Annotated in this window: 215 protein-coding genes, 2 tRNA genes and 3 pseudogenes (1 of these 220 cut by a window edge); 96 read left to right on the top strand and 124 right to left on the bottom strand. The window is 61.8% G+C overall.

The features are described from left to right. The 5 genes from C9427_RS03365 to pcsA all read right to left on the bottom strand — a co-directional run. Positions 1 to 772: the 5' portion of an ABC transporter permease gene (locus tag C9427_RS03365; protein ID WP_107647771.1), read on the bottom strand. It extends 149 nt beyond the left edge of the window; only the first 772 of its 921 coding nucleotides appear in the window; it begins with the start codon at positions 770 to 772; its stop codon lies beyond the left edge, outside the window. Further along, positions 772 to 1,884 carry an ABC transporter permease gene (locus C9427_RS03360; protein WP_107647770.1) on the bottom strand — a complete coding sequence of 371 codons (1,113 nt, stop codon included), beginning with the start codon at positions 1,882 to 1,884 and terminating at the stop codon, positions 772 to 774. The genes C9427_RS03365 and C9427_RS03360 overlap by 1 nt, the downstream gene beginning before the upstream one ends. Further along, on the bottom strand, positions 1,881 to 3,458 hold the full coding sequence (locus tag C9427_RS03355; RefSeq protein WP_167434230.1) for an ABC transporter ATP-binding protein: 1,578 nt from the start codon (positions 3,456 to 3,458) through the stop codon (positions 1,881 to 1,883). Before C9427_RS03355 ends, C9427_RS03360 begins: the two co-directional genes overlap by 4 nt. A gap of 144 nt (positions 3,459 to 3,602) precedes the next feature. Next, the gene (locus tag C9427_RS03350; protein ID WP_107647769.1) at positions 3,603 to 4,580 is read right to left on the bottom strand and encodes a quinone oxidoreductase family protein; all 978 of its coding nucleotides are present in this window, start codon (positions 4,578 to 4,580) and stop codon (positions 3,603 to 3,605) included. A 29-nt stretch (positions 4,581 to 4,609) separates the two neighbouring features. Then, entirely contained in the window at positions 4,610 to 5,395 is a 786-nt protein-coding gene (gene pcsA / locus C9427_RS03345; protein ID WP_208636335.1) for a phosphatidylcholine synthase, read from the bottom strand. 343 nt (positions 5,396 to 5,738) lie between these two features. On the opposite strand from pcsA, the gene C9427_RS03340 reads away from it, so the two are divergent. Then, entirely contained in the window at positions 5,739 to 6,950 is a 1,212-nt protein-coding gene (locus C9427_RS03340) for a UbiH/UbiF family hydroxylase (protein ID WP_107647768.1), read from the top strand. On the opposite strand, the gene C9427_RS03335 is transcribed toward C9427_RS03340, so the two are convergent. Beyond that, on the bottom strand, positions 6,927 to 7,889 hold the full coding sequence (locus tag C9427_RS03335) for an AEC family transporter (RefSeq protein ID WP_107647767.1): 963 nt from the start codon (positions 7,887 to 7,889) through the stop codon (positions 6,927 to 6,929). The genes C9427_RS03340 and C9427_RS03335 overlap by 24 nt on opposite strands. 220 nt (positions 7,890 to 8,109) lie before the next feature. Here C9427_RS03335 and hspQ point away from each other — a divergent pair, with 220 nt between their 5' ends. After that, the gene (hspQ, locus tag C9427_RS03330) at positions 8,110 to 8,433 is read left to right on the top strand and encodes a heat shock protein HspQ (protein ID WP_165779681.1); all 324 of its coding nucleotides are present in this window, start codon (positions 8,110 to 8,112) and stop codon (positions 8,431 to 8,433) included. 75 nt (positions 8,434 to 8,508) lie between these two features. Here hspQ and C9427_RS03325 read toward each other — a convergent pair whose 3' ends face one another. Next, on the bottom strand, positions 8,509 to 9,138 hold the full coding sequence (locus tag C9427_RS03325; protein WP_097573991.1) for an invasion associated locus B family protein: 630 nt from the start codon (positions 9,136 to 9,138) through the stop codon (positions 8,509 to 8,511). A gap of 233 nt (positions 9,139 to 9,371) precedes the next feature. Here C9427_RS03325 and C9427_RS03320 point away from each other — a divergent pair, with 233 nt between their 5' ends. The 4 genes from C9427_RS03320 (at position 9,372) to mgtE (ending at position 16,020) form a co-directional block, all read left to right on the top strand. After that, on the top strand, positions 9,372 to 11,192 hold the full coding sequence (locus C9427_RS03320) for an extracellular solute-binding protein (protein ID WP_107647766.1): 1,821 nt from the start codon (positions 9,372 to 9,374) through the stop codon (positions 11,190 to 11,192). Positions 11,193 to 11,212: 20 nt separating this feature from the next. Then, a complete protein-coding gene (locus tag C9427_RS03315) occupies positions 11,213 to 11,893 on the top strand; it encodes a DsbA family oxidoreductase (protein ID WP_107647794.1) in 681 nt (226 codons plus the stop codon). 584 nt (positions 11,894 to 12,477) lie between these two features. Beyond that, a complete protein-coding gene (locus C9427_RS03310) occupies positions 12,478 to 14,364 on the top strand; it encodes an ABC transporter ATP-binding protein/permease (protein ID WP_167434228.1) in 1,887 nt (628 codons plus the stop codon). Between the two features lie 291 nt (positions 14,365 to 14,655). Then, the gene (gene mgtE / locus C9427_RS03305; RefSeq protein WP_107647765.1) at positions 14,656 to 16,020 is read left to right on the top strand and encodes a magnesium transporter; all 1,365 of its coding nucleotides are present in this window, start codon (positions 14,656 to 14,658) and stop codon (positions 16,018 to 16,020) included. Between the two features lie 61 nt (positions 16,021 to 16,081). Here the strand turns inward: mgtE and gor are convergent, their stop codons facing one another. The 3 genes from gor to rpiA form a co-directional block, all read right to left on the bottom strand. Further along, entirely contained in the window at positions 16,082 to 17,470 is a 1,389-nt protein-coding gene (gor, locus tag C9427_RS03300; protein WP_107647764.1) for a glutathione-disulfide reductase, read from the bottom strand. Between the two features lie 119 nt (positions 17,471 to 17,589). Continuing rightward, positions 17,590 to 18,186 (bottom strand): DUF2059 domain-containing protein, encoded by a 597-nt coding sequence (locus tag C9427_RS03295; RefSeq protein ID WP_107647763.1) that lies wholly within the window; start codon positions 18,184 to 18,186, stop codon positions 17,590 to 17,592. Then, complete coding sequence (rpiA, locus tag C9427_RS03290) at positions 18,173 to 18,904, bottom strand: ribose-5-phosphate isomerase RpiA (RefSeq protein WP_107647762.1); 732 nt, start codon at positions 18,902 to 18,904, stop codon at positions 18,173 to 18,175. The genes C9427_RS03295 and rpiA overlap by 14 nt, the downstream gene beginning before the upstream one ends. Positions 18,905 to 19,067: 163 nt before the next feature. On the opposite strand from rpiA, the gene C9427_RS03285 reads away from it, so the two are divergent. The 3 genes from C9427_RS03285 to C9427_RS03275 all read left to right on the top strand — a co-directional run bounded on the left by C9427_RS03285 (position 19,068) and on the right by C9427_RS03275 (position 21,132). Beyond that, on the top strand, positions 19,068 to 19,751 hold the full coding sequence (locus tag C9427_RS03285; protein WP_107647761.1) for a phosphoglycolate phosphatase: 684 nt from the start codon (positions 19,068 to 19,070) through the stop codon (positions 19,749 to 19,751). Between the two features lie 126 nt (positions 19,752 to 19,877). Then, a tRNA-Val gene (locus C9427_RS03280) sits at positions 19,878 to 19,952 on the top strand. 493 nt (positions 19,953 to 20,445) lie between these two features. After that, entirely contained in the window at positions 20,446 to 21,132 is a 687-nt protein-coding gene (locus C9427_RS03275) for a Crp/Fnr family transcriptional regulator (RefSeq protein WP_107647760.1), read from the top strand. 69 nt (positions 21,133 to 21,201) lie between these two features. Here the strand turns inward: C9427_RS03275 and C9427_RS03270 are convergent, their stop codons facing one another. Together C9427_RS03270 and C9427_RS03265 are read right to left on the bottom strand one after the other, a co-directional pair. Continuing rightward, on the bottom strand, positions 21,202 to 25,461 hold the full coding sequence (locus tag C9427_RS03270; protein WP_107647759.1) for a cytochrome P450: 4,260 nt from the start codon (positions 25,459 to 25,461) through the stop codon (positions 21,202 to 21,204). 83 nt (positions 25,462 to 25,544) lie between these two features. Beyond that, positions 25,545 to 27,359: an adenylate/guanylate cyclase domain-containing protein gene (locus C9427_RS03265; RefSeq protein ID WP_107647758.1), complete on the bottom strand. Its 1,815-nt coding sequence runs from the start codon at positions 27,357 to 27,359 to the stop codon at positions 25,545 to 25,547. A gap of 562 nt (positions 27,360 to 27,921) precedes the next feature. On the opposite strand from C9427_RS03265, the gene C9427_RS03260 reads away from it, so the two are divergent. Together C9427_RS03260 and C9427_RS03255 are read left to right on the top strand one after the other, a co-directional pair. Further along, on the top strand, positions 27,922 to 28,194 hold the full coding sequence (locus C9427_RS03260; protein ID WP_097574004.1) for a PepSY domain-containing protein: 273 nt from the start codon (positions 27,922 to 27,924) through the stop codon (positions 28,192 to 28,194). Between the two features lie 118 nt (positions 28,195 to 28,312). After that, positions 28,313 to 28,783, top strand: coding sequence for a hypothetical protein (locus C9427_RS03255; protein ID WP_167434227.1), 471 nt, complete (start codon positions 28,313 to 28,315; stop codon positions 28,781 to 28,783). 10 nt (positions 28,784 to 28,793) lie between these two features. On the opposite strand, the gene C9427_RS03250 is transcribed toward C9427_RS03255, so the two are convergent. Continuing rightward, positions 28,794 to 30,728 carry a L,D-transpeptidase family protein gene (locus tag C9427_RS03250; protein ID WP_107647756.1) on the bottom strand — a complete coding sequence of 645 codons (1,935 nt, stop codon included), beginning with the start codon at positions 30,726 to 30,728 and terminating at the stop codon, positions 28,794 to 28,796. Positions 30,729 to 30,955: 227 nt separating this feature from the next. Then, positions 30,956 to 31,702: a 3-oxoacyl-ACP reductase family protein gene (locus C9427_RS03245; protein WP_107647755.1), complete on the bottom strand. Its 747-nt coding sequence runs from the start codon at positions 31,700 to 31,702 to the stop codon at positions 30,956 to 30,958. Between the two features lie 100 nt (positions 31,703 to 31,802). Between C9427_RS03245 and C9427_RS03240 the strand changes: the two genes are divergently transcribed. Together C9427_RS03240 and C9427_RS03235 are read left to right on the top strand one after the other, a co-directional pair. After that, positions 31,803 to 32,417 (top strand): TetR/AcrR family transcriptional regulator, encoded by a 615-nt coding sequence (locus C9427_RS03240; protein WP_107647754.1) that lies wholly within the window; start codon positions 31,803 to 31,805, stop codon positions 32,415 to 32,417. Positions 32,418 to 32,482: 65 nt separating this feature from the next. Next, positions 32,483 to 32,878, top strand: a complete 396-nt coding sequence (locus C9427_RS03235; protein ID WP_107647753.1) for a rhodanese-like domain-containing protein — start codon at positions 32,483 to 32,485, stop codon at positions 32,876 to 32,878. 2 nt (positions 32,879 to 32,880) lie between these two features. Here C9427_RS03235 and C9427_RS03230 read toward each other — a convergent pair whose 3' ends face one another. Beyond that, the gene (locus C9427_RS03230) at positions 32,881 to 33,792 is read right to left on the bottom strand and encodes an alpha/beta hydrolase (protein ID WP_107647752.1); all 912 of its coding nucleotides are present in this window, start codon (positions 33,790 to 33,792) and stop codon (positions 32,881 to 32,883) included. A 47-nt stretch (positions 33,793 to 33,839) separates the two neighbouring features. Between C9427_RS03230 and C9427_RS03225 the strand changes: the two genes are divergently transcribed. Next, entirely contained in the window at positions 33,840 to 34,292 is a 453-nt protein-coding gene (locus C9427_RS03225; RefSeq protein ID WP_107647751.1) for a MarR family winged helix-turn-helix transcriptional regulator, read from the top strand. A 26-nt stretch (positions 34,293 to 34,318) separates the two neighbouring features. Here C9427_RS03225 and C9427_RS03220 read toward each other — a convergent pair whose 3' ends face one another. Then, a complete protein-coding gene (locus tag C9427_RS03220) occupies positions 34,319 to 34,930 on the bottom strand; it encodes a pyridoxamine 5'-phosphate oxidase family protein (RefSeq protein ID WP_107647750.1) in 612 nt (203 codons plus the stop codon). Positions 34,931 to 35,106: 176 nt separating this feature from the next. On the opposite strand from C9427_RS03220, the gene C9427_RS03215 reads away from it, so the two are divergent. Further along, complete coding sequence (locus C9427_RS03215; protein WP_107647749.1) at positions 35,107 to 35,562, top strand: nuclear transport factor 2 family protein; 456 nt, start codon at positions 35,107 to 35,109, stop codon at positions 35,560 to 35,562. Here C9427_RS03215 and C9427_RS03210 read toward each other — a convergent pair. Then, positions 35,559 to 35,912, bottom strand: a complete 354-nt coding sequence (locus C9427_RS03210) for a gamma-butyrobetaine hydroxylase family protein (RefSeq protein WP_107647748.1) — start codon at positions 35,910 to 35,912, stop codon at positions 35,559 to 35,561. The genes C9427_RS03215 and C9427_RS03210 overlap by 4 nt on opposite strands. 196 nt (positions 35,913 to 36,108) lie before the next feature. On the opposite strand from C9427_RS03210, the gene moaA reads away from it, so the two are divergent. The 12 genes from moaA (at position 36,109) to C9427_RS03150 (ending at position 45,304) form a co-directional block, all read left to right on the top strand. Beyond that, positions 36,109 to 37,104: a GTP 3',8-cyclase MoaA gene (gene moaA, locus C9427_RS03205; protein ID WP_107647747.1), complete on the top strand. Its 996-nt coding sequence runs from the start codon at positions 36,109 to 36,111 to the stop codon at positions 37,102 to 37,104. Between the two features lie 56 nt (positions 37,105 to 37,160). Next, positions 37,161 to 37,634, top strand: coding sequence for a hypothetical protein (locus C9427_RS03200; protein ID WP_107647746.1), 474 nt, complete (start codon positions 37,161 to 37,163; stop codon positions 37,632 to 37,634). A 117-nt stretch (positions 37,635 to 37,751) separates the two neighbouring features. Then, complete coding sequence (locus tag C9427_RS03195) at positions 37,752 to 38,108, top strand: hypothetical protein (protein ID WP_107647745.1); 357 nt, start codon at positions 37,752 to 37,754, stop codon at positions 38,106 to 38,108. 122 nt (positions 38,109 to 38,230) lie between these two features. After that, the gene (locus C9427_RS03190; protein WP_107647744.1) at positions 38,231 to 39,151 is read left to right on the top strand and encodes a DMT family transporter; all 921 of its coding nucleotides are present in this window, start codon (positions 38,231 to 38,233) and stop codon (positions 39,149 to 39,151) included. A 51-nt stretch (positions 39,152 to 39,202) separates the two neighbouring features. After that, positions 39,203 to 39,835 carry a molybdenum cofactor guanylyltransferase MobA gene (gene mobA / locus C9427_RS03185; protein WP_107647792.1) on the top strand — a complete coding sequence of 211 codons (633 nt, stop codon included), beginning with the start codon at positions 39,203 to 39,205 and terminating at the stop codon, positions 39,833 to 39,835. Further along, positions 39,832 to 40,341: a molybdopterin-guanine dinucleotide biosynthesis protein B gene (gene mobB / locus C9427_RS03180; protein WP_107647743.1), complete on the top strand. Its 510-nt coding sequence runs from the start codon at positions 39,832 to 39,834 to the stop codon at positions 40,339 to 40,341. Before mobA ends, mobB begins: the two co-directional genes overlap by 4 nt. Positions 40,342 to 40,552: 211 nt before the next feature. Then, positions 40,553 to 41,338 (top strand): ABC transporter substrate-binding protein, encoded by a 786-nt coding sequence (locus tag C9427_RS03175; RefSeq protein WP_107647742.1) that lies wholly within the window; start codon positions 40,553 to 40,555, stop codon positions 41,336 to 41,338. A gap of 80 nt (positions 41,339 to 41,418) precedes the next feature. Further along, complete coding sequence (locus tag C9427_RS03170; RefSeq protein WP_008875835.1) at positions 41,419 to 42,138, top strand: ABC transporter permease; 720 nt, start codon at positions 41,419 to 41,421, stop codon at positions 42,136 to 42,138. Continuing rightward, positions 42,135 to 42,956, top strand: coding sequence for an ABC transporter permease (locus C9427_RS03165; RefSeq protein ID WP_107647741.1), 822 nt, complete (start codon positions 42,135 to 42,137; stop codon positions 42,954 to 42,956). The genes C9427_RS03170 and C9427_RS03165 overlap by 4 nt, the downstream gene beginning before the upstream one ends. A 98-nt stretch (positions 42,957 to 43,054) precedes the next feature. Beyond that, a complete protein-coding gene (locus C9427_RS03160) occupies positions 43,055 to 43,924 on the top strand; it encodes an NAD(P)-dependent oxidoreductase (protein ID WP_107647740.1) in 870 nt (289 codons plus the stop codon). Between the two features lie 7 nt (positions 43,925 to 43,931). Beyond that, entirely contained in the window at positions 43,932 to 44,645 is a 714-nt protein-coding gene (locus C9427_RS03155; protein WP_107647739.1) for a DNA alkylation repair protein, read from the top strand. A gap of 86 nt (positions 44,646 to 44,731) precedes the next feature. After that, complete coding sequence (locus C9427_RS03150; RefSeq protein WP_107647738.1) at positions 44,732 to 45,304, top strand: DUF3299 domain-containing protein; 573 nt, start codon at positions 44,732 to 44,734, stop codon at positions 45,302 to 45,304. A gap of 11 nt (positions 45,305 to 45,315) precedes the next feature. Here the strand turns inward: C9427_RS03150 and C9427_RS03145 are convergent, their stop codons facing one another. The 4 genes from C9427_RS03145 to C9427_RS03130 form a co-directional block, all read right to left on the bottom strand. Continuing rightward, positions 45,316 to 45,807, bottom strand: a complete 492-nt coding sequence (locus C9427_RS03145; RefSeq protein ID WP_006333679.1) for an Lrp/AsnC family transcriptional regulator — start codon at positions 45,805 to 45,807, stop codon at positions 45,316 to 45,318. Positions 45,808 to 45,997: 190 nt separating this feature from the next. After that, positions 45,998 to 46,690: a uracil-DNA glycosylase family protein gene (locus C9427_RS03140; protein ID WP_107647737.1), complete on the bottom strand. Its 693-nt coding sequence runs from the start codon at positions 46,688 to 46,690 to the stop codon at positions 45,998 to 46,000. Further along, positions 46,630 to 47,241: a glutathione S-transferase gene (locus tag C9427_RS03135; RefSeq protein ID WP_107647736.1), complete on the bottom strand. Its 612-nt coding sequence runs from the start codon at positions 47,239 to 47,241 to the stop codon at positions 46,630 to 46,632. Before C9427_RS03135 ends, C9427_RS03140 begins: the two co-directional genes overlap by 61 nt. 48 nt (positions 47,242 to 47,289) lie before the next feature. Further along, complete coding sequence (locus C9427_RS03130) at positions 47,290 to 47,913, bottom strand: thermonuclease family protein (RefSeq protein ID WP_107647735.1); 624 nt, start codon at positions 47,911 to 47,913, stop codon at positions 47,290 to 47,292. 75 nt (positions 47,914 to 47,988) lie between these two features. Here C9427_RS03130 and C9427_RS03125 point away from each other — a divergent pair, with 75 nt between their 5' ends. Then, the gene (locus C9427_RS03125; protein WP_107647734.1) at positions 47,989 to 49,509 is read left to right on the top strand and encodes a sensor histidine kinase; all 1,521 of its coding nucleotides are present in this window, start codon (positions 47,989 to 47,991) and stop codon (positions 49,507 to 49,509) included. A gap of 4 nt (positions 49,510 to 49,513) precedes the next feature. Here C9427_RS03125 and C9427_RS03120 read toward each other — a convergent pair whose 3' ends face one another. Continuing rightward, a complete protein-coding gene (locus C9427_RS03120) occupies positions 49,514 to 50,512 on the bottom strand; it encodes a nicotinate-nucleotide--dimethylbenzimidazole phosphoribosyltransferase (protein ID WP_107647791.1) in 999 nt (332 codons plus the stop codon). Positions 50,513 to 50,695: 183 nt separating this feature from the next. On the opposite strand from C9427_RS03120, the gene C9427_RS03115 reads away from it, so the two are divergent. Beyond that, positions 50,696 to 50,929 (top strand): DUF1289 domain-containing protein, encoded by a 234-nt coding sequence (locus tag C9427_RS03115; RefSeq protein ID WP_107647733.1) that lies wholly within the window; start codon positions 50,696 to 50,698, stop codon positions 50,927 to 50,929. Positions 50,930 to 50,936: 7 nt separating this feature from the next. Then, positions 50,937 to 51,641, top strand: coding sequence for a TIGR02281 family clan AA aspartic protease (locus tag C9427_RS03110; RefSeq protein ID WP_107647732.1), 705 nt, complete (start codon positions 50,937 to 50,939; stop codon positions 51,639 to 51,641). Positions 51,642 to 51,644: 3 nt separating this feature from the next. On the opposite strand, the gene dusA is transcribed toward C9427_RS03110, so the two are convergent. Next, a complete protein-coding gene (dusA, locus tag C9427_RS03105) occupies positions 51,645 to 52,643 on the bottom strand; it encodes a tRNA dihydrouridine(20/20a) synthase DusA (RefSeq protein ID WP_107647731.1) in 999 nt (332 codons plus the stop codon). A 548-nt stretch (positions 52,644 to 53,191) separates the two neighbouring features. Continuing rightward, positions 53,192 to 53,354, bottom strand: a pseudogene (locus C9427_RS03095) (IS630 family transposase); the annotation flags it as partial. A gap of 114 nt (positions 53,355 to 53,468) precedes the next feature. Here C9427_RS03095 and C9427_RS03090 point away from each other — a divergent pair. From C9427_RS03090 to C9427_RS03045, 10 genes are all read left to right on the top strand, one after another. Beyond that, the gene (locus C9427_RS03090) at positions 53,469 to 54,485 is read left to right on the top strand and encodes an HlyD family secretion protein (protein ID WP_208636333.1); all 1,017 of its coding nucleotides are present in this window, start codon (positions 53,469 to 53,471) and stop codon (positions 54,483 to 54,485) included. After that, on the top strand, positions 54,482 to 57,223 hold the full coding sequence (gene rbbA, locus C9427_RS03085; RefSeq protein ID WP_107647730.1) for a ribosome-associated ATPase/putative transporter RbbA: 2,742 nt from the start codon (positions 54,482 to 54,484) through the stop codon (positions 57,221 to 57,223). Before C9427_RS03090 ends, rbbA begins: the two co-directional genes overlap by 4 nt. After that, on the top strand, positions 57,223 to 58,350 hold the full coding sequence (locus tag C9427_RS03080) for an ABC transporter permease (protein WP_245436963.1): 1,128 nt from the start codon (positions 57,223 to 57,225) through the stop codon (positions 58,348 to 58,350). The genes rbbA and C9427_RS03080 overlap by 1 nt, the downstream gene beginning before the upstream one ends. Positions 58,351 to 58,550: 200 nt before the next feature. Continuing rightward, positions 58,551 to 58,748: a hypothetical protein gene (locus C9427_RS03075; RefSeq protein WP_107647729.1), complete on the top strand. Its 198-nt coding sequence runs from the start codon at positions 58,551 to 58,553 to the stop codon at positions 58,746 to 58,748. Positions 58,749 to 58,876: 128 nt separating this feature from the next. Next, on the top strand, positions 58,877 to 59,146 hold the full coding sequence (locus tag C9427_RS03070) for a hypothetical protein (RefSeq protein WP_167434226.1): 270 nt from the start codon (positions 58,877 to 58,879) through the stop codon (positions 59,144 to 59,146). 236 nt (positions 59,147 to 59,382) lie between these two features. Next, positions 59,383 to 62,118: an AMP-binding protein gene (locus C9427_RS03065; RefSeq protein WP_167434225.1), complete on the top strand. Its 2,736-nt coding sequence runs from the start codon at positions 59,383 to 59,385 to the stop codon at positions 62,116 to 62,118. Beyond that, complete coding sequence (gene nadE / locus C9427_RS03060; protein WP_167434234.1) at positions 62,115 to 63,098, top strand: NAD(+) synthase; 984 nt, start codon at positions 62,115 to 62,117, stop codon at positions 63,096 to 63,098. Before C9427_RS03065 ends, nadE begins: the two co-directional genes overlap by 4 nt. 4 nt (positions 63,099 to 63,102) lie before the next feature. Continuing rightward, positions 63,103 to 65,124 (top strand): asparagine synthase (glutamine-hydrolyzing), encoded by a 2,022-nt coding sequence (asnB, locus tag C9427_RS03055; RefSeq protein ID WP_107647728.1) that lies wholly within the window; start codon positions 63,103 to 63,105, stop codon positions 65,122 to 65,124. Then, on the top strand, positions 65,121 to 66,677 hold the full coding sequence (locus C9427_RS03050) for a class I adenylate-forming enzyme family protein (RefSeq protein WP_167434224.1): 1,557 nt from the start codon (positions 65,121 to 65,123) through the stop codon (positions 66,675 to 66,677). The genes asnB (C9427_RS03055) and C9427_RS03050 overlap by 4 nt, the downstream gene beginning before the upstream one ends. 60 nt (positions 66,678 to 66,737) lie before the next feature. Continuing rightward, on the top strand, positions 66,738 to 67,004 hold the full coding sequence (locus C9427_RS03045) for an acyl carrier protein (RefSeq protein ID WP_008875857.1): 267 nt from the start codon (positions 66,738 to 66,740) through the stop codon (positions 67,002 to 67,004). A 96-nt stretch (positions 67,005 to 67,100) separates the two neighbouring features. Here the strand turns inward: C9427_RS03045 and C9427_RS03040 are convergent, their stop codons facing one another. Further along, entirely contained in the window at positions 67,101 to 67,793 is a 693-nt protein-coding gene (locus C9427_RS03040) for a N5-glutamine methyltransferase family protein (RefSeq protein ID WP_107647727.1), read from the bottom strand. A gap of 397 nt (positions 67,794 to 68,190) precedes the next feature. On the opposite strand from C9427_RS03040, the gene C9427_RS03035 reads away from it, so the two are divergent. Then, positions 68,191 to 69,942, top strand: coding sequence for a type I secretion system permease/ATPase (locus C9427_RS03035; RefSeq protein ID WP_107647726.1), 1,752 nt, complete (start codon positions 68,191 to 68,193; stop codon positions 69,940 to 69,942). A gap of 26 nt (positions 69,943 to 69,968) precedes the next feature. Then, positions 69,969 to 71,312 carry an HlyD family type I secretion periplasmic adaptor subunit gene (locus tag C9427_RS03030; RefSeq protein WP_107647725.1) on the top strand — a complete coding sequence of 448 codons (1,344 nt, stop codon included), beginning with the start codon at positions 69,969 to 69,971 and terminating at the stop codon, positions 71,310 to 71,312. Positions 71,313 to 71,494: 182 nt separating this feature from the next. Here the strand turns inward: C9427_RS03030 and C9427_RS03025 are convergent, their stop codons facing one another. Genes C9427_RS03025 through C9427_RS03000 form a run of 6 tightly spaced genes read right to left on the bottom strand, consistent with a single transcriptional unit; the run spans position 71,495 to position 77,639 of the window. Continuing rightward, positions 71,495 to 72,754 (bottom strand): polysaccharide biosynthesis/export family protein, encoded by a 1,260-nt coding sequence (locus C9427_RS03025; protein ID WP_107647724.1) that lies wholly within the window; start codon positions 72,752 to 72,754, stop codon positions 71,495 to 71,497. After that, positions 72,741 to 74,015 carry a hypothetical protein gene (locus C9427_RS03020; RefSeq protein WP_107647785.1) on the bottom strand — a complete coding sequence of 425 codons (1,275 nt, stop codon included), beginning with the start codon at positions 74,013 to 74,015 and terminating at the stop codon, positions 72,741 to 72,743. The genes C9427_RS03025 and C9427_RS03020 overlap by 14 nt, the downstream gene beginning before the upstream one ends. Continuing rightward, positions 74,012 to 75,016: an SDR family NAD(P)-dependent oxidoreductase gene (locus tag C9427_RS03015; protein ID WP_107647723.1), complete on the bottom strand. Its 1,005-nt coding sequence runs from the start codon at positions 75,014 to 75,016 to the stop codon at positions 74,012 to 74,014. The genes C9427_RS03020 and C9427_RS03015 overlap by 4 nt, the downstream gene beginning before the upstream one ends. 29 nt (positions 75,017 to 75,045) lie before the next feature. Further along, complete coding sequence (locus C9427_RS03010; protein WP_107647722.1) at positions 75,046 to 75,735, bottom strand: sugar transferase; 690 nt, start codon at positions 75,733 to 75,735, stop codon at positions 75,046 to 75,048. After that, positions 75,732 to 76,868, bottom strand: coding sequence for a DegT/DnrJ/EryC1/StrS family aminotransferase (locus tag C9427_RS03005; RefSeq protein ID WP_107647784.1), 1,137 nt, complete (start codon positions 76,866 to 76,868; stop codon positions 75,732 to 75,734). Before C9427_RS03005 ends, C9427_RS03010 begins: the two co-directional genes overlap by 4 nt. Before the next feature lie 48 nt (positions 76,869 to 76,916). Next, on the bottom strand, positions 76,917 to 77,639 hold the full coding sequence (locus tag C9427_RS03000; protein WP_107647721.1) for a nucleotidyltransferase family protein: 723 nt from the start codon (positions 77,637 to 77,639) through the stop codon (positions 76,917 to 76,919). A 525-nt stretch (positions 77,640 to 78,164) separates the two neighbouring features. Here C9427_RS03000 and C9427_RS02995 point away from each other — a divergent pair. Continuing rightward, on the top strand, positions 78,165 to 78,839 hold the full coding sequence (locus C9427_RS02995) for a LuxR C-terminal-related transcriptional regulator (RefSeq protein WP_107647720.1): 675 nt from the start codon (positions 78,165 to 78,167) through the stop codon (positions 78,837 to 78,839). Between the two features lie 88 nt (positions 78,840 to 78,927). Here C9427_RS02995 and C9427_RS02990 read toward each other — a convergent pair whose 3' ends face one another. After that, a complete protein-coding gene (locus C9427_RS02990) occupies positions 78,928 to 80,604 on the bottom strand; it encodes a PAS domain S-box protein (protein ID WP_107647719.1) in 1,677 nt (558 codons plus the stop codon). 492 nt (positions 80,605 to 81,096) lie between these two features. Here C9427_RS02990 and C9427_RS02985 point away from each other — a divergent pair, with 492 nt between their 5' ends. Both C9427_RS02985 and C9427_RS02980 read left to right on the top strand, forming a co-directional pair. Then, on the top strand, positions 81,097 to 81,621 hold the full coding sequence (locus C9427_RS02985) for a helix-turn-helix transcriptional regulator (protein ID WP_245436959.1): 525 nt from the start codon (positions 81,097 to 81,099) through the stop codon (positions 81,619 to 81,621). Between the two features lie 272 nt (positions 81,622 to 81,893). Continuing rightward, complete coding sequence (locus C9427_RS02980; RefSeq protein WP_107647783.1) at positions 81,894 to 82,961, top strand: NAD-dependent epimerase/dehydratase family protein; 1,068 nt, start codon at positions 81,894 to 81,896, stop codon at positions 82,959 to 82,961. Between the two features lie 409 nt (positions 82,962 to 83,370). On the opposite strand, the gene C9427_RS02975 is transcribed toward C9427_RS02980, so the two are convergent. The 5 genes from C9427_RS02975 to C9427_RS02955 form a co-directional block, all read right to left on the bottom strand. After that, positions 83,371 to 85,581: a lipopolysaccharide biosynthesis protein gene (locus C9427_RS02975; RefSeq protein ID WP_107647717.1), complete on the bottom strand. Its 2,211-nt coding sequence runs from the start codon at positions 85,579 to 85,581 to the stop codon at positions 83,371 to 83,373. 72 nt (positions 85,582 to 85,653) lie between these two features. Further along, positions 85,654 to 87,867: a GumC family protein gene (locus tag C9427_RS02970; protein ID WP_107647716.1), complete on the bottom strand. Its 2,214-nt coding sequence runs from the start codon at positions 87,865 to 87,867 to the stop codon at positions 85,654 to 85,656. Position 87,868: 1 nt separating this feature from the next. Then, on the bottom strand, positions 87,869 to 89,866 hold the full coding sequence (gene asnB / locus C9427_RS02965; RefSeq protein ID WP_107647715.1) for an asparagine synthase (glutamine-hydrolyzing): 1,998 nt from the start codon (positions 89,864 to 89,866) through the stop codon (positions 87,869 to 87,871). A gap of 5 nt (positions 89,867 to 89,871) precedes the next feature. Then, positions 89,872 to 91,155, bottom strand: a complete 1,284-nt coding sequence (locus C9427_RS02960; RefSeq protein ID WP_107647714.1) for an O-antigen ligase family protein — start codon at positions 91,153 to 91,155, stop codon at positions 89,872 to 89,874. Beyond that, positions 91,152 to 92,378, bottom strand: a complete 1,227-nt coding sequence (locus C9427_RS02955) for a glycosyltransferase (RefSeq protein ID WP_107647713.1) — start codon at positions 92,376 to 92,378, stop codon at positions 91,152 to 91,154. Before C9427_RS02955 ends, C9427_RS02960 begins: the two co-directional genes overlap by 4 nt. A 204-nt stretch (positions 92,379 to 92,582) precedes the next feature. On the opposite strand from C9427_RS02955, the gene C9427_RS02950 reads away from it, so the two are divergent. Beyond that, positions 92,583 to 92,804, top strand: a complete 222-nt coding sequence (locus C9427_RS02950; RefSeq protein WP_107647712.1) for a hypothetical protein — start codon at positions 92,583 to 92,585, stop codon at positions 92,802 to 92,804. Between the two features lie 21 nt (positions 92,805 to 92,825). Here the strand turns inward: C9427_RS02950 and C9427_RS33720 are convergent, their stop codons facing one another. Next, the gene (locus C9427_RS33720; RefSeq protein WP_146172489.1) at positions 92,826 to 93,173 is read right to left on the bottom strand and encodes a hypothetical protein; all 348 of its coding nucleotides are present in this window, start codon (positions 93,171 to 93,173) and stop codon (positions 92,826 to 92,828) included. A gap of 101 nt (positions 93,174 to 93,274) precedes the next feature. Here C9427_RS33720 and C9427_RS02945 point away from each other — a divergent pair, with 101 nt between their 5' ends. After that, positions 93,275 to 95,080 carry a calcium-binding protein gene (locus tag C9427_RS02945; RefSeq protein ID WP_107647711.1) on the top strand — a complete coding sequence of 602 codons (1,806 nt, stop codon included), beginning with the start codon at positions 93,275 to 93,277 and terminating at the stop codon, positions 95,078 to 95,080. A 326-nt stretch (positions 95,081 to 95,406) separates the two neighbouring features. On the opposite strand, the gene C9427_RS02940 is transcribed toward C9427_RS02945, so the two are convergent. Beyond that, positions 95,407 to 95,709 carry a DUF982 domain-containing protein gene (locus tag C9427_RS02940; protein WP_107647710.1) on the bottom strand — a complete coding sequence of 101 codons (303 nt, stop codon included), beginning with the start codon at positions 95,707 to 95,709 and terminating at the stop codon, positions 95,407 to 95,409. A gap of 228 nt (positions 95,710 to 95,937) precedes the next feature. On the opposite strand from C9427_RS02940, the gene C9427_RS02935 reads away from it, so the two are divergent. The 5 genes from C9427_RS02935 (at position 95,938) to C9427_RS02915 (ending at position 103,596) form a co-directional block, all read left to right on the top strand. Next, positions 95,938 to 96,999 (top strand): glycosyltransferase family 4 protein, encoded by a 1,062-nt coding sequence (locus C9427_RS02935; RefSeq protein ID WP_107647709.1) that lies wholly within the window; start codon positions 95,938 to 95,940, stop codon positions 96,997 to 96,999. Between the two features lie 49 nt (positions 97,000 to 97,048). Further along, a complete protein-coding gene (locus C9427_RS02930; protein WP_107647708.1) occupies positions 97,049 to 99,211 on the top strand; it encodes an amylo-alpha-1,6-glucosidase in 2,163 nt (720 codons plus the stop codon). A 173-nt stretch (positions 99,212 to 99,384) separates the two neighbouring features. Next, complete coding sequence (locus C9427_RS02925) at positions 99,385 to 101,166, top strand: alpha,alpha-trehalose-phosphate synthase (UDP-forming) (protein WP_107647707.1); 1,782 nt, start codon at positions 99,385 to 99,387, stop codon at positions 101,164 to 101,166. Then, entirely contained in the window at positions 101,163 to 101,924 is a 762-nt protein-coding gene (gene otsB / locus C9427_RS02920; RefSeq protein ID WP_107647706.1) for a trehalose-phosphatase, read from the top strand. The genes C9427_RS02925 and otsB overlap by 4 nt, the downstream gene beginning before the upstream one ends. A 214-nt stretch (positions 101,925 to 102,138) precedes the next feature. Next, complete coding sequence (locus C9427_RS02915; RefSeq protein WP_107647705.1) at positions 102,139 to 103,596, top strand: NCS1 family nucleobase:cation symporter-1; 1,458 nt, start codon at positions 102,139 to 102,141, stop codon at positions 103,594 to 103,596. Positions 103,597 to 103,632: 36 nt separating this feature from the next. Here the strand turns inward: C9427_RS02915 and C9427_RS02910 are convergent, their stop codons facing one another. The 5 genes from C9427_RS02910 to tpiA form a co-directional block, all read right to left on the bottom strand. Next, positions 103,633 to 104,172, bottom strand: coding sequence for a DUF1697 domain-containing protein (locus C9427_RS02910; protein ID WP_107647704.1), 540 nt, complete (start codon positions 104,170 to 104,172; stop codon positions 103,633 to 103,635). A gap of 118 nt (positions 104,173 to 104,290) precedes the next feature. Beyond that, entirely contained in the window at positions 104,291 to 105,919 is a 1,629-nt protein-coding gene (locus tag C9427_RS02905; RefSeq protein WP_167434223.1) for a CTP synthase, read from the bottom strand. A 146-nt stretch (positions 105,920 to 106,065) separates the two neighbouring features. Further along, the gene (locus tag C9427_RS02900; protein ID WP_107647782.1) at positions 106,066 to 107,196 is read right to left on the bottom strand and encodes a L,D-transpeptidase; all 1,131 of its coding nucleotides are present in this window, start codon (positions 107,194 to 107,196) and stop codon (positions 106,066 to 106,068) included. Positions 107,197 to 107,407: 211 nt separating this feature from the next. Continuing rightward, positions 107,408 to 107,896: a preprotein translocase subunit SecG gene (secG, locus tag C9427_RS02895; protein ID WP_107647702.1), complete on the bottom strand. Its 489-nt coding sequence runs from the start codon at positions 107,894 to 107,896 to the stop codon at positions 107,408 to 107,410. Between the two features lie 177 nt (positions 107,897 to 108,073). Then, positions 108,074 to 108,841 carry a triose-phosphate isomerase gene (gene tpiA / locus C9427_RS02890; RefSeq protein ID WP_107647701.1) on the bottom strand — a complete coding sequence of 256 codons (768 nt, stop codon included), beginning with the start codon at positions 108,839 to 108,841 and terminating at the stop codon, positions 108,074 to 108,076. Between the two features lie 144 nt (positions 108,842 to 108,985). Between tpiA and C9427_RS02885 the strand changes: the two genes are divergently transcribed. The 6 genes from C9427_RS02885 (at position 108,986) to lexA (ending at position 115,250) form a co-directional block, all read left to right on the top strand. Then, a complete protein-coding gene (locus C9427_RS02885) occupies positions 108,986 to 110,878 on the top strand; it encodes a SurA N-terminal domain-containing protein (RefSeq protein ID WP_107647700.1) in 1,893 nt (630 codons plus the stop codon). Beyond that, positions 110,875 to 111,885 (top strand): anthranilate phosphoribosyltransferase, encoded by a 1,011-nt coding sequence (gene trpD, locus C9427_RS02880; RefSeq protein WP_107647699.1) that lies wholly within the window; start codon positions 110,875 to 110,877, stop codon positions 111,883 to 111,885. Before C9427_RS02885 ends, trpD begins: the two co-directional genes overlap by 4 nt. A 5-nt stretch (positions 111,886 to 111,890) precedes the next feature. Further along, entirely contained in the window at positions 111,891 to 112,703 is an 813-nt protein-coding gene (gene trpC, locus C9427_RS02875) for an indole-3-glycerol phosphate synthase TrpC (RefSeq protein ID WP_107647698.1), read from the top strand. A gap of 1 nt (position 112,704) precedes the next feature. After that, positions 112,705 to 113,187, top strand: a complete 483-nt coding sequence (moaC, locus tag C9427_RS02870) for a cyclic pyranopterin monophosphate synthase MoaC (RefSeq protein WP_107647697.1) — start codon at positions 112,705 to 112,707, stop codon at positions 113,185 to 113,187. Beyond that, positions 113,187 to 114,392, top strand: a complete 1,206-nt coding sequence (locus C9427_RS02865) for a molybdopterin molybdotransferase MoeA (RefSeq protein ID WP_107647696.1) — start codon at positions 113,187 to 113,189, stop codon at positions 114,390 to 114,392. Before moaC ends, C9427_RS02865 begins: the two co-directional genes overlap by 1 nt. 105 nt (positions 114,393 to 114,497) lie before the next feature. Continuing rightward, on the top strand, positions 114,498 to 115,250 hold the full coding sequence (gene lexA / locus C9427_RS02860) for a transcriptional repressor LexA (protein ID WP_107647695.1): 753 nt from the start codon (positions 114,498 to 114,500) through the stop codon (positions 115,248 to 115,250). Here lexA and C9427_RS02855 read toward each other — a convergent pair. After that, positions 115,244 to 117,709: a ComEC/Rec2 family competence protein gene (locus tag C9427_RS02855; protein WP_107647694.1), complete on the bottom strand. Its 2,466-nt coding sequence runs from the start codon at positions 117,707 to 117,709 to the stop codon at positions 115,244 to 115,246. The two genes, lexA and C9427_RS02855, sit on opposite strands and share 7 nt — an antisense overlap. 716 nt (positions 117,710 to 118,425) lie before the next feature. Here C9427_RS02855 and C9427_RS02850 point away from each other — a divergent pair. From C9427_RS02850 to gltA, 3 genes are all read left to right on the top strand, one after another. Further along, on the top strand, positions 118,426 to 120,171 hold the full coding sequence (locus C9427_RS02850) for an adenylate/guanylate cyclase domain-containing protein (protein ID WP_107647693.1): 1,746 nt from the start codon (positions 118,426 to 118,428) through the stop codon (positions 120,169 to 120,171). Positions 120,172 to 120,472: 301 nt separating this feature from the next. Then, positions 120,473 to 121,897, top strand: a complete 1,425-nt coding sequence (gltX, locus tag C9427_RS02845) for a glutamate--tRNA ligase (protein ID WP_107647692.1) — start codon at positions 120,473 to 120,475, stop codon at positions 121,895 to 121,897. 185 nt (positions 121,898 to 122,082) lie between these two features. Continuing rightward, positions 122,083 to 123,411: a citrate synthase gene (gene gltA / locus C9427_RS02840; RefSeq protein ID WP_107647691.1), complete on the top strand. Its 1,329-nt coding sequence runs from the start codon at positions 122,083 to 122,085 to the stop codon at positions 123,409 to 123,411. Positions 123,412 to 123,455: 44 nt separating this feature from the next. Here gltA and lpxB read toward each other — a convergent pair whose 3' ends face one another. The 13 genes and pseudogenes from lpxB to C9427_RS02775 form a co-directional block, all read right to left on the bottom strand. Continuing rightward, positions 123,456 to 124,619: a lipid-A-disaccharide synthase gene (lpxB, locus tag C9427_RS02835; RefSeq protein ID WP_107647690.1), complete on the bottom strand. Its 1,164-nt coding sequence runs from the start codon at positions 124,617 to 124,619 to the stop codon at positions 123,456 to 123,458. Next, on the bottom strand, positions 124,609 to 125,511 hold the full coding sequence (locus C9427_RS02830; protein ID WP_107647689.1) for an LpxI family protein: 903 nt from the start codon (positions 125,509 to 125,511) through the stop codon (positions 124,609 to 124,611). The genes lpxB and C9427_RS02830 overlap by 11 nt, the downstream gene beginning before the upstream one ends. A 6-nt stretch (positions 125,512 to 125,517) precedes the next feature. Next, positions 125,518 to 126,351: an acyl-ACP--UDP-N-acetylglucosamine O-acyltransferase gene (gene lpxA, locus C9427_RS02825; protein WP_107647688.1), complete on the bottom strand. Its 834-nt coding sequence runs from the start codon at positions 126,349 to 126,351 to the stop codon at positions 125,518 to 125,520. A 13-nt stretch (positions 126,352 to 126,364) separates the two neighbouring features. Continuing rightward, the gene (gene fabZ, locus C9427_RS02820; RefSeq protein WP_208636332.1) at positions 126,365 to 126,823 is read right to left on the bottom strand and encodes a 3-hydroxyacyl-ACP dehydratase FabZ; all 459 of its coding nucleotides are present in this window, start codon (positions 126,821 to 126,823) and stop codon (positions 126,365 to 126,367) included. Between the two features lies 1 nt (position 126,824). Beyond that, positions 126,825 to 127,883 (bottom strand): UDP-3-O-(3-hydroxymyristoyl)glucosamine N-acyltransferase, encoded by a 1,059-nt coding sequence (gene lpxD, locus C9427_RS02815; protein WP_107647780.1) that lies wholly within the window; start codon positions 127,881 to 127,883, stop codon positions 126,825 to 126,827. 167 nt (positions 127,884 to 128,050) lie between these two features. Continuing rightward, on the bottom strand, positions 128,051 to 130,414 hold the full coding sequence (gene bamA, locus C9427_RS02810) for an outer membrane protein assembly factor BamA (protein WP_107647687.1): 2,364 nt from the start codon (positions 130,412 to 130,414) through the stop codon (positions 128,051 to 128,053). Between the two features lie 217 nt (positions 130,415 to 130,631). Then, the gene (gene rseP / locus C9427_RS02805) at positions 130,632 to 131,774 is read right to left on the bottom strand and encodes an RIP metalloprotease RseP (RefSeq protein WP_107647686.1); all 1,143 of its coding nucleotides are present in this window, start codon (positions 131,772 to 131,774) and stop codon (positions 130,632 to 130,634) included. A 140-nt stretch (positions 131,775 to 131,914) separates the two neighbouring features. Further along, complete coding sequence (locus C9427_RS02800; RefSeq protein ID WP_107647685.1) at positions 131,915 to 132,730, bottom strand: phosphatidate cytidylyltransferase; 816 nt, start codon at positions 132,728 to 132,730, stop codon at positions 131,915 to 131,917. Beyond that, positions 132,727 to 133,470: pseudogene (locus tag C9427_RS02795) on the bottom strand (isoprenyl transferase); the annotation flags it as partial. The pseudogene C9427_RS02795 and the gene C9427_RS02800, both read right to left, overlap by 4 nt. A gap of 17 nt (positions 133,471 to 133,487) precedes the next feature. Continuing rightward, complete coding sequence (gene frr, locus C9427_RS02790; protein ID WP_006334575.1) at positions 133,488 to 134,042, bottom strand: ribosome recycling factor; 555 nt, start codon at positions 134,040 to 134,042, stop codon at positions 133,488 to 133,490. Between the two features lie 122 nt (positions 134,043 to 134,164). Next, complete coding sequence (gene pyrH, locus C9427_RS02785) at positions 134,165 to 134,887, bottom strand: UMP kinase (protein ID WP_081609795.1); 723 nt, start codon at positions 134,885 to 134,887, stop codon at positions 134,165 to 134,167. Between the two features lie 133 nt (positions 134,888 to 135,020). Beyond that, positions 135,021 to 136,127, bottom strand: coding sequence for an aldo/keto reductase (locus C9427_RS02780; RefSeq protein WP_107647683.1), 1,107 nt, complete (start codon positions 136,125 to 136,127; stop codon positions 135,021 to 135,023). A 37-nt stretch (positions 136,128 to 136,164) separates the two neighbouring features. Further along, positions 136,165 to 136,692: a nuclear transport factor 2 family protein gene (locus tag C9427_RS02775; RefSeq protein WP_107647682.1), complete on the bottom strand. Its 528-nt coding sequence runs from the start codon at positions 136,690 to 136,692 to the stop codon at positions 136,165 to 136,167. Positions 136,693 to 136,808: 116 nt separating this feature from the next. On the opposite strand from C9427_RS02775, the gene C9427_RS02770 reads away from it, so the two are divergent. Then, entirely contained in the window at positions 136,809 to 137,735 is a 927-nt protein-coding gene (locus C9427_RS02770; protein ID WP_107647681.1) for a LysR family transcriptional regulator, read from the top strand. Positions 137,736 to 137,770: 35 nt separating this feature from the next. Here the strand turns inward: C9427_RS02770 and tsf are convergent, their stop codons facing one another. From tsf to C9427_RS02745, 5 genes are all read right to left on the bottom strand, one after another. Further along, on the bottom strand, positions 137,771 to 138,691 hold the full coding sequence (tsf, locus tag C9427_RS02765; RefSeq protein ID WP_107647680.1) for a translation elongation factor Ts: 921 nt from the start codon (positions 138,689 to 138,691) through the stop codon (positions 137,771 to 137,773). A gap of 117 nt (positions 138,692 to 138,808) precedes the next feature. Beyond that, complete coding sequence (gene rpsB / locus C9427_RS02760) at positions 138,809 to 139,618, bottom strand: 30S ribosomal protein S2 (RefSeq protein ID WP_097574600.1); 810 nt, start codon at positions 139,616 to 139,618, stop codon at positions 138,809 to 138,811. 198 nt (positions 139,619 to 139,816) lie between these two features. After that, positions 139,817 to 140,092, bottom strand: coding sequence for a DUF4031 domain-containing protein (locus C9427_RS02755; RefSeq protein WP_006334612.1), 276 nt, complete (start codon positions 140,090 to 140,092; stop codon positions 139,817 to 139,819). 164 nt (positions 140,093 to 140,256) lie between these two features. Beyond that, the gene (locus C9427_RS02750) at positions 140,257 to 141,591 is read right to left on the bottom strand and encodes a lysophospholipid acyltransferase family protein (protein ID WP_107647679.1); all 1,335 of its coding nucleotides are present in this window, start codon (positions 141,589 to 141,591) and stop codon (positions 140,257 to 140,259) included. A 100-nt stretch (positions 141,592 to 141,691) separates the two neighbouring features. Continuing rightward, positions 141,692 to 142,519 (bottom strand): cell envelope integrity EipB family protein, encoded by an 828-nt coding sequence (locus tag C9427_RS02745; protein WP_107647678.1) that lies wholly within the window; start codon positions 142,517 to 142,519, stop codon positions 141,692 to 141,694. A gap of 138 nt (positions 142,520 to 142,657) precedes the next feature. On the opposite strand from C9427_RS02745, the gene C9427_RS02740 reads away from it, so the two are divergent. The 4 genes from C9427_RS02740 (at position 142,658) to C9427_RS02725 (ending at position 145,676) form a co-directional block, all read left to right on the top strand. Continuing rightward, positions 142,658 to 143,122 (top strand): RidA family protein, encoded by a 465-nt coding sequence (locus C9427_RS02740; RefSeq protein ID WP_107647677.1) that lies wholly within the window; start codon positions 142,658 to 142,660, stop codon positions 143,120 to 143,122. Between the two features lie 5 nt (positions 143,123 to 143,127). Further along, complete coding sequence (locus tag C9427_RS02735) at positions 143,128 to 143,856, top strand: glycerophosphodiester phosphodiesterase (protein WP_107647779.1); 729 nt, start codon at positions 143,128 to 143,130, stop codon at positions 143,854 to 143,856. A gap of 41 nt (positions 143,857 to 143,897) precedes the next feature. Continuing rightward, entirely contained in the window at positions 143,898 to 145,112 is a 1,215-nt protein-coding gene (locus C9427_RS02730) for a GNAT family N-acetyltransferase (RefSeq protein ID WP_107647676.1), read from the top strand. A gap of 132 nt (positions 145,113 to 145,244) precedes the next feature. Next, the gene (locus C9427_RS02725) at positions 145,245 to 145,676 is read left to right on the top strand and encodes an HIT family protein (RefSeq protein WP_107647675.1); all 432 of its coding nucleotides are present in this window, start codon (positions 145,245 to 145,247) and stop codon (positions 145,674 to 145,676) included. Positions 145,677 to 145,694: 18 nt separating this feature from the next. On the opposite strand, the gene C9427_RS02720 is transcribed toward C9427_RS02725, so the two are convergent. The 4 genes from C9427_RS02720 to C9427_RS02705 form a co-directional block, all read right to left on the bottom strand. Next, positions 145,695 to 146,321: a chloramphenicol phosphotransferase CPT family protein gene (locus C9427_RS02720; RefSeq protein ID WP_107647674.1), complete on the bottom strand. Its 627-nt coding sequence runs from the start codon at positions 146,319 to 146,321 to the stop codon at positions 145,695 to 145,697. A gap of 59 nt (positions 146,322 to 146,380) precedes the next feature. Further along, positions 146,381 to 148,849, bottom strand: coding sequence for an ATP-dependent Clp protease ATP-binding subunit ClpA (gene clpA / locus C9427_RS02715; protein WP_107647673.1), 2,469 nt, complete (start codon positions 148,847 to 148,849; stop codon positions 146,381 to 146,383). 6 nt (positions 148,850 to 148,855) lie between these two features. Next, positions 148,856 to 149,182: an ATP-dependent Clp protease adapter ClpS gene (clpS, locus tag C9427_RS02710; RefSeq protein ID WP_167434233.1), complete on the bottom strand. Its 327-nt coding sequence runs from the start codon at positions 149,180 to 149,182 to the stop codon at positions 148,856 to 148,858. A 274-nt stretch (positions 149,183 to 149,456) separates the two neighbouring features. Then, positions 149,457 to 149,786 (bottom strand): phasin family protein, encoded by a 330-nt coding sequence (locus tag C9427_RS02705; RefSeq protein WP_107647671.1) that lies wholly within the window; start codon positions 149,784 to 149,786, stop codon positions 149,457 to 149,459. 309 nt (positions 149,787 to 150,095) lie between these two features. Between C9427_RS02705 and C9427_RS02700 the strand changes: the two genes are divergently transcribed. Next, positions 150,096 to 151,481: a D-alanyl-D-alanine carboxypeptidase gene (locus C9427_RS02700; protein ID WP_107647670.1), complete on the top strand. Its 1,386-nt coding sequence runs from the start codon at positions 150,096 to 150,098 to the stop codon at positions 151,479 to 151,481. A 45-nt stretch (positions 151,482 to 151,526) separates the two neighbouring features. Here C9427_RS02700 and C9427_RS02695 read toward each other — a convergent pair whose 3' ends face one another. The 4 genes from C9427_RS02695 to C9427_RS02680 form a co-directional block, all read right to left on the bottom strand. After that, entirely contained in the window at positions 151,527 to 152,225 is a 699-nt protein-coding gene (locus tag C9427_RS02695) for a DnaJ domain-containing protein (protein ID WP_107647669.1), read from the bottom strand. Next, positions 152,225 to 152,956: a VWA domain-containing protein gene (locus C9427_RS02690; protein ID WP_167434222.1), complete on the bottom strand. Its 732-nt coding sequence runs from the start codon at positions 152,954 to 152,956 to the stop codon at positions 152,225 to 152,227. The genes C9427_RS02695 and C9427_RS02690 overlap by 1 nt, the downstream gene beginning before the upstream one ends. Before the next feature lie 102 nt (positions 152,957 to 153,058). Next, positions 153,059 to 153,496: a DUF1489 family protein gene (locus C9427_RS02685; RefSeq protein WP_107647667.1), complete on the bottom strand. Its 438-nt coding sequence runs from the start codon at positions 153,494 to 153,496 to the stop codon at positions 153,059 to 153,061. Between the two features lie 74 nt (positions 153,497 to 153,570). Then, entirely contained in the window at positions 153,571 to 154,974 is a 1,404-nt protein-coding gene (locus tag C9427_RS02680) for an L-serine ammonia-lyase (protein WP_107647666.1), read from the bottom strand. 162 nt (positions 154,975 to 155,136) lie between these two features. Between C9427_RS02680 and C9427_RS02675 the strand changes: the two genes are divergently transcribed. Further along, the gene (locus C9427_RS02675; RefSeq protein ID WP_107647665.1) at positions 155,137 to 155,892 is read left to right on the top strand and encodes a DUF599 domain-containing protein; all 756 of its coding nucleotides are present in this window, start codon (positions 155,137 to 155,139) and stop codon (positions 155,890 to 155,892) included. On the opposite strand, the gene C9427_RS02670 is transcribed toward C9427_RS02675, so the two are convergent. The 6 genes from C9427_RS02670 to C9427_RS02645 form a co-directional block, all read right to left on the bottom strand. Then, positions 155,829 to 156,632 carry a YdcF family protein gene (locus C9427_RS02670; RefSeq protein ID WP_107647664.1) on the bottom strand — a complete coding sequence of 268 codons (804 nt, stop codon included), beginning with the start codon at positions 156,630 to 156,632 and terminating at the stop codon, positions 155,829 to 155,831. The two genes, C9427_RS02675 and C9427_RS02670, sit on opposite strands and share 64 nt — an antisense overlap. A 206-nt stretch (positions 156,633 to 156,838) precedes the next feature. Further along, a complete protein-coding gene (locus C9427_RS02665; protein WP_107647663.1) occupies positions 156,839 to 158,404 on the bottom strand; it encodes an amidase in 1,566 nt (521 codons plus the stop codon). Next, positions 158,401 to 158,862: a GNAT family N-acetyltransferase gene (locus C9427_RS02660; RefSeq protein WP_107647662.1), complete on the bottom strand. Its 462-nt coding sequence runs from the start codon at positions 158,860 to 158,862 to the stop codon at positions 158,401 to 158,403. Before C9427_RS02660 ends, C9427_RS02665 begins: the two co-directional genes overlap by 4 nt. Positions 158,863 to 158,868: 6 nt before the next feature. Further along, positions 158,869 to 159,156 carry an Asp-tRNA(Asn)/Glu-tRNA(Gln) amidotransferase subunit GatC gene (gene gatC, locus C9427_RS02655; protein WP_107647661.1) on the bottom strand — a complete coding sequence of 96 codons (288 nt, stop codon included), beginning with the start codon at positions 159,154 to 159,156 and terminating at the stop codon, positions 158,869 to 158,871. A 90-nt stretch (positions 159,157 to 159,246) separates the two neighbouring features. Continuing rightward, positions 159,247 to 159,663, bottom strand: a complete 417-nt coding sequence (locus C9427_RS02650) for a hypothetical protein (protein WP_107647660.1) — start codon at positions 159,661 to 159,663, stop codon at positions 159,247 to 159,249. Positions 159,664 to 159,701: 38 nt separating this feature from the next. Beyond that, a complete protein-coding gene (locus C9427_RS02645) occupies positions 159,702 to 160,409 on the bottom strand; it encodes a metal-dependent hydrolase (protein ID WP_107647659.1) in 708 nt (235 codons plus the stop codon). 117 nt (positions 160,410 to 160,526) lie between these two features. Here C9427_RS02645 and ruvX point away from each other — a divergent pair, with 117 nt between their 5' ends. Further along, the gene (gene ruvX / locus C9427_RS02640) at positions 160,527 to 161,012 is read left to right on the top strand and encodes a Holliday junction resolvase RuvX (RefSeq protein ID WP_107647658.1); all 486 of its coding nucleotides are present in this window, start codon (positions 160,527 to 160,529) and stop codon (positions 161,010 to 161,012) included. Here the strand turns inward: ruvX and C9427_RS02635 are convergent. The 3 genes from C9427_RS02635 to C9427_RS02625 all read right to left on the bottom strand — a co-directional run bounded on the left by C9427_RS02635 (position 160,979) and on the right by C9427_RS02625 (position 163,605). Continuing rightward, entirely contained in the window at positions 160,979 to 161,290 is a 312-nt protein-coding gene (locus C9427_RS02635) for a DUF6105 family protein (protein WP_107647657.1), read from the bottom strand. The two genes, ruvX and C9427_RS02635, sit on opposite strands and share 34 nt — an antisense overlap. Continuing rightward, a complete protein-coding gene (locus C9427_RS02630; protein WP_107647656.1) occupies positions 161,290 to 161,850 on the bottom strand; it encodes a hypothetical protein in 561 nt (186 codons plus the stop codon). Before C9427_RS02630 ends, C9427_RS02635 begins: the two co-directional genes overlap by 1 nt. A 126-nt stretch (positions 161,851 to 161,976) precedes the next feature. After that, complete coding sequence (locus tag C9427_RS02625) at positions 161,977 to 163,605, bottom strand: DNA alkylation response protein (RefSeq protein ID WP_107647655.1); 1,629 nt, start codon at positions 163,603 to 163,605, stop codon at positions 161,977 to 161,979. A 175-nt stretch (positions 163,606 to 163,780) separates the two neighbouring features. On the opposite strand from C9427_RS02625, the gene C9427_RS02620 reads away from it, so the two are divergent. From C9427_RS02620 to dprA, 4 genes are read left to right on the top strand one after another with little or no spacing between them, the layout of a single operon-like run. Further along, positions 163,781 to 164,755 (top strand): aspartate carbamoyltransferase catalytic subunit, encoded by a 975-nt coding sequence (locus tag C9427_RS02620; RefSeq protein WP_107647654.1) that lies wholly within the window; start codon positions 163,781 to 163,783, stop codon positions 164,753 to 164,755. After that, on the top strand, positions 164,752 to 166,038 hold the full coding sequence (locus tag C9427_RS02615; RefSeq protein ID WP_107647653.1) for a dihydroorotase: 1,287 nt from the start codon (positions 164,752 to 164,754) through the stop codon (positions 166,036 to 166,038). Before C9427_RS02620 ends, C9427_RS02615 begins: the two co-directional genes overlap by 4 nt. 56 nt (positions 166,039 to 166,094) lie before the next feature. Further along, a complete protein-coding gene (plsY, locus tag C9427_RS02610) occupies positions 166,095 to 166,682 on the top strand; it encodes a glycerol-3-phosphate 1-O-acyltransferase PlsY (RefSeq protein ID WP_107647652.1) in 588 nt (195 codons plus the stop codon). Next, complete coding sequence (gene dprA / locus C9427_RS02605) at positions 166,679 to 167,800, top strand: DNA-processing protein DprA (protein WP_107647651.1); 1,122 nt, start codon at positions 166,679 to 166,681, stop codon at positions 167,798 to 167,800. Before plsY ends, dprA begins: the two co-directional genes overlap by 4 nt. 553 nt (positions 167,801 to 168,353) lie before the next feature. On the opposite strand, the gene C9427_RS02595 is transcribed toward dprA, so the two are convergent. Beyond that, positions 168,354 to 168,429: transfer RNA gene (locus C9427_RS02595), tRNA-Lys, on the bottom strand. 302 nt (positions 168,430 to 168,731) lie between these two features. Here C9427_RS02595 and C9427_RS02590 point away from each other — a divergent pair. Continuing rightward, a complete protein-coding gene (locus tag C9427_RS02590; RefSeq protein ID WP_107647649.1) occupies positions 168,732 to 169,208 on the top strand; it encodes a BA14K family protein in 477 nt (158 codons plus the stop codon). 100 nt (positions 169,209 to 169,308) lie between these two features. Here the strand turns inward: C9427_RS02590 and C9427_RS02585 are convergent, their stop codons facing one another. The 16 genes from C9427_RS02585 to C9427_RS02510 all read right to left on the bottom strand — a co-directional run bounded on the left by C9427_RS02585 (position 169,309) and on the right by C9427_RS02510 (position 185,930). Continuing rightward, positions 169,309 to 169,803 (bottom strand): DUF6882 domain-containing protein, encoded by a 495-nt coding sequence (locus C9427_RS02585; RefSeq protein ID WP_342587231.1) that lies wholly within the window; start codon positions 169,801 to 169,803, stop codon positions 169,309 to 169,311. Between the two features lie 19 nt (positions 169,804 to 169,822). After that, the gene (glpK, locus tag C9427_RS02580) at positions 169,823 to 171,316 is read right to left on the bottom strand and encodes a glycerol kinase GlpK (protein ID WP_107647648.1); all 1,494 of its coding nucleotides are present in this window, start codon (positions 171,314 to 171,316) and stop codon (positions 169,823 to 169,825) included. A 127-nt stretch (positions 171,317 to 171,443) separates the two neighbouring features. Beyond that, positions 171,444 to 173,168 (bottom strand): ABC transporter substrate-binding protein, encoded by a 1,725-nt coding sequence (locus C9427_RS02575; RefSeq protein ID WP_107647647.1) that lies wholly within the window; start codon positions 173,166 to 173,168, stop codon positions 171,444 to 171,446. A gap of 78 nt (positions 173,169 to 173,246) precedes the next feature. Next, positions 173,247 to 173,528: a DUF2160 domain-containing protein gene (locus C9427_RS02570; RefSeq protein WP_107647646.1), complete on the bottom strand. Its 282-nt coding sequence runs from the start codon at positions 173,526 to 173,528 to the stop codon at positions 173,247 to 173,249. A 2-nt stretch (positions 173,529 to 173,530) separates the two neighbouring features. Then, positions 173,531 to 174,451 carry a carbohydrate ABC transporter permease gene (locus C9427_RS02565; RefSeq protein WP_107647645.1) on the bottom strand — a complete coding sequence of 307 codons (921 nt, stop codon included), beginning with the start codon at positions 174,449 to 174,451 and terminating at the stop codon, positions 173,531 to 173,533. Between the two features lies 1 nt (position 174,452). Further along, a complete protein-coding gene (locus C9427_RS02560) occupies positions 174,453 to 175,319 on the bottom strand; it encodes a carbohydrate ABC transporter permease (RefSeq protein ID WP_107647644.1) in 867 nt (288 codons plus the stop codon). Beyond that, positions 175,320 to 176,387: an ABC transporter ATP-binding protein gene (locus C9427_RS02555; RefSeq protein WP_107647643.1), complete on the bottom strand. Its 1,068-nt coding sequence runs from the start codon at positions 176,385 to 176,387 to the stop codon at positions 175,320 to 175,322. Between the two features lie 13 nt (positions 176,388 to 176,400). Beyond that, entirely contained in the window at positions 176,401 to 177,483 is a 1,083-nt protein-coding gene (locus C9427_RS02550) for an ABC transporter ATP-binding protein (protein ID WP_107647642.1), read from the bottom strand. Positions 177,484 to 177,522: 39 nt separating this feature from the next. After that, positions 177,523 to 179,049 (bottom strand): glycerol-3-phosphate dehydrogenase, encoded by a 1,527-nt coding sequence (gene glpD, locus C9427_RS02545; RefSeq protein WP_107647777.1) that lies wholly within the window; start codon positions 179,047 to 179,049, stop codon positions 177,523 to 177,525. Between the two features lie 126 nt (positions 179,050 to 179,175). Next, positions 179,176 to 179,943 (bottom strand): DeoR/GlpR family DNA-binding transcription regulator, encoded by a 768-nt coding sequence (locus C9427_RS02540; RefSeq protein ID WP_006334721.1) that lies wholly within the window; start codon positions 179,941 to 179,943, stop codon positions 179,176 to 179,178. 125 nt (positions 179,944 to 180,068) lie between these two features. Then, on the bottom strand, positions 180,069 to 181,481 hold the full coding sequence (locus tag C9427_RS02535; RefSeq protein ID WP_107647641.1) for a pyridoxal phosphate-dependent decarboxylase family protein: 1,413 nt from the start codon (positions 181,479 to 181,481) through the stop codon (positions 180,069 to 180,071). A 64-nt stretch (positions 181,482 to 181,545) separates the two neighbouring features. Beyond that, a complete protein-coding gene (locus C9427_RS02530) occupies positions 181,546 to 182,277 on the bottom strand; it encodes a proteasome-type protease (RefSeq protein ID WP_107647640.1) in 732 nt (243 codons plus the stop codon). Positions 182,278 to 182,308: 31 nt separating this feature from the next. Beyond that, the gene (locus C9427_RS02525; protein ID WP_107647776.1) at positions 182,309 to 183,103 is read right to left on the bottom strand and encodes a transglutaminase family protein; all 795 of its coding nucleotides are present in this window, start codon (positions 183,101 to 183,103) and stop codon (positions 182,309 to 182,311) included. A gap of 67 nt (positions 183,104 to 183,170) precedes the next feature. Then, complete coding sequence (locus C9427_RS02520) at positions 183,171 to 184,112, bottom strand: alpha-E domain-containing protein (protein WP_107647639.1); 942 nt, start codon at positions 184,110 to 184,112, stop codon at positions 183,171 to 183,173. A 21-nt stretch (positions 184,113 to 184,133) separates the two neighbouring features. Further along, positions 184,134 to 185,546: a circularly permuted type 2 ATP-grasp protein gene (locus C9427_RS02515; RefSeq protein ID WP_167434221.1), complete on the bottom strand. Its 1,413-nt coding sequence runs from the start codon at positions 185,544 to 185,546 to the stop codon at positions 184,134 to 184,136. A gap of 147 nt (positions 185,547 to 185,693) precedes the next feature. Further along, on the bottom strand, positions 185,694 to 185,930 hold the full coding sequence (locus C9427_RS02510; protein WP_006334738.1) for an Lrp/AsnC family transcriptional regulator: 237 nt from the start codon (positions 185,928 to 185,930) through the stop codon (positions 185,694 to 185,696). 312 nt (positions 185,931 to 186,242) lie between these two features. On the opposite strand from C9427_RS02510, the gene C9427_RS02505 reads away from it, so the two are divergent. Beyond that, a complete protein-coding gene (locus C9427_RS02505) occupies positions 186,243 to 186,662 on the top strand; it encodes a DUF4864 domain-containing protein (protein ID WP_107647637.1) in 420 nt (139 codons plus the stop codon). A gap of 317 nt (positions 186,663 to 186,979) precedes the next feature. After that, the gene (locus tag C9427_RS02500) at positions 186,980 to 188,020 is read left to right on the top strand and encodes a DUF2806 domain-containing protein (protein ID WP_107647636.1); all 1,041 of its coding nucleotides are present in this window, start codon (positions 186,980 to 186,982) and stop codon (positions 188,018 to 188,020) included. A gap of 264 nt (positions 188,021 to 188,284) precedes the next feature. On the opposite strand, the gene tgt is transcribed toward C9427_RS02500, so the two are convergent. From tgt to coaD, 7 genes are all read right to left on the bottom strand, one after another. Beyond that, positions 188,285 to 189,418: a tRNA guanosine(34) transglycosylase Tgt gene (tgt, locus tag C9427_RS02495; protein ID WP_107647635.1), complete on the bottom strand. Its 1,134-nt coding sequence runs from the start codon at positions 189,416 to 189,418 to the stop codon at positions 188,285 to 188,287. Continuing rightward, positions 189,418 to 189,687, bottom strand: a complete 270-nt coding sequence (locus C9427_RS02490; RefSeq protein WP_107647634.1) for a hypothetical protein — start codon at positions 189,685 to 189,687, stop codon at positions 189,418 to 189,420. Before C9427_RS02490 ends, tgt begins: the two co-directional genes overlap by 1 nt. Further along, positions 189,677 to 190,762 carry a tRNA preQ1(34) S-adenosylmethionine ribosyltransferase-isomerase QueA gene (queA, locus tag C9427_RS02485; RefSeq protein ID WP_107647633.1) on the bottom strand — a complete coding sequence of 362 codons (1,086 nt, stop codon included), beginning with the start codon at positions 190,760 to 190,762 and terminating at the stop codon, positions 189,677 to 189,679. Before queA ends, C9427_RS02490 begins: the two co-directional genes overlap by 11 nt. Before the next feature lie 12 nt (positions 190,763 to 190,774). Beyond that, positions 190,775 to 191,140: a hypothetical protein gene (locus C9427_RS02480; protein ID WP_107647632.1), complete on the bottom strand. Its 366-nt coding sequence runs from the start codon at positions 191,138 to 191,140 to the stop codon at positions 190,775 to 190,777. A gap of 29 nt (positions 191,141 to 191,169) precedes the next feature. Continuing rightward, positions 191,170 to 191,682: a peptidylprolyl isomerase gene (locus C9427_RS02475; protein WP_107647631.1), complete on the bottom strand. Its 513-nt coding sequence runs from the start codon at positions 191,680 to 191,682 to the stop codon at positions 191,170 to 191,172. 40 nt (positions 191,683 to 191,722) lie between these two features. Then, entirely contained in the window at positions 191,723 to 192,217 is a 495-nt protein-coding gene (locus C9427_RS02470) for a peptidylprolyl isomerase (protein WP_425351629.1), read from the bottom strand. A gap of 111 nt (positions 192,218 to 192,328) precedes the next feature. Continuing rightward, positions 192,329 to 192,829, bottom strand: a complete 501-nt coding sequence (gene coaD / locus C9427_RS02465) for a pantetheine-phosphate adenylyltransferase (protein WP_107647629.1) — start codon at positions 192,827 to 192,829, stop codon at positions 192,329 to 192,331. 192 nt (positions 192,830 to 193,021) lie between these two features. Between coaD and C9427_RS02460 the strand changes: the two genes are divergently transcribed. Beyond that, positions 193,022 to 193,174, top strand: coding sequence for a hypothetical protein (locus C9427_RS02460; RefSeq protein WP_107647628.1), 153 nt, complete (start codon positions 193,022 to 193,024; stop codon positions 193,172 to 193,174). Positions 193,175 to 193,227: 53 nt separating this feature from the next. Here the strand turns inward: C9427_RS02460 and gyrA are convergent, their stop codons facing one another. Genes gyrA through C9427_RS02445 form a run of 3 tightly spaced genes read right to left on the bottom strand, consistent with a single transcriptional unit; the run spans position 193,228 to position 197,101 of the window. Then, positions 193,228 to 196,032, bottom strand: a complete 2,805-nt coding sequence (gene gyrA, locus C9427_RS02455) for a DNA gyrase subunit A (RefSeq protein ID WP_107647627.1) — start codon at positions 196,030 to 196,032, stop codon at positions 193,228 to 193,230. A 1-nt stretch (position 196,033) separates the two neighbouring features. Next, positions 196,034 to 196,240: a hypothetical protein gene (locus C9427_RS02450; RefSeq protein WP_107647626.1), complete on the bottom strand. Its 207-nt coding sequence runs from the start codon at positions 196,238 to 196,240 to the stop codon at positions 196,034 to 196,036. 33 nt (positions 196,241 to 196,273) lie between these two features. Continuing rightward, positions 196,274 to 197,101, bottom strand: a complete 828-nt coding sequence (locus tag C9427_RS02445) for a helix-turn-helix transcriptional regulator (RefSeq protein ID WP_107647625.1) — start codon at positions 197,099 to 197,101, stop codon at positions 196,274 to 196,276. Positions 197,102 to 197,187: 86 nt separating this feature from the next. Here C9427_RS02445 and C9427_RS02440 point away from each other — a divergent pair, with 86 nt between their 5' ends. The 3 genes from C9427_RS02440 to C9427_RS02430 all read left to right on the top strand — a co-directional run bounded on the left by C9427_RS02440 (position 197,188) and on the right by C9427_RS02430 (position 198,843). Continuing rightward, positions 197,188 to 197,718: a hypothetical protein gene (locus C9427_RS02440; protein ID WP_107647624.1), complete on the top strand. Its 531-nt coding sequence runs from the start codon at positions 197,188 to 197,190 to the stop codon at positions 197,716 to 197,718. Positions 197,719 to 197,750: 32 nt separating this feature from the next. After that, complete coding sequence (locus C9427_RS02435; RefSeq protein WP_107647775.1) at positions 197,751 to 198,128, top strand: VOC family protein; 378 nt, start codon at positions 197,751 to 197,753, stop codon at positions 198,126 to 198,128. 85 nt (positions 198,129 to 198,213) lie between these two features. Continuing rightward, complete coding sequence (locus C9427_RS02430; RefSeq protein ID WP_107647623.1) at positions 198,214 to 198,843, top strand: MarC family protein; 630 nt, start codon at positions 198,214 to 198,216, stop codon at positions 198,841 to 198,843. 62 nt (positions 198,844 to 198,905) lie between these two features. On the opposite strand, the gene C9427_RS02425 is transcribed toward C9427_RS02430, so the two are convergent. Genes C9427_RS02425 through C9427_RS02415 form a run of 3 tightly spaced genes read right to left on the bottom strand, consistent with a single transcriptional unit; the run spans position 198,906 to position 200,336 of the window. Continuing rightward, on the bottom strand, positions 198,906 to 199,337 hold the full coding sequence (locus C9427_RS02425) for an OsmC family protein (RefSeq protein ID WP_107647622.1): 432 nt from the start codon (positions 199,335 to 199,337) through the stop codon (positions 198,906 to 198,908). 24 nt (positions 199,338 to 199,361) lie between these two features. Then, entirely contained in the window at positions 199,362 to 199,760 is a 399-nt protein-coding gene (locus tag C9427_RS02420) for a DUF2306 domain-containing protein (protein ID WP_107647621.1), read from the bottom strand. Between the two features lie 51 nt (positions 199,761 to 199,811). Continuing rightward, positions 199,812 to 200,336 carry a single-stranded DNA-binding protein gene (locus tag C9427_RS02415; RefSeq protein WP_107647620.1) on the bottom strand — a complete coding sequence of 175 codons (525 nt, stop codon included), beginning with the start codon at positions 200,334 to 200,336 and terminating at the stop codon, positions 199,812 to 199,814. Positions 200,337 to 200,574: 238 nt separating this feature from the next. On the opposite strand from C9427_RS02415, the gene C9427_RS02410 reads away from it, so the two are divergent. The 7 genes from C9427_RS02410 (at position 200,575) to C9427_RS02380 (ending at position 207,347) form a co-directional block, all read left to right on the top strand. Beyond that, positions 200,575 to 200,889: an ArsR/SmtB family transcription factor gene (locus C9427_RS02410; protein ID WP_107647619.1), complete on the top strand. Its 315-nt coding sequence runs from the start codon at positions 200,575 to 200,577 to the stop codon at positions 200,887 to 200,889. Further along, positions 200,886 to 201,398: an SRPBCC family protein gene (locus C9427_RS02405; RefSeq protein WP_107647618.1), complete on the top strand. Its 513-nt coding sequence runs from the start codon at positions 200,886 to 200,888 to the stop codon at positions 201,396 to 201,398. The genes C9427_RS02410 and C9427_RS02405 overlap by 4 nt, the downstream gene beginning before the upstream one ends. A gap of 21 nt (positions 201,399 to 201,419) precedes the next feature. Beyond that, positions 201,420 to 202,025 (top strand): ATP-dependent Clp protease proteolytic subunit, encoded by a 606-nt coding sequence (locus C9427_RS02400; protein WP_107647617.1) that lies wholly within the window; start codon positions 201,420 to 201,422, stop codon positions 202,023 to 202,025. A gap of 77 nt (positions 202,026 to 202,102) precedes the next feature. Further along, positions 202,103 to 202,390, top strand: a complete 288-nt coding sequence (locus C9427_RS02395) for a hypothetical protein (RefSeq protein WP_107647616.1) — start codon at positions 202,103 to 202,105, stop codon at positions 202,388 to 202,390. Positions 202,391 to 203,103: 713 nt separating this feature from the next. Then, complete coding sequence (gene uvrA, locus C9427_RS02390) at positions 203,104 to 206,025, top strand: excinuclease ABC subunit UvrA (protein WP_107647615.1); 2,922 nt, start codon at positions 203,104 to 203,106, stop codon at positions 206,023 to 206,025. A 22-nt stretch (positions 206,026 to 206,047) separates the two neighbouring features. Next, on the top strand, positions 206,048 to 206,518 hold the full coding sequence (locus tag C9427_RS02385; protein ID WP_107647614.1) for a GNAT family N-acetyltransferase: 471 nt from the start codon (positions 206,048 to 206,050) through the stop codon (positions 206,516 to 206,518). 22 nt (positions 206,519 to 206,540) lie between these two features. Then, a complete protein-coding gene (locus C9427_RS02380; protein ID WP_107647613.1) occupies positions 206,541 to 207,347 on the top strand; it encodes a DUF72 domain-containing protein in 807 nt (268 codons plus the stop codon). Between the two features lie 8 nt (positions 207,348 to 207,355). On the opposite strand, the pseudogene C9427_RS02375 reads toward C9427_RS02380, so the two are convergent. Further along, positions 207,356 to 207,583: pseudogene (locus tag C9427_RS02375) on the bottom strand (GNAT family N-acetyltransferase); the annotation flags it as partial. Positions 207,584 to 207,587: 4 nt separating this feature from the next. Next, positions 207,588 to 209,087 carry an Asp-tRNA(Asn)/Glu-tRNA(Gln) amidotransferase subunit GatB gene (gene gatB / locus C9427_RS02370; RefSeq protein ID WP_107647612.1) on the bottom strand — a complete coding sequence of 500 codons (1,500 nt, stop codon included), beginning with the start codon at positions 209,085 to 209,087 and terminating at the stop codon, positions 207,588 to 207,590. Positions 209,088 to 209,369: 282 nt separating this feature from the next. Here gatB and C9427_RS02365 point away from each other — a divergent pair, with 282 nt between their 5' ends. Further along, complete coding sequence (locus C9427_RS02365; protein ID WP_097577373.1) at positions 209,370 to 209,627, top strand: YjhX family toxin; 258 nt, start codon at positions 209,370 to 209,372, stop codon at positions 209,625 to 209,627. A 49-nt stretch (positions 209,628 to 209,676) separates the two neighbouring features. On the opposite strand, the gene C9427_RS02360 is transcribed toward C9427_RS02365, so the two are convergent. Continuing rightward, complete coding sequence (locus tag C9427_RS02360) at positions 209,677 to 210,108, bottom strand: CBS domain-containing protein (protein WP_097577376.1); 432 nt, start codon at positions 210,106 to 210,108, stop codon at positions 209,677 to 209,679. Between the two features lie 96 nt (positions 210,109 to 210,204). Beyond that, positions 210,205 to 210,951 (bottom strand): rhomboid family intramembrane serine protease, encoded by a 747-nt coding sequence (locus C9427_RS02355; protein ID WP_107647611.1) that lies wholly within the window; start codon positions 210,949 to 210,951, stop codon positions 210,205 to 210,207. 432 nt (positions 210,952 to 211,383) lie between these two features. Here C9427_RS02355 and C9427_RS02350 point away from each other — a divergent pair, with 432 nt between their 5' ends. The 3 genes from C9427_RS02350 to C9427_RS02340 all read left to right on the top strand — a co-directional run bounded on the left by C9427_RS02350 (position 211,384) and on the right by C9427_RS02340 (position 213,660). Beyond that, complete coding sequence (locus tag C9427_RS02350) at positions 211,384 to 212,022, top strand: PAS domain-containing protein (RefSeq protein ID WP_107647610.1); 639 nt, start codon at positions 211,384 to 211,386, stop codon at positions 212,020 to 212,022. 114 nt (positions 212,023 to 212,136) lie between these two features. Continuing rightward, positions 212,137 to 212,754, top strand: coding sequence for a PilZ domain-containing protein (locus C9427_RS02345; protein WP_107647774.1), 618 nt, complete (start codon positions 212,137 to 212,139; stop codon positions 212,752 to 212,754). 297 nt (positions 212,755 to 213,051) lie between these two features. Beyond that, positions 213,052 to 213,660, top strand: coding sequence for a transglutaminase-like cysteine peptidase (locus C9427_RS02340; RefSeq protein ID WP_107647609.1), 609 nt, complete (start codon positions 213,052 to 213,054; stop codon positions 213,658 to 213,660). Positions 213,661 to 213,866: 206 nt separating this feature from the next. On the opposite strand, the gene C9427_RS02335 is transcribed toward C9427_RS02340, so the two are convergent. Together C9427_RS02335 and C9427_RS02330 are read right to left on the bottom strand one after the other, a co-directional pair. Beyond that, the gene (locus tag C9427_RS02335) at positions 213,867 to 214,394 is read right to left on the bottom strand and encodes a gamma carbonic anhydrase family protein (RefSeq protein WP_107647608.1); all 528 of its coding nucleotides are present in this window, start codon (positions 214,392 to 214,394) and stop codon (positions 213,867 to 213,869) included. Positions 214,395 to 214,476: 82 nt separating this feature from the next. Further along, positions 214,477 to 214,815, bottom strand: coding sequence for a DUF6949 family protein (locus C9427_RS02330; protein WP_107647607.1), 339 nt, complete (start codon positions 214,813 to 214,815; stop codon positions 214,477 to 214,479). A gap of 143 nt (positions 214,816 to 214,958) precedes the next feature. On the opposite strand from C9427_RS02330, the gene C9427_RS02325 reads away from it, so the two are divergent. Further along, positions 214,959 to 215,690 (top strand): hypothetical protein, encoded by a 732-nt coding sequence (locus C9427_RS02325; protein ID WP_107647773.1) that lies wholly within the window; start codon positions 214,959 to 214,961, stop codon positions 215,688 to 215,690. 56 nt (positions 215,691 to 215,746) lie between these two features. Here C9427_RS02325 and C9427_RS02320 read toward each other — a convergent pair whose 3' ends face one another. Then, the gene (locus C9427_RS02320; protein WP_013531334.1) at positions 215,747 to 215,950 is read right to left on the bottom strand and encodes a DUF3126 family protein; all 204 of its coding nucleotides are present in this window, start codon (positions 215,948 to 215,950) and stop codon (positions 215,747 to 215,749) included. A gap of 239 nt (positions 215,951 to 216,189) precedes the next feature. After that, positions 216,190 to 217,038 carry a serine O-acetyltransferase gene (gene cysE, locus C9427_RS02315; RefSeq protein ID WP_107647606.1) on the bottom strand — a complete coding sequence of 283 codons (849 nt, stop codon included), beginning with the start codon at positions 217,036 to 217,038 and terminating at the stop codon, positions 216,190 to 216,192. A gap of 177 nt (positions 217,039 to 217,215) precedes the next feature. On the opposite strand from cysE, the gene C9427_RS02310 reads away from it, so the two are divergent. Further along, complete coding sequence (locus C9427_RS02310; RefSeq protein WP_107647605.1) at positions 217,216 to 217,824, top strand: HD domain-containing protein; 609 nt, start codon at positions 217,216 to 217,218, stop codon at positions 217,822 to 217,824. 154 nt (positions 217,825 to 217,978) lie between these two features. On the opposite strand, the gene C9427_RS02305 is transcribed toward C9427_RS02310, so the two are convergent. The 3 genes from C9427_RS02305 to C9427_RS02295 are packed head-to-tail and all read right to left on the bottom strand — an operon-like array spanning position 217,979 to position 219,886. Continuing rightward, positions 217,979 to 218,746, bottom strand: a complete 768-nt coding sequence (locus C9427_RS02305) for an alpha/beta fold hydrolase (RefSeq protein ID WP_107647772.1) — start codon at positions 218,744 to 218,746, stop codon at positions 217,979 to 217,981. An 8-nt stretch (positions 218,747 to 218,754) separates the two neighbouring features. Next, the gene (locus C9427_RS02300) at positions 218,755 to 219,264 is read right to left on the bottom strand and encodes a DUF192 domain-containing protein (protein WP_107647604.1); all 510 of its coding nucleotides are present in this window, start codon (positions 219,262 to 219,264) and stop codon (positions 218,755 to 218,757) included. A 25-nt stretch (positions 219,265 to 219,289) separates the two neighbouring features. Continuing rightward, positions 219,290 to 219,886 carry a cold-shock protein gene (locus tag C9427_RS02295; RefSeq protein WP_097577476.1) on the bottom strand — a complete coding sequence of 199 codons (597 nt, stop codon included), beginning with the start codon at positions 219,884 to 219,886 and terminating at the stop codon, positions 219,290 to 219,292. Between the two features lie 196 nt (positions 219,887 to 220,082). Here C9427_RS02295 and gloA point away from each other — a divergent pair, with 196 nt between their 5' ends. Continuing rightward, entirely contained in the window at positions 220,083 to 220,523 is a 441-nt protein-coding gene (gene gloA / locus C9427_RS02290; protein WP_107647603.1) for a lactoylglutathione lyase, read from the top strand. 56 nt (positions 220,524 to 220,579) lie between these two features. Here the strand turns inward: gloA and C9427_RS02285 are convergent, their stop codons facing one another. Both C9427_RS02285 and ilvA read right to left on the bottom strand, forming a co-directional pair. Beyond that, the gene (locus C9427_RS02285; RefSeq protein WP_107647602.1) at positions 220,580 to 221,140 is read right to left on the bottom strand and encodes a DUF1697 domain-containing protein; all 561 of its coding nucleotides are present in this window, start codon (positions 221,138 to 221,140) and stop codon (positions 220,580 to 220,582) included. A gap of 13 nt (positions 221,141 to 221,153) precedes the next feature. Beyond that, on the bottom strand, positions 221,154 to 222,410 hold the full coding sequence (gene ilvA, locus C9427_RS02280) for a threonine ammonia-lyase IlvA (protein ID WP_107647601.1): 1,257 nt from the start codon (positions 222,408 to 222,410) through the stop codon (positions 221,154 to 221,156). A gap of 313 nt (positions 222,411 to 222,723) precedes the next feature. On the opposite strand from ilvA, the gene C9427_RS02275 reads away from it, so the two are divergent. Together C9427_RS02275 and C9427_RS02270 are read left to right on the top strand one after the other, a co-directional pair. Beyond that, a complete protein-coding gene (locus C9427_RS02275) occupies positions 222,724 to 223,797 on the top strand; it encodes an alpha/beta hydrolase (RefSeq protein ID WP_107647600.1) in 1,074 nt (357 codons plus the stop codon). 125 nt (positions 223,798 to 223,922) lie between these two features. Further along, positions 223,923 to 225,080, top strand: coding sequence for an alpha/beta hydrolase (locus tag C9427_RS02270; protein ID WP_107647599.1), 1,158 nt, complete (start codon positions 223,923 to 223,925; stop codon positions 225,078 to 225,080). Positions 225,081 to 225,094: 14 nt separating this feature from the next. On the opposite strand, the gene C9427_RS02265 is transcribed toward C9427_RS02270, so the two are convergent. After that, a partial coding sequence (locus C9427_RS02265) for an adenine deaminase C-terminal domain-containing protein (protein WP_146172488.1) occupies positions 225,095 to 225,856 on the bottom strand: 762 nt, incomplete at its 5' end.

The raw sequence follows: 225,856 nt of genomic DNA, 5'->3' as shown, positions 1-225,856 counted from the left end.
CCTGTGCGTGGAGCTGGCCGATCCAGACCGCGCCGAAGATGTAGGCGCCGGCCAGCACCCGCCATGGCCGCCAGGAAGCGAACACGACCAGCGCCAGCGCGATCCAGCCGCGCCCGGCGGTCATGTTCTCCACCCATTGCGGCGTATAGACCAGCGACAGATGGCCGCCGGCCAGGCCGGCGCAGGCGCCGCCAAAGATCACCGCGAGATAGCGGTAGCGGATGACATGGATGCCAAGCGCGTGCGCCGATGTGTGGCTGTCGCCGATCGAGCGCAAAGTGAGCCCAGTGCGGGTCTTGAACAGGAACCACATGACGGCGGCGGTCAGCGCGATCGAGATGTAGAAGATCGGATCCTGGCCGAACAGCAACCTGCCGACGACGGGAAGCGAGGTCAGGCCGGGAATGTCGAGGTTGGGCAGCCGCTGACCGGGCTGGCCGACGAAGCTGGTGCCCATCATGCCGGACAGGCCAAGGCCGAGCAGCGTCAGCGACAGGCCGGTCGCCACCTGATTGGTGGCCAGAGACAGTGTCATGACGGCGAAGAGCAGCGAAAACAGCGCACCGAGCGCGATCGCCGCCAGCAGGCCGATCCAGGGCGATCCAGTGAGATAGCCGGCACCGAAGCCGCCGACGGCGCCCATGATCATCATGCCTTCGACGCCGAGATTGAGCACGCCGGAGCGCTCGACCACCAGCTCGCCGATCGCCGCGATCAGCAGCGGCGTCGCCGCGGTGGCAATGGTCAGAAGGATGTTGACGGTGATGTCCATCAGCGGGCCTCTTCCAGTTTCGGCGTGGCTTCGAGTTTGGGAGCGGCAAAGCCGATCAGGCGAATGCGGTAGTGGATGAGCGTGTCGCAGCCGAGCACGAAGAACAAAAGCATGCCCTGGAACACCCGCGCCACCTTGTCGGAGATGCCGAGCGCACTTTGCACCGCCTCGCCGCCGAGATAGGTCAGCGCCAGCACCAGGCCGGCGGCGACGATGCCGAGCGGATTGAGCCGGCCGAGAAACGCCACGATGATGGCGGTGAAGCCATAGCCGGGCGAGATCACCGGCTGCAGCTGGCCGATGGCGCCCGAGACTTCCGAGATACCGGCAAGCCCAGCCAGCGCACCCGACAGCAGGAAGGCGAAGAACACCATGCGGTTCAAGCCGAAGCCGGCGAAGCGCCCTGCCCTCGGGCTCGAGCCGAGCACACGGACCTCGAAGCCCTTCAGCATCCGGCTCATCAAGATCCAGATCAGCACAGCCGCGACCAACGCGAAGACGAAACCCCAGTTTGCCCGCCCGGAATCCGGCATCAATTCCGGCAGGATGGCCGAGTCGTTGAACTGCACCGTCTGCGGGAAACCATGGCCCTGCGGGTCGCGCCAGGGACCACGCACCAGCCAGTCGAGGAAGAGCTGGGCGACATAGACCAGCATCAGGCTGGTCAGGATCTCGTTGGTGCCGAAGCGTGTCTTCAAAAAGGCCGGGATAGCCGCATAGGCGGCGCCGCCGACCATGCCGAGCAAAAGCATCAGCGGCAGCACCAGCGGCCCTTCGAACTGCGGAAACAGCACCGGGATCATCGAGCCGACAATACCGCCAAGGATGAACTGGCCCTCGGCACCGATATTCCAGATATTGGCCCTGTAGCAGACCGAGAGGCCGACCGCGATCAGGACCAGGGGCGCTGCTTTGATCGCCAGTTCATGCAGCTGCCAGACCTGGCTGATCGGTTCGATGAAGTAAATCTCAAATGCACTCAAGGGGTTGACGCCGAGCAGAGCGAACATGATTGCGCCGGCAATGATCGTCAGCAGGAATGCTATGAAGGGCGACAGCGCCGAGAATAGCGCCGAGCGCTGCGGGCGTTTGACGAGTTCGAGGCGCATCATGCCGTCTCCAGAGTGTGTTCGGCGTGGCCGGGCTCGGCGCCGCCCATCAACAGTCCGATCTTTTCGAAGGTGGCCTCGGCAATCGGCAGTGGTCTGGACAGTGCGCCATTGTGCATGACCGCGATCGAGTCCGATATCTCGAACAGTTCGTCGAGATCCTGGCTGATGACCAGCACCGCCGAGCCGCTGCGCGCCAGCTCGATCAGCGCCTGGCGAATGTGGGCGGCGGCACCGGCGTCGACGCCCCAGGTCGGCTGATTGACGACCATGACCCCGGGTTTGCGGTCGAGCTCGCGGCCGACGATGAATTTCTGCAGATTGCCGCCCGACAACGCTGCCGCCTCCGGATCAGGCGCGCTCTTGCGCACATCCATTGCCTTGATGATACGCTGAGCGGCGCTATAGATCGCCTCGCTTTTGACCATGCCGCCGGCGCCGACAAAGACCTTGCCGTCGGTGGCATGGCGCGACAGAAGCAGGTTCTCTGAAAGCTTCATGCGCGGTGCCGCGCCATGGCCGAGCCGTTCTTCGGGCACGAAGGCGGCACCCATCAGCCGCCGGCCGGTGATGCCGAGGCCACCGGCGTCCTTGCCGCGGATGCGCACCGAGGCCGTATCCTGCTGCAGCACTTCGCCGGAGACGGATTCGAAGAACTCGCCCTGGCCGTTGCCGGCGACGCCAGCGATGCCGATCACTTCGCCGGCGCGCACATTGAGGTTGATGTTTTTCAGCGGGATTGAAAACGGCGTCGCCGGCTTGCGGCTGAGCGCGCGGATCTCCAGCAGCGGTTGCGCGGTCTCGATACCCTCGGCCGGGGCACGCACCACGGCCTTGACTTCATTGCCGACCATCATGCGCGCCAGCGACGCGGCGGTTTCCTCGCGCGGGTTGCAATGGCCGACCACCTTGCCGTGGCGCAGCACAGTGGCGCGGTCGCAGATGCGCTTGACCTCTTCCAACCGGTGCGAAATGTAGAGGATCGACTTGCCCTCCGAGCGCAGTCGTTCGAGCGTCTCGAACAGCTTGTCGGCTTCCTGCGGCGTCAGCACCGAAGTCGGCTCGTCGAGGATGATCAACTGTGGCGTTTGCAGGAGGCAGCGGATGATCTCGATGCGCTGGCGCTCGCCGACCGACAGATCGCCGACCAGCGATTCCGGGTCGAGCGGCAGGCCATAGCTGTAGGAAAGCGCCCTTGCCTTGGCGGCGATCGTGCTGATCGGCGAACCGTCATCTAGCGACAGCGCAATGTTCTCGGCAGCCGTCAGCGCCTCGAACAGCGAGAAATGCTGGAACACCATGCCGATGCCTAGCTTCTTGGCAAAGCCGGGGTTGGCGATCCGGACCACCTGGCCGTTCCAGAAGATCTCGCCCGAATTGGGCTCCAGCGATCCGAACAGCATCTTGACCAGCGTCGACTTGCCGGCGCCGTTTTCGCCGAGCAGCGCGTGGATCTCGCCCTTGGCGATGTTGAGATCGACATGGTCGCACGCCGTCAGCGTGCCGAATATTTTGGTAAGGCCACGAACCTCTAGCAGGTTTGCGCCGTCCTGATTTGCACTCACAGTGCCTCCCATCTGGTTTGCCAGATATGTTCTGTGTTCCCGCCAGTATGGTATGCGTGGCCGGCTCCCGTCGGAAAGCGGCACGCGTCTTGAAAGAGCTTCAAGAATTTCAGCGGAAACTCAAGGGGTAAAGAGCAACCCCTCAAAAAGCCGAGGTCAGGGGACGAGAACGGTTGTCCCGGTCGTCCTGCGCCCTTCAAGGTCGGCATGTGCCTTGCCGGCATCCTTCAGCGCGTAGCGCTGGTTGATCCTGACCTTGACCGCGCCACTGAGCACGACGTCGAACAGCGCGGCAGCTGACGCCTCGAGGTCTTCACGCCTGGCGTTGTAGACGAACAAAGTCGGCCGCGTCACGAACAGCGAGCCCTTCTGCGCCAGCAACGACATGCTGAATGGCGGGATTGGCCCCGACGACTGGCCGAAGCTGGCGAACATGCCGAGCGGCTTCAGGCAGTCGAGCGAGGCCGGAAACGTATCATTGCCAACCGAATCGTAGACGACGTCGCACTTCTTGCCACCAGTGATGGCAAGCACGCCGGCGACGAAATCCTGCTCGCGGTAATTGATGACATGGTCGAAGCCATGCGCCTTGGCGAGCTCGATCTTGTCGGTTGAGCTGGCGGTGCCGATCACCGTTGCGCCAAGGTGTTTCGCCCATTGGCCAAGGATCAGTCCGACGCCGCCGGCCGCGGCATGAAACAGGATCGTGTCGCCCGCCTTGACCTTGAAGGTGCGGCGCAAGAGATACTCCGCGGTCATGCCTTTCAGCATCATGGCGGCCGCCTGTTCGTCGCTGATGCCGTCCGGCACCTTCACCACACGGTCGGCGGCGATCACGCGCTGTTCGGCATAGGCGCCGACATTCACGGCATAGGCGACGCGATCGCCTGGCTTCAGCCAGTCGATATCAGCGCCGACCTCCATGACCACCCCGGCTGCCTCGCCACCGGGTATCAGCGGGAAACCGCCGGGCGGCGGATAAAGGCCCGAGCGATGATAGACATCGATGAAATTGAGGCCGATTGCCGTGTGTCTGATCAGGATCTGCCCCGCTCCAGGCCGACCTGGATCGGCGTCCTCATAGGTCAGGACCTCCGGACCGCCATGGGCATGGATACGGATGGCTTTGGACATTGTCTCTGGGGCTCAGGCTCTCTTGGAGGTCAGTTCTTCCCGGAATCTGGCGCGGAATCAGGTTTGGCGCCGAGATCTGGAAAGAGCTGCATGATACCGCCGATGCAGGCGAGGTAAAGTCCCGAGATCGTGATGCCGATCTTTGTGAAGATGCTCACCTGTTCGCCGAGCACGCCGATCTGGTCATAGAAGGCGGCGAGAGCCGCCTGCGCCAGCGCCAGCGCCCCGAAAGCGCACCACAGCAGCGTCATGCCCAAGTTGATCGGCCGCAGCCGCACCACCCGCACCGGATGGATGAAATTGATCGGCACGAAGGTCAGGATGCCGGCCGCTACGACCACGCCAAAGGAGACCCACTGTCCAGGCTCGATGACGAACAGCGTGAACACCACCATGTTCCAGACCACCGGAAATCCCTTGAAGAAGTTCTCCTTCGTCTTCATGCCGGTATCGGCATAGTAGATGGCGCTGGAGACGACGATGATCGCCGCCGACAGGAACGACAAGCCCTCGCCCATGAAGCCGCGCTGGTAGAGCGCGAAGGCGGGGATCAGCACGTAGGTGACGTAGTCGATGATGTTGTCGAGCAGCTCGCCCGACCAGGTCGGCAGGATCTCCTTGACGTCGAGCTTGCGCGCGATCGGCCCGTCGATGCCATCGACGAACAGCGCCAGCCCCAGCCACCAGAACATCGCCGTCCAGCGCTCCTCGCTTGCCGCCACCAGCGACAGGAAAGCCAGGAACGAGCCTGACGCGGTCAAGAGATGGACCGAAAAAGCGCGCGCCTGCGGCCAAGTGACCTTCTTCTTCGGCATCGGAATCCGCTCGGCGATTTTCCTGGCCGTTGTCTTCTTGCTCACGAGGTCCGCCAGTCCGGCTTGCAGATGCCGGCAAGGTTCCAGTTGCGGCCGGAGAGAACGGATTCTCTCTTCCTCGCCCTGCTCCGGTCCGCCATTGAATTCTCCCCCGCTCATGCCGAGACTACTAGCAGGGCGGCTGCCCAGACAAGCAGTATCGCACCCCTCCGAAGCCGGCGCCCAACGAACGCTGCCGCCAAGGCAATCGAATGGGCCGAATCGCCACGTTGATCAAGCCGCATGATCTGACCTATATCCGCTGGCAGGCCGATGAGCCTGCATCGTGACCCGGAAGCCGAATTTGGACCATCAGAAGACAGCGCCGATACTGGTTGCCGGCAGTGGCCCGGCCGGGCTGATCGCAGCGCTCGGTTTTGCCGACGCCGGCTTCGCCGTGACGTTGGTCGGGCCCGAGGCCGGCGGCCTTGATGGCCGCACGACGGCCTTGATGAACCCCGCCCTGAAAATACTCGAGCGGTTGCGCGTTCTCGACGAGGTGAGGTCAAAGGCTGCACCGCTCAAGGTGATGCGTATCGTCGATGCAACCAGCAGGTTGGTGCGCAGTCCGGTGGTCACTTTTCGCGCCAGCGAGATCGGCGAGGATGAGTTCGGGCTGAACCTGCCCAACAGCGCGCTCAATCCGGCACTCGCCAAGGCTGTTGCGGCGCACTCCGGTATAGAATGGCGAAAATCCATGGTCGAGACGTGGCGGCTCGATGCCGGTCATGCCCATGCCATTCTCGCCGATGGCAGCGAGGTCACGGCATCGCTGGCGGTCGCCGCCGACGGACGCCTGTCGCCGGCCCGCGAGGCCGCCGGCATCTCGACATCGGCCCGGTCCCTGCCGCAGGCGGCGCTCGTTCTCAATTTCGGCCACCGCGGCGAGCACGCTTTCACCTCGACCGAATTCCACACCGAAACCGGCCCGTTCACCCAGGTCCCCCTGCCCGGCCACCGGTCCAGCCTCGTCTGGGTGGTGGAACCGGAGACGGCAAAGGAACTCGCCGCGCTGGACGACGCCACGCTTTCGATGCGGGTCGAACAACAAATGCAATCGATGTTGGGCCGGGTGTCAGTTGAGCCCGGCCGGCAGGTCTACCCGCTTTCGGGCGTGACGCCCCGTCGTTTTGCGCGCAACCGGGTGGCGCTTGTCGGCGAGGCCGCGCATGTGTTTCCGCCGATCGGCGCGCAAGGTCTCAATCTCGGCATCAGGGATATCGACGATCTGATTGAAATCGCTTGCAAAAATAAGGATGACCCTGGTGCGGTCAAGGCGCTCGCGGCCTACGATTTCAGGCGCCGGCCCGACATTCTGGCGCGTAGCAGCGCGGTCAATCTCCTGAACAGGTCGCTGCTCTCGGACATGCTGCCGGCCCAGTTGGCGCGCAGCGCCGGCCTTGGCGTGCTTGGCGGCTTCGCGCCGCTGCGCGCCTTCTTCATGCGCGAGGGGTTGCGGCCCGGCAGCGGTTTTGCCGCGCTTGCCGGCGGCTTAAGGAAACAGGTCCGCCGGTAGCACACCATGGCGGATCATGTAGAGCAGCCCAGTCACCGTCACGACCGAGAGGCAAGTGGTGATCAGCACGCTGGCCGAGGCACGCTGCACCCAGACGCCGTATTGCTGGGCGATGACGAAGACATTGGTTGCGGTCGGCAAGGCCGCCAGCAGCACAGCCGAGAAAATCCAGGTTTCGGAGAAATTGCCGATCCAGCTCAGCACGACATAGCAGAGCAACGGGTGCAGGATCAGCTTCAGCGCCGCTATCAAGGCCAGCTCGTGCGGGATGCGATTGAGTGGCCTTAGCGCCAGGGTGACGCCCATGGCGAACAGGGCACAGGGCGCCGCGGCGCCGGAAAGATAATCGAGGAAACGCTCGACCGGTTCCGGCGGGCGAAAGCCGACATAGGCGGCAGCCACGCCCAAGGCGGTCGCAATGATGAACGGATGCAGCACGATCTTCCTGAGAACGCCCAGAACGAGCTGCGACGGGGATGTCTTGTCGTCGCCGGAAAGTGCCATCATCATCGGCGCGACGGCGAAATGGATGATGTTTTCAAAGCAGAAGATCAAAGCCACTGGCACCGCGGCGTCCTTGCCGAACGCCAGCAGCGCAAGCCCCGGTCCCATATAGCCGATATTGCCATAGGAAGCGGCAAGCGCCTTGATCGTTGATTGCGCGATCTCGCCTCGCGAGGTCAGCACCGACCATGCGAACATCAGTGAAAAGATCGCGTAGGTCGACAGCACCGAGCCGAGGATGAAGCTCCATTCCGTCAGCCGCTCGAACGGCGTCTTGGCGAGCAGCTGGAAGAACAGGGCCGGGAGCGCGACATAGACGATGAAAGTGTTCATCCAGCCGAGCGCTTCCAGCGGCTGCCTGGTGATGCGTGCCACCAGGAAGCCCATGAAAATCAAACCGAAGAACGGAAGAACGAGACCGATGACGTCTGACATTTTTACGCTGGCTGAAACCCTTGGGCCGGGCTAGCCCGTTGCTTAACCGCGCGTCAAGCGCCCCGGGATTGAATTGAGGCGGCGCATGCGCCAAATAGAGCGGAGATCAGCCCTAAAGTCGGGCTCGATTTTTGGTGGCATAGTGCGTAGATTCAAGGTCTTAGAGCGTCTTTTTGCGCAAAGAGCGCGGGGCACGCCTGAGACTTAAGTGGTGAGTACGATGAAAACGGCCAAATTCTCGATCGGACAGGTGGTTCGCCACCGGCTGTTTCCGTTCCGCGGCATCATCTTTGATGTCGACCCGCAATTTGCCAACACCGAAGAGTGGTACGAGGCGATCCCCGCGGAGGCACGGCCGCGCAAGGACCAGCCGTTCTACCATCTGCTCGCCGAGAATTCGGAAACGGAATACATTGCCTATGTGTCCGAGCAGAACCTGCTCGAGGACCAGTCTGGCGAACCGGTGCGGCATCCACAGATCGGCGAGATGTTCGACAAACGCCCGGACGGCCGCTACGAGCCGAAACGCCAGTTAAGACACTGACGATACTCGGGAATCGGCCAAAAACGAAAAAAGCGGGGACATGCCCCGCTTTTTCCTTGTCCGAGAACGCGCCAATCAGTTGGCGGTCTTTGCCTTGTCCTGCTCTTCCTTGAGCTTCTTGGCGAAGTCCTGGTTGTTCTTGGCGACGAAATCCTGCAGCTTCTTCTGCCGGTCCTCGATGTCCGACTGCTGCAGCGGCGGACCATCGAAGGCGCCGCTGAAGCCGGTCAGTGCGATCTTGATCGGGTTCGGCTGATTCTGGAAATTCACCGAGGTGAGCGTCAGGTTCGAACCCTTCTTGAAGGAGGCGACGAGCTGGTCGGTCAAAGGCACTTCCGCCACGCAGCGGTCGGGGAAGCAGATCACATAGTCGAGCTTCTGCGCCTTGCCGGTGTCGATCTGGAGGCCGATACCGGGAGGAACCAGGCGGCCGGTCGGAACCGTGACCTGGAACACCTTGCGGTTCACCTTGCCCTTCAACTCGATCAGGCTGACGCCGGTGATGAGCTGGCCGTTGCCGGCGGTGGTGATGTTCTGGACATTGCAGATGTCGACGTCTTCCTGCTTGGTGCAGGCCTTGAACCAGCCTTGCGGGATCTGCTGTTGCTGCTGCGCGGAGGCAGCAGGAAGCCCGGCGACCAGAAAGCCGACCACGCCAGCGGCCATGGCCGAAAGGCGGTATGCGTTGCTGTTCAGGCTCGTCATGTCGTGCACTTCCTCTCAAATGATCCCGGGGACCGGCTTCTTCGCGCCGTGTGGTCCAGCTACCTGTTGCCGAAATGAGGCAACAGAATGACTTCGGACGGCGTGTTACACTGCAAGCGATGCCGAATCCAGCCCGATAGCCGCAATTCTTGAAGACGCGATTGGCTGTCGCGCGGCCGCCTCATGCTAGTGTGCGCACCGAATCATCAAGCCGACCCGGTAAGGAGACGGTCATGGGCCGCATTCTTGTTTGGCTGCTCGCTGCGATCTCGTTTGTCACCCTTTCGCTCCAGCCGGCGCTGTCCGAGCCGAAACATGCGATCGCCATGCAGGGCGAGCCGGCGCTGCCGGCCGACTATACGCATTTCAACTATGTCAATCCCGATGCGCCGAAAGGCGGCAGCATCACCTATTGCGTCGTCGGCACCTTCGACAATCTCAACCCGTTCATCCTGAAGAGCCTGCGCACGACCGCGCGAGGCATGATCGACACGATTTACGGCAATCTGGTCTTCGAACCGCTGATGCAGCGCAACTATGACGAGCCTTTCAGCCTCTACGGCTTGCTCGCCAGCAGCGCCGACATGGATCCGGAGCGCAAGAGCATCGAATTCCACCTCGATCCCAAGGCAAAATGGTCAGACGGCCAGCCGGTCACGCCGGAAGATGTGCTGTTCACCTATGATGTTTTCACCGACAAGGGCCGCCCACCCTACAGCGATCGCATGAGCATGATCGCCAAGCTGGAGAAGACCGGCGAGCACAGCGTGCGCTTCACCTTCAACGACAAGGCCAATCGCGAATTTCCGCTGATCATCGCCTTGACGCCGATCGTGCCGAAGCACGCTTTCGACAAGGACACCTTCGACAGGACGACGCTGAAGCCACTGATCGGCAGCGGCCCCTACACGGTGGACAAGGTGCAGCCCGGTCAGCGCATCGTCTTCAAGCGAAATCCGGACTATTGGGGCAAGGACATCCCTTCGAAGCGCGGCTTCGACAATTTCGACCGGATCACCATCGAATATTTCCTCAACGCCAACGCCAAGCAGGAGGCGTTCAAGAAAGGCATCTGCGCCATCGACGACGACAGCGATCCGGTCAAGCGCGAGCGCGATCTCGACTTCCCGGCCTTCCACAAGGGTGAGGTGATCGCCGAGACCTTCGACATGGGCATTCCGCCTGTCGTCAACGGCTTCCTGTTCAACACGCGGCTGCCGAAGTTTTCCAACCCTGTCGTCCGGCACGCGCTCGGCATGCTCTACGACTTCGAATGGGCCAACAAGAATCTGTTCGGCGGCAAATACACGCGCACCATGAGCTACTGGCAGAATTCGGAGCTTTCCGCGCTCGGCCACCCGGCCAACGATCGGGAAAAGGCGCTTCTGGCGCCCTTCCCTGGCCGCGTGCCGGCCGATGTCATGGACGGCACCTACCGGCCGCCTGTCGCTGACGGTTCGGGCCAGGACCGCAAAGTGCTGAAGGCTGCCTTCGACATGTTGAAAGGCGCGGGCTACACCGTGCAGGACGGCGCAATGCTCGATCCCGAGGGCAAACCTTTCGGCTTCGAGATCCTGACGGCGTCACAGGACGAAGAACGCCTCGCCGCCATCTACCAGCGCACGCTGGAGAAGATCGGCATCGACGTCACCATCCGCGGCCTCGACGGCGACCAGATCCAATCTCGCAAGCAGCGCTTCGATTTCGAGATGCTGATCGGAACAAGCGGCTTCAACAACTCGCTGTCGCCCGGTATCGAGCAACTCGGGCGCTGGGGATCCGCCGCCGCCAAGACCGAAGGATCGTTCAACCTCGCCGGTGTCGCCGATCCTGCTGTCGACGCTGCGATCAACGCGATGTTGAATGCTCGGACCAAGGAAGATTATGTCGCTGCCGTCCGCGTTCTCGACCGGCTGCTGATCTCAGGCAATTACATGGTGCCCATGCAATACAACGCGCAGCAATGGCTCGCTTACTGGGCCTATCTGGAACATCCTGAAAAGACACCCATATTCGGCTATCAGCTGCCGACCTGGTGGCGGAAGCCCAACTGAGGCAAGCCAAGGAGACGACCATGAGCGCCGACAACTCCATCACGGTCGACGTTGTCTCCGACGTCGTTTGCCCATGGTGTTTCATCGGCCAGAAGCGGCTGGACAAGGCCGTCGCCGCTGCGAGCGATGTCGAGGTGCATATACGCTGGCGGCCGTTCCAGCTCGATCCGACCATCCCGCCAGAAGGCAAGGATCGCCGCGAATACATGATGGCCAAGTTCGGCAGCGAACAGCGCATCCGTGAGATCCATGCCCGCATCGAGCCGCTGGGCGAAGCAGAAGGGATTTCCTTCGCCTTCGACGCCATCAAGGTCGCGCCCAACACGCTCGACGCGCATCGCCTCATTCGCTGGGCCGGTGCCGCCGGCGAAGCCGTGCAGAACCGGCTGGTGCGCCGCCTGTTCCAGTTGAATTTCGAGGAAGGCGCCAACCTCGGCGATCACGCCGTGCTGATTGAAGCGGCCCGCGAGGCCGGCATGGATGCGTCCGTGGTCGAAACGCTGTTGCCGACGGATGCCGATGTCGACGCGGTGCGGACAGAAATCGCTACCGCTTCGCGCATGGGCATCACCGGCGTGCCGTGCTTCCTGCTTGAGGACAAATATGCGGTGATGGGCGCGCAGGACGCCTACACGCTCACCGACGCCATTCGCCAGGTGGCGGCGGCCAAGGCGCGGGGCGAGTTGGAAAAGGTCGACTGAGCCCCTCCCCCTTCTTGGCCGCGCTGACGAGGAAATCATGGCCATTGCTGCCCGCGCAGTTGGCCGACGACGCATGTCGCTCCGGCGGGCCGCTTTGACCGAGTGCGGCAATACTTTTCCGGTCACGTATCGCCCCTCGGTATGAGCGGTGACGTGAGGAAAAGCCGAATCATCCCAAGCCATTTTCGGCTGTTTCCGTCAGCTCAAAGCGAGAGTCCTGGTTCTTCGAGTGGATGATGACGTTCACAAAACCGTGTGAGAAGCTTCCCCAAGGTAAGACGTCTGGTGTTCTGCGTGCCACCTGACAACTCTCTGAAATTATAAGGATAATCAGCCTTTCGACCATTGATCACACGACGTTGCAGCCTCGTAATCTGTTGCTTCACGGCAACGGCCGTCAGGTCAATCCGCTGCAGCCGGAGAAAAATTAATAGAAAATGATCAATTGGTGTTACTGTTCGTAACAAAACTAAAAAGGTTTGGGCGGGATTGTGATTCGGGTCGGTAGACCAGAGCGACACTCAATATCGGAAAAATGGCTTCGCGACGTCGAGAGACAGTCGCCCCTGACGCCGGTGTCCTCCATGCGCAGCTTCTGGGGGCTGATGCGGGCCTACTGGTTCTCGGATCGCTGGAAGGAAGCCTGGACGCTGACGCTGATCATAGCGCTGCTCACCGCGCTCTCCAGCAAATCCGGCGTCTGGTTCGCCGAAGCATCCGGCGAGTTGGTCAACTCGATCGCCTTTTTCCACGATGCGGCAAACACCACGCCGCTTCGGTCGCTGCTGACCAATGCCGGCATACTTGTCCTTCTGGTTGTGCTCAAGGACGCCGGCTTTACCGGCATTCGCACCCTGGTTTCCACGACGCTGCATCGCAAATGGCGCGGCTGGCTGGACAGCCGCTTCAACGAAGCGTTGCTTGATCCCAATCACACGCATTTCCATGCCCAGCATGGCTCGTCCGGCTCCGCCGCTCCCGACAACATCGACCAGCGCATCCAGGAATCGATCAAGGACATGACCGGCGGCGCCATTGGCCTTGCCATGGGTGTTCTGGCCGTGGCCACTTCGCTATATTTCGTTGGCCAGAAACTGATTGAAAACTCAGCTGAGGTCAAAGGGCTGGAGTTCCTCGGCAGCTACGGCAGTGCCGTCCTCGCCTTTCTGGCGGTCGCCACGTATGTGCCGCTGAATACCTGGATCGCGGTCAAACTGGGCAAGCTGCTGGAACGGCTCAACGTCAGGATGCAGCAGGCCGAAGGCAGCTATCGCGGCGAGCTGACCACTTTCCTGCGCCGCAGCTTCCATGTCGCCGCATCGCGCGGCGAGGATGTGCAAAGGACGATGCACAGCCAGCGTTATGTCGACATCGACCGCACCTGGGCACGATTGAACATTGTCAACACCAGCTACAATTCGTTCGAGCTGATCTATAATTTCATCGGCGCCCGCATTGTCGCTTACGGGCCGGGCCTCGTGCCCTTCATCCACAACGGCTTCGATCTCAAGGGCTACATAACCGGCTCCGAGATGGTCAATTCGCTGATCAGCCAATGTTCGTGGTTCATCCATGTCATGCCTGCCATCGCGGCGCTCCGGGCCAACAGCCAGCGTGTGACCGAGCTCGCAAACGCCATTGAAGACGTCCAGCATCCGCAGGAATTCTACCGGCAGACCGGCCTTTCCGATTTCCGCTATGCCAGTCAGAACCCGGTCTTCGGCCTGACCATCCAGAAGCTCGAACTGGCGCATCAGGGCGAAGACGCATCGCCGTTCCTCAGCGCCGCCAATCTGCGCTTCCGGCGCGGCGAATGGACATTCCTCAAGGGCGAATCCGGTTGCGGCAAGACCTCGCTGATCAAGGCGATCAATGGTCTTTGGCCTTATGGCCGGGGCACCATCGTCTTCCCGGAGAGCGTCAGGAGTTTCTATGCCGCCCAGGAGGTCAAGCTGCAGCAGGTCTCGCTGAAGCAACTGGCCTGCCTGCCTGGCTCCGAGCACGATCACTCCGATACACAGGTCGCATCGGCGCTGCACAGGGCCGGCCTTGGCGACTTCATCGAACACATGGCCAACGAAAGCCGCGAGGGAAAGATCTGGGATCAGGTTCTCTCCGGCGGCCAGAAGCAGAAGCTGGTTGTCGCCCGCATTTTGCTGCAGCAACCGGGACTGCTGTTCCTCGACGAAGCGACCGGCGCGCTCGATCCCGACGGAAAAATCGCCTTCCACCAGGCGATCAAGGACAATTGCCCAGATGTGACGGTCATCAGCGTCATGCACGAGGCCGTGCCGCCGAGATCGCTTTCAGGCGCCGAATTCTACCACAGCGTGGTCTCGATCACGGATGGCGTTGCGACCAAGAAGCCATTGGTTCCGAGCCTGCCTCGGGAACTCACCACCATCCTCGCACAGCCAACGCCGGTCGAGGACAAATGGCTGCGTTTCTCCCGTCGGCTGAAGCAGAGATAGCTTCGACACGATGGCGTGGTGGCACATGGGCCGGCGCCTAGCATCGGTCCAGCAGTCCAACGCCGATCACAGTCTCGCGATCTGGCCCGTTCGCTGCCGTTTTCAGCCCTGCCGGCAATTGACTCGGCAAGAAGCGCTCCTATGTTGCGCCGGCTTGCAGATCCCAATCCAAACCCGCGAGCAGAAAGGTCACCGCGCCATGCCTGGCGACAGTCACAGTCGAACGCAACCGCCGTCCGCCTAGACGTGACCCGACAGGTTCACGTCCTGCCGGACGGCAAGGAGTGAGCCATGAACGAATTTTCCCCTGTAGCGGGCGACGATGCAGTAGCGATCGCCCGTATCCTTGCAAACGATCACGTCGCCGACGTCGTCGAGGCCCTAAACCACGAGCCTCGCGAGACCGCGACGGAGCTGCTTTGTGAAGTGCCGTTCGAGCGACTGGTCGAGATTTTCGACCAGCCGGAACTCGACCGCGCATCAGACCTCGTCGAGGCGCTGCCTCGCATCAAGGCCGGCAAACTGCTGGCCGCCATGTCGGTCGACCGTGCCGCCGACCTCCTGCGCGATCTGGAAGAGCCGGCGCGTTCCGAACTGCTCGGCGGCCTCGCGCCGCCGCTGCGTTCGACGTTGCTTGCCATTCTCGGCTATCCCGAAGGCAGCGCTGCCTCGATCATGACGACCGAGTTCGTCAGCGTGCCCTCGGACTGGACCGTGGGGCGTACGCTGGACTACATCCGCAAGGTCGAGCGGACACGAGAGACCGTCTACGCGATCTACATTGTCGATCCCAAGACGCATGTCCTGGTGCGCTCGACCGGCCTGCGCAGGCTGATCACCGGCGAGCCGGACGATCTGATCATGGCGATCGCCCCCGATCGCATGCCGGTGACGGTGTCACCGCTGACCGACCGCGAAAAAGTGGCGCAGACGATCTCCAAGTATGACCTGCTTGCGGTTCCGGTCGTCGACCACGGCAAGATCCTCGGAATAGTCACCATCGACGACATCATCGACACCATGATCGAGGAGACGACCGAGGACGTGCATCGTTTCGGCGGCATGGAGGCTCTCGACGAACCCTACATGAAGATGAGCTTTCTCGCCATGATCCAGAAGCGGGCCGGCTGGCTGTGCGCGCTGTTCATCAGCGAGATGCTGACCGCCAACGCGATGCAGAGCTATGAAGGCGAGCTGGAAAAAGCGATCGTGCTCACCTTGTTCATCCCGTTGATCATGAGTTCCGGCGGCAATTCCGGCTCGCAGGCGACATCGCTCGTCATCCGGGCGCTGGCGTTACGCGAGATCGGCCTTGACGACTGGTGGCGGGTCGCCTTGCGCGAACTGCCGACCGGCCTGGTGCTCGGATCGATCCTCGGCGTCGTCGGCATCTGCCGCATCGCGCTCTGGCAATATCTGGGCTTCTACGACTACGGTCCGCACTGGCCGCTGATCGCCACGACGGTCGGCGCGGCCCTGGTCGGCATCGTCACCTTCGGCTCGCTGTCGGGATCGATGCTGCCGTTTGCCCTTAAACGGGTCGGCTTCGACCCGGCCAGCGCCTCGGCCCCGTTCGTCGCCACGCTGGTCGATGTCACCGGCCTGGTGATCTATTTTTCGGTGGCGATGGTGATCCTGCGCGGAACGCTGCTGTAGCCGGCGTCAACCAACCCGTCGCGGCAACGTTGTTGCCGCGACGGGTCCTGAACTGCATGCATTAGACGCGCTCGCCGTCCTTCACCCGGTAGGTTGGCTTGTACATGGTGACGAGTTCTTCCGCCGCGGTCGGGTGCACGGCCATGGTGCGGTCGAAATCGTCCTTGGTGAGCCCGGCCTTGATCGGGATGCCGAGCAGCTGCGCCATCTCGCCGGCGTCCGGCCCGAGGATATGGGCGCCAAGCACCTTTTTCGAGAGGCCATCGACCACCAGCTTCATCAGCATCTTTTCGTCACGGCCCGACAGCGTGTGCCGCATCGGCCGGAAAGTGGCGCGGTAGATTTCAATGTCGGCAAAGCGCTTTATCGCTTCGTCCTCCGACAAACCGACCGTGCCGATCTCCGGCTGCGAGAAAACAGCGGTGGCGATCGTGTCATGGTCGGGCGCGGTCGGATTGTCCTTGAAGGCGGTCTCGACGAAGCACATCGCCTCATGGATCGCCACCGGCGTCAGTTGCACGCGGTTGGTGACGTCGCCGATCGCCCAGATGTTGTCGATGTTGGTGCGCGAATATGGGTCGACGTTGATCGCGCCGGTCTTGGTCAATTCGATGCCGACGCCTTCAAGGCCGATGTTTTCGGTGTTGGGGATGCGGCCGATGGCGAGCATGACCTGATCGACCGTCAACGCCTTGCCGCCGCTGACAACCGCGTCAAGCCGGCCGTCCGGCCGCTTGCGGACCCATTCCGACACCGCATGGCAGAGGATCCTTATCCCCTTCTTTTCCATCGTCTCATGCAGCATGCGCCTGAGATCCATGTCAAAACGGGAGAGGATCTCCTTGCCGCGGTAGACCAGCGTGGTTTCGACGCCGAGGCCGTGAAAGATGTTGGCGAATTCGACGGCGATGTAACCGCCGCCCTCGATCATGATCGCCTTCGGCAGTTCCTTGAGGTCAAAGGCTTCGTTGGAAAAGATGCAATGCTCATGGCCGGGCAGAGCCGGATGCGGTGCCGGGCGGCCGCCGGTGGCGATCAGAATCTGGTCGGCCGTGACGGTGCGGTCTTCGCCGAGAAGATGCACCGCATGCGGGTCGACCAGCACGGCGCGCGAATGAAACGTCTCGCCGCCGGCGCCTTGCACATTCCTCTTGTAGATGGCCTCTAGCCGGCTGATCTCGCGGTCCTTGTTGGCGACCAGGGTCGGCCAGTCGAAAGTCGCCTGCGGCACCGTCCAGCCATAGCCGGCGGCGTCCTCGAAATGCTCGGGAAATTGCGAGGCATAGACATAGAGCTTCTTCGGCACGCAGCCGCGGATGACGCAGGTGCCGCCATACCGGTATTCCTCGGCAATGCCGACGCGCTTGCCGAGCGCTGCCGCCACACGCGCCGCCCTCACCCCGCCGGAGCCGCCACCGATGACGAAAAGATCGTAGTCGTAACCGGCCATGCCGTGGCTCCTCATGCTTCGAAACGTTCGAGACAGGTAGGCCGTGAAGCATCAAAAGAAAAGCCCGGACAAGCCGGGCTTTCTGGTCCAGTGGCGATTGCCACTCCGGAAAAATGAACTCAGTTCTGCGTGCCGTCTGCCGGGGCGGCACCATCTGCGGGCGCAGCGCCGTCGGCTGGAGCAGCATCGCCCGCGGGCGCCGCCGTCGCCTTGGCTTTCGCAGCCGCTGCCAGTGTTTCGCCGACCTGCTGGGCGAGGTCGCGAGCGAGGCCGTTCTGCCAGATGTCGGCCGCCTTGACCAGGTCACGCGTCACGGCCGGGCCGCTGTCGAGCAGCTTCTTGCCGGACGCCGAACTGTAGAAAGCGGCGATGTCGTTGAGTTCCTGTTCGGAAAACACCTTGGCATAGGCAAGGGCTGCCTCCTTCTCCAGGTCGGCGCGGCGCGAGGCCAGCGCCATCGCCTTCTCGTTGATCGTCTTGCCGATCAGTTCCTGCATGTCCGGGTTCTTCTGGATGAGCTGCTGTTCGAGCGCGGCCGCTGCCTGCGGCAGGATGTTGTCGAACGGGTCCGTCGCGTGGATCGCCGTAACCGCGGCGCGCGCGGCCTTCAAATGCGCGTCGGTGACGTCCTGCGAGAATGCCGGCGCGGAAAACGCCAAGACGGCCGAAGCCGCGACAATGGCGGAAAGACGGCGAACCCGGTTATGCAACATCATGATCGGTAGAACTCCCTGGTTTTCGGGCGGCATGGACGGTTTGGATGCCGTCGCCGCCGGCGATGATGGCCGCTGACGCCAGCCCGATGAAAAGACCATGCTCGACAACGCCTGGAATGGCGTGGAGAGCATTCGAAAGCGCTCTTGTATCCGGAATGCGGCCAAAAGATGCATCGAGGATAAAATGGCCGCCGTCTGTAACAAAAGGCTGGCTTCCCGTCATCCTCAATGTGACAGGACCGGAAAGGCCGAGTCCCGCGGCCGCCGCGCCGACCGCGATTTCGGTGGCGCGCAGGCCGAATTGATTGACTTCGATGGGCAGTGGAAAACGGCCGAGCGTCTCCACCATCTTCGAACGGTCGGCAATGACGATCATGCGTGCGGAGGCCGCCGCGACGATCTTCTCGCGCAGCAGCGCGCCACCACCGCCCTTGATCAATGTCAGCTCCGGGTCGACCTCGTCGGCGCCGTCGATGGTGAGATCGAGTTCGGGTGTTTCCTCCAGGTCCGACAACGGCACGCCAAGCTCGCGGCAAAGGATGGCGGTGCGCTCAGAGGTCGGCACGCCGACGATCGTGAAGCCAGTGGCGACCTTTTGGGCGAGCAGCCGCACGAATTCCTCGGCGGTGGTGCCGGTGCCGATGCCGAGCCGCATGCCGTCGCTGACATGGGCAAGGGCTGCCCGCGCGGCCTCGACCTTCAATTGCCTCGCATCCATGTCGCTTGTCGCGCCCCGTTTTTGTTTGCGCGCTCCTAGCATTTTTGCCCGCCCGGTCAAAGACCTTGGCTGTGGACTGGTCCAGACAGCTTGCCTGGGCCGGCTTGCCTGATCGGACCGCAGGGGGTATCGCCTGCGCAATGCAATCGTCACAGGACAGGCCATGACTCGACCGATCATCGTGTTCGACCTCGACGGGACGCTGATCGACACGGCGCCGGATCTGCTCGACAGCCTCAACCACAGCCTCGCCGCCAGCGAGCTTGCGGCTGTCGACGAGGCCGGCTTCAAGCGCTTCGTCGGCCATGGCGGCCGGGTGATGATCGAGCGCGCCCATGCCGCGCAGCAAAGATCGCTTGCGGTGGACGAGCATGACCGCTTGCTGAGATTGTTCCTCGATCACTACACCGACAACATCCCCGGCAAGTCGCGCCCCTACCCTGGCGTCGTCGAGGCGATAGCCCGGTTCGAGAATGCCGGCTATCTCCTGGCCATCTGCACCAACAAATACGAGGCCAACTCGGTGGCGCTGATCGAGGCGCTCGGCCTGGCAAGCCATTTCGCCGCGATCTGCGGCCAGGACACGTTCGCCTTCCGCAAGCCCGACCCTCGTCATCTCACGCAGACCATCGCGCTCGCCGGCGGCAACCCGCACGGTGCGCTGATGGTCGGCGATTCGCAGACCGACATCGATACAGCGAAAGCGGCCGGCATTCCGGTGGTCGCGGTCGATTTCGGCTACACTGATCGTCATGTACGCGAATTCGAACCGTCGGCGGTGATCTCGCATTTCGACGCGCTGACGCTGGACCTGGCGGAACGGCTGATTGCCGCGGCTGCACACTGAGCGCGAAGGCGGCCGGCCGCTCCCACGCGGGGGCACTCGCTCGTCACTGGAACGCTGGACATTACCTTGACTTCGCGGGCCGGCCTCCCTTATATCGCGGCTCGCTTGGCCTTCGGGGCAACGAGCGGGCGATTAGCTCAGCGGGAGAGCACACCCTTCACACGGGTGGGGTCGCAGGTTCAATCCCTGCATCGCCCACCATCTGACCTCCAGAACAGGTTGGATGACCGGTTTTCACGACATTCACCGAATTTGCCGCCAGCAGGCCGAGATGGCTTCGGCTCGGGCCTGCATCCACGCGCCCGCCAGCCAGCGCGGCATGGTCCGCTGCAAATCGGCTATGTAACGCTCTTCACAGACCGTCGGCCCGTTTCGCGCGAACGTAGCCTGGCGCGGTCGAGATTCGATTGGCCGTGCTGAACAAAATTTCGTGGCTCGGAAAGCAACCGGCCCAAGGCGGGGATTTTTTGGCGGGATTTTTGATCACCTAGGCATTTCACAGTTGCCGTCTGCGCGCGTTGGCTCCTCCCGCCGCGCGTGCAGACGGCCTTCAACGCAGGCGGGTCGGATGCAGGACGGTTCCGGTGTCCGATCCCATGCCTTTCGAAGGAGCCGTGACATGGATGAACACCGGGCTTTGATGCCGTCCACTCTTGCCGTAAACTTTAGCAGTTACGGAAATTGGGGCACTGACATGGCTTTTGCTGGCGCGAACGACAGAGATGATCTGCCGCGCCTTGCGCGTATCGACCCGAGCCAGTTCGATCTGCTGTTCAGCGGCTGCAAACTCGAGCGATATGCCGCCGGCCAGCATTTGTTCGTCCAGGAGGATGCCGCCGACCGCATCTACGGTGTGATGAAGGGCACGGTGGAGATCTCGATCTATTCGCCTGGCGGCCAAAAGCTGGTGGCCAATATCGAGCTGTCGCGCAGTTTGATCGGAGAGATCGGGGCACTTGACGGACGCCCGCGCACGGCCACCGCGATCTGTCTAACCGCCTGCGAGCTGGTTTCGGTGAGCCGGACACAACTGTTTGATCGAATTGAGAAAAACCCATCCCTGGCGCGCGCCATGATAGACCTTTTGTGCGCGCGGTTGCGCTGGGTCAGCGGTGAACTCGGCGATCAGGCCTTTTTCGGCATCGAGGCGAGGCTGGCAAAACGACTGGTCTTTCTGGGCGGCGTCATAGCCGACGACACAGGCTGGATACCGATCTCGCAGTCTGAACTGGGCGAGTTCCTTGGCGCGACACGCGAGTCGGTCAACAAGACGCTCAACGACTGGCGCAGCCGGCAGATCATCGCCATCAAGCGCGGCGGTCTGCGCATCATCGATGCCAGGGCGCTCAGTCATATCGCCGCTTCGCAGGACGATGACTAAGGAAGGCGATGACTGAATCCGGTGATTCGGGGTGCGTCCTCGAATCCGATTCGGGGATGCGTCCCCGAATCAGAGTCGCGAAATCAGATAGCGCAGCGACGATTTGCCCGGCATGAAGAAGTAGCCCCCTCCCCGCGTGGTGACGAATTGCGGGATGCCCTTCAGCACGGTGACACCCTCCCAGGAGGGGATGGTGAACCTGCCGCCGCCGTCGCGCGAGCCGATGGTCGGATCCTTTTCGCCGCCCAGCCCCTGGAACGAGGTGGATGAGACCCAGGTCTGCTGCATGAATTCGTACTGACGCTCGATGTCGGCGTTGAGGCACATGAAGAGCAGGCCCTTCTCGACTTTCCCGCGCTTCTTGTCCTGTTTCAGATAGGTGCGGCCGACCCGGATGATACGGTGGCGCTTGCCGATCCTGATTTGCGTCTCGCGGTCTTCGCCGAGCGAATCGCGCGGATTCGAGCGACGGACATGGGCGCCAAGCGGGCAGCGGTGTCCCTGTGGGTCCTCGGCGCCAAAGGCGAAATCATTGTCGGCCGGGCGGCCGGGGCGGCCGTCGGGATTGCGCACCAGCGAACTGCCGTCCGGCCAGCGGCCAAGCATCTTGGCGGCGACCCAGCGCGGCGTGATGGCAGGGTTGCCGGTTTCGCTGGCCGCCTGCATGGCCGCGGCCTTGCAGTAGTCGTCGAACACGTCGACGTGCTGCTCGAACTGGCGCACGACAAGGAAGGAGCCGTTGCGGCCGAAATCGTGCAGCGGCGGTGGCTGGCCTGCAATCTGCCGGTTGCGGCGCACCGCCGACAGGATGCCGGACCGGTCCTGCGAGGCCCGGACGGATGGCGATGCCGGATAGAAGCCGTGCTCGTCGCGATAGCCGAACAGGAACTCGCCCGGCGCGACCAGATGCATCGGCGCCACGTCGGCATTGGCGCGCGCCGTGCCCCTGACGATCGGCTGCGAAACACCATCGACGAAGCCGAAATGCTCCACCGCGCGCTTGCCCTCGCGCTTTACCGCAAGCGGCAGCTCGGCGACGAGTTTCAACCCCGCGCCCGTCGTCCTTCGCTTCAGGGCGGCGATTTCGGCCGCCAGGACCTCCGCGCTTTCGGCATAGCAGACGACGACCGCATCCGCCGGCTTCCGTGGCGAGCCCCACCGCCATTTGTCGGGCACGCTTTCACCGACATCGTCGAGGATGCGGCTGCGCTCGGGATTGCCCATGCCATGGCGAAAGGCGACCGGAAACGTATTGAGCGGATCGTCGTCGACGCCACCCTCCAGACCCAGGCGGCGAAGGCCGTCGGGGCCGAACGCCACCGTCATTGCGCGCTCTGCCGGCACGCCGTCGCCGAAGCTCGTTTGCGCCACGATGAACTCCAGCCACGCCTTGCGATTGATCCGGGAAAGTGTGTCCGGCACGGCCATCGCCAGCATATGGGCATGGCCCAATGACCCAAATGGGCCGAAGAATATGGATTGGATCTCGCCGGTTTCCAGCTGTTGTTCGAGCGGCGCGGGAAACGCCGAACTGATGTCCGCCAGCAACGAGGCGGTCTTTTGGACGGCGGTTTTTTGAGCCACCGGACGCGGCAATGACCCAAACAGGCTCAACCAGTCGCGCGCTTGGCTGTCCGTAGCGGTCGCCAACCCCCGCCTGATCCTGGAGTTGGCGCGTATGCGGATCGTGTTGAGGGCGGGATAGGCCGAATACCAGAACAGCGTCGGCACCTGCTGGCGCCGTGCCCAGCGCTTGAAGCGGTCGCCGTCGCGCGCGCCATCGAGGAAGAGCCAGCGCGTGCGTGGATAGCCTTCGGTGTTGCTCCATACGCCGGTAAGCCCGGACGCGGCCTTGGCGATGAAGTCCTCGAGATAGCTCTCCCAGCTGCCGCCATAGTTGGAAAGGAACATCAGCCTGTTGGTGCCCGGCAGCAGCACCCAGCGGGCGAAATGAATGGTGTTGATGGTGGCGAGGAAGCCCGGCTTGAACACCTTCTGCGCCGAGATCGAGATCAGGTAGAAGGAAAGCCTGAGCGCAAGCCGCCGCAAGGTTCCGGCCTTCATCGTCGAGATCGCCGTCAAATGGTTCTGGGCGGTGCGGTCCTCGTGGACGATGATCTTGTCCAGCGCATCGAGGTCGACAGGCGTGTTTTGAGGGCGATCGATGTCCTCGATACGCCGCAAGGCGACGAAGCACAGGCCGATCACCGCGATCGCTATCGCCAGCAGGCCGAGCACGGCCAGTAAAAGTGCCGTACCGGCAATGGCGATGTTGGGGAAGGTCAGGCCGTCAGGGTCGCCGAACACCAGCACATAGGTCATGCGCCAACAGGCAAGCACGACCAGCGCGACGGTGATGAGCACGGCCGGCGCCAGCAGCGTCGTCGTTATAGCCTGCCACCATTTTCCCGGCGGCCTTTCGAGCAGGCTTTCGGCTGGCTGGAACGCCCAGTCGAACCTGCCGAGCGACTGGACATGCCGGCGGGCCTCGGCGAGCACGGCGGCAGCGTCGCCATTGCCATGGCGCGGCTGTTCGACGACGTCGCGAATGGTGTCGGCGAGCTCGGCTTCGGCCAGGATACGGCGGACCGAATGTCCCGGCGTGCCGGAAAACACCAGCCCGGCGTTGCTGCCGAAAGACGGCGATATCTCGACATTGTGTTTGCGCAGGAAGTCGTTCAACGCCCCGCCGTCGGGCAGACCGCAGACGTCTTCCAAAATCGGCAGCAACCAGTGACCGATGGCCCGCGAGACTGTGTCGATGACCTCGTCGCTGCTGCCGTCGCCGGAGACTTCGAGAACCACAACGCCTTTCTCAAGACCGGACGCATCATCGGTCTCGCCAGTGCCGGCAACGGTCAGACTGGTAAAATGTATAGTGCCGGCAATGCGGAGCGCGGTGCTGATCTCTTCATTGGCCGGGTTGCCGAGCGCCGCGACCTTGTCGCGGATGGCGTCCAGCGGCGCGGCCTGGGTGATTGGGCAGACCACCGTCACCATCGAATGGCCGACGGTGCGGCAAAGTGCGGGCCGCTCGAAGTCGATCGTGAGGCTTTCCGGATAGGCGCCGACGCTGGTCATGCGTCCGGCCCTGCCGCGTACTCGGCGTACGCCCTGCTTCCGGAACAGGGCGCGCAGGCTTTCGCCGATCTGCACCCTGGCGATTTCGGCGCCAATGCACAGGTGAATGCCGTGGCCGAACACCATGTAGTCGCGTTGCGGACGCGAGGTGTCGAACTCGTTCGGGCGTTGCACGGCTTCAGCGTCGAACATTGCCGACAGCGTTGCCGGCATGACCACCGTTCCTGCCTTCACCAGGCGCTCGCGGCGCGTGCCCTTGGCGATCGTGGTGTCGCGCGACGTGTAGCGCCACGGGCCGATCCAGATCGGCTTGAAGCGCATGGCTTCGAGGATTGCACGGTCAAGCTTGCCGGTGTCGTCCTTGGCGAGCGCCGCATCGATGGCCTGTCGTGCGTCGGACCGGGACAGGATCACGTCGAGGCAATTGCCGCCGGCCAGCACATTGGTCGGAACAAAGCCGGCGATCATACCGAGCATGATCGAATGGATGTCGGGCAGCGACAGCTTGCCCTGATCGAGATGGGCGACAAGTCTTGGCAGCGGCTGCTCGGCCTTCGCGCTCCTTTCCCTGATCGCGTCGATGGAGCGGTCTATGACCTTGATCAGCCGGTCGCCGGCGACCACGGCAAGCTCGCGCGTGACCGGCTTTGCCAGCGGATCGGAAAAGAACAGCGCGCTCAGGGCTATCGCCCAGTCGGCGAATTCGGATTCGTCGTCGATCTCGAGACCGAAATAATCGCGGCAGATATGCACCGGCACGATCTTCATCAGCCCGGAGATGGCATCGAAGCCAGGACTGGCGCGGATCATGATCTCCCTGGAATGGCGTGCGGCGATCGGCCTGACGGCAGCCTCGACCTCGGCCGGCGGGAAGGCGCTCAGCACAGACGACTTCATGCGGCGATAGTCGGCGCCGTCCTGCATGCCGAGGATGAAGTTCGACCCGCGAGCGAGTTCGGTCATCTCGGGTCCATAAGGTGTCTGGAATTCGTCGCCGCGCTCCAGTATGTCGCGAACGTCGGCGTTCCTGGTAACGAGCAGGAAATTGCCGAAGGCAAGGTTCGGCCAGAACCGGCGCAACAGCGCCAGCGCCCAGCGAGGATCATTGAAAAGGAAGCCTGCTATGCGCGCCGCAAGGCCGCTGGAACGCAGCCGTCCGAGGTCGAATGGCGGCATTTCCGCCAGCGGCCGCTGGTTTTCCCGGGCCTTGCGGACAGCATCGAAATACTTGATCCTGAACATGCGCATTCAAGCCCCCCGGCCGTTCACATTGTTGCGATATCGGCTACCTCTGGCCTAGGTTCGCAGCGGTTGCGCGTATGTGAATTCCCTCACAGTTGTAGTTGGTGTTCGCCCGCTTCGATCATCTTGCTGGCCCTGGCCATTTCGAAATTGCCGATGAGGAATTCATTCGCCGCCTTGTCGGCAAAAGGTATCCAGCGCACCCGTTGCTCCGAGAAATCCGGGTGCCTGGTTGCGAAAACGGCCATTTCCCGCCTGGCTTCTTCCTCGCGGCCGCTGCGCATCAAGGCGCCGATCTTCAGGAACCTGGCGTAGAAATAACCTGGCGACAGGTTGAGCGAGCGGTCAGCGGTGGCGATCACCGACGGCCAGTCCTCGATGAAGCTGTAGGCCGCCGCCAATTCCCCCAGATTGTGGAACCGGTAAAGGTCGAAGGGGCTCAGTCGCTCGGTATCGAGAAAGAACGGAATTGCGCCGGCGGCATCGCCGAGCAAAAGGCGGGCACTGCCCATGGCCGAGCGCGCGAAGGCAAAGCTCGGATTGATGTGGATCGCTTCCTCCAGGTGCTCTACCGCGGCCCGCGGCTCTCCCCGCATGATGTCGATGGCGCCAAGATGGGCATGCGGGCGTGCATCCAGGCTGTCCATCAACAGCGCCTTGCGCGCGTATTGCTCGACCTTGTTCAGATCGTCATTGTCGCCGAAGCGCAGCCAGGCCCGCCAGAAATACCACCACGCCAGTTCGTTCAGCACGGCACTCGAATTAGGATCCTCCTGGTAAGCCTTTTCGAAGAAGTCCAGGGCGATTTCAGTATCGCCGCGCGTGCGCCGGTTCATGTGCCAGCGGCCGCGTCGCACCAATTGCCAGGTTTCCAGGCTTTCCCACGGCACCTGGAAGGTGCGCGCCTGCTCGGCCCGGTCGACCTCCTTGTCGAGGATCGAGACGATCTCCGCGCCGATCTGGTCGCGCAGGCTGAAGATGTCGACCAGGTCGCGATCGAAACGCTGAGACCACACCAATCGCCCGTTCGAGACGTCGGCGAGCGAGGTATTCAGACGGATCTGTCCACCATTGCGCATCAATGTGCCGCTGACCATGTAGCGCGCGCCAAGGGCATTGCCGATCACCCGCGTCCCCAGTGTGTCATCGCGAAACTGGAAACTGGAACTCTTGGCGATCACCGAGAGCCATCTGGTGTTCGAAAGGCCATAGATGATGTCTTCGGCGATGCCGTCCGCCATGTAGTCGACGTCGCGCTCGCCGCCATCGCCCCGGAACGGCAGCACCGCGATTGCGGGCGGACCTTTGGGTGACAGTTTCTGCTGACCATTGGCTGGAGGCATGGCCGCGACGAATGCGGCGGGCGCCGACCCGTTGCTGATGCGCCCCGCAATCAGAACGCGCACCGGCAACGCGATGTTCTTCAGCATGAATTCGCCGAGATCGATGAACTCGGCCGCGGTCTTGTCCTTCACGTGGTGCCAGGTCGTCTCCGAGACGGCAAGACCATCGTGCGGCGCGAACTCCTGGATCCTGGCGGCGATGTTGACGTCGTCACCGTAGAGCCGGCCTTCGCGAACGATGACGTCACCGGTGTTGATGCCGACGCGAAAGGGCATGCGCATGGCTTCGTCGACCGATGAATTGAGCGTGACGATGCGGCCCTGAAAATCGAACGCCGCACGCAACGCTTCGATCGGGCTGCCGAATTCGGCCATGATGCTGTCGCCGGCGTCGCCAAAGGTCCGGCCGCCAAAGGTGCTGCAACTGTCGGCAATGACGTCGCGCCGTTCCTCGAACGCGGCGACAGCCGATTCATCGTCAAGACCCATCAGCCGCGAGAACCCGACGGCATCTATGGAAATAATTGTCGCAAGCTGACGGGTGTAGTTCCGTTCAGCCATGTCTGAGCCCCGGTCTTTTCTGGTCTTCGCCAGCGCAGGCGACTACCTGCCCCTGAAAATTTCGCCGCTTTGGAAGAAGATTCCCGGCAGGTGCAACGCGCCGATGCCGCCCTGTCTTGTCATGAACCTAACAGGGTCTTGGTAAAATCTCTACCACGACCAGCTAATATGTCGGAGGCCGCGGCACCGTCCATGCCTAGCTGGCCGTTGTTCGAAATTGTCGGTAAAATATTCGCCCTTACGCATTGAAATAAAACAACTTTATCGACTTAGGCCGCGCTCCAAATTGCATTTTGAGACGGCCTCTGGTGAAAGATGCGACAATGGTGGCACAATGGAACAGTTGCAATTTTAAGAGGTGGAGCAAATCGGCTTGAAAACGTGTCTCCGCTGCTCTCGCGCCTACAGGAAATACGGATCACGATTTCCGCGGCAAGCTGCATTTCTTCCGAGGGATGCAGGTCAGGCTGAAGGCACCTGCACTATAGCGCAGCGCATCGGCGATGCCGGAACAAACCCGCCTGAAAACGAGTTTCTATTCATCGAAATGTGAGGGAAAGCCATGTCCAGATTTGTTTTGGCGACCAGTCTTGTCCTAGCAACAGGTGTCGCCGTTCTCTTCCTCGGCGGATCGGCCTTTGCCGCGGACGGACCATTGCCGCCGCCAAATGCCAAAAAACTGTCGGAAATCATCGCCAAGGTCGAGCAGCGAAACGATTTTCGCTATGTGGAAGAGGTCGATTGGGACAGCGGCGCCTACACCGTCACCTACTACACGACCGACAAGGCGAAAGTCGAAATCACCTACGACCCGGTCACGGCCGAGCCGAAATAGCCTGCCGACAGTCCGCATTCGAAGCATGTACAGGCCACTGGCCTTTCCGCCTCCCTTGCGTCCATCCGTCTTTGATGGCTGACTGCGGCGTTATCACTGCGCCGGCACGGGGGTGGGCATGGCGAAGCACGTATTGAAACGCGTCCTGATGATGCTTGCCGGCTATTTTGTCGCGGTGCTGGTCGGGCTGATCGCGGTGGTGGCCATCTACGCCGCATTGAGTTCGCTGCCCAATGCGCCGGAATATTTCGGTTTCATGGGGATCACTCCGATCGTGGCTTTGGTCGTGCCGCCGCTCGGCATGTTCGTCTATTTCCTGACGATCATATTGACCGGCCTGCAAACCCTGATCTTCGCGCTGATCGCCGAATTCTTTTCGCTGCGCAATTTCTGGCTGCATATGGTCTTCGGCGCCGCGGCCGCGATCGGTGGCTTCGCCCTTGTCTGGCCGAGTGCGCCGGAGGACATGGGCCCTGAGCGCTGGGCCGATATCGCCATCATTGCTGCCGCCGGTCTCGCCGCCGGCCTGATCTATTGGCTGATCGCCGGCCGCGAAGCCGGCTTCCGTCGCCCGCTCTATCAGCTTTAATCTTGTCGGTTCAGCTTGCCGGCGAGCGCACGGCTTCCGTGCTGTCGATCGCCTGCTGCAGCCGCGTGTCGCGGTCGTAGATGTCGTTGAAATACTCGACATTGCCGGCCATGTCGGGCCATGCGGTGAAATAGGCGACGTAGACCGGAATGGTGCGTGTCACGTCTTCGGTCGAATGCCCGTGCTTCAGCTTCTCGGCTATGTAATCGACCGAGGTGCCGAGCACCGCCGCCGCCATGCCGCGCGGATCCTGCAGGCGGACGCAGCCATGGCTGAGCGCACGCATATCGCGCTTGAAGAACGACTTCTGCGGCGTGTCGTGCATGTAGATTGCGTGTTTGTTGGGGAACAGGATCTTCAGTTCGCCCAGCGCATTGGCCTCGCTCGGCAGCTGACGCACACCGTAAGGTATGTTTGCGCCATAACCACCCCAATTGACCGAGGATGAGGGAATGCGCTTGCCGCGCGCATTGACCACTTCATAGCCGGCACGGTCGAGATAGCCCGGATCCCGGCGCAGCCGGGGCAGCATTTCATTGACCAGGATCGACTGCGGCACGCCCCAATAAGGGTGGAAGTCGACCTGCTTGATCTTGTCATAGAAGAAGGCGGTCTGGTTCGTCGTCCTGCCGATGACGGCGCGGGTCTTCAGCTTCTCTTCGCCATTGTCGATATAGCTCGCCGTAAAGGCCGGCTGATTGATGAAGACGCGCGGGCTGCCGAGATCGGAAGGCAGCCAGCGCAACTCTTCCAGCGCGACCTGTACTTTCTGGATCTTGTCGGCCTTGGAGGCTCCCACCAACGCCGCGACGGTACGCGGCCCGATGACGCCGTCGCCCTTCATTCCGGCTTTCTTCTGCACCGCCTCGATGACCGGCACCAGCTCCGGAACATACTCCTCGCCGGTAGCAAACCTTGCCAGCGTCTCGCCATAGGCGCCGCCCATCTCGTCGTCGAGATTGCTCGCGATCTTGGTCAGGAGTTTCGGCAATTCGGGGCTGCTCTGCCCCGGTTTGAGCAGCAATTTGGGATCGACGACGATTTCGTCTTCAGCGCTGGCCTGCAGCGATTCCAGTTCGACGCGCAGCGCCTGGTACTCGGCGTTCTGCGGGTGGCGTGATTCGAGGTAGGTGCGCACCTGCTGGGTGTGCGCCAGCGTTTTCAGCACACCCTCCATGTCGAGTGGCTTGACCGGGAAGTCATAATAGCCGGTCATGCGATTGGGATCGACACGGCCGCTCTGTGCGTCACGAACGTAGCGCAGGACACGCGCCGACAGCGCCATCTCGAAACGGACAAGCTCCTTCAACCGCGCGTCGGCGTCGCCCGTCGATGCACTGGCCTCGGGCACTTCAACCAAATAATCGGCGGGCGTGAGGCCATAGCTCGCTGCCTCGCCCAGCACCCGCACCGCATCCTGGGCGCGGCTGTTGGCGCTGGTTCCCGTCACCCAGATGAAATCCGGGTTGGCCGAATAATAGGCAACGAGCGCCTTGGCGATGTCCTTCTCGGCAAAGAGTTCATAGCCGTCGAGCCCGGCAATCGCCTCGTGGAAGGCGGCATTGGTTGCGGACGATGGCTGGAACGCGGCATCCTGCGGTTTTGCCGGCTCAACTATTTCCGGCAAAGGCATTCTCGGCCCGGGCGTTGCCGCCAGCGCCGCGAAGTTGACACGCACGAGCGGATCGCTTTTGTAGGTATAGTAGGACGGGCTGCTGATCTGGACGGCGCCGCTGCGCTTGCTGCCACCATTTGGCTTTGCCTTGTATTTCGGCCCGTTCCTCGACGGTGGCGGGGGGAAGTCACCTTGCGGCGCGCGCTTGATGCCGCCGCCGAAAAGCATCTCGAAAAGCCCTTGCGCGCTTGCCTGCGTTGCGCCGAAGGTCAGCATTGCCGCAGCCGCAACAAGCGGCATTACGGTTGCTTTGTTTTCGAGGAATTTCATGGATCACCCGCTCCGGCTGCAACCGGTTCCCGTTTTGCCGTTTCGCACCGCTTGACGGTCTCGCCCACCCTATGACGGATGTAAGGTTCGACTATACTGATTCATACCGATTTCGTTAAGCTTCCATAAATTTCAGCGGTCCTGTTGCAGAACAGTTTCACAAGATCGTGACAACCAGAGCGTGTTCGTCGCGCCCTGGTTCGAAACTGTCGCCGCCATGGCGAGTGTCAGGCGTTGGCGCCACCGTCGATTGTCAGGGATGCGCCCGTCACGAAGCGCCCCTCGGGACCGGCGAGCCAGGCGACCATGCCGGCAATCTCATCAGCCTTGCCGAAGCGGGGCGTCGCCATCTTCTGCCGCTGCTGTTCGGCATGCGGCCCGCCGGCCGGATTCATGTCGGTATCTGTCGAACCCGGATGAACGACATTGGCGGTGATGCCCCGCGAGCCAAGGTCGCGCGCCAGGGCCTTGGTCAGGCCGACCAGCGCCGCCTTGCTGGTCGAATAGGCGCTGAGGCTGGTGTCGGTGACACGTTCCGCCAGATTGCTGCCGATCGAGATGATCCTGCCGCCCTCCCCCATATGCACCGCTGCTGCCTTCGAAGCCACGAACGGGGCTCTGAGATTGACCTCCATGGTTTCATCGAAGTCGGCGAGCGACAAGACATCGATGGGCGCTGCACGCCAGATACCGGCGCTGTTGACGAGAATGTCCAGCCGCCCGAAGGCCTTCACCGCGTCGCCGACCGCCGCTTCGACCGCGGCGGCATCGCGGTTGTCGGCTTTGATGGCAAGGGCGTGGCCGCCAGATGCCGTAATATCGGCAACGACCGCACGCGCCGGCTCCTCGCCATTGACATAGGTGATGGCGACACTGGCGCCCTCGGCGGCGAGCCTTCGTGCGATCGCGGCGCCGATGCCGCGGCTGCCGCCGGTGACGAGCGCGGCCTTGCCGTGCAAGCTGTTGGATGACATTTTTCTTCTCCTTTATGTAATGATCGATACATAAATATCTGGCAGCCTTGCCCAGCTACGTCAACTGATTTATGTATCGATCAACACAGAAAAGGACGTCATGACGGAACGCGGCCGCCCTCGCACTTTCGACCGAACCGCCGCCCTGCGGCGGGCGATGGAGGTGTTTTGGGCCAAGGGCTATGAGGGCGCGTCAATGAGCGACCTGACCGCGGCGATGGGCATCAATTCGCCCAGTCTCTATGCCGCCTTCGGCAGCAAGGAAGCGCTTTTCCTGGAAGCGGCCGAGTTCTACACGCAGTTCGAGGGCACCGAGATCTGGTCTGCACTGGAGAAGGCGCCGACGGCGCGCCAGGCGGTCGAGCGTTTCCTGCGCCAGACGGCAAGAGTCTATTCGCAGACCGATCGTCCGCAGGGCTGCCTGATCGCGCTCGGCGCACTGCACCAGGACTCAAGCCGAGGCGCCATCTGCGATGATCTGCGCCGCCGCCGCGCCGAAAATCGCGCGGCCTTGCTGAAGCGACTGCAGCGCGGCGTGGCGGAAGGTGAATTGCCCCAAGGTTTCGACAGCAGCACGGCAGCGACCTTCTTTGCCACCGTACAACATGGCATGTCGATCCAGGCGCGCGACGGCGCCTCTCGCGCGGCACTTCTGGCAACTGTGGCCGGGGCGATGGCGGCGTGGAAGACGATGGCCGGCGCCGACGCGGCGTGACAAAGGCCTGATGTTATGCTGCAAATCCAGGCGGCCGGCAAAAATGCGGTCGGGAGGATGAGCCGGTGAAAAAGGGATATCGCGAGCTGCTCGACGAGGCCAATGCCGAGATCGAGGTGGTTTCGCCGGAGGAAGCAGCAGGGCTGCTCGACGACGAAGGCACGATCTTCGTCGATCTGCGCGACCCGCGCGAGGTTGAGCGGGACGGCAGGATTCCAGGCGCCAGGCATGTCACCCGCGGCATGCTGGAATTCTGGATCGACCCCGAAAGCCCCTATCACAAGCCGTTCTTTGCCTCGGGGAAGAGCTTTGTCTTCTTCTGTGCCGGCGGCTGGCGTTCAGCGCTTGCCACCAAGACGGCGCAGGATATGGGCCTGTCACCGGTGAAGCATATCCTTGGCGGCTATACCGCATGGAAGGCGGCCGGACTGCCGGTCGAATCCGGCCAGAAAAAGAATTAGCGTCAGTGCAGCGAAACCAGCCCCTGTTGGCCGGTGACGAAGCCGATGGCGTGCTCGGCCACGCCCTTGTCGGCGAGGATGCGGCGGTGGCCGAGCCCGTCTGCCCAGTGGAGCCGGACATGGTCGCCGGCTTCCGCGTAGAGCCTTGCATGATCGGCGGACACTTCGCGATCGTCCGGCGCATGGATGACCAGCGTCGGCACCGGCCTGCTGGCAAGCTGACGGTCGCCGGTGAATTCATGCAGCGGCCGGCCGGCGATGTGTTCGACCCTGTCAGCCATGGCGGCCTGCGAACGCGGGCCGACATTGAGCATGCGGCTGAAATCGGTGAAGATCGCCGGCAAGGAACTCGGCGCCGCGATGAGCACCAGCCGCTCGGCCGCCAGCGGCGGGATGTTCTTGACCGATCCCGCGACGGCGTTCGCGGCCACGGCGCCGCCGAAGGAATGACCGACAACCGCCGCGAACGGGCCGAACCATTCGCCGGCGAGCCGCGCGGCATCGACCGCGCTGACCAATGTCAGCCGGCGGCCTTGCGACTGGCCGTGGCCAGGCAGGTCGAGCGAGACGACCCTGTAGCCGGCATCGCGATAGCCCTCGATCAGCGCGCGCATATATTCGGTGCGCGAGCGCCAGCCATGGATGACAAGCACGGTGCCTTCAGCCGCCCTGCCCGGCTCGGGCCGGAACTCGTGCACCATGACGCAGCCCTTTGCGGTCTTCAGCCGATGGTGGCGGGCTTCGGTCATGAAAGCTGCGGCGCGATCGACGGCGCGGCGCTCCGCATCGCTCAGGGCTTTGACGTTGGGCGTGCGGCAGAACAATTCGAACGCCGCGCGCCCGGTAAGGCGGGGGGCGACATGTTCGGCGGCGCCAAACACGCCCCGGATGACCTTCAGTCCAAATGATGCCATAGTGGCGATCCATCCATTCGTTCAAGCATGAACATAATAGTTCAAACATGAACATTAAGCAAGAGCTGCCCTGGGACAACCCGCGTTTTCGCAACTGGGTCGCGGTGGCGCGCGCCTGCCATGTGTTGGAACGCACGCTGGCGGTGAAGCTCGCGCCGCTGGACCTGAAGCCGGCGCAGCTCGATGTGCTGATGAACCTCTACCGCCACCCCGGCATGTCGCAGCACGATCTCGCCAGGCGGCTGCTGGTCGGCCGCTCCAACATCACCATGCTTTTGCCGCAGCTCGAGACCCGGGCTCTGCTGCGCCGCGAAGGCGACGAGAAGGACAAGCGGGTGCTGCGGCTGACCTTGACCGAGGCCGGCACGGAATTGCTGATGCAGGCGCTGAAGGTCCACATGGCGCTGATCGAGAAGGCGATGAGCCAGTCGACGCCGGAACAGTGCGACATGATCGGCGAGCAGATGCGCAAGATCTATGAGGTGCTGAAGGAGGCGTGATTGGTTCGACCGGCCTTGCGGCCGGCTTACCACATCGTCTTCTTTGCCCGTTCAGGCCATTCCTTGTCGTAGGCCTCTCCGTCGATGTTCTTGCGGCTGGTGACCTCCAGGATCTTTCCCGGTGTCGGCAGCGATTTGGGGTCGACATGTCTTGCCGGGTTCCACAGTTCCGATCGGACAATGGCCCGGGCGCACTGGAAATAGACTGAATCGACATCGACAATCGTGACCGAGCGCGCCGGCTTGCCTTCGACGGTGAAGGAGGCGCAAAGTGCGGTGTCGGTGGTGATGGTGGCGCGGCCGTTGACGCGCAGAGTGGTGCCGGAGCCAGGCACCAGGAACAGCAGCCCGACGCGCGAATCCCTGATGATGTTTTTCAGCGAATCGGCACGGTTGTTGCCGCGCCGGTCCGGCATCATCAGGGTTTTCGGGTCTTGGATACGCACGAAGCCGGCAAGATCGCCGCGTGGCGAGCAGTCCAGCCCTTCCGGCCCACAGGTCGCCAGCGCGACGAAGGGCGAGGCTTCGATGAAGGCGGCGTATTCGGGGATGATATGGTCGAGTTCCTTGACCACCGACGCTTCGCCCGGCAGGCCATAAAGGGCTTCGAGCTGTTCGACCGTGGTTATGGTGGACATTTTTTCGTCTCCGAAAACCTTTGCCGGCGTTACACCAACTCCATGACGTTCTAGCGACATGACGTAGCGACGCGCCAGCGGCTGGCAGTCAGGAAACGGGTGTCGAGGTGACGACATAATAGGGCAAGCCGTGCTGATCGCATGAAACGGATCGTGCTGGCAAACGGAGATCAACAATGGACGAAACACCCGGTCAGCGAAGCACCGCCATGGAACTTCTCGAAAACATGTTCGACGTTGAGATGCGCTTCCTGCGCTCGGACTCCGACAGCGTCGATATGCTTGCCGGCGCATTCCACGCCGAGGTCGTCGTGCATGAGCCGCCATCGCTTCCCTATGCCGGTGACTGGGAGGGCCTGGACGGCATCGGGGCTCTTTTCCACAAGATGCGGGAAATATGGAGCGATGTGGCTGTGGAAGGTCTTCAGGCCGCCCAAAACGATGACATGGTGTACATGAGCTGTACGCTCCGCCTGACTGCTCGTGCAAATGGTGCCGTTGTCGCACAGCCATTTGCGGAAGTTTTGCGTTTCAAGGACGGTCGCCTGATCGAAGGCACGCCGTTTTACCATGACACCAACGAGATTCTGACGACTCTTGGGTCGCCGGGGATTGCGGCAGAGGTTGCCTAACGATCGCGGCTCAGGCCCTTCTCCTGCAGTTCGGCGAGATAGGCGACCCAGTGTGCCTCCTTCTCGTGGCCCAGCGTGTGCAGGTAATTCCAGGTGAAGATGCCGGTGTCGTGGAAATCGTCGAAGGTGATGCGGACGGCATAATTGCCGACCGGCTCGATCTTGAGGATCGCGACGTTGCGCTTGCCGGGAACGGTCACGCGCTGTTCTGGTGAATGGCCCTGCACTTCGGCCGACGGCGAGGCGACGCGCAGAAGCTCCGCCGGCAATTCGATCGGCCGATGATCGGGGAAGGTCACGGTCAGCAGCCTGCGGTCCTTCGAGACCCTGAGTTCCTTCGGCGCCGCCATGGTGATAGATCCCGCATCGATGTGCCCTTCCCTACGCCGCTTTGCGCAGCGGGAAAAGGTCGCTTTGAAACTTCCGACACGATCTGTCGGCGGCGGGATGTTACCAAAGATCGAGACGTTCTATCTTGAATGGCGGGCTGGATCGTATCACATAGCTAGATAACGACGCCGTTCGCGGCCACGGGAAGCGCATAGCATGGACATGATCGATCCTTTCGGTCGCACGATCAGCTATCTCAGGGTGTCGGTCACCGACCGCTGCGATTTCCGTTGCACCTATTGCATGGCCGAAGACATGACGTTCCTTCCCAAGAAGGATCTTTTGTCGCTTGAGGAACTCGACCGGCTGTGCACGGTCTTCATCGAAAAAGGTGTCAGGAAACTGCGCCTGACCGGCGGCGAGCCGCTGGTGCGCAAGAACATCATGCATCTGGTGCGCCAGCTTTCGCGTCACCTCAAGAGCGGCGCTCTGGAAGAACTGACGCTCACCACCAACGGTTCGCAGCTTTCGCGTTTTGCCGCCGAGCTCGCCGATAGTGGGGTCAAGCGCATCAACGTCTCGCTGGATACGCTCGATGCCGACAAGTTCCACCAGATCACCCGCTGGGGTAATCTCGGTAAGGTCATGGAGGGCATCGACGCCGCCCAGGCGGCCGGCCTTAAGGTAAAGCTCAACGCGGTGGCCCTGAAGGATTTCAACGACGCCGAGCTGCCCGACATGCTGCGCTGGGCGCATGGCCGTGGCATGGAATTGACGGTCATCGAAACCATGCCGATGGGCGAGATCGACGCCGATCGCACCGACCAGTATCTGCCGCTGTCGCTGCTGCGCGCCGCACTGGAGCGGCAGTTCACGCTGACCGACATTCCCTTCAAGACCGGCGGTCCGGCCCGTTACGTCCACGTCGCCGAGACCGGCGGCCGCCTCGGGTTCATCACGCCGATGACGCATAATTTCTGCGAGAGCTGCAACCGCGTCCGGCTGACCTGCACCGGCACGCTCTATATGTGCCTGGGCCAGGAGGATGCCGCCGACCTGCGTGCGCCGTTGCGCGCGTCCGAAGGCAACGAATTGGTCGCTGACGCCATCGATGAAGCCATTGGCCGCAAGCCGAAGGGCCATGATTTCATCATCGACCGGCGCACCAATCGTCCATCGGTGTCAAGGCACATGAGCGTCACCGGCGGCTGATTCTTTCACCAACTTCGTGCAAGATCACTTCCGGTCATCAGGCGTGGAGGCCCGGAATGAGGCGCGTTCAATCGATTCTGGTGTTGTTTGTGACGATAGCGGCAACCACGTCGGTTGCCGCCCCGTTCACCTATACCAATGCGCGCTTCGGCACCGTCTGCACCTTTCCGGATGAGATTTTCACTGATCGCCAGCCTGAGCCCGACAATGGCGACGGACAGCAATGGCTCAGCACCGACGGCGCCAGCCTGACCTGCTCGGGCATCCTCAACATCGATGAAGATACCCCGAAAGGTTTCGTCGCCGCCGAGAAAGCCCGCGAAGGGCCAGGCTACGAGATCACCTACAGCAAGACCGGCAAGGACTGGGCGGTGCTGTCAGGCCTGAAGGGCAACAACATCTTCTATGAGCGCCGTCTGTTCGGAAAGGATGGCGTCATCCGCACGGTCTGGATCGACTATCCGCCTGCCCTTAAGTCGAAATACGACCCACTCGTCGGCCAGATCGCGAGCAGCCTCAAAGGGCCGTGAGCCTTCCGGTCACACCCAGAAAAAGTCCCAATCCGCAAGCGGTTGCTGATTTACCACTGGAGCGTTCCAGCCTAGCCTTCCCTCCGGAGCGGCTCTTCGTTCCATGGGGGAATACATATGCGCAAACTCGTTCTTTCTCTGGCATTGCTTGGCCTTGTGTCCGTGCCCGCGGCTGGCCAATCGATCGGCGGCACCTACACGGTCGCCGGCACCAATTTCGACGGATCGGCCTATGGCGGCGAGGCAACCGTCACGCTGACCAGCGAGACGACCTGCACGATCCATTGGGAAACTGGCGGCTCGTCCTCGGATGGCATCTGCATGCGAAACGACGATGCCTTTTCGGCCGGCTACGTCATGGGCAAGGCGGTCGGTCTTGTCGTCTACAAGGTCCAGGAAGACGGTTCGCTACACGGTCTGTGGACGATAGCCGGCAAGGATGGCAACGGCACCGAGATACTGACGCCGCAATAATTCCGTGGCACTTGCAGGCGGATGGTGTGGGCCACAACGAAGCCTGTGGCCCAGCCCTTTGACGTTGCTGTCTTGCGACCGGCTGCTACAGGCTTAATGCAAAGCGCAACCGGTGACGCCCTTTGCTTCTTTCCCCAAATTTGCGCGGCGCGCTGTTCATGATGGTGGCGATCGTCGGCTTCACCCTCAACGACGCGATCACCAAGGTTTCGTCGGAAACGATGAACATGGCACAGGTCATGCTGATCCGGGGCGTCTTCGCCTCGCTTTTCGTCGGCTTGCTTGCCTGGCACGGCGGCGCGCTTGCCCGACCGAGCTCGATGCTGCAGCCATTGGTGGCGATACGGGTGATCGGCGAAGCCGGCGCCACTGTCGCCTTCCTCGTTGCCCTTGCCCATTTGCCGATCGCCAATGTCTCGGCCGTGCTGCAGGCGCTGCCGCTGGCGGTGACGATGGGCGCAGCCCTGGTGTTCAACGAGGGCGTCGGCTGGCGGCGCTGGCTGGCCATCGCCATTGGATTCGCCGGCGTGCTGATCATTGTGCGGCCAGGCTTTGAAGGGTTCAGCGTCTATTCGCTGCTGGCACTGGTTTGTGTCGCCTTCTGTGCGGTGCGCGACCTCGCCACCAAGCGCATTCCCAAGGCCATTCCGTCCTTGCTGGTGTCGACCGCCACGGCATCTGCCATGACGATCCTGGGGGCGGCGCTGCTTTCGCCGATGGGCGGCTGGACGCCGATGACGGCGGAAAGCACGGCGCTGCTGGCGCTCGCCGCTGTGCTCGTGGTCATCGGTTATCAGTTCATCATCATGGCGATGCGGGTGGGCGACATCTCCTTCATCGCGCCGTTCCGCTACACTGCCCTGCTCTGGTCGATCCTGCTTGGCCTCGTCATCTTCGGCGACGTTCCAGACCTTCCCATGACCGTGGGCGCCACCATCATCATCGGCTCCGGCCTCTACGCGCTTTACCGCGAACGGGTCGTCGGCCGGCAAAAACCTGCCACCGAAAGCGCTGGACCCGACATGGCACCGGACGGCATATAGGCCCAATCGTTGAAGACCGTCCGATTGTAACGGATGTATAGGCAGCTGACGATGGGCCAAGACATTGCAGGGATCATTCTGGCCGGTGGCCGGTCGCGGCGAATGGGCGGCGGCGACAAGAGCCTGCTTGCGCTTGGCGGCGACAGCCTGTTGGGCCATGCCGTCTCGCGCTTTGCGCCGCAGGTCGGACCGCTGGCGCTCAGCGCCAATGGCGATCCTGCACGGTTTGCCGGGATTGGACTTCCGGTGCTTGCCGATGTGGTGGAAGGCTTTGCCGGCCCGCTTGCCGGTATCCTGACCGGCCTCGAGTGGGCTGCCGCCAACACGGCCAGCGAAACACTCGCCACAGCTGCCGGCGACACGCCCTTGCTGCCGCGGGATCTGGTTGAACGGCTGGTCGCGGCGGCCGGCGCACGGCCCGGTTCGATTGCAGTAGCCTGTTCGGGTGGCAAATGGCATCCGACCTTCGCGCTCTGGCCGACAGAGGCGCGCGCGGCCCTGCGGCGTTTCCTGGTCGACGAGGACATCAGGCGTGTCTCCGCCTTCATCGACCGGCATGGCTTTGTCGAGGTGGAGTTTTCGCTGCTGAAATCCGGCGAGCACGAGATCGACCCGTTCTTCAACATCAATACACCAGACGATCTTGCGGCGGCCGCGCGTCTGTTGCAGAGCATTAAGCCATGATGAGACGCGTCTTCGGCATCACCGGCTGGAAGAATTCCGGCAAGACCACACTGACCGAAAAGCTGGTCACCGAACTTGCCCGGCGCGGCTGGAAAGTCTCGACGGTCAAGCACGCCCATCACGATTTCGACATCGACACGCCGGGGACCGACAGCTTTCGCCACAGGCACGCCGGGGCTACGGAAGTCGCCATCGTTTCGGGCAGGCGCTGGGCGCTGATGCACGAATTGCGCGGTGAGGACGAACCAGAGCTGGACGAAATCCTGTCGCGGCTGGCGCCATCCGACATCGTGCTGGTCGAAGGCTACAAGCGCGAGACGCACAACAAGATCGAGACGCGGCGTCTGGAGGCCAGGGACAGGACACCGCTTTCGACAGGCGATCCGCATATCGTCGCCGTCGCAGCCGACTTTGCAGTCTCCGGCGAAAGCCTGCCGGTCTTTGATCTCGACGACACGAAATCAATTGCCGACTTCGTCGAGCGCACGACGGGTTTGACGCGCTGACGGCACGCCGGAAGACCACTCGGTCGCCGCTTTCCTTTCCCCCGCGCCTGCCCCAGCGTCAGCATTTTCCGGGAATACAAATCCCGCAACTGACGGTTTTGCAGTTGCTTTTTCTTGGAAAATATTGGGAGTATTGCGCCAGCGGGCGGTCAAAAGCACCGCCCACAGAGCCGTTAGGGACGACGGCCGGGACCATAAAGAGAGGACTATCATGCGTATTGCACTGCGTATAGCGCTCGCCGCATCGGCGGCGCTGCTGACGCTTGGCGTTGCCCAGGCTCAGGAAAAAACCTTGAGAATCGGCACTGAAGGTGCCTACCCCCCGTTCAACAACCTTACCGCCGACGGCCAGCTCGTAGGCTTCGACATCGACATCGCCAAGGCGCTTTGCGACGAGATGAAGGTGAAATGTACCTTCGTTGCACAGGATTGGGATGGCATCATCCCGGCACTCCAGGCCGGCAAGTTCGACGCCATCGTCGCTTCGATGTCGATCACGCCGGAACGAGCCGAGAAGGTCGACTTCACCCACAAATACTACAACACTCCCTCGGCACTCGCCGCACCGAAAGACACCACGCTGAAGGGCGTGACCAAGGAGGATCTGGCTGGCAAGACCGTCGGCGTTGCCACCACGACAACGCACTTCAACTATGCCTCGAAGACCTACACGGACAGCACCATCAAGGGCTATCCGAGCAGCCCCGAGGAGCAGGCCGATCTCGCCAATGGCCGTCTTGACGCCATTGAAGACGACATCGTCGTGCTGAGCCAATGGCTCGACACGCCGGACGGCGCCTGCTGCAAGATCCTCGGCACGCCGAACCCGCAGCCGGTCGAAATCTTTGGACCTGGCGCCGGTATCGCCGTGCGCAAGGGCGAAACCGATTTGGTCAACCAGTTCAATGCCGCCATCGACGCCATCCGCGCCAATGGAAAATACAAGGAAATCAACGACAAGTACTTCAAGTTCGACGTCTACGGCGGCGAATCCTGACAACTCGGTCACGACGGCGGGGATACCCCGCCGTCGTCCATCCTCGTCTTGGGAACCGTCACGGAGATTAAGACCGATCCATGCCGAGCCAGAGCATATGGACGCTTCTCAGTTGGGGACCGGATGGCTGGCTTGACGACATTGCTTCTGGTGCGATGGTCACCGTCGCGCTTGCGCTGGCCACGCTGCCCATCGGCCTGACGATCGGTTTCTTCATAGCGCTGGGCAAGCAATCAGAAGAACCTTCGTTGCGCCTCGCCGCCAACGTCTACACGACAATCTTCCGCGGCCTGCCGGAACTGGTGACGCTTTTCCTGTTCTTTTTCGGCATGCCGATTCTGCTGCAGCATCTCATCAGATATTTCCGGCCCGAAGCGACCATCGACGTCAACGGCTTCGTCGCCGGCATGATCGTGCTTGCCCTGATCTTCTCATCCTATGCCAGCGAGGTTTTTCTTTCCGCTTTCCGCGCGATACCAAAGGGCCAGTATGAGGGCAGCTACGCGCTTGGCCTTTCGAGCTGGCAAACGATGCGCAAGGTGATCTTGCCGCAGTTGCTTCGCATCGCCTTTCCCGGCCTCGAAAACTGCTGGCTCGCTTTGCTCAAGGACACATCGCTCGTGTCGATCGTCGGCCTTGCCGAAACGCTGCGCAACGCCGGTGTGGCCGCCCGCGTCACCAAACATTCGTTTCTGTTCTACAGCGTCGCGGCGCTGGTCTTTCTTGTCCTGGCCGTCCTGTCGTCATTCGCCACCAATGCCATTTTGCGCTCGCTGGGAAAGCGGGAGGCGCAACGATGAGCGTCACAGCCGCAATCGTCGAACGGCCGCCGCCACAGGCGCGAGGCTGGCCGCGCAGCCGCATCATCGGCTACGCGCTTGTTAGTCTGTGGATCGCTTTCGGCCTGGGCATCGTTGCCTATTTGGTCTTTGCCTGGAACGCCGAATTCTTCGCCAAATATGCACCGGCCTATCTGAAAGGGCTGGAAGTCACACTATCGCTGGTCGCCATTTCGATGGTGCTTGGCGCCATCCTGTCGGTGCCGGTCGCCTATGGCCGCATGTCGAAGAACCCTGTTCTTTCCGGCCTGGCCTATTGTTATGTCTACTTCTTCCGGGGCACGCCGCTGCTGGTCCAGACCTTTCTGGTCTACTACGGGTTGGGGTCGTTCAGGCCAGAGCTCCAAACGATTGGGCTGTGGTGGTTCTTCCGCGAAGCGTTCTACTGTGGCGTCTTCGCCTTTGCGCTCAACACGGCCGCTTACCAGGCGGAAATCCTGCGCGGCGCCATCGAGAGCGTTCCAAGGGGCCAGTGGGAAGGTGCTGCCTCGCTTGGGCTGCACAAATTGCAGACGCTGCGCAAGATCATCCTGCCGCAGGCACTGATCGTCGCCTTGCGGCCCTATGGCAACGAACTCATCCTGATGATCAAGGCCTCCGCCATCGTCGCCATCATCACAGTCTATGACTTGATGGGCCAGGCCAAGCTTGCCTTTGCCAACTCGTTCGACATCCAGGCCTATATCTGGGTCGCCATCGTCTATCTGGTGATGGTCGAGATATTGCGCCACGCGATCGAATGGATCGAGCGCCGGATCACCATTCACCTGAAACGCTGATGCGGTCCGGCGCCGGCCGCTCCAAAAATCGATTCCGATTTTCCGGGCCATGCGCTAGAGCTTCCGCAGCGAATTCTGTTTCTGTGGAAGGTAAGCCTATGGCATCGGTGGCATTTCTTGGTCTTGGCGTGATGGGATATCCGATGGCCGGGCATCTCAGGAACAAGGGTGGCCACGACGTCACCGTCTACAACCGCACCAGGGCAAAGGCCGAGCAATGGGTTGGGCAGCATGGCGGCAGCCTTGCCGCGACACCGGCCGAGGCTGCCGAAGGCAAGGATTTCGTCTTTTCCTGCGTCGGTAACGACGATGATCTGCGCTCAGTGACGATCGGCGGTGGCGGCGCTTTCCAGTCGATGAAGAAGGGAGCCATCTTCATCGACAACACCACTGCGTCGGCCGAAGTCGCGCGCGAACTGGCGGAAAAGGCGCAAGTACGCGGGTTTTCGTTTCTCGACGCACCGGTTTCCGGCGGCCAGGCAGGCGCCGAGAACGGCGTGCTGACGGTAATGGTCGGCGGCGAACAAAAGGCCTTCGACAAGGCGCAGCCTGTCATTGACGCCTATGCCCGCATGGTCGGGCTGATGGGACCGGCAGGTGCCGGCCAGCTCACCAAGATGATCAACCAGATATGCATCGCCGGTCTTGTCCAGGGATTGGCCGAGGGCATCCATTTCGGCAAGAAGGCCGGGCTCGACATCGAGAAAGTCATCGAGGTGATCTCCAAGGGCGCGGCCGGCTCGTGGCAGATGGAGAACCGCCACAAGACGATGAATGCCGGCAAGTACGATTTCGGCTTCGCCGTCGACTGGATGCGCAAGGATCTCGGCATCTGCCTGGCGGAGGCCGACCGCAACGGCGCCAAGCTGCCGGTGACGGCACTTGTCGACCAGTTCTACAAGGATGTGCAGGCGATGGGCGGCAAGCGCTGGGATACGTCCTCGTTGCTGGCGCGACTGGAAAAATAGGTTCGCGGTGGCCGAGCTTTCGCCTCAATCCAGCGCCGAGGAAATTGTCGCCCATCTGCGCTCGATCGGCTCGGAAGAGAATCGCCTCGGCATGCTGCGCTATGGCATCAAGATCGAACGCGCGCTCGGCATCTCGCATGGCGTGCAGCGGCAGATTGCCAAGAAAATCAAGGGCAACCATGAGCGTGCCTTTGAGCTATGGCAGACAGGTATCATGGAGGCGCAGTTCATCGCTTCCGTCACCGCCGACCCGAAGCGGTTTTCTGCCGCCGATGCAAGAGGATGGGCGGCGTCTTTCGACTCGTGGGATATCGTCGACGGTGTCTCCGATCTCTTTGTCGACACGGACTCCTGGAGGGAACTGATCTACGAGTTCGCGGCCGACGAACGGGAATTCGTTCGACGCACGGCTTTTGCCATGATGGCATGGTCGGTCGTCCACCGGAAGAAAGAGCCAGCGGCAACCTTCCTCGACTTCCTGCCGATCATCGAAGCGCATGCCACCGACGGCCGCAATTTCGTGAAGAAGGCCGTGAACTGGGCTCTTCGTTCGATCGGCAAGCGCTCGATGGATATGCACGGCCCTGCCCTTGCCTTGGCGCAAAGGCTGGCTGCCTCAACCGACAAGACGGCGCGGTGGATCGGCAAGGATGCGGTGCGGGAACTTTCCGATGCCAAGACACTCAATCGACTGGCGGCGAAGACAAAACAGGGCAAGTGATCTGTTCCTTGGGGGAGTCGATCTGGACCAAGGCGTTGACGCTGTCGGCAACGGCGGCTTTACTCGGTTGCAAAGGGAAGCAGCCAATGAGCATCCGCCTTAAATCAACCATGGGCTTCACAGCCGCGTTGCTGCTGCCCATCGCGTCGGCAAACGCCTCTGCGGAAACCGCGCACATATTCTGGAAGGATCTGCGTCCCGCAACGCAGGCCGCCGCCGAAAGCGTCGGACTGCCGATGATCGCGGCAAAAATGCCCGATCATGGAGAGACGCTGTCGCTCGATTTGCAGGACAAGACCGTCCAGCTTGCAGGCTATGCGCTACCGGTCGACCGTGACGGCGACCTCGTCTATCAGTTCCTGCTGGTGCCCTGGACGGGCGCTTGCAGCCACATGCCGACGCCGCCGCCCAATCAGATCGTGCTGGTCACCCCTGCCCATCCCTACACGATGTCGGAGGCCTACCAGCCCGTCTCCGTCACCGGCGCCTTGAAGCCAGGCATGGAGAAAAGCCAGCTTTTCATCCTCGACGGCGTCAGCGTCATCCAGTCGGGCTACACGATGCGCAAGGCCGAGGTGGTGGGGGTCGATAAGGTGCCGGACACGATCACGCTGCCGGTGAATTCGCCGTGGAGTTTCCTCAACAAAAAGAAGAACTAAGCGACCGAACCTCAGGCAGCGTTGGCACCCGATTCCTTATCGAGCACCATATAGTCGAGCGGCATTTCAGTCGTGTATTTGATCTGCTCCATGGCGAAAGACGACGACACGTCGCGGATTTCGATCTTGGCGATCAGCCGCTTGTAGAAGGCGTCATAGGCGGCAATGTCGGGCACCACCACGCGCAAGAGATAGTCGACGTCGCCGCTCATACGGTAGAACTCGACCACTTCAGGAAATTCCTGGATGACCTCCGAAAAACGCCGCAGCCATTCATGGCTGTGTGAATTGGTGCGGATCGATACGAAGACGGTGACGCGCACATTGACCTTCTCGTGGTCGAGGATGGCGACGCGCCGCTTGATCACGCCTTCCTCCTCGAGCTTCTGGATGCGTCGCCAGCAGGGCGTCGTCGACAGCCCGACTTTCTTGGCGACATCGGCGACCGCGAGCGTCGCGTCCTCCTGCAGGAGGCGAAGAATTTTTCTGTCAAGGCGGTCCATTGGGTGCTCCCCTGGTGCCTGTCGCCGGGAGAACGACGTGCACAAAACAAGAATTCAAAGCGCGTCAAATGTTCCCTTCAACGCGATGCGTTTTGGGGAATAGATTGGCTATAGTCCCTCTTATTTTGGCCTTTCACAAGAAAGAAATTCTGCCAAATGGCACAAAAGCGAGTGTTTTCTTGCTGACACCTCAGCCGAGGCGATAGCGGATTTCCGACCGCAGAAATGGCAGCAAATCCATTTCAAACCACGGGTTGCGCTTCAGCCAGCCGGTGTTGCGCCACGAGGGGTGCGGCAGCGGCAGCACTTTCGGGTTGCCGGGTGCATCCCAGATCGCCCGCCAGTCCATCACCGTCTCCGTCAGCGACGGGCGGCGTGCGACACCCATATGCCAGGATTGCGCATAGATGCCGATCGTCAGCACGAGGTCGATGCGCGCCATCAGCGCCATCAGCGGCGCGCGCCATGCCGGTGCACATTCACGGCGCGGCGGCAGGTCGCCGCCCTTGGCATCCTGGCCCGGAAAGCAGAAGCCCATCGGCACGATGGCGAATTTTGAAGTGTCGTAGAACTCTTCGCTGCTGACGCCCAGCCAGTTCCGCAGCCGATCGCCGGACGCGTCGGTGAACGGCATGCCTGATATATGCACCTTGGTGCCTGGCGCCTGGCTGGCAATCAGGATGCGGGCGCTCGGCGAGGGTCTCAGTACCGGGCGCGGCTCGTGCGGCAACGGCCGGCCAATCGGATTTTCTACGCAGATGCGGCAGGCGCGTACTCTCGCCGTGAAACTGTCGAGTTCTTCGCGCATTCCGAGGCCCATTCTCAGGCGGCGGCGCTTGGCCGGCTTGAGATCGCCTGATGCCAGCGCAGCACGTTGGCGCAGTCATCCGGCACCCTGATCCGCGCCGGCTTCATGAAGTCGATGGCGATCAGCCCGGTGATGTCGGCGATCGAATAGGCGTCGCCGGCGACAAATTCCCGTTGCGCCAGTTCGCCGTCGAGCAGCCTCAGGAACTCGACGGCTTTCGGCTTGTTGGCCTCGCCCCATTCGGGGATTTGCGGAATCTCCCAATCCTTCATCGCCGGGTGAATGTGCCGGAACGCGGCGGCGACGCAAACGAGCAGGTTGAGCTCAATGCGCCTTTGCCACATCTCGACCCTGGCCTTGCCAAGCGCGCCGCGTCCGAACAGCGCCGGCTCCGGATGCAGTTCCTCGAAATAGCGGCAGATGGCGACGGATTCGGTGATGATTGTGCCATCGTCGAGTTCGAGCACCGGCAAACGCTGCAGCGGGTTGCGCGAGCTGACCGGCTGCTGCCTGTGCTCCAGCGCGCCCATGTCAACGGACACCAGAGGGACCTCCAGCCCCTTCTCGGCGAGGAAAACGCGAACCCGCCGTGGGTTGGGGGCGCGGCCGCCGTCGAAGAGCTTCATTCCATCCTCCCAGTCCTCTGGCTCGTTGCGACAACTATAGGGTTGTCATCACCAGAAGCGAAAAATTTCTCGCAAGGCGTCGCCGATCGAAGCCAGAGTGCCGTGCTTCCTTTCGACCATTTCGTGACCGTGGCTCTCGCGCCAATCATGCGGTTCGTCGAAGGTGCCGGCCCAGATGCCGGCCTTGCCGCTACGCGCGGCAGCTTGCTCAGTTTCGAAGTCGCCATAGGCGATCGCCCAGCCGGCTTCGACCTGGGCGCGATTGAGATCCTTGCCGCCGGCCTTGCACTCGCCGAGCAGCCTTCCGTAGCGGTCGCGCTGCCAGCCGGTGCAGGAGACGGGTTTGCCGGATATCAGTCGCACCAGCGACTGTCGCGCCAGCTTGCCGCAGGCATAGTCGGCGCCGTCCCTGCGGCAGATTTGCGAATATTCCGGCGCGTCGATGCCGCGCATGCGGATGCGCTCGGTGCCCAGCGTGATCGTATCGCCATCGTTGACGATCGCCGCCCCTTCCGTCTTGCGTGTCTCGATCCGGTCGAGGCGTGCGGCCAGGAGGATCAACGGACCAAGGGCAATGACGGTCAGCCCGTAGTCCACCAGCCTGCGCCACAGGCTTGGCGGCCGCGGCGGAGCGTACCGTCGGCGCGGCCGCCGCGACCACGAACGGCTCATATGGCAAACCGTTGGTTAATCATTCGAACGTAGCTTAACAATTTGAAACCGCTGCCCGCATAAATTGAAGTTTCCATGCCCTTGCAACGCTCGAACACAGCGGACAAGTTTATTGTGGACCGCAGGAAACGCCATCGCAACAGCGATGTCGCGCGCGCGGTCCGCAAGACGCGCGACCGTCTTTCGCAGCAGGCGGGCAATCCTGATTTCGATCGCGAGCTTCTGAAACTCCACGCCCGTTCGATGATCGGCAGCGCGATCGCCGTTCCGCTTCTCGTCCTGGCGGTTGCCGCGACGGGCCTGTTTGCCGGAATGGGCAAGGGGATCGGCGTCTGGGCACTCTTCATGCTCATCTGCTACGCCATCGTTGCATTGATGGCCGGGCGCATCGACCGCACGGAAGCCGCCGAAGTCAACCCGCTGCAAACGCGCAGGGATTTCCTGATCGGCCATTTCCTTTGCGGTCTGGGGTGGGCCTGGTTCGCCTGGCTCGGCTGCGACGCCTGCCAGATCGACCAGTTCCATCTGGTCAAGGCGGTCGTGCTGCTGCTCGCCATGGCGGCGACGGCGCTCACGGCCTCGTCGCTGCACGGTGCATTGCTGGCGATCTTCGCCATTCCGGTGGCGGTTTATGCCTATGCCGGTGCAAGGCTGGGGACGCCGGTTGAACTGATCATGGCCGGATTGCTGATCGTATCGCTGCCCTTTTTCGCCTATGTGGCGCGCCATCTTAATCGCGCGTCCCTGATGCTTCTGTCGTTCCGCTCCGAAAAGGATGCGCTTGTCGCCGAGGTGGAGACGGCGAAGTCGATGTCGGACGAAGCGCGGCGGCGGGCGGAAGACGCCAATCTGGCAAAGTCGCGGTTTCTGGCATCGATGAGCCATGAGCTCAGGACGCCGCTCAACGCCATTCTCGGTTTTTCCGAGGTGATGTCGAACGAGGTGCTCGGACCGATGAGCAACCCCACCTATCGCGACTATGCTCGCGACGTCCATGAGTCCGGCCAGCATCTGCTCGATCTGATCAACGAAATCCTCGACCTTTCGCGCATCGAAGCTGGCCGCTATCAGCTCAACGAGGAACCGATGATGCTGCTCTCCGTCGTCGAGGATTGCTGCCACATGATGGAGCTGAAGGCGCGCAACAAGGATATCCGCATCGTCCAGGATTTCGAAAGCGCCTTACCGCGCCTGTTTGCTGACGAGCGCGCGGTGCGGCAGATCGCCCTCAACCTCTTGTCCAACGCCATCAAGTTCACCGCGACCGGCGGCGAGATCCGCGTGCGCGTCGGCTGGACGGCCGGTGGCGGGCAATATCTCTCGGTCAAGGACAATGGCCCTGGCATTCCGGAGGATGAGATTCCGGTTGTGCTGTCGGCTTTCGGCCAGGGCTCGATCGCCATCAAGAGCGCCGAACAAGGCACCGGGCTTGGCCTGCCGATCGTGCAGGGCCTGCTCGCCATGCACGGCGGCGAATTCGAACTCCATTCCAAACTGCGTGAAGGCACCGAGGCGATCGCCATCTTTCCGCTGAGCCGGGTGATGGAGGAATTGCCGGCGCTGCCGACCAAGGCGGTTGCAGCGCGTAGGCGTTGAAGGTTTAGCCGCGAACCGCCGCCGCCATGCCCGAACTGGTGAGCGCCGCCGCCTTGACCAGACCCGCGGCAAGTGCCGCCCCTGCCCCTTCGCCGTGGCTGATGCCCAGATCGAGGAGAGGACGAAGGCCGAGCCGCTCGGCGGCCCTTGTATGTGCAGGCTCCGGCGACAGGCCGGCAAGAAGACAATGTTCCAGTGCGGCCGGGTTGGCGGCATGAAGCACGGCGGCCGCCGCTGTCGCCGCAACGCCGTCGAGCAACACCGGGATCTTCTGCATCCGAGCGGCGAGGATGGCCCCGGTGATCGCCGCGAACTCGCGGCCACCGACCCGGCGCAATGCTTCGAGCGGATCCCTGAGGCTGGTGCCGTGGAAAGCGATCGCGGCATCGACCGCTTCCGCCTTGCGCGCCTGCATCGCCGCATCGGCGCCCGATCCAGGCCCGACCCAGTCGGCGCCCTTGCCGCCAAACAGCGCCGCAAACAGAGCCGCGGCGACTGTTGAATTGCCGACGCCAAGATCGCCAAGGCACAGCAAATCGGTGCCGCCGGCGATCGCTTCCATGCCGAAGGCCATGGTGGCGGCGCAGCCGCGCTCGTCCAGCGCTGCCTCCTCGGTGATGTCGGCGGTCGGAATGTGCAGCGCTAGATCGAACACTTTCAGCCCGAGGTCGTTGGCGATACAGATCTGGTTGACTGCGGCACCGCCGGCCGCGCAAAGCTCGACCGCGTTCGCGGTGGCCGCGACGGGACGTGGCGAAATGCCGTGGCGGGTGACGCCGTGATTGCCGGCGAAGATCGCCACCAACGGCCGTGTCACCGCCGGCGGTGCCCGGCCGCTCCAGGCGGCGAGCCAGGCTGCAATGTCCACGATGCGGCCGAGCGAATTCCCGGGCTTGTCGGCCTTGGAAAACAACGCTCGGACTTTGGTTTCGGCCGCCGTATCGGCCGGCGGCAAGGCCGCCAGAAGGTTGCGAAAATCGTCGAAGGGCAGCGCACTGGTCATGGCGTTGAGGATCATCCCCTAAGTCTGACGAGCGACATAGCCGCGTTGCACGGCCGGCACAACCTCCTGCCGGTGCCGCGATAGCGCTTGCCGGCGGCGCATTCCGGAGGGCTTGCATTGGCCTTGCCGTTGCACCATGTGGAAGCGAGACAAGGGATTCCTTGGGAATCCCAAGAGAACATCATGACGGCCATAGAATCCCCGTGCATCCTGGTCTGCTCGATCGATATGAAAACCGGCTTCTGCTTCGGGTGCGGTCGCACGCGCGAAGAAATCGGCGCCTGGATCGACATGACGCCGGAAGCACGGCGAAATGTGATGGCCGAGCTGCCGGCCCGGCTGGAAACGGTCGAACGCAGGCCGCGTCGGGAAACGCGCCGCACCCGCCTCTCTCGTGAACGCGACGCGCTATCGTGAACCACCCATGAACCGACTCTTCTGGATCTTGATGATCGTGATCGGGGTGGGCGTGGCCCTGCTCATCTTCAACGATTCCGCCGGCAGCACGTTCGGCGTCGAGAACAACGATTTTGGCCGGCTGATCTGGCTTGGCGCATTGGTTGCGCTCATCGGCGCCGGCCTGCTCAGATCCGGCAGACCCTTGGGCACCATGGCCCGTAGCCTCGGCACTTGGGGCGTCATCGTGCTGGCGCTGATCGCCGGCTACCAGTACCGCTACGAATTGCAGGATTTCGCCAGCCGGGTCACCGCCGGGCTCGTTCCCGGCAGTCCGCTGGCGCTGGGTGTGGAGGACGGCCACGCCACGGTGACGCTGGACAAGGCCGACAACGGCCATTTCGAAGCGCGCATCATGGTCAACGGCACGCCGGTCCGGGCCGTGGTCGACACCGGCGCGACCAGCACCGTGCTGACAGCGCAAGACGCGCAGGCGGCTGGCTTCAATCCGGCCACGCTCAATTTTACGATACCGGTCTCGACCGCCAACGGCATGGCGCGCGCGGCGGGCGTGAGAACCGACGAATTGGCGATCGGCGGCATCGTTCGCAAGAACATGCCGGTCATGATCGCCGCACCCGGCATGCTCAGCCAGAGCCTGCTCGGCATGAATTTTATCGGTTCGCTGTCGGGTTTCGATGTGCGCGGCGACCGCATGATTTTGCGCGACTAACCCTCAGGCGGCTTCCGCGCTTGCCCTGACCAAATCAACCGCGGCGAAGGCGGTTTTCAGCACGTCCGGCCCAGCGCCGGGCCGTGTCGCGTCGGTGGAAAGGATCTGCCGATAGCGGCGTGCGCCAGGCAGGCCATGGAACAGGCCGACCATGTGACGGGTGACATGGCCAAGCCGGCCGCCCCGCTCGATATGACGCGCCGCGTAAGCCGCCATGGCATCGATCAGTGCGGCAAAGTCGAACGGCTCGGATTTGCCGCCATAGAATGCGGCATCGACGCCCGCCAGGATGCCCGGCGTGTGATAGGCGGCGCGGCCGAGCATGGCCCCGTCGACATGATCTATGTGCCTAAGTGCCTCTTCGAGCGATTGAATACCGCCATTGATGCCGATGAATTCATTCGGCTTTCTGGCTTTCAGGCGATAGACCCTGTCGTAGTCGAGCGGTGGGATGTCACGGTTTTCCCTTGGGCTGAGCCCTTCCAGCCAGGCCTTGCGGGCATGCACCCACAATGCGTCGGCGCCGGCGGAAAAAACGCCGTCCGCCAGCGCGTCGAGCGCTGGCTCCGGATCCTGTTCGTCGACGCCGATGCGGCATTTGACGGTGACGGGGATTTTCACGGCGGCCTTCATCGCCGCGACGCAATCGGCGACGAGAACCGGCGTCTTCATCAGGCAGGCGCCGAACGTGCCCGACTGGACGCGGTCCGACGGGCAGCCGACATTGAGGTTGATCTCGTCGTAGCCGGAGGCTTCGCCTATGCGCGCCGCCTCGGCAAGCTTGCGCGGATCGGAGCCGCCAAGCTGCAATGCGACCGGATGTTCCGCGTCATCAAAGCCGAGCAGCCGCTCGCGCGCGCCCTGGATGATCGCGTCGGCCACCACCATCTCGGTGTAGAGCAGCGCCCGGCGCGTCAACTGGCGATGCAAGAACCGGCAATGCCGGTCCGTCCAGTCCATCATCGGCGCCACGGCCACTCTATGATCTTGATTTTTCAGCATTTTTTCTTTAGCATCAAATCGTTAGAACCTGCCGAGTGCACACCAATTTACGCCAGAATGGCGAGCGCAGGTCCGTCGCAAAGGTCGCTACGTCAGCGAGACCTTCCTGCGCCGAGACGACGCACGGCGCTGGGCAACCGACGCCGAGCGCCAAGTCGATCGCGGTGAGACGCCGACCAAGTCCCGCATAGCGCGCCTGAAGACCTTCGGTGAACCCATCGACCTTCATATCGACGACATGTGCGATGTAGGCAAGCCCCCTCGCCGCTCCAAGGCCGCAGCCCTCGATATGTTCCAACGGCATCTGGGGAAGTGCAACATCGCAGCCCTGGACCGGAAACGGCTCATTCGCTTCGGTCGTAATCGAGCCGCCAAGGTGCCGGACCGATGACTCTCGGTATCGACATCGGCTTTGTAAAACTCGTTCTGGCTCATGCCGCGGCCGTTCACGGCCTGCCCGTCAAGGTCGCACCGGTTGATCTCGCACGTATCGCCCTAAAGAGGCTTGGCCTCGTTGGGAAAGGCCATCAGCGTGACAGGCGGCCGACGCAGGATGTCGGCACGAAGTGGAATGTCCAGCGCGGATGGCATCCAGCCAGCGCGGACTTTCAGCTGTTTGTGGGTGGCATGGTTGTCGAGGATGACGTGGACGCTCCTGGCGGCGGGCATCTCAGCCTCGACTGCACTGAGGAAGCGGATGAACTCCTGATGCGATGATGCTGCATGCTGACGCGCTCTCAATATTCTCGTCAGGTTTGAGCTGGATCAAGCGTCAATCCGGTTTCCGCCCTCTTATAGGTCAATCCGAGGAATGGAGTATCGCTCGTGAAGATCCGCCGCCCATCGACGACGAGTGTTCTGATCCTTATCCTGATCGTGGCGGCCGGCGCTGGCGGCGCTTGGTATTGGTGGCAGAGCCAGCAAGGAAAGCTGCCGGACGGCTTGGTATCGGGCAACGGTCGGATCGAGTCCGATGAGGTCGACATCGCCGCGAAATCCGCCGGCCGCGTGCGGGACGTGCTTGTCGAAGAGGGTGACCTCGTTTCCGCCGGGCAGATCGTCGCCCGGATCGATACCACGGAACTTCTGGCCGAGCGTGCCAAATATGTCGCCGATCAGACCTCCGAGGAAGCCTCGATGCTCGAGGCAAAGGCAACGGTGGCTCAGCGGCGGGCTGAATTAATGCTGAAGGAGGCCAATCTCCGCCGGGCTCTCACCCTCATCGCCAAGGGCGCCGTAAGCGAGCAAACACTCGACCAGTACCAGAGCGAGCGCGATTCCGGGCGCGCTGTTGTCGAGGCCGCGGAAAAGAATGTGATTGCCAGAGAGCGCTCAATCGAAGCGGCGAAAGCTCTTGTCGATCAGACCGATGCCCAGATCGCCGACGCGACCCTCGCAACACCGGTCAAGGGCCGCGTCCTCTATCGCCTTGCTAATCCCGGCGAAGTCGTCAGTGCCGGCGGTAAAGTTCTGACGATCGTCAATCTCTCGGAGATCTACATGGAGATCTATCTGGCCTCCGAGCAGGCCATGCGGGTTCCCGTTGGCTCGCAGGCTCGCATCCAGTTCGACGGCGCCGACTTCGCCGTGCCGGCCAAGGTGAGCTTTGTCTCGCCCGAAGCCCAGTTCACCCCGAAGCAGATCGAGACGCGCAGCGAGCGGGACAAGCTTATGTTCCGGGTCAAACTGCGCATTCCGTCGAGCCTCGTTGAAGATCACATCGAGCAGGTAAAGACCGGAGCAAGGGGCACCGGCTATGTCCGACTCGAGCCGAACCCGCCAGACTGGCCAGAATCCCTGCAGAAACGGTTCCCGGGCGATCCCGCGGACGCTGAGAAATGACGATGGCCGTGCCGGCTGGCCAGATTGCCCGGATCACCGGCGTCACCCACACCTACGGCAAGGTCCTGGCGCTCGACAATGTGTCGTTCGATCTGCCCAGTGGCCGGATGACGGGCCTCATTGGCCCCGACGGCGCCGGCAAGTCGACCCTGCTGGGTTTGATCGGCGGCGCACGGAAACTGCAGATCGGTACGGTCCAGGTCCTGGACGGCAGCATGGCCAACGCCGGACATCGCCGGGCGGTTTGCACGCGCATCGCCTACATGCCGCAGGGGCTCGGCAAGAACCTCTACCAGGAGATAAGCGTTGCGGAGAACCTTGCCTTCTTTGGCACGCTGTTTGGTCTTGCCGCGGGTGAGCGAGAGATGCGCATTCGCAAGCTCGCGGGCGCAACGGGACTGCTGCCCTTTCTCGACCGCCCCGTGGGAAAGCTCTCGGGCGGCATGAAGCAGAAGCTGGGACTGTGCTGCGCGCTCATCCATGAGCCCGACCTTCTCATTCTCGATGAGCCGACGACGGGGGTCGATCCCCTCTCGCGGCGACAATTCTGGACGCTCATCGCCGACCTGCGCCACGAGCGGCCGATGATGAGCGTCGTAGTCTCGACCGCCTATATGGACGAAGCCAACCACTGCGATTGGCTGGTAGCGATGGATCACGGGAAAGTGCTCGCCTTCGGCACCGCCGACGAGCTCCGGAAAGCCACCGGCGAGCAAGATCTTGAATCGGTCTTTGTCGCCTTGCAGCCAGGGCAACAGAGCAAACACAAGCGCTTCGTCATTCCGCCGCGCAAGCCCTGCTCCGAAGAACCGGTGATCGTGGCGAAGGGCCTGACCCGCCGCTTTGGTAAGTTCACCGCGGTCGATCGTGTCAGCTTTACCATCGAGAAAGGCGAAATCTTCGGCTTCCTTGGTTCCAACGGCTGCGGCAAGACCACAACGATGAAGATGCTGACCGGGCTGCTTGCAGCCAGTGAGGGCGAGGCGGAGGTGTGCGGCAGCCCTGTCGACGCCAATGATCTGTCGATACGTCGGCGCGTCGGCTTCATGACGCAATCCTTTTCGCTCTACGGCGAGCTGACGGTTCGCCAGAACCTTCTTCTGCACGCCCGCCTGTTCCACCTGAGCAATGCCGCCGACCGCAGCGAAGAACTCATCAAGAAGGTTGGACTGACCGGCTATGCGGATGCTGACGCCAGTTCCCTTCCGCTTGGTGTGCGCCAACGCCTCTCGCTCGCGGTCGCGATCGTGCACGATCCGGAGCTCCTCATACTCGATGAGCCGACCTCCGGCGTTGATCCGCAGGCACGAGACGATTTCTGGCGGCTGCTGGTCGACCTGTCGCGAAGCCGCAATGTGACCATCTTCGTCTCCACGCATTTCATGAACGAAGCGATGCGTTGCGACCGCATCTCGCTGATGCATGCAGGTCGCGTGCTCGTGTGCGATACACCGGAGAACGTGATCGCCTCCAAGAACGGCGCCGATCTCGAAGAGGCTTTCATCGCCTATATCGAGGAAGCCGAAGGGTCTCGATCCGCGCCGGCCACGCAGGAAGCTCTGTCGCCGGTCCGGCAGGAAGCGCGGGTCGCTTCGCCTGTTCGCCCGCGCTTTATGCCGCTACGGCGCCTGCTCGCCTACACGCAGTGCGAGATGTTGTCGCTCATGCGCGATCCCATCCGGCTCGCCTTCGCCTTCCTCGGCTCTCTCATCATCATGCTGATCTTCGGCTTCGGCTTGTCGAACGACGTGACCAACCTGGCCTACGCGGCCTTCGACCATGACAACACACCCGAAAGCCGAGCCTATCTCGGCAGTTTCTCGAGTTCCCCCTACTTCACGGAGCGATCGCCGATCCAGAGCGTGCAGGGGATGGAAGACCGTCTGAAGTCCAACGACATCGAACTCGCTATCGAGATCCCGTCGAACTTCGGCCGCATGGTGAAACGCGGGTCCGACTGGCAGGTCTCGGCGTGGATCGATGGCGCGAACACCACGAGGGCGGCGACCATCGAGGGATATGTACAACAGGCGCACAACCTCTTCTCCGAGCAAAGAAGCCGTGAGGCGAGCACCCCAGCCACATCCGGTCCCACCACGACGCTCCAGGTCCGCTATCGCTATAATCCGACAGCCGAGAGCATCTATTCCATCGGACCATCGCTTCCGGCCATGCTGATGATGATGTTCCTGGCGATCCTGATGGCGGTGAGCGTCGCTCGGGAAAAGGAGATCGGTACGATCACCAATTTCTATGTGACGCCAACGACCCGGCTGGAATTCCTGATCGGCAAGCAGCTGCCTTATCTCGGCGTCGGAATGATTAATTTCGTTATCCTGACGGCGACTGTGCTGTTCTTATTTGAGGTTCCACTCAAGGGCAACGGCATGGTTCTGGCGCTTGGGGCTCTGCTCTACACCGCGGCCGCCACTGGCTATGGACTCTTCATCTCGACCCTCACCAGGAGCCAAGTGACAGCGGTCTTCGCTGGCGCGGTCTTGTCGATGCTGCCGACCATGCAATTCTCGGGGATGATGCAGCCCGTCTCGACGCTCGAAGGCGGCGCGCGCCTCATGGGCCGGCTGTGGCCGACGACCTACTATATGCACATGAGCGTCGGCGCCTTCACCAAGGGGCTTGGGTTTGGCGACATGGCGACGGATCTCCTGGCGCTCGCGCTGTTCCCTCCGGCCTTTCTGATGCTGTCGATGATCCTCCTGAAAAAACAGGAGAAGTGATGATGCCGAGCTTCTCCACAATCTTCTGGCTCGGCACCAAGGAGCTTCGGACGCTTGCAAAGGACCTGACGATGATTCTGTTCATCATCTGGTCGTTTGGCTTCAGCATCTACACGCAGTCGACCGGTGCCGGAGAGACGGTCAACAACGCCGCCATCGGCATTGTCGACGAGGACCAATCACAGCTCTCCCGCTCAATCGCCGGGCTGTTCTATCCACCGTACTTCCAGGCCGTCAGAACCATTAGTGCCGCCGACATCGACCGCGCGATAGACGAGGGGCTATACACCTTCATAGTCGTCATACCGCCGGGATTCGAGAAAGACACACGAAAGGGACGTGACACCGAAATCCAGGTGAATGTGGACGCCACAGCCTCGCAACAGGCTTCTCTGGGTGCTGGTTATATCCAAAGCATGGTGACGAAGGAGGTTGACCGGTACCGGGAGAATCTCGAAGAAACAACAGGGCTCTCCTCCGATCTCGCCATCCGTCGCGCCTTCAATCCCGGGGGGACACAATCTTGGTTCAGGTCGATTGTGAGCCTGGCCGATCAGCTATCGATGCTGGTCATCATCCTGACCGGAGCGGCGCTGTTGCGTGAGCGTGAGCACGGCACTATCGAGCATCTCTTGGCGATGCCCCTCACAGCATTTGAGATCGCGCTCGCCAAGGTCTGGGCGAACGGTCTCGTGATCATCGTCGCTTTCACCTGTTCTTTGCTGTTGGTCGTGGAGGGGGCGCTCGACGTTCCGATCGCTGGCTCGCGCGGGCTGCTGATGCTTGGCACGATCATCTACGTATTTGCCGCGGCCGCTATCGGCATCTTTCTCGGTACGCTCGCGCGCACCATGGCGCAGTTCGCGCTCCTGATGATTATGGTCATCATGCCGATGATGATGTTGTCAGGGGGCATGTCACCGGTCGCGAGCCAGCCTCAATGGCTTCAGTACCTAACGTGGTTTCTCCCCTCCCGGCATTACGTCAGCTTCATGCAGGCGATCGTTTCAAGGGGAGCGGATTTCACGATCGTATGGAAGGAATTCGCGACCGTGCTGATTATGGGCGTGACGTTTCTCGCAGCGAGCCTGGCCCTTTTCAGGCGCTCCATCGCCGTGGCACAGTAAGCTCGATCTTTGGGTTCGTGAGCATGTAGGCGTTGTCGTGAGCAGACCGCCTGGAATCGCCGTGCCGCCGGTCATTCGTCACGCGATCTTTCGTTTTTCGCCGCATCGAGCCCCTGCCATCATATCCAATTGATCCAACGCAAAGTCTGGCGGGCCGAACTCGATATGTTGACGATGTTCAACCACTGGATTCTATCATTATGAGTTGGCTCATTGGCATTCTCCTGGCTGGCGCCGGTGTCGTGGCTGGTTGGTTCGTGCCGCGCGATCAACTCGGCTACACCATCCTGCAGTTCGTGGTCCTCCTTCTGGCGATCTTGCTGATCTCAGTTGTAATCCTGTATTTTCCCAGGCTCCGCAGCATCTTTACTCAACCTTCAACCAAGAAGTCCGACTGACGCGAGCTGGCGGTGTACAGCGCCGTGCGCTTAGGAGGCCGCCGGACGAAGCCGGTGGCGGCAGTAGTCAAAGTGTCATTAGGCCACGGTAAGGTCGCTCACGTCCAAGTTACTGCCTGGAGCCATCGATGCAGACGTATCTCGTCGAGCGAATGGAAGGCGATGATGTGATCGCGGGTCGCATCATCGACGCGCCAAGCCCGTTCAGAGCAGCTTCCCTGGCGACGGATCGACACATCACGCTGCGAACGTGGGAAAAGGATTGGGTCCGTGTAACGGACGAGAACCGGGGGCAAATCTTCGCCTATTGCTTTGTCTCCGGCGCACACGCCGCTGCCAACGCTTGGCCCGTTAAAAAGCAGGATAAACAGGGGTTTGCGGCCGGACGTTGGAAGTAAGATACTCTATTCCCGGCTCCATCCGCACGCCTATCGCTTTTTTCCGAAAGAAGAAAGTGACTTGGCGTGAAATCACAATAGCGTGAAGACCAAGCCCGATTGCCGATAGCGGCGGCGAATATTCCTTGTCGGTCGTGCGGTCAGCCCCCTTGAGGCGTGGCGGCGTCATCAGAATGATCGATGAAAAGGTTTCGACGGAGCGCGATAAGTGACCCTAACCTCAGCGTGGGCCACTCATGTCTCCAATGTATTTGGCATCAGAAAGGACGGATCAGGATCTACAGGCGGATCGTCAACCAACGACCCCCGGTAGATGGTCGAACGTCCCGGAATACGCACTTGATCAGGGCGGCCCCGTCCTGCGCCCCTATCAACGCATGGGCGTCGATTTTGCGAACATCACCGTCTTCGATCACCTGAGAGACATCACTAGGCAATATCCCAACAAACTGGCGATCAGCGATGGCACCACCCGTCTGACATATTCCCAGCTTCTGCAAGCCGTCGAGATGCTGTCCCACCGAATTGCCGTTGCCGTTCCCAGCGGACAGGCGATCGGGATCCTTCAGGCCAACTCGGCCTGGTACCCTGTGGCCATCTTGGCGAGCATGGCGGTTGGGCGGCCTTCCGTGCCGCTCAACACGAGAGATCCCCATTCGCAAACCAATGAGATTGTTGTCGCGGCTCGGCTCTCGGCGGTCATAGGCGATGGCGATGTTCGCCCTGTCGGTCTGACTCAGGATGTCCAGTGGATTGACGCGACCACCAGCATCACGCCACAGGTCCAGCCGCTACCCCAGTCCTGTTCCGTCTCGGTCGACGCGCCCGCGGTGGTGCTCTACACCTCAGGCAGCACCGGTCACCCCAAAGGCATCGTCAACAGCCAGCGCAGCCTGCTTTGGCGGGTTCAGCAATATGTCGACGCATGCCACATCAACTCGGATGATGTCTTCTTACCCTTGACCGGGCCCGCCACGATCGCCGGTTGCCGGGAGGTTCTCGCCGCCGTCCTGACCGGCGCCACCTTGCATCTCGCCGAGCTCGAAGCCATCGGCTTGCGGGCGGTCCAGCGCCTGATGGAATCCGAAGGCGTGACGGTCACCTATCTGGTGCCGGCCTTGCTTCGCGTACTCATGGCGGACACACCTGCTGACGCCTTCCGCTCGCTCAGAGTGGCCCGGATCGGCGGAGAAAAGGTGACATGGGCCGATATCGCCCTGCTGCGCAAAGTCGTGTCGAGCACCTGCTTCATCCAGATCGGTTACTCGTCAACCGAGACCACGGGGGCGCAATGGTTCTTGCCGCAAGACTGGTCAGAGGAAGGCGCCTCGGTTCCGGTTGGCTGGCTGCTCCCAGGAATGATGTTCGCGATTGTCGACGAAGGAGGGCGCCGCGTTCAGCCCGGCGAGGTTGGCGAGCTCCTGATAAGAAGCCCTTATGTCTTGCTTGGCCATTGGGAGAACGGCGCCGTCGTGCCCGTGGCATCGAATCCGAATGATGGTGATCTGCGGATATTCGCAACGGGTGACCTTGTCCGGCTTGACAGCCATGGCCTGCTGCACATCGTTGGCCGCAAGGGCCGCCAAATAAAGATCAATGGTCGGCGTATCGAGCCGACCGAACTCGAACTTGTATTGCGTAGCGCGTCTGACGTGGAGGATGCCGTCGCAGTCATGACGGCGGCAAGTGAGCTTGTTGCATTCGCCATTCCCCAGCCATGGGCGGGGCCAGCCTTTTCGGACGAACTTCGCCAGCTTGTCAGAACGAAGCTGCCGCCGGAGCTATGTCCCATGCGGTTCCACACGATCACCGCAATTCCACGTCTGCCGGGGGGCAAGGTCGACATGGCTGCGCTTGCGGAGATTGATCTTTCAGCCAGGAAGTTCGCCCCGGCTGCGCAACAATCCAATACCAGCGAGATGACTGCCCATCGAATAGTGCAGCATGTCTGGAACAATATCCTCAACACACGCGTCGCCGCAGGACGCTGGGATGACGCAGGCGGAGATTCGCTGAAGCTGTTGCGTTGCGTCATGGAAATCGAAAACGCCATCGGACAGGAACTCAGTCTCGATGGGTTCACGGTCGGTATGGACATGGGCGAAATGGTCAGGGTGGTCGCGTCGGCACAAGCCGGCGCCCTAAGCACGCAAGTGAAAAAACACGAACCCCCAATTCTTTTCCTGCTGCCGGGATCCGCCGGCTATGGCCCAAGCTTTGCCGCCTTTGCATCTTCGATGGGCAAGATGGCGCGAGTGGTCCCCATCAGGTATCCAGCCTTGGCTATGATATTGCGCGGACCAAACACTGTCGCAAACATGGCCGAGGGCGCGGTAGAGCAGATCCGCCGCGCGCAGCCGACAGGCCCCATAAGACTTCTCGGCCATTCGCTCGGCGGCGCCGTCGCGTTCGAGGTTGCGGAGCGGCTGTTGGCTGCGGGGCGAACCATAAAGTTCCTTGGAATCCTCGACACGAGCCTCCTCGGCGAGCGCAGCACCTATTGGGAGATGATTGTCCGCACATACCAGCGGATCCGGACCAATCGCGTCACCGCTGACCGGATGGTTTGCCGCTTCCTGGCAAAAGTTGCTGTCAAAACGGGCTTCGAGGTGCAGCTCGCCCGCATCCTCAATCGCTATGCTCAGGATGAGTTCAACGCGACGAGCTTCAGAACCAAACTGGAACTGCAGGGGCAGTTGCGAGGGCGGGCCTTCTACCAGTGGCTGGCGATACCCAGACCGACGCTGCCGATCACCGCAACCCTCTTCCGCTGCGCTCGTCCCAAAATGCCGTTGGCCATTGGGTGGGATGGCGCTTTCGCGCGTCTGGATGTGGTTCCGGTCGTTGGCAGTCACTTCGATATGGTCACGGAGCCTTATCTCGCCACCAACCGCCCACTCATCGAGAGCGCTTTGGAGCAAACCTATTCCGCGGCCGAGCTGCGCATACGGGAGTACGGACCATCGACCTGATTTCGGAATTCAGCAGGGCCACGCTGGTGCTCGATGCTCGCGCGGAGGTCGATCGCATGGTCGAGATCGTGCGTGAGCAGGTTTTTGGCACATTGCGGCGCCGTGGCGTGGTTGTCGGCCTCTCCGGTGGCATAGACAGCTCCGTCGTCGCTGCCTTGTGTGCGCGCGCACTTGGGAAAGACAAGGTTCTGGGGCTATTCATGCCGGAGCACCATTCCTCCGGCGATTCGCTCAGACTGGGCCGCGTTGTCGCGGCCCAGCTTGGCATCGATACGATCCTGGAAGATATAGCACCGCCCCTTGAGGCCATTGGCGCTTATCGCCGACAGATCGAGGCGATCCAGACCGTTGTTCCCCAGTATGGCGACGGCTGGAAATGCAAGCTGGTGCTTGCGTCGGTTCTCGAGAGCAACGGCCTCAACATAACACGCCTCACGGTTGAAGATCCGCAGGGCAAGACCGACACGGTGCGCCTGTCGCCGGCAGCCTATCTGCAGATCGTCGCTGCAACCAATTACAAGCAGCGCCTGCGCAAGATGACCGAGTACTACCACGCGGACCGCCTCAACTATGCGGTGGCAGGCACGCCAAACCGCCTTGAGTACGACCAGGGCTTTTTCGTCAAGCAGGGCGATGGAACCGCCGATCTGATGCCGATCGTCCATCTCTACAAAACCCAGGTCTACCAACTGGCCGAATATCTTGGAGTGGATGAAGAGATCCGGCGGCGGCCGCCCACCACCGACACTTTCTCCATGGCCCAGAGCCAGGAGGAGTTCTATTTCGCGCTGCCCTATCATCTGATGGATCTGTGCCTCTACGGTGTGAACCACGGGCTCTCTGCCGAGGAGGTGGCGGCCGCCGCCGATCTCACCGCGGTCCAGGTTCAAAAAGTCTTCAAGGACATCGACAGCAAACGGCGTGCAGCGCGCTATCTTCACGCCCGGCCCTTGCTGCCTGCCTCGATGGACGAGGGCTGACCGGATGTGCGGCATTGCCGGAATTGTGTCGCTGAGCGCCGCTGCCGCGCCTCCTTCGCGAGACGCATTGATACGCATGGCAGGAGCACTTACGCATCGCGGCCCGGACGAGCGCGGTCTTTACCGGGACAGACGTGCGGGCCTGGCGCATGCCCGCCTGTCCGTCGTCGATCTTTCCAGCGGCCAGCAGCCGCTCGCCGATGCGGGCGACACGACATGGATCGTCTTCAACGGCGAGATCTTCAACTATGTCGAATTGCGTGAAAAGCTGGTCGCTCTCGGCCACCGCTTCCGCACGCGCAGTGACACGGAGGTCGTCATCCACGCCTATCGTGAGTGGGGCGAGGCAGCCTTCGAGCAGATGAATGGGCAATGGGCGATCGCAATATGGGACTCCGTGGCTAGTCGTCTCGTGTTATCGCGCGACCGGTTCGGCATCTGCCCCCTGCACTATTGCGAGCACGGCGGTCGGCTTTACTTCGCCAGCGAAGTGAAAGCCATCTTTGCCGCCGATGCCGGCATATCCCGTGCCTTCGATCCGGTTGGTCTCGACCAGACCTTCACGCTGTGGACGATCGTACCGCCGCAGAGCGTATTTCGCGGAATCAAGGAATTAAAGCCGGGCCACGTCCGCATCTATGAAAATGGAACCGTTCGCGAGCGGGCGTTCTGGAAGCCGAGCTATCCCGAAATTTCCGGCCTGAACGATGGTCAATTCACCGGATCGCTCAATGATGCGGTGGAGGAAGTGCGCAGCGCTCTCGAAGCCGCCACCGCCCTGAGAATAGTAAGCGCCGATGTTCCGGTCGGCTGCTACTTGTCCGGCGGGCTCGACAGTTCGCTTGTCGCCACGCTGGGCAGGCGCTTCGCGGGCGAGCGTTTCCAGACCTTCTCGCTGCGTTTTGCCGATGCTGAATATGACGAGACCCGCTTCCAGCGCCTGGTCGCCGGCGCGACCGGAAGCGAGCATCATGAGGTGGTGGTCTCGCGCAACGATATCGCCGAGATCTTTCCCGAGGTGATCTACCACACCGAGCGCCCCATCCTCAGGACCGCGCCTGCGCCGCTGTTCCTGCTCTCCAGGCTGGTGCGCGAGCACGGCATCAAGGTCGTGCTCACCGGCGAAGGGGCCGACGAGATGTTCGCCGGCTACGATCTGTTCCGCGAGGGCAAGGTCCGCCGCTTCTGGGGACGCCAGCCCGCTTCGACACGACGCCCGCGGCTGCTCGATCGCCTCTACCCTTACCTCAGCCGCTCGCCGGTGCACCAGCAAGCCATGGCGCGCCAGTTCTTCGGGCGCAACATCCAGTCCCATGACGCGCCAGGTTTTGCGCATGACACGCGCTGGCACACCACCGGCGCCGTCAAGCGGCTGTTCTCCGCCGACATGCGCGCTGAAACCGGACAGCGCGATGCCGTCTCCGAATTGCTTGGCCGCCTGCCGGCGGAGTTTTCACGATGGGGTTCGCTTGCCCAGGACCAGTTTATCGAGATCGAGACGCTGATGTCGGGATACCTGCTCTCCTCGCAAGGCGACAGGATGCTCATGGCTCACTCGATCGAGGGGCGCTTCCCCTTCCTGGACGATGAAGTCGTGAAGCTCGCGAATTCGCTGCCGGCAGCCTACAAGCTGGCCGTCCTCGATGAGAAGCACGTGCTGAAGCGTGTGGCGCAACCAATCGTGCCGCCGGAAATCGTGGCCCGCAAGAAGCAGCCATACCGGGCGCCCAACGGGCTTTGCTTCGTCGCCGGCGATGCCCCGGCCTATGTTCAGGAAGCGCTTTCGGAGACGGCGTTGCGCGCGGCGAACGTCTTCGATCCGAAATCGGTCACGCGACTGCTGGACAAGTGTCGAGCCAGAACGGGCGATGGCGATCTGTCCAATTCCGACAACATGGCGCTGGTCGGCGTGCTGTCGACGCAGCTGCTTCACCAGCAGTTCATCGCAAACTGTCCCGGTGGCGCTCGTACCGGCACGCTCAGCGTCGACATAGAACGCGAGCATCGCGAAGAGGTCCTGGCATGATGCATGGTGCGGTGCCTCTCCTGCATGACTACCTCGCCCATTCCGCCAGCCGCCTTGGCGAGAAAGTGGCGCTGGTGTGCGGCACGCAACGTGTCACCTATGGCGAGCTCGAGGCGCGCGCCAACGCCATTGCGCATCATCTGACCGCCGCTGGAGTGGCGCGCGGCGATCGCGTGATGATCTTCGCCGACAACACCGTCGAAACAGTCGTTTCCTTCTGGGGCGTACTCAAGGCGAATGCCGTTGTCAGCATCGTCAACCCGCTCACCAAAAGCGACAAGCTTGACTATCTGCTCAACGATTGCCTCCCGGCGGCACTGATCACCGACAAGCACCTGCATTCGGTGTTCAGCGAACCGGCGCGCAACTGCCCGTCACTGCGTCGGGTGATCGTTTCCGGGCCCATCGACGACGACGAGTTGGCTGGATTGCCGCATGCCGTGCGCTGGGATCGCGCGGTCGCCGGCGGCTACAGCAAAGCGCCTGCGCGCCGCTGCATCGATATCGATCTTGCCGCCATCATCTATACGTCGGGGTCGACGGGCGAGCCCAAGGGCGTGATGCTGACACACAGGAACATGATCACCGCCTGCACGTCGATCGCCTCCTACCTTGAGCTTGGCGAAGACGAGGTGATCCTCAACGTCCTGCCTCTCGCCTTCGATTACGGCCTGTACCAGATGATCATGGCGTTTCGCACCGGCGCCCGGCTGGTGCTTGAACGCTCGTTTGCTTTCCCGGCCCAGATCCTTGGTGTGATCAAGCAGGAGAAGGTTACCGGCTTTCCCGGCGTGCCGACTATCTTCGCCTCGCTCTCGGAACTCAAATCGCTGAAAAGTCACGACTTTTCGAGCATTCGTTACGTCACGAACACCGCGGCCGCGCTGCCGCTCAAGCATATTCTCATGCTCCAGGATCTGTTTCCAGGCGCGCGCGTCTATTCGATGTACGGCCTCACCGAATGCAAGCGCTGCACCTATTTGCCGCCGGAGGATCTGGAACGAAAGCCGTTGAGCGTCGGCATCCCCATCCCGAACACGGAAATGTGGATTGTCGACGAGGATGACAGGCGGGTTGGCCCCGACGTCGTCGGCCAGCTCGTCATCCGCGGAGCGACGGTGATGAAGGGCTATTGGGGCAAGCCGGAGGCTACGGCCAGGAAACTCAAGCCGGGTCCGTTGCCGGGCGAGCAGGTCTTGTACACCGGCGACTACTGCCGGATCGATGCTGAGGGTTACCTCTATTTCATCGGTCGCGGCGATGAGATCATAAAATCCAGGGGCGAGAAAGTAGCCCCCAAGGAGGTGGAAAACGTGCTGATGGACATTCCGGGGGTACGGGAAGCGGCCGTCATCGGCGTCCCGGACGAGCTTCTTGGGCAAGCGGTCAAGGCCTTTGTCGTGATGGAGCAAGGGAGCATCATCGGCGAAAAGCAGCTTCAGAAGGAGTGCCAGAGGCGGCTGGAGAACTTCATGGTTCCGAAGTCCATCGTTGTCGTAGCAAGCCTGCCGATGACAGACACCGGCAAGCTCAAGAAAACGGCTCTGTCATAAGCTCTTTTTCTGGACGAGATTTGATTTGATTTTTTGTTGTTGCTCAGGAGGGCGAATTCAATGCTGACTACCAAGGACCGGGTCGAAACCTACAAGGAGCAAATTCGTGCGTTCCTGGCGTCGAATTTCTATATAGCCGACGCAGACGCGCTGCAGAGCGAAACATCGCTTCTCGACCAAGGCGTCGTCGACTCGACGGGGGTGCTTGAGGTCATTGGTTTCATCGAGGAAACCTACGGCATCACGGTCGAGGACAGCGAGCTTCTGCCGGAGAACCTGGATTCCATCCAGGGAATTGCCCAATACATCATCAGCAAGAAAAACTGATTACAAGCTTATTGCGCGGCGGGCGTTCCACGCTCCGCCGGCAGCGAGCGCACCTGCATCCGCGGCAAGGCTGACGCCTACCGCGGCGACGCTTGTTTACGCATCCGCCTTCACATGTCCCACTACCACCCTGCCCTCGCCGGCTTCGTTGGTGACGGCACGGATGTTCTCGTAGGCCTTGGAACGCTCCAGCAGGCCCATCACTTGCCGGTCCTGGCCGAGGCCGATCTCGAAGAGCAGAATACCTCCGCGCCGCAAGTAGCGCGGCGCGTCCTTGATCACCCGCATATGAATGCTCAGGCCATAAGGGCCGGCCGCAAATGCTTCACGCGGCTCAAGCTCGGTCAGATGCGCGCGGTCGCCCTCGAGCCGTTTTTCCGAAATGTAGGGCGGGTTGCAGACGATAACGTCGATCGTGCCCTCAAGCTCAAGGCCTGAGAAGGCATCGAACAAATCGCCCTGAAGCACCGACACACGCTCCGTCATGCCATGATGGGCGATATTGCGGCGCGCGACTTCGACGCATCCGTCGGTGAGGTCGCTGGCCCAGACACGCGCGGTGGGGACGTAATGCGCAATGCCGCACGCCAGATTGCCCGCCCCGCAGCACATGTCGACGACGCGTGGCGCCGGCAGGTTCAGTTGACGCAGCACGTCAACAGCCGTCTTGCCAAGCAATTCCGTCTCGGGCCGGGGCACGAGCGCGCCAGGTGCGACGAGCAGCTCAAGTCCCATAAACATTGTGCGGCCCTTGCTGTAGGCGTCGGCAACATTGATTTCTTCACTCACTACAACCCCTCCCGATCGGCTCGATGTTCACCAATAGCATACTATAGAAATATATCTTGAAGTCGCCGAATTCTCGACCGGCAAATTGAAAAAACATTCGTCTTCGATACGCTTTGAAGACGTTGTGCAACAAAAGATGATCATAAGCTTCTCATCTGTGTCATGGTTGGGAAACAGTCGCTTTTGCCGACTCAGTTTGTCCCCAGGTTCCGAAGCGAATTTCCAAATTCTCGGCTATGCGTCACGATTTCGCTGCATTTTGACCAAAAGCACGTATGTAAGCAAACCATAATGTTCCGATAATGAAGCAGCTGCCTTCCGCCAGGCAAGAGGTTATCCCCATCACCGACAGAACCGACGAGATAGCGCGGCGACTCCGCGCGAAAGAGTGCAACCCATGAAGCCAGAGGAAGGGCGCTCGCTCGATCTACGCTCCGCCATGTTCGGCTCAATGCATGGGCTTGTTGGCGTCGGCATTTTCTCGGCAGTGATAAACGTTCTCGCCTTGACCGGCTCAGTTTACATGCTCCAGGTCTACGATCGCGTGCTGCCTTCGCAGAGCGTGCCGACCCTTGTCGGATTCACAATCGGCATGCTAGGCCTGTACGCGGTCTACGGTCTCCTCGATTTCGTCAGGCTCCGGCTGTTGGTCCGTATTGGCAGCCGTTTGCATAGAAATCTGCAGCAAAAGGCTTTCTCTGCCTCGCTGTCCCTGCCGCTCGTTGCTGGGCCTGACGCGAACCGGGTGCAGCCGCTTCGCGATCTGGATCAGTTGCGCGGCTTTCTTTCCGGCCTGGGGCCGACCGTCGTCTTCGACGTCCCCTGGATACCGTTCTACATGGTGGTCATCTACCTGCTGCACCCCTCGCTTGGCGTGCTGGCAACGCTCGGGGCGCTAGCTGTCGTGTTTGTGACGGTGGTCGCCGAAGTCGCCAGCCGCAAACCCGCGGCGCGTGCGTCTGAAACCCTCGTGGCACAGCGGCTTCTCGCCGATTCCGGTCGCCGTAACGCGGAGGTCGTTCAGGCCATGGGCCTTTCCGCTCGGCTCGGCCGACGCTGGGGTGAGATCAGCCATCTCTATCTCAGGAATCAGGAGTGGCTATCCGACATCGTCGGCGCCACCAGCTCATTGTCAAAGACGCTCCGGATGGCCCTGCAGTCTTGCGTGCTGGGACTTGGCGCCTACCTTGTGATCGGCGGCGAGGCTTCGCCAGGCGTGATCATCGCGTCGTCGATACTGCTGGGCCGCTCATTGGCGCCGGTCGACGTGGCGATCGCGAACTGGAGAGGGTTTCTGGCCACCCGCCGAAGCTATTCCGACCTGGCGAAGGCGCTCGATGCTTTCGACAACCAGAAAGAGGTCATGGAGTTGCCGCGTCCGCAGACGCAGCTTGTCGTAGAGGAACTGACGGTCGCACCACCAAGCCTGCAGAAGCCAACGGTCATCAATGTCAGCTTCCGCCTGTCGAAGGGCGCGGGGCTGGCGATCGTCGGTCCGAGCGGCTCCGGCAAGACCACGCTCGTACGCACCTTGGTCGGTGCATGGAAGCCACTTCGCGGAACTGTAAGATTGGACGGCGCCTCGCTCGATCAATGGAATCCGGAGCTGCTCGGCGCGCATATTGGTTACCTGCCGCAGGATGTCGAGCTGTTTGACGGAACGATTGCTGACAACATTTCGAGGTTCGGCGGTCAGGGTGACGCAAGGGGTGTGCTGGCAGCCGCCAAGACCGCGGGCGTCGACAAGATGATCATGCGCTTGCCCGAGGGGTTCCAAACGCGCATTGGTGAAGGAGGAGCCAACCTCTCGGCTGGACAGAGGCAACTCGTCGGACTCGCCAGGGCCCTTTATGGCGACCCATTCCTTGTCGTTCTCGACGAACCCAATTCAAACCTGGATGCAGACGGCGATGTAGCGTTGGCCGGGGCGATCCTGGCAGTGCGCGAGCGTGGCGGCATCGCGATCGTCGTTGCGCATCGCCCCTCCGCTCTCGTCAACATCGATCAGGTGCTGGTCCTGTCGAACGGGATGCTTCATTCGTTTGGTTCGCGCGAAGACGTTCTGGCAAATGTGATCCGGCCCTTCCCGCGTCCGGAAAGGCCAGGTGCCGTTGTGCAGATGCAGAAGGGTGCAAGCGGGCATGTGTGAGGTGTCTTTGCGTGTCTGACGTGACCATGTCCTCCTTTGCCCCGGCCGCTGGCGCAAACCAGTGGATCGGGACGAACCCGGTCGACGAGCCGGATGGCATCCGGGCCAACCTGATCCTCGGTCTGGCAACCACTGCCCTGCTGGTCGTCGGCGGAGGGCTATGGCTGGGGTTGACCAAGATTGCCGGCGCGGTGATCGCGCCCGCCACCGTGGTGGTCGAAAGCAGCATAAAGAAAGTCCAGCATCAAACCGGTGGCACTGTCGGCGGCATCTTCGCCCAGGATGGCGATCATGTGCAGGCCGGCGACATTCTGGTCAGGCTGGACGACACGGTGACACGGTCAAACCTGCAGATAGTCAGTGAAGATCTGGATCGCACCAACGTTCGCCTGGCGCGGCTTGAGGCCGAACGACGGGGTCTGCCGGAGATGCAGCTTCCACCCAGCCTTCGGGTCCGGATGGACGACCCGCAACTGGCAGCGCTAGTCAGCGGCGAGCGCGCCGTATTCGAAAGCCGTGCCACCGCACTGGCTGGCCAGAAGGCGCAGTTGCAAAGCCGCTCGAAGCAACTGGAGCGTCAGATCGATGGCCTCAAGGCGCAGCAGTCGGCGATGGACGAGTCGCTGGCTCTGCTGACCAAGAGCCGTGCTGACGTCGAGGCTCTCTACGCCAAGAAATTGGTGTCGAAGGAGAGGCTGAGCAATGTCCAGCTGGAGGAGACGCGGACTCGCGGCGAGTCGGGACGCCTCCTCGCGGCCATCGCGGAAGTGCATGCGAAAATCAGTGAAACCGACCTGCAGGTGCTTCAGCTCGACGAACAAATGCGCAGCGAAGTAACGGGCGAACTTCGCGAAACGGAAGCCAAGGAAACCGAGCTCAGCGAGCGCAAGGTGGTCGCGCAAGACGAACTCTCCAGGACCGACATCCGCGCCCCACAGTCGGGAACGGTGCAGGAATCCTCCGTCCACACCGTCGGAGGTGTAATCGGTGCCGGGGAAGCGATCATGATGATTGTGCCCGATGCCGACAACCTCGTCGTGGACGCGCTCATTCCTCCCCAGCGTATAGACGACGTTCATCCCGGGCAGCGGGTTTCGATCCGTTTCCCGGCTTTCGACACCGGAACCACGCCGGCGTGCGAAGGCTCGGTCAACCGCATCTCCGCGGACCTGATCAAGGATCCGCAACGTGAGCTGTCGTATTTCTCGGCGCGAATCGACGTTGAAAACGAGGCAGCCTGCCTGACGGGAGAGAAGATACTCAAACCAGGCATGCCCGCCGAAGTCCACATCAGCACCGACGAGCGCAATGTCTGGTCCTATCTGCTGAAACCCTTTACCGACCAGGTTTCCCGGGCTTTCAAACAGTAAGGCCTTAGAGCATGATGCCGAAAAGTGTGAAACGGTTTTCGGACGACATCATGCTCTATCTCTTTGATTTAGAGCCGGATTCAGATTTCAGGTCGAATTGACCTGAAATCATCCGGCTCTAGGCCCCATCAGTTGCGCCCTCGCCGACCTCCGTCCCGATTCCATCGGGACGGAGTCGGTTTCTATTGGATCGCTGAAGTTTCGAGAGCTCCGCCGAACCTTACCTCGATCGTGTCTCCCGGCATGATTTCGGTGTCTTCTTCGGCCGGCTGTTTGCGCCATTCCTCGTCGACCTTGCGGACGATCGTGACCTGAGCCTCGACCCTCTCGCCGGCGACCGCCTGAGCAGGGGCGGACGCACCCGTCTGCAACTTCTGGCTGGCGGCGCGGAGTCTGGCGGTTGTGTCGGCAAGGCGCACGTTGGTATCCTTCAACTCGCCCAGAAGACCAATCCTTCTCAGATTCTCGTTGCGCTCGAGCTGTCTGCTTACATCATCCTGCTGGCGTCGTGTTCTCATGAGCTCGACCGACGTTTCGAGTGCCCGGCTGGAAGAGAGAAGCACACCGCGCCGGACGTCGGCGAGCCTGTCGTTGGTCAGATTGCCTGCCTGAAACACTTTCGTTATCCGCGCCAGATCGGCCTCGTCGGCCTTGACCGCATCCGCTTCGGCTTGCGAGCGCTTGAGCAGCATCTCTATCTGTTCCGCGGCATCCTTGGCGCTTTTTTCGAGATATGTTTGCTCTTGCTGGAAGTTGTCCAGGGAGAGCTTCAGTCCTTCTGCTTCAGCCTCGGCGATTGCCGACACGAAAGTCGCTGACAAGGGTGACCCTTGTGGTGCCTGCATGTCGAATTTCGCCTGGTTCTGCAGTTCGGCGCGCAGGCGTGCGGCATGAAAATAGTCTCTGGTGTATTCCCCCCAGGCCCCTTCATAGTCGCGCCGCAGATCCACCGGATCGGGGCCGGCCTGGTTTGCCCGTGACCGCAAAAGGCTGAAACCACCGGACACGGCAACGGCCTGCCGCACGGTCATGAGCGGCCGGTAGGCCTGCTGGCCGGGCGTAAGCACGTCGCCGGTTACGTAGATCGGCCGGTACTCGGCGATTACGGCCGTCACGTCACTTGGCTTGATGACGATCATTTGCTCTCGGCCGTCGGTCAGGCGCTGGTGAAATATCTTGGTTGGCAGGATCGTCTCCATGCGCGTCTGCAATTCGGCCGCAGTCAGGCCGGCGACCGAAATCATCCCGACTTCGGGAAGCGCGATCGTGCCGTCCATCTGCACCACGGCACGTTGTGTTCGTTCCGGGGCGGAGGCAATTCCTATCTCGACGGTGTCGCCGGCGGAAATTCGGTAAGCGACCCGTGCGTCCGCAGCGGCAGCCACGTTGATGACGGACAGCATGCCAAGCACGGCAACAAGCGTTCGATTAATTAAGACCATTGGTTACAAGCTCCTTCCAGTTCGAACTCGGCTCTTCCGGCCAGTCGAGGCGAGAGACGAAGTCGTAGACTGGCCCGCCGGGCACGCCCCAGTTGCTGGACCAAATTACCTGCGAGCCGTCAGGCGATGGTGAGGCATGAGTCTCGCTTCGATAGTCGAGCTGAGTGCTTCTCGATTGTGCAATGCGTCGAACCTCACCGCTGCCGTCGATGCGCAGCGCGATCACTTCCTGTGCATATGGCGCCCAGTCTGGTTGAGCTGCTATCTCATCCGGATCGCCGCCATAGGTCAGGAACACCCAGCCAGGCCTGGTCAGCGAACGCAACGATGCATGCATGGCTTCGCCGTACTTCGTAAGTGGAGTGACCTTGCCATCGGACAGTCTCCGTTTGATCACCTGAAACTTGTCCGGAGAGGATTTGCTGATGCCTACGTAGACTTCGCTGCCATCTTCATCGACCGTCATGTCGCCGTGGCCCGGCCGATGATGTTCAATCCACTTCTGACGCAAAGTGCCATCGACTGTGAAGATAAAGCCCTGTTCGATGCCGCTTATTATCTCTTGAAGGCATAGGATGCTGGTTCCGAGCGGGGAAATCGAACAAGCACCGTTGGTTCCGCCAAGCTGATCGAGCTCGATATCCGGGAATTTCTTCCGTTCCTTGAGGTCATAGGCAAAAACCACCACTTCGCCATTCTCACGGAGTGCGCGCACCGCTATGCGGTTCCCGTCACGGCTTGGATTGCCCTTGCCTGGCCCGAAATGCAGATCACGATAGTCGTTCGAAACGAACACGACGTCTTCGCGATTGGTCCGTGGCGCCCAGGTCGATATTTGCCGGCCGGCAACGCAGATCATCAGCTCCGCGTTTTGAGGATGCCATTCGCACTCAATTGATCGAGCGCGACGAAACAGCGGGGCATATGTGCGCCCATCCAGAAAGCACATGCCGTTGCAGCCGTTGGTGATGACCAGAAGGCTCTGATCCGAATTCCAGGCTTGAGCGCTTGAATAACGGTGGGTGCAGTATTCCTTGCCGCATACGGCCCCATTGCCAAGGACGCCGGGCTTGGTGATGCGCACGAACTCTGTGCCGAACGCTGGATCGGTGGCAGGCTGCAGATAATCGGGCAACGCCATTGCCACCGGTGCGATAAATTGTGTCGGCTCGCTGTTCTGTCGACTTCCGGCGGCCGGCAGATCCATGGACAGGCCGGCCACAAAGAACAGCAGAGCCAACGCACGCCGGCGAAGAATCATGTCATGTAATCCATTTCCCGCCGTACGCGGCCTTCGCTGAGGCGCCCCTTCCACCACCCGATGGTCCGCTCCACCCCATCGCGCAGGCTGGTCTGCGCTCGCCATCCCGTCTTGCTTTCAAGGCGCGAGGGATCGGCCAGCAGGGCGCGGACCTCGGAATTCTGCGGCCGCAATCGGCGCTCGTCACGATGGACCGGCTTTTTGGTGCCGCTTAGCTCGAGCACCAGATCCAATACGTCCGAGACCGTCACGGCACGCTGGGTGCCGGCATTGTAGGCATGGCCGAATTCGAGTTCGGCCGAACCCGCGGCCATGAATGCCGCGGCCGTGTCTTCCACGAAAGTAAGGTCTCGGATCGGACTTGTGTCGCCGACCATGATCGCTTGGCAATTCGGATCGAGGGCCTGCCTTATGATGGTCGGGATGATCGCTCGCTCACTCTGGCGCGGGCCGTATGTGTTGAAGGGCCGCAGGATGACCACCGGGACATCGAACGACCTGGCGTATGATTCCGCCATCATGTCCGCGCCGATCTTGGACGCCGAGTATGGGGACTGGCCCTGCAGCGGATGGGATTCACTGATGGGCATCGTCAGTGCGGTGCCATAGACCTCGCTGGTCGAGGTTTGCACCACGCGCTCTGTCTCCCATTGCCGAGCCGCCTCAAGGACGTTCACCGTCCCCAGGATGTTGGTCTCTACATAGGATTGGGCCGCGGCATATGAGTACGGTATCGCGATGAGTGCCGCGAGATGAAACACAACCGCCTGGCCACGCATGACCCGGTTGACGAACGCGCTGTCGCGAACATCGCCGCGGATGAGGTTCAGCTGGCTTCGAATGTTATCCGGCAAATCATCCAGCCAGCCATGGCTGTCGAAGGAATTGTAGAGGGCCATCGCGGTGACATCCGCCCCGCTTCGGACGAGCGCTTCGGTGAGATGCGAGCCGATGAACCCATCGGCGCCAGTGACCAGAACTTTCCTGCCCTTGTAGTTCATGACTAAATGCCCCTTGTATGCGCGACGCGCTAACCTTGCTCTTGGATGCTGGTTTGCGGCGGCGACGAGACCCGACCGACAACCGCGAGAAAACCACGCACCATCCAGACAATGTCTGAGATGATGGTGCGCTGCGGATAATAGGAAAGGTCGAGCTTGGCCTTGGCCGGAAATAGGACCTCGCGATAGAACAGCAGCGGATCACCGGACTGAGGATAACAGTGGGCTTCGTTGCGGTAGACAACTTGGGCCGGGCCGAGCAAGCCCGGCTTGTATTGCAGGACGTCCTCAAAGCCGCCGCGGAAACAATCGGCGAAGGCGAGACTCTCGGGACGCGGTCCGATAATCGCCATCTCTCCCTTCAAGACGTTCCACAATTGTGGCAGCTCGTCGAATTTGGTGGCGGCGAGGATACGCCCTATCGTCGTCATGCGGTCGTCGCCGGCCATCGTCAGCGCGAAGCCATGGGAATCGCACCGCACGTCGAATTTACGGAACTTGTACATGCGAAAGGGCCGACCGCCCGCACCCACCCGGGTCTGGGCAAAGAAGATGGGCCGGCCGCCTTCCAGTAACAGCGCCAACGCAATCAGCAGCATCAGCGGAGCAAAGACTATGGCTGCCGCCGCAGCCAGGACGACGTCGATCGCACGCCTCGCGAACCCGTGGCTGGCCCTTGAGATGCCAGATCGGTGGAGAGAAAGGTCAAGAGCATTCATGCGGCGGTTCCTGCTTGGGCGCGGCCGTTGACGGCGGCGGCAAGAGCGACCACGACCGCTTCGACGACAGGCGCAGTGATCTGGGGATGCAGTGGCAATGTCAGCTCGCGCTGAGCAAAGTCCTCTGTCCGCGGCAAATGGATTCCGGGGAAAAGCTCGCGATAGAGTGTCATCTCGTGGACGGGCGGATAGTGGACGGTGGTTTGTATCCCCTCCGTACGCAATGCGTCGACAACGTCCTGCCTGTTGACGTAGCGCGGCAAGAGGACAGGCATGATGTGGTAGGCCGATGTCCGTGGTTCGTGGAACGGGATCGTCACGGCCGGACAGTGTTTTGCCATGAGACGTCGATAGAGCATGACCAGGATACGCCTGATCTCGTTCCATTCCTGCAGGTTCTGCAGTTGGACCAGTCCGATCGCGGCCCGCATTTCGTCCATGCGATAGTTGAAGCCGAGCATGGTGACATCATAGTGCGCCGTGCGGCTGTTCAGCCTCTGGTGGGTCCCTGAGGTCATCCCGTGTCCGCGGGCCTGGCGGATTTTCTCGAGCAGCTCGGGATCCCGGGCGATCACCGCCCCGCCTTCCGCCGTGGTCATGTTCTTGTTGCCGTAGAAGCTGAAGGCGGCCGCGGTGCCGTATGTTCCGACCTCTTTCAAGCCCGGAGCATGCGCGGCATCCTCAATGATATGCAGCCCTCGGGACCGGGCGAACCTCTGCCATTCTTCCCGATTGGCCAGGTAGCCGGCGAAATGCACGAGAATGACCGCCTTGGTGCGTTCCGTGCACCGTGCCTCGGCTTCCGCGATCGACATCAATGGCACGTCGACCGACTCGATATCGACAAAGACCGGGGTCGCGCCGACATAGAGAACCGCGTTCGCCGTCGCCACGAAAGTCATCGATGGGACCAAGACCTCGTCGCCTGGTCCGATGCCGAGCGCGTGCAGGATGAGATGAAGCGCTGCGGTGCAGGAACTGACCGCGACGCTATCCTCCGCGTCGTGCGCCTTGGCGAAAGCCTCTTCGAAGGCCTTCACCTGCTCGCCCATCGTCAGCCAACTGCTGTCGATGACCTTGGACAAAGCTGTTTTCTCCGGCACACCCAAGATTGGGGCACTGACCAAGAGCATCATGACCTCCTAGATTGTTGACTGCGGGACTGGGGCTTGGTGATTGCGTCACGCAGCCGTGGCAGTGACCTCGATCGAGGCCGACTGGTCTTCCCAGGAAATGGCTTGTGCACTCTGAAAGTCGTCGACGCGCCCGATGTCGAGCCAGAGGCCATCGTGTTTGTACACGTGGACTGGTGTACCGTTCTGCATCATCTGCAGCATCAGGTCGTCGAACCCGAACGGTATGCCGGACGGAATGAACTGCATGACATCCGGGTTCATGCAGTAGATCCCCATGCTGACCAGATGCGAAAGCGTCGGCTTCTCGCGGAAGACCTGCACGGTGTTGTCGACTTCGTCTATGACGCCGAAGTCCATCTTGTGCAGGCGGGAAGCCGTAGCGATCGTCACCGGATCGTTGTGCTTGCGGTGCGCTGCCACAAAGCGACTGATGCTCAGATCGGTAAGAACATCACCGTTGAGAACGATAAAGGGTTCGTTCAACTCATCCCTGATCAAGGAGAGCGGTCCGATGGTGCCAAGCGGCTCCATCTCCTGGGTATACCGGATTTTCAGATTCCACTGTGAACCGTCTCCGCAAACGGTGCGGATCAGATGACCGAGATACCCGGTGGTGATGTAGACTTCCTGGATACCATTACGTCGCAGCCATTTCAGCAGCATCTCGAGAACCGGCCGAGCACCGATTGGCATCAGCGGCTTCGGCAAGACTGATGTGAAGGGACGAAGGCGTGTCCCCATGCCACCACATTGAATCACCGCTTTCATTTGCTTCTCCCGTGTTCGTTAGGCCTGATCACCATTGTCATGAGCCGGCCACCCTACCCCTGTTCAGCACCCGGAAAGTCGCGCTCTTGTTTCCTTGAGAAGACCTGTGGGAAATCCCACAGACGCTTTGGTCCGGGCATCGTAGGTTGGATGGTAAGTGGCGGTCGGGGTGGATGTCGTCGTGCATTCGAATGGTAACGATCCAGCCGTTCTGGTGTTCTATGGCTGGAGCTGTTCTGACGGGGCAAATCGGCGGCTCTCGAGGCGCCTGTCGCAAGGTAGGAAAAGGGTGCTGTAGCCAGGCTTTCTGGGGTTCAGAAAGGATGTCTGGCAAGGTCAGGTGGTCCTGTTAACGGCAGCTCAAAAAAAGAGAAGCGTTTTCCGTTATCTAGGATTATATTAGCAATCTGGCGTCTGTGGTGTTGGGGCATCGCTGGCGTTGACTGGATGAATCGACGAGCGGATGGGCACTCTTTCAAGTCCATCGCCGTTCAATCCGTTCAGAGTGCGTTGGGGTAGTTCAAAATGTACCGAATCGTTATAGCCGACGATCATGGCTTGTATCGTCGTGGCCTGCGGTTGGCATTGACCGCGGGTATTCCCGGTGTCGAGATCTTTGAGGCGTCGTGTTTCGATGCCGTGCTCAGCCTGTTGGCCGAGCAAGCTTTCGTCGATCTTGCCGTTCTCGACCTGAATATGCCGGGATTGTTCAACCAGGAAGTGCTAACCGGCATTCTGTCGGCTTATCCGGATACACGATTTGCGATCGTTTCCGGGAATGATTCACGCTCGGAAATACTGACGGCTCTTTCGATCGGGCTTCACGGTTATATCGTAAAGTCGCAGAGAGACGAGGAGGTCGTGCTGGCCGTCAACGAAATCCTTGCGGGCCGCATCTATGTGCCCGCACTTCTGTCGCGGCCAGGCACGGGGCAAGTGACTCTCGCACCTGCGCCCGCAGAGCAAATCCAGCCCAGACGCACCACCAGCGCCAATCTTGGCAGGCTGACTTCGAGGCAACAGGAAGTGCTCAAGCTGATGGCGGAAGGATATTCGAACAAGGAAATTGCGCGCGATCTGGAAATTGCCGAGGCGACCACCAAAATCCATGCCGCTGCGGTGCTGCGTGAGCTTGGGGTGCGGAATCGGACAGAAGCTGCCGTTTTGCTGAAGACTTGGCTTACAAAGAATGCCAACTAAAGCGCGCCCTTATTGGATGCGCAAAGGACGCCCGGATCTGCAAAATCCACGCATTCTGCCCGCTAGAAATCGCTTCCGGGCCGATGCGTTAAAGGCCAATTTCCTTGCGCGACAGCTTTAGCGAATACCGCAGCCCGTGATCCGACATTTCCAGCTTAGGGGAATGACCGACAAGCGGCGCCCCATCGACACCGATAATCATCGAACCGAAACCGTGACGAACAACATTTGAAGTTCGCCTCCGCCCCGATTCCAACCATTCGAAGACGACGTCACTGCCGGCGCCCTCAGATGTCCAATTTACCTCGATCCGGCCTTTTGAATCGCCAAGTGCGCCATGTTTCATGGAATTGGTCGTGAGCTCGTGCACAATCATCGCAAAACTCTCGGCGGCGCCTCCCGACATAGAGACGGAAGGACCGCTCACGGCTATGTCACGTGTTCCCATATACGGTTGCAATTCCTGAACGACGAGATCGTGGAGCATCGCCGACTGGTTTCCCTTTGCTGAAAGGAGCAGATGCGTTGCCTCAAGCGCACGAATCCGGTCGATCAGCGTCTCCTTGTATTTGGCGATATTATCGTCGGGAACACTGACCATCTTCACGAGCGCGGTAATCACCGGGAACAGGTTGCTGAATCTATGGCGTTGCTCGAGCATGATGCGCTCCCGCTTCTTTGCCGCGGCGCGCAGCAGTGTGGTTTGTCGTCGCTCGGTCAGGTCTGCGGCCACTCCAAGCCGCTGCGGGTGATTATCGTGTTTATCCTCCCTTCCGCGCAGAGCTACCCAGCGGATATGTCCGTCTGGCCGCCGGACGCGTATTTCAACGTCGTAGTTCGTGACCGGCTCGAGCTTTCTCGACGCTGCCAGCTTCGGCCAGTCCGCCGGATGAACGACGGCTGCCAGTTCCTCCAAGGGGCGGCTGGCGGCCGGGGGCAGGCCGAGAATGTCCCAGAACGTGCCCGACCCTGTGACGATCCCCTCCTTCAGGTCGATCCGCCACGTGGCCAAGCGTCCGGCGGACAAGGCAAGATCCAGCCACTCTTTTTGAGCCCGAAGCGCTTCATCTGCAGCTCGTCGCTCAGAAATATCGTCGACCACGACAAAGATGCTCTCGGTGAGGACCCCATCAGGCACGGATGAAGACAGGGTCAGCCGGGCCCAGAATGCCGTGCCATCTTTTCTTAAGAGACGGACCTCCGAACCGAACGAGGCAGCGTCCTTGCCAAGACCCGCCAACAATCGTGCCAGGGCGTCGCGATCATCTGGATGGACGAGTGTGTTGAGCTGCAATCGGGCGAGCTCTTCCTCCTTGTAGCCTGTCATATCACACAGACGTCTGTTGAACTGTAGAAGCTCGCCTTTCTCGTTGGAGTTTGCGAATCCCATGGCGGCACGTTCGAAGGCCCAGCGGTAGCGGCTCTCGGTTGCTTCGACGGCAGCCAGTCTGGCGTCTGCAACCTCATGCAAATCTTTTCGCAGCCGATGAAACGTTATGGCGATCACCCCGCCCGAGACCAGGAGCAGGATGGCGCGTGCCCAATCGTCGTTGGAAATCTGATCCAGCCCCCGCGCCCACAGGCCGACAGCCACCATCAGAATCGTCGCCGCAAGCGCTGGGGTACGGTCTTCAAGATAAGCAATTAAAATAATAGCCGGAATAAATTCCAGAAAACTCGCGCTTTCTCCAATAGATGCTGATGTTTTTATTGCAAATACCAGTGTAACTGACAGTACCAACAGAGACACAAGATGAGTCAGCATTCTGCCTGGCGGGCTCGAATTTAACCGAGGCGGACGCGATTTCATAGGCATAGACTACAACCTTCGGACTAGCCCGTCGAGACTAGAGCAAGAAACGTACAACCTAGTACGACTGCCGGATTGCCCATCACTATCATGGAGCGCATTTTATCAAGGCGGGGGGAGCATGACTTCGGTCATAACTCCTCAGAAGATACAGAGTTTCTAAATGGCGGGCGACATTTTTGTCAACCGCCATGCAGGAAACTGTTTTGTAAATCCCGAGTAGATTACTTCGGGCTGGCGAAACTTTTGGCAGGGGGTTAAAAAATGACACTGGTTGATAGGCATACCGAGGCCGCTAGCGGCCGATACATAGTGATGAGGACTAAGTATGACCGCGAGGCGAATGCGAGGCGGCCATCCTATACTTATCCGTCGGATCGCGCATCAAATCGATCGGACGCAGAGGTCGGCGAGGCAAAAGTACGCAGCCTGGAATCCATCACGGGCATGCTTGATCGCATTGGCTGCGGCTATCTCATCCTGAACCGCGAACGAAAAGTCGTCGAATGGAACGCAGCCGCTCAAACCACGTTGGAGCGTCAGGGCGAAGCGGCTGAAACGGCAGGCGAGCTCTCGGCCGCTCTAAGGCGTCTGATCGCGAATGTTCCGGCCAACTTCGTGCCGGGCTCACTGTCCTGGGTTGTGATCCGCAGCGCAGGCGACAGGCCGGTGATATTGAACGAGACCGGGGCAATAGCACCTGATGGCACGAGCATCGTGGCGCTGCTCGACCGTGAAAGCAGGTCCGGGCCAAATCCGCACACACTTCAAAAGATGTTTGGCCTGACAGGCGCGGAAACGAACCTCGCTTTGCGCTTGGCCCAGGGCGATGCGCCCTTGGAGATCGCCCGCAGCTGGCGGCTCAGCCGCACCACCATTCGTTCCCAGCTTGCCTCGCTCTTCGCCAAGACCGAAACGAAACGTCAGGCTGAATTGGTCGCTCTTCTCGGGCGCATCTCGGTTCTGCCGTAAGAACCCCGTTTTGAGCCCGTCGCCGGGCGGTGTCATCCGCCCGGCGACGAAGGCAATAGCACTCAGAACCGTTTTCAACATAGCCGAGCAGCTTATGGCGCCGATGCGCCTGGCCCCATTAGCCGGCGTACGATTTCAGCGCACGTAAACTCGGGATCCAGCGGAATTCGCCAGAGTCGAAACGAATTCGAAGGGCGACAATTCGAAAGGCCGACAAGTTGGACAATGATCCATACAACAAATCCACCCGATCGCAATCGGATCGCTCGGTGATGGGCCTGGCCCGCAAGGGTCCAATCGTCGTCACCGGCGCGGCCGGCTTCATCGGGTTTCACGTGGCCTTGCGGCTTCTCCATCTCGGTGTGGAAGTCGTGGGTGTCGATAATTTCACACCCTACTATGATCCAAGGCTCAAGGAAGCGCGATTTGCGCGTCTCTGTGCCGAGCCGGGGTTCATTCCGTTGCGAATGGATCTGGCGGACCAGGCGGGCGTAAAGTCGCTTTTTTCAGACTTTCGGCCGTCACACTTTGTGCATCTGGCGGCTCAGGCCGGCGTGCGTTATTCGCTGATTGACCCGCACGCCTATGTGCAGTCGAATATCGTGGCATTTCTCAATGTGCTTGAAGGCTGCCGGCACGTCGGCGCCAGCCACCTCGTCTACGCCTCGTCGAGTTCCGTCTATGGCGCAAATCGGACGATACCTTTTTCCGAACACCATGGCGCCGACCATCCCGTCAGCTTCTATGCCGCAACCAAGCGTTCAAACGAATTCATGGCGCATTCCTACAGCCATCTGTTCGGCCTGCCCGCGACGGGACTGCGCTTCTTCACCGTTTACGGCCCCTGGGGCCGACCCGACATGGCGCTCTACATATTCACGCGGGCCATCATCGAGGGGAAGACCATCGAGGTGGCCAATGCCGGACGTGTCTGGCGGGACTTCACCTATATCGACGACATCGTCGAGGGCGTGGTTCGAACACTCGCCTCGCCGCCAAGCGCCGATCCGAATTGGAATGCTCATACCGCTGATCCGGCTACAAGTTCCGCGCCACATCGCGTCTACAATATTGGCAATGACCAGCCCGAGGAGATCAACCGGTTGATTTCGATCATCGAAACGACCCTTGGCCGTCGTGCACTGCGCAAGGATGTGCCTTTGCCACCCGGCGACGTTCTGGAGACTCGCGCCGACGTCAGCGACCTTCGCAATGCCGTCGGTTTCGCACCGGCAACAACGCTCGAGGACGGCGTGCATCGTTTTGTCGAATGGTATCGACAGTTTCATGGAACCGATGCTGAGCCGCGCACGCAGCAACCGATCCTGATGCATGTGTGAGCATCGGTCGCGTCTGTCGAGACGCGGCGATGCCCGAGCGCAGCGAATACGAAATTGAAATCAAAGCCCCCGCCGGCCGCAGCTTCAGAGTTGCCAGGCCGGCGGGGGTTTTTCAGCTGAGATCTGACTAGAGCATGATGCCGAAAAGTGTAAAGTGGTTTTCGGATGACATCCATGCTATCTCTTTGATTTAGAACCGGATTCAGGTTTCACGTCGACTTCACCTGAATCATCCGGCTCTAGCGATCGTTCCCAGAGTGGACGTCCATGTCACGCTCGGCCCAGGCTCCGCAGGATACGCTGCTCTCAATTTGAGCCGCGGCCCCGCCCCGAAGCCGGCCAACGGCCCGCTTGACAATCCTTCGAATGGGCTTTGTCGTAAATCCCTGCAACTGCTCAGAGCCTGATGTCAGTGTAAGAACCAGTATCGCAGCTGGCGGTTAACGGTGCCCGTTTTGAGCGAGATCAGCGCAAAGAGCAGCCCCGGCATGATTTTCAATCGTTTGCTGATAAAGATCGCCATGACCACATTCCAAACAGCCAGGGCAAGCGCGAGACCCACCGCGGCGCCCAGTGGGCCGTAGAGCTCGATCCCCACCGCACAGCCCAGGACGCCGGCGGCCGCGCCGATGATCATGGCTACAGCCGCCGCCCATTCGTTGCCGGTCATCGTCAACAAGTTCAGTTGCGGTCCGCAGAACGCGACAACGACATATCCACACATCAGGATCCGCGCGATGGGCGCTCCTGTGCTGAAATCATCGCCGAACCAGCTCATGAGAGGTCTGACGATAACAACCAGCGGGATGGCCATCGCTAAGGCGCCGCAGGCCGATAGTATCGAGGCGCGTGAAAATAGCTGCTGCAGACCCTTGCGGTCGCCTTGGGCATGCAGGGCCGCCGCCGCGGGCGAAAACATCACCCCGACGGCAGCCACGGAAAGACCCACAAGCAACGCGACGTTCAGTCCCAAGGCGAAGATTCCAGCATCCTTGATATGACCTGTCCAGCCCAGCACCATGACGCCGGCGCGGTTGATGAAAACATCAAGCCCGGCCATGAGCATGATCGGCGGAACCACCGCCCACCACTCTTGCGACGCGTCGCAGGGGTCAGTTTGCCGCAACCCGATCGGTTGAAATCGTGTCGCGAGGATATACACCAGCGCGACTGTAATGCCCGAGCTGATCAATACCGTCTTCATCACCAAGGTGGCGTCAAGGGTCCACGATCCCGACAAGGCCGCCAGTCCGAGCATTGTCAACAATAGACCGTCGCGCACGATGCGTTCCGGCAAAAGGGCCGAGACACCGCCGCCGAAAGAACGAACAAGTGTCGCCCCCAAGGCGTAGGCGGTGACCAGTGGCACCGCCGCCATGCCCAGAAGTTGGCTGATTTCAAGTTCCTTGTGGGAAGGATCTGAAAAGAAAAAGATCAAGGCGGCGCCTGTGATGCCGAACAGTGTTGCCGCCGCCAGCGCTCTCTGCAGGGCGAACCTGATTACGCCGTGCGCCAGGTCAAGCCGCCCTTTGGCCCTGTAGGCCGACACGAAGCGCAATAGCGATATGTTGAAACCTAGTGTTGCAAGATAGGCAAGCACGGAGGTCCAGGACAGGACGTAGGAATAGATGCCATAGCTGGTGGAGCCGACGAGGCGTGCAATCAACAATTGCGCCAGGCTGGTCAACCCTGCGCCACCGACATAGATCATCAGAGCAAAGATGGTGGCATAACCCAGGCTTCGGCCCATGTCCTGGTTGGGGCGCGAAACGACATCTGCTGCGGCAGGAGAGACAGCAGGAGTTCGCGCCGTCTTCACATCTCCATAATCATCGACACTGCCCTCGAACACCTCATCATCCTGGCTGCCTTGGACCGCAGGTCGACCTCCGGCTTGCAGAATTTTTGAGATTATCTTCTGCTCGACACACTCGATGCCCTCTAACGAGGACCGATCATTGAGGGTGTTGATCGGAATGATTTGCCTGTCGGATCCTGCCAGAATGTCATTAATGCTTTGAAATAGCCCAAAAGCGCGCATGCTCGTGTCGAAATCCGCCTCGAAAATTCGCTCCCCAGGCGCCTCATGCTCCATCCGCTGCTGCAAGCGCGTCTCCACGATCGAGCGTGGCGCAACAACTCTGAGCGTGAAATCAGCGGTGGGCGCGAGGCTGAGGGCCTTTGCGAGGGCGGCCTTGTCAACGGTTCCATTGAACATTGCCAGTGATGCAACCGCCTGGACATAGCCCTGATCGAATATGACCACGTCTCTGGATTGCTTCGCCTCATCCCAGCGGCGCGAGAGTTTCAATATGTGCTGCCAGAGCCGAGCCCGCCATATTCGCTTTTTTGGCGGGATCATTCTTGTCATGGAAAGGGACGTCGAAAGGTCTTTGATCCTGCCTCTTGGAGAGAGCAGTATTTTCAATGTTGAGAAAATTGCCGACAAGATCCTGAAAATAGCCAGAAAGATTCCAAGATCGACGCTCGACCCCCTCTTGCGAGGCGCGTGATTGGGGGCGACCGTGGCGTTGTACCCCTGCCCGCGCAGCCGCTGCGCAAGGGCGTGAGCAAAGGTGCTCTTGCCGGATCCAGGTGGTCCGAAGAGTTCAATGATCATGGGACAAATCCGATCGTGGCGATATCCGCGCGATTTCTGCGACTGTCATTGCCTGGAAGTCGCGTGTGACGCTCACGACACTCTCTCGAGCAAGAGATCAGCACTGTCCCCGAAATGATAGCTGGCGTGCTTCTTGAGATCGACCTGCGTGAGGACGCTCCCGACAGGGACCGAAGTCGACGCATCGCTCGCAAGCGGCTCCAGGACACCGCGCGCGATGCTGCGCCGTGTCTTGCCCCAGCGGATGGCGAAAAGAATCGCGTTAGCCCAGTTCGTCAGAAGCCCGGCCTCTGGCCCTCCAAGCCCCGGCGGTCCATTTATGATGACGACGCTATAGATCGACTGTAGCTCATCCGTGAACAGGGAACTGTCGGCCGTGGACAGCAGCGCCAGCAGATCATCCGATGGCGCAAGAGTCATGAAGTCGATCCCGATCTCAGGCATTGCGACGGTTGCATCGTGCAAGGCACAGCGGTCACTCACATAGTCTCCGAAGAAATTGTGAGGCTTGTGCGCTGTGAACTCGTCCAGAAATTCGGTCGTGAGGCGCGCGCCCGTGCCGTCAAGATCGAGGAAAAGCACTCTGCCGCCCAGTCGGGTGGCAGCCAAGGCCAGGCTCCATGCAAGCTCGGTCTTGCCATCGTCCTGCACGCTGGATGTGACGAGAATGACATGCGATGAGCGGTTCCTGGCCGGCTTGGGCGCCGCGGCGACAAGCAGGGACGTTATGGCGCGGCTGTATCTGGACTTCTGCTGGGCTAAAACCAGCTGCTGCAGCCGCTTGGCGTGCATTGTGGGAGCTTGAGGTATCAGCCCCAGGCAAGGAACCCCGAGCGCTGCTTCAGCTTCGGCCACGCCGCGCAAAGTCTGATCGAGGCGGTTGCGAAGAACGACAAAGACCCCGCCTATGAGGCCAAACACGACCATGCCGGGTGGGATAAGGAAAATTGGCGACAGGGTCCTTGGATTCGTCGGCGGCCATGCGGCTGAAAGGATCGAGATTCCGGCCGAGGGCGATGCAATGCGCTGTTTCAACTCCTGCTGTTGCGTCAGGAGCTGATTGTATCGCTGCGTCAGGATGCTGACCTGCGGCTCAAGCGCACGCAGTCCGGACAGCCGGCCGGCTGTATCGGCCGCGACCGCATCGAGCACGTTCTTGCGTGTCTCCAGAGTCGTGATCTGGGTGCGGTAGATCTCCGCTTCCGCGGCGATACGGGCAGTGCCTCGTTCTATCTCGAGGTTGATCGCATTGGTCAAGTCTTCATTGGCCGTGCCGCTGGCCTGGCGTACCGCCAGGTCGGCCAGCACCTGTGACCCCATCGCTTCGGCGAGTGCGGTGACCGACGCCCCTTGCTTTTGCAGGTCCTGAATATGTTGAAGACGAGCTTCCGAGGCTGACAAATCCGCTCTCGACAAGGAAATCTGCTGGCTGAGCTCGGCCGTCTCCCTGGCGGCACTGTCCGAGGCGCTTTGATCAATGGCGCCATGGCTCAGCCGATAATTCTCCAGGCGATCGGTCGCTTCCGCCAGATCGCTTTGCACTCCCGGCAAGGCGGCAACGATCGAGGCGAGTTCCAGCTTGTCCGATGCCTGATGTCTCGCTGCGAGATCGTCGATGTACAATTGGGCGAAGGTATTAGCCACCATGGCTGCGCGCGCCGGATCGTTATCGGTAAAGCCGACCGTGATCACTCTCGATCGCAGTTCCTGCCCAACCCTCAAGTCCTTTCGCAACGCTTTCAGTTCAGCCGCATCCAGGTCCTCCTGTTTGCTCTGCGGCCAAATTCTGCTGAACAGACCACCTGCATATGAGTGCGAATTCGATTGGCCGTCGCGAACGGGGTCGGGGCGAGCATCGCCGGTTCCGGAATCACTTTGTACAGCAGTGCCGCCAGCCTCCATTTTGCGTAATGCCGCCGCCACCCGACGCAGATGCCCTTGCGACGTGAGCGTGGTTATATTGTCGTCAATGGTGGCATCCAGCATCCCCAGATCCGTGCCGTTAGGCCCGCTCCTGCCGGGTGCATCCAGAATGATTTGCGTGGTGGCCTCGAACTCGACAGAGCGAGCAAGACCCGCGAGTCCGGCCAAGACACCGCCCAGGACGACCATGCCCAGCAGGAACCATTTTCGTCTCGCGATGGTCGTGAGAAGTTGATGTAAGGGGTTCTCCGTATCGATCTGCTCGCGCAGCGGCCGCCTCATGCGTGGCTTGGTGTCACGCGCGCTTACATGCATCTCAGTCGCACGCGGAAGTTGAATGCGGCTGACTATGGAACCTTCCATCTTACACTCCTGCCAGTTCGAAAATGCGGGACAAATCCTTTGCAGGCGCCGACGGGCGAGTGGCCTCGTTGCGCCATGCCTGGAACATCAACGCCGCCCACAAATCACGAGAATGATCCTGCCTGCCGTCGATATGATCCCGCCAGCACGTCTCGACCTTTGTGAAGTCGAAGATCCCGTCGCCGGAGAGACGCATATCGGCGATAAGATCGCTGGCCCAGATGCGCAGCGGTCCTCTCAGCCACACGGCTATAGGAACGTCGAAGCCATGCTTTGGCCGGTCGATCAGCCGCTCCGGAACATAGCGGTGCAGCAACTGACGAAGGATCCACTTGCCTCTGCCGTGGCGAACCATCGCGTCCGCCGGCAGACGCCAGGCGAATTCGACGACCCGATGGTCGAGAAGCGGGCATCGTCCCTCGAGGCTGTTGGCCATGCTGGCGCGGTCCAACTTCACCAGTATATCGCCGGGCAAATAGCCGACCATGTCGTCGTACAGGAGACGCGACAGCAGGCCATCAAGCGGTGGTGTGCCATTGATCGAAATAGGGGGTCTGTGGTGAGTGAGGTTCTCGGTCGATGATCCCATCAGCCGTTGATAGAGTTCATCCTCATCCGCCGCTGCCAGCAGCCGAGCCAGGCGATCCAGCCGGTCGCTCCGCAGCGCATGCCGGGCATGAGCAGATAGCGGCAGCTTGCTGACGAGATCGTGACGGGCTGCACGAGCAAGCAATCCAATACCTGTCGCAAGCGTCTGACGCATCGGCAACGGCAGCCCATGCTGCCGTTTCACTCGGGCCGCCATGAGGTGGCGGGCGTAACCGGCAAAGCACTCGTCGCCACCGTCGCCCGACAAAGCCACCGTGACGTGCTGGCGAGCCAGCCGCGCAACGAGCAGAGTTGGTATCTGCGATTCGTCGGCGAACGGCTCGTCCCAGGTCTGTGGCAGTTCTGGGATGATGTCGCGCGCGGAGGCAGGCGAAAGATGAAGTTCCGTATGGTCGGTGCCCAGATGCCGGGCGACCTCGGCGGCGTGGGGCGCCTCATCGAACCCGCCTTCTCCAAATGCGATCGTGAACGTGCGCACAGGTTTTGAGGACTGAGCCTGCATCAGGGCCACAACAGCCGAGCTGTCGACGCCGCCGGATAGGAAGCCGCCCAGCGGCACATCGGCGACCATGCGTTGCCGGACGGCAAGTCTCAGCAGATCGTCGAGTTCATTTGTCAGTTCTTCGTCGGTGCCGGCGATTGGTTCCAGCCGACCTTTCTCGGCAACCTCGGCCAGCGACCACCACTGTCGGATGCGGTCTGAAAGGGACTCGGCACTGCGTGCGTTAGCGAAATCTGCAGCCGTCAGGGACAGAACCGAGCCGGGAGGCAGCTTGAACACGCCTTGCCAGATGCAACTGTTATCCGGCACCCATCCCCTCGACAGCATCGCCGCCGCCGCATCGAGATTAAGTTCCTGACGGAAATCTGGAAAACGGTTGATTGCCTTTAATTCGGAGGCAAAAACCAGTGCGTCGCGTGTGGAGGCAATGTAGAGCGGCTTTTTGCCCATTCGGTCGCGGGCAATATGAAGGGTCCTCGTCTTCCTGTCCCACAATCCAAACGCGAACATGCCGGCAAAGCGCTTGAGTGCGGTATCGAGCCCCCAATTCTCGATCGCGCACAACATGACTTCGGTATCGCTGCTGCCGCGGAAACGATGGCCCTCGCCTTCAAGTTCGCGGCGCAAATCGTGGAAATTGTATATCTCGCCATTAAAGGTGATGACGTATCGGTCACCGTCCGAAAGCATCGGCTGGTGTCCCGCCTCCGACAGATCGACGATGGCCAAGCGCCTGTGTCCGAAGGCAATGCCGGCTTCACGATCTGTCCAGAAGCCCTCGCCATCGGGCCCGCGATGGCGCAGCGCCGTCGTCATCTGCACTATTGCCCTCAGTGGCTTTGCACTGGTTGCATTAGGTGCAAGAAGGATTCCGGCAATCCCACACATCCCCGTTACCCCGCGTAGCTATAAGTTCGAGTGGGGGTCACTGAAGCTGCTCGTGACGTTGAAACTGTTCGCGACGTTCCGACAACAAGGCATAGGGTGACCGCAAACCACACGATCGGGTGTCGGACGATCAGGTGCGGAAACCCATAAAAAAGGATCGACAACATCAACGCCAACAGGGCATCGGCCTTCGCACGCCAAGCGGCCAAGGTGGCTGAGCCAAGGATCCAGAGCAGGGTCAGGACCGCAATCAAACCACCTTGAGTATACGTATCGAGATAAGTGCTGTGGGCCTCGAAAGGTTCACGTCGAAACTGCTTATAGACCGCGAGCGGGCGGTCCACATGCGGGCCGGGTCCAAGGCCCAGAGACCCTGAAGTCACGCCCTTATGCAATGCATCGTTCCAGAGGATGAAGCGAAGCTCAGCGGTCTCCGTCGTCTCCTCGCCGCCCCCACCGCGGCTGAGGCTCTTGGCGATATCTTCGACGTTGCCAAACTCCGTGACAACGTAAGGTGCCATCGACATCCCCAGGGGAAGAAAGCCGATCGCCAACAGGAGAGTCACCTGGCGGAAAACGGTGACTTTGTTACCGGAAGCGAACCATGTCCGAACACGCAACCCAAGAAATATCAGGAGGGTAAGGATGCTTGTAAGAAGAAAGGTATCACTCTTTGTCAGCTTCCCGACAAGGAAGATCAGACCAATGCTGCTTAACGCATATACCCGCGCCCATAGATTGCCGGTGGTCGTTGCAAGATACAAAGCCAGCGGACTAAAGAGTGCACAATAGAGCGCCAGTTGGTTCGGATTTTCGGACCAGCCGACGAAGCGATCCCAGAACCATGGGTCGACACCGGCTTGGTGGATAACCCCCCACCCGAGTGCCAGCTGAAAGAGAAAGCATGCGTTCGCTATGCCGATCACCCACCAGGCGGTGCGGCGTAGATGAAGTTCGGCGTCGGGCTCGGCTGCGGAGAGGCAGGTGACGCAGGCCAACAGCACATAGGCTGTCATATCGTGGACAGGCGCCGCAAGCAGTTCAACCGAGGTCAATAAGCCAGTGATGAGACCGACACCCCAGGCAAACGTCATGATTACCCAGAAAGTCACAAGGTGATACAGGGCCGGCGTGGCCTCCAGGCGACCGCCCATGACTATTCGGCCGATCGACAGCATGATCCAAAGCGACAGCAGCAATTCGGTATATCCGAAAGGCATCCCTGGAATGCTGAGCTGCGCGGCATAGGCCATCGCAACGCCACCGGCCAGCAACGCGTCCCGGATCATCGGCGTACCCCACCCATTTCGGGCTCAGCGGCGCCCTCTTCGAGCAAGATCGGGGACACAGGTCGAGCGAGACCGCCATGGGATTTGGCGCTAAGGACGTTTTTGTACAGATCGCAATACTGATCGACGACAAAGGGCAGCGCGAACTGCTCCCGGACAAGCTCGACGGAACGGCCGCCCATGAGCTTTCCGCGCTCGCGGTCGGAGAGCACGTCTATTATTCGAGATGCCAGGCCATCGGCATCGTGCGGCGGCACGAGGTAGCCGTTCCATTCGTCTTCAACCACGTCGTTGCAGCCAGGCATTCTCGAGGCGACGATGGGCAATCCTGCCAGTCCTGCCTCCAGCAGGACGCGCGGGATCCCCTCCCGATATTCTGTGGGAAAGGCGAACATATCGGCCATGCCGAGAAGGGCGGGAACATCGCGTCGCGGACCCAAGGCGATGACATTGGGAGCATAGCGATCGATCTCCGCTTTATCGACGGCAAATGGGCCCTCGGATTCCCAGGGGCCGACGAGCACGAAACGTGCATTGGGCCTTTTGGACAGGATCTGTGGGATTGCTTTGAGAAGTGTCGGTATACCCTTCTGGTGGGTCAGCCGACCGACGAAAATGACGACTTCGGCGGACTGGTCGAGCCCGAGCTCTTCACGCATTTTCATCGCCGGCGGCGCAAGATGCCTTGCCATGGCGAACGCATCGACATCGATTCCTGAACTGCGGATCAGCCGCCCGCTGCCGCGTCGGATTAACCTGTAGCGCTCAAAGAAGGCTTGATCATCTCGATTTTGGAACACTGTCGCGGCAGTCCAGAAGGAGACAAGCCATTGCAATCCGCAAAAGACGGGACGCAGAGCCAGAGCGCGCGGTTCCAGCGACGAGAATGTCCAGCCCAGGCCATTGATCGTGCGGATGACTGGAAACCGTCCGCGCACCGCAAGCGGCGTCAGCAGGTTCGGTTTGGTGTCGAAGCTTTGGACAACGTCCGGCTGGAGTTCCGACATCAATTTTCTGATCGTTCTGACAGTGCCCCATTGTCCACCGCCACTGGAAAATCGGTCGAAACCGTATTGGCGATGCGGAATGCCATGCCGCAAAAACGCAGCGTCACTGCCGCTCGATACCGCAGTGACCCGAAAACCCTTTTCGCGCAACGACATCAGGAACGGGAGCCTCAAGGCGTGATCCTCGCCCCCGACACATACGAGATGCGGATTCATCCTCCCTCCCTTGACCCTGCGCCATACCCTAATAGCGGGCAGTGGCCGGCTTTCGATTCTGCTTTCATGCTCTTGGTTTCGCCATTTGTGCGCGTATGTCGCCAAGGTCACGGTAGGGGCAGGCTGGTCTACTGTCCTCGTCTGTTTAGATGAGGCAAACGGGTTTGGATCGCGCTGCGGCATCACACTTCGGCAAGCCTTGGCGTGGATCAACTGGCCGAGCTGGGAAACTCACCGCCTGAGGCGCTTGCAACAACCGAGTGGCTGGTCTTCGCAACGCATATTCTGTCGCGCGTGGCGACGCGTGAGATGAACCATTTCGCGGGCGCTTCCGCTGGTGAGGGCAATCGAAAACCGCACTTCGACAATCATACCGCAGCCGGTGCCCCGGCATTCGCTCAAATCGAATCTCGATTCGCTGGCTGAACCTATGCGACGTCGGCAACCTCAGCTGAGACCGAGCGGGAGCGAATGTCTGCCATCTATGTCCACAACAAATTCAGTCGCGATGGCGAGGATGCAATCAGGTTCACACCCTGCTTTAATCTCTGCCGACTTTGCCGGTAGTTCGACAGATTTCGCGAAAACACTAGCAAAAAATCCGTCTATAAAATACACCATAAACAGAAATGACCAAAATGGTCTGCGCCATCCTAGTAAATCGGTTAAAAACCGTGGTTTAATAAAGCAAAGATCAAGAATTTTACCCGCGAAATAAGAGTCTATTTTTGCCGAAGTTTTGTGCTGGTCAAGGAAATGATCTTTCCAGTACGCGGAAATCCCGTCGGCGATCAATGATTTTATCAAAGGGTGTCTGTATGTGATTTGTCGCTAATATACGTCCTCTAGTAGGCAGGCGGCAGCGGGGCGCTATCGAATGAGACAAAGGATTGTAGATGGCTCTCCACTTTGCCGCTGGCGGTTCCGCCAGCGAAGTTACAACCGCCGGCTTCAACCTGGTTGATGTTCAAACCGTCGAGCAGCTCAACGAATTGCCAGAAGGCTCGAAAGGCCTGGTCTGGCTCAACGAGGGCGAAGGGGTAACCCAGTCCTTCATCGACAAAGTCACCCCCTTCATCGGCAATTCGAAGCTGTACGGATTTTTTCTCGTCGATGAGCCGGATCCAACCGGCAAGTACCACACCCAGGTGGACGCGGCCGATCTGAGAGCGGAATCCGACTACATCCATTCCAATGTGCCGGGCGCCAAGACCTTCATCACCCTGATGGACATGGGCTCCGCCGCAAACCCGGATTATTCAAACACCTACAACTATGCCAACACCCATATCGATCTGTTCGGCTTGGACCCTTATCCGGTGCGCACCGGCACCAGCACCGTCGACTACGACATGATCGACAGATCCGTGGCGGCCGCGGTGGCCTCGGGCATCCCGATCAGCCAGATCGTTCCGGTCTATCAGACGTTCGGTGGCGGCAATTGGACGACCAACACGGGCGGCAAATATGTCATGCCCACGACGGACCAGTTGCAGACCATGATGGACCACTGGGAGAAGCTGGTTCCCAATCCCGCCTTCGACTTCGCCTATGCCTGGGGCCAGCAGGAAGGCGACACCGCGCTCGAGCACTCTCCGACCCTGCAGGCCTTCTTCAGGGAACACAATCTGAGTGATACCGGGACGCCGACTGCCCCCACAACGCCAACTGACCCCACAACGCCAACTGCTCCCACCGTGCCGACTGACCACACGACACCGACTGCTCCCACAACTCCAACTGCTCCCACCGCGCCGACTGACCACCCCACCCCCACTACGCCCATTACCTCTCCTGCCAATGGTATTTTGTATGGCACCAGCGGCGCCGATGTGTTCCACGGAGATGGCGGCCATACGATGATCGGCTATGGCGGCAACGACGAATATTATGTCGAACACGTCGCCGACAAGGTGGTCGAGGCCGCTGGCCAAGGTCAAGACAGGGTGTGGACCTCTGTGAACTTTGCGCTCTCGGCCGACTCGTCGGTTGAAGTCCTTGGCACCACGAATGACGCCGGCACCACCGCAATCAACCTGACCGGCAACGAATTGGCTCAAACCATCCAGGGCAATAATGGCGACAACATCATCAACGGCGGCGGCGGTGTCGACAAGATGAGCGGTCTTGGCGGCAATGACGATTACTATGTCGACCATGCCGGCGACCGGGTGATCGAGTCCGCTGGCCAGGGTCAAGACAGGATATGGACCTCTGTGAGCTATGCGCTCGATGCCGGCTCGTCGATCGAGGTCCTTGGCACCACTAAGGACGCCGGCACCACGGCAATCAACCTGAGTGGCAACGAGTTGGCCCAGACCATCCAGGGCAATGCCGGCGCCAATGTCATCAACGGCGGCGGCGGTGCCGACAAGTTGAGCGGCTTTGGTGGCAACGACACCTTCGTTTTCAACACCGCCCTTGGTAACGGTAATGTCGACACGATTACCGACTTCAACCCGTCCCAGAACAAGATCCACCTCGACCACGCCATCTTTACCGGGCTGAATCTGGGCGCGCTCACATCCGCCGATTTCTTTGAGGGCGCTGCCGCACACGACAGCTCCGACCACATCATCTACAACAGTTCAACCGGAGCGCTCTCTTTCGACAGCGACGGCACCGGCGACGCATCTCAAATACAGTTTGCTACCCTTTCTCCACATCTCGCGCTTACGGCAAGCTCATTCCTTGTGACTTGAAAAGCGGGCCTTGTGACTTGAAAGGCGGAAACTCACATCGCGCCCCAATCGCCAGATAGGGACAGGTAGACAAACTAAATTGGATGCACGTTTCTTCCAGCGAACGTGGATGACTGTTGGCACCTGCGGGTGCCAACAGAAAATTGGCTCAGTTTGAGTTTTGATTGAGATAGCTATAGACACCCGCACCGATGGCGACGGCTCCTATCGTGATCAAAATGGATGGAGCTCCCATCAAGGTGGCGCCAATTCCCCAAACGAGGGCGACGGCTATGGCACCGGCCGTCCCCAAAACCATTCTTGGCCATTTCGACATGATCTGGCGTCTATCGCCTCAGCGCGTGTAAGCGATCGATGGTTCCGCCTTCCATCGGCACCGCCACGTCATCTTCCAGCAGTCGGGTGATCCGGGCAAAGCCGGTAAAAGCCTTCCTGGCTTCCTCGGCCGACATTTTGCCCGCCAGAGCTGCCGCGCAGCAGTTCAACGCGCATTGATAGACAGGGCCGCGTCGCCCCGTTGGCCACTTCCGCAAGAAGACCATCGCCTCGCTAACGCTGTCGATATCTTCCACAGGCTGCCCCTGCCCGCGCGAAATTCGCACGGGCGAGAAGAATTGCAAGCGATCCATTGTTTCCTCCCCGTCGATCGCGATGCGTTCGATCGAACCCTATTAAATTCATGGCTGGTCATTTGGTTCCACACAAAAATGTCTGGCTGGCAAAAGAATTCGTGATGGGCGCATGCTGCCAGGCAGTGCTCAGAGCCATACCGCTGCGCAGCTTTTTGCCCTAGTGGGGAACGTTCGGGCAGTTGATGCATTTCGACCCCAGCGATGATCTTGAGGGAAATGCCAAAAATGAGAATAGCCCATGTGGCGCCGCTGCATGAATCCGTGCCGCCCCGGCTCTATGGGGGGACCGAGCGCATCGTCTCCTATCTGACCGAAGGACTGGTTGAGCTTGGCCACGACGTCACCTTGTTCGCCAGCGGCGACACGAGCACATCGGCTAGATTGGTGCCGTGCCGCGAGCGTGCGCTTCGCCTCGATCCCCGTCCGCTGAAATCCGAAACGGCCGCGCACCTTTCCATGCTTGCCGAAGTGAGAGAGCGCGCTCGGGAATTCGATATCATTCACTTCCATCTCAGCCATTTCCTGCATTTTCCCTTCTTCGAGCATATGCCCGAGCGGACGGTGACGACACCGCATGGCAGGCTCGACTATGTCGATCTGGCGCCGGCCTATGAGCGTTTCCCGCGTTTTCCGATGATCTCTATTTCCCGCAGTCAAAGGACGGGGCTCGCCAACGCCAACTGGTTGGCGACCATCCATCACGGGTTGCCGACCGGCATTTACGAGCCGGCTTTCGAGGCAAACCAACCCGAACCCTACCTTGTCTTCCTTGGTCGCATGTCGCGCGACAAGCGTCCGGACCGCGCCATCGAGATCGCGCTGCGCTCGGGGCTGAAACTGAAGCTTGCCGCCAAGATCGGCGATGACGACCGCGCCTATTTCCATGAGGTGGTCGAGCCGTTGATAGACGGCAACCGCATCGACTATGTCGGCGAGATCATGGAGGACGATAAGGCGGAGTTCCTCGGCAAGGCGGCCGGCCTCGTATTTCCAATCGATTGGCCCGAGCCCTTCGGCCTTGCCGTCATCGAGGCGATGGCCTGCGGCACGCCGGTGATCGTCTGGAATTGCGGCGCCATGCCTGAGATCGTCGACCAGGGCGTGACCGGCTTCATCGTGGATTCGATAGAGGACGCGGTCGCATCGATGCCGGACTTGCTGCGGCTCGACAGGCGAAAAGTGAGAACCGTCTTCGAAAAGCGGTTTTCCGCAGGTAGAATGGCCCGCGACTATGTGGCCGCCTATGCGCGTCTGATCGGATCTCCGACGGAAGCAAGAGCCTCGTGATCGACGTCTCGCGGACCAATCAGGAACGAAACAAAGAGTTTTGCAACAAATGACCCAACTCGACGAGCGCAAGCTCGATCCCGCCGTGGCGCTTGCCTCTCTGGACGCTACCGCGCCGCGGGAGCCGCACCGGTTGTTTGCGCTTAAACAAGGCGACTGTTTCGCCGTCGCCGATGCCTATGGCGATATACGCGGCGCTGGCGACGGTTTCTTCCGTGACGACACGCGTGTACTTTCTGAATTCCGGCTGACTGTCGGCGGCCGGCAGACATCGTTGCTTGGCACGTCGCTCAGCCAGGACAATGTGCTGTTTACCGCCAACCTCACCAATTTGCCGATCCAGACGGCGGGTGGCCGGGAAATTCCGCAGGGCGCGATCCACATCGAGCGTGCCAGGCTGCTTTGGCAGGATCGATTGTTCGAACGTATCACTCTTTCCAACTACAGCCGGGAACATTCAACCATCGGCGTTTCGTTGCATTTCGGCGCTGATTTTCGCGACATGTTCGAAGTGCGCGGCTCGACAAGGCCGAAGCGCGGCATGGCCCATGCGGCCGAGATTGATGCGGCTTCCGTTCTGTTGCGATACGACGGATTGGACGGGCTAGCGCGCATGTCGGCGATATCGTTCTCGCAAGCGCCCGACCATCTGACGGCTGACCATGCGGATTTCCTGATTGCCGTGACGAAGCGCAGTAGCAAAGTGCTGTATGTCGAGGTCGGCCCAGAGGTGGCCAAGGCGCCAGATCGCGACCGTTTCCGCGCCGCTGCGGCTCGCGCCCGCTTCGGCATGCGGGCCAAACGCCGCCATGGCGCGACGGTGCACAGTTCAGGTCGCGTCTTCAACGACTGGGTCGAGCGCGCGCGCGCCGACGTGGCGCTTTTGACCACCGAGCTTGCCACCGGGCCCTATCCCTATGCGGGCATCCCCTGGTTCTCGACGGCGTTCGGCCGCGATGGCGTGATCTCCGCACTGCAGATGCTTTGGCTCAACCCTGGCCTGGCGCGAGGTGTGCTGGCCTTCCTTGCCCAGCACCAGGCGACCGAGACGTTGCCATTCAGCGATTCGCAGCCGGGCAAGATCATGCACGAGACCCGTAAGGGTGAAATGGCAGCGCTGAGCGAGCTTCCTTTCGGCCGGTATTATGGCGGCGTCGATACCACGCCGCTCTATATTCACCTGGCCTGCACCTATGCGGACCGAACCGGTGACATGGCGTTCATCGACAGCCTTTGGCCGTCGCTCTGCGCCGCAGCCGAGTGGACGGAAGAGGCAAGCCGGGCGACCGGTTTCGTCACCTATCAGCGTGCTGCCGAGTCCGGCCTCGCCAACCAGGGATGGAAGGACAGTTTCGATTCCGTCTTCCATGCCGACGGCCGCATTCCCAAGGGACCTATCGCCTTAGTGGAGGTGCAAGGCTATGTCTTTGCAGCATTCCGGGGGCTGGCGGCACTCGCCCGTCGCCGCGGCGAGGATGACAAGGCCGACCATTGGGATAGCCGCGCCGAGGCCATGCGCATTGCCGTGGAACGTCGCTTCTGGCAGGACGATCTCGATTTCTATGCCTTGGCGATAGACGGCGATGGCGAGCCCTGCAAGGTGCGGACGTCTAATGTAGGGCACCTTCTCTATGTCGGGCTTCCCGAGCCCGCACGGGCGCAGTCGGTTGCCGATCAGCTCTTGTCGGCGTCCTTCCACTCGGGCTGGGGGGTGAGGACGCTCGCCGACGACGCGGTGCTGTTCAATCCGATGTCCTACCACAACGGTTCGATCTGGCCGCATGACACCGCCATGTGCGGCGCCGGCCTGGCGCGCTATGGCGAGCGCGAAAGCGTGGTCCGGCTGATGAGCGGCACGTTCGAATCCGCGGTGCATTTCAACATGCGATTGCCAGAACTGTTCTGCGGTTTCACCCGCTCACCGGGCGAAGCACCGATCGCCTATCCCGTCGCTTGCCTGCCGCAGGCGTGGTCGGCCGGATCCGCCTTCATGCTGATGCAGGCCTGCCTTGGCCTCGAAATCGACGGTTGGGACGGTGAGATCCGTGTCACCCGTCCCAGGCTGCCGATTGGTATCGACATGCTCACGCTTAGGCATCTAGGCGTTGGCGCGACAGCGGTCGACCTGACATTCCAGCGCGTCGGCGACCGGGTGGTTGCCTTCCTCGCCGATCGGCACGAAGGCCTGGTCCCGCTTATCGTGCGAACCTAATCTCGGCTTCGCGCGTGGAATTGGATGCAGCGCTCCAATTATCGGAACCGATAGCCCGTTTGTGCGTTGCACAATCATGCCGGTGAGGCGTCTGTCGCGCGCGGCCGGCTGCGAATTCGAAAATCAATGAGAAGAAACGGTCACCAACCGGCCGGAGGATAATCGGCTTTCCAATGACAGACTACGGCACAGAGGTACTTTGGGTTCTCATCCTTGCAAGCTTGGGCCTTTCCGCGATTGCGGTTGTATTCTCGTTATCCCGTCGGCGTCATAACCAGACACCGGCCATTGCATATACTCCCGGCGAGGACGTGGCTTCGGAAGCGGCGCGGAAGGTTCTGCGCGAGTTCGAGAAAAACGGTCAGTCTGTCGATGCGGCATTGGTCACCTGGTCGCCTGATACCTTGCGCAAGATCCTGGCCGACGATCTGCCGGACGCACAGGTCATCGTGGTGTCCAATCGCGAACCTTACATCCACAACGTCAAAGGCAACGGCGTCGAACTGCTGGTGCCTGCCAGCGGGCTGGTTTCAGCGCTCGAGCCGATCACCCGCGCGTGCTCCGGCACCTGGATCGCCTATGGCGGCGGCACGGCCGACCGTCTCATGGTCGACGAGAACGACCGTGTGCAGGTGCCGCCAGGCAATCCCTCCTACACGCTGCGCCGGGTCTGGCTGACGGAGGAGGAGCATCAGGGCTACTATCTGGGTTTCGCCAATGAGGGTCTTTGGCCACTTTGCCATATCGCCTTTACCCGGCCGGTTTTTCGCGCCTCGGACTGGGAAGCCTATGAAGCGGTCAACCGGAAATTCGCCGACACCGTGGTCGCCGAAGCGCGCAACGAGCGACCGATCGTGCTGGTTCAGGATTACCATTTCGCGCTCTTGCCGCGCATGATCCGTGAGCGCCTGCCCGAGGCGATCGTCATCACCTTCTGGCATATCCCATGGCCCAACTCCGAAGTTTACAGCATCTGCCCGTGGCGTGAGCGGATCCTGGAGGGGCTGCTGGGCAGTTCGATCATCGGCTTCCATACCCAGTTCCATGCCAACAATTTCACTGAAAGCGTTGATCGGTTCCTGGAAAGCCGCATAGAGCGGGCCGATGCGGCAATCTCCTATGGTGGGCAGACAACGCTGGTCCATGCCTATCCTATCTCCATCGAGTGGCCGGCCGAACTCCTGGCAAAACTGCCGGATGTCGACGAATGCCGTGCTCGTCTGCGCGAAAGGTTCGGACTGAAAGCGGATGTCAAACTCTGTGTCGGGGTCGAGCGGCTCGACTACACAAAGGGTATTCTCGACCGTTTCCAGGCGCTGGAAGAATTGTTCACGAAACATCCCGAATGGGTTGGAAAACTGGTGTTCCTGCAGATCGCGGCGCCAAGCCGCGGCACGCTCCCGGCGTACAAGCAACTGCACGATGAATGCCATCGCTACGCGGAAGACCTCAACCAGCGCTTCGGCAGCGAGAGCTACAAGCCGGTCATCATGGTTGCCGAACATCATTCGCAGGAGCAGGTCTACGAGATTTATCGCGCTGCCGATATCGGCATGGTCACCAGCTTGCATGACGGCATGAATCTGGTCGCCAAGGAATTCGTTGCCGCGCGCGATGACGAACAGGGCGTGCTTCTGCTCAGCACCTTCGCCGGCGCTTCACGCGAACTGCTGGAGGCGCTGATCGTCAATCCCTACGATGCGGCCATGATGAGCGAAGCGCTGCAGCAGGCGCTGACCATGACGCCGGAAGAGCAGCGCGAGCGCATGCGGCCCATGCGCGAGATGGTCCGCAACAACAATGTCTATCGCTGGGCCGGCAGCATGCTTCTGGACGCGGCGCGTCTGCGCAAGCGCGGCGACCTCGACCGGGTGACGGGTACCGGCGAGCGGCCGCCCTCAAATGCCAACAACGTCATCTCAATGTTCGAGCGGATGCGGAAGGCTGCATCGTGAGCGGCGTTCAAAAGCCGCCGGCGCTCGATCTGCCGGCAGGGCAATGGGCGCTCTTCCTCGACATCGACGGCACCTTGCTCGAACACGCATCCCATCCCGATGCTGTTTTCGTCACTGAGGAACTGCGTGGGCTTCTTGACAATATCGAGCAACGGCTGGGCGGCGCCCTCGCCTTCATCACCGGACGCTCAGTCTCCGCCGCTGACAGCCTGTTTCACCCACTGAAGCTGCGCGCTGCGGGACTCTACGGATTGGAGCACCGGCTGACGCCCAACGGCCCGGTCGGCGCTGCGGACACGCCGGCCGACATCGCCGCCCTCGCCGACGCCATCGAAGCCGAACTGGATGATGGCCAGGTTTACATCGAGCGCAAGGGTCCGATCCTCGCCATCCATACCCGTGCGGCACCGCATCTGCTTGCCCGTGCAACCGAACTTGTCGAACGGGCAGTGGCACAGCTTCCGCAGGGCTACCGCGTAATCCCGGGAAATGCCGGCGTTGAGCTCATGCCGCTGGAGGCGGTCAAGGGCGGCGCCATCCGGCGTTTCATGGAAACTCCGCCTTTTGCCGGCCGGCGGCCCGTGTTTCTTGGAGACGACACGTCTGACGAAAACGGCTTCGAGGCGATAAACGAAGCCAAGGGCATCTCCATCCGCGTCAAGCCAAAAGGGCGGACGGCTGCAACCTACGCACTCGATGATGTGGCCGAGGCGATAGCCTGGCTTGAGGCCAATTTCGAAGTGTCGCGCGTGTCTTGATCGCGATCTTCGGTTGGCCTTGGACAGCATGAAGCCGAATCGGATCGCAACTCAACTTCGGACCGCGTCCATTGTCCGATCGATAAGCGCGATTCTCATTGAATATCTTTAAGGCCAAAGCCGGCAAATCAATCGGTTGCCGGTTCCCTTGCGGCAGGCTTAACCTGCACAGCCAACGCGTGAGGGCGCGTGCGGCAAACAAGGGGACATCGCAATGACAATACAAGGCGCATCACCTGATCTATACAATGAGGATCTTGCTCCGGCGAAGGTCCGAAACTGGGGGCCATTCTCGATCTTCAACGTCTGGACGTCGGACGTTCACAGCCTCTGGGGCTACTATCTGGCGGCCAGCCTGTTCCTGTTTTGCGGTGGCTTCGTCAATTTCATCATCGCCATCGGCATCGGCTCGCTGATCATCTACGCATTGATGAACATGGTCGGCTATGCCGGCGTGAAAACCGGCGTGCCCTACCCCGTGCTTGCCCGCGCTTCCTTCGGCATCTGGGGCGCCAACATACCGGCGCTGGTACGCGCCATCGTCGCCTGCTTCTGGTACGGCGCGCAAACGGCGGCTGCCTCCGGCGCGATCGTGGCGCTGCTGATCCGCTCGCAATGGTTCGCCGACTTCAACGCCAACACGCATTTCCTCGGTCATACCGGGCTGGAGGTAATCTGCTTCGTGGTCATCTGGGCGCTGCAACTGCTGATCATCCAGAATGGCATGGACACGGTGCGCCGCTTCCAGGATTGGGCCGGACCGGCGGTATGGGTGATGATGCTGATCCTGGCCATCTATCTCTGCGTCAAATCGGGAAGATTTGCCTTCACCAGTGACATCCCGATGGATGTACTGCTCGACAAGACCAAGGATGCGGGCGTGCCCGGCACGCCGGGTTCGTGGACCTCGCTGTTTGCGGTGGCGGCGATCTGGGTGACCTATTTCTCGGCGCTCTATCTCAATTTCTGCGATTTCGCCCGCTATGCGCCGGACAAGGCATCGCTGCGCAAGGGCAACATCTGGGGCCTGCCGGTCAACCTCATCCTGTTCTCGCTGGTCGCCGGCGTCACCACCATTGCCGCTTTCGATGTCTATGGCGAGGTGCTGCTGCATCCCGACCAGATCTCGGCCAAGTTCGACAGCTGGTTCCTGGCGGCTCTCGCGGCCCTGACCTTCGCCGTGGCGACGCTCGGCATCAATGTCGTGGCGAACTTCGTCTCGCCGGCTTTCGACTTCTCCAATGTCTTTCCCCGGCAGATCGACTTCAAGAAGGGCGGCTATATCGCGGCGGTGATCGCCCTGGTGCTCTATCCCTTCGCGCCATGGGAAGGCAGTGCCGCCTCATTCGTCAACATCATCGGCGCGACGATGGGGCCGATCTTCGGCGTGATGATGGTCGACTACTACCTGATCCGGAAGGGTGAGGTCGACGTCGAGGCGCTCTACAGGGAGGACGGCGAGTTCCGCTTCCAGAGTGGCTGGCACGTCAATGCTTTCATCGCCGCCGGCATCGGAGCGATCTTCTCCTCGATCCTGCCGAACTTCACCAACTGGCTGCCGTCCTGGTGGGGCGTCTATGGCTGGTTCTTCGGCGTCGCTATCGCCGGCGCCATCTACTACGTCCTGCGCACGATGGCGCTGGGCGCCGGAGCACGGATGGCGAAGGCTTGACGGAAACAAATGGGGCGGCGCAAATGCCGTCCCATCCTATTTGGCGACCATCTCGGCCAATCTGCGCACCGTGTTCCAGTTACGCGAGGTGCCGGTGCCGAGACGTTTGTGGCTCACCGCCGCTAGCAACCGCGAACTCGGCGTTTCGCGCGAAAAGACGATCCAGAGATCGCCGCCAACCGCCTGCAGCTTTTCGTCCTTGCCAACACGGGCTCGCAGCGCAGGGACCGCGTCAGGGGAAACAGGCGCCCGCATCACGCGCACCGCCACCTGGTCGGCGGCAGCGGCCGACTCGGCTGGAAACGGATTGCCGGCCGCAAGCCTCAGCCAGTCATCCGCGCTCCTTACGATGATATCGACATGGCGGCCGAAGGTTTTTGCGAACGCCGTCTCCAGCCGGCTTTCCAGCGCTGCAATTTCCGTCTCCTTCGTTTCGAAGACCAGATTGCCGGTCGCCACCAGCGTGCGCGGGTTGTTCAGCCCAAGACCTTCCGCCATCGCCTTGAGGTCGGCCATGACGACCCGCCGCCCCTCGCCCAGGATGATGCTGTAGAGCAGCGCGACATAGGTCCGCATGAGCGATCTCCCGGACGCTAGAGCATGATCCCGAAAAGTGGGAACCGGTTTTCGGGAAAGATCATGCTCAAACAAAAGGATAGAGCCCCATCCCGATTCCATCGGGATGGAACAGGCTCTAGACGAGCCGGCTCTGCTCCACCGCCGCCCCGATAAAGCTGGCGAACAGCGGATGCGGATCGAGCGGCCGGCTTTTCAGCTCCGGATGATACTGCACGCCGATAAACCAGGGATGGTCAGGATATTCGACCGTTTCCGGCAGCACGCCGTCCGGCGACATGCCGGCGAACACCAGGCCGCAATCCTCGAGCCGCTCCTTGTAGTCGACATTGACCTCGTAGCGATGGCGATGGCGCTCGGAAATCTGCGTGTCGCCATAGATGTCGGCGATCTTCGAACCCTTGGCGAGTTCGGCCTGATAGGCACCGAGCCGCATGGTGCCGCCAAGATCGCCGGTCTCCTTGCGCTTCTCCAGCATGTTGCCTTTCAGCCATTCGGTCATCAGGCCGACGACTGGCTCGTCGGTGGGGCCGAATTCCGTCGACGAAGCGTGCTCGAGGCCGGCCAGGGAACGTGCCGCCTCGATGCAGGCCATCTGCATGCCGAAGCAGATGCCGAAATACGGCACCTTTCGCTCGCGGGCGAACTTCGCCGCCAGGATCTTGCCTTCAGAGCCGCGTTCGCCGAAGCCGCCCGGGACCAGGATGCCATGCACCTTTTCCAGCCAGGGCGTTGGATCTTCCTTCTCGAAGATCTCGCTTTCGATCCAGTCGAGCCTGACCTTGACGCGATTGGCGAGACCGCCATGCGACAGCGCCTCGATCAGCGATTTATAGGCGTCCTTGAGACCGGTATATTTGCCGACGACGGCGATCGTCACTTCGCCTTCCGGGTTGTGGATGCGGCTGGACACCGCCTGCCAGGGTTCCATGCGCGGCTTCGGCGCCGGATCTATGCCGAAGGCAGCCAGCACTTCCGAATCCAGACCCTCATTGTGATAGGCTATCGGCACGTCGTAGATATGTGGCACGTCGAGCGCCTGGATGACGGCGCTCTCGCGCACATTGCAGAACAGCGACAGTTTGCGGCGCTCTTCTTTCGGGATGGGACGGTCGGCACGGACCAAAAGGATGTCGGGCGCGATGCCAATGCCGCGCAATTCCTTGACCGAATGCTGGGTCGGCTTGGTCTTCAATTCGCCCGCCGTCGGAATATAGGGCATCAGCGTCAGATGGACGTAGACGGCGTTGTTGCGCGGCAGATCGTTGCCGAGCTGGCGGATTGCCTCGAGGAACGGCATCGCCTCGATGTCGCCGACGGTGCCGCCGATCTCGCAGAGCACGAAATCATAGTCGTCATTGCCGTCGAGGACGAAATGCTTGATCTCGTCGGTGACGTGCGGAATGACTTGCACGGTGGCGCCAAGATAGTCGCCGCGTCGCTCGCGCTCGATGATGTTCTTGTAGATGCGGCCGGTGGTGATGTTGTCCTGCTGGTTGGCCGAACGCCCGGTGAACCGCTCATAGTGACCAAGGTCGAGGTCGGTTTCGGCGCCGTCATCGGTCACGAAGACCTCGCCATGCTGGTACGGCGACATCGTGCCGGGGTCGACATTGAGATAGGGGTCGAGCTTCTTGATGCGCGCGCGATAGCCTCGCGCCTGCAAGAGAGCCCCAAGGGCCGCCGCAGCTATGCCTTTTCCGAGTGAGGAAACCACGCCGCCTGTGATGAATACATATCGCGCCATGGGAGTCATCGCTTAACGCGGCCGAATTGATTCCGCCAGAGAAAAAACCGCCGCGAAGGCTTTTTCCCAAGAAGGCGCCTGGATAATGGACGAGCAAAACAAAAGGGCCGGCGAGGCCGGCCCTTTTGGCAGTATCGTTTAAAACGTCAGATGATGACGACCTTGGTACCGACTTTCACCCGGCGGTAAAGGTCCATGACGTGCTCGTTGATCATGCGGAAGCAGCCATTGGAGGCGCTGGTTCCGATCGACTGCGGCGCGATGGTGCCGTGAATGCGCAGATGGGTGTCCTTCTTGCCCTCGTAGAGATAGATGGCGCGCGCGCCGAGCGGATTTTCGCCGCCGCCGGGCATGCCGTCCTTGTACTGACCGTAGTGCTTGGGCTCGCGCTTCTGCATGTCGAGCGTCGGGATCCAGCGCGGCCATTCCTGCTTGTCGCCAACGGCAACCGTGCCCTTGAACTGCAAACCTTCACGGCCGACCGCGATCGCGTAGCGGCGGGCAGTCGACGAGGATTCGACGAGATAGAGACGGCGCGCGCTGGTGTCGATGACGATGGTGCCCGGATTGTAGCCGGAGAATTCGACTTCCTGAGGCACGAATTCCGGCTTCACCTTGAACTGCCGCTTGGCTTCCTTCCTTTCGAGTGCGGCGTCGAGGGCGCGCGTCTCGGGGAGCAGCGACATGGAGGACGAGGACGCGCCGCCGAACAGGCCGGCGAAAAGCCCGACGCTCTTCGGTTTCTGCCCTACCGCCTCGCTGCGCAATTCGCCGTTGTTGCCGGTCAGCGCGATGTTCATCGCCTCGGCCGGAAGTGGTTCGGCCGATTGGATCGGCTCGATCGGCTGAACCGGTTCGATGAGCTTCCTCTTCTTGGCCGGCTTGGCGTCCGCCACCTTGGTATCTGCGGCTGGCTGCCCCTTCTTGCCAAGGGCTTTCTTGGCAAGGAACGCCTCTCGATCCGCATCCGCCTTGGCTTTGGCCGCCGCGCGCATCGCCAACTTTCTCGCCTCGAGCGCCTTGGCCTTGGCGGCTTCCCTGTCGGCCACGATCTTGGCTTCGATCTTGCTGATCTGGGCAAGGTCGTCCGAGGTCGGATTTTTTTTCTTCTTGAGAAGCCTCAGTTGCGCCGCGTCGCTTTTTGCCGCGGCGTTGATGACATCGGTTGTTACTGCGGCTTTGGGAGCCGAACTGCCCGCCGGCATGGCCGCGTAAGCGGGCGCACTCAGGCCGAGCACGGCACAAAGGCCGGCTAAAATGAAGCTGCGAAGCTGCATGGCGAAGATCCGATCGTTCAATGCTGTTGCCCACGGCGTCGCCCGGCGCCCCCCAAGGACGCCGAAAGTGCCGCGCGCAATCTATAATCGATTAGCCGGAGTCGCCTCAAGCGGGCCGTGATGCCGCGCCCGGTCGATTCTTCGTGATCTTGCGGCATTTGCCGCGACTGTGTTCAAACAACAACAGATTGCGGAAACCAAACATTAACAATTACTGGTTTGGAACCTGCGGCGTGACCGGCAAGGTAACACCGTTCGTGGCCGGCGGTGTGGTCGAACCCGCCGCGGGGGGCGAAGCCGGAGCGGTTGCCGGGGGCGTCGCCGCGGCATCATTGCCGGAAGGCGGTGCCACGTTGTTGGAGGACGGCGCCGTGGTGCCGGAGGGCGGCGCTGGCGGCGTGGTGCCGGGCAACTGGTCGAGCACGCCCTTGCCTGCGCCATCCGTTGCCGGCACGCGGTCGAGAATGTCGATCGGCTTCTCGCCGTAGCGTGCGACGATCGACAGCGTCAGCGAGGTGGCGAAGAAGGCCGCTGCCAGGATCGCCGTGGCTCGCGTCAGCGCATTGGCGGCGCCGCGCGCGGTCATGAAGCCGGATCCGCCGCCGATGCCGAGGCCGCCGCCTTCGGAGCGCTGCAAGAGCACCACGCCGACAAGAGCGAGCACGACCATGAGGTGGACGACAATCAGTACGGTTTCCATAGTTTATCCTGGCAAAGCCTTGCGCGGCCGCGGATACGACCGGTGATTTGGAGGCGGCTCAATACAATGCTTTGACGGCATTTCCAAGCCCGTGGCCGGAATATGGGAAGCAACGCGCCCTTTGCAACGATTTCGCGCAGCTGCGCCGCCCGCTCGAGGTCAGCAGGAGCTCGGATATTACGAGATATTCCGGTAGGCTTCGGCGATACCGAGAAAGTCCGCCGCCTTCAGGCTGGCGCCGCCGACCAGTGCGCCATCGACATTCCTGATGCCGAGCAGTTCGACCGCGTTGGAAGGCTTGACCGAGCCGCCATAGAGGATGCGCATCTTGGCCGCGGCGCCGCCAAGCCTTTCCGACAGTTTTTCACGGATATGCGCATGCGCTTCGGCGACATCGGCGGCAGTGGGCGTCAGCCCCGTGCCGATCGCCCATACTGGCTCGTAGGCGATGACAGTGTTCGACGCCGTGGCGTCCGGCGGCACCGAGCCGGCAACCTGGCGCGACAGCACGTCGAGCGTGGCACCGGCTTCGCGTTCGGCCCTGGTCTCGCCGACGCAGATGATAGCCACGAGCCCGGCGCGCCATGCGGCCGACGCCTTGGCCTGAACCGTCGCGTCGTCCTCGCCGCTTTGCTCACGGCGTTCGGAATGGCCGACAATGACGTGGCTGGCGCCGGCATCCTTCAGCATCTCGGCCGAGATGCAGCCGGTATAGGCGCCGCTTTCCTTGGTGTGGCAATCCTCGCCCCCGGCCCGCACGGGCGTGCGCGACAGAATCTCCGCGGCATGCGCAAGCAGCGTCGCCGGAACGCAGACCAGCGCTTCGGTCTCCGCATCGAGCCCGCTCATGAAGCCGTTGCCGATCATCCTGAGTTCGTTGAGCGAGGCGCTGGTGCCGTTCATTTTCCAGTTGCCTGCGACCAGCGGGCGGATTCCTGGCGTCATTGGTTTGCTTCTCCGGGCGATATTTGGCTCATGCTCTCACTACCAAAATCAGACCACAAAGCAATCGACAGTGGACCGGAAGGACGCTATTGCGCTTGTTTCAAGAACGGCGCATGCGAAAATGCGCAAAAATCGGAAGTAAACATGCTTGGTACGTTGAGAAGCGCGGCGGGAACCTGGGTCGCGAAACTGCTGCTGTCTCTGCTGGTGTTGAGTTTCCTCGTCTGGGGCGTCTCCGGAGAACTGGCGGGCGGTATCGCTGGCCACGACTCCGTCGTCACGGTTGGAGGCACCAAAGTGTCGATCAACGAATATCGCCTCGCCTATGATCGTCAGGTCAGCCTGATGTCGCAGCAGTTCGGCCAGCGCATCACCCACGAGCAGGCGAAGGCGCTCGGCATCGACAACCAGGTGCTGGCGCAGCTCGTTTCGGGCGCCGTGCTTGACGAACAGGCCCGCAAGCTTGGGCTCGGCCTCTCCAAGGACCGGCTGGCCGAACTCACGCGCGATGACCCGGCGTTCAAAGGCCCCGGGGGCCAGTTCGACAGGCGGACCTTCGACTATATGCTGCAACAGGCGGGCATGCGGCCCGAAGATTATCTTAGGAACCGCACCCAGGTGGCGGTGCGCCAGCAGATCGTCGAGGCGGTCTCCGACGGTCTCAAAGCCCCGGATGCCTTCTTCAAGGCGGTCGCGCTCTATCGCGGCGAAGACCGCACCATCGACTATGTGACGCTGCCGAAATCGCTGGTCGAGCCGATCGAAGCGCCGTCCGACACAGCACTCTCGTCCTATTTCGAGGAGAACAAGAAGACCTATGCGGCGCCGGAATACCGCAAATTCTCCTATGTCCGGCTCGAACCGCAAGACATCATGGATTTGAGCGCCGTGAGCGACCAGCAGGTCAGCGACGACTACAACAAGAACAAGGCGCGTTACACCACGCCGGAATTGCGCACCATCGAACAGCTCGTCTTCAAGACGCCCGAAGCCGCCAAGGCCGCGCTCGATTCGCTGCAGACGGGTGCCACCTTCGACAAGATCGTCGCCGCCGAGGGCAAGACGCCTGCCGATACGCTGCTGGGCACGCTGGCCCGGGACAAGATCGCCGACAAGGCGGTGGCGGATGCGGCGTTCGCGCTCAACGTCAACGAAGTCAGCCCGGTCGTGCAAGGCGCCTTCGGCCCGGTGCTGCTGCGCGTCACCGACATCAAGCCCGAAGTGGTGAAGCCGCTGGCCGAAGTATCCGCCGAGATCCGCAAGGACCTGGCGCTTGGCGAGGCAAGCCGCATCCTTTTGGACGTGCATGATAATTACGAGGATATCCGCGCATCCGGCAGTTCGCTTGCGCAAGCCGCCGACAAGCTGAAGTTGAAGCTCGTCACCATCGACGCGATCGATCGCACCGGCCAGAGGCCCGATGGAAGCATCGTCAAGGACCTGCCGCAATCGCCGGAGCTCATCAAAGCGGTATTCAGCGCCGAACCCGGCACGGAGAATGACGATCTTACCACCGCCGACAATGGCTTCGTGTTCTACGAGGTGGGTTCGATCACGCCTGCCCGCGACCGCACGCTGGAGGAAGTGCGCCAGAAGGTGGTGGCCGACTGGACGGCAGCCGAAACGACCAAGCGGCTCACCGCAAAGGCGGACGAGCTCGAAAAGCGTCTCAAGGCCGGTACCACGCTCGATACGATTGCCGGCGAGCTCAAGCTCGAGAAGCAGACCAAACGCGGCGTCAAGCGCGAGGCCGACGACGTCGATTTCGGCAAGGAAGGGGCGGCTGCCATGTTCGGCGTCGGCGAAGGCGGGACCGGCCTGATCCCCTCGCCCACCGGTGACGGACAGATCCTGTACAAGGTCGCCGAGGTCTTCGAGCCTGCCGGAGCCGACGCCAGTTCCTTGCCCGAAGATGTGCGGAAATCCTTCACGTCAGGCATGTCCGACGACCTACTCGACCAGTTGGTGGCGCAGTTGCAGACGCAATACGACGTTCGCATCGACCAGACCGCCGTTGCCCAAGCCCTGACCAGATGAGCGCGCTGAAGACCCACATCGCCAAGATCGCCACGGGAACCGCGCTTTCCTTCGAGGAAGCGCGCGAGGCTTTCGACATCATCATGTCGGGCGACGCCACGCCCGGCCAGATCGGCGGCTTCCTGATGGCGCTGCGCGTGCGCGGCGAGACGGTGAGCGAGATTTCCGGCGCCGTCGCCACGATGCGCGCCAAGATGCTGCGCGTCGACGCGCCCGAAGGCGCCATCGACATCGTCGGCACCGGCGGTGACAATTCGCACTCGGTCAACATCTCGACCGCATCCGCCTTCGTCATCGCCGCCTGCGGCGTCCCTGTTGCCAAGCACGGCAATCGCGGACTGTCCTCGCAGACCGGGGCCGCCGACGTGCTGATCGCTCTGGGCGTCAAGATCGACATTCCGCCGGAAACGATCGGCCGCTGCATCCAAGAGGCCGGCGTCGGCTTCATGTTCGCGCCGGCGCATCATCCGGCGATGAAGCATGTCGGCCCGACCCGGGTCGAGCTCGGCACACGCACCATCTTCAACCTGCTTGGCCCGCTGTCCAACCCGGCCGGCGTCAGCAGGCAGATGGTCGGCGTGTTCCTGCCCGAATGGATCATGCCGGTGGCCGAGACATTGAAAGCGCTGGGCGCCGACCACGCCTGGGTCGCCCATGGCGACGGCTATGACGAGATCACCACCACCGGCGAGACCCAAGTGGCCGAGCTGGTTGGCGGCGAGATCCGCAGCTTTACGCTGACCCCGGAAGCCGTCGGGCTGAAGCGTCACACCAAGGACGAACTGCGCGGCGGCGACGCCGCCTACAACGCCAAGGCCATGCGCGACATGCTGGGCGGCGCTGCCGGCGCCTATCGCGACACGGTGCTGATGAATGCCGGCGCCGGGTTGGTGGTGGCGGGCAAGGCAACCACGCTGGCCGACGGCATGGCGAGTGCCGCGCAAGCCATCGATAGCGGCCGGGCGCTGAAGGTGCTCGACAGGCTGGTCGCGATTTCGAACGGATAGTGGAAATGGCCGATATCCTGCGCAAGATCGAGGCCTACAAGCGCGACGAGATCGCCGCGGCGAAGGCGCGTATGCCGCTGGTCGAGATCAAGGCGCTGGCGAAGGACGCCGATGCGCCACGCGGCTTTCTCGCGGCGCTTGAGGCCAGGCGCAAATCCGGGGCTTTCGCGCTGATCGCCGAGATCAAGAAGGCGAGCCCCTCAAAGGGCCTGATCCGCGACGATTTCGACCCGCCTGCACTGGCCAAGGCTTATGCGAAAGGCGGCGCCACCTGCCTTTCCGTGTTGACCGACACGCCGTCCTTCCAGGGCGCGCCCGAATTTCTCACCAAGGCGCGCGCAGCCGTTGATTTGCCGGCACTCCGCAAGGATTTTCTGTTCGATCCCTACCAGGTTTACGAGGCGCGTGCCTGGGGCGCGGATGCCATTCTCATTATCATGGCCAGCGTCGATGACACCATGGCCAGTGAGCTCGAATCGACGGCCTTCGAACTCGGCATGGATGTGCTGGTCGAGGTGCATGACGAAGCTGAGATGGAACGCGCCCTGAAACTGTCGTCGCGGCTGATCGGCATCAACAACCGCAACCTCAGGACGTTCGAGACCAGCATCGAGACCTCGGAGCGGCTGGCCGCGATGGTGCCGGCCGATCGCCTGCTGGTCAGCGAGAGCGGTATCTTTTCGCATGACGACTGCCGCAGGCTGGAGAAAAGCGGCATCGGCACTTTCCTTGTCGGCGAGAGCCTGATGCGGCAACAGGACGTGGCCGCTGCGACGCGCCTGCTTTTGACGGGCAAGGCACCGGCCGAGGCAATCTGAGATGACAGCCGCCCTCACCCATCTTGGCGCGCAAGGCGAAGCCAATATGGTCGATGTCGGTGACAAGGCGGAGACGACGCGCACGGCGGTCGCCGAAGGCTTTGTCTCGATGCGTCTCGAAACACTGGAAATGATCCTGGCGGGCGATGCCAAGAAGGGCGACGTGCTCGGCACCGCGCGTATCGCCGGCATCATGGCGGCCAAGAAGGCGCATGAACTGATCCCGCTCTGCCACCCGCTGCTGCTGACGAAAGTCTCCGTCGACATCGAACCGGACCAATCGCTGCCAGGCCTCAAGGTCACGGCGCTGGCCCGTGTCACCGGCAAGACCGGCGTCGAGATGGAAGCCCTGACCGCGGCCTCGGTCGCTTGCCTGACGATCTACGACATGGCCAAGGCGGTTGACCGGGCCATGGTGATCTCTGGCATCAGGCTGGTGGAAAAGACCGGCGGCAAGTCCGGCGACTACAAGGCAGGTTCTTAATGGCGCTGGTCCCGGTGACGGAGGCGCTCGAACGCCTCCTTAACGGCGCAACAGTGCTGCCAGGCGAAAGCGTTGCGCTAATGGACGCGGCTGACCGGGTGTTGGCCGAGCCCGTGGTGGCGCTACGCACCCAGCCGCCCTTCAATGCTTCGGCCATGGACGGCTATGCCGCGCGCGCCGCCGATTTCGCATCCGTACCCGCCAGACTTTCGGTGATCGGCATGGCACCGGCCGGTCGTGGCTTCGAAGGCACTGTCGGTCCGGCGCAGGCCGTGCGCATTTTTACCGGAGCGCCGCTTCCCTCTGGCGCCGATACCATCGTCATCCAGGAGAACGTCAGGGATCTCGGCGGCGGCGGCATCGAGGTGATCGAGCCGACCGTGGAAGGACGCAACATCCGACGTCTTGGCCTCGATTTCTCGAAGGGCGACGTCCTGCTGGAGAAAGGCCGTCTGCTCGATCCCGCGGCTTTGTCGCTGGCCGCATCGGCCAATCATCCGCGTGTCAGCGTGGTGAAACGGCCGCTGGTCGCCATCATCGCCACCGGCGACGAATTGCTGCCGCCGGGCAGCGATCTCGGACCCGATCAGATCATCTCATCCAATGCCTATGGCGTAGCGGCGGCCGCACAGTCGGTCGGCGCTCGCGCGCTCGACCTCGGCATCGCTCCCGATCGCAAGGAAGCGATCGCCATTCTTGTGCAAAAGGCGGTCGCGGCCGGCGCGGATGTCATCGTCACGCTCGGCGGCGCTTCGGTCGGCGATCACGACCTCGTCCATGACGTGCTGACGGGCGAAGGCATGACGCTCGATTTCTGGAAGATCGCCATGCGCCCCGGCAAGCCGCTGATGTTCGGGCGGCTGGGTGATGTCAGATGCATCGGCCTGCCCGGCAACCCGGTGGCGAGCCTGGTCTGCACGCAGCTCTTCCTGAAGCCGCTCCTGGCGCGGCTCGGCGGGCGTTCGTACCGGCAGGACATACGCGAGGCGCGGCTCGGCGCTGCAATGCCGGCGAACGATCTCAGGCAGGATTATGTGCGCGCCGTGGTGACGGAAGAAGCCGGCACACTCACGGCCACGCCGTTCGGCATCCAGGATTCCTCGATGCTCAGAATGCTGGCCGACGCCAATGCGCTGATCGTGCGTGAGCCCTTCGCTTCCGCCGCCGCCGCAGGCGCTGCCTGCAGCGTGCTGATGCTACGCTGAACAAAACGTCAACACATTCATTAAACTTTAAACGGTTGCGGAACACAACTGGAACAGATAGTGTTTGTTCTGGGTTTGTTTTTCTGATTCTGTTTGGGGGAAGCGATGCTGACACGCAAGCAACATGAACTGCTTATGTTCATCCACGAAAGGCTGAAGGAAAGCGGCATTCCGCCATCGTTCGACGAGATGAAGGAAGCGCTCGATCTCGCCTCCAAATCCGGAATCCATCGGCTGATCACGGCGCTGGAGGAACGCGGCTTCATTCGCCGGCTACCGAATCGCGCTCGTGCGCTGGAGGTGCTGCGTCTTCCCGACTCGATTGCCCCTGGCCTCAATGCGGCGCGCAAATTCTCGCCAAGCGTCATTCAGGGCAGCCTTGGCCAAAACAATTCCGGGCAGGGCAACCTCGGACGGCAGATCAAGCCGGCGCTATCGCGAATGCCTTCTGCCGGCAACAATGACGACGCCGTTGCCGCGGTGTCCATTCCGGTGATGGGCCGCATCGCCGCCGGCGTGCCGATCGACGCCATCCAGCACCAGACGCACTCCATCTCGGTACCGCCGGATATGATTACAGGCGGCGCGCACTACGCGCTCGAGGTCAAGGGTGATTCGATGATCGAGGCCGGCATTTTCGACGGCGACACGGTCATCATCCGCAATGCCGACACCGCACAGCCTGGCGAGATCGTCGTGGCGCTGGTCGACGAGGAGGAAGCGACGCTGAAGCGGTTCCGCCGCAAGGGCGCTTCGATCGCACTCGAAGCCGCCAACCCGGCCTACGAGACGCGCATCTTCGGACCGGACCGCGTCAAGGTGCAAGGCAAGCTCGTCGGTCTGATTCGGCGTTACTGAGCCACAGGCTGCCTGGGTTTCTCGGGCTTGAGGTATGGCGGCAGCCCCCTCGCCTCGCGCGAGAACTTTCGCTGGGTATGCCAGGGCCGATATGGCGCTTCGACGGCGAAACGAATTTCTGCACGCATGGTCGCCGATTGCGGGTTGAAGAAGATGGCGGCACTGCCGGCGCGGGCAAGCTGCCGTTTGGTGACGACAAGGATCAGCGGATTGCGGCAGGGATCGTAGGCGGTGGCATCATCGATGACGATCAGATCGGCGAAGGCGCAGGCTGGCCGGGCGGTCTTGCGGTCGTCAGCGAGCGCGACGATAGCGCCCGACGGATGCCGGGCGATGCACAGGCCTTCTGTGCAGTAGAAAGGCGCGCCGGGCGGCAGCTGGGCTGGATCGGTTATGTCAAACTGAGCATCCCCCTTTTCGAAGGTCTCCGGCTCGACGATGGTTTCGGACACCAGCGCATGTTTCCAATTGTCGGTGGTAAACACGTTCGAACGCACCCGGTTGATGGCAAGTTCGCCGTTCCCGATCGGCAGCGCCACCAGATGCCCGTCCTCGGAGATCAGGACGTCGGGCGTGCGGGTGTGGGAAATCGTCAGCAGTCCGGCAAGTGCGAAAGGAAGCGCCGCGAGCCGTAGCCGGGTCGTCGCCATGGTCGCGATGACAAGGGCGATCGTCACCAGCAGGACGGACTGGCGCGAAATCAGCCCGACCGCATCGATCGGCGAGCGCTGCGATATCCAGCCGGACAGGGCAATCATCGCCGTGAGCCCCTTGCCCATCACATAGAGGAAAGGGCCATCGGCGCCGAACGGCATCGCCAACGCGCTGAGAACGGCGAAAGGCATGACCACCAACGAGACGATCGGCATGACGGCCAGGTTGGCGAACAGGCTGAGCGGCGAGACGCGCTGGAAGTGCCATATGGCGAAAAGCGCGGTAGCGCCGCCGGCGATGATGGAGGTCATGGCGAGGCCACCCATCGCAGCCAGGAATTTTCGCGTGACGAAACCAGGCAGCGATCGTCGTGGCGGTGGCGTGGTGATCTTGCCCGCACGGTAATCGGACCAGCCGGCATAGGCGCCGACGAGTGCGGCGGTCGCGGCAAACGACATCTGGAAGCTCGGGCCGACCACCTCGTGCGGCGACACCAGGATGACGGCAATCGCCGAAATCGCCAGATTGCGCATGGTGAGTGCTGCCCGGTCGAACAGCACCGCGATCAGCATCACCGCCAGCATGATGAAGCTGCGCTCGGCCGCGACCACCACGCCTGAAATGACGAGGTAGGCCGCGATCGAAAAGAGTGCGGCTGCGGCCGCATATTTCTTGATCGGTCGGCGCGAGGAAAAATCGGGAAACAGCGCGAAGGCGCCGCGCAGCAGCGCCATGACCGTGCCGGCGACCAGTGCCATATGCAGGCCGGAGATGGAGATAATGTGGTAGATGCCGGTGCGCCGCATCGCCTCATTGATCGTTTCCGGGATGCCGGCGCGCACGCCGACGATCAGGGCAGCGGCGATCTCGCCCTCGGCGCCGCCAACTTGACGGCGAATATGGTCCGCGATGCTCTCGCGCGCGTTCTCGACCACCGAAGAAAGACGCGCGGCAAGCGGCGCACCATCTGCCGGCGCGGCATCCGCGCGGACGAGTTTCGGCGTGCCGAGGAAAAAACCGCTGGCGCCGATGCCGGCGAAATAGCTGTCGAAGGAGAAATCATAGCTGTCCGGCCGCACCGGGCCGGTCGGCGGCAGCAGCCTGGCGTAGCCGGTCACCACGGATCCTGCGGTCATGCCAGGCGGTATTTTCGAGGCCGAAACGCGAACCCTTTCGGGTGCATAGCGCAGCGTCGGCCGGGCGGTCGAGATCACATCGATGGTCAGCCGGACGCGGCCATTCGCCATCTGGTCGAGGTTGACGACACGGCCGGTCAGCCGCGTCGGAATTTCCGAACCGAGCATTGGCGTTGCCACACGCCAGGTCTCGATCTTGGCGGCGAGCACGCCGAGCGCGCACAACAGCGCCGCCATGAAGCACAGATGCGTCTTGCGCCATGACCGTGAGACGGCCGCGCACAAGGCCATCAGGACCACGACGGCGATGGGTTGCGCAAAGTCCGGTTCCACTGCAAGCGAGAAATAGAAGATCACCCCGGATGCGAGGAAAACCGGCACCAGCAGGAAGGCGATGCCCCGGTCGATTTCCAGGCTGGCCGCCGAGACCACGGCGTTGCGGATGCTGGATGGCGAAAGGCGGCGAAACTGGCCGCCAAGGCGGGTCGCGGTGCCGATAGTCGGTGCCGGCGCCGTCGGCGTGCGATCCTGCGGCAAGGGCGGGATATCGAGGCGCGGCAGCGAAGCTGGCGCCGGCAGGACGGGAACAGAGGCGGCAAACAGCAACCGTTCGCTGACGCCGCTGATCGCGTCCTCGCCCTCGTCCGTACCCCGGCCTCGTCCAGCCATCGGGTCTGCCCCTTGCGCCCTTGACCTCCTATGCTACATGAACGCGCAACGCGCGAAAGTCCGTGCAATCACATCCGCACCTGCGCCTGCCCTGGGTCCCTTCCTTCAGCGATGGCTTTCGGCGACAAGGTAACCCGCCGTAATTTCGGCGTCGATTTGCGATCCTCTGCCGGCTTCAATCTAACGACACCAGAGCCGTGCCGCATAAGATTCGGCGCGGACAAAGCGAAACTGAAAAAATGGACACTGCCTCCCTTATTCACCCGAGCATCGACGTTTTTCTTGGGATCCGCTTCGTCTCGTCGATGGGAACGAGCAAGTAGCGCCACTTTCCGACCTCATCACCTCTAAGCGCGAACGTCTGGTGTGATGCCCGATGCGCGCGTTGGTAGGGCATCTCGCTGTTACATCGCGGTGACAAAAGCACCGCCACGGTGGCGTCACCCGGTTACCAAGGGCAGGAAATATCTCCGGTCTTCTGGGAGTGGTGTGTCAGCGTCCCCAGAGGCTGCGTGGGCGTGTCGCCCGGTTGGCTGTTAGCGCGGCGACTGGATCGCTTCACGCCTCGCAAGCGGGATAGCAAAATCTCGTGAAGGCAAGGTCAAGCTGCGTTCTCCGTCTGAATCGGCGACGGGCGGCGGCTGGGAGAGATGGATGCCATGCACGTTGGGGGTCTGGAAGTCAGCGGGACATGGGCGCGACGGCCGGGCGGTGCAATGACCGCGCAGCGCCGCCTCGCAGCGATTCTGGCTTGCGACGTGGTCGGTTATTCGCGCTTGATGGAGCGCGACGAGCGCGGCACGCTCGAGCGGCTCAAGACATACCGCAAGGACCTCCTCGAACCGCTGGTCTCCGAGCATCAGGGCCGGATCGTCAAGCTCACCGGCGACGGCATGCTGTGCGAGTTCGCGAGCGTCGTCAACGCGGTGACCTCGGCGATGTCGATCCAGCAGGCCTTGGCAGAACACGAGGCGGAGACGCCCGAGGAAGAGCGGATTCGCTTCCGCATCGGCGTCAATCTCGGCGACGTGGTCTACGAGGAGGACGGCGACCTCTACGGCGACGGTGTCAACATCGCCGTCCGCCTCGAAAGCATCGCCGATCCCGGCGCCGTGGTTGTCTCGGGCACCGCCTACGACCACCTTCAGGGCAAGCTCGACGGCGGTTTCACGCCGCTTGGCGACCTGCGCCTCAAGAACATCGAGCGGCCTGTGCGCGCCTATCGCGTCGAGACCGACGCCAGCGCCTCGGTGGCTGCACCGCCTCCCCTGCCCTCGAAACCCTCGATCGCGGTTCTGCCTTTCACCAACATGAGCGGCGACCCCGACCAGGAATACTTCGCCGACGGACTGGTGGAGGACATCATCACGGGATTGAGCCGGGTGAACTCCTTCTTCGTGATCGCCCGCAACTCGTCCTTCACCTACAAGGGCCGAGCGGTGGACCTGCGCCAGGTCGGGCGCGAGTTGGGCGTCCGCTACGTGCTCGAAGGTAGCATCCGCAGAGCAGGATCGCGGGTGCGTATCAGTGGGCAGCTGGTGGACGCGATCAGCGGGCACCATGTCTGGACCGACCGCTTCGAGGGCGACGTGAGCGACATCTTCGACCTGCAGGACAAGGTGACCGAGAGCGTCGTCGGTGCGGTCGAGCCGAGCATCAGGCTCGAGGAGATCAAGCAAGCGCGCATGAAGCCGACCGACTACATCGGTGCCTACGACCTCTACCTTCGTGCGCTACCGCGCTTCTACAGTATGACGCGCGACGGCTTCGCCGACGTGCGCCGGCTGACCAACGAGGCGCTCAGCATCGACCCGGGCTTCACCCTGGCGAAGGCACTCGGCGCCTATATTCGCAGCCTGTCCGTGAGTCAGTGCTGGCACGAGCCCGACGATACCCGCGTCGCCGTGCGCATGGCCCGCGAGGTGCTGGCGGACGCGCGAGACGACCCGACAAGCTTGCGTTTCGCCGCGCAGGTGATCGCCTACAGCGCCAAGGATTACGAGACGGCGCTGGACACGATCGAACGGTCCCTGCTCCTCAACCCCAATTCGGCGCAGGGCTATACGGGCAGCGGCTGGGTGAACGCCCATTCCGGCCGCCCCCTCGTCGCAATCGAGCACTTCCACAGGGCAATGCGGCTGAGCCCGGTCGACCCCGAGAAGGGCATTGCGCTCTCCGGCATCGGGATGAGCTACCTGATGCTCGAACGCTACGAGGAAGCGCTGGCTTGGGGAGAACGAGCGCTGCGCGAGATGCCGAATTACGGCTCCTCGCACCGGGTGGTGATCATGGCACTCGTCAAACTCAATCGGCTGGATGACGCGCAGGCGGCGGCGCGGCGGCTGATGGAGGCGTTCCCGACCTACACCCTCGGCCTGCAGAGGCAGATCAACCCGTGGCGGGACAAGGTGTTCGCCGAGCGCTACGTCGAGGCGCTGGGTATTGCCGGCGTGCCGGAGTGATCGTCGCGTTTGCAAAGACGCCCTCTCCTACGCGTCACGTCGGTCAGGCGACGTCCCTTGACCCCGCGTCACTTCTGGAAGGATAGTTCTCTGGCCGGGCTTGTCCGAGGACTGAGCGCGTAGCGAGTTCTATTGTATTGGCTGACGCCGCTGACCGCGTCCTCGCCCTCGTCCGTACCCCGGCTTCGTCCAGCCGTCGGGTCTGCCCCTTGCGCCCTTGACCTCCTATGCTACATGAACGCGCAACGCGCGAAAGTCCGCGCAACCACATCCGCTCCTGCGCCCGCGCCCCGAGAGTTCCATGCCCGACAAAGTCGTCACCCGTTTTGCGCCCTCGCCCACCGGCTACCTGCACATTGGCGGGGCGCGGACGGCGCTGTTCAACTGGCTGTATTCGAAGCATACCGGCGGTGTAATGCTGCTGCGTATCGAGGACACCGACCGCGAGCGGTCGACGGATGCGGCGACAGCGGCCATTCTCGACGGCCTTTCGTGGCTCGGCCTCACCTGGGACGGCGAGCCTGTCTCGCAGTTCGAGCGCGCGCCGCGCCATCGCGAGGTGGCCGAGGAGCTGGTGCGCATGGGCAAAGCCTACTATTGCTACGCGACACCGGCGGAGCTCGAGGCGATGCGCGAGGCGGCACGGGCCAAGGGGCTCCCTCCCCGCTATGACGGCCGCTGGCGCGACCGCGACTCGTCGGAGGCGCCGGCCGGCGCCAAAGGCGCCATCCGCATCAAGGCGCCGACCGAGGGCGAGACGGTGGTGCACGACCGCGTGCAGGGCGAGGTGCGCTTTCCCAACAAGGATCTCGATGATTTCATCATCCTGCGCTCGGACGGCAATCCGACCTATATGCATGCCGTCGTCGTCGACGACCATGACATGGGCGTCACCCACATCATCCGCGGCGACGATCATCTGACCAACGCCGCCCGCCAGACGGTGATCTACCGCGCCATGGGCTGGGACGTGCCGTCGATGTCGCATATCCCGCTGATCCATGGCGCTGACGGCGCCAAGCTGTCGAAGCGGCACGGTGCGCTCGGCGTCGAGGCCTATCGCGCCATGGGCTATCTGCCCGAGGCGCTGCTCAACTATCTGGCGCGGCTGGGCTGGAGCCATGGCGACGACGAGGTGATGTCTATCAAGGACATGATCGCCTGGTTCGATATCGGTGACGTCAACAAGGGTGCGGCGCGTTTCGACTTCGCCAAGCTCGAGGCTTTGAACGGCGTGCACATGCGCCGCATGAGCGACGCCGACCTGTTCGACATCTTCATCGCCACGCTGCCCTATCTCGAAGGTGGTCCGGCGATCGCCGAGCGTCTCGACGACCGGCGCAAGGCGCAGTTGCTTGCCGCCTTGCCGGGCCTGAAGGAGCGTGCCAAGACCCTGGTGGAACTTGTCGACGGTGCTGGCTTCCTGTTCACCGAGCGGCCGCTGCCGATCGACGAGAAGGCCGCGGCATTGCTCGCTGGCGAGGCGCGCGAGGTCTTGCGCGGCGCCCGCGACGCGCTGAAGGCGATTTCAGCCGGCTGGACCGCCGCAGCGGCCGAAGCGGCGATCCGCGACTATGCGCTGGCCGGCGGCTATAAACTGGGCACTGTGGCTCAACCCTTGCGGGCAGCGCTTACCGGTAAAAGCACCTCGCCCGGCGTGTTCGACGTACTTGCCGTTCTCGGCCGCGAGGAGAGCCTGGCGCGTATAGCGGATCAAATCGATTAGGAGCAAACTGGCCCAAGAAGATTGGCATTGAAAGGCGCGTTTCGCAGTGCAACATTAGACTTGGCCCAATCTGGCACGCATCCCTCCACAATGCGGTGGCGAATACGCGCATTTCCGGTGATTTCGACGTGTCGCTTTGCAGAATTTTGCCTTTGCCGGCATGAGGAAACAAAAAGGAGTTTGCAATGACCGAAGCTGCGACAAAACTGGAATTCGGTGGCAGAGACCACCCGTCGACGGCGAAGCTGGAGCTCGGCGGCAAGACTCATGAGTTCAAGGTGCGAAGCGGTTCGGTAGGGCCCGACGTTATCGACATCGGCGCGCTTTACAGCACCACCGGCGCCTTCACCTACGATCCCGGCTTCACCTCGACGGCAAGCTGCGAGTCGGAAATCACCTTCATCGATGGCGATGCCGGCATCCTGTTGCATCGCGGTTACCCGATCGACCAGCTGGCCGAACATGGCGACTTCCTCGAAGTCTGCTACCTCCTGCTCTACGGCGAATTGCCGACCAAGGCGCAGAAGGACGATTTCGACTACCGGGTGACGCGCCACACCATGGTGCATGAGCAGATGTCGCGCTTCTTCACCGGCTTTCGCCGCGACGCGCACCCGATGGCGGTGATGTGCGGCGTGGTCGGCGCGCTGTCGGCATTCTATCACGACTCCACCGACATCTCGGACCCGTACCAGCGCATGGTCGCCTCGATGCGGCTGATTGCCAAGATGCCGACGATCGCGGCGATGGCCTACAAGTACCACATCGGCCAGCCCTTCATTTACCCGAAGAACGAGCTGAATTTCGCGGCCAACTTCCTGCATATGTGCTTTGCCGTGCCTTGCGAGGAATACAAGATCAATCCGGTACTGGCGCGCGCCATGGAGCGCATCTTCATCCTGCATGCCGATCACGAGCAGAATGCCTCGACGTCGACCGTGCGCCTCGCCGGCTCTTCAGGCGCCAACCCGTTTGCCTGCATCGCTGCCGGCATTGCTTGCCTGTGGGGCCCGGCGCATGGCGGTGCCAACGAGGCCGCTCTGAACATGCTGGGCGAAATCGGCCATGTCGACCACATCCCGGAATTCATCGCCCGCGCCAAGGACAAGAACGATCCCTTCCGGCTGATGGGCTTCGGTCACCGCGTCTACAAGAACTACGATCCGCGCGCCAAGATCATGCAGAAGACGGCGCATGAGGTGCTGGGCGAACTCGGCATCAAGGACGATCCGCTGCTCGACATCGCCATGGAACTGGAAAAGATCGCGCTGACCGATGCCTATTTCATCGAGAAGAAGCTTTATCCGAACGTCGACTTCTATTCCGGCATCACGCTGAAGGCACTGGGCTTCCCCACCACCATGTTCACCGTGCTGTTCGCGGTCGCCCGCACCGTGGGCTGGATTGCGCAGTGGAAGGAAATGATCGAGGACCCGCACCAGAAGATCGGCCGTCCGCGCCAGCTCTATACCGGTGCGCCGGAACGCGACTACGTGCCGATCGCGAAGCGCTGATCAGGGCCGAAGGTCTAGGAAAAAGCGCCCTTTGTGGCGCTTTTTTATTTGATGTGATTGAGAACGACATCCGCCGCGATATCGCCGGACGGCCTGTCAGTGGCCATGCGTCTGGTCACCTCGGCAAAACCGCCCTTCTGCCAGGCGCGATAGGCCGTGTCGGAAAACAGCGCTTCCAGTTGCCGCGCCAGATAGGCCGGCCGCACATATTCATTGTAGTGCTCGGTCACCACCGGCTGGTCCACGATGAGATTGGGCAAGGCGGCACTCCATACGGTGATCAGGCGCTGGGCCAGCCGCATGACCGGATCAAGCCGGTAGCACGAGATCATCGGCACGCCCGACAGCGCCAGTTCCAGCGACACAGTTCCCGAGGCGATCAGCGCTGCGTCGGCCTTGCCGAAGGCCTGCCATTTGCGTTCGGAATCAAGGATGATCTCGGGCTTCTCGTCCCAGCTTGCGACCGCAGCCCTGACCAGGTCGGCGACGTGCGGCACCGTCGGTAAAAGCACGCGCAAGCGGTGCCCCCGCGCGCGCAGGATCGAGATTGTCTTGCCGAACGGACCCGCCAGCCGCCGCACCTCGCCGCTGCGCGAACCGGGCAGCACAAGCAGCGTTTTCACGCGATTCCCGGACAGGTCGCGCGGCAGGCCTTGCGCCTTGGCGGCGGCGAGCACGCCCGGATCATGCGTGAGACGATGACCGACATAGGTGCCCGGCGGACCGCCCAGGCGAGCGAGTTCCTTCGCCTCGAAAGGCAGGATGCAAAGGATGTGGTCGACATACGGCCTCATCGCCACCGCCCTGCCCGGCCGCCATGCCCACACGCTCGGGCAGACATAGTGGACGATCGGGATCGTCGGATCGGCGGCACGCACTCTCCTTGCCACGCGCAGCGAAAAATCCGGGCTGTCGATGGTGATCAGGCAGTCGGGCTTGTCGCCTGCAATCGCATTGGCGGTCTGGCCGATCCGCCGCATCAGGCGCGGCAGGTCGCGCAGGACGGCGCTGAAGCCCATCAGTGCGATCTCGCTGCCCTCGAACAGCGGCGTAAGACCGAGCGCCTGCAGATGGCGTCCGCCAATGCCGACAAGCCTGATCTCGCGGCCGGTCGCGCGCTTGAGCGCCTGGACGAGATCGGCGCCGAGCAGGTCGCCGGATTCTTCGCCGGCGACGATGGCAATCTTCAGCGGCCCGTCATTGACCATGGGCCAGCTCCGCAGGAGGCAGGCCAATCACGAACAGGCCGAGCGCATCGGCGCGCGCGACAACGACCGGGCCTTCCAGGACCAGCGACCGGCCGGCCTCGACGGCAATGCCGGCAAGGCCGGCTGCATGCGCCGCCTCGATAGTCTGCGGGCCGATGGAGGGCAGATCGGCGCGCAACTCCTGGCCGGGCTTGGCGCATTTGACCAGCACACCGCGCGCCTTGCCGGCCAGCCTGCCATGGCCGCGCAACTCCCTTGTCCGTTCAAGCAGCCCGTTGGTGCCTTCGATGCCCTCAAGCGCAATGGCGCGGCCACCGACCGCGACGGCCGCCTGGCCGATATCAAGCGCGCCGATTGCCTTTGCCGCCGCGCGAGCCGCCTCGATGTCGCGCCAGTCGGATTTTCGCGGCGTCGCCCTGGTCAGCGGGCCTTCGGCCGCAACCAGATCCGGCACGACCTCGTGAGCGCCAACAACCTTGACGCCGCGCGCTTCCAGAGCCCGCGTCAGGATCTTCAGCAGCCCGTCGTCGCCGCGGGCCAGCGCCATGACCACTGTAGGCACCACGGCCAGCAAACCGAGGCTCGGGCGCATGTCAGTCAGCCTCGGCCGGCGCCTGATCTCGCCGGCGAGGACAAGATGGCTGATCCGTCGCCGCTTCAGCAGCGCAGCCAGCGAACCGATATCTTCCAGTGCGAGACTCTCATGCTCGTAGCCGTCGAGGTCGGACTTACGGTCGACTTCACCCTCGATCTGGATGATGACCGGCGGATAGCCCTGCCCGGTCAGGCCGACGGCCACCTCGACCGGGAGACTGCCGCCACCGGCGATGATGCCGAACCTGGCGCCAGGCGCGAGATCAAGGCCCGACGGCGAGGCCTCAGTCCTCGTCATCGGCCCTTAGTCTTCGTCATCGCCGCCGTCATCGTCGCCGGCCTTAAGCGAGGGGACGGCGTAATGCCGCTTGCTGCGGCTGGCGATGAAATCGACGATCTTCATGGCCGTCGGCGAGGAAGCGAATTCCGCCTTGGCAAACTCGATGTTCTCGCCGACGGTTCGGGAGCGATCGAAGATCGTCCTGTAGACCTTGCGCAGAGTGTGAATTTCGGAGCGTGGCAGGCCGGCGCGTTTCAGGCCGATGATGTTGAGGCCGCGAAGGCTGGCCCGGTTGCCGGCGGCCATGGCGTAAGGGATAATGTCGCCGACGATTGCCGAGCAACCGCCTAGAAAGGCGTTGTCGCCGATGCGGACGAATTGATGGACGGCGGTGAGGCCGCCGATATAGACGTTGTCGCCGACCTCGCAATGGCCTCCCAATGTCGCCTGATTGGCGAAGGTGGCGTTCTTGCCGACGACGCAGTCGTGGGCGATATGGGCGTAAGCCAGGAAATTGCCGTTGTCGCCGACGACGGTCTCGCCGCGGCTGGAATCGGTGCCGAGATGCATGGTCACGCCTTCGCGGATCGTGCAGTTCTCGCCGATGACCAGCGTGGTGCGGCCGCCCTTGTGCTTGGTGTTCTGCGGCGGCCCGCCCAGTATCGCCATCGGATAGACCTTGGTCGAGGCGCCGATCGTGGTGGCGCCCAGCACCGAGACGTGGCCGACCAGTTCGACACGGTCGCCGATCACCGCGTCGGCGCTGACATGACAGAAGGGGCCGATGCGGACGCCTTCGCCGATTTTGGCGCCCGCCTCGATGACCGAAGATGGATGGATGACTGTCTGGATTTTCATAAGCATTCGATCGTCAATCGCTGGTGACCATCATCGCCGAGATCTCGGCCTCGGCGGCCTTGACGCCGTCGACCAGAGCCTCGCAGGCGAATTTGAGTAGGTTGCCGCGTTTCTTGATTTTCTTGACATGGATCTTGAGCTGGTCGCCGGGAACGACCGGCTTGCGGAATTTGGCATTGTCGATGGTCAGGAAATAGACCAGGGACGGTTTTTCGGCGGCAAGGCTGCGGATGCAGATGGCGCCGGCTGTCTGCGCCATGGCCTCGACGATCAGCACGCCAGGCATGACCGGCTGGTCCGGGAAATGACCCTGGAAATGCGGCTCGTTTATGGTCACGTTCTTGATGCCGATAGCGGATTCGTCGCCATCGATGTCGATGATGCGATCGATCATCAGGAATGGATAGCGATGCGGCAGGAGCTTCATCAGCCCCAATATGTCGACCGCTTCAAGCGTCGTCGCCGCGTCCATCTCAGCTATTTCCCCCATCGCCCGATTTGCGCGCCCTTGCCAGTCTTCGCAGGGCCGCGATCTCCCGCATGGCTTCCGCCATCGGCTGTGCCGGGTATCCTCCCCAGATCTCGCCCGCCGGGACGTTGCTCATGAACCCACTTCTTGCAGCAAGCTTGGCTCCTGTGCCGATGGTCAGGTGGTCCGCAAGGCCGACGCCGCCACCCATGGTGACGTTGTCGCCCACCGTTACGGAACCGGAAATACCGGAAAGTCCGGCTATTATGCAATTGCGGCCGATGCGGACGTTATGAGCGATCTGCACCAGATTGTCGATCTTGGTGCCTTGGCCGATGATCGTGTCGGACATGGCGCCACGGTCGACCGTGGTGTTCGAGCCGATCTCGACGTCGTCCTGGATGACGACGCGGCCGATTTGCGGAACGCGCTCCGGCCCCTTGGCGCCCGCCACAAAGCCGAAACCGTCTTGGCCGATGCGGGCGCCGCCATGGATGATGACGCGGTTGCCGATCAACGCATACTGGACGCTGGCGCCGGGACCGACATAGCCGTCGCGGCCGATCTGGCAGGAGTAGCCGATGACGGCATGGGGAGCGATGACCGTTCCGCTGCCGATCGAGACCCGCGGCCCGATCACCGCGCCGGCCTCGATCACTGCGCCAGCCTCGATATGAGCGGTCGCATCGACATGGGCGTGCGGCGAGATGCCGGTTTCGCCCGTCATCGGCCCCGGTGTCGCGGCTGTCGGGAAAAGCAGGCGTCCGACCATCGCGAAAGCCTGCTGCGGGCGCGGATGAACCAGAACCGCAACGCCCGCCGGCGCCTTGCTGGCGAATTCGGTGGGGCAGAGAACGGCGGCGGCCTTCAACGACTGCATCAGGGCGAAGTTGCGCCTGCCGTCGACGAAAACGAGCGCGTGCTCGCCGCCCTCGTTTGCCGGCGCCAAGGCCGCGATCGATATGTGGGACTGACTGGAATCGGCAAGCACCGCGCCGGTCAGATTCGCGACTTCACCGGCCGTATACCGGCGTGAGGGCGCGAAGAACACCGGATCGGTCATTCCAGAAGCAATATCCAGCTAGTGCACGACCCCGAAAATCGGAATTGAAAGTCGGAAAGGATCATGCGCAAAATCAAAGTGCTACAGCGTCCCTTGCGCGCGCGGCGCTGTAGTGTCGGATCACTCTCTTCCGGGCCCCAACGGCCCGGAAGCACCGTCCCCGCGGATCAGAAGCGGGTCGATATGCCGAAGTTGAATTCCTGCACGTCGTCCGTCGATTCCTTCTTGACCGGGATCGCGTAATCGATGCGGATCGGACCAAAGGGCGACGCCCACATCAGGCCGACGCCGACCGAGGCGCGCCACTCCATGCCGGTTGTGGAAGGATCCACACCATCGACCTTATTGCCGTAAAGCGTTGCCGCATCGGCGAAAACCGCACCGCGCAGGCCGAAGCTTTCTGGGATCACCGGAAGCGGGAACTGGGCTTCCGCCGAGGCATTGAAATAGGTGGCGCCGCCGAGATGGTCGCCGCTGGTACCCTCGGCAACCGGGCCGATGCCGCCATAGGCGAAGCCGCGGATCATGCGGTCGCTGCTCTGGAAGTAATCGAAGATGCGCAGGTCTTCGCTGCCATAGCCCTGGAGGTGGCCGGCACCGCCAGAAATCAGGCCGACCAGATCGAGCTGCTCCGACAGTGTCTGATAATAGCTGCCGCGCGCCGTGACCTTGACGTATTTGGCGTCGCCGCCGAGACCGGCGAATTCCGTGCTGACATTGGCATAGATGCCGTCATGCGGGTTCTTCATGTCGTCGATGGTATTGTAGAGCAGGCCGAGGCTGACCGACGACTTGAGCCAGGGGCTCTGTTCAATGCCATTCAGGATTGCCGTGGAGACATCGCATTTGGCGGGATCGTAGATCCCGTCGGTCTTGCAGCCGTCGTCGAGATCATACTTCTCCTGCGAGATATTATACGCAAGCTGGGTCGAGATGTTGTCGGTGATCGGCAGGCCGAAGCGAACCGTCGCCCCGAGCGTCTCGCTATTGTAATTATCGTAATCCCTGGTCCGCTGGTAGATATCGAAACCGGCTGCGATGCGCCGTCCAAGGAAATACGGCTCGGTGAAGGAGAGGCTGTAGTCGCGCGAATTCTTGCCGCCGCCGGCCGACAGCTTGATGAACTGGCCGCGGCCGAGGAAGTTGCGCTCGGTAATCGATCCTTCGACGGACGGGCCTGCGGTGTCGCCGCCTGTCGAATAGCCGGCGCCGACCGAGAACTCGCCGGTCGATTTCTCGACCACATCGACCACGAGCACGACCTGGTCGGGCTGTGAGCCCGGCACGGTGGAAACTTCGACTTTCTGAAAATAATCGAGCGCTTCAAGCCGCTTCTTCGCGCGCTGGATGAGAACCTGATTGAAGGCATCGCCCTCGCTTACGTCGAACTCGCGGCGAATGACGTAGTCGCGTGTCCGATCGTTGCCACGGATCTCGATGCGCTCGACATAGGCCTTGGTGCCCTGGTCGATCGTATAGACGACCGAAATCGTATGGTTCTCGAAATTGCGGTCGCCGCGCGGCGTTACCTGGGCGAAGGCATAGCCCGAGCCGGCGACCTTCTCGGTCAGCGCGATGATGGTGTCTTCGACATTCTTGGCGTTGTAGACGTCGCCCTTGTGGGTTTCGACCACGGATTCGAGGGACTTGGTGTCGACCTCGGGAATCGTGCTCTCGACGCTGACATCACCGAACGTGTAGCGGTCGCCTTCCTGCACGGTGATGGTCACCGTGTATTTGTTGGTGGCGTTGTCGAGTTCGCCAACCGCCGAAACGACCTGGAAGTCGGCATAGCCGTGATTGTAGTAGAAGCGGCGCAGCAGTTCCTGGTCGGCGTTCAGCTTATCCTCGTCATAGACGTCGTCGCGCAGCACGAAGGAAAGCCAGGTCGAGCGCTTGGTGTTGATCACGTCCGACAGCCGGCGGCTCGAATAGGCGCTGTTGCCGACGAAATTGATCGCCGCGATCTGGGTGCGGTCGCCTTCGTTGACGTTGAAGACCACATTCACGCGGTTGTCGCCGAGATCCATGATCTGAGTGGTCACGGAGGCGTCGTCACGGCCGATGCGCCTATAGGCGGCCTTGACCGCCTCGACGTCGGCATCGAGCGTCGCCTGCGAGAACGTTCCGCGCGGCTTCAACTGGACCGCCATAGCGAGGGCGTTGTCCTTGAGCTTCTTGTTGCCCTGGAAAAGCACCTGGTTGACGACCTGATACTCGGAAACCTTGATGACCAGCGCCGAACCGACCTGGTTGATCTGGACGTCGGAGAACAGGCCGGTGCCGAACAGCGCCTTCACGGCATCGTCGATGTCGGAGCTGGAAAACGCCTTGCCGGGCTTGATCGAGACGTAGTTGCGGATGGTGTCGGCATCGACACGCTGATTGCCGCTGACTTCAACTCTCGAGACAACAGCGGCCTCGGCGGCTGATGTGGCAACGAACTGCACTGCGAGCGCACCTGGCACGACCAGGGCGGCGGACAAGGCCACCGCGGACGCGGCGCTCAGAAACTTGGATGCTGCCTTCATCGGGCTTTTGTACCTTTTCTCGTAGTCCCCACGGCGAGAAAACCGGACGTGCGGTAATTTCTCCTACCGTATTAACCGGATTTTCCCTACACGCAAGGCTTCTGGTTAATTTGTAATTACTTAACCTTGGGGCGTGGCTTTCGCGTCACGCCAACCCCCGTGCATGGTAAACGGCGTCTCAACATTGGTGGTGCCGAAGCCGGATTTCTTCATGATTTCAGCATCCAAACAGATCGTTCCAGAAAACGAAACCCATGAAGCCCAAGACCAGGAGCAGGCCGCTCCTGTAGGCCATTTCCATCATCCGTTCCGACACCGGCCGCCGGATGACGGCCTCCACGCCGTAGAACAACAGATGGCCGCCGTCGAGGGGGGGAATCGGCAAAAGATTGAGGATCCCGATCCCGACCGACAACAGGGCAGCGAGTTGGACGAGCCAATCGAAGCCCAGTTTCGCCGCCTGCCCCGACATCTTGGCGATCTTGATTGGGCCGCCCAGCTGGCACTTGTCCTCGCGGCCGACGACGAAACGCTGCAGGAATTGACCGGTGCGCTGGATGATGTGGCCGGTCTCCTCGACCGCCGCCCCTACCGCTCCGACCGGGCTGTAGGTGATCAGCCTGGGCTGGCCTGCTTCCTTGTTGTTGACGACGCCGATCACGGCCACCTTGACCTTGTTGCCCAGCGCATCCTGCTGCTCCATCAGCTCCGGCGTCGCGGTGACGGTCACTTCCTTGCCGTCACGCAGCATGACGAAGGTAATGGTATCGCCGGCGCGGCCAGAGACCAGGCGCTGGACATCGGAGAAGGTCTCGATCTTGCTGCCGTCAACGCTGACGAATCGGTCGCCGGGCAAGATGCCAGCCTTTTCAGCCGGACTGCCGGCGGTAACTTGAGCCACCATCGGCTCCATCACCGGGCGGCCGTAGAGGGAAAACATCACGGTAAAGACGGCAATCGTCAGTAGGAAATTGAACAGCGGACCGGCCACCACAGTCGCCGCGCGCTTCCAGATCGGCTGCGTGTGGAAAGCGACCTTGCGTTCGGCATCGGTCAGCGATTCGAGCTCTTCCGAGCTGGGCTGGCTCGAGGTCGCGTTCATGTCGCCGACGAATTTGACATAGCCGCCGAGCGGTATGGCGCAGAGTTTCCAGCGCGTGCCGTGACTGTCTTTGAAGCCGAAGAGTTCCGGGCCGAAGCCGATCGAAAAGGCCTGCACGCCGATGCCGCACCAGCGGCCGACGAGGTAGTGGCCCATTTCGTGGACGAACACGACCACGGTCAGCACAAACAGGAAAGGCACCAGCGTGCCGAGGATAAAGCCCTCAGTGCTGAAAACCGCGTGAAGAATCTCGTTCAATTCATGCCCTCAAATTCGTCCGCAGCCAGATTCTTCCGCGATCCAGATTCTTCCGCCACTCACAGGGTGCGCCGCGCACTGTGACATCAATCCAGGCGAATCCATGGCTCATTCCGCGCCACGCCAAGAAACAAAGTCGTTCAAGCTGGAAACAGCCCCTGTGCCGGATGGTCGGCGCTCGCCGAAATCCAGCCGATGACGTATAGGGCAAAAGCGGCCGCGACAAGCCCGTCGACCCGGTCCATGACGCCGCCATGGCCAGGTATCAGAGCGCCCGAATCCTTGCGGCCGTGGCGGCGCTTCACCCAGGATTCGAAGAGATCGCCAGCCTGGGAGACGATCGAGAGCACCAGCGCAACGACGCCAAGCATGGCAAGATTGCCGGCCCCGGCCACGGCGGCCAGCAGCAGCCCGGCAATGACGCCGCCAACGGCGCCGCCGAGTGCGCCGCTCTGCGTCTTGCCCGGCGAGATCGAGGGCGCCAGTTTCGGACCGCCGACGCTGCGGCCGACGAAATAGGCAAAGATATCGGTCGCCCAAACCACCGCGAACAGGAACAGAATGGCGATGAGGCCGGGATGGTCGCCGTCGCGCAAAAGAGCAAGCGACAGGCCCGAAACGGCCGCATAGGCAAGGCCGGATGCATCCCATTGTCCTGTCTTGCGCGCCCAGGCCGCGGCCACGACGATCGCGACCAGCACGGCGACCAGAGGCAGCAGCCAGAAGGCCGGCAGGCCGGCGATCAAGGCGCCGACGAAGACCACAAGCAGCGCTTCCGGCAGAAAGCTAAGACCCGGGCCGGCGGCCGGGCGGCACATCCGCGTCCATTCGTGGAAGATCACGGCCGCCATGACGGCGCACAGCAAGCGGAACGGCAGTCCGCCAAGCCAGGTCAGGCCAAGCGTGGCGGCGGCGAGCACGAGAGAGGAGATGATACGAAGCTGAAGGTTGCTCATCCCTTGGCCGTCACGGCGACGTCCTGGGCGCCAAGCCCGCCGAAACGGCGCTCGCGGCCGGCGAAATCACGCAACGCGTCGGCCAAATGCTCGCGACTGAAATCGGGCCAATAGCAAGGCAGGAAGACGAGCTCGCTATAGGCAGCCTGCCACAGCAGGAAATTCGACAGCCTGAGTTCGCCGCTAGTGCGTATGACCAGTTCCGGGTCCGGGATACCCTCGGTGTCGAGGGCGCCGGCAAAGGACTCGGCCGTGATCGCCTCGCTGTCGAGTTCGCCGCGCGCCACGGCGGAGGCCAGCTTGCGTGCCGTGCGCACGATCTCGTCGCGTCCGCCATAATTGAAGGCGATGATCAGGGTCAGCGCCTCGTTGCGCGCGGTCAGCGTTTCGGCCTCTTCAAGCAGGGTCCTGATATCGGACTGCAGCCCTGTCCTGTCGCCGATGATCCTGACCCGCACGCCGCTCTGATGCAGTTCGGCAAGATCGCGACGGATGAAGAGTTTCAAGAGGCCCATCAGGTCGCTGACTTCAGACTTCGGCCGCGACCAGTTTTCCGATGAGAAGGCGTAGACCGTCAGGAAGGAAATGCCGAGGCCGGGAGCGGCGCGCACCGTCTTGCGCAGTGCTTCGACGCCGGCCCGATGCCCGGCAAGCCGCGGCATGCCACGCGCCTTGGCCCAGCGTCCATTTCCGTCCATGATTATCGCGACATGCGCGGGGCTTGTCATAGTTTCGCTTTCGGGTCGGGTGCCTACCCTTAAACCTGCATGATTTCAGCTTCCTTATCGGAAAGCAGATGGTCGATCGTGCTGATCATCTCGTCGGTGAGCTTCTGGACCTGATCGGAGCGCTTGCGCTGGTCATCCTCGCTGATATCGCCGTCTTTTTCCGCCTTCTTGAGAAAATCCATGCCGTCGCGGCGCACATGGCGCACGGCGACGCGGGCATTCTCGGCATAACCGTGCGAGATCTTGACCAGTTCCTTGCGGCGCTGCTCGTTGAGCTCGGGCAGCGGGATTCTAAGATTGGTGCCGTCGACGATCGGGTTGAAGCCGAGATTGGATTCACGGATGGCGCGGTCGACCGCGCCGACCATCGACTTGTCCCAGACCGAAACCGAAATCATGCGTGGCTCGGGCACCGACACATTTGCCACCTGGTTGATCGGCATGGTGGTGCCATAAGCCTGCACCTGGATGGCGTCGAGCAGATTGCTCGACGCGCGGCCGGTCCGCAGCGAAGCCAGATCGTGTTTGAACGCCGCGATCGCCCCGTCCATGCGCCGCTTGAGATCATCGTATTCGCCACTCATCATCGTCTCCTCGACCCGTTGGCCTGGGTTCACTGTTTCAGGGGAAACCCCGCATTTGAGTCTCAATTCGAAAATCCGCTTTTTGTTCACGCGGACCTCATCGTTCGGGATCTCGCTCCCGATCAGCTGTCCGCGACGACCGTGCAGCGGCCGCCGCCCCTCAGAATATCCCCAAAGCCGCCCTTCTCGTGTATCGAATAGACGATTATCGGGATGTTGTTTTCGCGCGCAAGTGCAATCGCAGCCGTATCCATGATCGAAAGCCCGCGTTTGATCACTTCGGCATGGCTGATGCGCTCGAAGCGCGTCGCATTCGGGTCCTTCTTGGGGTCGGCCGAGTAGACGCCGTCGACCTGGGTGCCCTTGAACAGCGCATCGGCGCCGATTTCGGCGGCGCGAAGCGCTGCGGCCGAATCGGTGGTGAAGAAGGGATTGCCGGTGCCGCCGGCGAAAATGACCACCTTGCCCTGGTTCATGTAAGCCGTTGCCTGGCGCTGGGAAAAACTCTCGCAAAGCTCGGGCATGGCGATCGCCGAGAGCACCACCGCGTCGACGCCGATCTTGTTCAGCGAGGTGCGCAGCGCCAGCGAGTTGATGACCGTGGCAAGCATGCCCATGTGGTCGCCGGTGACGCGGTCGCCACCCTTGGACGCAACCGCCACGCCACGAAAGATATTGCCGCCGCCGATGACGACGCCGACCTCGATGCCGAGCGCGCGAGCCTCGGCGATGTCGGCGGCGATGCGATCGACCACCGATACGTCGATGCCGAAATGCTGTTCGCCCATCAACGCTTCGCCCGATGCTTTCAGCAAGACACGTCGGTAGAGGGGCTTCACCGTCATCTGGTCCTCGTCATTGTGCATGTGACGCCTTCGGGCGCCGCGCCCGGAAACACTGGCTCCGATACACGAAGGGCGCCGCGATGTCACGCGGCGCCCGAGCCGGAAACTTGAGATCTTGGACTGAGAGTAACCGTCAACTCACGCCGGCAAAAGCGCCCTGCATGAGCAGGTCCGGCAGATAGCTTGCCGGCTTGTCGCCAACCGCCTGGCCGCCAGTCAGTCCGCCTTGTATTTCCGGGCCGAAGAACGAATATGGAAAGGGCGTGACCGGTCGGCTCACCGCATCGAGCCGCGCCCGAAGGTCTTCGGGAATGTCGAAATTGAGCGCACCGAGATTGTCCTTGAGCTGGTCAAGCGTGGTCGCGCCGACGATCACGGACGCAATGCCTGGCCTGTTTGCCGTCCAGTTCAGGGCGACCTGGGCCATGCTGCGGCCGAGCTGGGCGGCAACCGTCTCCAGTTCGGCGACGATTTGCCAGTTGCGGTCGGTGAATTTCTGAAACCCGGGATTGGTCGAACCGCGCATTGTTTCCAGCCGGCCACCGTCCTTGACGATTGTATCGGAACGGTATTTTCCGCTGAGCACGCCGCTGGCCAACGGGCTCCAGACCATGATCCCGGCGCCATAGCGTGTGCCGAACGGCACGAATTCGTGCTCGATGTTGCGCTCAGCCAGCGAATATTCGAGCTGAAGCGCCGAAACCGGTTCATAGCCGCGATGCTCGGCGACCGACTGCGCCCGGCTTGCATACCAGGCCGGCACATCGGACAGCCCGACATGGCGAATCTTGCCGGCCCGGACCAGATCATCAAGCGTCCGCATCACCTCCTCTGGCGGCGTCAGCCTGTCCCAGGCGTGGAGGATGTAGAGGTCGATATAGTCGGTGCCGAGGCGCTTCAGCGAGCCTTCGACGGCGCGCATTATGTTCTTGCGGCCGTTGCCGCCGGCATTCGGGTTGCCCTGTTCCAGATTCATGCTGAATTTGGTGCTGATCACGGCCTTGTCGCGCAACCCGCGCTCGGCGATGAATTCGCCGAGCCAGATCTCGGACGTGCCGCCGGTGTAGGCGTCGGCCGTGTCGAAGAAATTGCCGCCGGCCTCGACATAGGCATCGACCAGGGCGCTGGCGGTTTCCTTCTCGGCGCCCCAGCCCCATTCCGTGCCGAAGGTCATCGTGCCGAGCGCAAGCTGCGTGACACGCAAACCGCTGTTGCCGAGCGTGTAGTAAGACATGGTCATGATTATCTTTTCCGGTCCTGATTATGATTGACGCGGCTTATTGGCCGGGAGTGGTCTTGACCCAGGGATTGCCGCGCTCATGCGTCATGCGGAATGTGAAGCCGTCGACCTTCCAGTCGTCTCCTGAGCGCTTCAGGCGGTGCTGGTAAGTGCCCCAGACTTCCCACAACGGGTCGCCATTGCCTTCCATCCGGTTCCAGGCATAGCCATTGGAGAAGACCGTCGCGGCGTCGGGCTCGATAACGACCTGGTGGTTGGTGCGCAGATGCAGACTGGTCTTGCTGCCCTTGAGGTTGGCCGACCAGGTGCCGATAAGGTCGTCCGCGGCAATCGTGGCCGGAGGCTGTCCGGAGAGGCTGCTGAAGTCGACGGTGACGCGATCGGCGAAATAGCTGCGAGCCCGCTTCCAGTCCTGTGCATCGACGGCGCGATCGATGGCATCGGCGATACGGATGACGGCGCGCTCGTCGGCGAGCGCTCGCCAGTCGGATGGTTCTGCTCCGCCGGCATCGACGGGCGCCAATGCAAGGCCTGCCGCGAATGTGACGTGCTTCAACGCGTTCATGTCTCCATCTCCTTTGCGCATAAGCCCGCCGCCAATGTGCCGACGATAGTGTGGGGCAGTGCTCCGACATCGATAAGATTGCATTGTCTGCACAGACTATGCGATATTGTTCATGAATGGATCGCGACCTGCTCAGCCATCTTCCAGTCGTCGTCGCTGTAGCCCGGCGCGGCGGCTTTGCGCTGGCGGCCGCCGAGCTCGGCATGAGCGCATCAGCGGTCAGCCATGCGGTGCGGCTGGTGGAGGAGCGAATCGGCCAGCCGCTGTTTGCCCGCACCACACGCAGCGTCTCGCTGACCGAGGCCGGTCTGGCGCTGGTCGCGACGGCGGAACCTGCGCTGCAGGATATCGCCGAGCGTCTGGAGCGTATTCGCGGCATCAAGGGCCGTCCGGCCGGGTTGCTCAGACTGAATGTCTCGCATGTTGCCGTCCCGATGGCCGTGACACCGGTCGTAACGGTCATGGCGGAGCGCTACCCCGATGTAACGGTGGAAATCTTTGCCAATGAAGGACTGGTCGATATCGTTGGCGAAGGCTTTGACGCGGGAATCAGGCTTGGCGAGATGATCGCGCAGGACATGGTCGCGATCCGGCTGACGCCACCGTTCCAGGTCGTCATCGTCGCTTCGCCAGCCTATATCGGCCGACGCGGCGCCCCGACCGGCCTGACCGATCTCGCTGCCCACAATTGCATCGGCTACCGTCTTGTGCGGTCCGGCGCGGTCTATCGCTGGGATCTAACGGAAGACGGCAAGGATTTGGCGGTGGAGACGCGCGGCACGGCTGTCGTCACCGATTCCCTTGTCGCGATCGATCTGGCGCTATCGGGAACGGGACTGGCCTATGTTTTCGAGCCATTGGTGCGCGCCGACATAGAAGCCGGCCGGCTTGTCCAGGTGCTGCCGCAGTCGGCGATCGAGGAGCCAGGCCTGTTCCTCTATTTTCCCAGGCGCTCGGCCATGGCGCCGAAGCTCAGAGCCTTCATCGACACCGCACAAGAGATCGGCCGGACATCCTCGCGGACGCCCGGCCGAGTTGCCTGAGCTGAGAAACCCGTCTCCGGGTTATTTGTTTTGGGCTACTTCTTGACCGCTGCGGCGACTTCCGCCGCGAAATCGGTCTCTTCCTTCTCGATGCCCTCGCCGAGCGCGAAGCGCAGATAGGCCGTGATCTTGGCCGGAGCGCCGATCTCCTTCTCGGCATCCTTCAGCGCCTTCTCGACGGTGATATCGGGATTGAGCACGAAGGCCTGCTTCAGGAGCACGACCTCTTCGTAGAACTTGCGCATGCGGCCCTCGACCATCTTCTCGATGATCGCTTCCGGCTTGCCTGACTGGCGCGCCTGGTCGGAGAAGATCGCCTTCTCACGCTCGACCGCGGCGGGATCGATCTGCTCGGCGGTCAGCGCCATGGGGTTGGTGGCGGCGACATGCATGGCGACCTGGCGGGCAAAGGCATTGGCGGCATGCTCGTTGCCGGTGGTCTCGATGGCGACCAGCACGCCGAGCTTGCCCAGGCCATCGGCCACCGCGTTATGCACATAGGTCGCGACGGCGCCGTGCGGAACGGTGAGCTTGGCCGAGCGGCGGAAGCCCAGATTCTCGCCGATGGTGCCGACGGCATCCTTGATGACGTCGGTGACCGACTTGTCCGAACCCGGATACTTGGCAGCCGCAACCGCCTCGGTCTTGCCGTAGGCGAGCGCGACCTTGGCGACGTTAGCGACGATCTCCTGGAAGGCAGCGTTGCGGGCAACGAAGTCGGTCTCGGAATTGACCTCGACCACTGCTGCTTCGCGGACGCCGGAATCAACGCCGATCAGGCCCTCGGCGGCGGTGCGGCCAGCCTTCTTGTCGGCCTTGGAGATGCCCTTCTTGCGCAGCCAGTCGACGGCTTCTTCCATGTTGCCGTTGGTCTCGTTCAACGCCATCTTGCAGTCCATCATGCCCGCGCCGGTCAAGTCGCGGAGTTCTTTGACCTGTGCAGCCGAAATGCTCATTGTCGCCTCTTTGTTTCAAATGCGCCGACGCACCACCGGTCCTCGATGATGCGCCAGGCGCCAGCGCTTAACACGCCAAAATATGAGAAAGATGAAGGCCGAAACCGGCCTTCGCTGTTACGCTTTTGGGCTCTCGGCGGCCGGCGTCTCGGCCGGTGCCTCAGCGGCCGGCGTCGGATCCAGCGCCGGCTCGACCGGAGCCTCGACCGCAGCGCCCACGTCGACGCCGAGCGCGCCCTGCTGGCGAGCGATGCCGTCGATGGCCGCCTTGGCGATCAGGTCACAATAGAGCTGGATGGCGCGAGCCGCGTCGTCATTGCCGGGGATCGGAAAGTCGATCTTGTCCGGATCGCAGTTGGAATCGATGATGGCCACGACCGGAATGCCGAGGCGCTTGGCCTCGAGGATGGCGATCGCTTCCTTGTTGGTGTCGATGACGAACATCAGGTCCGGCGTCGAGCCCATGTCCTTGATGCCGCCGAGCGCCTTGTCGAGCTTCTCGCGCTCGCGGTCGAGGTTGAGGCGCTCCTTCTTGGTCAAGCCCTGGGCCTCGCCGGCCAGCATCTCGTCAAGCTTGCGCAGGCGCTGGATGGAATTCGAGATCGTCTTCCAATTGGTCAGCATGCCGCCGAGCCAGCGGGAATTGACATAATACTGGGCCGAACGCTGGGCTGCATCGGCAACGATGTCGGACGCCTGGCGCTTGGTGCCGACGAACAGAACGCGGCCGCCCTTGGCGACGGTGTCGGACACCTGCTTCAGCGCCTGGTGCAGCAAAGGCACCGTCTGCGACAGGTCGATGATGTGGATGTTGTTACGAGCGCCGTAGATGTAGGGCGCCATCTTCGGGTTCCAGCGGTGGGTCTGGTGGCCGAAGTGAATGCCAGCTTCCAAAAGCTGGCGCATGCTGAAATCAGGCAGAGCCATTCTCAAGTTCCTTTCCGGTTAGCCTCCACGGACACAGGCATTTTTGGACTTATGTCCTCGAATGCCACCGGAGGTTTCAGCCGGATTTCTCCCGGCAGACACCAAAGTCCGTGTGTGGAATGAGCGCGCATATAGAGGGGAAGCGCTGTAAACGCAAGCGCTGCCGCTCAGGGTGCGGCGATCGGCGCACCGGGGTCATCAGCGTATCTTGCCCTTCGGCACCCGGACACGCCGGAAAATCGCGACGATTTCCTCACGGCTGCACTCGATGGCGCCAAGCCGCACCGCGCGGTCGCGTTCGAAGCCGGTTATGTCATAATGCGGCGCCGATGTCTTCGGCGGTCCCTGATAGGATGAACGCTTGATGCCGAGCTGGGCGGCAAAGCGGTGCAGCTCGTCGGTATCGTCGGCAAGCAGATGGCACCAGCGGTGACCGACCCACTTCCAGATTGCCGCATCGACATAGACCGCCATCAGGCTTGCCGCACTCCCTCGCCCCGTCCGCATGCCCGGTCGGTAGAGCGACGTGCGTCCAATTGGACGCACAAAGTACGCTCTAACACTTTGAATCTACGCATCGTGCTTTCCGAAAATCGAATCCGATTTTCGGGCCGATGCGTCACGCCAAGGTTGCGGCATCAGCGATGATAGAAGGGATTCGGATGGAAAATGAAGCCGCCGCCGGCCTCGACCTGGCCGACGATTGTTGTGATAGCGTCCTGCATGCGGCGGTGCAATTCGGCAAGCGCCTCGTCGGCCGAGCCCTGCCAGGCATGTAATCCCAGCGGCTCCGGCGCGCGGATATGGGCGCGACGCGGCCCGGCCGGCTGCGGCACGAAGCGGTTGATCGTGTCGCGCAGCGTGCCTTTGCAATAGTCGTTGCGGATGCGCTTCAGATGCTCTGCGATCTCCTCCTGCGTGATGCGCGGACTGGACCATGCCCACGGCCCGACACGCTGGATACGCTGGATGGTGTCGGCCAGCGCCCGCACCCGCCTCTGCTCTTCAGGATCGCCTGCCCCTTCCCGAAGCCAGCGGCGCGACCGGCGCAAAAGCTCGGCGATCTCATTGGTGTCGGATTGGATTGGGGCACCGGAATCGACCGGAGCGCCGGACTCGACTGGAATGAGTTTCCCAAGCCGCCGGCTTAATTCGATCAGCAATCGCTTCTGGCGCGCGGCATAGGAGCCCTGCGCGTCAGGCATCATGTCGCAGGCGCTCTCATCGCGCGACAACAGCGTTGCATAGATATGGTGGACGCGTTCCGCCAGCGTATCGGTGGCATGGCGTTCGATTTTCAGGCTTTTCTCGACATAGCCGCATTCCTGCGCCAACGCCGGCTCGACATTCCCGGTGAAAGCCAGCTTCCAGACGACCGGCGCGATCCAAGCCTTGAAATCCCCATCGGTTGCGTGACCGCGCTTGAGCGCTTCGAACCCCATCTCGATGGCCCCGGGCAGCAAGGGGGCGGCGACATTGGCATGCCAGCCGACGCCGCCCTCGGGATGCAGGAGCACGCCATGCCCTTTCAGCGCCCAGGCGACCGAATGCTCCTTGGCCGCTCCGCTGTTGCCGGGGATCTGGGCGATCAGATTGTTGGCCAGCCAGAATTTCTGCATGATCCGGCCGAGGCCGTTGACGACGCCATGCGTGGCCCAGGATGCCGCGAGCGGGCTGACCTGCGAGACGATCTCCTTGTCGATCATCCAGTCGGTGAAGAACTCCGGATGATTGGGTGTGATGAATGTCGCCTTGCCTGTGCCGCAGCAGTCCTCCAACCGCCGCCGGTCGTCATCGGGAAAATCGATGTGGCGGACATTGGCGACGCCGTGCAACACGGCCAGGCGGTTGAAGGGCAGCAGGTCACGCAAGCCGGGAATGCCGTGCAGCATGACAATCCGGTTGACGAAAGTCATGATCTTGATCAGCGCCGGACTGGGCTTCGGCGCCACGAACACATCGATTCTGCTCAACCTGATCCCCCAAGGTAGATGCTGGGGAAAGGGTGAAACGCAATTGCGGCGCGTTCAAGTCATTGGGTGCGGCAGCACGCGTCGTGATTAAGCAGAGGCACTATTTCGTCGGGCAAGGCTTCGACTGATCGAACAGCGACAGGTTGACCAGCTTGCCGGTCATCGAGAATTCGCCATAGTCCATGACCATGTCGCGCGTGATGCCGTTCTCGAGCAGCTTGAAGCTGATCCGATATTCCGGCACTTCCTCGCCCGACTTGTCGGTGTCGTCGAAATAGGCGATGTCGACCGGCCAATATTTGTCGGTCGCGAGCCTGGCCAGCGCCGGCGCTTCCGGATCGGCCTTGTCGGCATCGGTTTTCTTGCCGACCACGACGGTGGTGGCCATCACCTTGTCGGCGTCTTCCGAGCCGTCGAACAGATTGGTTTCGTAGAAGTTCTCGCCCTTTTCGGCCTTGCCGATCAGTTCGACCAGGTGCTGGGTCGGGAATTGGGTGGCAGCCAGTTCGATGCTGTTCTTCTCCGGCTTGTCCATATCGACCTTGAGGCCCTTCGTCTCCTTCGTCGCGGTGCCCTTGACCTCCTTGTCGAGGTTCTGGTCGACGAAGGATTTCGTCACGAACGAAAAGGTCTTGCCTTCGGCGTCCTCGAAGGTCGTCGTCTGCTGATCTGTCAGCCGCGTGTTGTCGCCGGTGACGATCTGGGTGACCATGCGGAACTTCACCGTGTAGCCTTCGCAGGGCGAGCCATTGAACTCGTAGACCATGCGGCCGGAAATGCCGGTGATGCCGGAACGATCCGACGCCTTGTCCAGGGTGATGTCGTAAACGGCGCGGTGCGCCTGCAGCGCCGGGACGGCCAAAGCAGGAGCCGCCGCGAAAAGCGCCGCCAGCAGAACAGCATGGAATGCAAGGCGCGTTGCGCGCATGAGGGGCTCCGATCATCGCGGCCAATGGCAGGCCGCAGGGAAAGATGGTCCAGCTTAAAAAAAGTCATGGCGGAAGCGAGGCAAAAATAGCAATTTCGGCCCGGCCAGCGCGTCGACATCAAGCAATAGGGAAATACCATGAGTGAAACAATCGAAAAGCGGCTAAACGATCTCGGCGTGACGCTTCCGGTCGCCGCGGCGCCCGCCGCCAACTATGTGCCCTATTGCAGGTCAGGCAATCTGCTCTTCACCGCCGGGCAGTTGCCCCTCAGGGAAGGCAAGCTGCAGGCGAGCGGTCTGCTCGGCCGCGAGGTCGACACCGCAAGCGGCAAGGAAGCGGCAAAATATTGCGCGATCAACGTATTGGCGCAGGCCAAGGCTGCCCTCGGCGACCTCGATAAAATCCACCGGCTGGTGAAGATTACTGTCTTCGTTGCCTCAGTGCCGGATTTTGTCGAACAGCATTTGGTGGCCAACGGCGCTTCGGATTTTCTGGTCGCCGTCCTCGGCGATCGCGGCAAACATGCCCGCTCCGCCGTCGGCACCGCTTCCCTGCCGCTCAATGCCGCAGTGGAAATCGAAGCGATCTTTGAAGTCGAGTGAATAAGATGACCGACATTTCCTGGCTGACCGCCCGGCCCGTTGCCCATCGCGGCTTTCACGACATGAACAAGAAGCGCTGGGAGAACACGCTTTCCGCTTTCGCCGCCGCGGCCGAGCGCGGCTATGCGATCGAATGCGATGTGCATTTGTCGTCGGATCGCGTTCCCGTCATCATCCATGACGACGACCTCAAGCGGCTGACCGGCCAGGACGGCTTCGTCTGGCAGCGCACGGCGGCTGAACTGACGGCGCTCAGGGTCGGCGGCACTTCGGACCATCTGCCGACGTTGCAGCAGGCGCTCGATCTGGTCGGTGGCCGCGTGCCCATGGTCGTCGAGCTCAAAGGCGTTCCCGGCCATGATGAAGGCCTGGTCGAAAGCGTCGGCAAGATGCTCAAGCCCTACAAGGGCAAGGTGGCGATCATGTCGTTCGACCACTGGTTGATCCGCGATTTTTCGAAACATGCGCCCGGCATCCCAGGCGGGCTGACCGCTTATGGCAAGGACGTCAAGTTGATCGAGGCGCATTTCGCCATGCTGGCGCACGGTCTCGCTTTCACCTCCTATGCCGCCGGCGACCTGCCGAACCGGTTCGTCTCCTTCGTGCGTGAGAAGCTCAAAATGCCTGTCATCACCTGGACCGTGCTCGACCAGCCCGCAGTGGAGCTCACCTTCAGATATGCCGACCAGATGACGTTCGAAGGCTTCGAGCCCGATCACGTGAAGGTGGCCTGAAGCGGGCTTGCATGGCCCACTTTGGCGCTTAAATTAGCCTCATGGATCAGGGTGATGAATGCGACGGGCAAACGGCGAATGAACAGTATTCGATCCGCGTCGCCGCCGGTATCGGCGCCTTCACCCGCGCTGAATGGGACGGCCTCGGCGGCACTGCGCGCGGCGATAAAGAAAATGGCTACAACCCCCTTGTTTCGTTCGCTTTTCTGAGCGCGCTCGAAGACTCCGGTTGTGCCGTCCGGCGCACCGGCTGGCAAGGTCATCACCTCAGGCTGGAGACGGCGCAAGGCAGGTTGCTCGGCGCCGTGCCCTGCTATCTGAAATCGCACAGCCAGGGCGAATATGTGTTCGACCATGGCTGGTCGGACGCGTTCGAGCGCGCCGGCGGGCGCTATTATCCCAAGCTGCAATGCGCGGTGCCGTTTACGCCCGTCACCGGCCCTCGCCTGCTGGTCCGCAAGGGTGAGGACAGCGGCACCGTGAAGGCCGGGCTGGCTGCTGGCATGAAGGCGGTGACGGAAAAGCTCGGCGTGTCTTCGGCCCATGTCACCTTCGCCCAGGAGAAAGACGTCGAGACGCTGGAGGCAGCGGGTTTCCTACACCGCACCGACCAGCAGTTTCACTTCTTCAATGAAGGCTTTTCGACCTATGACGATTTTCTCGCCACGCTGGCTTCGCGCAAGCGCAAGGCGATGAAGAAGGAACGGCGCGAGTCGCTCGCTCACGGCATCTCGATCGACTGGCTGACCGGCAAGGATTTGACTGAAAAAGTCTGGGACGACTTTTTTGCGTTCTACGTGGACACCGGCAGCAGGAAGTGGGGACGGCCCTATCTCAGCCGCGAGTTCTTCTCGATGATCGGCGAGCGCATGGCCGACGACATCCTGCTGGTGATGGCCAGGCGCAACGGACGCTACATTGCCGGCGCCATCAATTTCATCGGCTCGGACGCGCTTTACGGCCGCAACTGGGGCTGTGTCGAGGACCACCCCTTCCTGCATTTCGAGGTCTGCTACCATCAGGCGATCGACTTCGCCATCGAGCGCAAGCTGAAAGTGGTCGAGGCGGGCGCGCAAGGCGAACACAAGCTGGCACGCGGCTACAGGCCGGTGACCATGCATTCGGCGCACTACATCGCCCATCCTGGCCTGCGCAACGCGGTGGCCGACTATCTCAGGCGCGAGCGGCGCGAAGTGGAGCGGATGGGCGACTATCTCGAAGAGCATACCCCGTTCCGCAAGGATCTCGAGGAGTAGCAGCCGCCCAGCGTCCTCCACCAAGGATGCGGCGCTGATCGAAGCGGGCATGGTCGATCTTGCCCGATTGTCTTGCCGGTCCAGAATGGCTTCGCTACACGAGACAGCGAGGCACAATCCGGAGCACAGGCCATGGCGGACGCCACCTATGACAGCAACAATATCTTCGCAAAAATCCTGCGCGGCGAAATCCCGTCGCACCGCGTCTACGAAGATGACGCGGTCTTGGCCTTCATGGATGTGATGCCGCAAGGGCCGGGCCATACGCTCGTCGTGCCGAAGGCGCCTTCGCGCAACCTGCTTGACGCCGATCCGACAACACTCGGCCCGCTTTTTGCGATCGTCCAGAAAGTGGCGCGTGCTGTCAAAAAAACCTTCGGCGCCGATGGCGTCACCGTCATGCAGTTCAACGAGCCGGCATCGGGCCAGACCGTCTACCACTTGCATGTCCATATCATTCCGCGCTTCGAGGGTGTCCCGCTGAAGCCGCACAGCGGACAGATGGAAAAGCCGGAAATCCTGGCTGAAAACGCCGGTAAGATACGGGCAGCGCTAAGCAATTGATCCAGTCGCAGGCGGGCTTCAGCCGACTTGCGATTGTGCCAGGCTTCGAAAAGCGGTCGGCCGCGGGCCGTGGTCAAGCCGCCGCCTGATCGCCTCGGCGCACTGCTGCGGGCTTAGCAGCGACGTATCGACCTCCAGGTCGTAGATGCCCGGCCGGTGTACCTCATCCTGCCACAGGCGCACGGGCCGCGGCATCGGATCGTCGCTGGAGCCGGTCACATAGCCCTCGTCCGCCGCGCTCCGCGCGCGCCGTTCAAGAATCACCTCGATCGGACAGCGAACGCCTACGAAAAGAACCGGCAGGCCGGCGAGCCGACCGGCGCAATCGGCCAGGATGTTGAGCGGCTTCGAATAAGCATCGTGATGACCGAGATCGGCGATGACATTCAGGCTCGACCGGCTGTGGGCGGCAATCGATTCATAGAGCGCGGCATAGAATCGAGGCACATGCATTTCAAGATCGGGGCGCTCCCCGCCGGGGCGCAGGCCAATGCCCGGACGAAACTTGGGCGGCGTGATCTGCGCGAAGGTATCGACGCCAAGGTTCATCCAGACGCCATCGAACGTCTCCTGGATTGCCTGGACAATGCTCGACTTTCCCGATCGCGGCGCACCGTTCAGAATGATGATTTGCCCGATCTGCACGCGGCCTCCCTCCCAACAAAAAAGCCCCGTTGCCGGGGCTTTTCTGACTCCAGAGCTTGTCAGCCCTTGCGGGGCAGTTGCGGCACCAGGCTGCGCTTGCCGCCATCCTTGCCCTTGGCCTCCGGCTTCTGCGCCACGGCCTTTTTCGCGGCGGGCTTCTTCGCTACGGCTTTCTTGGCCTTGGGCGCATCGTCCAGATCTTCCTTCTTCGGCTTGACCGGCGCCTCGTCGGCCAGCGATTCGAGCTTCAGGCCGGTCTCGCCGGTCTCCTTCTTCTCGACGGTGACGCGCACCGTGCCGCCCTTCTTGAGCTTGCCGAACAGCACCTCGTCGGCCAGCGGCTTCTTGATGTGCTCCTGGATGACGCGGCCGAGCGGCCTTGCGCCCATGCGCTCGTCATAGCCCTTGTCGGCCAGCCAGGCGATCGCGTCCGGCGACAGGTCGAAGGTGACGCCGCGTTCGGAAAGCTGGGCCTCGAGCTGCATGACGAACTTCTGCACCACCTGATGGATAACCGGCACCGGCAACGAGCCGAACGGGATGATCGCATCGAGACGGTTGCGGAATTCCGGCGTGAACAGCCGATTGATCGCCTCGACATCGTCGCCTTCGCGCTTGGTCGAGCCAAAGCCGATCGCCGCGCGCTGCGCATCCGACGCACCGGCGTTGGTGGTCATGATCAGGATGACATTGCGGAAGTCGATCTGCTTGCCGTTGTGATCGGTCAGCTTGCCGTGGTCCATGACCTGCAACAGGATGTTGAACAGGTCAGGATGCGCTTTCTCGACCTCGTCCAGCAACAGCACGCAATGCGGATGCTGGTCGACGCCGTCGGTCAGCAGGCCGCCCTGGTCGAAGCCGACATAGCCGGGAGGTGCGCCGATCAGCCGCGAGACGGTGTGACGCTCCATATATTCCGACATGTCGAAACGGATCAGCTCGACGCCAAGCGAGGCAGCGAGCTGCTTTGCCACTTCGGTCTTGCCGACGCCGGTCGGGCCCGAGAACAGGTAGGAGCCGATCGGCTTTTCCGGTTCGCGCAGGCCGGCGCGCGCCAGCTTGATCGCGGAGGTCAGCGCGGTGATCGCGGTGTCCTGACCGTAGACGACACGCTTCAACTCGACGTCGAGGCCCTGCAGCACCTTCTCGTCGTCGGCCGAAACCGTCTTGGGCGGAATGCGGGCCATGGTCGCGATCGTCGCCTCGATCTCCTTGATGCCGATGGTCTTCTTGCGCTTGGCCTCCGGCACCAGCATCTGCGAGGCGCCGGTCTCGTCGATCACGTCGATCGCCTTGTCCGGCAACTTGCGGTCATTGATGTAGCGCGCCGACAATTCAACCGAAGCCTTGATCGCCTCGCTCGTGTAGCGGACCTTGTGGAACTCCTCGAAATAGGGCTTCAGGCCCTTCATGATCTCGATGGCATCCTCGATGGTCGGCTCGTTGACGTCGATCTTCTGGAAGCGCCGCACCAGAGCGCGGTCCTTCTCGAAGAACTGGCGGAACTCCTTGTAGGTGGTCGAGCCGATGCAGCGGATCGCGCCGGACGACAGCGCCGGCTTCAACAGGTTCGACGCGTCCATGGCGCCGCCCGATGTGGCCCCTGCCCCGATCACGGTGTGGATTTCGTCGATAAACAGCACCGCGCCGGGATAGTCCTCGAGCTCCTTGACGACCTGCTTCAGCCGCTCCTCGAAATCGCCGCGGTAGCGGGTGCCGGCCAGCAACGTGCCCATGTCGAGCGCAAAGATGGTGGCGTTGAGCAGCACTTCCGGCACATCGCCCTCGACGATGCGCTTGGCAAGGCCTTCCGCGATCGCCGTCTTGCCGACGCCGGGGTCGCCGACATAGAGCGGGTTGTTCTTGGAACGGCGGCACAGCACCTGGATGGTGCGGTTGATCTCGCTCTCGCGGCCGATCAGCGGATCGATCTTGCCGGCCTTGGCCTTGTTGTTGAGGTTGACGCAATAGGCGGTCAGCGCGTCCTGCTGCTGCTTCTTCTTGCCGTTTTCTTCCTGCGGCTCGGCGCCGTTCTGGCCACCCTGCTCGTCGTCGGCGCCGCGCGGCGTCCGCGCTTCCGAAGCGCCGGGGCGCTTGGCGATGCCGTGCGAGATGTAGTTGACCGCGTCGTAGCGGGTCATCTGCTGTTCCTGCAGGAAATAGGCGGCATGGCTCTCGCGCTCGGCGAAGATGGCAACGAGCACATTGGCGCCCGACACTTCCTCGCGGCCGGACGACTGCACATGGATCACTGCACGCTGGATGACGCGCTGGAAACCGGCGGTCGGCTTGGAGTCCTCGTCGTAACCCGTAACGAGATTGTCGAGCTCGGTGTCGATATAGGTCAGCACCGTATGCTTCAGATCGTCGAGATCGACATTGCAGGCACGCATGACGGCGGCCGCCTCGGTGTCGTCGATGAGCGCGAGCAGCAAATGTTCAAGGGTTGCGTATTCATGGTGCCGCTCATTGGCGAGCGTCAGCGCTTGGTGAAGCGCCTTTTCCAGGCCTTGGGAGAAAGCCGGCATGTTACCTCACTTCTTCTCCATCACGCATTGCAGCGGATGCTGATTCTGTCGGGCGAAATCCATGACCTGAGACACTTTGGTCTCGGCCACCTCGAATGTATAGACCCCGCACTCGCCCACTCCATGATTGTGAACATGAAGCATGATGCGTGTGGCGGCTTCACGGTCCTTCTGGAAAAAACGCTCCAGCACGTGAACCACGAATTCCATGGGTGTGTAGTCGTCGTTGAGGATGAGGACCCGGTAAAGGCTGGGCTTCTTGGTCTTGGTTTTGGTGCGCGTGATGACGGCGGTGCCGCGACCGGCCTCATTGCCGCCGCTGCCGTTTTGCATGCGCGCCACGTCTCTCGTGGCAGTCAAACCGATCGTCACGTAGTCCTGCCTTTTTCGAATCCCCATGCGAGTTCGACATGTAGGTGTTCGATGGACGATTTTAAGCCCTTCTGTTTAGCTGACAATATGGCTAGGTGGCCAAACTTGACGGATTTTCGCAATCGTGAAGCCGGCGGAGCCCCTGATTTGAAATTGCCATGAAAAAACCCGGCCGCGCTTCCGCGACCGGGTCTGTCTTACAGGCTCGGGGCCGTCTTCACATCATACAGACAAATTACTTCGCCTTTGCGACGATCGATTCGAACGGCTTGTAGGCTTCCTTGGCGAGTTCGGCGTAGAGATCGCCGATCTTTGTCGCCTCGGTGACGAAGGATTCGTAGGACTGCTTGGCGTAGTCGGACTGGATTTCGATCGCCTTCTCCAGCGACTTGGCCGAAAAGATTTTCTCGACCGCGGCGCTGCCGGCTTCGAAGCTCTTCTTGGTATATTCGCCCGCTTCAGTGGCAATGGCCTGCGCGCCCTTGGAAAGGGACGCAAAGCTCTTCAAGCCGGTGTCGGCAAACTCTTTGCCATATTTGCTGAAATCTTCATAGGTCTGGGCCATTTCACGCTTTCCCTTTGATGACGGCCTTTGACGCGCCGTCCCGAACTGGGCGCCTATCCGGCCACGTTGTGCAATGCACGTCAATATATTGTGCGCTGCACAAAAGTCAAGGTTTAGCCTAAATCGGTGACCCCCGCCACGCCGGCAGTGGCTAACATTCGAATAAAGAGAAGCTCAATCCCGAAGAAAATGGTGAACGCGGCGGTTACCATAAACGGATTGGTAACGCTGACCGCGTTAGCGTGGCTGGAAGTGAGGCAGGGACCCTTTGCCGCCTCCAGGGCAACAAAAAATTCAAAGGAATTATCGGTGCGTCAGGCGTTGTCGGGCATTCTTTCCAAATCCGCGTCCTCTTTGAAAACGATCGTGATCCTCGCTTTGGCGATGACACTGGTCGTTGCCGAGGCCGCTTCGTCGCAGGCAGCCAGGTCGGCCGCCATCGTCATCGACGCCAAGACCGGCAAGGTGCTTTATTCCTCGGATGCCGACGGCCGGCGCTATCCTGCCTCGCTCACCAAGATGATGACGCTTTACCTGACCTTCGAGGCGATGGCGAAGGGCAAGATCGCCAAGAATTCTCGAGTCGTTTTCTCGGCACGTGCCGCGGCCGAACCGCCGACGAAACTCGGCGTCCGGCCCGGCGGGGTGGTCACGGTCGAGACCGCGATCCTGTCGATGGTGACCAAGTCGGCAAACGACTCGGCAACGGCGCTCGGCGAGCTCCTCGGCGGCAATGAAGCCAATTTCGCCCGTATGATGACGGCCAAGGCCCGGGCGCTGGGCATGAAGTCGACCGTTTTCCGCAATGCCAACGGTTTGCCGGACCCCGGTCAGTTCACGACCGCGCGCGACATGGCGATGCTCGGCATCGCGCTAAGAGAGCATTTTCCCCAGTATTACGGCTATTTCTCGCAGCGCTCTTTCCTGTATGGCCGCAAGCGCATCAACGGCCATAACCGGCTGCTCGGCCGCATCAAGGGCGTCGACGGTATCAAGACGGGTTACACGCGGGCCTCCGGTTTCAATCTTGTCTCCTCGGTCTCCGATGGCGATCGCCGCATCGTGGCGGTGGTCATGGGCGGGAAATCGGGCGGCAGCCGTGACAACCAGATGGCCGGTTTGATCAACGCCTACATGCCGAAGGCGTCGTCGCGCGGCAGCGGCGTGCTGATCGCCAAGGCTGGCGGCGGCAATCCGATCACGGCACTGGCCAAGGTGTTTTTGCCCAAGCACGACGCGCCGACGCCGGACGAAAAGCCGGACAATGATGCGGTTGCCGCTCTCGTTGAGGAAAACGCGCCCGTCGTCGAGGAGACCACTCCCGTCGTCCAGACCAGAAAGGTCAAGACCGTGGCCGTGGCCACAGCGGACGATGTGGCGACGGCCCGGGTTGCCGCGGCCTATGGCGACGCGGAGGCGGTCGATCCCGTCAATACCGCATCGGTGCCCTCGGGCTGGGCAATACAGGTCGCTTCTTCGCCAAAACGGTCCGAAGCCCAGGCTTTCCTCGACAAGACGACGAAGCAGGCCCCCTCGGTCCTCGCCGACGCGTCCGGTTTCACCGTCGCTTTCGACAAGGATGGCGTCACCTACTACCGCGCCAGGTTTGGCGGCTTCGGTTCGAAGAACGCCGCCTGGAAAGCCTGCAGCGCCCTGAAGAAAAAGAAGATCGAGTGCTACGCCGTCCAGCAATAGGCGGTGTGGAAAAACGCCTCCCGGGAAATTCTGCGTCGAAGGAGACTAGTTGTGATTGGAGAGCAAGACATCCTTGGCTTCGTTGATCCGCGCCGCAAGGAAAGACGTGCCACCGATATCGGGGTGCAGGCGCTGCATCAGGCGGCGGTGCGCCTTGCGGACATCCGCCGCGGCGGCCCCCGCTTCAAGACCAAGGATCTTGTAGGCCTCCTCCTTAGTCATGGCGCCCGCACCTGGCGCAACACCCAGCCCGTCGCCACCATTCGCCTCAGCGTCTTTGCGCCAGACGGGAAATCTGCTGTCAAGATACGTCTCTAGCAATTGGCGGCTCTCCGGGTCGCCGGGAAGTTCGCGGTAAAGCTGCTGCAATTCGGCAAGCGCCATGGCGCCGAGCATCTTGCCTTCATGGCGGCCGGCCAAAACGAGGCCTTCCAGGCTGCCGGTATCGTGGTCGAGTTCCATTTCGAGTGCAGCGGTGCGCACTGTCGAGTGCTTGCCCGGCGACAACTTCGTTGGCGGCCGTTTCATCCGCATGGATCCGTACCAGGCGAGCGCCGCCGACAGGATCAAACCGCCAATGCCTTGACGTCCGACCAGAAGCACGGCAACCCCGACCAGCGCCAGCAGGATGGGCCCAACCGTCCTCATCCCGCTTGCGAGTTTCGCCGGGTCGGCGCGCAGGAAGATCATAGCCGCGCCGAGAAGCACCAAAAGCAATGCTACCAATGCGATAATCGCGCCCATTATTTCCTGCCGCCCCGCAGATGCTCGATCATCAGCCGGTCTTCCGGCCTGCCCCTGGCTTCCAGTGCCGTCAGCCCTCCGGTCGCAAACACGGCGACCGCCGAAAGCAGGCTGGCCAAGGTCGCGGCGGCCCGCCGATCAAATCGGAACCATGCCCCTTTGGACAGCCGCGCGATCTCCTTGAAGGCCTTTTCCGCGCCGGAATCATGACCCTCCTGAAAGACGAAGACGGGAACGCCATGCAGGCCGAGGCTGCCGGCTTTGGCGGCAAGGTCGTCGACATTTTCTTCCATGGCGTCGCCGATATAGACCAGCGCATTGACTTTTGAGGCAGCCGTCTGTTTCAGCGCATGGGCAAGCACCTTGCCGATCTGGGTATGGCCGGCACGGCATTCTATCCGCGTCATCAGTTGCTTCAGCGCGTCCGTATTGGTCACGAATGCGGATGAACGACACTCGCCCAGACCGCGAAAATAGACCAGTTGAACCTTGAGCGCCCCGGCCTTGCCGACAGCGTCGAACATCTCGCCCTGCAGCGCACAGGCGAGATCCCAGGTGGGCTGGCGGCTCATTGTGGCGTCGAGCGAAAGGATCAACCTGCCCGAACCAGTCGCGGACGCGGCAAGCGTCCTCGCTTGGCGGACAAAGGCGTCGATTTCGCCGGTGCTCGATTGAGACTTGACCGGCCCAGGATCGACCCTCGCGGGCACGGGCTGCTTCTTGTCGCTCATGCGATTCAAGATGTGGCGTTGCCGCGCCGCTTGCAAGTCCAACATGATGAGACTTGGAGGGCCAGCAATCAAGACAATCGGCCTCGGACTTGGCGCCTTCGCTCAGAGCAGGCCGAGGTCGGCAAGCTCGCGCCTAAGTTTCGGCGGTATCTCGAAGAGCCCGGCCATGCCCTTGCCGAGATCGGCCGGTGCATCGGCCGGTTTCAGGTAACGCCAGCCCTGAAAGGCGCGGCGCGGCTGCCAGTCGGTGCGCACAACTTCCGGGTCGAGCATGAGATGACAACGGCCAATACCCTCGTCGTCGGTGAAGGGCCGGATTTCAGTGATCAACTGACGGCACTGGACATTGCCTTTGACCACCCAATAAAGCGACCCACCATCGGTGATTTCGGCGCCGCGCGTCGGCACCATGCGGGTGGTGTGGTAGTGCTCGGCAGGTTCGCCGGCGCGCCGTTTTTCCTCAAGGCGAAACGCGATCCACTCTTCGAGATCCTCGACGCTGTCGCAGCCGACACAGAGCTTTACGAGATTGAGAGACATGGATTAAGGTTTAGTCCGGCACGCGAAGCCGTCAACGGCCTGGTCGACTTTCTCCACAGTGCCAGGTTTTTGGCTCAGCACTCCACCACGTTGACGGCCAACCCGCCAAGGCTGGTTTCCTTGTATTTCTCGTTCATGTCGAGGCCGGTCTGGCGCATGGTCTCGATGGCGGCATCGAGCGGCACGAAATGAATGCCGTCGCCCTTGATGGCCAGTGAAGCAGCGGTCACCGCCTTGACCGCGCCCAGCGCATTGCGCTCGATGCATGGCACCTGCACCAGCCCGCCGACCGGATCGCAGGTCATGCCGAGATGATGTTCAAGCGCGATCTCGGCCGCGTTCTCGACCTGCTCGGGCGTGCCGCCCATGACGGCGCACAGACCCGCCGCCGCCATTGCCGAGGCTGAACCGACCTCGCCCTGGCAGCCGACCTCGGCGCCCGAGATCGAGGCATTGGTCTTGATGATGCCGCCGACCGCCGCAGCCGTCAGCAGGAAATCGCGGATGCTCGGCTGATCGGCCTCGGGGTGGAAATGCAGCCAGTAGCGCAGCACCGCGGGCAGCGTTCCGGCAGCGCCATTGGTCGGCGCGGTGACGACGCGCCCGCCAGCGGCGTTCTCCTCGTTGACCGCCATGGCGTAGATCGACAGCCAGTCATTGGCGAGCAAGGGATTGGGCCGGTTCTGCTGCCACTGCTCCTGCAGCTTGTCGTGCAATTGCCGCGCTCGACGGCGCACCTTGAGCCCGCCCGGCATGATGCCGTCCTGCGACAGGCCACGATCGATACAACCCTTCATGGCGCTCCAGATGCCGTCGAGCCCAGCGTCGAGCTCTTCGCGCGACATCTGCGTTTCCTCGTTGACGCGCTTCATGTCGGCGATGGAAAGGCCGTTTTTCGCCGCCATGGACAACATCTCGACCGCGTTCTTGAATGGGTAGGGAACCTTCTTGCCTTCCGTCGTCACCGAGCCCTTGGCCTTCATCCGCTGCAGCTCTTCCTCGGAAACCACGAAGCCACCGCCGATCGAATAATAAATGCGCCTGAGCAGCAGCCGGCCGTCGGCGTCATAGGCCGAGAAGGCCATGCCGTTGGCGTGGCCGGTGAGCGGCGTCTTGCGATCCAGCACCAGGTCCGTGGCCGGGTTAAAGCGATAGGATGGATGGCCGGGCGGCGAAATCCGCTTCTCGGCGGCGATGCCGGCGACAATGCCGTCGGCCTGGTCGGGATCGATGGTCTGCGGCGTCTCACCGGCAAGACCAAGCACCACCGCGCGGTCGGACCCATGGCCGATACCAGTGTAGGCGAGCGAGCCGTGCAGGCTGGCTGCGATGCGATCGACCCTGGCGCCGGCCGGACGCGGCCAGTCGTCTCCCGCGACTTCGTCGAGAAACCGCCGCGCCGCTGTCATCGGCCCCATCGTGTGCGAGCTTGATGGGCCGATGCCGATCTTGAACAGGTCGAAAACCGAAAGGAACACGCGGCACTGTCTCCGTGATCATTCCACATATAGGAATTCTCATGATGTTTCCGCTCTTTTGAAAATCGCGGCGCAGCGCCTGCCGACCTTGTTTGCTCCGCCAGCGACATGACTGCGTTCTGCCATCGAAGCGACCCCTCCGGCTGTGGTAAAAGGCAGTGCATGGGCGATTCTTTCCATTTATCGACGGCCGATTTCGCCGCACTGGCCTTCTTCCTCATCGTATGGGTGCTGCACACGCTCGCCTCCGACGGAAGACTGATCCGCCGCGTGTCGCTGACGACAGCGATGAACGCCCAGCGCGAAGCCTGGATGCGGACCATGGCCGAGCGCGAGATCCGCATCGTCGACACCGCCATCATGAGCGGGCTGCAACAGGGAACCGCCTTTTTCGCCTCAAGCTCGCTGATTGCGCTGGGTGGTTGTTTTGCCTTGCTTGGCGCCTCCGACCAGGTCGTTTCGGTGCTGAGCGACTTGCCGCTGGGCGACGCACCGTCGCGCGCGGCCTTCCAGATAAAGGTATTCGGGCTGGTGCTGATCCTGGCCTTTGCCTTCTTCAAATTCGGCTGGGCCTACCGGCTGTTCAACTATTGCTCGATCCTGATTGGCGCCGTGCCGATCCCGTATGGCGAAGCCTCACGCAACCCGGTGACCGAAACGGCGGTCTGGCGGGCGGCGCGCATGAACATGCTGGCCGGAAAGCACTTCAATTCCGGTCTGCGCGGTGTGTTCTTCTCGATCGGCTATCTCGGCTGGTTCGTCGACCCGACGGTGTTCGTGCTGTCGACGCTGCTGCTTCTGGCGGTGCTGGTCCGCCGCCAGTTCTTTTCCGCCGCGCGGCAGGCGGTGATCGGTCAGCCGCCTGGCCCGTCAGCCGGTCCGGGGAAAAGCCGATCGATCCGGCCCGACAGCCAATAAGCCATCAGCCCGATCCATTCACGGACCGCGGTGGTGGTGACCTCCAGCCCGTTGTAGGGGGGAAATGAGCGGATGCTTTCCGTGCCGGAGGTCATGTAGTCAACCGGCCACGGAACGGTTGGAAAGCCGGCCTTGTCGAAGAGCGCCGTGGCGCGCGGCATATGGAAGGCCGAAGTCACCAGCAGCCAGGTCTCGCCGGGTTTCGGTGCGACAAGTTGCCTGGTAAAGACCGCATTCTCATAGGTGTTGCGGGATTTGTTCTCGAGGATCAGGCGATCGGCTGTCACGCCAAGCGCCGTGAGCAGGCGCGGCCCAGAGTCTGCGTCGCCCTCACCTTTGATTACCATTTCAACGGTGCCACCGGAGATGGCGATTTTCGCTGTCGGAAAACGCCGCGCCAATACGGCTGCCTCGACGATCCGGTCGCCGGCGCCGTTAATTTCATAGCCGCCACGCACGGCATTGATGGCACTCTCCAAACCGCCGCCCAGCACGATGATACCGTCGACCCTTTCTGGCAGCGGTGGCCTGGGGAAGCGGTCCTCCAGCGGACTGATCATTGTCGCGCCGAGTTCCGTCCATGTCGAAAGCGCAAGAACGAGAACGGCAAGGACGCTGCCGGCGGTCGCCAACCGTCGCCGGCCGAACATCGCCGCCACCAGCCCCGCCAGCAGCAGGAAGATCGCAAAATTCAACGGTTGGACAAAGAACCAGAGAAATTTGGAAAGATAGAAGAACATCCTTCACCCCCACCGCATCGGCCCGAAAATCGGTATCGATTTTCGGAAAGCCCGGTGCGTAGACCAAACGTGTTAGAGCGTATTTTGTGCGTCCAGATGATCGCTCCAATGCATGCCGCCCAAAAGCGCGTAGCGGTTCTGGGGCAACGACCTGCATAAACCGGGGCTAAAGCGCACCGCATCATTCAAACGCGATGCCTAAAGGACTACCACCACTTTTCCGGCTGAAACGTGCCGGCCGCCTGTTCGATGACATGGGCGGTCTGGAACAAGGCTTCCTCGTCGAAAGGACGGCCGATGAGCTGCAGGCCGAGCGGCAGACCCTTGGCGTCGAGGCCGGCCGGCACGGCGATGCCCGGCAGCCCGGCCATGTTCACCGTCACGGTGAAGATGTCGTTGAGGTACATCTTGACCGGGTCGGCGGCCATGTCCTCGTCGGCGATGCCAAAAGCCGCTGATGGCGTCGCCGGTGTCAGGATGACGTCGACGCCAGCCGCGAACACGGTCTCGAAATCCCGCTTGATGAGGTTTCTCACCTTCTGCGCCTGCAGGTAGTAGGCATCGTAGTAGCCTGCCGACAACACATAGGTGCCGATCATGATGCGGCGCTTGACCTCGCGGCCGAAGCCGGCGGCCCGGGTCTTCTCATACATGTCGACAATGTCCTTGCCGGGCACGCGCAGGCCATAACGGACACCGTCATAGCGGGCGAGGTTCGACGAGGCTTCAGCAGGCGCCACGATATAATAGGCCGGCAAGGCATATTTCGTGTGCGGCAAGGAAATGTCGACGATCTCGGCGCCGGCATCCCTAAGCCAGGCAATGCCCTTCTGCCACAGCGCCTCGATCTCTTCGGGCATGCCGTCGACACGATATTCCCGGGGGATGCCGACCTTCATGCCTTTGACCGGACGGCCGATCGCCGCCTCGTAGTCCGGCACCGGCCTGTCGACCGATGTGGTGTCCTTCGGATCGACCGAGGCCATGGATTTGAGCAGGATCGCGGCATCGCGCACGTCGCGGGCGATCGGCCCGGCCTGGTCGAGCGACGACGCGAACGCGGCGATGCCCCAGCGCGAGCAGCGGCCATAGGTCGGCTTGATGCCGACCGTGCCGGTGAAGGCGGCGGGCTGGCGGATCGAGCCGCCGGTGTCGGTGGCGGTGGCGCCCGCGCACAGGAACGCCGAGACGGCCGAGGCCGAACCGCCGGACGAACCGCCCGGCACGAGCTGGGCATTGTCCAGCGTGCGCGCGGTCCTGGTGCCGCCGGCCGAGACGAAACCGCCATCGCCCTGATGCGTGGTCGGCATCACCACCGTGTCGAGGCGCGAACGCCGCCACGGATTGACGACCGGACCATAGTAGGACGTCTCGTTGGATGAGCCCATGGCGAACTCGTCCATGTTGAGCTTGCCCAGCATGACGGCGCCGTCGGACCACAGATTGGCGGTGACGGTCGATTCGTAGCGCGGCTTGAACCCGTCCAGCACGTGGCTGCAGGCCTGGGTATGAATGCCCTCGGTGCCGAACAGGTCCTTGATCCCGAGCGGTATGCCTTCGAGCGAACCGCCCTCGCCCTTGGCCAGTTTCGCGTCCGAGATCTTGGCCATGCCGCGCGCCTTGTCGTCGGTGATGGCGACATAGGCGTTAAGCGCCGGATTGGCCCGCTCGATCGCCGAGAGATAGGCGTCGGTGATCTCGGTTGCGGTGATTTCCTTGGCGCGCAGCTTGGCGCGGGCCTGCGAAATCGTGAGTTGCGTCAGGTCGCTCATCGGGCAAGGCTCTTTTCGTAAAACACCGACCACTCGGTATCAGGATAATCCAGAACCGGGCCGCAGCGCGAGAAACCGGCGCGTTCGTAGACAGTCCAGGCGGCCGGATGGCGGTCGCCTGTCTCCAGCACCAGGCGCTTCAGCCCTTCGCTGCGCGCCAGCGCCTCGACCCGCTCGACGATTTTCGCGCCGATCTTCCGGCCGCGATGCGAGGGACGCGTATACATGCGCTTGACTTCGCCAATGACGCCATCGTGGCGTTTGAGCGCGCCGCACCCTATTGCCAAGCCGTTGTCGCGGGCGATGAAGACGGTCGTATTCTTGTCGGCCATCTGCTCGACGCTCATGTGGTAGCAATGCTCCGGCGGCGTCAGTTCGAGCAGCGTGGTGTTGAGCTCGTCGATCAGCCCCCGGACATCGTCCTGCAATGGCGTCTCGATGGCGATCTCGATTGCCATCGGCCGCTACTCCACGACCTTCGGAACGAGGAAGAAATTCTCTTCGGTCGCCGGCGCATTGGCAACGATGTCGGCCGCCTTGTTGCCGTCGGTGACGACATCCCTACGCTTCTTCATCTCCATCGGGATGACCGAGGTCATCGGCTCGACGCCGGAAACGTCGACTTCGTTCAACTGCTCGACAAAACCGAGGATGGCGTTCAACTCGCCGGTCATGCGCTCGGCATCCTCCTCGCTCACCGCAATGCGGGCGAGACGCGCGACGCGCTTCACAGTCTTGATATCAACGGACATATTTGTCGCCTCGGGAAAACCAGGTCGCGCTATAGCGGCGTGGCGCGTGCCGCGCAACATGCATCATGCCGGCAACGCGGCCGGAAGCGCCTATGGCAGCGCCACGCCGTCGCAGAGGAAATAGCTGCCGCTGTTGCCGCTTGCCTCGCTCTCATCGTCGACGGGCCGGACGGAAACCAGGTCGATCTGTTTCGGATTCATTTGCGTGACCGACAAAACGTCCGGAAAGAGATAGCCCGGCTCCTGGCATATGGCGGTCACCGCCCAGCTCGGTGAACGAGTCGCCTTGGTGATCTCAAGGAATTCGCAATTGTATTCGATGCTTTCCAGGCCGCGGGACGACAGCACGATGTTGCCGGCCTCGATCACCGTTTGCAGCGTATCCTTCCTGGCTTGGGCACAAAGCTCCTCGGATTGGAGATAGACACCCTCGATGAAATCCTCCGCGGCAGGCGCCGGCGACGCCGCGACCAGCATCGAAATGCAAAGAGAGCTCCTCAAAGCCATGTTTTCATTCCGTTTTGGTGTCTTCTACCCAATATCTTCTACAAGGTAATCGTCTCGCCGATCTTCGGCAATGCCACTTTCACATCCGACCCGTCCATTCCGGCCACGAACTTTTCGGCGGTCTGGTCGATGATTGGAAACGTGCCGAAGTGACTGGGGATGACCGTATCGAAATCGAAGAAGCGCCGGCAGGCAAGGGCCGCCACCGCACCGCCCATGGTGAAGCGGTCGCCGACCGGCACGATGCCGATCTTTGGCTCGTGCAATTCGTTGATCAGCGCCATGTCGGAGAAAATGTCGGTATCGCCCATGTGGTAGAGCGTCTTGTCCTCCGGAAAATGCAGCACAAGCCCGCCCGGATTGCCGAGATAGGTGTTCTGGCCATTGTCGCCCGGGAACGACGAGGAATGCAGTGCCTGGACGAAGGTGGTGGTGAAACCGCCGCAATCGACAGTGCCGCCGATATTGCCGGGGTTGATCTTCTTGTCGCTGGCGCCCTTGCCGACCAGGTACATGCAGATTTCGAAATTGGCGACCAGCATGGCGCCACTTTTCCCGAGCACTTCCAGCGCCCCGCTGACGTGATCGCTGTGGCCGTGCGTCAACAATACATGCGTGATCCCTTCCGCTGGCCCTTCCCAACCACCGGTCCAGGACGGATTGCCGATCAGATAGGGATCGATGAGGATTTTCGCGTCCGCGGTCTCGATGCGGAATGCCGAATGGCCGTACCAGGTCAGTTTCATCAATGCTTTCCTCGATTTTTGCTTCGGTAGAGGATAGAACGCCGACGGCAAAGTTAAAGTGCCGCTGCGTCCCCTGCGCGTACAGGACGCACCGCGCCATGGTCAAAAGGAAAGCGGTTGAGCGTCATCACGATCGAGGAATTGCCGGCGCGGCTCGGCGGCGGCAAGACGCTGGCCGGGCTCGATCTCGGCGACAAGACGATCGGCGTGGCGGTTTCCGACCGGGGTTTTTCCTTCGCTCATCCGCGCCCAGTTATCATGCGCCGGAAATTCTCGCTCGATGCCGCCGCTCTCCTCGCCTTGCTGCAGAAGGAGAATGCCGGGGCGGTGGTGCTTGGCCTGCCGGTCAACATGGACGGGTCGGAAGGACCCCGTGCCCAGAAATCCCGCGCCTTCGTCCGCAACATGGCTGGCCTGACCGACCTGCCCTTCGTTTTCTGGGACGAGCGGCTGTCGACGGTGGCGGCCGAGCGAACATTGATCGAGATGGATTTTTCGCGCCGCAAACGCGCCGGCAAGATCGATTCGGCCGCTGCGGCCTTTATCCTGCAGGGCGTTCTCGACCGGCTTCAGACGCTCGGCGTCGATGCCTGGTCGAAATAGCGCTCGCGCATTGTCCGGATCCATCCGCCAATCGCCCGGCGTCGGCGAAACGCCCAAAACGCCATCAAGAGCAGCCCGTCGAAGACGCAGGCCTTCGCAACCATGCCGGGAATGACGGCCGGATCGACGCCCAGCATCTGCCCGTAAAGCTGGAAGACGAGATCATGCAATTGCCGGCTGAGCATCACATAGCCGAAATTGATGTCGTTGAGCGACAGGAAGAACCAGCCCCAGAATAGAGCGAGCGGAGCAACCCAGAGTGCGAACAAATAGCGCATCAGCGGCCATTCCTCGGTTTGGTGTCCGATCGACCGGAGATGCGCGAGAGCAAGGAACTGTGCGCCGCGTCCTTCGCCATCAGATGCGCGGCGGCCCGGATATCGGTTCTGGCCGGAACCGCCGCGGCGAAGGCCGAGCGCCGCTCCGCAAGCATGGCGACGTAGGAAGCCAGAAGTGCGGCCAGTTGCACCGCGACGGCCATGAACAACCCGTTGATGCCTTGCGCGGCGCCGCCGACCAGAACGAACGACAACACCGCGGAAGCTGAGATGAAGGCGGTGCGCACGACGCTGTCGACGGCTTGCGGATCTGGCGCGCCGCTGATCAGGGTCTCGACGAAGGCCCAGCAGAACAGCATCGCAACAACGAGCAGTGCAACGGCGAGCGGCGCCACGACGACGGCGTTTTCGAGATCGACGAAATGGGCATTCTGAATGGCGACGCCCAACACGCCGAGCGCCGCCGCAACGCCGCGATTTCCGTCAATGCAGATGAACGCCAGCAGGGCGAAAGCCACTGCCCAGTGCAAGGCCAGAAAGGAGGTCAATATATACCGCATGGCATTCCTGCTTTGGTAAACAGGACAGTGGGCTTTGCGGCCTGCCGCCGCAATGGAAACCATTTGTTAAGGTTAACGGTCATCCACAGGGATGCGACATCGGATGATTTTCCCTGTCAAAACCTCTCAGTTGACCGGCGGATAGAGCGTGTCGATGATCATGCGGGCATCGTGGCGCGAATCAAGCATGCCATAGGTGTTGCGCCACTGGCCGGCCAGCCGCGTTTCGACGAAAGCATCGGCGATCCGCCCTGCCCCCAGCCGGCGCAGCTCCGCCGCCGCCGCCGACAGTGCCAGTTGCTCCGTCAGCAGCCGCGCCGAGCCCTCGTCGGTTGCCGCCACCTGCATCGCCGCCTTGAGTACGCCGATGGTGCCACGCCCGCCGGCGCCGAGATCGCGGTCGATGCCGCTCAGCACCTCGTCGAACAGGCCGGGCGCCCGGCCGAGCACACGCAGCACGTCGAGCGCCATCACGTTGCCGGAACCCTCCCAGATCGCGTTGACCGGCGCTTCGCGGTAGTAACGGGCAAGCGGCGCTTCCTCGACATAGCCATTGCCGCCAAGGCATTCCATCGCCTCGTAAAGCAGCGGCGGCGCTATTTTGCAGACCCAGTATTTGACGACCGGGGTCATGGCGCGGGCGAAAGCCGCTTCGCCGCGGTCGCTGGCCGCCTCGTCGAAGGAACGCGCCAGCCGAAACGACAGCGCGGTAGCGGCGGCGACGTCAAGCGCCATATCGGCCAGCACGCGCTGCATCAGCTGCTGCTCGATCAAATTGGCGCCGAACACCTGGCGGTGACGTGTGTGGTGGACGGCCTCGGCCAGCCCTGCCCGCATGATCGCCGAGGAGGCGACGGCGCAGTCGAGCCTGGTCAGTGTCACCATGTCCATGATCGTCTTTACGCCCGCGCCGGGTTCGCCGACCATTTCGCCGATGGCGTTGACGAATTCCACTTCGGACGAGGCGTTGGATCGGTTGCCGAGCTTGTCCTTCAGCCGCTGGAAGCGAAAGCCGTTGCCCGACCCGTCCCCGAGAATGCGCGGCACGAGAAAGCACGAAAGCCCCTCCGGCGCCTGGCCGAGCGCCAGGAAAGCATCAGACATCGGCGCCGACATGAACCATTTGTGGCCGGTGAGCCGATAGAAACCGCTGCCGGCGCGCTCGGCCCTGGTGGTGTTGGCGCGCACATCCGTACCGCCCTGCTTCTCGGTCATGCCCATGCCGAGCGTCAGCCCGGTCTTTTCGACCGGCGGCTTCTGGCTCTGGTCGTATTTGCGCGTCGTCACCCTGGGCGCCCATTCGCGAAACAGCTTCGGGCTGGCCATCAGCGCCGCCAGCGATGCGCTGGTCATGGTGATGGGACAGAGATGCCCGGTTTCGAGCTCGGCCGTCAGGTAGAAACGGGCAGCGCGCACCTGATGGCGGCGCCCGACTTCGGCATCGCCATTTTCCCAGACCGAGGAATGCAGGCCGTTGGCCACCGACCGACGCATCAGCGCATGATAGGCCGGGTGGAACTCGACCTGATCGATACGCCGGCCCTGCCGGTCATGGGTCTTGAGCTTCGGAGTCTCGACATTGGCAAGACGGGCCAGTTCCTGCGCCTCCTGCGTCAGCACGAAACGGCCAAGCCCGTCGAGATCCTTGCGCACCGGATCGGAAAAGCGCTCGGCAAGCTGGATCAGCAACGGATCGCCTCGCCACGCATTGCCGCCCGTCAGCGGCGGCGGCTGGTTGATCACGTCGTCGGTCACGAACTGTCCCTGTTGTCTGAAGGCTAAGAAGTTATCTGAAGGCTACGAATCCGAACCCGCTGGCGGTTATAGCCCAAGCGTTGCCGCGCGCGCGACGAAAAACCGGGGAGAAAGGCCGCAATCCAAAGCTGGTGCTTGCGGCTGCAAAATCTGAGCCCTATAGCAGCGCCTTGAGATGACCGACGCTTCGTCCCCCTACCCTCACCGCCATCTTCTGGGCATCCGCGATCTTTCCCCCGCCGACATCGAGCTTCTGCTCGACCGGGCCGATCGAGCAGTGGCGATCTCCCGGCAGCCGGAGAAGAAGACTTCGACGCTGCGCGGCCGCACCCAGATCAACCTCTTCTACGAAGCTTCGACCCGCACGCAATCCTCGTTCGAACTGGCCGGAAAGCGGCTCGGCGCCGATGTCATGAACATGTCGGTGGCGAGCTCCTCGGTGAAGAAGGGCGAGACCCTGATCGATACGGCGATGACGCTGAACGCCATGCGCCCCGACATATTGATCATCCGCCACCAGTCGGCGGGCGCCGCCGCACTTCTGGCGCAGAAGGTTGGCTGTTCGGTGGTCAATGCCGGCGACGGCTCCCATGAGCACCCGACGCAGGCGCTGCTTGACGCGCTGACCATCCGCCGCGCCAAGGGTGCGCTGTCGAAGCTGATCGTGGCGATTTGTGGCGATATCCTGCACTCGCGCGTGGCGCGCTCCAACATCATGCTGCTCAACGCGCTCGGCGCCCAGGTGCGCGTCGTCGCTCCTTCGACGCTTCTGCCCGCCGGCATCGAGAAGATGGGCGTGATCGTCACCCGCTCGATGGCCGAGGGGCTTAAAGACGCCGACGTGGTGATGATGCTGCGCCTGCAGCGTGAGCGCATGGAAGGCGCCTTCGTACCTTCGGTGCGCGAATATTTCCGCTATTTCGGCCTCGATGCCGAGAAGTTGAAAGCTGCCAAGGGCGACGCGCTGGTGATGCATCCAGGCCCGATGAACCGCGGCGTCGAGATCGCTTCGGAAATCGCCGACGGTCCGCAGAGCGTCATCCAGGAACAGGTGGAGATGGGCGTCGCCGTGCGCATGGCGGTCATGGAAGCGCTGCTTGATCCCCGTCGTAACCAAGAGGGGCGAAACCAAGAGGGCCGCGGCGCATGAGCACCACGGTCTTCAACAAGGTTCGCATCATCGACCCGTCGCGCGGCATCGACGAGGTCGGCGCGGTTATCGTCGAGGGCAAGAAGATCGCCGCGGCCGGCAAGGCAGCGCTCAACCAGGGTGCTCCTGAAGGCGCCACGATCATCGATGGCGCCGGCAAGGCGGTTGTCCCCGGCCTGATCGACGCACGCGTCTTCATCGGCGAACCTGGTGGCGAACACCGCGAGACCATTGCCTCGGCCAGCGTGGCGGCGGCAGCCGGCGGCGTAACCTCGCTCGTCATGATGCCCGATACCGACCCGGTGATCGACAATGTCGCGCTGGTCGAATTCGTGCTGCGCACCGCCAAGGATACGGCCAGCGTCAACATTTTTCCGGCGGCGGCGATCACCAAGGGCCTCGAAGGCCGCGAGATGACCGAGTTCGGCCTGCTCCTCGAGGCCGGCGCGGTCGCCTTCACCGACGGTCGCCACACCATATCGAGCGCGCTGGTGATGCGCCGCGCGCTGACCTATGCGCGCGATTTCGGTGGCGTGATCGCCCATGAAACGCAGGATGCCGACCTCGCCTCATCAGGCGTGATGAATGAGGGCCTCTATGCCAGCTGGCTCGGTCTTGCCGGCATTCCGCGCGAGGCTGAGTCCATCCCGCTGGAACGCGACCTGGCGCTGGCGCGGCTCACTGGCGGCGCCTATCACGCGGCCAAGATCTCGACGGCGATGGCGGCGGCAGCGGTCACGCGTGCCAAGGCCGACGGCGCCAATGTCACGGCGGGCGTGTCGATCCACAATCTGTCGCTCAATGAGAACGATGTCGGGGAGTACCGCACCTTCTTCCGGCTGACGCCACCGCTGCGCGCCGAGGAAGACCGGCTGGCGATGATCGAGGCGGTCAAGGACGGCACCATCGACATCATCGTCTCCTCGCACGACCCGCAGGACGTCGACACCAAGCGCCTGCCCTTCGCCGATGCGGCGGCTGGCGCGATCGGGCTGGAAACGCTGCTGGGTGCGGCACTACGGCTCTATCACAATGGCGACGTGCCGCTGCTGCGGTTGGTCGAGGTGCTATCCACCGCCCCGGCAAGGCTCTTTGGCCTGCCCGGCGGAACGCTGAAGCCGGGCGCGTTGGCCGATCTCGCGCTGGTCGATCTGGACGAGCCATGGATCGTCAGCGAAGGCGGCATTCGCTCGCGCTCGAAAAACACCTGTTTCGAAGGCGCGCGGCTGCAAGGCAAGGTCTTGCAAACACTGGTAGCGGGACGCACAGTGTTTTCGGCCTAGCCGGCTGCGGCGAATAGCTCCGCAATCCAATCGGCTAGGAAACGCGTGGGGGAACAATGGCTTACGGTCCGGTCTTGGCAATTGTCTTCGGCTACCTGCTCGGCTCGATTCCGTTCGGGCTGCTGATCACCCGTGCCGCCGGCCTTGGCGACGTGCGCAAGATCGGCTCCGGTAATATCGGCGCCACCAATGTGCTCAGGACCGGCAACAAGGGGCTCGCCGCCGTGACGCTGCTGCTCGATGCGCTGAAGGGTACTGCAGCGGTGCTGATCGCCGGCCGTTTTGCTCCGGAGCTTGGGCTTTGGGCCGGACTTGGCGCTTTCCTAGGCCATCTCTTTCCGGCTTGGCTAGGCTTCAAGGGCGGCAAGGGCGTGGCTACCTATCTCGGCGTGCTGATTGCCCTTGCCTGGCAGGTGGCGCTGATCTTCGCCGTCGTCTGGCTGGCGGTTGCGTTCCTGGCCCGCTACTCCTCGCTGGCGGCGCTGACGGCTGCGATCATCGTACCGATCGCACTTTATTTCCTCAGCACGCCGCAGATTGCCGGACTGTTCGCGCTGATGAGCCTGATCGTCATCATAAAACACCGGGCCAACATTGAGCGGCTGCTGGCCGGCACCGAGGGCAAGATCGGGGCCAAGGGATGAGCCAGCGTTCCGCCGGGCCGCGCCTCAGCGACCGGCAGCGGCTGAGCTGGCTTCGTTTGATACGAACGCCGAATGTCGGCCCGGCTACCTTTCGCGATCTAATCAACCGCTTCGGCTCGGCCGAAGCGGCACTGGAGATCCTGCCCGAACTGATGATCTCGGGCGGCGCCAGCCGCATCGCCCGCATCCCGTCAGTCGCCGAGGCCGAAGCCGAACTGGAAGCCGCCCGTCGGGCCGGCGCCCGCTTCGTTGGCATCGGCGAGGCCGACTACCCGCCGCTGCTGAAGAGCATGGACAATCCGCCCCCACTGCTCGCCATGAAGGGCGAAGGCGCGGTGTTCCGCTTGCCGGCAGTCGCCATCGTCGGCGCCCGCAATGCCTCGCTGGCCGGCATCAAGATGGCGCGGACGCTCGCCGCCGAATTAGGCCGCGACGGCTATGGCATCGTCTCCGGCCTGGCGCGCGGCATCGACACCGCGGCACATCAGGGCAGCCTTGCGACCGGCACGATCGGAGTGCTGGCCGGCGGCCTCGATATGCCCTACCCGCCCGAGAATGCCGGCCTGTGCGACGAGATTGCCGAGCGCGGCGGCGCCATCATCTCGGAAATGCCGTTCGGCTGGCAGCCGCGCGCCCAGGATTTTCCGCGTCGCAACCGCCTTGTCGCCGGCGCCGGCCTGGGACTTGTCGTGGTCGAGGCCGCGCAACGCTCCGGCTCGCTGATCAGCGCCAGGCTTGCCGGCGAGATGGGCCGGCTGGTCTTCGCCGTCCCCGGCTCACCGCTCGATCCGCGCGCCGCCGGCACCAACGGCCTGCTCAAGGACGGCGCCACCCTCGTCACCGAGGCATCGGACATTTCCAGCGCGATCGCACCGCTGGTCGACACGCAGATGCCTAGGACGCCGCTCGAGGAGCCGCCCGATTTCTCGGTGACGCCGCCGCCCGGCGAGGACGACCGCGCCCGCGTCATCGAGGCGCTCGGCCCGACGCCGGTGGCGGTCGACGAGATCATTCGTCACACCGGCCTGCATCCAGCCCAGGTTTTCATGGTGCTGCTGGAACTCGACCTCGCCGGCCGGCTGGAACGGCATGCAGGCGGGAACGTATCGCTGATCTGATCGATATCTCCCCGGCACACTATTCTTGTGAAAACGCTCGCCGACGCATCTCGATTGGCTCTTGCCGCAAACCACTCCGCTCGGGCCCGCGTCAAACCGATAAGGCAAATACCGGCGTAATCTGCTGGCACATCGACGGTCGTATCAAAGACGGCCCATGTGCTGGTCGGCTCTTGAACGGGCAAAAATCTCATAAAAGCACCTGCTAATATATGCCCTCGAACTTAGGACGCCGGGCTTTGTTCGTGCATCGCTCAAACGAAGGAGAATTTCCGACAGGCGCCGTCTGATACGTTGGCTTGGGCCGAGTGCCTATCGGCGCCATCGGCCTAGCCCCGCTGGCGCGGAGCTCAGTGCAATTGCTGTTGCTCTTGTCGGGAAAAGAATGGCCGGCGCCACTTGGGGGGGCGTTGGGGTAGATTGCTTGGTGGGCGCCGGCCAAGCGGAACCAGGTCCGCCGCCTGCGTATAAAACCCAAGTTCGCGAGACTTGTTATGGTGTGATCGCGGAAGACTCAATTCCGAGCATGTGTCCGGAACCGACCTGTCTTTGTTGGTGAGCGCGTCGGGGTTCGAACCCGAGACCTACTGATTAAAAGTCAGTTGCTCTACCGGCTGAGCTACGCGCTCCCGCGGGCCCAGATATGCCGCCCTCGAAATTGCGCGGAACATAGGGAGAGTGCCGCAACGGGTCAACCGGAAAAAGACAAAGCGAAAGCCGGGATTTTTCGCGGTGCCGCAGCGCCTCGTGCCACCGAGCCGGCAGGCGCTTAACAGTATTCGACAGGCGAGCGAAAGGCTGGCCATCAGCGCAGCGGCCAAGCGAGAGAAACATTATAAATCAGCGGATTGCAATATTTCGCGGAACAATTGCACGCCTTGTCCGTTTTCTCGCCACAAGGGACGTCAACCACCCTTCAAGGAGAAAGATCATGAACAAGATCATGTCGGGGCTGCTGGCGACCACTCTCTCGCTTTCATTCGCTGCCGCGGAGATCGTGCCGGTCAACGCGCAGCCGACATATGTGCCGCTGAGCCAAGGGCTTTCGTCAAACGTTCAGACCATCCAGTACGAGCCGTGGCGGAAACGGAATTTCAACCGCAATTCCTCCCGCCGCGATTTCTCCCGTCGCAGCGTCGCCCGTAACGACGGCAACTATTGGCGCGGCCAGTGTGGTTATCGCGAGTACCGTCGCGGCTATCGCCGTCATGGCGACTACTGGTTCCCGCTGGCTGCCTTCGCCACTGGCGCGCTGGTCACCGGCGCGATCATCAACAACCAGAACCGTGTCTATCAAGGCAACTCCCATGTCCAGTGGTGCTATGACCGCTACCGGTCCTACCGCGCGTCGGACAATACGTTCCAGCCCTACAACGGCCCGCGTCAGCAGTGCTATTCGCCCTACTGACGTCCTCCGGTTACAGGTTAGTATAGAGCCCGTGCATTCATTGGCACGGGCTCTGCTTTGGTATCTCGGCAGCACCTGAGCACGGCGAACGGAGTTCGTATCAGCTGGCCCAGTCGATACTCTTGATGCTCAGGTAAAGGCCTCCGCCTTCACCCCGCGGAGAACGGTAAGCGCCAAGGGCATTGCAAATTCGAACCATGGCCCCGGTCAAATCCCAACCGAGCGCTTCCAGGTCATTATCCGTATCGATCACATAAGACTGGGCCAGCTCATCGATCTTGTTTGATTCTCCGAAGGAACGAACCAGCTTTGCATCGCTGAGAAGATCGCCAGGCAGGTTTGAATTTGCCCAAGCCCAAAGCCAGTTTCTGGCCTTCGCGCTGGTGGAGCCCGCAATCTGGATTTCGGCAATGACCTTGACGACCCCTTCCCCGGAGAAAAGGAGCCTTCCAGTCGTCAGGTCGTAGTCATAGCGCGCCCAACTGCCAAGGCCGAAATCTTTCTGCAAGCGGTCGTTCTTGGCGTTCAGTTGTTCCAAAGCTTCTTCCCGCCAAGCGGCATACGAGCCTGGATAGATTGCGCCTAGCTCCAGCACGATGTGTGCCCCCACCCGCCTATTGTCCGCTAAGCGTCCTGCGCACAGCGTCGCGCCAACCCGCCAGCTTGGCGGAACGTATCGAAGCATCCATGTCCGGCTTGAAGCGCCGGTCAAGCGCCCAGCTCCTGGCGAACTCCTTTGCCTTCGGCCACACACCCGCCTTCGAGCCGGCCAGCCACGCCGCACCCAGCGCTGTCGTCTCGAGAATGGTCGGACGGTCGACCGGCGCGTCGAGAATGTCGGCCAGGCGCTGCATGGTCCAGTCGGACGCCACCATACCGCCGTCGACACGAAGCACGGTTCTGGCCGAGGCTCCCTTCCAGTCCTTGCGCATCGCGTCGAGCAGGTCGCGGGTCTGGTAGGCAACCGATTCCAGTGCGGCGCGGGCAAATTCCGCCGGGCCTGAATTGCGGGTCAGCCCGAAGATGGCGCCGCGCGCATCGGCGTCCCAATGCGGCGCGCCGAGCCCGACAAAGGCCGGCACCAGATAGACATTTTGTGTCGGATCGGCTGACGCCGCCAGGACACCGCTCTGCTCGGCCTTGCCGATCACCTTGATGCCGTCGCGCAACCACTGCACGGCAGCACCCGCGATGAAGATCGAGCCTTCCAGCGCATAGGTGGTCTTGCCGTTCAGCCGATAGGCGATGGTGGTCAGCAGACGATTCTTCGAGCGCACCAGATCGCCGCCGGTGTTGAGCAGCGCAAAACAGCCGGTGCCATAGGTGGATTTCATCATGCCCGGCTCGAAACAGGCCTGGCCGATGGTCGCCGCATGCTGGTCGCCCGCCACGCCGAGAATTCTGATCTCCGCACCAAACAGACTTTTCTCCGTGATTCCATAATCATCGGCGCAATCCCTGACGTCAGGCAGCATCGCGGCCGGGACGCGCAGAATGGAAAGCAACTCGTCGTCCCAGGCGTTTTTCTCGATGTTGTAGACCAGCGTGCGCGAGGCGTTGGTGGCGTCGGTGGCGTGAACCTTGCCGCCGGATAGCCGCCAGATCAGGAAACTGTCGATGGTGCCGGCCAGCAACTCGCCCTTCTCGGCGCGTCTTCTGGCGCCCTTCACCTTGTCCAGCATCCAGGCAATCTTGGTGCCCGAGAAATAAGGATCGAGCAGCAGCCCGGTCTTTCTCGTGAATGTCTTCTCCAGCCCCTGCTTCTTAAGCTTCTGGCACAGCGGCGCGGTGCGCCGGTCCTGCCACACGATGGCGTTGTGGATCGGCTTGCCGGTCGCCCTCTCCCAGATGACGACGGTCTCGCGCTGGTTGGTGATGCCGATGGCGGCGACATCGGAAGCCTCGCGGCCAGCATTCTTCAGCGCTGCCTTCACCGTTACGACGACGCTTCCCCAGATTTCCTCCGGGTCGTGCTCGACCCAGCCCGAGGCCGGATAGTGCTGGATGAATTCCTGCTGCCCGCTGCCGGCAACCTTCATCTTGTCGTCGAACAGGATCGCCCGGCTCGAAGTGGTGCCCTGGTCGATCGCCAAGATGTATCCGCTCATAGTCTCTCCCTCGGCGTATGCCCAAAAAGGACGTACGGCACTGCAATGTCCATACAAAGAGGGAGACGGCAACATGCCGCCTCCCCTGATGTCGCGATGCGGGCGCAAGCACTCGCATCAAACAGTCCTACTTCTGCCAGCTCTTCACCAGCTCATCGTAGTTGATGGTGACCGGCTTTTCCTTCTCGTTCTCGATCTTGAGCTGAGGAGCGAGATTGCCGTTCTTGACAGCGTCGGCGTTCCAGTAGGCAAGGTCATGCTCTTCGGCCATCTTCGGGCCGATATCGCCCTGGATGCCTGCCTTTTCCAGGCGCTCCATGACCTTTTCCTGCTCAGCGCATAGAGAGTCCATGGCCTCCTGCGCGGTCTTGGCGCCCGACGAGGCATCGCCGATCGCCTGCCACCAGAGCTGTGCCAGCTTTGGATAGTCCGGCACGTTCGTACCGGTCGGCGACCACTGGACACGGGCCGGCGAGCGATAGAACTCGATCAAGCCACCGAGCTTCGGAGCCCGCTCGGTGAAGCTCTTGTCCTGGATCGTCGACTCGCGGATGAGCGTCAAGCCGACATGACTCTTCTTCACGTCGACTGTCTTCGACACAACGAACTGCGCATAGAGCCAGGCGGCCTTGGCGCGATCGTCGGGCGTCGACTTGAGGAGCGTCCATGAACCCACGTCCTGGTAGCCGAGCTTCATGCCGTCCTTCCAGTAGACGCCATGCGGCGAGGGAGCAAAGCGCCATTTCGGCGTGCCGTCCGCGTTCACGACGGGAAGGCCGTCCTTCACCATGTCGGCGGTGAAGGCCGTATACATGAACATCTGCTGGGCAATTTCGCCCTGCGCCGGAACCGGTCCGGATTCAGAGAAGGTCATGCCTTGGGCCGCGGCCGGAGCGTAAGCCTTCAGCCAGTCCAAATATTTCTGGATGGAATAGACCGCCGCCGGGCCGTTGGTGTCGCCGCCGCGCGCGACGCACGAGCCGACCGGCTGCGACTTCTCGTTGACCTTGATGCCCCACTCGTCGACCGGAAGACCGTTCGGCAGCCCCTTGTCGCCATTGCCGGCCATCGACAGCCAGGCATCGGTGAACCGCCAGCCGAGCGACGGATCCTTCTTGCCATAGTCCATATGGCCGTAGACCTTCTTGCCGTCGATTTCGCGGCCGGTGAAGAATTCCGCGATGTCCTCATAGGCCGACCAGTTGACCGGCACGCCGAGGTCGTAGCCGTATTTCGCCTTGAAGTCGGCCTTGTTCTTCTCGTCGTTGAACCAGTCGTAGCGGAACCAGTAGAGGTTCGCGAACTGTTGGTCGGGCAACTGGTAGAGCTTGCCGTCAGGCGCGGTCGTGAACTTGGTGCCGATGAAGTCGGCGAGGTCGAGGTTCGGGTTGGTGACGTCCTTACCCTCGTTGGCCATCCAGTCGGTCAGGCTGCGCGCCTGCTGGTAGCGCCAATGGGTGCCGATCAGGTCGGAGTCGTTGACGTAGGCGTCGTAGATATTCTCGCCTGACTGCATCTGCGTCTGCAGCTTTTCGACGACATCGCCTTCGCCGATCAGATCGTGGCTGATCTTGATGCCGGTGATCGCGGTAAAGGCGGGCGCCAGCACCTTCGATTCATATTCGTGCGTCGCGATGGTTTCCGAGACCACCTTGATATCCATGCCTGCGAAAGGCTTCGCCGCATCGATGAACCACTGCATTTCAGCTTCCTGCGCGCCGCGGTCGAGCGTCGACAAGTCCTTGATCTCGGTATCCAGGAAGGTCTTGGCTTCGTCCATTCCGGCATAAGCGTTGCCGGCCCCGAGCAACAGGACAAGCGCAGTCGTTGATGTCAAAAATTGCCGTCTCATTTCGTTTCCTCCACTGTTTCAGTTTCAAGTGCGATCGGAGCAGCCACCGGCACGCGGCCGCTCCAACTATTTCCCCCTCTATACGTAGCGGAACACGCCGATGGCGTAGACCACGGAGAGAGCGAGAGCCCACCACAGATTGGGTCCGACAAGACCCAGCCAAGCGAGATGGATAAAAGCGCTGCCCAGCAGCGACAGGAAAAGGCGGTCGCCGCGCGTCGTCTCGAAGCGGAGCACGCCGACCCGAGGATTGCCGCCCGGCGAGGCGTATTCCCAGATCGCCATGCCGCAGAGCAGCAGCAGGATCGTGATGAAAAAGATCGCTGTCGGCAGCGTCCATGCCATCCAGGAAAGGTTCATCGTCACACCCTCCCCAGGGCAAAGCCCTTGGCGATATAGTTGCGGACGAACCAGATCACGAGCGCGCCCGGAAGGATGGTGAGCACACCGGCCGCGGCCAGCACGCCCCAGTCGAGGCCGGAGGCCGAGACCGTTCGCGTCATGATCGCGGCGATCGGCTTGGCGGCGGTCGTGGTCAAGGTGCGCGCGATCAGCAGTTCGACCCAGGAGAACATGAAGCAGAAGAAGCAGGCGACGCCGATGCCGCTCGCGATCAGCGGCATGAAGATCCTGAGGAAGAAGCGCGGGAAGGAATAGCCGTCGATATAGGCGGTCTCATCGATCTCCTTTGGCACACCCGACATGAAGCCTTCGAGGATCCAGACCGCCAACGGCACGTTGAACAGACAATGCGCCAGCGCCACCGCGATATGCGTGTCGATCAGGCCGAAGGCCGAGTAGAGCTGGAAGAACGGCAGCGCGAACACCGCTGGCGGCGCCATGCGGTTGGTCAAGAGCCAGAAGAACAAATGCTTGTCGCCGAGGAAGCGATAGCGCGAAAACGCATAAGCGGCAGGCAGAGCGACAGCGATCGAAATCACTGTGTTCATAACCACATAGATGATGGAGTTAATGTAGCCCTTGTACCAGGACGGATCGGTGAAGATGGTGACGTAGTTGCCGATCGTCGGCGCGTGCGGATAAAGCGTCAGCGACGACACGATCTCGCTGTTGGTCTTGAAACTCATGTTGATGAGCCAGTAGATCGGCAGCAGCAGAACGACGATGTAGACCGTCGGCACGATCCACCACCAGCGCGATTCCTCGCCGCGACGGCGCATTAGCCGCGCAACTTCGTCCTGCGACATGGTGCTGGCGAGCCCATCCGAAACCGTCGTCCCGCTCCTGTCCTGCCTTGTCGCTCTCTCGTTGGCGCCGCCCATCTCAGCGCTCCGCGTCGTAATTGGTCATCACGGTGTAGAACACCCACGACAACAGAAGGATGATGAGGAAGTAGACCAGCGACATCGCTGCCGCCGGGCCTAGGTCGAACTGACCGAGCGCCGTCTTGACCAGGTCGATCGACAGGAACGTCGTCGAGTTGCCGGGACCGCCGCCGGTGACGACGAAAGGCTCGGTGTAGATCATGAAACTGTCCATGAAGCGCAACAGCACGGCGATCAGAAGCACGCGCTGCATCTTCGGCAACTGAATGTAGCGGAACACCGCCCAGCGCGACGCGCCGTCGATCTTGGCCGCCTGGTAGAAGGCGTCAGGGATGGAGACCAGGCCGGCGTAGCAGAGCAGCACGACGAGGCTGGTCCAGTGCCAGACGTCCATGATGATGACAGTGACCCAGGCGTCGATCGGGTCCTGGACGTAGTTGTAGTTGATGCCGAGTGCATTGACGTAATAGCCGAAGAGGCCGATGTCGTTGCGGCCGAAGACCTGCCAGATGGTGCCGACGACATTCCACGGGATGAGCAGCGGCAGCGCCATCAGCACCAGGCAGACCGGCACCGCCCAACCCTTCTTCGGCATATTGAGGGCGATGAAGATGCCGAGCGGCACCTCGATCGCCAGGATGATGAAGGAAAAGACCAGGTTGCGGAGCATCGCTTCCCAGAAGCGGTCGGAATGCAGCAGTTCCTCGAACCATTCCGTGCCGGCCCAGAAGAAGACATTGTTGCCGAACGTGTCCTGCACCGAATAGTTGACGACGGTCATCAGCGGGATGACGGCCGAGAACGCCACCAGCACCAGCACCGGCAGCACCAGGAACCAGGCCTTGTTGTTCCAGGTCTTTTCCATCTACGCCCCCATCTCGACACGCCAGGAATCGGCATAGATGTTGATGCGGGTGGGCTCGAAGCGCACCTTCGGCTCGGCCGGCACGGTTTCGTCCTCGCCGATGACGGCGGCGATCTCGCGGCCTTCGAGATTGGCGCGGACCACCTTGTGGCGGCCGACATCCTCGACCTTGCTGACCTTTACCGCCATGCCCTCGCGGCCAAGCCTGACATATTCGGGACGGATGCCGAGCTCGATCGGGCCGGTTGCGGTCTGGGGGGCGCCGGGCAGTTCGATGCGCTGGCTGCCAAGCGTCGCCGTCTTGCCGTCGATCGCCACCGGCATGACGTTCATGCCGGGCGAGCCGATGAAATAGCCGACGAAGGTGTGGCGCGGCCGCTCGAACAGTTCGGCCGGCGTACCGATCTGCACGATCTCGCCATCATACATGACGACGACACGTTCGGCGAAGGTCAGCGCCTCTGTCTGGTCGTGCGTGACATAGACCATGGTGTAGCCGAAGCGGCGGTGAAGCTGCTTCAATTGCGAACGCAGCACCCACTTCATATGCGGGTCGATGACGGTCAGCGGCTCGTCGAACAGGATGGCGTTGACGTCGGAGCGCACCAGCCCGCGGCCGAGCGAGATCTTCTGTTTCTGGTCTGCGGTCAGTCCGCGCGCCTTCTTCTTGGCCCATGACGCCAGGTCGATCATGTCCAGCGTCTCGCGCACCTTGCGGTCGACATCGGCCTCCGGCACGCCGCGATTGCGCAGCGGGAAGGCCAGATTGTCGTAGACGGTCATGGTGTCGTAGATGACCGGGAACTGGAACACCTGGGCGATGTTGCGTTCCTGCGTCGACAGGTTGGTCACGTCCCTGCCATTGAACAGCAACTGGCCGTGCGAGGGATGCAGCAATCCCGAGATGATGTTGAGCAGCGTGGTCTTGCCGCAACCGGACGGCCCAAGCAGCGCGTAGGCGCCGCCATCCTCGAAGACCTGATGCACCTCCTTCAGCGCAAAGTCCTTGTCCGACTTCGGGTTGGGACCGTAGGCGTGGCGGATATGGTTGCAGTCGACGCGCGCCATGTGCCCTCCTCCCTCAAGCCGCCAGCATCTGCGGCGCCGCGGCCGAGCGACCGTTGGCGTCGAACACCATGATGTGGCGGGGGTCGATGAACACCTCGATGACCTGGTCCGCCTCGAACGCCAGGATGCCGTGCTCCAGCATCACCCAGCGCACATCGGCGAAGTCGAGATGCACGAAGCTTTCCGAACCGGTGATCTCGGTGACCGAGACCTTGGCTTTCACCGAAACCGCTGAAGGGCCTGGCCGCGCAAGAGAGAGATGGTGGGGCTGGAAGCCGATCGTGTAGCTCGTATCGGCAATACCGGCGAGCTCAGCCGGTACCGGGAGGTTAACCCCACCATCAAGGAGGAAGCTCGAACCGCTTTTCTTCAGCACGATCGTGTTGAGCGGCGGATCGGCAAAGGTCTTGGCCGTGACCAGGTCGTTCGGCCTGCGGAAGACGTCGATCGTCGGCCCGAACTGGGTGATGCGGCCTTCGGAAAGTGTTGCCGTGTTGCCGCCGAGCAGCAACGCCTCATGCGGTTCGGTCGTGGCATAGACGAAGATGGTCCCGGCCGCCGCGAAGATTTTTGGCAATTCCGCGCGCAGTTCCTCGCGCAGCTTGTAGTCGAGATTGGCGAGCGGCTCGTCGAGCAGCACCAGGCTGGCGTTTTTGACGATGGCGCGCGCCAGCGCCGTGCGCTGTTGCTGGCCGCCGGAGAGGCTGAGCGGCGTGCGTTCGAGATAGGGCGTCAGCTTGAGAAGCGCGGCGGCTTTGCGCACCTCGCTGTCGATCTTCGCCCGGTCGGTGCCAGCCACACGCAGTGGCGAAGCGATGTTCTCGTAAACCGTCATCGCCGGATAGTTGATGAATTGCTGGTAGACCATGGCGACGTTGCGCTTCTGCACCGGCATGCCGGTGACGTCCTTGCCGTCGAACCAGACGGAGCCGGAGGTCGGCACGTCGAGGCCGGCCATCAGCCGCATCAGGCTGGTCTTGCCGGAAAGCGTCGGCCCGAGCAGGACGTTGAGCGAGCCGTGCTGAAGCGTCAGCGACACGTCGCGTATATGCTCCGCCGCGCCGACCGTCTTCGTCACATTTCTCAGTTCCAGCATGATGCCTCCTCCCGGGCTTTCTGCATCACTTGGCCATCCCTACTCGGCCGCCGCCACATGGCGCCGGCTTATCCCACGCATGAACTCCTCCAGCGCCGCCGCCTGTTCGCGGCTGAGGTGCAAGCCACGCTTGGTCCTGCGCCACAAGACGTCGTCGGCGGTGACAGCCCATTCGTTCTGGGCGAGATAGCGCACCTCCGCCTCGTAGAGATCCGCGCCGAAGTGCCGGCCAAGATCGGCATTCGATCTGGCCAGCCCCAGCAGCATGCGCGCGCGGGTGCCGTAGAGCCGGGTCAGCCGGCGGGCCAGGCGCGCGTCGAGGAACGGATAGGCCGTTTTCAATTTCGCCACTTCGGCGTCGAAGCCGGTAGCCGGGAAATCACCGCCCGGCAACGGCGCGTTCGCCGTCCATGGCTTGCCGCGTTTGCCGAGAAAATCCTCGATCTTGTCGAGCATCGATTCCGCCAGTCGGCGATAGGTGGTGATCTTGCCGCCAAAGGCGTTCACAATCGGCGCGACACCTTCGCCGCCATCCGCTTTCAGCACATAGTCGCGGGTCGCTTCCTGAGCCTTCGAGGCGCCGTCGTCATAGAGTGGGCGTACGGCTGAATAGGTCCATACGATATCCGAACGCTTGACGGCTTGCGCGAAATATTCGCTTGCCGCGGCACAGAGATAGTCGATCTCGACGTCGCTGATCTTCACGTCATGGGGATCGCCGGGATAATCCCGGTCCGTGGTGCCGATCAGGGTGAATTCTTCCTCATACGGAATGGCGAAGATGATCCGCCCATCCTTGTTCTGGAAAAAATAGGCGCGCGGGTCGTCGAACTTCTTGCTGATGACGATGTGGCTGCCCTGCACCAGGCGGACATTATGCACGTCGTTCAAGCCGACCGTGCCGGACAGCACATGGTCGACCCACGGACCGGCGGCGTTGACCAGAAGCCGTGCCTTGACCTCCTCATGTTCGCCGGTCTGGACATCTTCCAGCCGGATCGTCCAGAGGTCGCCGTCGCGGCGTGCGCCCACGACCTTGGTGCGGGTTCGGATCGTGGCGCCCCGGTCGGCGGCGTCGCGAGCGTTCAACGCCACCAGCCGCGCATCGTTGACCCAGCCGTCGGAATATTCGAAGGCCTTTCGAAACAGCGGCTTCAATGGCTTGCCGGCCGGATCTCTTGCCATATCCAGCGTTTTTGTCGCCGGCAGCAATTTGCGCCCGCCAATGTGGTCGTAAAGAAAAAGGCCGAGCCTGATCAGCCAGGCCGGACGCAGGCCCTTTGCGTAAGGCAGCACGAAACGCATCGGCCAGATGATGTGCGGCGCATTCTTCCACAGCACCTCGCGCTCCATCAGGGCTTCGCGCACGAGACGGAACTCATAAAATTCGAGATAGCGCAAACCGCCATGAATCAGTTTGGTCGAGCCGGAGGAGGTTCCGCTCGCCAGATCGTTCATCTCGGCAAGGAAGACCGAGAAGCCGCGCCCAACGGCGTCACGGGCAATGCCGCAGCCATTGATGCCGCCACCAATGACGAAAATGTCATGGATCGGGGATGCCTCCACAAAGTCCTCCAACAATTTCGCATTGCAGCATTTTTGATCTTTTGCGAAACCGTGGCGGGATTATTTCGAAATGAGAACGAATGTCAAACGAAATATAAACGGCAACAATTGCCGCAACGACATCCCCTAGGACAGCGACGTTTCGATCAGCTGAACCTCTGCCTCCTGGCAGATTTTGCGCACCGACGGAATGTCGCAGCGGTCGGTGATGAAGGTGTTGACCTGCGACAGATGGCCAATGCGAACCGGCGCCGTGCGCTCGAACTTGGTCTGGTCGGACACCAGGATGACATGCCTTGCGTTGGCTATGATCGCTTGCGCCACCTTCACCTCGCGAAAGTCGAAATCAAGCAGCGCCCCGTCATGATCGATCGCCGAGGCGCCGATCACCGCATAATCGACCTTGAACTGCCGGATGAAATCGACTGCCGCCTCGCCGACCACGCCGCCGTCGGAACCTCGCACGACGCCGCCGGCGATCACCACCTCGATCGAAGGATATATGCGCATCCTGTTGGCAACATTGATATTATTGGTGATGACCATGAGGCCCGTATGATCGAGAAGCGCCTTGCTGACCGACTCTGTCGTGGTGCCGATGTTGATGAACAGCGAGGCGTTGTCAGGAATCAGTCTCGCCGCCGCAAGGCCGATCGCTTCCTTCTCATCGGCAGCGATCTTGCGCCGCGCCTCATATTCCATGTTCTCGATTCCGGACGGAAACAGCGCCCCGCCATGGATGCGGGAAAGCAGCCTTTGGTCGCACAGATCGTTGAGATCCTTGCGGATTGTCTGTGGCGTCACGTTGAAATGCGTTGCCAGATCGTCGACCAGCACACGGCCATGGTCCTTGGCCATCTGGATGATTTCGGCATGCCGTGGCGACAGATACATCGGAGAGCCTCCCTTTTCGTTTTTCTTGTCAATAGACCAAAACGAAAGTGATGAAAAGGCACAAGCCGGCTAATGAAAATCACAGGATTGCGAAAGCAAACCTCGGCGCAACTCTCCAAGGCCGATCAAGCCAAGCCGCGGGCGATCTCCGTGATGGTCTCGAAGGCAGTTTCGATGTCCGCCGCTGTCGTCTCGAACTGGCCGACCTGAAAACGGATTGCGACGTGACCGTCCACGCGGGTCTGCGTCAGGTAGATGCGGCCGTCGTCGTTGATCGCGTTGACCAGGCGAAGATTGTGTTCGTCTGCATCGAGGCCTTTAGCCGCTACGTGCCGGAACGAAAACAGCGACAGCATCGGTTCGGTGACGATCTCGAAATCCGGCTCTCCGGCCAACCGCGCGGCGAGACGTTCGCTCCAGGCAACATGGTTGCGGATCATGGTCCGCAGATTTTCCAGCCCATGGGCCCGCAGCAGGAACCAAAGTTTCAGTGCGCGAAAGCGCCTGCCAAGCGGCACCGACCATTCGGAATAATTGATGATGCCGTCACGCCCATGCGTCTTCAGGAATTCGGGCTTGATCGCCAGCGTGCGAACGAGATCCTCCGGCTGGCGGATGAACTGAACCGAGCAGTCGAACTGCGCCCCCAGCCATTTATGCGGATTGAAGACGATGGAATCCGCCTGCTCGGCGCCAGCCCAGAAATGCCGGTATTCGGGGCAGATCATCGCCGATCCGGCCCAGGCCGCATCGACATGCAGGTAGAGCCCGTGGCGCCTGGCTACCGCGGCAACGCCGGCAACGTCATCCGTGCCGCCGGTGCTGGTGCCGCCGACGCTGGCGATGATGCCAGCCGGCAACATGCCCGCCTCCCGGTCGGCGACGATTGCTGCTTCCAGAGCTGTGACATCCATGGCACGGAAGCGGCCAGCAACGGGAATGCGCACGAGGTTCTCCTCGCCGATGCCCGATACCCAGATCGCCCGGTCGATGGAGGTATGCACCTGGTCGGATGAATAGACGCGCAATGCCGGCTGGCCATGCAGGCCCTTCTTGTTGCCTTGCCAGTCGAGTGCGCGCTCGCGCATGGTGAGCACGGCCGCGAGCGTTGCCGATGATGCCGAATCCTGCATGACGCCGGAAAACCCTTCCGGCAGCCCAAGCGCCTGCCGCATCCAGTCGACGACGCGAGTCTCGAGTTCGGTCGCCGCCGGCGAGGTCTGCCAGAGCATGCATTGCGCCGCCATCGCCGAGACCAGATATTCAGCCACCACCGAGACAGGAGCGGCATTGGCCGGGAAATAGGCAAAGAAGCGCGGATGCTGCCAGTGCGTCATGCCCGGCAGGATCTTGTGTTCGAAATCGGCGAATATCTCATCCATCGGTTCCGCCGCCTCGGGCGGCGAGGATTCTATGCTCCTGAAAATGTCTCCCGGCTCGACCAGCGGCCGCACCGGTCTTTCTCGCAACGTATCGCGATAGTCGGCGCCCCAATCGGCGGCGCGCCTCGACCATTGCCGGAAATCATCCTTGTTCATCGCACCTCCGGGAAATTATCCGAGCGCAGCCTGTATCGCCGCACGCCTGCGAAGAAGGTTGGCGCTATTCCCGAAAATCGGGCAGGCTCGCAAAAGCAGCCTTCAGCGCGTTCGACCAGCCGTCCGAGATCGTGCGGTAATATTGATCGTCCTGGGCTATCCGCTTCTTCAGGCTGATCTTGAAGGCGTCCTTTTCATAGAACAGGAGGTCGAGCGGCAGGCCGACCGACAGGTTCGATTTCAGCGTCGAGTCGAACGACACCAACAGCAGCTTCACCGTTTCGGCGAAACTCATCGTCCTTTCATAGGCGCGGATGATGATCGGCTTGCCGTATTTGGTCTCGCCGATCTGGAAGAAGGGTGTGTCGTCGGTCGATTCGATGAAATTGCCCTCGGGATAGATCATGAACAGCCGCGGCTCACTGCCCTTGATCTGGCCGCCGAGAATGAAGGAAGCATTGAAATAGGAATCGGCCTTGTCGCCGGTAGGCGACGAATGGGCGATGACTTCCTTGACGGTGTCGCCGACCATGCGCACCGTCTGGTACATGGAAGGCGTTTCGAGCAGCGTCGCATGGCGATCGGCAATCGCCTTGGTGCGCTCGTCGAGCAGGCTGACCACGGCTTGCGTCGTCGCCAGGTTGCCGGCCGACATCAGGACGATGACGCGCTCGCCCGGTTCCTCCCAGACATGCATCTTCTTGAAGGTCGAGATCGAATCCATGCCGGCATTGGTGCGCGTGTCCGACATGAACACGAGCCCGCGATCGATCTTCAAGCCGACGCAATAGGTCATCGAATCTCTTTGGCAGCAATCTTGCCGGGAATTACTGCTCCACCGTGACGGTGACCGCAAGCTGTTCTTCGGCCTGTCCCAGCCGAATTCCCGATACGGGCGTGGCATCGCGGTAATCGCGGCCGGTCGCCACCTTTACATAGCGTTCGTCGGGAGAAATGCCGTTGGCCGCATCGAAGGCAACCCAACCGAGCCCGAAAACATGCGCCTCGGCCCAGGCGTGGCTTGCCGCCTGTTCCACCGCCGCATCCAGCATCAGATAGCCGCTGACATAGCGGGCCGGGAACCCCATGGCGCGCGCCGCGGCCGCAAAAATGTGGGTGTGATCCTGGCAGACGCCAGTCTTGAGCCCAAGCGCCTCCTCGGCCGGCGTCGCTGCGTTGGTCGTACCAGGCGTATAGGCGACGCGCTCGCCAATCACGGCCATCAATCGGTGTAGTCTCTCGATATCGGTGCCCTCTCCGACCGATGCGGCGAGTTCGCGGATGCCGTCGCCGATCGTGGTCAACGGCGTTTCATGGCTGAACAGCCAGAGCGGCGCAAAACCCTGATGCGGCCCGGAGACGCCCGCGGTGTCACGCGTTACCACCTCACCTGATGCCTCGACGGTGATGAAATCGCGCTCGCCTTCGACGCTCAGCAGCCGCGTGTCATTGCCAAAATGATCGGTGAAGCGCACTTCCTCGCGCGCGCCTTCGATCTGCAGGGCCCAGGACAAGACTGTCTGTGTGGATCCGCTGGCCGGAAGAAGCCTCAGCCGCTGCAGAAGATAGTGCACCGGCGCATCGTAACGATATTCGGTTCGATGGGTGATCTTGAGCCGCATGGGCGTCATTTTCCATTTGTAAGCATGATCTTGTCCGCAAACCGGTCTTCACTTCGCCGGATCATGCTCAGTAAAACTTGTAGTCCTGCGCGATCTCGTCGCCGAGCCTGGTGTTGTCGCGAATGAAATTGGCCAGGAATTCATGCAGGCCGGCGTCGAATATGTCCTTGATCGAACCGGCCGTCAGCATGGCCTGGGTCTTGCCAGCCGTCGCATGACAGGCATGGCGTTCGCCATAGTCGTCGCCCAGGAATTTCAGATGCTCCGTCAGGAAGCGATAACAGAAGGTCAGCGAGCGCGGCATCCGGACATTGAGGATCAGATAGTCGGCGATATTGGTCGGCTTGTAGTCGGCCTCGTAGACCCAGCGATAGGAGCGATGCGCCGATACCGAGCGCAGGATCGATTCCCACTGATAATTGTCCAATGTCGAACCGACCCACGATATCGACGGCAGCAGCACATAGTATTTCACGTCGAGGATACGCGCCGTGTTGTCGGCGCGTTCGACATAGGTGCCGAGCTGCGAGAAATCGAAGATCTCGTTGCGCAGCATGGTGCCGTAGAACGAGCCGCGGATCAGCGCCGTCTCGCGCTTGATCGCATCGAGCACGCTGGGCAGGTCGCGCTCGTCGATCGGCCTGGCCAGCATCCGCTTCAGCGCCATCCAGGCTTCGTTGATGCTTTCCCAGGTCTCGCGCGTCAGCGCGGTGCGCACCATGCGGGCATTGCTGCGGGCCGTCTCGATAGAAGACATCGTGCTCGAGGGGTTCGACGTGTCGCGCAGCAGGAAGTCTGCGACGTTGGCGGCGCTGTAATCCTGGTATTTCTGGGTAAAGGTCGCGTCCGAACCGGCGCTTAGCAGCACCGAATTCCATTCCTCCGAGGCATTCTGGGTGCGGGTAAGCGCCATGCGCAGCCCGGCATCGACCAGCCGCGCCATGTTTTCCGCCCGCTCGATATAGCGGTTCATCCAGTAGAGCCCGTTGGCGGTGCGGCCTAAAAGCATCAAAAAACCTTCAAATGAAAATCAGTCATCGAGCACCCAGGTGTCTTTGGTGCCACCGCCCTGCGAGGAATTGACCACCAGCGAGCCTTCTTTCAACGCCACGCGTGTCAGCCCGCCGGGCACGATCTGAATGCGGTCGGAAACGAGCACGTAGGGCCTGAGATCGACATGGCGCGGCGACAGTCCCTTCTCGGTCAGAATCGGACAGGTCGACAGCGCCAGCGTCGGCTGGGCGATGTAGTTCGACGGCTTCGCCTGGAGTTTCCTGGAAAAATCCTGGCATTCCTTCTTGGTCGCCGCCGGCCCAACCAGCATGCCGTAGCCGCCGGAACCATGCACTTCCTTGATGACCAGTTCGTCGAGGTGCTCGAGCACATATTTCAGACTGTCCGGTTCCGAGCAGCGCCAGGTCGGGATGTTGCCGAGGATCGCCTTGCGGCCGGTGTAGAATTCGACGATCTCGGGCATGTAGGAGTAGATCGCCTTGTCGTCGGCGATGCCGGTTCCCGGCGCGTTGGCGATGGTGATGTTGCCGGCGCGGTAGACGTCCATGATTCCGGGCACGCCAAGTGCCGAATCCGGCCGGAAGGTCAGCGGATCGAGGAAGGAATCGTCCACTCGCCGGTAGAGCACGTCGATCTGCTTGTAGCCCTCGGTGGTGCGCATCGCGACATGGCCGTCGACGACGCGCAGATCCTGCCCCTCTACCAGCTGCACGCCCATCTGGTCAGCCAGGAAGGCGTGCTCGAAATAGGCGGAGTTGTAGCTGCCCGGCGTCAGCACGGCGATGGTCGGCGTGCCCTTGGTGCTTTGCGGACGCACCGCCGCCAGCGACTGGCGCAGGAGTTGCGGGTAGTTTTCGACAGGCCGCACCTTGATCTGCTGGAACAGCTCGGGAAAGAGCTGCATCATCGTCTCGCGGTTCTCCAGCATGTAGGAGACGCCCGACGGCGTGCGCGCGTTGTCCTCAAGCACATAGAATTCGTTTTCGCTGATGCGCACGATGTCGACGCCGATGATATGGGTGTAGACGCCGGCCGGTGGCCTGACCCCGATCATCTCGGGCAGGAACGCTTCGTTCCTGGCGATCAGCTCCTTGGGAACGCGGCCCGCGCGCAAGATCTCCTGGCGATGATAGATGTCGTCGAGGAAGGCGTTCAACGCCTGCACGCGTTGCTCGATGCCTTGCGTCAGCCGCCGCCATTCATTGCCGGAGATGATGCGTGGAACGATATCGAAGGGGATAAGGCGTTCGGATGCTTCCTGCTCGCCATAGACGGCAAAGGTGATGCCGGTCTTGCGAAAAACGCGTTCGGCGTCCTGCATCTTCTCGGTAAGTCTGGCCGGGTCCTGCTCCTTCAGCCAGCGATCGTAAGCCGAATATGGTTTTCTCAACCCGGAAACTTCCGGAAGCATTTCATCAAACGCTGCCAATCGCATACTCCCCTGTGACGCCATTTCACTGGCCCCGCCGGAGAAAATCAAGCGCAATCGGCGATTTCAGGGGTGTCGGCGATCAGTATGTCATCGCTGCCTAAAATTAGGGCAGCAACAATGTGGCTGTGTCAGGGGTTTGCCTCCTTAGAAGGCGCGGAAGGTAACGACCGTGAACGTGTCCTTGATGCCGGGTAGAATCTGCACCTTCTCGTTGACGAAGTGGCCGATGTCCTCCTCGTCGTCGACATAGAATTTGGCGAGCAGATCGTAGTTGCCGGCGGTCGAATAGATTTCCGAGGCGATCTCGGCATCGGCGAGCGCACTGGCGACCTCATAGGCCTTGCCCAGATCGCACTTTATCTGCACGAAAAATGCCTTCATTGCCCAGTCCTGCTCAGCCGCACCTGCAGCGCCGCGCGTCCATTTGGACGCGTAAAGGACGCTGTAGCACTTTGATTGCGCATGATCCTTTCCGAAAATCGATTTCGATTTTCGGGGTCATGCGCACAAGCGGCCCTTGTGGCAGACTGCCGCCCGGCTTTCAAGCATGAGGGCGCGCTAAGGCCGCCCTCGCCTGAGTTCCGCATATGAGACGCTGAATGTTAGCCGTCGCTGAAACCATGAACCGCCGTCAAGCGTATGGTATGCTGAGCGTCTTCGGACGGCTCCTCAAGGGGACAATGGAGGCAGGCCATGCGCCGCGCGCTTTTCGCATTCGTAGTCGTTCCATTCATTTTCGCGTTCCAGGCTCTGGCCGGCGATGCGGAAATCAAGGCTGGCCAGGCAACCATCGACGGGCAATTGAAGGCTTTCATAGCCGATGACGGCGCTGCCGCCTACAGCTTCGCCGCGCCGAATGTGAAACGCATCTTTCCGACCGTCGACACCTTCATGAACATGGTGACCAATGGCTATGCGCCGGTGCGCAAGCCACGGACCTATTCCTTCAGCAAGGTGCAGGAAATGGGCCCGACATCGATCATCCAGCAGGTGCTGATCGTCGGACCGGACGGCAAGGACTACGAGGCCGTCTATACGCTCGAGCAGCAGCCCGACGGGACCTACCGGATAACCGGCTGCAGCCTGCGCGCTTCCAACGCGCTGAGCACCTGAGCGGTCAAGGGCGCGAGAAATCACATCGACGAATTTCGGTTCTGAGCCTGTCACAGCCCGACATCGACCGGCCCCAGCGTGAAGGCGAGGTTCTCAAATTCGGACCGGTCGCTGGCACCACGTGTAAATTCGTCAACACCCGCATAGGCGAAATCACCTCGGTGGCCCGACGGCATCGGCCCCGGTTAGGCTTACAATCCCGGCAGGACGGGGTTGCGGTGATAGAAAGACAATTGAGCGCCCAGATAAATGCGCGTCCCTTCCAACGCCTTGTGCGTCGCACGTCGGCGTGATTTTCTCTTAGTCAGGGGGATCTCATGGTCGAAGACAAGAAGACAGGCACAGAGCTTGATATCAAAGTCGGGACTGGCGGCGTGGAAGCCAAGATTCGGTCCCGATGGCTTTCCGCATTGGATGCTTTGTTAGGCAACAGGGCAGAGATCAAAGGCCTCAATGAAGCACTTAAACTGCAGGTCGAGCGCAACAGGGCTGAACGTGATGCCTTCGCGCATGAAAGGCACATGACTGTCGAGCGCGGGAAACTATCGCAAGAGATGAAGGCGCTTGAAGCTACGGGCGATCTTCTGGTCCAGCGATTGAGGGACGATCCGGCGTTGGTCGAAGAATTCGCTCGGCGCTATTACCCCGAACTGGCTCAGAAGCAGGAGAACGTGGATCGCTCCCTCGAAAGCGCTTCGAACCAGTTGAAGCTGCTGCCTGCTCCGGAGCCTTCTGCAGTCGAAGATTATAGCGACACCGTGGATGAGGACTGGCTAAATTTCTGGCGAGACTATGCGGAGAAGGCTTCGTCACAGCGCATGCAGCGGCTTTGGGGGCGAATTCTTGCGGGTGAAATACAAGAAGAAGGTTCCTTCTCCCGTACAACACTGCGCATCGCCGCAGAGCTCAACAAGCACACCGCAACAATCTTCCAGAAACATGCACGACTGCGTTATTTCGACGGCTTGATCGTAAGCCCGACCGATCAGAGCGATCTGGATGAGTTCATCCAACTTGAGGATGCGGGCCTCATCAACGGCGTCGGTGCAAACCTATCGAAGAACCCGAAGATCGACGATGATGCCGGGTTTTTCGTCTTTCGGAGCGGAGATTGGTGTCTCCATTGCTATGCCTCCAGACCGGATACTAATTGGATCGAGGTAGAAGTTTTTACCTTGACGCGCGCGGGCTTGGAGTTCGCTGCCATTGCCGGTCAGGATGATAAGGCGACGCTTTTGCGACTTGCAGAGATTTTGGGCGGCCAGTTCTCCGATATTACGCTCTTTCCAATAGAGCACGAACGCGTCGTTCCGCCAGGAGAGATGCTGAAAGAAACGGAGCCCAGCCCAGGCGGTTAGACGTATTGACTCGTCGAACCACGCCGGGGCGGCCCGTCGCGTTGTAAACCCGTTCAAAACCGTTTTTAGGCCTATCCAACCCCGATTGAGGAGGGGTGACGGCGTGCTGGTGGTCGGAAGCGGGCAATCTGGCACAATACCGGCCGTTGCCGATGAAGCGCGCCAGACGGTTGACCACCTCGTCAGATGAGTAATGTTTGCGGTCAAGGAAGGCATGAAGCGGATCGCGAGGTCGGGTTTCCTTCGCAATTACCGGCGCATCGATCAGTAGCGGACTGGAATATCGCCCTTCGCCCAGCCTTCGGAAATTTCCGCGGTCCGCACTTCGAACGCGCCAGCCTCGATCGCGGCGCGAATGTCCTGCATCAGCTTCTGATAGTAGGAAAGATTGTTCCAGGTCAGAAGCATCGCCCCCAGCGCTTCTTGCGAACGCACCAGATGGTGCAGATAGGCACGCGAATAATCCCGCGCCGCCGGGCAGTCGCTGTCCTCGTCCAGCGGGCGTGGATCGTCGGCATGGCGGGCGTTGCGCAGGTTGACCTTGCCACGTCTTGTATAGGCAAGGCCGTGGCGGCCGGCACGGGTTGGCATGACGCAATCGAACATGTCGATGCCACGCGCCACCGATTTCAATATGTCGTCCGGCGTGCCGACGCCCATGAGATAGCGCGGCCTGTCCGCCGGCAGTTCCGGACAGGTGATGTCGAGCATGTCGAGCATCACCGCTTGCGGTTCACCGACGGCCAGACCGCCGACGGCGTAACCCTTCAGATCCATCGCCTTCAGCGCCTGTGCCGAACGTAGCCGCAAATCAGGCACATCGCCGCCTTGTACGATGCCGAACATCGCCTTGCCCGGTTGGTCGCCGAACGCCGACTTGCAACGCTCGGCCCAGCGCAACGACAATTCCATGGCGCGCTCGATTTCCTTCTTCTCGGCCGGCAGTGCCGTGCATTCGTCGAGCTGCATCTGAATGTCGGAATCGAGCAGCCCCTGGATCTCGATCGAGCGTTCGGGCGACATCTCGTAGGCGGCGCCATCGATATGAGAGCGGAAGGTGACGCCTTTTTCAGTGAGTTTCCTCAGCTTCGACAGCGACATCACCTGGAAGCCGCCGCTGTCGGTCAGGATCGGATGCGGCCAGCGGGCGAATTCATGCAGGCCGCCGAGCTTCGCCACGCGCTCTGCGCCGGGCCTCAGCATCAGATGATAGGTGTTGCCAAGGATGATGTCCGAGCCGACGCCACGCACTTGATCCATATACATCGCCTTCACCGTACCGCCGGTGCCGACCGGCATGAAGGCCGGGGTGCGTATTTCGCCACGCGGCATGGTGATCGCACCGCGCCGCGCTCTGCCGTTGGTCGCCAGCACCTTGAAGGTGAACTCTCTAGTCATCAGTCATTGAATTCCTTGTCATGCACCGGTGCGCCCGCAGCCTGCTTGTCCAGCGACTGCCGATAACGGATGCAGCCACGCATGAATTTAGGCCAGGGCGGCACGGCGATAGCCGGCTCGGTCCTTTCCGGCAACAGGTCCCAAAGATCGGGATGATGCCAGCACAGATCATGGCCGGTGGCATCGCGGTGGGTGCGAATGCCGGCACGCAATTTCCTGACCTCGGCGATCAAGGCGTCGCGATCGAGGCTTTCCAGATCATCGTCCATCGTTCTCCTCCCTGAACAGAAGACTTGCGTCTCCATAGGAATAGAATCTGTAACCGGTCTCGATGGCATGCGCATAGGCCGCGCGCATCGTTTCGAGCCCCGAGAAGGCCGAAACCAGCATGAACAGCGTCGAACGCGGCAGATGGAAATTGGTCATCAGCATGTCGGCTGTCTTGAAGCGGTAGCCGGGCGTGATGAAGATGTCAGTCGGCCCCGACCAGGCGGCGAGCCGGCCGTCGGGGCTTGCCGCACTTTCCAGCAGGCGCAGCGAGGTAGTGCCAACGGCGATGATGCGCCCGCCTCTCGCCTTCGCCGCGTTCAGCGCCTCGGCTGTTTCCGGGCTGACGGAGCCGGTCTCGGCATGCATCTTGTGGTCGGCGGTGTCGTCGGCTTTCACCGGCAGGAAGGTGCCGGCGCCGACATGCAAGGTGACGAAACGGCGCTCGATGCCCTTCGCGTCGAGCGCGACGAACAGCTCCGGCGTGAAATGCAGGCCGGCCGTCGGGGCGGCTACCGCCCCCTCCTCCCTTGCATAGATGGTCTGGTAGTCGCCGCGGTCGCGCTCATCGTCGTCACGCTTCGACGCAATATAGGGTGGCAGCGGGATATGGCCGACAGCGTGCAGTGCCTCATCAAGGAACGGACCGGAAAGGTCGAAGCCGAGCAGCACCTCACCGCCGTCGCCTTTCTCGATCACCGTGGCGTCGAGTTGGCCGAGAAAGCAGGAATTGCCGTCATGACCGAAATGAATGCGGTCGCCGGCGGCGACGCGCTTGCCCGGCCGCATGAAGGCCAGCCACCGGTCCGGCGCGGTGCGCATATGCAGCGTCGCTTCCACTTGCGCCACCGCCTCGCCACGCCGCCTGATGCCTTTCAGTTGCGCGGGAATGACCTTGGTGTCGTTGAAGACCAGGACATCGCCGCGCTTCAGCAAGGATGGCAGATCGCGCACCGTGCGGTCCTCAAGCCCTTCGTCCGGCCTGACCACCAGCATCCTGGCGCTGTCGCGCGGCTCGGCCGGGCGAAGCGCGATGCGCTCCTCCGGCAGTTCGAAATCGAAAAGATCGACGCGCAAGAATTCCCCGCCTCAAGGTTCAGGGCAGGTCACCGCCCAGGCGCCAACACCTTCTACGCTCAGCGTACCGCCCATAGCCGTGCTGGATTGTTCGCTGGCCTTGACCAGCCGCAATCTGGCGACGATCGAACTGATGGCTTCATCGGTGAGGTCGATCAGCATGCGCTGATCGTCCTCGAATGCCTGTCCAACGACGATTTTCGTCGAGCCCGGCTGCCCGTCCGTGGTCCATGTCTTGCCGCCGGCATCCAGCCATACGCGCGCGACGGCGATGACGGCGGTGTGTCCCAGCAGGACGTCGATCGACGCAGCCCCGCCCTCGGCACTGCAAACGATCGATTCTGTAGCTAGCGCCGGCGTGGCTGCAGCAGCAAACATCAGCGTGACTGCTGCGACAGCCCGGCAACTCATTTTACGTCGGCCGCAACCTTCAGCGACACGATCTTGTCGGGATCCTGCACCGGCTCGCCGCGCTTGATCTTGTCGACATTGTCCATGCCCTCGATCACCTGGCCCCAGACTGTGTACTGGCGGTTGAGGAAGGCGGCGTCATCGAAGCAGATGAAGAACTGCGAATTGGCCGAGTTCGGGTTCTGCGAACGCGCCATCGAGCAGGTGCCGCGAGCGTGGTTGGCGTTGGAGAATTCCGCCTTCAGGTCAGGTTTTTCCGAGCCACCCATACCCGCGCGGGCGGGCGCAAAAGTCGGCTTGCTGGAATTCCCGAACTTCACATCGCCGGTCTGCGCCATGAAACCGTCGATGACACGGTGGAACACCACGCCGTCATAGGCGCCTTCGCGCGCCAGTTCCTTGATGCGGCCGACATGGCCGGGCGCCAAATCGGGGAAAAGTTCGATGACGACCTTGCCCTTGGTCGTTTCCATGATGAGCGCGTTCTCGCGGTCCTTGATCTCGGCCATGTCAGATATCCTTTTGAAAAAACAGACTTATTTGACAATTTTACTTGTCTGCGGCGATGCGCACCTTGATCATGCGGTCGGGGTCGCTGACCGTGCCATTGTTCGCCTCGTCGCCCTTCTTGATGTTATCCACCAGTTCCATGCCGCTGACGACTTTGCCGACGATGGTGTACTGGCCATCGAGCGGTGGCGCCGGCGCGAACATGATGAAGAACTGCGAATTCGCGGAATTCGGGTCCTGTGAACGGGCCATGCCAACCACGCCGCGCTCATAATGCTCGGTCTTGGAGAACTCGGCCGGCAGATCGGGAAGATCGGATCCCCCGGTGCCGACGGCGTCGGCATTGAAGCCATTCTTCATGTTGCCGAACTTGACGTCGCCGGTCTGCGCCATGAAGCCGTCGATGACGCGGTGGAAGGCGACATTGTCGTAGGCGCCCTGGCGCACCAGCTTCTTGATCTGCGCGACATGCTTGGGCGCGAGATCGGGCCTCAGCACAATGGTCACGTCGCCGTCCTTCAGCGTGATGATCATGGTGTTTTCCGGATCGGCGGCGAAGGCCGAAACGGATGCGGTCACAAGACCGGCGAGCACGACAAGGAATGAGGCAAGCCTTTTGAGCTGCATTGGATGATCTCCGAAAATCTATTTCGCGAATTTGGCGGTGAGCGCACCGGCCACGGCCGCCGGCACGAAGGGGCGGATGTCGCCTCCCATCGAGGCTATCTGGCGGACAAGTGTGGCGGTAATGGTTCGCACCGAAGGGCTGGCCGGCAGAAAAACCGTCTGCAGCTCCGGCGCCATGGTCTCGTTCATGCCGGCCATCTGCATCTCATAGTCGAGATCGGTGCCGTCGCGCAGGCCGCGGATCATGATCGAGGCGCCCTGCTTCCTGGCAGCATCGATGACCAGCCCATCGAAGGCGACGACCTTGATGCGGGCGCCGTCGCGGCCGAATTCCGCCTTGGTCGCACTCTCGATCAGGGTCACCCGTTCCTCGAAGGAAAACAGTGGCTTCTTGCCAGGATGGATGCCGATCGCCGCGTAGACAATGTCGGCCACGGCCAGCGACGCTTTCAGCACGTCGAGATGGCCGTTGGTCAGCGGATCGAAAGAGCCGGCATAAAGGGCGATGCGTTCGGTCATGGCAGGCTTCTAGCGGGCACACGGGCGGAAGGCAAATCCGATTGATGCAACGAACGTGAACCTTTTCGCGGACATGAACGACAGATGAATGCGTTGATCACGAACGCTTCACGCAGCGTTCACTAGGTTGCAGCTTCAGAAGATGAAACCAAATCCCCATCTAATCGTTGTTAGGCGCAGGAGAACACGCACATGCTGATCTACATGCTAGCCACCGCAATGACCGTCGCCATGCTGATCGCCACCGTATTTGGGCTGCATCAGGAGGCGGATCGCGTTCGTGCCAAGGCCAACACCAAGCGTTTCGAAGGCTTTGGCGTGCGAAAGCCCTACCGACACTTCTAAGTCACGTACTCACAGATTGCATTTCGCGCCGGCCGTGGGCCGGCGCCGCCATTTCAAGGCCTATTGGTGTCCGTACCGGTATCCTCAACGCTGCCATTCGACCCGACCTCGACGTTCTCTTCGACTTCCTCGTCCGATTGCGGTTCCGAAATGCGCTCCACCGACACGACCTTCTCGCCTTCGGCGGTGTTGAAGATGGTCACGCCCTTGGTGGCGCGGCTGGCGAAACGGATATCGTGGACCGGCACGCGGATGACGGTGCCGCCATCCGAAACCAGCATGATCTGGTCGTCATTGCCGACCGGGAAGGTCGCCACCAGGCGGCCGATCTCTGCCGTCTTCGACAAATCGGTGGCGCGGATGCCCTTGCCGCCGCGTCCTGTCAGGCGGAAATCATAGGACGACGAGCGCTTGCCATAACCATATTCCGTCACCGTCAGCACGAACTGCTCATGCGCCTTGAGGAACTCGTAGCGTTCGTCGGAAAGCTCCGTTTCCTCGCCGACCTCCTCATTGGTGAGCTGGATGTCTTCCTCCTCGCCGGTCGCGATATCGGCGGCGAGCCGCCGTTCGGCCACCACCCGCTTGAGATAGGCGGCACGCTCGGCCGGCGGCGCGTCGACATGTTCGATCACCGCCATCGAGATCACCCTGTCGGTGTCGGCCATGGCGATGCCGCGCACGCCGACCGAATTGCGGCTCTGGAACACACGCACGTCGCTGACCGAAAAGCGGATGCATTGGCCGGAACTTGCGGTCAAAAGCACGTCGTCATTGTCTGTGCAGGTCTCGACGCCGAGGATCTCATCGCCTTCCTCCTCCAGCTTCATGGCGATCTTGCCATTGCGGTTGACCTGGACGAAGTCCGACAGCTTGTTGCGGCGCACGGTGCCGCGCGTGGTGGCGAACATCACATCGAGCTCGCCCCAACTCGTCTCGTCCTCGGGCAGCGGCATGATCGTGGTGATGCGCTCACCCTGTTCCAGCGGCAGCATGTTGATCAGCGCCTTGCCGCGTGACTGCGGGTTGCCGATCGGCAGGCGCCACACCTTTTCCTTGTAGACGATGCCGCGCGAGGAGAAGAACAGCACCGGCGTATGCGTGTTGGCGACGAACAGCCTTGTGACGAAATCCTCTTCCTTGGTCGACATGCCGGAGCGGCCCTTGCCGCCACGGCGCTGCGCCCGGTAGAGCGACAGCGGCACGCGCTTGATGTAGCCGGAATGGCTGACCGTCACGACCATGTCCTCGCGCTGGATCAGGTCCTCGTCTTCCATGTCCGCCCCGCCGTCGGTGAGCTCGGTGCGGCGCGGCGTGCCGAACTCGTCGCGCACGGCGATGAGCTCATCCTTGACAATCTGCTGGATCCGGGCGCGGGACGACAAAATGTCAAGATAATCAACAATTTCGACACCGATCGTATTCAACTCGTCGGCGATCTCGTCGCGGCCGAGCGCAGTCAGGCGCTGCAGGCGCAGTTCGAGGATGGCGCGGGCCTGCTCCTCCGACAGATTGTAGGTGCCGTCCTCGTTGATGCGGTGGCGCGGATCGTCGATCAGGAGGATCAGCGATTCGACGTCGCCCGAGGGCCAGCGCCGTTCCATCAACTGCTCGCGCGCCGTCTGCGGATCCGGCGCGGTGCGGATGAGCTTGATCACCTCGTCGATATTGGCGACGGCGATGGCCAAACCGACCAGCACATGGGCGCGGTCGCGCGCCTTGCGCAGCAGGAACTTCGTGCGCCGGCTGATCACCTCCTCACGGAAGCTGACGAAGGCCTTCAGCATGTCGGTCAGCGTCAGCACTTCCGGCTTGCCGCCGTTGAGCGCCACCATATTGGCGCCGAAGGACGTCTGCAGCGGTGTGAAGCGATAGAGCTGGTTCAGGATGACGTCGGCGACCGCGTCGCGCTTCAGTTCGATGACGACGCGGTAGCCCTGGCGGTCGCTCTCGTCGCGGATGTCCGAAATGCCTTCGATGCGCTTGTCGCGCACCAGTTCGGCCATTTTCTCGATCATCGACGACTTGTTCACCTGGTAGGGAACCTCGGTGATGATGATCGATTCACGGTCGTTGCCGCGCTGTTCGATGTTGACCTTGCCGCGCATGACGATGGAGCCGCGACCGGTCGAATAGGCGCTGTAGATGCCGGAACGGCCGAGCACGATGCCGCCGGTCGGGAAATCCGGTCCCGGGATGATTTCCATCAGCGCCGGCAGATCGATCGCCGGATTGTCGATGATGGCGATGGCGCCGTTGCAGACTTCGCCGAGATTGTGCGGCGGAATGTTGGTGGCCATGCCGACGGCAATGCCGCCGGACCCGTTGACCAACAGGTTCGGGAAGCGAGCCGGCAGCACCTTCGGCTCGGTATCGGAGGCATCATATGTGTCCTGGAAATCGACGGTTTCCTTGTCGATATCCTCCAGCAACTCATGCGCGACCTTGGTCAGCCGCGACTCGGTGTAACGCATCGCCGCTGGCGGATCGCCGTCGATCGAGCCGAAATTGCCCTGCCCGTCGATCAGCGGCACGCGCAGCGACCAGTCCTGCGCCATGCGCACCAAGGCGTCATAGATGGAGGCATCGCCATGCGGATGGTATTTACCCATCACGTCGGCGACCGGGCGGGCCGACTTCACATATTTGCGGTTCCAGTGGTAGCCGCTCTCATGGGCGGCGTAGAGAATGCGCCGATGCACCGGCTTCAAGCCGTCGCGCACGTCAGGCAGCGCACGGCTGACGATCACGCTCATGGCGTAATCAAGATAGGAGCGCTGCATCTCCTCAATGATGGATATCGGCTCTATGCCGGTCGGGCCGCCATCGGCGCCGCGCGGTGGTTTCTGGTCGGTCAAATCAGGTCACAATCCAGTCGGGAATCACTGGCTGCTTATATAGGAAGCGCAGCCGAAACTCCAATATCGGCGACGGCTTTTCCAGAGACAATTTCGTTGGTAATTTCAAAAGGATACCACCGATTGCGACGATATGGCCAAGGCGCTTTTCGCCATTGCCAAGGCAAAGCCCGCCATCAAGGTGGCGCGACCGCGACAACCCGGCCATCGTATCGCTTCAGGGACATGGAACGGGTCGGCGCTAAGAAACGCGCCGGCGGGCGCGATAGGCGCCGGGCGCTTCCCCCATGACCCGCCGGAAGCGGCGGTTGAAGGTCGACAGATCGTTGAAACCCGCCTCGAAGGCAATCGCCGAGATCGCATCGTTCGACATCCGCAGCCGCACCGCGGCCCGGTGCAGCCGCGTTTTCAGCAGGAACTGGTAAGGCGTCATGCCCGCCACTTGCCGGAATGTCCGCAGGAAATGATAGGGACTGGTCGCCGTCCCGTCGGCAAGCTCAGTGAGCGAAAGCGGCCGGTCGGCCTCCAGCTCGATCAGCCTGACTGCTTCGGCGACCCGTTTCTGGTCGCGGCGGCTTGGCGGCCTGCGGGCCCGCAGGGAACCGGTGGCTGCGGCGACCACCGCGCCGGCGATGCGCAGGCCGAGGTCCTCGAACGCATCGCTGTCAGCCGTTTCGCGCGCGGCCTCCGCCTCCGCCAGCAGCGGCGCCAGCACCGGCAGGGGCGGCAGGCGAGGCGCCGCAAAGCCCAGTCGCCTCGCACCAGGCACCTCAGCGACGATACCTTCCATATAGGCCGGGGCAAAATGGAACGAGAGGCAGCGGTCGCCGGCTCCATGTTCGTGGCCGCATTCGTAGCAGGCGCCGGGATTGCCGAGTAGGATGGCGCCGGGAGCCAGCATCGCCATGCCCTGCCGCGTGCGGTAGCGGAAGGTGCCGCTGGTCACCGCGGCGACACAGTAAGTCCGGTGCTCTTCCTCGAACGGCCTGTCGCCGGCGCCGGCCGTGCACACCACGTCGGACACGTGCCAGCCCGGCCCCGATGCCAGGTTTTGCTCGCTCGTCGTCATGGTCTGAAAGATAGCAATTTTTCCCAAGCGCAGAACCCAGCCATGGCCCTATTGGTCGCGTTCTCCTGACAAACGAGGCAGCAACCATGACCGATCCCTTGACCCAAGCGCTGCACAGCGACGGACCCAACCCCGACCTGGCTGAAAAGCTGGATCTCTATGGACGCTTCGTCGGCGCATGGACATTCGATGCAACACGCCATCTCGAAGACGGCACGGTTCTGACCGGGCGCGGCGAGGTGCATTTCGGCTGGGTTCTGGAAGGCAAGGCAATCCAGGATGTATGGATCCTGCCCGCGCGGAACACTGGCGCACAGACTTCGCTCGGCACATGGACGTTCTATGGCACGACATTGCGCGTCTACGATCCTGGCGCCGACGCCTGGCACATTTTCTGGAGCGACCCGCGCAACCAGTATTTTAGCCGCCAGCTCGGCCGCGCCGAAGGCGACACGATCGTCCAGCAAGGTGTCGACGCCCGTGGCTCCTCCGTGCGCTGGAGCTTCTTCCGGATCACCGAGAACTCGTTCCGCTGGCTGGGTGAGTGCGCGCATGACGGCAGCGCGGACTGGCGCCTCGAGGTCGAGTTCCTGGCGCGCCGCATCACTCCAGCCTGATCAACCAACGCATTGCAAACATGGAGAAAAATATGCTTGACCACGTCTCGATTGGCGTCCGCGACGCCGATGCCGCGAAACGCTTCTACGATGCCGCGTTGAAACCGCTCGGCTACACCTGCCTCAGCCAGTCACCCGGCTCGCTCGGCTATGGCCGGGAAACGGTGGCGCTGTGGGTGAACGAGGCTTCGCGGCCGGTGAAGGCGGACGCGGAGTCCGGCCTGCATTTCTGCTTCGCCGCGCCGACGCGCGCCAGCGTCGATGCATTCCACGCGGCAGCACTGCGCGAAAGCGGCAGCGACAATGGCCCGCCCGGCCTGCGAGCATCCTACGGCGACAACTACTACGCTGCCTTCGTCATCGACCCGGATGGCTACCGCATCGAGGCCTATTGCAGCGCTGCCGGCTAGCCGGCTTCTCCTGCCTGTTTGCAGCGCCACTGCTTTGCTCTACCAATTAGGCAGTGCGGGCGCTGCCCGGCGGGGAGGGTTAGAGATGCCGAGCTTCGACAGCCTGTTCAACGCTTTTGTCACCATCCTGGTGACCATCGATCCGCCCGGGCTGGCGCCACTCTTCCTTGCCGTGACGCGCGGCATGAACCGCGAGGAGCGCCAGCAGGTCTCCGTCCGCGCCTCGACCATCGCCTTCCTGGTCATGGCGCTGTTTGCGGTCGCCGGCGCGTCGATCCTGTCGGTGTTCGGCATCACGCTGCCGGCGTTTCGCGTCGCCGGCGGCTTTCTCTTGTTTTTTATCGCTTTCGAAATGGTGTTCGAGCGGCGGCAGGACCGCAAGGAGAAGATCGGCGACGTCGCCATCACCAAGGATATGATCCACAACATCGCCGCCTTCCCGCTGGCGATCCCGCTGATTGCCGGACCGGGTGCGATTTCGGCGACTGTCCTGCTGTCGGGACACTTCGACGGTTTCGCGGCGCAGGTTGCACTGGTCGGCATCATCTTCGTGTGCCTCGCCATCACCTATCTGGTGTTCGTGCTGGCCGAGCGCATCGACCGCATCCTCGGCCAGACCGGCCGGTCGATCCTGACCCGGCTGCTCGGCGTCATCCTGGCCGCACTCGCCGTGCAATTCGTCGCCGATGGCATCAAGGCATTGGTGATGGGGTAGACCACACCGCCTTCAACGAAGGGCTGCCTCCTACTGCCCTACTGCCCTACTGCCCTACTGCCCTACTGCCTACTGCCTGTCGTATCGACCACTTCGAAATCGTGGGTGATGGTCGCCGTCTTGGCCAGCATTGCCGAGGCCGAGCAGTATTTTTCGATCGACAGGTTGATCGCCCGTTTCACCTTGTCCCGCGAGAGCGCCCTGCCCTTGACGATGAAACGCATATGGATGCGGGTGAACACCCTTGGCTCGGTTTCCGCCCGTTCGGCATCGAGTTCGACCACGCAGTCCTCGACCGCCTCGCGGCCCTTTTCGAGGATATGGACCACATCATAGGCCGAGCAGCCGCCAGTGCCGATCAGCACCAGTTCCATCGGGCTCGGTCCCGGCGTTCTGCCCTCCGGTCCATGCGCGGTCCCCAGCACCAGTTTGTGACCGCTGCCGGACTCGCCGACGAAGGTGCGATCCTCGACCCATTTGACGCGTGCTTTCACTGTATTTTTCCTTGCGAAGCCACCCTACTGGCCGAACACGACCGTGTGCATGATGCGACCGGGCAGCAGCGTGAAGACGCCGGCGCCGATCAGCGCGAAAACATAGAGCTTGATCATGGCGCCGCGATGCGCGGCGACTCTATGGCTGTGCGCATGCCATACCGCCAGCGGCACGGTGGCCAGCACCAGGATAGACAGGAGATGGATCGGGCTGAACGGACCGATGAGACGTATCTGCTGGATCCAGAAACTCGAGATGGCGATGGCCAGCATCAGCGCTGCCCAGACATAGCCGAACACCCGGTGGCGCGGCGTGCCTTTCGGCAACGCCAGCTGCGCTCCGCCTATCACCAGTGCGGCAAAGGCCGCAAACGCATGCCACGGGATGGGAGGGCTCGCGGATAGCAGCGGTCCGAGAGACATCTCGCCCTCTCCTCAAATGCCCCAGCTCAAACACCCAACAGCGGCATTCACTCAGAACGGGATTTCGTCGTCCAGTTCGCGTGACGAACCACCGCCGCCGCCCTTTGATCCACCGCCACCACCGCCACCGCGGTTGAAGCTCTCGCCTGGGCTCGACTGGCCAAAATCGGAGCCGCGGCTGTTGCCACCACCAGCATAGTTGCCGACCTGGCCGCCGCCTTCGCCGCGCGCGTCGAGCATCTGCAACTCGCCGCGGAATTTCTGCAGCACGATTTCGGTCGTGTAGCGGTCATTGCCGGTCTGATCCTGCCATTTGCGCGTCTGCAACTGGCCCTCGACATAGACCTTCGCGCCCTTCTTCAGATACTGCTCGGCCACCTTGGCGAGCTGGTCATTGAAGATGACGACATTGTGCCACTCGGTCTTTTCCTTGCGCTCGCCGGAATTCTTGTCGCGCCAGCTTTCCGACGTGGCGATACGGATGTTGACGACCGGATCACCGGAATTCAGGCGGCGGATTTCAGGGTCCGCCCCGAGATTGCCGACCAGAATGACCTTGTTGACGCTACCCGCCATCACACTTCTCCGCGCTCATCCGAAACCAAATTTCTGTCGCACGCACCTTACAGGGCGCAGGTCCTCTCCGCTTGCCGTGGCTGCCTTTTCCCACAAGGTTTTTGTTCTCTTTTCGTTCTAAATCTATCAAGGGCCCGCTGTCAAGGAATGTCAGCAATCGGCGGCATCTCCACGCCATTTCATATGGGCGGGAAAAGACCGCTTGCCAAACCAATAAGTATCGACTTATGCTTTTGCCATGATCGAAGCAGAGATTTTTCGCGCTCTTGCCGACCCGACGCGCCGCGCCGTCTACGAGCGGCTCGCCGCCAGCGAGATGACGGTATCGGAATTGCGTAGCGGCATGACGGTGTCGCAGCCGGCCGTCTCCCAGCATCTCGCGGTGCTGCGCGGCGCCGGCCTGGTCACCGAGCGGCGGACCGGCCGCAATGCCTATTATCGCGCCGATCCGCAGGGGCTTGAGCCGCTGCTCGGCTGGATCGAACGCTACCGTGCATTCTGGCCGGAGCGCATCGAGAGGCTGAAGACGGTTTTGAAGGACATGGATCAATGACGGACGAAAAGCAGGTGCAAACTTCGACAGACTCCCTCGCCTTCGAGTGCGAGCTTCCGGACCCGCCGGAGAAAGTCTGGCGAGCGCTGACCGAGCCGAGGCTGCTCGCGGCCTGGCTGATGCCCAACGACATCGAGCCTAAAATCGGCAGCCGCTTTGCCTTTGCCGGGCCTGACGCGCGGATCGACTGCGAAGTCCTCGAGGCCGAACCTGGGCGGCTGCTGCGCTATTCCTGGCGCGAGCGGCCAAAGACCGGCGACGCTGTCCGGCAGGAGCCGCTCGACAGTCCAATGGACAGCATCGTCACGTTCACGCTCGACCGCACAACCACCGGCGGCACGCGTCTGCGCATTGTCCATGACGGTTTCGTACGCGCCGCGACACCCATTGTTGCCTCACCCCAAGTCACAATGGTCAGCGCCGGTTGTCGGCTTTGTCTAGGCGCGCCCAACAACCCTAATCCGCCTGGCGCCGCAAACATGCCGCGCATGTTGCTACGCGCGGCTTGAACGACAACCAGGAGAAAAAAGATGAGCGGGCTTGCCAATCTGGTGCCGATGGTGATCGAGCAATCGAGCCGCGGCGAGCGCGCCTTCGACATTTTTTCGCGGTTGCTGCGCGAGCGCATCGTCTTCATCAACGGGGAGATCGACGACGGCATGTCGGCGCTGGTCTGCGCCCAGCTTCTGTCGCTGGAATCGGACAATCCCGACAAGGAGATCTCGCTCTACATCAACTCACCAGGCGGCGTGGTGACCAGCGGCTTCGCCATCTACGACACGATGCGATATATCTCCTGCCCGGTGTCGACCGTCTGCATGGGCTTTGCCGCCTCGATGGCTTCTTTCCTGCTGATGGCGGGCACGCCGGGGCGGCGCATCGCGCTGCCCAACACCAGCATCGTGCTGCACCAGCCATTGGGGGGCTTCCAGGGTCAAGCCTCCGATATCCAGCGTCACGCCGAAGGCATCCTGCGCACCAAGAAGCGTATGACCGAGCTCTATGCGCATCATTGCGGCCGCACCTATGAAGAGGTCGAGCGCACGCTCGACCGCGATTTCTTCATGACCGCCGAGGACGCCAAGGCATGGGGCCTCGTCGACCATGTTTTCGATACGCGCAAGAAGGCGGCATGAGGCAAGCCGGCTGACACGCGGCAATTTGATCGCGGCCGGTCTGGCCTCGCCCGCCGCGTGACACTATAGTTCGCGAAATGACCGACAGCCGTTCATCCAGATCATTGCGCCGTGCCGCCGCTCTTGCCGGCGCCTGCTTGCTGGCCGGCAACGCGTTTGCCGATGACAGTTCGCCGCAAAAGGGCGCCCTGCCTGGCGTGGCCAGCGACTATCGCATCGCCAGGCCGGCCCCGCAGCCTGAACCCGACGACGCGCTGCCTGCCGGCGGCAACGGCCAGTTCAAGATCGGCAATACCGATGTCAGGATTTCCGGCAGTATAACCATCGATGTCGACGCCGGGTCGATCAAGCCGCCTAACCATTAGACAAGCGGCACACCAAAGACTCTGACGGATCAGGCAGCACCTCAGAAACAAACAGCCCCGCCGTTGCTTCCGCAATCGGACGGGGCTTTTATGGATATCAAATCCAAATCGCCGGGAATGTTTTACCGGCTTTTGATTTCGGATGCTTCGCGGCATTCAGCCGACGATCCGACCAGTGGTCTCTGATTTTGGGGGTCGGCAGTCACGGTTTGTCGGGCGGCGCTTACGCCTACCCTGGCACTTATGCCTGCCGTGGCTCCAGCGATATCTGGAGCCTCAAGGGACTATCCGGTGGCGTCATGCTCCGCTCCTGTGTCCGTTGCGACGTTCTGTCGTCCGAAGCGCAAATCGCACAGCCTGCGGCGTCTCGCAGGCCGCCTGTGGGCGGCGAGGCCATCGAAAGACGGCCGGCTTCGTTGACTGCTTGAGACTGCGCCCCTCGGTCGGCGACGTCAACCGTCAATAGCCGGGTTACAAAAAATGTGATCGCCAGGAGATTACATGAGGGTCAGGTTATGCGGGGGTCAATTCCCCACAGCTTTTGTCAGGAGCGTGTTCGGTCTTTGTTCTTTCCGCTTGCCCGCTCGCGCGAAAGACGGTTAAACGCTTCTGTCGGGAGTTCTCTCGACGTGGCGGCGAAATGACCTACATAAGGGATGGCCGGGAAACCCCCGCCACTCCAGCAAATTCCAGACCTGAGGCGGCGACCGGCAATGGCCGACCATAAATATCTTTCCATTCGCGGGGCGCGCGAACACAATCTGAAGAATGTCGATCTCGACCTGCCGCGCGACAGCCTGATCGTCATGACCGGCCTGTCCGGCTCCGGCAAGTCGTCGCTCGCCTTCGACACCATCTATGCCGAGGGCCAGCGTCGCTATGTCGAGAGCCTGTCGGCCTATGCCAGGCAATTCCTGGAAATGATGCAGAAGCCTGATGTCGACCAGATCGACGGCCTGTCGCCTGCCATCTCCATCGAGCAAAAGACCACCTCGAAGAACCCGCGCTCGACGGTCGGCACCGTCACCGAGATCTACGACTACATGCGGCTGCTGTTCGCGCGCGTCGGCATTCCCTATTCGCCGGCCACCGGCCTGCCGATCGAGAGCCAGACGGTTTCGCAGATGGTCGACCGCGTGCTGTCGGTCGAGGAAGGCACCCGCCTGTTCATCCTCGCGCCCATCGTGCGCGGCCGCAAGGGCGAGTACCGCAAGGAATTGCTGGAGCTGCAGAAGAAGGGGTTCCAGCGCGTCAAGGTCGACGGCGTCTTCTACGAAATCGCCGACGCGCCGGCGCTGGACAAGAAGTACAAGCATGACATCGACGTCGTCGTCGACCGCATCGTCGTGCGCGGCGACCTCGCCACGCGGCTGGCCGATTCCATCGAAACCGCGCTGAAGCTCGCCGAAGGGCTGGCGGTCGCCGAATTCGCCGACCGGCCGCTCGACGCCAGCCAGACCGGAGAGGATTCGGTCAACAAGTCGAAGAACGAGACGCATGAGCGCATCCTGTTCTCGGAAAAATTCGCCTGCCCGGTCTCCGGCTTCACCATTCCCGAGATCGAGCCGCGGCTGTTCTCGTTCAACAATCCGTTCGGCGCCTGCCCGACCTGCGACGGCCTCGGCAGCCAGCGCGCCATCGACGCCAGCCTGGTGGTTCCCGACGACAATATCTCGCTGCGCGCCGGCGCCGTCAGCCCGTGGGCGAAGTCGACCTCGCCCTACTACGCGCAGACGCTAGAAGCCTTGGGCAAGGCCTATGACTTCAAGCTTGGCGACAAGTTCAGGGATCTCAGCGAAGAGGCCAAGCAGGCCATCCTGCATGGCACAGGCGAGCGCGAAATCACCTTCCAGTATGATGACGGCCTGCGCTCCTACAAGACGACCAAGACGTTCGAAGGCGTCATTCCCAATCTCGAGCGGCGCTGGAAGGAGACCGAATCCGCCTGGATGCGCGAGGAGATCGAGCGCTTCATGTCGGCCACGCCCTGCCCGGCCTGCAACGGCTACCGCCTGAAGCCGGAGGCGCTGGCGGTGAAGATCGCGGGAAAACACATCGGCGAGGTCACCGAGCTGTCGATCCGCAAGGCCGACCAGTGGTTCACCGAGTTGCCGGCCCAGCTCAACGACAAGCAGAACGAGATCGCCGTGCGCGTCCTGAAGGAGATCCGCGAGCGGCTGCGCTTCCTCAACGATGTCGGGCTCGACTATCTGACGCTGTCGCGCAATTCGGGCACGCTGTCGGGCGGCGAAAGCCAGCGCATCCGGCTGGCCTCGCAGATCGGCTCCGGCCTCACCGGCGTGCTCTACGTGCTGGACGAGCCGTCGATCGGCCTGCATCAGCGCGACAATGCCCGCCTGCTCGACACGCTGAAGCATCTGCGCGACATCGGCAACACGGTGATCGTCGTCGAGCATGACGAGGACGCTATCCTGCATGCCGACTATGTCGTCGACATGGGACCGGCCGCCGGCATCCATGGCGGCGAGATCATCGCCCAGGGGACGCCGCAACAGGTCATGGCCAATCCCAATTCGATCACCGGCAAATATCTGTCGGGCGCGCTCGAAGTGGCGACGCCTGGGGTGCGGCGCGAGGCCAAGAAGAACCGGCGTCTGAAGATCGTCGGCGCGCGCGGCAACAATCTGAAGAACGTCACCGCCGAAATCCCGCTTGGCACGTTTACCGCCGTGACCGGGGTGTCGGGCGGCGGCAAGTCGACCTTCCTGATCGAGACGCTGTTCAAGGCGGCGTCGCGCCGCATCATGGGCTCGCGCGAGCATCCGGCCGAGCACGACCGTATCGAGGGCCTGGAATTCCTCGACAAGGTCATCGACATCGACCAGTCGCCCATCGGACGGACCCCACGCTCAAATCCCGCCACCTATACCGGCGCCTTCACGCCGATCCGCGATTGGTTCGCGGGTCTTCCCGAGGCCAAGGCGCGCGGCTATCAGCCCGGCCGCTTCTCCTTCAATGTCAAGGGCGGCCGCTGCGAGGCCTGCCAGGGCGACGGCGTCATCAAGATCGAGATGCACTTCCTGCCCGACGTCTACGTCACCTGCGACGTCTGCCACGGCAAGCGCTACAACCGCGAGACGCTCGACGTTGTGTTCAAGGGCAAGTCGATCGCCGACGTGCTCGACATGACGGTCGAGGAAGGCGTCGACTTCTTCGCCGCCGTGCCCGGCGTGCGCGACAAACTGGAGACGCTGAAGCAGGTCGGGCTGGGCTACATCCATATCGGCCAGCAGGCGACGACGCTGTCGGGCGGCGAGGCGCAGCGGATAAAGCTTGCCAAGGAACTGTCGCGCAAGGCGACCGGCAAGACGCTCTATATCCTCGACGAGCCGACCACCGGCCTGCATTTCCACGATGTCGCCAAGCTCCTGGAAGTGCTGCATGAGCTGGTCGACCAGGGCAACACGGTCGTCGTCATCGAGCACAATCTCGAAGTGATCAAGACCGCAGACTGGGTGCTCGATCTCGGCCCCGAAGGCGGCGATGGCGGCGGCGAGTTGGTCGCCTCCGGCACGCCGGAGGACATCGTGCGCGAGAAGCGCAGCTACACCGGCCAGTTCCTGAGGGAATTGCTGGAGCGGCGCCCCGGAGGCAAGCGCGAAGCGGCGGAGTGATTGAGTAGTTGGGAGCGTTTGAATGACGACCAGAAGAGCGCTTGCCGGTGATCTCCAAACTGTCGTCACGCTGACCGAATCCGCCTACGCGCCCTACACCGCGTTGCTCGGCGCGCCGCCCATACCGGTCACCGAGGACTATACGCCACGCATCGAACGCGGCGAGGTCTGGCTGCTGGAAAGCGGGGAGGAGACGGCCGGACTTCTGGTTCTCGAACGGCACCCGGATCACACGATGATTTTCAACGTCGCGGTCGCGCCGGGCTTTCAGGGCAAGGGCTTTGGCATCGCACTCCTCAACTTCGCCGACGAGCAGACGCGACAGTGGCGCCTGCCGGAGGTGCGGCTCTACACGAATGCGAGGATGGAGCGGAATATCGCGCTCTACAAAGCCTATGGCTTTCGCGAAACGGGCCGCCGGCCCAATCCATACCGGACGGGATGGACGGTGGTCGACATGGCAAAGCCCGTCAACGACATAGCCCCGGCCTGATCGCATTTCGGAGGAGAAGACAATGAGCAGCCATGGAACAATCCGCGCCGGCATGGGCGGCTGGACCTTTGAGCCTTGGGACACCTCCTTCTATCCGGACAAGCTCTCAAAGGCCAAGCAGCTCAACTATGCCAGCCGGCAGGTGCCGAGCATCGAGGTCAACGGCACCTATTATTCCAGCTTCAAGGAGCCGACCTTCGTGAAATGGGCGAACGAGGCGCCGGACGGTTTCGTCTATTCGCTGAAGGGCAATCGCTTCGTCACCAACCGCCGGGTGCTCGGCGAGGCCGGCGAGTCCATGATGCGTTTCCTGGGCTCGGGCGTCGCGGCACTCGGCGACAAGCTCGGGCCGATCCTGTGGCAGTTCGCGCCGACGAAAAAATTCGATCCGGACGATTTCGAGGCCTTCTTGAAACTGCTGCCGGAAAAGCAGGACGGCGTTGCGTTGCGCCACGCGGTCGAAGTCCGCAACGACAGCTTTGTCGTGCCGGAATTCGCCGCTTTGGCGCGCAAGTACAAAGTCGCCATCGTCTATGCCGACCACGCCAAATATCCTGATATTGCAGACGTCACCGGCGATTTCATCTATGCCCGGCTGCAGACCGGCAGCGACGACAATCCCGACTGCTACACGCCGAAAGGGCTAGACGAGTGGGCGGCGCGTGCCAAGACCTGGGCGGAAGGCAAGATTCCCGCCGACCTGCGGCGTGCCGATCCCGCGACCGAGGCGCCAGTCAAGCCGCGTGACGTGTTCGTCTACTTCATCACCGAAGGCAAGGTTCGCGCCCCATTCGGCGCCATGGCCTTGATGAAGCGGGTGACAGACTGATCCGTGGTGGCTGCCGCGAAGGCCATGCCGCCGACGCGCTTGCCATCGTCGGCCACCAGGAATTCGGAGTTCGGCCGCGCCAACCGCGCCTTGAGCGAGGCGATCGAATGCCATTCGTCTGATATCTCGGTGACCTTGGCGGCACCGTAGATGGCGTCATAGGTGGCGTGCCATGTCTCGACCAGCAGTGCCCGGATGGCAACCAGATCGCGTTCGCTGGCAGTGCGGACGAACATTTTCCTATTCGATGCCGAGCTTGGCCTTGACCAGGTCGTTGACCGCCTGCGGATTGGCCTTGCCGCCCGTCGCCTTCATCACCTGGCCAACGAACCAGCCGGCCATGGTCGGCTTGGCGCGCGCCTGCTCGACCTTGTCCGGGTTGGCAGATATCACCTCGTCCACCGCCTTCTCGATGGCGCCGGTGTCGGTGACCTGCTTCATGCCGCGGCTCTCGACGAGCTGGCGCGGGTCGCCGCCCTCGTTCCAGACGATCTCGAACAGATCCTTGGCGATCTTGCCGGAGATGGTGCCTTCCTTGATCAGGTCGATGACAGCGCCGAGCTGATCAGGTGAAACCGGTGCGTTTTCAATGTCTTTTCCGGCCTTGTTCAGAGCACCCAGAAAATCGTTGATGACCCAGTTGGCGGCGAGCTTGCCATCGCGGCCGGCGGCCACCTTCTCGAAATAGTCGGCAATCGCCTTCTCCGAGACCAGGATCGAGGCGTCATAGGTCGAAAGCCCCAGCGATGAGATCAGCCGTGCCTTCTTGTCGTCCGGGAGTTCCGGCAGGTCCTTCGCCAGCGCGTCGACATAGGCCTGGTCGAACTCCAGCGGCAGAAGATCCGGATCGGGGAAATAGCGATAGTCATGCGCCTCTTCCTTGCTGCGCATGGAGCGCGTCTCGCCCTTGTTGGGGTCGAACAGCCGCGTTTCCTGGTCGATCTTGCCGCCGTCCTCGAGAATGGCGATCTGGCGGCGCGCCTCGTAGTCGATGGCCTGGCCGATGAAGCGGATCGAATTGACGTTCTTGATCTCGCAGCGCGTGCCGAATTCGCCGCCGGGCCTGCGCACCGAGACGTTGACGTCGGCGCGCAGTGAGCCTTCGTCCATATTGCCGTCGCAAGTGCCGAGATAGCGCACGATGGTGCGCAGCTTGGTGACATAGGCCTTGGCCTCGTCGGCGGATCGCATGTCGGGCTTGGAGACGATCTCCATCAGCGCCACGCCGGAGCGGTTGAGATCGACATAGGACATGGTCGGATGCTGGTCGTGCATCGACTTGCCGGCATCCTGCTCCAGATGCAGCCGCTCGATGCCGACCTCGATGTCCTCGAACTCGCCCTGCCGGTCGGGGCCGACCGAAACGGTCACCTTGCCCTCGCCGACGATCGGCTGCTTGAACTGCGAGATCTGATAGCCCTGCGGCAGATCGGGATAGAAATAGTTCTTCCGGTCGAAGACAGACTTGTGGTTGATCTGCGCCCTGAGCCCCAGACCGGTGCGGATCGCCTGCTTGACGCACTCCTCGTTGATCACCGGCAGCATGCCTGGCATCGCCGCGTCGACCAGGCTGACATTGGCATTGGGCGCCGCGCCGAACGTCGTCGAGGCGCCGGAAAACAGCTTTGCCTCCGAGGTCACCTGCGCGTGCACCTCGAGGCCGATGATGATTTCCCAGTCGCCGGTGGCGCCTGATATCAGGCGCTTGGCGTCGGGCGTGCGGGTGTCGATGAGGGTCATGAGGGCCTGCAATTAGAAGTGCGGAATATGCGCAAACGCATATTTTGATGTGTGTTCTCGCTAGTGCAAACCGCCAAAAGAGACAAGTGCAAAGCCTCAGGCTGGCCTTTTCCGCCGCCTTCGCCTATATGCCGTTCATCCCAATGGAGAGTGGATGTCCACTTACGCTCAGTCCCGGTAAGGCCCTGACCTCCCAGTGAGGCAGGGCAGAAAAAACCTGAAACCCCGTGCCGCGAACTCTCGCGGCGGCGGCTTTTTTCGTTTTCCCGGGAATTCTTTCACATGGACATTTCGCGCACTGAACAGCGCATCCTGCACCTGCTCGCGCAGGGCGGGCGCATCGAAATCGAAAAGAACGAGAAGAAGCGGATCGCCTCCGTCAAATGCCTGACCCGCGATGGCTGGCACTATCCTGGCGTCGATCTCAATCTGTTTCGCAAACTGAAGCGGAAGAGAGCGGTCTCCTCGGCGGGCGGCGGACCTTACCGCATCACCCGGCGCGGGCTCGAACTCGTCCGCGCCGAACTCGATAACAGGTAAAGGCAAATCCGCCGGCCGGCCTCCGGTCGGCGGTTTTCTCTCGCCCGGCTCAGGCCGTGGCGATATAGGCTCTGATCTCTTCGGCCTCGCGCTCGACATCTTCGATGCGCCGCTTCACCACGTCGCCGATGGAGACGATGCCGTCGAGCAGACCGTCCTTTTCCACCGGAAGATGGCGGAAACGGCCCCTGGTCATGATCTCCATGACCTCGTTGACGGTGTGGTTCTCATTGCAGATCTTCACCTTGGGCGTCATCGCCGAACGCACCGCGATATCGAGTGCGGCCGCCCCTTCCTTGGCAAGCACCCGCACGACGTCGCGCTCGGAAAGAATGCCGACGATCTTGTGGTCGCCATTGGTGATGACCAGCGCGCCGATCCTGTGGTCGGTCAGGATGCGAATGGCCTCGCTCAGCTTGTCGTTCGGCCCGCACGTCAACACGTCATGGCCTTTTTTCTCGAGAATTGCCTTAACTGTCATGGCGTCCTCCTCAGCTTGCCGGCTCCTGCCCTGGCCGGCTTTCACATAAGAGTGAACATGGTGCGCCGCGATCGGTTGCATTTCAAGTGCGCGGTCTCAGACCACGAACTCATCCGCCTGCTGGCGCCGATCAAAAAACCGCAGCCCGAAGAAGCCGGCGACAAAACCGCCAATATGCGCCTCCCAGGCAATCTGGCCGTCGACGCCGGGTGCGCCGATAAGGCCGGTGACGAGGTTGATCACCATCCACACCGCAAGGAAGGTCACCACGCCGCGGGAGCGGAAAACGTCAGCCATCGGCAAGGGCGCGCCGGCGAAGGCGGCCTTGCCGTGCGATCGGTCGATACGGAAGCCAAAGCGTGCGGCGGCTCCCATCATGCCCGATATCGCGCCCGACGCGCCGACCAGCGGCGCCTGGCCGAGCGGATGCACGGCCCAGAACAGCACCACCGCCGCCAATCCCGTCGCCGCGAAGAACAGGCTGAAGCGAAACGCGCCGAAGCGGTTTGCCAATGGCGAGCCGAAAGCCGCCAGCCACACCATGTTGATGGCAAGATGGGCAAAGCCGCCATGCAGGAAGGCATAGGTGAACGGACTTGAAAATGCATAGAAATCAAGGTCGAAGCGACCGGAATAGCGGATCGGAATGAAGGCAGCCCGGATCAGCAGGGACAGGTCCTGCTCGTCGGTCAGCACATAGACCCGGATCAGATGGACGGCGACGCAAATGCCGATCACCGCCAGCACGACAGGCGGCAGATTGAACACGGGCTCACGGCGCTGCTCCTCCAGCTCGCGCGGTTCGCCCTGTTCGATGTCCGACGGGCTTACTGGTTCATTCATTTGCACGCAGTCCCAGGATTCGACATCCCGAGCATCTAGGCTACGGCCGGCAAAATCACAAACGGCGAATCGTCCCTGCGGGTCAAAGCGGGGCTGCGAATCAAGTCGGGCGAATCAAAATCGGACGCGAATCAAAAAGAAGCCGTCCAAGGTTTCCCTTGAACGGCTGGTCGAGTCCCCCGACCCCCAAACTCTTGACTGAAGTTGCTGCCGATCGTCGCGAAACGACCGCTTCTGGAGTGGTTTTGGTGTGCCACAGGGCCCGGTCGGACGCAACGTAAACCACTTGTTAACCTTAACGGCCCCGACCCGTGAACAAGTGTTAACGACGCTGGCACGCATCCTGCTCCGCAACGCATGTAGGTCATCGGAGGGCGCCCCTTCTGTTCACCGATGGGACATCAGACGACAGAATGCGCGGAGCTGCATAGCATGAACCAGAACGGATCGATCACGCTGTTCCATTATTGGAACCGGCTGCGTGACGGACGCCCTGCCCCGAAGCGCTCGGAAGTCGAGCCCGCCGATATCAAGTCGCTGCTGGCCGACACGTTCATCCTGGAAAAGGATACGCGCGGCGAAGCGGTATTCCGGCTGGCCGGCACCAGGCTTTGCGCGGTCTATGGCCGTGAACTGAAAGGGTTTTCCTTTCCCTCGCTGTGGCGCGAGAAGGACCAGCGGCTCGTCGCAAGGCTGGTCGATGGCGTCTTCGATCAGAAATCCGTGGCGCTCGTCACCTATGAGGGCTTCAGCCGCAACGGCCGCTCCAACAAATTCGAGCTGCTCGCCCTGCCGCTCGACGGCGGCATCGAAAATCCGCGCTGCCTCGGCGTGATAAGTGCCGCGGAAAAACCGTTCTGGCTGGGCGCCGATCCGATCGCCGACGCCCTGATCGATTCGATCCGCGTCGTCGATCCGGAGAAGGAACCGGTGTTCCTGAACAACAGGCCGGCTATCGACGTCCCCTCGCTCGTTCCCCTGGAGCTCGATCCGCCAGAGACGATTTCGGCGCTCGGCCAGGCGCGCCGCATCCGTCATCTCGTCGTGTTCGACGGCGGACGCGAGGAATAACACCAAATCCTGAAGCAACGGGGGCAGGCTTTCCCCTTTATTAACCTGCTTTGCTGTAGTTTTCCGTGAAATTCCCGCATCACGCGCGGAATGCCAAACGGGGTGCAGGCAGTCATGAGGTCAGCGGCGGTCGAATCCGCGCCGTCCCAAGCCGAAAGGCGTAACTTTCAGCGCGTCCGCGTGAAGATTTACGGACGCTTCATGCTGGAGGATCGTACCGAGTATCCTTGCCAGGTCGTCGACATGTCGCCTGGCAATGTGTCGTTTCGCTGCGAGCGCATTGGCATGCCCGGTGAGAAAGTCATCGCCTATATCGACCATATCGGTCGCATCGAGGGCGTCGTCACCCGTACTCTGCAGGATGGCTTCGCGATGACCGTCATCGCGTCGGAGCGCAAGAAGGACAAGCTGGCCGCGCAATTGACCTGGCTCGCCAACAAGCATGAACTCGACCTGCCGGAAGACCGTCGTCACGAACGCGTCGCCCCGCGCAATCCGACAAGCGTGCTGCAGCTTACCGACGGGCGCCAGTACCAGTGCCGCATCATCGACCTGTCGCTTTCAGGTGCGGCGATCGAGATCGACGTCAAGCCGGCGATCGGCGTCCAGGTGACGCTCGGCACGATGCGCGGCCAGGTGGTGCGGCATTTCGAGGACGGTGTCGCCATCGAGTTCGCGGTCATCCAGCGGCCGGAAACGCTCGATTCCGAGTTCAACGCACCAGGCGTCTGACGGACGGCAACACTTATCGCAAACCGAACCGGCCCATTTCGGCCGGTTTTTTATTGGCCCGCGCTTTGCGCTCAGTCTTTCCTGTTCGCCTAATTTTTTTCACTTTCCTGATCCGGGCCGGATTTAGGTAGACGGCAGCGAGCGCGCGGGCCAGCCAGGAATACCTCAACAATCTTATACTCAAATGCATCAAATTTTATGTTTATTCTACTGGCGTTTTACTTAATATCTACTCCGCGCTTTTGCGTCGAATAAATCCACCCGTGTCATAGTCTCCTCAAACGGGGAGACTGAAGAATGAAGAGGACGAGGGGCAAGCTGTTGCTCTTGGCAATGGCGATGCAGCTTTCCGCCTGGGGGACAGCAGAGGCAGCGGGACCTGCCTTCATGCATACCGGCGGCCGCACCACACAGCCGGTTGGCCATTACGAGTTCTGCCAGAAGCTGCCGCGGGAATGCAGCCAGAGGACGCCGAAGCAGGCGCCGGTCGAATTGACCCGCAAGCTGTGGGCAAGGATCGTGAGCATCAACAATTCGGTCAACACCAGGATCGAGCCGCGCACCGACATGGAACTGTGGGGCAAGGAAGAGGTCTGGTCCTATCCCGACAGCGGGTTTGGCGATTGCGAGGATTATGCACTGGAGAAGCGCCGCGAGCTGATGGATATCGGCGTTCCGGCCGGCGACCTGTTGATGACGGTGGCTCGCCAGTCGAATGGCGACGGCCACGCGGTGCTGACCGTGCGCACCAGCCTCGGCGAGTTCATCCTCGACAATCTGAAGTCCAAGGTGCTGCCCTGGACCGCCACCGACTACACCTACCTCAAGCGCCAATCGAGCCAGAATTCGGGCGTTTGGGTAACGATCAATGACGGCCGCTCCGACGCAGTCGCCAGCGTCCGCTAAAGGACGCCAATGCATATCGCCCAAACGTGCGCAGCGGTTTTGGGACAACGAGATGCATAGAACAGAGGTCAAGCGCGTCGCGCGACGCGCTTAAGGAGAAAACCCGGTCGAGTCCCCACCCTCCCCGTCCCCAACGACCGGGTTTTAGGAGCCGGCCCCGTCCCCGGGCCGGCTCCGCTGTTTTTGGGATCGGCAGCGGTTCTGGCCTACGCCTTCTTCAACCCCGCCTTGAAGCGCTTGGCGTTGGCGACGTAGTGCGCGGCCGAGGCGCGCAGCCTGGCTACCGCCGCCTCATCCAGTTCCCGCACCACGCGCGCGGGCGAGCCGACGATCAGCGAATTGTCGGGGAATTCCTTGCCTTCGGTGACCAATGCCCCGGCGCCGACCAGCGAATTCCTGCCGATCTTGGCGCCGTTCAGCACGATGGCGCCCATGCCGATCAGGCTGTTGTCGCCGATCGTGCAGCCATGCAACAGCGCGCGGTGGCCAATCGTGCAACCTTGGCCGATGGTCAGGGGGAAGCCGGGATCGGTGTGCATGACCGTGTGTTCCTGCACATTGGTGTCGGCGCCAATGACGATCGGCTCGTTGTCGCCGCGAATGACGACGCCGAACCAGAAGCCCGCATTGCGGCCGACCCTGATATCGCCGATCAGCGTGGCGTCCGGCGCGATCCAGTTGCTGTCGGCGTCCTCGAAACCGGGCGTCTTTCCGTCGATCGCATAGAGCGGCATTTCTCGCCTCCGAATCGTCTCACACTACGCCTTATGCATGTCGTTACCGCAAAAACCGCTGCACACTTTTGCGCGACATGCACTAAAAGTTCGCAGACACTAGAAGCGCATCCGCCCGGGATGCAATGTCGATCAGCGCGATGCCCAAAGCCAACGCCCAGATCGTCGCGGTGCAGCCGCAGGAGATGAGCACCAGTGTCGAAATATGGCCTTCCCGCCAGGAATCCAGGGCGTCGTTGATGAACATCAGCGGACCGGCGCATGCCGTCGCCAGCAGCGTGCGCAGCATATGCTTCGGCGACACATAAGGTTCGGCAAAGGCGAGCCGGCGGCCCGACATCAACTCCATTGCCGCTCCGACCAGGCCGCACGCCGTGAGCCCAGACATAAAAGCGAAGAGTGTATGTTCGACCGGACCCATCTTTACCATCCGTTTACCATGAAATCGCACAGTCGCATTCGATAGGCGCGTTGCAAGAGCCATGCCGCGCCTGATGTGCCGCCGTAGGACACCCGAGGGGAGAGGGAGCATTTTGTGATGGATGGTCGATGTCGGGGATCGCGATGAAGCAAGTAGCCGCCGCCGAGGGCCCGCAACTCACCGCTGTCGATTCCACGCTGATGAAGCGGGTGTTCTACGCATTCGCGACGCTGGCATTGCTTTCGGTGGCGATCAGCCTTGGCGGCAAATGGTTTGGCCGCTCGATCGCCATGGCTGGTTATACGGACGACACCACGATCCATAAGATCGTCATCGGCAACAATGTCATCGCCGTGCCGGCCAATTTCATCCGCTTCGACCAGGCCCGCCGCGACGGCATCGCCTCGCGCCTCGACCTCTATCTGCGCTATCCCGAGATGGACGGCTACAGCACGGTCGCGCGCGACGATTTCAACCACATCGGTCCCCGCGGGAACATCGTCTTCCTGTCGTTCGAGCAGCAGATGATGTCGCGCGACATGAGCGGCCGTTTCGCGCCGATCTACAGCGCCTTGATCGCGCAGCCCGGCACGCCTGGCCCGGGCGGCACCACGCTCTACGGTTTCACCGAGAAATCAGGTTATCTCAACGAGGTGCTGGCGGTCGCCGGGCGCCCCGGCAAGGATCCGTTCGTGGCGCGCTGCCTGAGCGGACCGAGCGCAGCGGAATCGCTGGCACCTTGCGAACGCGACATCCAGGTCGGCGACAATCTCAGCCTCAGCTACCGCTTTCCCAGGGAATTTCTCGGCGACTGGCAGGCGCTTGACGCGGCGATCGCCGCCGAGGCCGCGCGCATCCTGAAGACCGGGCGCTAGCGCGGCCCGTCCGGGCAGGTCGGCCGAAGGGTCCAGCCACCAATTCAATTTCGCCCTCAGGCCAGGTCGATGTCGAGGATCGCCATCGAGAAATTGTAATCGCCATCGTCCTCGTCCTTGAAGACGATGCCGAGGAATTCGTCGCCAACATAGACCTCGGCCGAATCATCCTTGCGCGGCCGCGCCTTTACCTCGAGCTTGGGATTCTGGAAGACACGCTTGAAATAGGCGTCCAGCTTTCTGATTTCGTCCGGCTTCAACAGTTCTCTCCGATCGTCGGGCTTGCGAAAGCGCGTGGCGTCCGAGGGGATGCATACGACACGCTTTAGATCTTATTTTTTATGCGTGTCGTTGTCCCAAAACCGCTGCGCACTTTTGGGCGACACGCATTAGAGACGCGCTTCTGACACGTCGACAATGGCGATGTAAAGGCAAGCCGGCGAGAGAAACAACGCCCCCCAGCCTACAACCGGATTCAGCTGTGGGTCCGCGCCTGACGTCAGATGTCGAAGCTGACGACATGCTCCATCGACTGCGACGGCAAAAGCTGGTCCATCTGCCGCGAAGGCTGGTCGCAGCCGGTCTCGCCAACGACACGGGCCGGCACGCCGGCAACCGTCTTGTTGTGCGGCACGGGCGACAGCACGACGGAACCCGCCGCGACTTTCGAGCAATGGCCGATTTCGATGTTGCCGAGGATCTTGGCGCCGGCGCCGATCAGCACGCCGCGACGGATCTTGGGATGACGGTCGCCACCGGCCTTGCCGGTGCCGCCCAACGTCACGCCATGCAGTATCGACACGTCGTCCTCGATGACAGCGGTTTCGCCGACGACAAAGCCGGTGGCGTGGTCGAGGAAGATGCCCTTGCCAATGCGGGCAGCCGGGTTGATGTCGGTCTGGAAGACCGAGGACGACCGGCTCTGCAGGTAGAGCGCGAAATCCTTGCGGCCCTGGTTCCACAGCCAATGCGCCAGACGATGGGTCTGGATGGCGTGAAAGCCCTTGAAATAGAGCACCGGCATGATGAAGCGGTCGCAGGCCGGATCGCGGTCGTAATAGGCCTGGATGTCGACGCGCACGGTCGTCGACCAGTCCTTGTCGTCGGCCGCCATCGCCTTGAATGTCTGGCGGATGAGATCGGAACCGATGTCCTGATGGTCGAGCCGTTCGGCCAGCCTATGGATGACCGCCTCCTCCAGGCTTTCCTGGTTGAGGATGGTCGAATAGAGGAACGCCGCCAGCAACGGATCGCGGTTGACCGCTTCCATCGCTTCGTCACGGATCGAGCGCCAGATCGGGTCGATCGGCTTCACCATCGAGGGGCGGGCAATGGTAATGCTGTTCATCTGATGACTCCGGCTTGCCTATTCTCCAGCCGCATAATGCGCATGAGCATATCGTTGTCCCAAAACCGCTGCCCACCTTTGGGCGACATGCTCTATAAGCCAGATCATAACACGGGTGAACTCAATTTTCCTTAGTGCTTTGTCAAATGGATTTGGTTCACGGAAAATCAAGCGGCCATGGAAAACGAACCCTTGATCGACGAACCGCTGAAACGCGAGCTCTCCGCGCTGTATCAGGCAGAGAGCCGCCACTATCACAATCTCTCCCATATCCAGGCGATGCTGGCGCTGGCCGGGGACTATCGGGCCTCACTGAACGACCCCGAAGCGGTCGAAGCGGCGATCTGGTTCCACGACGCCATCTATGACAGCCGGGCCAAGGACAACGAGGCCAGGAGCGCGGCACTTGCCGAGACAAAACTCGCCGGCCGTACCGACGCGGAGCGCCTGGCTCGCGTCGCGGCGATGATATCAGCCACCGCCACGCATGAGCTGCCCAGCGTTCAGAGCCCTGACGGTGGCGATTTTATCCGCGATACAGCACTTTTCCTCGATATGGACCTGGCGATCCTGGGTGCGGCGCCAGATGCCTTCGACGCTTATGAGCAAGCGATCCGCCAGGAGTATGGCTGGGTTGAGGAACCGATGTGGAATGCTGGCCGCGGCGCGGTGCTGAAGTCCTTCCTCGCCCGCCCGCATATTTTCCACACCGAGGAATTCCGGCAGCGGTTCGAGCCGCAGGCCAGGCAAAACATGGCGCGCTCGCTCAAGGCGCTTGAGGCATGAAAGGCTTCTTCCTTCTCCCCTTGTGGGAGAAGGTGGATCGGCGCGTAGCGCCGAGACGGTTGAGGGGTGTTGGCCGGAGCGCTGTCGGTGCCAAGCTGGAACACCCCTCATCCGACCTTCTCCCACAAGGGGAGAAGGAAGAGGCGCACCTTACTCACAGCGGGTTTTCGGCGTAGAACTCCAGCACCCGCTGCTTGAAGGTCTTGTCCCCGACCGCCAGCATATGGTCGCGTCCCTCGATGTGAAATGCCCTGGCGTTCGGCATCAGGGCGGCCAGTTCGTCAGGCGAGCCGGCGATGTCGTCCCTGGTCCCCACGCCAATCAGGGTCGGCTGGGCAATGCGCGCGACATCGTCCTCGCTCATTGATGCCCGGGAACCGATGATGCAGACGGCGAGCGCTTGCCGGTCGCTTCGGGTCTGGTCGGCGAAGGCGCGAAACGAGCGGCCGCGCGCATGGCTGATTGTGCTCGGGTCCTCGGCCAGCAGCGCATCGGCGATCGGATCCCAGTCGCCGACGCCATCGACCAGACCGATGCCAAGGCCGCCGAACACCAGTGTGGCCACCTTGTCCGGGTCCGAAAGCGCCAGGAACGCCGATACCCGCGCGCCCATCGAATAGCCCATGACATGGGCGCGTTCGATGCCGAGATGGTCGAGCAGGGCCGCAGCGTCCGAAGCCATCCGGTCCGGCGTATAGTCTGCCTCTTCGTAGCTCTTCGACGAAGAACCATGACCGCGATTGTCCAGAGCGATGGCGCGGTAGCCTGCATCGTTCAGCGTCTTGAACCAGCCAGGCGACACCCAGTTGACGTAGTGGCTGGAGGCGAAGCCGTGGATCATCAGCACCGGGTCGCCACTGCCCGATGCCGGCTGGCGATCGAGGAAGGCAAGGTCAAAGCCGTCATGGGAGAAAGACTGCATCGGCTGAATCATTTGCTCCCGCCGATTGCCGGGTGGCGCAACAGGTCGCCATCCTCGATGCCGTCCCTGGCAGCCGTGCCCGCCTTGAGCTCGAGCACGAAACGCACCGGCACGCCGGGCGAGATGATCGCCTCGGATTGCGGCTCACCTTGCTTGATCGCCCGTATCTTGCCGTCCTGGCCGACGAAGATCAGGTCGAGCGGCAGCGGCGTGTTCTTCATCCAGAAATTCACTTCCCTGGGCGCCTCGAACACGAACAACATGCCGTGATCGTCGGCCATCTGTTCGCGAAACATCAGGCCGGCCTCGCGCTCGGCGGAGGTGTCGGCGACCTCGATGGAGAAAGAGCGCTCCCCGCCCTTCGTCACCGCGATCAGTGGCTGCGGGTCGACGGGAAGGATCATCGCCCGGCCATCGGCCGAGGTCGGCTGCTGCGAATAGAAGAAAGCGCCGGCGGCGACAATGACGGCAATTGCGGCGCAGAGCGCGCTCGCCGTCAGCCAGTTCCTGTGAGCCATTCAAAGTCCTCGGCCGGAAATCGTCCTAATGCGAAACCGGCAAGGTGCCCATATCAGGGTGAATTTCGGCAGCCATAAGGCCTTTGTCACCACGTCCGAAGCGAACCAGCACGACCTGACCGGGCCTGAGCTCGGTGATGCCGTAGCGGCGCAGCGTCTCCATATGGACAAAAATGTCCTCGGTGCCCTCGCCCCTTGTCAGGAAGCCAAATCCCTTGGTTCGGTTGAACCATTTGACCAGCGCCCGTTCGAGGCCGCTTTCCGGCGTGACTGAGACATGCGTGCGCTGATCCTGCATTTCGGCGGGATGGATCGCCGTGCTGACATCCATCGAGAGCACACGGAACGCCTGCAAGCCGCGCTCGCCCTGCTTGACGAGGCAAACGACGCGCGCGCCTTCCAGCGCCGTCTGGAAGCCGTCCTTGCGAAGACAGGTCACGTGAAGGAGAATATCACCTGAAGAGCCGTCATCAGGGAGAATGAAACCGTAGCCCTTGGCCACGTCGAACCATTTGATGGCGCCCGCAATCTCAACGAGATCGGCCGCGTCGCCCCTCTCGTCCCGATTCAAGGCGTCGCTACCGGTCCCGTCCCGCCCCATGAAAGAGGCCTTTTCCCCCATAAGAACGCCCCCTTTTGCCAAGAACACCACAACTGATTCTTGACATGAGATTAACACCGCGGCTTCCCAAGTGTGCAAGACCTGACGTGCCTTTTTTCACGGTTCCATACAGGAATACCCGATTTGTTGCAGCGATTGCCCTTTGGCCGGGTGGCCCCTATGTTCCCCCGCAACGCAACAATTCGAGGAAAATCACATGCGCTACCTTCACACCATGGTCCGCGTCGCCGACATCGATGCCTCACTCGATTTTTACTGCAACAAGCTGGGCCTCAAGGAAGTGCGCCGCCACGAAAACGAACAGGGGCGCTACACGCTGATCTTCCTCGCCGCGTCCGAAGACGAGCAAAGCGGCATTGCCGACAAGGCGCCGCTGATCGAGCTGACCTACAATTGGGATCCGGAAGATTACAAGGGCGGCCGCAATTTCGGCCACCTCGCCTATGAGGTCGACGACATCTACGCGACCTGCCAGCGCCTGATGGACAAGGGCGTCACCATCAACCGGCCGCCGCGCGACGGCAACATGGCCTTCGTCAGGTCGCCGGACGGCATTTCGATCGAGCTGCTGCAGAAAGGCCCGGCCAAGGCCAAGGCCGAGCCATGGGCCTCGATGGCGAACACCGGAGCCTGGTAAGCGATCACCTCATCGGGAGCGGCTATGGGCGCCCAGGCCGCGTAAGTGGCCTGAGCTCAGTTGCCGCCGGCCTTGCCGGCCATTTCCAGCAGCGTCAGGACCGTGCGCCAGTTGCGGGCGGTGCCAGGCACTTTGAGGGTGCGTGGAATAAGATTGGCGAAAACCGATTTGCCGAGCCCGTCCGGGGCGTGCAGGTAAAGCACATCGCTTTTGACCTCAAAACTCTCGGGACCGGTGCATTTTTCGGCCAGCCGCGCGATCTCGTCGGCGGTTGGCTCGCGCTCGAGCACATAGGCGTGCAGCTTTGTCGGCTCTCCCGCGACATCAGGGTAGGGATTTTCCTTCACCAGCCGCTCGAACCAGCCGAGGTCGCGCACCATGATGCGGGAATGGAACCCCCACTTCTTCTCGAAGGCGGCTTCCAGCTGTTTGGTCAGACTGGCGGCGTCGCCCTTTCCCGCCCGAAAAACCGCGTTGCCACTCTGCACATAGGTGGCGACATCGGCAAAGCCGAGTTCTCCAAGGAACGACCTGAGTTCAGCCATTTTGACGATGCGATTGCCGCCGACATTGATGCCGGAAAACAGCGCGACAAAGACCTTTCCCCGATCGCTCATCCGACTTGGCCGTTCATATGATGAATCCCGCCAGCGTCTCGTTGTCGGTAATGTCCTGATATTGGACGCCCTCGGTGTCGAAATTCGCCTTGAGCAGGTCGAAATTGCGGCGGTCCTTGGTCTCGATGCCGATCAGCACCGAGCCGAAATTGCGCGCCGATTTCTTCAGATATTCGAAGCGGGCAATGTCGTCGTCGGGCCCGAGCATTTCAAGGAAGTCGCGCAGCGCGCCCGGCCGTTGCGGAAAACGGATGATGAAGTATTTCTTCAACCCTTCGAAGCGCAGCGCTCTTTCCTTCACATCCGGCAGCCGCTCGAAATCGAAATTGCCGCCCGAAACCACGGCGACGATGGTCTTGCCCCTGATTTCCTTCTTCGAAAAATCCTTCAGTGCGTCGATCGCCAACGCCCCGGCCGGCTCGAGCACCACGCCTTCGACGTTGAGCATCTCGATCATGGTCGCGCAGAGCCGGTTTTCCGGAATGAGCCGCACCGCATCGGCAGGAAATTCCTTGAGATGGCGCAGCGGCTCGCGGCCGATCTCGGCGACCGCCGCGCCGTCGACGAAATTGTCGACCTTGGCGAGCCTGACACGCTTGCCGCTAGCGAGGCTCTCCTTCAGGCTCGGCGCGCCGGCCGGCTCGCAGAAGACGAAGCGCGCCTCGCGGCGCTGGTCGGCGAAATAATGCGCGACGCCGGCGGCCAGACCGCCACCGCCGACCGGCAGCATGATGATATCAGGCATGCGCGCGCCCGGCATCTGGTCTGACATCTCGTAGGCGACGGTCGCCTGTCCTTCGATGATGTCCCTGTGGTCGAACGGCGGCACCATGTGCGCACCGGCGCTTTCGGTGAATTCCAGGGCGGCGCGGTAGCAGTCGTCGAAGAAATCGCCGACCAGCCTGATCTCGACGAACTCGCCGCCGAACAGCCGCGTCTTGTCGATCTTTTGCTGTGGCGTCGTCACCGGCATGAAGACCACGCCTCGTTTGCCAAAATGGCGGCAGACGAAGGCAAAGCCCTGCGCATGGTTGCCGGCTGAAGCGCAGACGAACAGCTCGGCATCGTTGCCGGCGGCGAGCGTCTTGCGGAAGAAGTTGAAGGCGCCCCTGATCTTGTAGGAGCGGACCGGCGACAGGTCTTCACGTTTCAAAAGTACGCGCGCGCCGGTCTTCTTCGACAGATAGTCGTTTTCCTGCAGCGGCGTCTGCGGGAAGATCTGCCGGATCGCGGCAGCGGCGATGGCGACGCGAGAAGAAAAACTGTTCATGGCAGGATCATCCGGGATCGCCTGTGTGCGCGTTTGATCCCCGCCTATTGCATATCCGACCTGGCAAAGCCATTGCCCGGCCCATCCTGCGGGCCGCCACAGGCATTCCCGGAATCCTTGCAAGCACTTGCAGGCGTTTGTTCATGCCTGTTGGCCTTCCTGCCGCCGCTCTGGCTTTCGCGCAACAGTGCGATGGCTGTCGCCAGACGCTGATCCGATTTCCGCTGGACACGACTTACTTCCGCCGCACTTCGCCTGTCCGGGAGGTGTCGCGGGGGTAGATGGGCCTTTCGGCCGGAGTTGGAATTTTTAAGTGCCTTTGAAGACGATCTGCATTTTTGCGCTTGCCTTGCTGGTAGCAGGCTGTGGTGGCCGGCAAACCGAGGAATTGCTCGGCAGCGCCATGGTGTCCGCACCGGTGACGGAAATTGCCGGCAACCACTCGATCTTCATCGCCACGACGCGCAAGCGCTCCGACGACCCAAACACGGTTTTCGACGGCGAGCGCTCGGCCACGCTGAACTACGCCCGCGTCAATGTCACCGTGCCGGGAATCCATCAGGCCGGCCAGATCGAACGGCGCTCGCGCGGCAATTCGAACGACCCGGCGAAGTATTTCATGGCCTCCGAGGTCGTCGGCTACGACACCCAGCCGCAATTCTCCAGCGCGCTCAACGCCGATATCGCGGCGCGCGGCGGCCGCGTCATGGTCTTCGTGCATGGCTACAACACCGGCTTCGACAGCGCCGTCTACCGCCTCACCCAGATCGTCCACGATTCCGGTTATCCCGGCACGCCGGTGCTGTTTTCCTGGGCGTCGGGCGCCAAGACCACGGACTATGTCTACGACAAGGAAAGCGCAAGCGCCGCCCGCGACCAGCTGGAGGTGACGCTGAGGATGCTTGCCCAGACCGGGGCGCGTCGCATCGACGTCGTCGCCCATTCGCTGGGAACCTGGGTGACCATGGAAGCGCTGCGCCAGCTCGCCATCACCGGCGACCGCGATCTCGGCGGCAAGCTCGGCGACGTGGTGCTGGCCTCGCCCGATATCGATGTCGATGTGTTCAAGAGCCAGATGCGCCGCTACGGCAAGCCGGACAAGCCGTTCATCCTGCTGCTTTCCGACGACGACCGGGCGCTCAGGCTCTCCGGCCTGATCGCCGGCTCGCGGCCGCGCGTCGGCGACTACAAGAACGCCGCCGACCTTGCCTCCTACGGCGTGACCGTCGTCGACCTTTCCAGCGTCAAAGGATCGGATCGCTTCAACCACAACAAGTTCGCCGACAATCCGGAGCTGGTGAAGATGATTGGCCAGCGGCTGCGCCAGGATGACGGATTTGCCAGCGACCGGGAAGTGACCGACCGCATCAACCTGCTTACACAGTAAGGCTTTCGCCCTGCGTGTTCACGATTGCGGCACCATCGGATAACTTTCAACTGGACCGGGCCGGCTGCTGCCTTTATCGAAATAGCCCAGGACACCGTGAACCCTCTGCGGGAGCCAGCGCGACCGTGCGTTCGAAGATTTTTGTCGTCGTTGCGTTCGCGCTCACTGTCACCGGCTGCGCCGGCCGGAACACGCACGACCTTCTCAACAAGACGACAGTCGCGGCGCCGGCCTCCGACATTGCGGCTACCCATGAGATCTTTGCCGCCACCACACGCCAGAAGGCGACGAAGGACCCGCGGCAGGTGTTTGACGGCGATCGCTCGCTGACCACCAGCTACGCCCGCGTCGACGTGACTGTTCCCAAGACCCATCAGGTGGGCGCCATCGAGCGGGCCAAAGGGTCGGCGGACAGCAAACCGGCGAAGGATTTCACCGCGACCGAGGTCGTCCACTACGACAGCGCGCCTCAATTTGCCAAGGCGGTCGGGGCCGACATCGCCATGCGCGGCGACCGGGTGCTGGTTTTCGTGCACGGCTTCAACAATGGCTTTGACGACGGCGTCTACCGGCTGACGCAGATCGCCCATGACACCAAATATCCCGGCACGCCGGTGTTGTTCTCCTGGGCGTCGAGCGGCAAGACCACCGGCTACATCTACGACAAGGAAAGCGCCAACGCCGCGCGCGACGATCTCGAAGCGACGCTGCGAATGCTCGCAAAAACACGGGCCAAAAGCATCGACATCATCGCCCATTCGATGGGAAACTGGGTGACGATGGAGGCGCTGCGCCAGCTTGCCATCACCGGCGACCGCGATCTCGGCGGGAAATTGGGCTATGTCGTCCTGGCCTCGCCCGACATCGATGTCGACGTGTTCAAGAAACAGATGATCCGCTACGGCAAACCCGACAAGCCGTTCGCCATCCTGCTTTCCGCCGACGATCGGGCGCTCAAGCTGTCGTCGCTGATCTCGGGCGACAAGCCGCGCGTCGGCGACTATGGCGATGCGGCCGACCTGGCCAGCTATGGCGTGTCTGTGGTCGACCTCAGCCAGACCAAGGGCGGCGACCGGTTGAACCATGCCAAATTCGCCGACAATCCGATCCTGGTGCAGTTGCTCGGCAACCGCCTGCGGACGCCGGCAAGCCTGGCATCGGAAGAAACCGATCCGGCACAGCTCAACAATATCGGCGAAGGCCTCGGCAAGGCCGTCGGCTCCGTTGCCGAGATCGTCATCACGACGCCGTTCAAGGTGCTGACCATCGCCACGGGGGGCTGACCGCCGTCGGGTTCTCAGACGAACAGGTCGACTTTCCGGAAGGTCGTCACGTCGATCAGGCCGACATCGGAAATCCTCAATTCCGGGATGACGACCAGCGCCAGCAGCGAATGTTGCATGTAGGCGTTGTTGAGCGAACAGCCCATCCTGCGCATCGCCTCAGTGAGCTTCTCCGCCTTGGCGGCGACGATTTCAGCCCGCTCGTCCGACATCAGCCCGGCGATCGGCATTTCGACCAGCGCCAGTTCCTTGCCCTTCGAGAACAGCACGACACCGCCGCCGACCTCGCCCAGCCGGTTGACCGCCAGCGCCATGTCCTGCTTGTTGGTGCCGACGACGATGATGTGGTGTGCATCGTGTGCCACGCTGGAAGCCATGGCGCAGTCGCCCATATAGCCGAAGCCGGAGACGAAAGCGTTGGTGACGCCGCCCGTGCCCCTGTGGCGCTCGACCAGCGCGATCTGGCAGACATCGTTGCGGCGGTCCATGGCAACCAGCCCATCCTCGACCGGCAGATCGGCCTCCAGCGCCCGCGTCGGCGCCTGGTTCTCGATCACGCCGATGACGCGCACCCGCACCTCGTTGGCGCCCTTGGGGGCGGCGACGTCGAAATCCCCGGCCTTCAGTTTCTTGCCGAGCTTGACGGTGTTCTTGGCCGTTCTGGGATAATCATAGGCCGGAATGTCGATTTCGAGCTTGCCGCCCTTGGCCAGCCTGACGCCGCGAGCATAGACCTCGTCGATGGTCATTGCCGCCAGATCGGAAACGATGAGGAT

Origin of the sequence: Mesorhizobium helmanticense, assembly GCF_003034915.1 — a bacterium.
Taxonomy (GTDB): Bacteria; Pseudomonadota; Alphaproteobacteria; order Rhizobiales; family Rhizobiaceae; genus Mesorhizobium; species Mesorhizobium helmanticense.
The sequence above is the reverse complement of the archived record's forward strand: the minus strand, read 5'-3'. Positions and strand labels throughout refer to the sequence as shown.

Excerpts from the sequence above, each read along its gene's own strand:
- C9427_RS03135 (WP_107647736.1), bottom strand. The coding sequence starts at position 47,241 with ATGAAGCTCTTCGACGGCGGCCGCGCCCCCAACCCACGGCGGGTTCGC.
- C9427_RS03315 (WP_107647794.1), top strand. The coding sequence starts at position 11,213 with ATGAGCGCCGACAACTCCATCACGGTCGACGTTGTCTCCGACGTCGTT.
- C9427_RS02530 (WP_107647640.1), bottom strand. The coding sequence starts at position 182,277 with ATGACCTATTGCGTCGGCTTGAAGATCGATCGCGGGCTCGTGTTCATG.
- C9427_RS02925 (WP_107647707.1), top strand. The coding sequence starts at position 99,385 with ATGACAGACTACGGCACAGAGGTACTTTGGGTTCTCATCCTTGCAAGC.
- C9427_RS02915 (WP_107647705.1), top strand. The coding sequence starts at position 102,139 with ATGACAATACAAGGCGCATCACCTGATCTATACAATGAGGATCTTGCT.
- tsf (WP_107647680.1), bottom strand. The coding sequence starts at position 138,691 with ATGAGCATTTCGGCTGCACAGGTCAAAGAACTCCGCGACTTGACCGGC.
- C9427_RS03000 (WP_107647721.1), bottom strand. The coding sequence starts at position 77,639 with ATGAAAGCGGTGATTCAATGTGGTGGCATGGGGACACGCCTTCGTCCC.
- C9427_RS02360 (WP_097577376.1), bottom strand. The coding sequence starts at position 210,108 with ATGACAGTTAAGGCAATTCTCGAGAAAAAAGGCCATGACGTGTTGACG.
- C9427_RS02440 (WP_107647624.1), top strand. The coding sequence starts at position 197,188 with ATGACCGATCCCTTGACCCAAGCGCTGCACAGCGACGGACCCAACCCC.
- C9427_RS02450 (WP_107647626.1), bottom strand. The coding sequence starts at position 196,240 with ATGGCCGGGTTGTCGCGGTCGCGCCACCTTGATGGCGGGCTTTGCCTT.
- C9427_RS02630 (WP_107647656.1), bottom strand. The coding sequence starts at position 161,850 with ATGCGGTATATATTGACCTCCTTTCTGGCCTTGCACTGGGCAGTGGCT.
- C9427_RS02635 (WP_107647657.1), bottom strand. The coding sequence starts at position 161,290 with ATGCGCTATTTGTTCGCACTCTGGGTTGCTCCGCTCGCTCTATTCTGG.
- C9427_RS02690 (WP_167434222.1), bottom strand. The coding sequence starts at position 152,956 with ATGAGCGACAAGAAGCAGCCCGTGCCCGCGAGGGTCGATCCTGGGCCG.
- C9427_RS02955 (WP_107647713.1), bottom strand. The coding sequence starts at position 92,378 with ATGAATCCGCATCTCGTATGTGTCGGGGGCGAGGATCACGCCTTGAGG.
- secG (WP_107647702.1), bottom strand. The coding sequence starts at position 107,896 with ATGGAAACCGTACTGATTGTCGTCCACCTCATGGTCGTGCTCGCTCTT.
- C9427_RS02730 (WP_107647676.1), top strand. The coding sequence starts at position 143,898 with ATGGATCAGGGTGATGAATGCGACGGGCAAACGGCGAATGAACAGTAT.
- C9427_RS02565 (WP_107647645.1), bottom strand. The coding sequence starts at position 174,451 with ATGGGCGGCGCCAACGAGAGAGCGACAAGGCAGGACAGGAGCGGGACG.
- C9427_RS03360 (WP_107647770.1), bottom strand. The coding sequence starts at position 1,884 with ATGATGCGCCTCGAACTCGTCAAACGCCCGCAGCGCTCGGCGCTATTC.
- C9427_RS02745 (WP_107647678.1), bottom strand. The coding sequence starts at position 142,519 with ATGCGCGCAACGCGCCTTGCATTCCATGCTGTTCTGCTGGCGGCGCTT.
- tgt (WP_107647635.1), bottom strand. The coding sequence starts at position 189,418 with ATGACTAGAGAGTTCACCTTCAAGGTGCTGGCGACCAACGGCAGAGCG.
- rbbA (WP_107647730.1), top strand. The coding sequence starts at position 54,482 with ATGACGATGGCCGTGCCGGCTGGCCAGATTGCCCGGATCACCGGCGTC.
- C9427_RS03200 (WP_107647746.1), top strand. The coding sequence starts at position 37,161 with ATGAGGCGCGTTCAATCGATTCTGGTGTTGTTTGTGACGATAGCGGCA.
- gloA (WP_107647603.1), top strand. The coding sequence starts at position 220,083 with ATGCGCTACCTTCACACCATGGTCCGCGTCGCCGACATCGATGCCTCA.
- C9427_RS03355 (WP_167434230.1), bottom strand. The coding sequence starts at position 3,458 with ATGGGAGGCACTGTGAGTGCAAATCAGGACGGCGCAAACCTGCTAGAG.
- C9427_RS02380 (WP_107647613.1), top strand. The coding sequence starts at position 206,541 with ATGAGCAGCCATGGAACAATCCGCGCCGGCATGGGCGGCTGGACCTTT.
- C9427_RS02365 (WP_097577373.1), top strand. The coding sequence starts at position 209,370 with ATGGACATTTCGCGCACTGAACAGCGCATCCTGCACCTGCTCGCGCAG.
- gor (WP_107647764.1), bottom strand. The coding sequence starts at position 17,470 with ATGGCCGGTTACGACTACGATCTTTTCGTCATCGGTGGCGGCTCCGGC.
- C9427_RS02330 (WP_107647607.1), bottom strand. The coding sequence starts at position 214,815 with ATGGGTCCGGTCGAACATACACTCTTCGCTTTTATGTCTGGGCTCACG.
- C9427_RS02900 (WP_107647782.1), bottom strand. The coding sequence starts at position 107,196 with ATGCAGCTTCGCAGCTTCATTTTAGCCGGCCTTTGTGCCGTGCTCGGC.
- C9427_RS02910 (WP_107647704.1), bottom strand. The coding sequence starts at position 104,172 with ATGCGGACCTATGTCGCGCTGCTCTACAGCATCATCCTGGGCGAGGGG.
- C9427_RS03020 (WP_107647785.1), bottom strand. The coding sequence starts at position 74,015 with ATGATTCTTCGCCGGCGTGCGTTGGCTCTGCTGTTCTTTGTGGCCGGC.
- pcsA (WP_208636335.1), bottom strand. The coding sequence starts at position 5,395 with ATGCCGAAGAAGAAGGTCACTTGGCCGCAGGCGCGCGCTTTTTCGGTC.
- lpxD (WP_107647780.1), bottom strand. The coding sequence starts at position 127,883 with ATGACCGATCCGGTGTTCTTCGCGCCCTCACGCCGGTATACGGCCGGT.
- mobB (WP_107647743.1), top strand. The coding sequence starts at position 39,832 with ATGATGAGACGCGTCTTCGGCATCACCGGCTGGAAGAATTCCGGCAAG.
- C9427_RS02620 (WP_107647654.1), top strand. The coding sequence starts at position 163,781 with ATGACCGACGCTTCGTCCCCCTACCCTCACCGCCATCTTCTGGGCATC.
- asnB (WP_107647715.1), bottom strand. The coding sequence starts at position 89,866 with ATGTGTGGGATTGCCGGAATCCTTCTTGCACCTAATGCAACCAGTGCA.
- C9427_RS03080 (WP_245436963.1), top strand. The coding sequence starts at position 57,223 with ATGATGCCGAGCTTCTCCACAATCTTCTGGCTCGGCACCAAGGAGCTT.
- trpD (WP_107647699.1), top strand. The coding sequence starts at position 110,875 with ATGAGCGCGCTGAAGACCCACATCGCCAAGATCGCCACGGGAACCGCG.
- C9427_RS02500 (WP_107647636.1), top strand. The coding sequence starts at position 186,980 with ATGGTCGAAGACAAGAAGACAGGCACAGAGCTTGATATCAAAGTCGGG.
- trpC (WP_107647698.1), top strand. The coding sequence starts at position 111,891 with ATGGCCGATATCCTGCGCAAGATCGAGGCCTACAAGCGCGACGAGATC.
- C9427_RS02560 (WP_107647644.1), bottom strand. The coding sequence starts at position 175,319 with ATGGAAAAGACCTGGAACAACAAGGCCTGGTTCCTGGTGCTGCCGGTG.
- C9427_RS02285 (WP_107647602.1), bottom strand. The coding sequence starts at position 221,140 with ATGAGCGATCGGGGAAAGGTCTTTGTCGCGCTGTTTTCCGGCATCAAT.
- C9427_RS03270 (WP_107647759.1), bottom strand. The coding sequence starts at position 25,461 with ATGCGCATGTTCAGGATCAAGTATTTCGATGCTGTCCGCAAGGCCCGG.
- C9427_RS02475 (WP_107647631.1), bottom strand. The coding sequence starts at position 191,682 with ATGGCCGAGATCAAGGACCGCGAGAACGCGCTCATCATGGAAACGACC.
- clpA (WP_107647673.1), bottom strand. The coding sequence starts at position 148,849 with ATGCCGGCTTTCTCCCAAGGCCTGGAAAAGGCGCTTCACCAAGCGCTG.
- plsY (WP_107647652.1), top strand. The coding sequence starts at position 166,095 with ATGGCTTACGGTCCGGTCTTGGCAATTGTCTTCGGCTACCTGCTCGGC.
- tpiA (WP_107647701.1), bottom strand. The coding sequence starts at position 108,841 with ATGACGCCAGGAATCCGCCCGCTGGTCGCAGGCAACTGGAAAATGAAC.
- C9427_RS03240 (WP_107647754.1), top strand. The coding sequence starts at position 31,803 with ATGACGGAACGCGGCCGCCCTCGCACTTTCGACCGAACCGCCGCCCTG.
- C9427_RS02660 (WP_107647662.1), bottom strand. The coding sequence starts at position 158,862 with ATGGCAATCGAGATCGCCATCGAGACGCCATTGCAGGACGATGTCCGG.
- C9427_RS03285 (WP_107647761.1), top strand. The coding sequence starts at position 19,068 with ATGACTCGACCGATCATCGTGTTCGACCTCGACGGGACGCTGATCGAC.
- C9427_RS02590 (WP_107647649.1), top strand. The coding sequence starts at position 168,732 with ATGAACAAGATCATGTCGGGGCTGCTGGCGACCACTCTCTCGCTTTCA.
- rpsB (WP_097574600.1), bottom strand. The coding sequence starts at position 139,618 with ATGGCTCTGCCTGATTTCAGCATGCGCCAGCTTTTGGAAGCTGGCATT.
- C9427_RS02405 (WP_107647618.1), top strand. The coding sequence starts at position 200,886 with ATGACGGACGAAAAGCAGGTGCAAACTTCGACAGACTCCCTCGCCTTC.
- C9427_RS03130 (WP_107647735.1), bottom strand. The coding sequence starts at position 47,913 with ATGAGCCGTTCGTGGTCGCGGCGGCCGCGCCGACGGTACGCTCCGCCG.
- C9427_RS02905 (WP_167434223.1), bottom strand. The coding sequence starts at position 105,919 with ATGGCGCGATATGTATTCATCACAGGCGGCGTGGTTTCCTCACTCGGA.
- C9427_RS02770 (WP_107647681.1), top strand. The coding sequence starts at position 136,809 with ATGGATCGCGACCTGCTCAGCCATCTTCCAGTCGTCGTCGCTGTAGCC.
- C9427_RS02865 (WP_107647696.1), top strand. The coding sequence starts at position 113,187 with ATGGCGCTGGTCCCGGTGACGGAGGCGCTCGAACGCCTCCTTAACGGC.
- C9427_RS03165 (WP_107647741.1), top strand. The coding sequence starts at position 42,135 with ATGAGCGTCACAGCCGCAATCGTCGAACGGCCGCCGCCACAGGCGCGA.
- C9427_RS02480 (WP_107647632.1), bottom strand. The coding sequence starts at position 191,140 with ATGTTTGCTGCTGCAGCCACGCCGGCGCTAGCTACAGAATCGATCGTT.
- C9427_RS02995 (WP_107647720.1), top strand. The coding sequence starts at position 78,165 with ATGTACCGAATCGTTATAGCCGACGATCATGGCTTGTATCGTCGTGGC.
- C9427_RS02570 (WP_107647646.1), bottom strand. The coding sequence starts at position 173,528 with ATGAACCTTTCCTGGATGGCATGGACGCTGCCGACAGCGATCTTTTTC.
- C9427_RS02395 (WP_107647616.1), top strand. The coding sequence starts at position 202,103 with ATGACCGACAGCCGTTCATCCAGATCATTGCGCCGTGCCGCCGCTCTT.
- C9427_RS02520 (WP_107647639.1), bottom strand. The coding sequence starts at position 184,112 with ATGCTTTTAGGCCGCACCGCCAACGGGCTCTACTGGATGAACCGCTAT.
- C9427_RS02345 (WP_107647774.1), top strand. The coding sequence starts at position 212,137 with ATGAGGTCAGCGGCGGTCGAATCCGCGCCGTCCCAAGCCGAAAGGCGT.
- C9427_RS03265 (WP_107647758.1), bottom strand. The coding sequence starts at position 27,359 with ATGGCTGAACGGAACTACACCCGTCAGCTTGCGACAATTATTTCCATA.
- C9427_RS02740 (WP_107647677.1), top strand. The coding sequence starts at position 142,658 with ATGAGTGAAACAATCGAAAAGCGGCTAAACGATCTCGGCGTGACGCTT.
- C9427_RS02800 (WP_107647685.1), bottom strand. The coding sequence starts at position 132,730 with ATGAGCAACCTTCAGCTTCGTATCATCTCCTCTCTCGTGCTCGCCGCC.
- C9427_RS02755 (WP_006334612.1), bottom strand. The coding sequence starts at position 140,092 with ATGGCGGTCTATGTCGATGCGGCAATCTGGAAGTGGGTCGGTCACCGC.
- C9427_RS02505 (WP_107647637.1), top strand. The coding sequence starts at position 186,243 with ATGCGCCGCGCGCTTTTCGCATTCGTAGTCGTTCCATTCATTTTCGCG.
- gatC (WP_107647661.1), bottom strand. The coding sequence starts at position 159,156 with ATGTCCGTTGATATCAAGACTGTGAAGCGCGTCGCGCGTCTCGCCCGC.
- gatB (WP_107647612.1), bottom strand. The coding sequence starts at position 209,087 with ATGACCCTCATCGACACCCGCACGCCCGACGCCAAGCGCCTGATATCA.
- C9427_RS02675 (WP_107647665.1), top strand. The coding sequence starts at position 155,137 with ATGGGCGATTCTTTCCATTTATCGACGGCCGATTTCGCCGCACTGGCC.
- C9427_RS02525 (WP_107647776.1), bottom strand. The coding sequence starts at position 183,103 with ATGCGGCTCAAGATCACCCATCGAACCGAATATCGTTACGATGCGCCG.
- C9427_RS02975 (WP_107647717.1), bottom strand. The coding sequence starts at position 85,581 with ATGATCATTGAACTCTTCGGACCACCTGGATCCGGCAAGAGCACCTTT.
- C9427_RS02555 (WP_107647643.1), bottom strand. The coding sequence starts at position 176,387 with ATGGCGCGCGTCGACTGCAACCATATCCGCCACGCCTACGGTCCCAAC.
- C9427_RS03325 (WP_097573991.1), bottom strand. The coding sequence starts at position 9,138 with ATGACGAGCCTGAACAGCAACGCATACCGCCTTTCGGCCATGGCCGCT.
- C9427_RS03015 (WP_107647723.1), bottom strand. The coding sequence starts at position 75,016 with ATGAACTACAAGGGCAGGAAAGTTCTGGTCACTGGCGCCGATGGGTTC.
- C9427_RS03030 (WP_107647725.1), top strand. The coding sequence starts at position 69,969 with ATGTCCTCCTTTGCCCCGGCCGCTGGCGCAAACCAGTGGATCGGGACG.
- C9427_RS03295 (WP_107647763.1), bottom strand. The coding sequence starts at position 18,186 with ATGATGTTGCATAACCGGGTTCGCCGTCTTTCCGCCATTGTCGCGGCT.
- C9427_RS03110 (WP_107647732.1), top strand. The coding sequence starts at position 50,937 with ATGAACCGACTCTTCTGGATCTTGATGATCGTGATCGGGGTGGGCGTG.
- C9427_RS02410 (WP_107647619.1), top strand. The coding sequence starts at position 200,575 with ATGATCGAAGCAGAGATTTTTCGCGCTCTTGCCGACCCGACGCGCCGC.
- C9427_RS02400 (WP_107647617.1), top strand. The coding sequence starts at position 201,420 with ATGAGCGGGCTTGCCAATCTGGTGCCGATGGTGATCGAGCAATCGAGC.
- C9427_RS02350 (WP_107647610.1), top strand. The coding sequence starts at position 211,384 with ATGAACCAGAACGGATCGATCACGCTGTTCCATTATTGGAACCGGCTG.
- C9427_RS02775 (WP_107647682.1), bottom strand. The coding sequence starts at position 136,692 with ATGAACGCGTTGAAGCACGTCACATTCGCGGCAGGCCTTGCATTGGCG.
- dusA (WP_107647731.1), bottom strand. The coding sequence starts at position 52,643 with ATGCTGAAAAATCAAGATCATAGAGTGGCCGTGGCGCCGATGATGGAC.
- C9427_RS02945 (WP_107647711.1), top strand. The coding sequence starts at position 93,275 with ATGGCTCTCCACTTTGCCGCTGGCGGTTCCGCCAGCGAAGTTACAACC.
- C9427_RS02535 (WP_107647641.1), bottom strand. The coding sequence starts at position 181,481 with ATGAACAAGGATGATTTCCGGCAATGGTCGAGGCGCGCCGCCGATTGG.
- C9427_RS03125 (WP_107647734.1), top strand. The coding sequence starts at position 47,989 with ATGCCCTTGCAACGCTCGAACACAGCGGACAAGTTTATTGTGGACCGC.
- C9427_RS02310 (WP_107647605.1), top strand. The coding sequence starts at position 217,216 with ATGGAAAACGAACCCTTGATCGACGAACCGCTGAAACGCGAGCTCTCC.
- C9427_RS02435 (WP_107647775.1), top strand. The coding sequence starts at position 197,751 with ATGCTTGACCACGTCTCGATTGGCGTCCGCGACGCCGATGCCGCGAAA.
- C9427_RS02300 (WP_107647604.1), bottom strand. The coding sequence starts at position 219,264 with ATGGCTCACAGGAACTGGCTGACGGCGAGCGCGCTCTGCGCCGCAATT.
- C9427_RS02670 (WP_107647664.1), bottom strand. The coding sequence starts at position 156,632 with ATGTTCTTCTATCTTTCCAAATTTCTCTGGTTCTTTGTCCAACCGTTG.
- C9427_RS03065 (WP_167434225.1), top strand. The coding sequence starts at position 59,383 with ATGTCTCCAATGTATTTGGCATCAGAAAGGACGGATCAGGATCTACAG.
- C9427_RS02780 (WP_107647683.1), bottom strand. The coding sequence starts at position 136,127 with ATGACCATGTCTTACTACACGCTCGGCAACAGCGGTTTGCGTGTCACG.
- C9427_RS02735 (WP_107647779.1), top strand. The coding sequence starts at position 143,128 with ATGACCGACATTTCCTGGCTGACCGCCCGGCCCGTTGCCCATCGCGGC.
- C9427_RS02305 (WP_107647772.1), bottom strand. The coding sequence starts at position 218,746 with ATGCAGTCTTTCTCCCATGACGGCTTTGACCTTGCCTTCCTCGATCGC.
- moaA (WP_107647747.1), top strand. The coding sequence starts at position 36,109 with ATGGACATGATCGATCCTTTCGGTCGCACGATCAGCTATCTCAGGGTG.
- C9427_RS03275 (WP_107647760.1), top strand. The coding sequence starts at position 20,446 with ATGGCTTTTGCTGGCGCGAACGACAGAGATGATCTGCCGCGCCTTGCG.
- mgtE (WP_107647765.1), top strand. The coding sequence starts at position 14,656 with ATGAACGAATTTTCCCCTGTAGCGGGCGACGATGCAGTAGCGATCGCC.
- C9427_RS02510 (WP_006334738.1), bottom strand. The coding sequence starts at position 185,930 with ATGAAGGCATTTTTCGTGCAGATAAAGTGCGATCTGGGCAAGGCCTAT.
- C9427_RS02355 (WP_107647611.1), bottom strand. The coding sequence starts at position 210,951 with ATGAATGAACCAGTAAGCCCGTCGGACATCGAACAGGGCGAACCGCGC.
- C9427_RS02935 (WP_107647709.1), top strand. The coding sequence starts at position 95,938 with ATGAGAATAGCCCATGTGGCGCCGCTGCATGAATCCGTGCCGCCCCGG.
- hspQ (WP_165779681.1), top strand. The coding sequence starts at position 8,110 with ATGAAAACGGCCAAATTCTCGATCGGACAGGTGGTTCGCCACCGGCTG.
- C9427_RS02540 (WP_006334721.1), bottom strand. The coding sequence starts at position 179,943 with ATGTATCTGTCGCCACGGCATGCCGAAATCATCCAGATGGCCAAGGAC.
- bamA (WP_107647687.1), bottom strand. The coding sequence starts at position 130,414 with ATGAAGGCAGCATCCAAGTTTCTGAGCGCCGCGTCCGCGGTGGCCTTG.
- C9427_RS03230 (WP_107647752.1), bottom strand. The coding sequence starts at position 33,792 with ATGGCATCATTTGGACTGAAGGTCATCCGGGGCGTGTTTGGCGCCGCC.
- C9427_RS03195 (WP_107647745.1), top strand. The coding sequence starts at position 37,752 with ATGCGCAAACTCGTTCTTTCTCTGGCATTGCTTGGCCTTGTGTCCGTG.
- C9427_RS03150 (WP_107647738.1), top strand. The coding sequence starts at position 44,732 with ATGAGCATCCGCCTTAAATCAACCATGGGCTTCACAGCCGCGTTGCTG.
- gltX (WP_107647692.1), top strand. The coding sequence starts at position 120,473 with ATGCCCGACAAAGTCGTCACCCGTTTTGCGCCCTCGCCCACCGGCTAC.
- C9427_RS03025 (WP_107647724.1), bottom strand. The coding sequence starts at position 72,754 with ATGGTCTTAATTAATCGAACGCTTGTTGCCGTGCTTGGCATGCTGTCC.
- mobA (WP_107647792.1), top strand. The coding sequence starts at position 39,203 with ATGGGCCAAGACATTGCAGGGATCATTCTGGCCGGTGGCCGGTCGCGG.
- C9427_RS03070 (WP_167434226.1), top strand. The coding sequence starts at position 58,877 with ATGCAGACGTATCTCGTCGAGCGAATGGAAGGCGATGATGTGATCGCG.
- C9427_RS02575 (WP_107647647.1), bottom strand. The coding sequence starts at position 173,168 with ATGAGACGGCAATTTTTGACATCAACGACTGCGCTTGTCCTGTTGCTC.
- C9427_RS02850 (WP_107647693.1), top strand. The coding sequence starts at position 118,426 with ATGACCGCGCAGCGCCGCCTCGCAGCGATTCTGGCTTGCGACGTGGTC.
- C9427_RS03145 (WP_006333679.1), bottom strand. The coding sequence starts at position 45,807 with ATGGACCGCCTTGACAGAAAAATTCTTCGCCTCCTGCAGGAGGACGCG.
- C9427_RS02340 (WP_107647609.1), top strand. The coding sequence starts at position 213,052 with ATGAAGAGGACGAGGGGCAAGCTGTTGCTCTTGGCAATGGCGATGCAG.
- moaC (WP_107647697.1), top strand. The coding sequence starts at position 112,705 with ATGACAGCCGCCCTCACCCATCTTGGCGCGCAAGGCGAAGCCAATATG.
- C9427_RS02665 (WP_107647663.1), bottom strand. The coding sequence starts at position 158,404 with ATGAGCGACCTGACGCAACTCACGATTTCGCAGGCCCGCGCCAAGCTG.
- coaD (WP_107647629.1), bottom strand. The coding sequence starts at position 192,829 with ATGACCGAACGCATCGCCCTTTATGCCGGCTCTTTCGATCCGCTGACC.
- C9427_RS03335 (WP_107647767.1), bottom strand. The coding sequence starts at position 7,889 with ATGTCAGACGTCATCGGTCTCGTTCTTCCGTTCTTCGGTTTGATTTTC.
- C9427_RS02470 (WP_425351629.1), bottom strand. The coding sequence starts at position 192,217 with ATGATCATCACGCTGAAGGACGGCGACGTGACCATTGTGCTGAGGCCC.
- C9427_RS03245 (WP_107647755.1), bottom strand. The coding sequence starts at position 31,702 with ATGTCATCCAACAGCTTGCACGGCAAGGCCGCGCTCGTCACCGGCGGC.
- C9427_RS02970 (WP_107647716.1), bottom strand. The coding sequence starts at position 87,867 with ATGGAAGGTTCCATAGTCAGCCGCATTCAACTTCCGCGTGCGACTGAG.
- gltA (WP_107647691.1), top strand. The coding sequence starts at position 122,083 with ATGACCGAAGCTGCGACAAAACTGGAATTCGGTGGCAGAGACCACCCG.
- C9427_RS03115 (WP_107647733.1), top strand. The coding sequence starts at position 50,696 with ATGACGGCCATAGAATCCCCGTGCATCCTGGTCTGCTCGATCGATATG.
- C9427_RS02415 (WP_107647620.1), bottom strand. The coding sequence starts at position 200,336 with ATGGCGGGTAGCGTCAACAAGGTCATTCTGGTCGGCAATCTCGGGGCG.
- C9427_RS03210 (WP_107647748.1), bottom strand. The coding sequence starts at position 35,912 with ATGGCGGCGCCGAAGGAACTCAGGGTCTCGAAGGACCGCAGGCTGCTG.
- C9427_RS02430 (WP_107647623.1), top strand. The coding sequence starts at position 198,214 with ATGCCGAGCTTCGACAGCCTGTTCAACGCTTTTGTCACCATCCTGGTG.
- C9427_RS03250 (WP_107647756.1), bottom strand. The coding sequence starts at position 30,728 with ATGAAATTCCTCGAAAACAAAGCAACCGTAATGCCGCTTGTTGCGGCT.
- dprA (WP_107647651.1), top strand. The coding sequence starts at position 166,679 with ATGAGCCAGCGTTCCGCCGGGCCGCGCCTCAGCGACCGGCAGCGGCTG.
- asnB (WP_107647728.1), top strand. The coding sequence starts at position 63,103 with ATGTGCGGCATTGCCGGAATTGTGTCGCTGAGCGCCGCTGCCGCGCCT.
- C9427_RS03350 (WP_107647769.1), bottom strand. The coding sequence starts at position 4,580 with ATGTCCAAAGCCATCCGTATCCATGCCCATGGCGGTCCGGAGGTCCTG.
- C9427_RS02960 (WP_107647714.1), bottom strand. The coding sequence starts at position 91,155 with ATGATCCGGGACGCGTTGCTGGCCGGTGGCGTTGCGATGGCCTATGCC.
- C9427_RS02830 (WP_107647689.1), bottom strand. The coding sequence starts at position 125,511 with ATGACGAGGACTGAGGCCTCGCCGTCGGGCCTTGATCTCGCGCCTGGC.
- C9427_RS03220 (WP_107647750.1), bottom strand. The coding sequence starts at position 34,930 with ATGTCCACCATAACCACGGTCGAACAGCTCGAAGCCCTTTATGGCCTG.
- C9427_RS02695 (WP_107647669.1), bottom strand. The coding sequence starts at position 152,225 with ATGGGCGCGATTATCGCATTGGTAGCATTGCTTTTGGTGCTTCTCGGC.
- C9427_RS02490 (WP_107647634.1), bottom strand. The coding sequence starts at position 189,687 with ATGGACGATGATCTGGAAAGCCTCGATCGCGACGCCTTGATCGCCGAG.
- C9427_RS03120 (WP_107647791.1), bottom strand. The coding sequence starts at position 50,512 with ATGACCAGTGCGCTGCCCTTCGACGATTTTCGCAACCTTCTGGCGGCC.
- C9427_RS03035 (WP_107647726.1), top strand. The coding sequence starts at position 68,191 with ATGAAGCCAGAGGAAGGGCGCTCGCTCGATCTACGCTCCGCCATGTTC.
- C9427_RS03045 (WP_008875857.1), top strand. The coding sequence starts at position 66,738 with ATGCTGACTACCAAGGACCGGGTCGAAACCTACAAGGAGCAAATTCGT.
- C9427_RS02645 (WP_107647659.1), bottom strand. The coding sequence starts at position 160,409 with ATGAAACTGACCTGGTACGGCCATTCGGCATTCCGCATCGAGACCGCG.
- C9427_RS02685 (WP_107647667.1), bottom strand. The coding sequence starts at position 153,496 with ATGTCTCTCAATCTCGTAAAGCTCTGTGTCGGCTGCGACAGCGTCGAG.
- C9427_RS02385 (WP_107647614.1), top strand. The coding sequence starts at position 206,048 with ATGACGACCAGAAGAGCGCTTGCCGGTGATCTCCAAACTGTCGTCACG.
- C9427_RS02650 (WP_107647660.1), bottom strand. The coding sequence starts at position 159,663 with ATGGCTTTGAGGAGCTCTCTTTGCATTTCGATGCTGGTCGCGGCGTCG.
- rpiA (WP_107647762.1), bottom strand. The coding sequence starts at position 18,904 with ATGGATGCGAGGCAATTGAAGGTCGAGGCCGCGCGGGCAGCCCTTGCC.
- C9427_RS02460 (WP_107647628.1), top strand. The coding sequence starts at position 193,022 with ATGCTGATCTACATGCTAGCCACCGCAATGACCGTCGCCATGCTGATC.
- C9427_RS03215 (WP_107647749.1), top strand. The coding sequence starts at position 35,107 with ATGGACGAAACACCCGGTCAGCGAAGCACCGCCATGGAACTTCTCGAA.
- C9427_RS02420 (WP_107647621.1), bottom strand. The coding sequence starts at position 199,760 with ATGTCTCTCGGACCGCTGCTATCCGCGAGCCCTCCCATCCCGTGGCAT.
- frr (WP_006334575.1), bottom strand. The coding sequence starts at position 134,042 with ATGAGTGGCGAATACGATGATCTCAAGCGGCGCATGGACGGGGCGATC.
- C9427_RS02295 (WP_097577476.1), bottom strand. The coding sequence starts at position 219,886 with ATGGGGGAAAAGGCCTCTTTCATGGGGCGGGACGGGACCGGTAGCGAC.
- C9427_RS03225 (WP_107647751.1), top strand. The coding sequence starts at position 33,840 with ATGAACATTAAGCAAGAGCTGCCCTGGGACAACCCGCGTTTTCGCAAC.
- C9427_RS03310 (WP_167434228.1), top strand. The coding sequence starts at position 12,478 with ATGCGCAGCTTCTGGGGGCTGATGCGGGCCTACTGGTTCTCGGATCGC.
- C9427_RS02940 (WP_107647710.1), bottom strand. The coding sequence starts at position 95,709 with ATGGATCGCTTGCAATTCTTCTCGCCCGTGCGAATTTCGCGCGGGCAG.
- C9427_RS03010 (WP_107647722.1), bottom strand. The coding sequence starts at position 75,735 with ATGAATGCTCTTGACCTTTCTCTCCACCGATCTGGCATCTCAAGGGCC.
- glpK (WP_107647648.1), bottom strand. The coding sequence starts at position 171,316 with ATGAGCGGATACATCTTGGCGATCGACCAGGGCACCACTTCGAGCCGG.
- C9427_RS02980 (WP_107647783.1), top strand. The coding sequence starts at position 81,894 with ATGGGCCTGGCCCGCAAGGGTCCAATCGTCGTCACCGGCGCGGCCGGC.
- C9427_RS02990 (WP_107647719.1), bottom strand. The coding sequence starts at position 80,604 with ATGCTGACTCATCTTGTGTCTCTGTTGGTACTGTCAGTTACACTGGTA.
- lpxA (WP_107647688.1), bottom strand. The coding sequence starts at position 126,351 with ATGAAAATCCAGACAGTCATCCATCCATCTTCGGTCATCGAGGCGGGC.
- C9427_RS02885 (WP_107647700.1), top strand. The coding sequence starts at position 108,986 with ATGCTTGGTACGTTGAGAAGCGCGGCGGGAACCTGGGTCGCGAAACTG.
- lpxB (WP_107647690.1), bottom strand. The coding sequence starts at position 124,619 with ATGGTCAATGACGGGCCGCTGAAGATTGCCATCGTCGCCGGCGAAGAA.
- C9427_RS03075 (WP_107647729.1), top strand. The coding sequence starts at position 58,551 with ATGAGTTGGCTCATTGGCATTCTCCTGGCTGGCGCCGGTGTCGTGGCT.
- C9427_RS02445 (WP_107647625.1), bottom strand. The coding sequence starts at position 197,101 with ATGACGACGAGCGAGCAAAACCTGGCATCGGGGCCGGGCTGGCACGTG.
- C9427_RS02335 (WP_107647608.1), bottom strand. The coding sequence starts at position 214,394 with ATGCCGCTCTATGCGATCGACGGAAAGACGCCCGGTTTCGAGGACGCC.
- clpS (WP_167434233.1), bottom strand. The coding sequence starts at position 149,182 with ATGCAAAACGGCAGCGGCGGCAATGAGGCCGGTCGCGGCACCGCCGTC.
- cysE (WP_107647606.1), bottom strand. The coding sequence starts at position 217,038 with ATGAACAGCATTACCATTGCCCGCCCCTCGATGGTGAAGCCGATCGAC.
- C9427_RS02615 (WP_107647653.1), top strand. The coding sequence starts at position 164,752 with ATGAGCACCACGGTCTTCAACAAGGTTCGCATCATCGACCCGTCGCGC.
- pyrH (WP_081609795.1), bottom strand. The coding sequence starts at position 134,887 with ATGACGGTGAAGCCCCTCTACCGACGTGTCTTGCTGAAAGCATCGGGC.
- ilvA (WP_107647601.1), bottom strand. The coding sequence starts at position 222,410 with ATGAACAGTTTTTCTTCTCGCGTCGCCATCGCCGCTGCCGCGATCCGG.
- C9427_RS02550 (WP_107647642.1), bottom strand. The coding sequence starts at position 177,483 with ATGCTGGAACTGAGAAATGTGACGAAGACGGTCGGCGCGGCGGAGCAT.
- C9427_RS03320 (WP_107647766.1), top strand. The coding sequence starts at position 9,372 with ATGGGCCGCATTCTTGTTTGGCTGCTCGCTGCGATCTCGTTTGTCACC.
- C9427_RS02855 (WP_107647694.1), bottom strand. The coding sequence starts at position 117,709 with ATGGCTGGACGAGGCCGGGGTACGGACGAGGGCGAGGACGCGATCAGC.
- C9427_RS03255 (WP_167434227.1), top strand. The coding sequence starts at position 28,313 with ATGGCGAAGCACGTATTGAAACGCGTCCTGATGATGCTTGCCGGCTAT.
- C9427_RS03260 (WP_097574004.1), top strand. The coding sequence starts at position 27,922 with ATGTCCAGATTTGTTTTGGCGACCAGTCTTGTCCTAGCAACAGGTGTC.
- C9427_RS03170 (WP_008875835.1), top strand. The coding sequence starts at position 41,419 with ATGCCGAGCCAGAGCATATGGACGCTTCTCAGTTGGGGACCGGATGGC.
- lexA (WP_107647695.1), top strand. The coding sequence starts at position 114,498 with ATGCTGACACGCAAGCAACATGAACTGCTTATGTTCATCCACGAAAGG.
- C9427_RS03175 (WP_107647742.1), top strand. The coding sequence starts at position 40,553 with ATGCGTATTGCACTGCGTATAGCGCTCGCCGCATCGGCGGCGCTGCTG.
- C9427_RS02725 (WP_107647675.1), top strand. The coding sequence starts at position 145,245 with ATGGCGGACGCCACCTATGACAGCAACAATATCTTCGCAAAAATCCTG.
- C9427_RS03005 (WP_107647784.1), bottom strand. The coding sequence starts at position 76,868 with ATGCTCTTGGTCAGTGCCCCAATCTTGGGTGTGCCGGAGAAAACAGCT.
- C9427_RS03050 (WP_167434224.1), top strand. The coding sequence starts at position 65,121 with ATGATGCATGGTGCGGTGCCTCTCCTGCATGACTACCTCGCCCATTCC.
- C9427_RS02325 (WP_107647773.1), top strand. The coding sequence starts at position 214,959 with ATGAAGCAAGTAGCCGCCGCCGAGGGCCCGCAACTCACCGCTGTCGAT.
- C9427_RS02930 (WP_107647708.1), top strand. The coding sequence starts at position 97,049 with ATGACCCAACTCGACGAGCGCAAGCTCGATCCCGCCGTGGCGCTTGCC.
- C9427_RS02985 (WP_245436959.1), top strand. The coding sequence starts at position 81,097 with ATGCTTGATCGCATTGGCTGCGGCTATCTCATCCTGAACCGCGAACGA.
- C9427_RS03160 (WP_107647740.1), top strand. The coding sequence starts at position 43,055 with ATGGCATCGGTGGCATTTCTTGGTCTTGGCGTGATGGGATATCCGATG.
- C9427_RS02705 (WP_107647671.1), bottom strand. The coding sequence starts at position 149,786 with ATGGCCCAGACCTATGAAGATTTCAGCAAATATGGCAAAGAGTTTGCC.
- uvrA (WP_107647615.1), top strand. The coding sequence starts at position 203,104 with ATGGCCGACCATAAATATCTTTCCATTCGCGGGGCGCGCGAACACAAT.
- fabZ (WP_208636332.1), bottom strand. The coding sequence starts at position 126,823 with ATGGACGCGGCGACGACGCTTGAAGCGGTCGACATATTGGGGCTGATG.